General features: G+C 51.3%; 207 protein-coding genes, 1 tRNA gene and 1 other RNA gene (2 of these 209 cut by a window edge). 119 read left to right on the forward strand and 90 right to left on the reverse strand.

Features of this window, described 5'->3' with window-relative positions:
• The 4 genes from BQ6873_RS15040 to BQ6873_RS15055 form a co-directional block, all read left to right on the forward strand.
• Positions 1-1,340, forward strand: the 3' end of a protein-coding gene (locus BQ6873_RS15040; protein ID WP_076593374.1) for a ribonucleoside-diphosphate reductase subunit alpha. The gene continues 1,555 nt to the left of window position 1, outside the view; the window shows 1,340 of its 2,895 coding nt (coding positions 1,556-2,895); its start codon lies beyond the left edge, outside the window; the stop codon is at positions 1,338-1,340.
• A gap of 151 nt (positions 1,341-1,491) precedes the next feature.
• Positions 1,492-2,676, forward strand: a complete 1,185-nt coding sequence (locus BQ6873_RS15045) for a ribonucleotide-diphosphate reductase subunit beta (protein WP_076593375.1) — start codon at positions 1,492-1,494, stop codon at positions 2,674-2,676.
• A 489-nt stretch (positions 2,677-3,165) separates the two neighbouring features.
• Complete coding sequence (locus BQ6873_RS15050; protein WP_076593376.1) at positions 3,166-3,837, forward strand: histone H1-like DNA-binding protein; 672 nt, start codon at positions 3,166-3,168, stop codon at positions 3,835-3,837.
• Positions 3,838-3,929: 92 nt separating this feature from the next.
• Positions 3,930-4,472: a YggT family protein gene (locus BQ6873_RS15055; RefSeq protein ID WP_076593377.1), complete on the forward strand. Its 543-nt coding sequence runs from the start codon at positions 3,930-3,932 to the stop codon at positions 4,470-4,472.
• Between the two features lie 62 nt (positions 4,473-4,534).
• Here BQ6873_RS15055 and BQ6873_RS15060 read toward each other — a convergent pair whose 3' ends face one another.
• The 8 genes from BQ6873_RS15060 to BQ6873_RS15095 all read right to left on the reverse strand — a co-directional run bounded on the left by BQ6873_RS15060 (position 4,535) and on the right by BQ6873_RS15095 (position 11,556).
• Positions 4,535-5,467: a carbohydrate kinase family protein gene (locus tag BQ6873_RS15060; protein ID WP_076593378.1), complete on the reverse strand. Its 933-nt coding sequence runs from the start codon at positions 5,465-5,467 to the stop codon at positions 4,535-4,537.
• Positions 5,468-5,628: 161 nt separating this feature from the next.
• Positions 5,629-6,762, reverse strand: a complete 1,134-nt coding sequence (locus BQ6873_RS15065) for a DUF3426 domain-containing protein (RefSeq protein ID WP_076593379.1) — start codon at positions 6,760-6,762, stop codon at positions 5,629-5,631.
• Between the two features lie 8 nt (positions 6,763-6,770).
• On the reverse strand, positions 6,771-7,706 hold the full coding sequence (prmA, locus tag BQ6873_RS15070) for a 50S ribosomal protein L11 methyltransferase (RefSeq protein WP_076593380.1): 936 nt from the start codon (positions 7,704-7,706) through the stop codon (positions 6,771-6,773).
• Between the two features lie 172 nt (positions 7,707-7,878).
• Positions 7,879-9,249, reverse strand: coding sequence for an acetyl-CoA carboxylase biotin carboxylase subunit (gene accC, locus BQ6873_RS15075; RefSeq protein WP_076593381.1), 1,371 nt, complete (start codon positions 9,247-9,249; stop codon positions 7,879-7,881).
• 95 nt (positions 9,250-9,344) lie between these two features.
• Positions 9,345-9,806, reverse strand: coding sequence for an acetyl-CoA carboxylase biotin carboxyl carrier protein (accB, locus tag BQ6873_RS15080; RefSeq protein ID WP_076593382.1), 462 nt, complete (start codon positions 9,804-9,806; stop codon positions 9,345-9,347).
• A gap of 78 nt (positions 9,807-9,884) precedes the next feature.
• Positions 9,885-10,322, reverse strand: coding sequence for a type II 3-dehydroquinate dehydratase (gene aroQ / locus BQ6873_RS15085; RefSeq protein ID WP_076593383.1), 438 nt, complete (start codon positions 10,320-10,322; stop codon positions 9,885-9,887).
• Between the two features lie 83 nt (positions 10,323-10,405).
• Positions 10,406-10,927, reverse strand: a complete 522-nt coding sequence (locus BQ6873_RS15090; RefSeq protein ID WP_076593384.1) for a TlpA family protein disulfide reductase — start codon at positions 10,925-10,927, stop codon at positions 10,406-10,408.
• On the reverse strand, positions 10,924-11,556 hold the full coding sequence (locus BQ6873_RS15095; RefSeq protein ID WP_076593385.1) for a hypothetical protein: 633 nt from the start codon (positions 11,554-11,556) through the stop codon (positions 10,924-10,926). The genes BQ6873_RS15090 and BQ6873_RS15095 overlap by 4 nt, the downstream gene beginning before the upstream one ends.
• A gap of 74 nt (positions 11,557-11,630) precedes the next feature.
• On the opposite strand from BQ6873_RS15095, the gene mpl reads away from it, so the two are divergent.
• From mpl to corA, 8 genes are all read left to right on the forward strand, one after another.
• Positions 11,631-13,010 (forward strand): UDP-N-acetylmuramate:L-alanyl-gamma-D-glutamyl-meso-diaminopimelate ligase, encoded by a 1,380-nt coding sequence (gene mpl / locus BQ6873_RS15100; protein WP_076593386.1) that lies wholly within the window; start codon positions 11,631-11,633, stop codon positions 13,008-13,010.
• Positions 13,007-13,591, forward strand: coding sequence for a YqiA/YcfP family alpha/beta fold hydrolase (locus BQ6873_RS15105; protein ID WP_076593387.1), 585 nt, complete (start codon positions 13,007-13,009; stop codon positions 13,589-13,591). The genes mpl and BQ6873_RS15105 overlap by 4 nt, the downstream gene beginning before the upstream one ends.
• On the forward strand, positions 13,591-14,181 hold the full coding sequence (locus BQ6873_RS15110; protein WP_076593388.1) for a chorismate--pyruvate lyase family protein: 591 nt from the start codon (positions 13,591-13,593) through the stop codon (positions 14,179-14,181). Before BQ6873_RS15105 ends, BQ6873_RS15110 begins: the two co-directional genes overlap by 1 nt.
• Positions 14,182-14,299: 118 nt before the next feature.
• A complete protein-coding gene (locus BQ6873_RS15115) occupies positions 14,300-16,354 on the forward strand; it encodes a ribonuclease catalytic domain-containing protein (protein ID WP_076593389.1) in 2,055 nt (684 codons plus the stop codon).
• A gap of 93 nt (positions 16,355-16,447) precedes the next feature.
• A complete protein-coding gene (locus BQ6873_RS15120; protein WP_076594163.1) occupies positions 16,448-17,338 on the forward strand; it encodes a TonB C-terminal domain-containing protein in 891 nt (296 codons plus the stop codon).
• Positions 17,339-18,160: a shikimate dehydrogenase gene (gene aroE, locus BQ6873_RS15125; RefSeq protein WP_076593390.1), complete on the forward strand. Its 822-nt coding sequence runs from the start codon at positions 17,339-17,341 to the stop codon at positions 18,158-18,160.
• A gap of 51 nt (positions 18,161-18,211) precedes the next feature.
• Positions 18,212-18,907, forward strand: coding sequence for a monofunctional biosynthetic peptidoglycan transglycosylase (gene mtgA, locus BQ6873_RS15130; RefSeq protein ID WP_076593391.1), 696 nt, complete (start codon positions 18,212-18,214; stop codon positions 18,905-18,907).
• Between the two features lie 398 nt (positions 18,908-19,305).
• Positions 19,306-20,271: a magnesium/cobalt transporter CorA gene (corA, locus tag BQ6873_RS15135; RefSeq protein WP_076593392.1), complete on the forward strand. Its 966-nt coding sequence runs from the start codon at positions 19,306-19,308 to the stop codon at positions 20,269-20,271.
• A 56-nt stretch (positions 20,272-20,327) separates the two neighbouring features.
• On the opposite strand, the gene hemL is transcribed toward corA, so the two are convergent.
• Both hemL and thiD read right to left on the reverse strand, forming a co-directional pair.
• The gene (gene hemL / locus BQ6873_RS15140) at positions 20,328-21,626 is read right to left on the reverse strand and encodes a glutamate-1-semialdehyde 2,1-aminomutase (protein ID WP_076593393.1); all 1,299 of its coding nucleotides are present in this window, start codon (positions 21,624-21,626) and stop codon (positions 20,328-20,330) included.
• A 29-nt stretch (positions 21,627-21,655) separates the two neighbouring features.
• Positions 21,656-22,501, reverse strand: a complete 846-nt coding sequence (gene thiD / locus BQ6873_RS15145; protein WP_076593394.1) for a bifunctional hydroxymethylpyrimidine kinase/phosphomethylpyrimidine kinase — start codon at positions 22,499-22,501, stop codon at positions 21,656-21,658.
• Between the two features lie 95 nt (positions 22,502-22,596).
• Between thiD and BQ6873_RS15150 the strand changes: the two genes are divergently transcribed.
• The 6 genes from BQ6873_RS15150 (at position 22,597) to BQ6873_RS15175 (ending at position 32,654) form a co-directional block, all read left to right on the forward strand.
• Entirely contained in the window at positions 22,597-22,749 is a 153-nt protein-coding gene (locus BQ6873_RS15150) for a rubredoxin (protein WP_157889232.1), read from the forward strand.
• 143 nt (positions 22,750-22,892) lie between these two features.
• Positions 22,893-23,291 (forward strand): response regulator, encoded by a 399-nt coding sequence (locus BQ6873_RS15155; RefSeq protein WP_076593396.1) that lies wholly within the window; start codon positions 22,893-22,895, stop codon positions 23,289-23,291.
• A 24-nt stretch (positions 23,292-23,315) separates the two neighbouring features.
• Entirely contained in the window at positions 23,316-23,681 is a 366-nt protein-coding gene (locus tag BQ6873_RS15160) for a response regulator transcription factor (protein WP_076593397.1), read from the forward strand.
• A 10-nt stretch (positions 23,682-23,691) separates the two neighbouring features.
• On the forward strand, positions 23,692-24,267 hold the full coding sequence (locus BQ6873_RS15165; protein WP_076593398.1) for a chemotaxis protein CheW: 576 nt from the start codon (positions 23,692-23,694) through the stop codon (positions 24,265-24,267).
• Between the two features lie 54 nt (positions 24,268-24,321).
• Positions 24,322-26,613, forward strand: coding sequence for a methyl-accepting chemotaxis protein (locus BQ6873_RS15170; RefSeq protein WP_076593399.1), 2,292 nt, complete (start codon positions 24,322-24,324; stop codon positions 26,611-26,613).
• Positions 26,614-26,759: 146 nt separating this feature from the next.
• Positions 26,760-32,654 (forward strand): hybrid sensor histidine kinase/response regulator, encoded by a 5,895-nt coding sequence (locus BQ6873_RS15175; protein WP_076593400.1) that lies wholly within the window; start codon positions 26,760-26,762, stop codon positions 32,652-32,654.
• A 73-nt stretch (positions 32,655-32,727) separates the two neighbouring features.
• On the opposite strand, the gene BQ6873_RS15180 is transcribed toward BQ6873_RS15175, so the two are convergent.
• Positions 32,728-34,206 (reverse strand): cryptochrome/photolyase family protein, encoded by a 1,479-nt coding sequence (locus tag BQ6873_RS15180; protein WP_076593401.1) that lies wholly within the window; start codon positions 34,204-34,206, stop codon positions 32,728-32,730.
• Between the two features lie 113 nt (positions 34,207-34,319).
• Here BQ6873_RS15180 and BQ6873_RS15185 point away from each other — a divergent pair, with 113 nt between their 5' ends.
• Genes BQ6873_RS15185 through BQ6873_RS15210 form a run of 6 tightly spaced genes read left to right on the forward strand, consistent with a single transcriptional unit; the run spans position 34,320 to position 38,937 of the window.
• On the forward strand, positions 34,320-34,985 hold the full coding sequence (locus BQ6873_RS15185; protein ID WP_076593402.1) for a YqgE/AlgH family protein: 666 nt from the start codon (positions 34,320-34,322) through the stop codon (positions 34,983-34,985).
• A 15-nt stretch (positions 34,986-35,000) separates the two neighbouring features.
• Positions 35,001-35,396, forward strand: coding sequence for a Holliday junction resolvase RuvX (gene ruvX, locus BQ6873_RS15190; protein ID WP_076593403.1), 396 nt, complete (start codon positions 35,001-35,003; stop codon positions 35,394-35,396).
• Positions 35,371-35,889, forward strand: coding sequence for a bifunctional pyr operon transcriptional regulator/uracil phosphoribosyltransferase PyrR (gene pyrR, locus BQ6873_RS15195; protein ID WP_076593404.1), 519 nt, complete (start codon positions 35,371-35,373; stop codon positions 35,887-35,889). Before ruvX ends, pyrR begins: the two co-directional genes overlap by 26 nt.
• Positions 35,882-36,841 carry an aspartate carbamoyltransferase catalytic subunit gene (locus BQ6873_RS15200; protein WP_076593405.1) on the forward strand — a complete coding sequence of 320 codons (960 nt, stop codon included), beginning with the start codon at positions 35,882-35,884 and terminating at the stop codon, positions 36,839-36,841. The genes pyrR and BQ6873_RS15200 overlap by 8 nt, the downstream gene beginning before the upstream one ends.
• A 3-nt stretch (positions 36,842-36,844) precedes the next feature.
• Positions 36,845-38,128 (forward strand): dihydroorotase, encoded by a 1,284-nt coding sequence (locus BQ6873_RS15205; RefSeq protein ID WP_076593406.1) that lies wholly within the window; start codon positions 36,845-36,847, stop codon positions 38,126-38,128.
• A 35-nt stretch (positions 38,129-38,163) separates the two neighbouring features.
• Positions 38,164-38,937 (forward strand): lysophospholipid acyltransferase family protein, encoded by a 774-nt coding sequence (locus tag BQ6873_RS15210; RefSeq protein WP_231949359.1) that lies wholly within the window; start codon positions 38,164-38,166, stop codon positions 38,935-38,937.
• Here the strand turns inward: BQ6873_RS15210 and BQ6873_RS15215 are convergent.
• On the reverse strand, positions 38,934-39,758 hold the full coding sequence (locus tag BQ6873_RS15215; RefSeq protein ID WP_076593407.1) for a symmetrical bis(5'-nucleosyl)-tetraphosphatase: 825 nt from the start codon (positions 39,756-39,758) through the stop codon (positions 38,934-38,936). The genes BQ6873_RS15210 and BQ6873_RS15215 overlap by 4 nt on opposite strands.
• Before the next feature lie 349 nt (positions 39,759-40,107).
• Here BQ6873_RS15215 and BQ6873_RS15220 point away from each other — a divergent pair, with 349 nt between their 5' ends.
• From BQ6873_RS15220 to BQ6873_RS15230, 3 genes are all read left to right on the forward strand, one after another.
• Positions 40,108-41,484 carry a phosphomannomutase/phosphoglucomutase gene (locus BQ6873_RS15220; protein WP_173830606.1) on the forward strand — a complete coding sequence of 459 codons (1,377 nt, stop codon included), beginning with the start codon at positions 40,108-40,110 and terminating at the stop codon, positions 41,482-41,484.
• Between the two features lie 206 nt (positions 41,485-41,690).
• A complete protein-coding gene (gene waaA / locus BQ6873_RS15225; RefSeq protein WP_076593408.1) occupies positions 41,691-42,959 on the forward strand; it encodes a lipid IV(A) 3-deoxy-D-manno-octulosonic acid transferase in 1,269 nt (422 codons plus the stop codon).
• A 39-nt stretch (positions 42,960-42,998) separates the two neighbouring features.
• On the forward strand, positions 42,999-43,193 hold the full coding sequence (locus BQ6873_RS15230) for a hypothetical protein (RefSeq protein ID WP_076593409.1): 195 nt from the start codon (positions 42,999-43,001) through the stop codon (positions 43,191-43,193).
• A 121-nt stretch (positions 43,194-43,314) separates the two neighbouring features.
• On the opposite strand, the gene BQ6873_RS15235 is transcribed toward BQ6873_RS15230, so the two are convergent.
• Both BQ6873_RS15235 and BQ6873_RS15240 read right to left on the reverse strand, forming a co-directional pair.
• On the reverse strand, positions 43,315-43,635 hold the full coding sequence (locus BQ6873_RS15235) for a hypothetical protein (protein ID WP_076593410.1): 321 nt from the start codon (positions 43,633-43,635) through the stop codon (positions 43,315-43,317).
• A 162-nt stretch (positions 43,636-43,797) separates the two neighbouring features.
• Positions 43,798-44,322, reverse strand: a complete 525-nt coding sequence (locus tag BQ6873_RS15240; RefSeq protein WP_076593411.1) for a DUF3617 domain-containing protein — start codon at positions 44,320-44,322, stop codon at positions 43,798-43,800.
• Between the two features lie 196 nt (positions 44,323-44,518).
• Between BQ6873_RS15240 and BQ6873_RS15245 the strand changes: the two genes are divergently transcribed.
• A complete protein-coding gene (locus tag BQ6873_RS15245) occupies positions 44,519-44,815 on the forward strand; it encodes a hypothetical protein (protein ID WP_076593412.1) in 297 nt (98 codons plus the stop codon).
• A gap of 104 nt (positions 44,816-44,919) precedes the next feature.
• Here the strand turns inward: BQ6873_RS15245 and BQ6873_RS15250 are convergent, their stop codons facing one another.
• Positions 44,920-45,771 (reverse strand): metal-dependent hydrolase, encoded by an 852-nt coding sequence (locus BQ6873_RS15250; RefSeq protein WP_076593413.1) that lies wholly within the window; start codon positions 45,769-45,771, stop codon positions 44,920-44,922.
• On the opposite strand from BQ6873_RS15250, the gene BQ6873_RS15255 reads away from it, so the two are divergent.
• Entirely contained in the window at positions 45,770-46,501 is a 732-nt protein-coding gene (locus tag BQ6873_RS15255; RefSeq protein WP_231949362.1) for a TetR/AcrR family transcriptional regulator, read from the forward strand. The two genes, BQ6873_RS15250 and BQ6873_RS15255, sit on opposite strands and share 2 nt — an antisense overlap.
• Before the next feature lie 60 nt (positions 46,502-46,561).
• Here BQ6873_RS15255 and BQ6873_RS15260 read toward each other — a convergent pair whose 3' ends face one another.
• From BQ6873_RS15260 to BQ6873_RS15270, 3 genes are read right to left on the reverse strand one after another with little or no spacing between them, the layout of a single operon-like run.
• Positions 46,562-47,998 (reverse strand): efflux transporter outer membrane subunit, encoded by a 1,437-nt coding sequence (locus tag BQ6873_RS15260; protein ID WP_076593414.1) that lies wholly within the window; start codon positions 47,996-47,998, stop codon positions 46,562-46,564.
• Positions 47,995-51,144: an efflux RND transporter permease subunit gene (locus BQ6873_RS15265; RefSeq protein ID WP_076593415.1), complete on the reverse strand. Its 3,150-nt coding sequence runs from the start codon at positions 51,142-51,144 to the stop codon at positions 47,995-47,997. Before BQ6873_RS15265 ends, BQ6873_RS15260 begins: the two co-directional genes overlap by 4 nt.
• A 12-nt stretch (positions 51,145-51,156) precedes the next feature.
• Positions 51,157-52,419, reverse strand: coding sequence for an efflux RND transporter periplasmic adaptor subunit (locus tag BQ6873_RS15270; protein WP_076593416.1), 1,263 nt, complete (start codon positions 52,417-52,419; stop codon positions 51,157-51,159).
• A gap of 246 nt (positions 52,420-52,665) precedes the next feature.
• Between BQ6873_RS15270 and BQ6873_RS15275 the strand changes: the two genes are divergently transcribed.
• A complete protein-coding gene (locus BQ6873_RS15275; RefSeq protein WP_076593417.1) occupies positions 52,666-53,307 on the forward strand; it encodes a TetR family transcriptional regulator in 642 nt (213 codons plus the stop codon).
• Positions 53,308-53,339: 32 nt separating this feature from the next.
• Here BQ6873_RS15275 and BQ6873_RS15280 read toward each other — a convergent pair whose 3' ends face one another.
• The 3 genes from BQ6873_RS15280 to BQ6873_RS15290 are packed head-to-tail and all read right to left on the reverse strand — an operon-like array spanning position 53,340 to position 55,692.
• Positions 53,340-54,644, reverse strand: a complete 1,305-nt coding sequence (locus tag BQ6873_RS15280; protein ID WP_076593418.1) for a TolC family outer membrane protein — start codon at positions 54,642-54,644, stop codon at positions 53,340-53,342.
• Positions 54,645-54,702: 58 nt separating this feature from the next.
• Positions 54,703-55,026: a rhodanese-like domain-containing protein gene (locus BQ6873_RS15285; protein WP_076593419.1), complete on the reverse strand. Its 324-nt coding sequence runs from the start codon at positions 55,024-55,026 to the stop codon at positions 54,703-54,705.
• A 9-nt stretch (positions 55,027-55,035) separates the two neighbouring features.
• Positions 55,036-55,692, reverse strand: coding sequence for a protein-L-isoaspartate O-methyltransferase family protein (locus BQ6873_RS15290; protein WP_076593420.1), 657 nt, complete (start codon positions 55,690-55,692; stop codon positions 55,036-55,038).
• 373 nt (positions 55,693-56,065) lie between these two features.
• On the opposite strand from BQ6873_RS15290, the gene BQ6873_RS15300 reads away from it, so the two are divergent.
• The 3 genes from BQ6873_RS15300 to recQ all read left to right on the forward strand — a co-directional run bounded on the left by BQ6873_RS15300 (position 56,066) and on the right by recQ (position 59,228).
• A complete protein-coding gene (locus BQ6873_RS15300) occupies positions 56,066-56,332 on the forward strand; it encodes a YkgJ family cysteine cluster protein (protein ID WP_076593422.1) in 267 nt (88 codons plus the stop codon).
• A gap of 232 nt (positions 56,333-56,564) precedes the next feature.
• Complete coding sequence (locus tag BQ6873_RS15305; protein WP_076593423.1) at positions 56,565-57,398, forward strand: undecaprenyl-diphosphate phosphatase; 834 nt, start codon at positions 56,565-56,567, stop codon at positions 57,396-57,398.
• A gap of 9 nt (positions 57,399-57,407) precedes the next feature.
• Positions 57,408-59,228, forward strand: coding sequence for a DNA helicase RecQ (recQ, locus tag BQ6873_RS15310; RefSeq protein ID WP_076593424.1), 1,821 nt, complete (start codon positions 57,408-57,410; stop codon positions 59,226-59,228).
• A 53-nt stretch (positions 59,229-59,281) separates the two neighbouring features.
• Here recQ and trmB read toward each other — a convergent pair whose 3' ends face one another.
• The 5 genes from trmB to BQ6873_RS18100 form a co-directional block, all read right to left on the reverse strand.
• Positions 59,282-60,001 (reverse strand): tRNA (guanosine(46)-N7)-methyltransferase TrmB, encoded by a 720-nt coding sequence (gene trmB, locus BQ6873_RS15315; RefSeq protein WP_076593425.1) that lies wholly within the window; start codon positions 59,999-60,001, stop codon positions 59,282-59,284.
• A gap of 73 nt (positions 60,002-60,074) precedes the next feature.
• Positions 60,075-60,148, reverse strand: a tRNA-Gly gene (locus BQ6873_RS15320).
• 94 nt (positions 60,149-60,242) lie between these two features.
• Positions 60,243-61,295 (reverse strand): M29 family metallopeptidase, encoded by a 1,053-nt coding sequence (locus BQ6873_RS15325; RefSeq protein WP_076593426.1) that lies wholly within the window; start codon positions 61,293-61,295, stop codon positions 60,243-60,245.
• 231 nt (positions 61,296-61,526) lie between these two features.
• On the reverse strand, positions 61,527-62,774 hold the full coding sequence (locus BQ6873_RS15330) for a serine hydrolase domain-containing protein (protein WP_231949363.1): 1,248 nt from the start codon (positions 62,772-62,774) through the stop codon (positions 61,527-61,529).
• A gap of 642 nt (positions 62,775-63,416) precedes the next feature.
• Positions 63,417-63,665, reverse strand: coding sequence for a hypothetical protein (locus tag BQ6873_RS18100; RefSeq protein ID WP_162274192.1), 249 nt, complete (start codon positions 63,663-63,665; stop codon positions 63,417-63,419).
• Here BQ6873_RS18100 and BQ6873_RS15335 point away from each other — a divergent pair.
• On the forward strand, positions 63,664-65,106 hold the full coding sequence (locus tag BQ6873_RS15335; protein WP_231949364.1) for a porin: 1,443 nt from the start codon (positions 63,664-63,666) through the stop codon (positions 65,104-65,106). The genes BQ6873_RS18100 and BQ6873_RS15335 overlap by 2 nt on opposite strands.
• Positions 65,107-65,214: 108 nt before the next feature.
• On the opposite strand, the gene BQ6873_RS15340 is transcribed toward BQ6873_RS15335, so the two are convergent.
• Positions 65,215-66,633 (reverse strand): sensor histidine kinase, encoded by a 1,419-nt coding sequence (locus BQ6873_RS15340; protein ID WP_076593428.1) that lies wholly within the window; start codon positions 66,631-66,633, stop codon positions 65,215-65,217.
• Positions 66,611-67,297, reverse strand: a complete 687-nt coding sequence (locus BQ6873_RS15345; protein ID WP_076593429.1) for a response regulator — start codon at positions 67,295-67,297, stop codon at positions 66,611-66,613. Before BQ6873_RS15345 ends, BQ6873_RS15340 begins: the two co-directional genes overlap by 23 nt.
• Before the next feature lie 399 nt (positions 67,298-67,696).
• Here BQ6873_RS15345 and BQ6873_RS15350 point away from each other — a divergent pair, with 399 nt between their 5' ends.
• From BQ6873_RS15350 to ggt (BQ6873_RS15400), 11 genes are all read left to right on the forward strand, one after another.
• Complete coding sequence (locus BQ6873_RS15350; RefSeq protein WP_076593430.1) at positions 67,697-68,386, forward strand: response regulator; 690 nt, start codon at positions 67,697-67,699, stop codon at positions 68,384-68,386.
• On the forward strand, positions 68,361-69,776 hold the full coding sequence (locus BQ6873_RS15355) for a sensor histidine kinase (RefSeq protein ID WP_076593431.1): 1,416 nt from the start codon (positions 68,361-68,363) through the stop codon (positions 69,774-69,776). The genes BQ6873_RS15350 and BQ6873_RS15355 overlap by 26 nt, the downstream gene beginning before the upstream one ends.
• 131 nt (positions 69,777-69,907) lie before the next feature.
• The gene (locus tag BQ6873_RS15360; protein WP_076593432.1) at positions 69,908-70,600 is read left to right on the forward strand and encodes a TerC family protein; all 693 of its coding nucleotides are present in this window, start codon (positions 69,908-69,910) and stop codon (positions 70,598-70,600) included.
• Between the two features lie 35 nt (positions 70,601-70,635).
• Positions 70,636-71,064 (forward strand): universal stress protein, encoded by a 429-nt coding sequence (locus tag BQ6873_RS15365; RefSeq protein WP_076593433.1) that lies wholly within the window; start codon positions 70,636-70,638, stop codon positions 71,062-71,064.
• A 279-nt stretch (positions 71,065-71,343) separates the two neighbouring features.
• Complete coding sequence (locus BQ6873_RS15370) at positions 71,344-72,747, forward strand: patatin-like phospholipase family protein (RefSeq protein WP_076593434.1); 1,404 nt, start codon at positions 71,344-71,346, stop codon at positions 72,745-72,747.
• 40 nt (positions 72,748-72,787) lie between these two features.
• Positions 72,788-73,852, forward strand: a complete 1,065-nt coding sequence (locus BQ6873_RS15375) for a PAS domain-containing sensor histidine kinase (RefSeq protein ID WP_076593435.1) — start codon at positions 72,788-72,790, stop codon at positions 73,850-73,852.
• Complete coding sequence (locus tag BQ6873_RS15380) at positions 73,849-74,493, forward strand: response regulator (RefSeq protein ID WP_076593436.1); 645 nt, start codon at positions 73,849-73,851, stop codon at positions 74,491-74,493. Before BQ6873_RS15375 ends, BQ6873_RS15380 begins: the two co-directional genes overlap by 4 nt.
• 120 nt (positions 74,494-74,613) lie before the next feature.
• Positions 74,614-76,206 (forward strand): gamma-glutamyltransferase, encoded by a 1,593-nt coding sequence (gene ggt / locus BQ6873_RS15385; protein ID WP_083664485.1) that lies wholly within the window; start codon positions 74,614-74,616, stop codon positions 76,204-76,206.
• Positions 76,207-76,230: 24 nt separating this feature from the next.
• On the forward strand, positions 76,231-77,547 hold the full coding sequence (locus BQ6873_RS15390) for an amidohydrolase family protein (protein ID WP_157889176.1): 1,317 nt from the start codon (positions 76,231-76,233) through the stop codon (positions 77,545-77,547).
• A 32-nt stretch (positions 77,548-77,579) separates the two neighbouring features.
• The gene (locus BQ6873_RS15395) at positions 77,580-78,140 is read left to right on the forward strand and encodes a DUF1097 domain-containing protein (RefSeq protein ID WP_076593438.1); all 561 of its coding nucleotides are present in this window, start codon (positions 77,580-77,582) and stop codon (positions 78,138-78,140) included.
• A gap of 198 nt (positions 78,141-78,338) precedes the next feature.
• Entirely contained in the window at positions 78,339-80,033 is a 1,695-nt protein-coding gene (gene ggt / locus BQ6873_RS15400; RefSeq protein WP_076593439.1) for a gamma-glutamyltransferase, read from the forward strand.
• A gap of 97 nt (positions 80,034-80,130) precedes the next feature.
• On the opposite strand, the gene BQ6873_RS15405 is transcribed toward ggt (BQ6873_RS15400), so the two are convergent.
• Positions 80,131-80,352: a hypothetical protein gene (locus BQ6873_RS15405; RefSeq protein WP_076593440.1), complete on the reverse strand. Its 222-nt coding sequence runs from the start codon at positions 80,350-80,352 to the stop codon at positions 80,131-80,133.
• A 292-nt stretch (positions 80,353-80,644) separates the two neighbouring features.
• Positions 80,645-81,256 (reverse strand): response regulator, encoded by a 612-nt coding sequence (locus BQ6873_RS15410; protein ID WP_076593441.1) that lies wholly within the window; start codon positions 81,254-81,256, stop codon positions 80,645-80,647.
• Positions 81,257-81,388: 132 nt separating this feature from the next.
• On the opposite strand from BQ6873_RS15410, the gene BQ6873_RS15415 reads away from it, so the two are divergent.
• Together BQ6873_RS15415 and BQ6873_RS15420 are read left to right on the forward strand one after the other, a co-directional pair.
• Positions 81,389-83,155 (forward strand): hybrid sensor histidine kinase/response regulator, encoded by a 1,767-nt coding sequence (locus BQ6873_RS15415; protein ID WP_076593442.1) that lies wholly within the window; start codon positions 81,389-81,391, stop codon positions 83,153-83,155.
• Between the two features lie 199 nt (positions 83,156-83,354).
• On the forward strand, positions 83,355-85,478 hold the full coding sequence (locus BQ6873_RS15420; protein WP_076593443.1) for a diguanylate cyclase domain-containing protein: 2,124 nt from the start codon (positions 83,355-83,357) through the stop codon (positions 85,476-85,478).
• Between the two features lie 21 nt (positions 85,479-85,499).
• On the opposite strand, the gene BQ6873_RS15425 is transcribed toward BQ6873_RS15420, so the two are convergent.
• The 16 genes from BQ6873_RS15425 to BQ6873_RS15500 all read right to left on the reverse strand — a co-directional run bounded on the left by BQ6873_RS15425 (position 85,500) and on the right by BQ6873_RS15500 (position 100,905).
• Positions 85,500-86,768: a multidrug effflux MFS transporter gene (locus BQ6873_RS15425; protein WP_076593444.1), complete on the reverse strand. Its 1,269-nt coding sequence runs from the start codon at positions 86,766-86,768 to the stop codon at positions 85,500-85,502.
• 71 nt (positions 86,769-86,839) lie between these two features.
• On the reverse strand, positions 86,840-88,318 hold the full coding sequence (locus BQ6873_RS15430; RefSeq protein WP_076593445.1) for an NAD-dependent succinate-semialdehyde dehydrogenase: 1,479 nt from the start codon (positions 88,316-88,318) through the stop codon (positions 86,840-86,842).
• Between the two features lie 105 nt (positions 88,319-88,423).
• Positions 88,424-89,113, reverse strand: coding sequence for a helix-turn-helix transcriptional regulator (locus BQ6873_RS15435; protein ID WP_076593446.1), 690 nt, complete (start codon positions 89,111-89,113; stop codon positions 88,424-88,426).
• Between the two features lie 129 nt (positions 89,114-89,242).
• Complete coding sequence (locus BQ6873_RS15440) at positions 89,243-89,617, reverse strand: VOC family protein (RefSeq protein WP_076594169.1); 375 nt, start codon at positions 89,615-89,617, stop codon at positions 89,243-89,245.
• A gap of 89 nt (positions 89,618-89,706) precedes the next feature.
• A complete protein-coding gene (locus BQ6873_RS15445; RefSeq protein WP_076593447.1) occupies positions 89,707-90,936 on the reverse strand; it encodes a THUMP domain-containing class I SAM-dependent RNA methyltransferase in 1,230 nt (409 codons plus the stop codon).
• Positions 90,937-91,038: 102 nt separating this feature from the next.
• Positions 91,039-91,641: a 2-hydroxychromene-2-carboxylate isomerase gene (locus tag BQ6873_RS15450; protein ID WP_076593448.1), complete on the reverse strand. Its 603-nt coding sequence runs from the start codon at positions 91,639-91,641 to the stop codon at positions 91,039-91,041.
• 18 nt (positions 91,642-91,659) lie between these two features.
• Positions 91,660-92,079: a CopD family protein gene (locus BQ6873_RS15455; protein WP_076593449.1), complete on the reverse strand. Its 420-nt coding sequence runs from the start codon at positions 92,077-92,079 to the stop codon at positions 91,660-91,662.
• Between the two features lie 107 nt (positions 92,080-92,186).
• Positions 92,187-93,452: a glutamate-5-semialdehyde dehydrogenase gene (locus BQ6873_RS15460; protein ID WP_076593450.1), complete on the reverse strand. Its 1,266-nt coding sequence runs from the start codon at positions 93,450-93,452 to the stop codon at positions 92,187-92,189.
• Positions 93,453-93,591: 139 nt separating this feature from the next.
• Positions 93,592-94,608: a DNA polymerase III subunit delta gene (holA, locus tag BQ6873_RS15465; protein ID WP_076593451.1), complete on the reverse strand. Its 1,017-nt coding sequence runs from the start codon at positions 94,606-94,608 to the stop codon at positions 93,592-93,594.
• Entirely contained in the window at positions 94,608-95,153 is a 546-nt protein-coding gene (locus tag BQ6873_RS15470; protein ID WP_076593452.1) for an LPS-assembly lipoprotein LptE, read from the reverse strand. The genes holA and BQ6873_RS15470 overlap by 1 nt, the downstream gene beginning before the upstream one ends.
• A gap of 30 nt (positions 95,154-95,183) precedes the next feature.
• The gene (gene leuS, locus BQ6873_RS15475; RefSeq protein ID WP_076593453.1) at positions 95,184-97,841 is read right to left on the reverse strand and encodes a leucine--tRNA ligase; all 2,658 of its coding nucleotides are present in this window, start codon (positions 97,839-97,841) and stop codon (positions 95,184-95,186) included.
• A gap of 93 nt (positions 97,842-97,934) precedes the next feature.
• A complete protein-coding gene (locus tag BQ6873_RS15480; protein WP_076593454.1) occupies positions 97,935-98,261 on the reverse strand; it encodes a barstar family protein in 327 nt (108 codons plus the stop codon).
• Between the two features lie 5 nt (positions 98,262-98,266).
• The gene (locus BQ6873_RS15485; protein ID WP_076593455.1) at positions 98,267-98,695 is read right to left on the reverse strand and encodes an ExbD/TolR family protein; all 429 of its coding nucleotides are present in this window, start codon (positions 98,693-98,695) and stop codon (positions 98,267-98,269) included.
• A 28-nt stretch (positions 98,696-98,723) separates the two neighbouring features.
• On the reverse strand, positions 98,724-99,416 hold the full coding sequence (locus BQ6873_RS15490; RefSeq protein WP_076593456.1) for a MotA/TolQ/ExbB proton channel family protein: 693 nt from the start codon (positions 99,414-99,416) through the stop codon (positions 98,724-98,726).
• A gap of 48 nt (positions 99,417-99,464) precedes the next feature.
• On the reverse strand, positions 99,465-100,271 hold the full coding sequence (dapB, locus tag BQ6873_RS15495) for a 4-hydroxy-tetrahydrodipicolinate reductase (RefSeq protein ID WP_076593457.1): 807 nt from the start codon (positions 100,269-100,271) through the stop codon (positions 99,465-99,467).
• A 16-nt stretch (positions 100,272-100,287) separates the two neighbouring features.
• A complete protein-coding gene (locus tag BQ6873_RS15500; RefSeq protein ID WP_076593458.1) occupies positions 100,288-100,905 on the reverse strand; it encodes an outer membrane protein assembly factor BamE in 618 nt (205 codons plus the stop codon).
• A 76-nt stretch (positions 100,906-100,981) separates the two neighbouring features.
• On the opposite strand from BQ6873_RS15500, the gene fur reads away from it, so the two are divergent.
• Positions 100,982-101,407, forward strand: coding sequence for a ferric iron uptake transcriptional regulator (gene fur / locus BQ6873_RS15505; RefSeq protein WP_076594170.1), 426 nt, complete (start codon positions 100,982-100,984; stop codon positions 101,405-101,407).
• Positions 101,408-101,479: 72 nt separating this feature from the next.
• On the opposite strand, the gene hrcA is transcribed toward fur, so the two are convergent.
• The gene (hrcA, locus tag BQ6873_RS15510) at positions 101,480-102,505 is read right to left on the reverse strand and encodes a heat-inducible transcriptional repressor HrcA (protein WP_076593459.1); all 1,026 of its coding nucleotides are present in this window, start codon (positions 102,503-102,505) and stop codon (positions 101,480-101,482) included.
• Between the two features lie 118 nt (positions 102,506-102,623).
• On the reverse strand, positions 102,624-103,340 hold the full coding sequence (locus BQ6873_RS15515; protein WP_076593460.1) for an HAD family hydrolase: 717 nt from the start codon (positions 103,338-103,340) through the stop codon (positions 102,624-102,626).
• A 75-nt stretch (positions 103,341-103,415) separates the two neighbouring features.
• Between BQ6873_RS15515 and BQ6873_RS15520 the strand changes: the two genes are divergently transcribed.
• From BQ6873_RS15520 to hemH, 3 genes are all read left to right on the forward strand, one after another.
• Entirely contained in the window at positions 103,416-104,333 is a 918-nt protein-coding gene (locus tag BQ6873_RS15520; RefSeq protein WP_076593461.1) for an NAD kinase, read from the forward strand.
• Between the two features lie 122 nt (positions 104,334-104,455).
• Positions 104,456-106,102: a DNA repair protein RecN gene (gene recN / locus BQ6873_RS15525; RefSeq protein WP_076593462.1), complete on the forward strand. Its 1,647-nt coding sequence runs from the start codon at positions 104,456-104,458 to the stop codon at positions 106,100-106,102.
• 70 nt (positions 106,103-106,172) lie between these two features.
• A complete protein-coding gene (hemH, locus tag BQ6873_RS15530) occupies positions 106,173-107,279 on the forward strand; it encodes a ferrochelatase (protein ID WP_076593463.1) in 1,107 nt (368 codons plus the stop codon).
• A gap of 132 nt (positions 107,280-107,411) precedes the next feature.
• On the opposite strand, the gene BQ6873_RS18370 is transcribed toward hemH, so the two are convergent.
• Entirely contained in the window at positions 107,412-107,540 is a 129-nt protein-coding gene (locus tag BQ6873_RS18370; RefSeq protein ID WP_269457247.1) for a hypothetical protein, read from the reverse strand.
• A 210-nt stretch (positions 107,541-107,750) separates the two neighbouring features.
• On the opposite strand from BQ6873_RS18370, the gene grpE reads away from it, so the two are divergent.
• From grpE to BQ6873_RS15565, 7 genes are all read left to right on the forward strand, one after another.
• A complete protein-coding gene (gene grpE / locus BQ6873_RS15535; RefSeq protein ID WP_076593464.1) occupies positions 107,751-108,290 on the forward strand; it encodes a nucleotide exchange factor GrpE in 540 nt (179 codons plus the stop codon).
• Between the two features lie 89 nt (positions 108,291-108,379).
• Positions 108,380-110,335, forward strand: coding sequence for a molecular chaperone DnaK (gene dnaK, locus BQ6873_RS15540; protein ID WP_076593465.1), 1,956 nt, complete (start codon positions 108,380-108,382; stop codon positions 110,333-110,335).
• A 183-nt stretch (positions 110,336-110,518) separates the two neighbouring features.
• Complete coding sequence (dnaJ, locus tag BQ6873_RS15545; RefSeq protein ID WP_076593466.1) at positions 110,519-111,643, forward strand: molecular chaperone DnaJ; 1,125 nt, start codon at positions 110,519-110,521, stop codon at positions 111,641-111,643.
• A gap of 111 nt (positions 111,644-111,754) precedes the next feature.
• Positions 111,755-112,342 carry a chalcone isomerase family protein gene (locus tag BQ6873_RS15550; protein ID WP_076593467.1) on the forward strand — a complete coding sequence of 196 codons (588 nt, stop codon included), beginning with the start codon at positions 111,755-111,757 and terminating at the stop codon, positions 112,340-112,342.
• A gap of 177 nt (positions 112,343-112,519) precedes the next feature.
• Positions 112,520-113,218 carry a carbonate dehydratase gene (can, locus tag BQ6873_RS15555; RefSeq protein ID WP_076593468.1) on the forward strand — a complete coding sequence of 233 codons (699 nt, stop codon included), beginning with the start codon at positions 112,520-112,522 and terminating at the stop codon, positions 113,216-113,218.
• A gap of 67 nt (positions 113,219-113,285) precedes the next feature.
• On the forward strand, positions 113,286-114,149 hold the full coding sequence (gene ypfJ / locus BQ6873_RS15560) for a KPN_02809 family neutral zinc metallopeptidase (RefSeq protein ID WP_076593469.1): 864 nt from the start codon (positions 113,286-113,288) through the stop codon (positions 114,147-114,149).
• Positions 114,150-114,224: 75 nt separating this feature from the next.
• On the forward strand, positions 114,225-114,518 hold the full coding sequence (locus tag BQ6873_RS15565) for a chorismate mutase (protein ID WP_076593470.1): 294 nt from the start codon (positions 114,225-114,227) through the stop codon (positions 114,516-114,518).
• 117 nt (positions 114,519-114,635) lie between these two features.
• Here BQ6873_RS15565 and panB read toward each other — a convergent pair whose 3' ends face one another.
• The 7 genes from panB to hda form a co-directional block, all read right to left on the reverse strand.
• On the reverse strand, positions 114,636-115,454 hold the full coding sequence (panB, locus tag BQ6873_RS15570) for a 3-methyl-2-oxobutanoate hydroxymethyltransferase (protein ID WP_076593471.1): 819 nt from the start codon (positions 115,452-115,454) through the stop codon (positions 114,636-114,638).
• Between the two features lie 2 nt (positions 115,455-115,456).
• On the reverse strand, positions 115,457-116,098 hold the full coding sequence (locus BQ6873_RS15575) for a deoxynucleoside kinase (RefSeq protein ID WP_076593472.1): 642 nt from the start codon (positions 116,096-116,098) through the stop codon (positions 115,457-115,459).
• 57 nt (positions 116,099-116,155) lie between these two features.
• Positions 116,156-116,503: a DMT family protein gene (locus tag BQ6873_RS15580; RefSeq protein WP_076593473.1), complete on the reverse strand. Its 348-nt coding sequence runs from the start codon at positions 116,501-116,503 to the stop codon at positions 116,156-116,158.
• Between the two features lie 73 nt (positions 116,504-116,576).
• Positions 116,577-117,065 (reverse strand): 2-amino-4-hydroxy-6-hydroxymethyldihydropteridine diphosphokinase, encoded by a 489-nt coding sequence (gene folK, locus BQ6873_RS15585; RefSeq protein WP_076593474.1) that lies wholly within the window; start codon positions 117,063-117,065, stop codon positions 116,577-116,579.
• Positions 117,062-118,417 (reverse strand): polynucleotide adenylyltransferase PcnB, encoded by a 1,356-nt coding sequence (gene pcnB / locus BQ6873_RS15590; protein WP_076593475.1) that lies wholly within the window; start codon positions 118,415-118,417, stop codon positions 117,062-117,064. The genes folK and pcnB overlap by 4 nt, the downstream gene beginning before the upstream one ends.
• Positions 118,410-119,084 carry a histidinol-phosphatase gene (locus BQ6873_RS15595; protein ID WP_076593476.1) on the reverse strand — a complete coding sequence of 225 codons (675 nt, stop codon included), beginning with the start codon at positions 119,082-119,084 and terminating at the stop codon, positions 118,410-118,412. Before BQ6873_RS15595 ends, pcnB begins: the two co-directional genes overlap by 8 nt.
• Complete coding sequence (gene hda, locus BQ6873_RS15600; RefSeq protein ID WP_076593477.1) at positions 119,081-119,776, reverse strand: DnaA regulatory inactivator Hda; 696 nt, start codon at positions 119,774-119,776, stop codon at positions 119,081-119,083. Before hda ends, BQ6873_RS15595 begins: the two co-directional genes overlap by 4 nt.
• Before the next feature lie 352 nt (positions 119,777-120,128).
• Between hda and purM the strand changes: the two genes are divergently transcribed.
• Positions 120,129-121,172: a phosphoribosylformylglycinamidine cyclo-ligase gene (gene purM, locus BQ6873_RS15605; RefSeq protein ID WP_076593478.1), complete on the forward strand. Its 1,044-nt coding sequence runs from the start codon at positions 120,129-120,131 to the stop codon at positions 121,170-121,172.
• Between the two features lie 88 nt (positions 121,173-121,260).
• Here the strand turns inward: purM and BQ6873_RS15610 are convergent, their stop codons facing one another.
• The 9 genes from BQ6873_RS15610 to BQ6873_RS15650 form a co-directional block, all read right to left on the reverse strand.
• Entirely contained in the window at positions 121,261-122,145 is an 885-nt protein-coding gene (locus BQ6873_RS15610) for a proteasome-type protease (RefSeq protein ID WP_076593479.1), read from the reverse strand.
• 64 nt (positions 122,146-122,209) lie between these two features.
• Complete coding sequence (locus BQ6873_RS15615; RefSeq protein WP_076593480.1) at positions 122,210-123,016, reverse strand: transglutaminase family protein; 807 nt, start codon at positions 123,014-123,016, stop codon at positions 122,210-122,212.
• Positions 123,017-123,973 (reverse strand): alpha-E domain-containing protein, encoded by a 957-nt coding sequence (locus tag BQ6873_RS15620; protein ID WP_076593481.1) that lies wholly within the window; start codon positions 123,971-123,973, stop codon positions 123,017-123,019.
• Position 123,974: 1 nt separating this feature from the next.
• Entirely contained in the window at positions 123,975-125,390 is a 1,416-nt protein-coding gene (locus BQ6873_RS15625) for a circularly permuted type 2 ATP-grasp protein (RefSeq protein WP_076593482.1), read from the reverse strand.
• 77 nt (positions 125,391-125,467) lie between these two features.
• Entirely contained in the window at positions 125,468-127,504 is a 2,037-nt protein-coding gene (locus BQ6873_RS15630; protein WP_076593483.1) for a sodium:solute symporter family protein, read from the reverse strand.
• Complete coding sequence (locus BQ6873_RS15635) at positions 127,494-127,778, reverse strand: DUF4212 domain-containing protein (protein ID WP_076593484.1); 285 nt, start codon at positions 127,776-127,778, stop codon at positions 127,494-127,496. Before BQ6873_RS15635 ends, BQ6873_RS15630 begins: the two co-directional genes overlap by 11 nt.
• A complete protein-coding gene (locus BQ6873_RS15640; protein WP_076593485.1) occupies positions 127,775-129,313 on the reverse strand; it encodes a sensor histidine kinase in 1,539 nt (512 codons plus the stop codon). The genes BQ6873_RS15635 and BQ6873_RS15640 overlap by 4 nt, the downstream gene beginning before the upstream one ends.
• A gap of 14 nt (positions 129,314-129,327) precedes the next feature.
• On the reverse strand, positions 129,328-130,041 hold the full coding sequence (locus tag BQ6873_RS15645; RefSeq protein ID WP_076593486.1) for a response regulator: 714 nt from the start codon (positions 130,039-130,041) through the stop codon (positions 129,328-129,330).
• Positions 130,042-130,151: 110 nt separating this feature from the next.
• Entirely contained in the window at positions 130,152-130,820 is a 669-nt protein-coding gene (locus BQ6873_RS15650) for a ribonuclease HI family protein (protein ID WP_076593487.1), read from the reverse strand.
• Positions 130,821-131,055: 235 nt separating this feature from the next.
• On the opposite strand from BQ6873_RS15650, the gene recA reads away from it, so the two are divergent.
• Together recA and recX are read left to right on the forward strand one after the other, a co-directional pair.
• A complete protein-coding gene (gene recA, locus BQ6873_RS15655) occupies positions 131,056-132,159 on the forward strand; it encodes a recombinase RecA (RefSeq protein ID WP_076593488.1) in 1,104 nt (367 codons plus the stop codon).
• 71 nt (positions 132,160-132,230) lie between these two features.
• Positions 132,231-132,686 carry a recombination regulator RecX gene (gene recX, locus BQ6873_RS15660; RefSeq protein WP_076593489.1) on the forward strand — a complete coding sequence of 152 codons (456 nt, stop codon included), beginning with the start codon at positions 132,231-132,233 and terminating at the stop codon, positions 132,684-132,686.
• A gap of 104 nt (positions 132,687-132,790) precedes the next feature.
• Here the strand turns inward: recX and BQ6873_RS15665 are convergent, their stop codons facing one another.
• Positions 132,791-133,723, reverse strand: coding sequence for a histone deacetylase family protein (locus BQ6873_RS15665; RefSeq protein ID WP_076593490.1), 933 nt, complete (start codon positions 133,721-133,723; stop codon positions 132,791-132,793).
• A 379-nt stretch (positions 133,724-134,102) separates the two neighbouring features.
• On the opposite strand from BQ6873_RS15665, the gene BQ6873_RS15670 reads away from it, so the two are divergent.
• The 4 genes from BQ6873_RS15670 to BQ6873_RS15685 all read left to right on the forward strand — a co-directional run bounded on the left by BQ6873_RS15670 (position 134,103) and on the right by BQ6873_RS15685 (position 138,186).
• Positions 134,103-134,921, forward strand: coding sequence for a Stp1/IreP family PP2C-type Ser/Thr phosphatase (locus BQ6873_RS15670; RefSeq protein ID WP_076593491.1), 819 nt, complete (start codon positions 134,103-134,105; stop codon positions 134,919-134,921).
• Between the two features lie 102 nt (positions 134,922-135,023).
• Positions 135,024-135,686, forward strand: a complete 663-nt coding sequence (locus tag BQ6873_RS15675; RefSeq protein WP_076594171.1) for an FHA domain-containing protein — start codon at positions 135,024-135,026, stop codon at positions 135,684-135,686.
• A 222-nt stretch (positions 135,687-135,908) separates the two neighbouring features.
• Positions 135,909-136,382 (forward strand): pilin, encoded by a 474-nt coding sequence (locus BQ6873_RS18375; protein ID WP_076593492.1) that lies wholly within the window; start codon positions 135,909-135,911, stop codon positions 136,380-136,382.
• A gap of 196 nt (positions 136,383-136,578) precedes the next feature.
• Positions 136,579-138,186, forward strand: coding sequence for a tetratricopeptide repeat protein (locus BQ6873_RS15685; RefSeq protein ID WP_157889178.1), 1,608 nt, complete (start codon positions 136,579-136,581; stop codon positions 138,184-138,186).
• Between the two features lie 55 nt (positions 138,187-138,241).
• Here BQ6873_RS15685 and moaC read toward each other — a convergent pair whose 3' ends face one another.
• Positions 138,242-138,754, reverse strand: a complete 513-nt coding sequence (moaC, locus tag BQ6873_RS15690) for a cyclic pyranopterin monophosphate synthase MoaC (RefSeq protein WP_076593494.1) — start codon at positions 138,752-138,754, stop codon at positions 138,242-138,244.
• 41 nt (positions 138,755-138,795) lie between these two features.
• On the opposite strand from moaC, the gene BQ6873_RS15695 reads away from it, so the two are divergent.
• Positions 138,796-140,367 carry a M48 family metalloprotease gene (locus BQ6873_RS15695; protein WP_083664486.1) on the forward strand — a complete coding sequence of 524 codons (1,572 nt, stop codon included), beginning with the start codon at positions 138,796-138,798 and terminating at the stop codon, positions 140,365-140,367.
• Positions 140,368-140,415: 48 nt separating this feature from the next.
• Here the strand turns inward: BQ6873_RS15695 and BQ6873_RS15700 are convergent, their stop codons facing one another.
• The 5 genes from BQ6873_RS15700 to BQ6873_RS15720 form a co-directional block, all read right to left on the reverse strand.
• The gene (locus BQ6873_RS15700; RefSeq protein WP_076593496.1) at positions 140,416-141,015 is read right to left on the reverse strand and encodes a DUF2946 family protein; all 600 of its coding nucleotides are present in this window, start codon (positions 141,013-141,015) and stop codon (positions 140,416-140,418) included.
• A gap of 18 nt (positions 141,016-141,033) precedes the next feature.
• Positions 141,034-141,990, reverse strand: a complete 957-nt coding sequence (locus BQ6873_RS15705) for a YheT family hydrolase (RefSeq protein ID WP_076593497.1) — start codon at positions 141,988-141,990, stop codon at positions 141,034-141,036.
• Between the two features lie 166 nt (positions 141,991-142,156).
• A complete protein-coding gene (locus BQ6873_RS15710) occupies positions 142,157-142,591 on the reverse strand; it encodes a YybH family protein (protein WP_076593498.1) in 435 nt (144 codons plus the stop codon).
• A 14-nt stretch (positions 142,592-142,605) separates the two neighbouring features.
• Positions 142,606-142,806 (reverse strand): zinc-finger domain-containing protein, encoded by a 201-nt coding sequence (locus tag BQ6873_RS15715; protein ID WP_076593499.1) that lies wholly within the window; start codon positions 142,804-142,806, stop codon positions 142,606-142,608.
• Positions 142,807-142,930: 124 nt separating this feature from the next.
• Positions 142,931-143,851, reverse strand: a complete 921-nt coding sequence (locus tag BQ6873_RS15720; protein ID WP_076593500.1) for a branched-chain amino acid transaminase — start codon at positions 143,849-143,851, stop codon at positions 142,931-142,933.
• 364 nt (positions 143,852-144,215) lie between these two features.
• Between BQ6873_RS15720 and BQ6873_RS15725 the strand changes: the two genes are divergently transcribed.
• The 6 genes from BQ6873_RS15725 to BQ6873_RS15750 all read left to right on the forward strand — a co-directional run bounded on the left by BQ6873_RS15725 (position 144,216) and on the right by BQ6873_RS15750 (position 150,352).
• Positions 144,216-145,409: a phosphoglycerate kinase gene (locus BQ6873_RS15725; RefSeq protein WP_076593501.1), complete on the forward strand. Its 1,194-nt coding sequence runs from the start codon at positions 144,216-144,218 to the stop codon at positions 145,407-145,409.
• A gap of 153 nt (positions 145,410-145,562) precedes the next feature.
• On the forward strand, positions 145,563-146,627 hold the full coding sequence (fba, locus tag BQ6873_RS15730; RefSeq protein WP_076593502.1) for a class II fructose-bisphosphate aldolase: 1,065 nt from the start codon (positions 145,563-145,565) through the stop codon (positions 146,625-146,627).
• 80 nt (positions 146,628-146,707) lie between these two features.
• Positions 146,708-147,604 (forward strand): phosphoribosylaminoimidazolesuccinocarboxamide synthase, encoded by an 897-nt coding sequence (locus BQ6873_RS15735; RefSeq protein WP_076593503.1) that lies wholly within the window; start codon positions 146,708-146,710, stop codon positions 147,602-147,604.
• Between the two features lie 3 nt (positions 147,605-147,607).
• Positions 147,608-148,111: a 5-(carboxyamino)imidazole ribonucleotide mutase gene (gene purE / locus BQ6873_RS15740; RefSeq protein ID WP_076593504.1), complete on the forward strand. Its 504-nt coding sequence runs from the start codon at positions 147,608-147,610 to the stop codon at positions 148,109-148,111.
• Entirely contained in the window at positions 148,108-149,307 is a 1,200-nt protein-coding gene (locus tag BQ6873_RS15745; protein ID WP_076593505.1) for a 5-(carboxyamino)imidazole ribonucleotide synthase, read from the forward strand. Before purE ends, BQ6873_RS15745 begins: the two co-directional genes overlap by 4 nt.
• Before the next feature lie 22 nt (positions 149,308-149,329).
• Positions 149,330-150,352 carry an L-threonylcarbamoyladenylate synthase gene (locus BQ6873_RS15750; RefSeq protein ID WP_076593506.1) on the forward strand — a complete coding sequence of 341 codons (1,023 nt, stop codon included), beginning with the start codon at positions 149,330-149,332 and terminating at the stop codon, positions 150,350-150,352.
• A gap of 28 nt (positions 150,353-150,380) precedes the next feature.
• Here BQ6873_RS15750 and BQ6873_RS15755 read toward each other — a convergent pair whose 3' ends face one another.
• Positions 150,381-150,881, reverse strand: a complete 501-nt coding sequence (locus BQ6873_RS15755) for a flavin reductase family protein (protein ID WP_076593507.1) — start codon at positions 150,879-150,881, stop codon at positions 150,381-150,383.
• A 112-nt stretch (positions 150,882-150,993) separates the two neighbouring features.
• On the opposite strand from BQ6873_RS15755, the gene BQ6873_RS15760 reads away from it, so the two are divergent.
• The 3 genes from BQ6873_RS15760 (at position 150,994) to BQ6873_RS15770 (ending at position 153,368) form a co-directional block, all read left to right on the forward strand.
• Positions 150,994-151,620, forward strand: coding sequence for an AMP-binding protein (locus BQ6873_RS15760; protein WP_076593508.1), 627 nt, complete (start codon positions 150,994-150,996; stop codon positions 151,618-151,620).
• A 127-nt stretch (positions 151,621-151,747) separates the two neighbouring features.
• On the forward strand, positions 151,748-152,287 hold the full coding sequence (gene msrA, locus BQ6873_RS15765; protein ID WP_076593509.1) for a peptide-methionine (S)-S-oxide reductase MsrA: 540 nt from the start codon (positions 151,748-151,750) through the stop codon (positions 152,285-152,287).
• A gap of 28 nt (positions 152,288-152,315) precedes the next feature.
• Positions 152,316-153,368 carry a GMP reductase gene (locus BQ6873_RS15770; protein ID WP_076593510.1) on the forward strand — a complete coding sequence of 351 codons (1,053 nt, stop codon included), beginning with the start codon at positions 152,316-152,318 and terminating at the stop codon, positions 153,366-153,368.
• 16 nt (positions 153,369-153,384) lie between these two features.
• On the opposite strand, the gene tcdA is transcribed toward BQ6873_RS15770, so the two are convergent.
• Complete coding sequence (gene tcdA, locus BQ6873_RS15775) at positions 153,385-154,248, reverse strand: tRNA cyclic N6-threonylcarbamoyladenosine(37) synthase TcdA (RefSeq protein WP_076593511.1); 864 nt, start codon at positions 154,246-154,248, stop codon at positions 153,385-153,387.
• 166 nt (positions 154,249-154,414) lie between these two features.
• Between tcdA and BQ6873_RS15780 the strand changes: the two genes are divergently transcribed.
• Positions 154,415-154,948: a hemerythrin domain-containing protein gene (locus BQ6873_RS15780; RefSeq protein ID WP_076593512.1), complete on the forward strand. Its 534-nt coding sequence runs from the start codon at positions 154,415-154,417 to the stop codon at positions 154,946-154,948.
• A gap of 15 nt (positions 154,949-154,963) precedes the next feature.
• The gene (gene pdxH, locus BQ6873_RS15785) at positions 154,964-155,599 is read left to right on the forward strand and encodes a pyridoxamine 5'-phosphate oxidase (protein WP_076593513.1); all 636 of its coding nucleotides are present in this window, start codon (positions 154,964-154,966) and stop codon (positions 155,597-155,599) included.
• A 128-nt stretch (positions 155,600-155,727) separates the two neighbouring features.
• On the opposite strand, the gene BQ6873_RS15790 is transcribed toward pdxH, so the two are convergent.
• Positions 155,728-157,317, reverse strand: a complete 1,590-nt coding sequence (locus BQ6873_RS15790; RefSeq protein ID WP_231949365.1) for a glycosyltransferase family 39 protein — start codon at positions 157,315-157,317, stop codon at positions 155,728-155,730.
• 195 nt (positions 157,318-157,512) lie between these two features.
• Between BQ6873_RS15790 and BQ6873_RS15795 the strand changes: the two genes are divergently transcribed.
• Genes BQ6873_RS15795 through BQ6873_RS15805 form a run of 3 tightly spaced genes read left to right on the forward strand, consistent with a single transcriptional unit; the run spans position 157,513 to position 159,728 of the window.
• Positions 157,513-158,517 (forward strand): glycosyltransferase family 2 protein, encoded by a 1,005-nt coding sequence (locus BQ6873_RS15795; protein WP_076593515.1) that lies wholly within the window; start codon positions 157,513-157,515, stop codon positions 158,515-158,517.
• Positions 158,508-158,918 carry a GtrA family protein gene (locus tag BQ6873_RS15800; protein WP_083664487.1) on the forward strand — a complete coding sequence of 137 codons (411 nt, stop codon included), beginning with the start codon at positions 158,508-158,510 and terminating at the stop codon, positions 158,916-158,918. Before BQ6873_RS15795 ends, BQ6873_RS15800 begins: the two co-directional genes overlap by 10 nt.
• 18 nt (positions 158,919-158,936) lie before the next feature.
• Positions 158,937-159,728: a ChbG/HpnK family deacetylase gene (locus BQ6873_RS15805; protein WP_076593516.1), complete on the forward strand. Its 792-nt coding sequence runs from the start codon at positions 158,937-158,939 to the stop codon at positions 159,726-159,728.
• Between the two features lie 15 nt (positions 159,729-159,743).
• On the opposite strand, the gene BQ6873_RS15810 is transcribed toward BQ6873_RS15805, so the two are convergent.
• The 3 genes from BQ6873_RS15810 to BQ6873_RS15820 all read right to left on the reverse strand — a co-directional run bounded on the left by BQ6873_RS15810 (position 159,744) and on the right by BQ6873_RS15820 (position 164,583).
• Positions 159,744-160,451, reverse strand: coding sequence for a response regulator transcription factor (locus BQ6873_RS15810; protein ID WP_076593517.1), 708 nt, complete (start codon positions 160,449-160,451; stop codon positions 159,744-159,746).
• Positions 160,452-160,484: 33 nt separating this feature from the next.
• Positions 160,485-162,785 (reverse strand): CHASE2 domain-containing protein, encoded by a 2,301-nt coding sequence (locus tag BQ6873_RS15815; protein WP_162274199.1) that lies wholly within the window; start codon positions 162,783-162,785, stop codon positions 160,485-160,487.
• 103 nt (positions 162,786-162,888) lie between these two features.
• Positions 162,889-164,583 (reverse strand): FecR domain-containing protein, encoded by a 1,695-nt coding sequence (locus BQ6873_RS15820; RefSeq protein ID WP_231949367.1) that lies wholly within the window; start codon positions 164,581-164,583, stop codon positions 162,889-162,891.
• A 476-nt stretch (positions 164,584-165,059) separates the two neighbouring features.
• Here BQ6873_RS15820 and BQ6873_RS15830 point away from each other — a divergent pair, with 476 nt between their 5' ends.
• From BQ6873_RS15830 to BQ6873_RS15900, 15 genes are all read left to right on the forward strand, one after another.
• Positions 165,060-166,490: an acetamidase/formamidase family protein gene (locus tag BQ6873_RS15830; RefSeq protein WP_076593521.1), complete on the forward strand. Its 1,431-nt coding sequence runs from the start codon at positions 165,060-165,062 to the stop codon at positions 166,488-166,490.
• Positions 166,491-166,690: 200 nt separating this feature from the next.
• Positions 166,691-166,903, forward strand: a complete 213-nt coding sequence (locus BQ6873_RS15835) for a XapX domain-containing protein (protein ID WP_076593522.1) — start codon at positions 166,691-166,693, stop codon at positions 166,901-166,903.
• Positions 166,904-166,941: 38 nt separating this feature from the next.
• Positions 166,942-167,133 (forward strand): DUF1427 family protein, encoded by a 192-nt coding sequence (locus BQ6873_RS15840; RefSeq protein ID WP_076593523.1) that lies wholly within the window; start codon positions 166,942-166,944, stop codon positions 167,131-167,133.
• Between the two features lie 281 nt (positions 167,134-167,414).
• The gene (locus BQ6873_RS15845) at positions 167,415-169,883 is read left to right on the forward strand and encodes an acetamidase/formamidase family protein (RefSeq protein WP_076593524.1); all 2,469 of its coding nucleotides are present in this window, start codon (positions 167,415-167,417) and stop codon (positions 169,881-169,883) included.
• A gap of 230 nt (positions 169,884-170,113) precedes the next feature.
• A complete protein-coding gene (locus BQ6873_RS15850) occupies positions 170,114-170,413 on the forward strand; it encodes a hypothetical protein (RefSeq protein WP_231949370.1) in 300 nt (99 codons plus the stop codon).
• Positions 170,414-170,484: 71 nt separating this feature from the next.
• The gene (locus BQ6873_RS15855) at positions 170,485-171,792 is read left to right on the forward strand and encodes a TolC family protein (RefSeq protein ID WP_076593526.1); all 1,308 of its coding nucleotides are present in this window, start codon (positions 170,485-170,487) and stop codon (positions 171,790-171,792) included.
• Positions 171,789-173,282: an efflux RND transporter periplasmic adaptor subunit gene (locus BQ6873_RS15860; RefSeq protein WP_076593527.1), complete on the forward strand. Its 1,494-nt coding sequence runs from the start codon at positions 171,789-171,791 to the stop codon at positions 173,280-173,282. The genes BQ6873_RS15855 and BQ6873_RS15860 overlap by 4 nt, the downstream gene beginning before the upstream one ends.
• The gene (locus BQ6873_RS15865) at positions 173,279-176,431 is read left to right on the forward strand and encodes an efflux RND transporter permease subunit (protein ID WP_076593528.1); all 3,153 of its coding nucleotides are present in this window, start codon (positions 173,279-173,281) and stop codon (positions 176,429-176,431) included. The genes BQ6873_RS15860 and BQ6873_RS15865 overlap by 4 nt, the downstream gene beginning before the upstream one ends.
• Before the next feature lie 17 nt (positions 176,432-176,448).
• Positions 176,449-176,835, forward strand: coding sequence for a copper-binding protein (locus tag BQ6873_RS15870; protein WP_076593529.1), 387 nt, complete (start codon positions 176,449-176,451; stop codon positions 176,833-176,835).
• A 440-nt stretch (positions 176,836-177,275) separates the two neighbouring features.
• Positions 177,276-177,752, forward strand: a complete 477-nt coding sequence (locus BQ6873_RS15875) for a chemotaxis protein CheW (protein ID WP_076593530.1) — start codon at positions 177,276-177,278, stop codon at positions 177,750-177,752.
• A gap of 41 nt (positions 177,753-177,793) precedes the next feature.
• Entirely contained in the window at positions 177,794-179,482 is a 1,689-nt protein-coding gene (locus BQ6873_RS15880) for a methyl-accepting chemotaxis protein (RefSeq protein ID WP_076593531.1), read from the forward strand.
• A gap of 188 nt (positions 179,483-179,670) precedes the next feature.
• Positions 179,671-181,371, forward strand: a complete 1,701-nt coding sequence (locus BQ6873_RS15885) for a methyl-accepting chemotaxis protein (protein ID WP_076593532.1) — start codon at positions 179,671-179,673, stop codon at positions 181,369-181,371.
• Between the two features lie 610 nt (positions 181,372-181,981).
• Entirely contained in the window at positions 181,982-189,691 is a 7,710-nt protein-coding gene (locus BQ6873_RS15890; protein WP_083664489.1) for a DUF7933 domain-containing protein, read from the forward strand.
• Positions 189,688-193,818: an OmpA family protein gene (locus tag BQ6873_RS15895; RefSeq protein WP_076593533.1), complete on the forward strand. Its 4,131-nt coding sequence runs from the start codon at positions 189,688-189,690 to the stop codon at positions 193,816-193,818. Before BQ6873_RS15890 ends, BQ6873_RS15895 begins: the two co-directional genes overlap by 4 nt.
• Before the next feature lie 158 nt (positions 193,819-193,976).
• Entirely contained in the window at positions 193,977-194,561 is a 585-nt protein-coding gene (locus BQ6873_RS15900; protein WP_076593534.1) for an outer membrane beta-barrel protein, read from the forward strand.
• 189 nt (positions 194,562-194,750) lie between these two features.
• Here BQ6873_RS15900 and BQ6873_RS18075 read toward each other — a convergent pair whose 3' ends face one another.
• The gene (locus tag BQ6873_RS18075; RefSeq protein WP_157889179.1) at positions 194,751-194,981 is read right to left on the reverse strand and encodes a response regulator transcription factor; all 231 of its coding nucleotides are present in this window, start codon (positions 194,979-194,981) and stop codon (positions 194,751-194,753) included.
• 207 nt (positions 194,982-195,188) lie between these two features.
• On the opposite strand from BQ6873_RS18075, the gene BQ6873_RS15905 reads away from it, so the two are divergent.
• The 5 genes from BQ6873_RS15905 to BQ6873_RS15925 all read left to right on the forward strand — a co-directional run bounded on the left by BQ6873_RS15905 (position 195,189) and on the right by BQ6873_RS15925 (position 200,123).
• Positions 195,189-195,665 carry a chemotaxis protein CheW gene (locus BQ6873_RS15905; protein ID WP_231949372.1) on the forward strand — a complete coding sequence of 159 codons (477 nt, stop codon included), beginning with the start codon at positions 195,189-195,191 and terminating at the stop codon, positions 195,663-195,665.
• 42 nt (positions 195,666-195,707) lie between these two features.
• On the forward strand, positions 195,708-197,414 hold the full coding sequence (locus BQ6873_RS15910) for a methyl-accepting chemotaxis protein (RefSeq protein ID WP_076593536.1): 1,707 nt from the start codon (positions 195,708-195,710) through the stop codon (positions 197,412-197,414).
• Positions 197,415-197,480: 66 nt separating this feature from the next.
• Complete coding sequence (locus BQ6873_RS15915) at positions 197,481-197,729, forward strand: hypothetical protein (RefSeq protein ID WP_076593537.1); 249 nt, start codon at positions 197,481-197,483, stop codon at positions 197,727-197,729.
• Positions 197,730-198,195: 466 nt separating this feature from the next.
• A complete protein-coding gene (locus tag BQ6873_RS15920) occupies positions 198,196-199,494 on the forward strand; it encodes a PAS domain-containing sensor histidine kinase (RefSeq protein WP_231949373.1) in 1,299 nt (432 codons plus the stop codon).
• Entirely contained in the window at positions 199,491-200,123 is a 633-nt protein-coding gene (locus BQ6873_RS15925) for a response regulator (protein ID WP_076593539.1), read from the forward strand. The genes BQ6873_RS15920 and BQ6873_RS15925 overlap by 4 nt, the downstream gene beginning before the upstream one ends.
• 87 nt (positions 200,124-200,210) lie before the next feature.
• Here the strand turns inward: BQ6873_RS15925 and BQ6873_RS15930 are convergent, their stop codons facing one another.
• Entirely contained in the window at positions 200,211-200,798 is a 588-nt protein-coding gene (locus tag BQ6873_RS15930; protein ID WP_076593540.1) for a flavin reductase family protein, read from the reverse strand.
• Positions 200,799-200,957: 159 nt separating this feature from the next.
• On the opposite strand from BQ6873_RS15930, the gene BQ6873_RS15935 reads away from it, so the two are divergent.
• Positions 200,958-201,839 (forward strand): EamA family transporter, encoded by an 882-nt coding sequence (locus BQ6873_RS15935; protein ID WP_076593541.1) that lies wholly within the window; start codon positions 200,958-200,960, stop codon positions 201,837-201,839.
• 26 nt (positions 201,840-201,865) lie between these two features.
• Here the strand turns inward: BQ6873_RS15935 and BQ6873_RS15940 are convergent, their stop codons facing one another.
• The gene (locus BQ6873_RS15940) at positions 201,866-202,753 is read right to left on the reverse strand and encodes a LysR family transcriptional regulator (protein ID WP_076593542.1); all 888 of its coding nucleotides are present in this window, start codon (positions 202,751-202,753) and stop codon (positions 201,866-201,868) included.
• Between the two features lie 141 nt (positions 202,754-202,894).
• Between BQ6873_RS15940 and BQ6873_RS15945 the strand changes: the two genes are divergently transcribed.
• From BQ6873_RS15945 to BQ6873_RS15955, 3 genes are all read left to right on the forward strand, one after another.
• On the forward strand, positions 202,895-204,115 hold the full coding sequence (locus tag BQ6873_RS15945) for an MFS transporter (protein ID WP_197685180.1): 1,221 nt from the start codon (positions 202,895-202,897) through the stop codon (positions 204,113-204,115).
• Positions 204,116-204,238: 123 nt separating this feature from the next.
• Positions 204,239-205,204 carry an aliphatic sulfonate ABC transporter substrate-binding protein gene (locus BQ6873_RS15950; RefSeq protein WP_076593544.1) on the forward strand — a complete coding sequence of 322 codons (966 nt, stop codon included), beginning with the start codon at positions 204,239-204,241 and terminating at the stop codon, positions 205,202-205,204.
• A gap of 117 nt (positions 205,205-205,321) precedes the next feature.
• Positions 205,322-206,632, forward strand: a complete 1,311-nt coding sequence (locus BQ6873_RS15955) for an LLM class flavin-dependent oxidoreductase (RefSeq protein ID WP_076593545.1) — start codon at positions 205,322-205,324, stop codon at positions 206,630-206,632.
• A gap of 70 nt (positions 206,633-206,702) precedes the next feature.
• Here BQ6873_RS15955 and ssrA read toward each other — a convergent pair.
• From ssrA to BQ6873_RS15980, 5 genes are all read right to left on the reverse strand, one after another.
• Positions 206,703-207,064: a transfer-messenger RNA gene (gene ssrA, locus BQ6873_RS15960) on the reverse strand.
• A gap of 95 nt (positions 207,065-207,159) precedes the next feature.
• Positions 207,160-207,819: an HAD family hydrolase gene (locus tag BQ6873_RS15965; RefSeq protein ID WP_076593546.1), complete on the reverse strand. Its 660-nt coding sequence runs from the start codon at positions 207,817-207,819 to the stop codon at positions 207,160-207,162.
• An 85-nt stretch (positions 207,820-207,904) separates the two neighbouring features.
• Positions 207,905-208,600 carry a bifunctional 2-polyprenyl-6-hydroxyphenol methylase/3-demethylubiquinol 3-O-methyltransferase UbiG gene (gene ubiG, locus BQ6873_RS15970; protein ID WP_076593547.1) on the reverse strand — a complete coding sequence of 232 codons (696 nt, stop codon included), beginning with the start codon at positions 208,598-208,600 and terminating at the stop codon, positions 207,905-207,907.
• Between the two features lie 123 nt (positions 208,601-208,723).
• Positions 208,724-209,341, reverse strand: coding sequence for an outer membrane protein OmpA (gene ompA, locus BQ6873_RS15975; RefSeq protein WP_076593548.1), 618 nt, complete (start codon positions 209,339-209,341; stop codon positions 208,724-208,726).
• A 317-nt stretch (positions 209,342-209,658) separates the two neighbouring features.
• Complete coding sequence (locus BQ6873_RS15980; protein WP_076593549.1) at positions 209,659-210,327, reverse strand: OmpA family protein; 669 nt, start codon at positions 210,325-210,327, stop codon at positions 209,659-209,661.
• A gap of 251 nt (positions 210,328-210,578) precedes the next feature.
• Between BQ6873_RS15980 and gyrA the strand changes: the two genes are divergently transcribed.
• From gyrA to cysM, 13 genes are all read left to right on the forward strand, one after another.
• Positions 210,579-213,194: a DNA gyrase subunit A gene (gene gyrA / locus BQ6873_RS15985; RefSeq protein ID WP_076593550.1), complete on the forward strand. Its 2,616-nt coding sequence runs from the start codon at positions 210,579-210,581 to the stop codon at positions 213,192-213,194.
• Entirely contained in the window at positions 213,194-214,285 is a 1,092-nt protein-coding gene (serC, locus tag BQ6873_RS15990; protein ID WP_076593551.1) for a 3-phosphoserine/phosphohydroxythreonine transaminase, read from the forward strand. Before gyrA ends, serC begins: the two co-directional genes overlap by 1 nt.
• A 33-nt stretch (positions 214,286-214,318) precedes the next feature.
• Complete coding sequence (pheA, locus tag BQ6873_RS15995; RefSeq protein ID WP_076593552.1) at positions 214,319-215,395, forward strand: prephenate dehydratase; 1,077 nt, start codon at positions 214,319-214,321, stop codon at positions 215,393-215,395.
• Between the two features lie 66 nt (positions 215,396-215,461).
• Entirely contained in the window at positions 215,462-216,568 is a 1,107-nt protein-coding gene (hisC, locus tag BQ6873_RS16000) for a histidinol-phosphate transaminase (RefSeq protein ID WP_076593553.1), read from the forward strand.
• Between the two features lie 64 nt (positions 216,569-216,632).
• On the forward strand, positions 216,633-217,538 hold the full coding sequence (locus BQ6873_RS16005) for a prephenate dehydrogenase (RefSeq protein ID WP_076593554.1): 906 nt from the start codon (positions 216,633-216,635) through the stop codon (positions 217,536-217,538).
• Positions 217,535-218,860 carry a 3-phosphoshikimate 1-carboxyvinyltransferase gene (gene aroA, locus BQ6873_RS16010; RefSeq protein ID WP_076593555.1) on the forward strand — a complete coding sequence of 442 codons (1,326 nt, stop codon included), beginning with the start codon at positions 217,535-217,537 and terminating at the stop codon, positions 218,858-218,860. Before BQ6873_RS16005 ends, aroA begins: the two co-directional genes overlap by 4 nt.
• A 95-nt stretch (positions 218,861-218,955) precedes the next feature.
• A complete protein-coding gene (gene cmk / locus BQ6873_RS16015; protein ID WP_076593556.1) occupies positions 218,956-219,633 on the forward strand; it encodes a (d)CMP kinase in 678 nt (225 codons plus the stop codon).
• A 188-nt stretch (positions 219,634-219,821) separates the two neighbouring features.
• Positions 219,822-221,501 carry a 30S ribosomal protein S1 gene (gene rpsA, locus BQ6873_RS16020; RefSeq protein WP_076593557.1) on the forward strand — a complete coding sequence of 560 codons (1,680 nt, stop codon included), beginning with the start codon at positions 219,822-219,824 and terminating at the stop codon, positions 221,499-221,501.
• A gap of 10 nt (positions 221,502-221,511) precedes the next feature.
• A complete protein-coding gene (locus tag BQ6873_RS16025) occupies positions 221,512-221,817 on the forward strand; it encodes an integration host factor subunit beta (protein WP_011871954.1) in 306 nt (101 codons plus the stop codon).
• A gap of 131 nt (positions 221,818-221,948) precedes the next feature.
• Positions 221,949-222,263, forward strand: coding sequence for a LapA family protein (locus tag BQ6873_RS16030; RefSeq protein ID WP_076593558.1), 315 nt, complete (start codon positions 221,949-221,951; stop codon positions 222,261-222,263).
• Between the two features lie 50 nt (positions 222,264-222,313).
• Positions 222,314-223,489: a lipopolysaccharide assembly protein LapB gene (gene lapB, locus BQ6873_RS16035; RefSeq protein ID WP_076593559.1), complete on the forward strand. Its 1,176-nt coding sequence runs from the start codon at positions 222,314-222,316 to the stop codon at positions 223,487-223,489.
• A gap of 223 nt (positions 223,490-223,712) precedes the next feature.
• Complete coding sequence (locus BQ6873_RS18380; protein ID WP_076593560.1) at positions 223,713-224,216, forward strand: ComEA family DNA-binding protein; 504 nt, start codon at positions 223,713-223,715, stop codon at positions 224,214-224,216.
• 161 nt (positions 224,217-224,377) lie between these two features.
• Complete coding sequence (gene cysM, locus BQ6873_RS16045) at positions 224,378-225,280, forward strand: cysteine synthase CysM (protein WP_076593561.1); 903 nt, start codon at positions 224,378-224,380, stop codon at positions 225,278-225,280.
• A gap of 29 nt (positions 225,281-225,309) precedes the next feature.
• Here cysM and BQ6873_RS16050 read toward each other — a convergent pair whose 3' ends face one another.
• Positions 225,310-225,621 (reverse strand): hypothetical protein, encoded by a 312-nt coding sequence (locus BQ6873_RS16050; protein ID WP_407928066.1) that lies wholly within the window; start codon positions 225,619-225,621, stop codon positions 225,310-225,312.
• A gap of 418 nt (positions 225,622-226,039) precedes the next feature.
• On the reverse strand, positions 226,040-226,600 hold the full coding sequence (locus tag BQ6873_RS16055) for a DUF1415 domain-containing protein (protein ID WP_076593563.1): 561 nt from the start codon (positions 226,598-226,600) through the stop codon (positions 226,040-226,042).
• 155 nt (positions 226,601-226,755) lie between these two features.
• Between BQ6873_RS16055 and BQ6873_RS16060 the strand changes: the two genes are divergently transcribed.
• The gene (locus BQ6873_RS16060) at positions 226,756-227,310 is read left to right on the forward strand and encodes a YaeQ family protein (RefSeq protein WP_076594174.1); all 555 of its coding nucleotides are present in this window, start codon (positions 226,756-226,758) and stop codon (positions 227,308-227,310) included.
• Positions 227,311-227,349: 39 nt separating this feature from the next.
• Here BQ6873_RS16060 and mltB read toward each other — a convergent pair whose 3' ends face one another.
• Positions 227,350-228,456, reverse strand: coding sequence for a lytic murein transglycosylase B (mltB, locus tag BQ6873_RS16065; RefSeq protein ID WP_076593564.1), 1,107 nt, complete (start codon positions 228,454-228,456; stop codon positions 227,350-227,352).
• Between the two features lie 288 nt (positions 228,457-228,744).
• Positions 228,745-229,767: a transporter gene (locus BQ6873_RS16070; protein WP_076593565.1), complete on the reverse strand. Its 1,023-nt coding sequence runs from the start codon at positions 229,765-229,767 to the stop codon at positions 228,745-228,747.
• 321 nt (positions 229,768-230,088) lie between these two features.
• Here BQ6873_RS16070 and ylqF point away from each other — a divergent pair, with 321 nt between their 5' ends.
• Positions 230,089-230,686 carry the 5' portion of a ribosome biogenesis GTPase YlqF gene (ylqF, locus tag BQ6873_RS16080; protein ID WP_076593567.1) on the forward strand. Its footprint extends 353 nt past the window's final position, so only the first 598 of its 951 coding nucleotides appear in the window; the start codon lies at positions 230,089-230,091; its stop codon lies off the right edge, out of view.

The following is a 230,686-nucleotide window of genomic DNA, read 5'->3' on the forward strand; positions in this document are numbered from 1 at the left end:
AAGCATTTGAAGCGGCTTACACCGGCTACGAAGCCAAAGCTGCACGCGGCGAATTGAAGCTGTTCAAGACCATCCAGGCGCTGGATCTGTGGCGCAAGATGTTGTCCATGCTGTTTGAAACTGGCCATCCATGGATCACATTTAAAGACCCATGCAACATCCGTTCGCCACAACAGCACGTCGGTGTCGTTCACAGCTCGAATCTGTGCACCGAGATCACGCTCAATACCAACGAATCGGAAATCGCAGTCTGTAACTTGGGTTCGGTCAACATGCCTGCCCATATGAAAGACGGCAAGCTGGATCACGTCAAGCTGCAAAAAACCATCCGCACCGCGATGCGTATGCTCGATAACGTGATTGATATCAATTACTACGCAGTCGATAAAGCACGTGACTCCAACCTGCGTCACCGTCCGGTCGGTCTCGGTATCATGGGTTTCCAGGATTGCTTGCACATGATGCGCATTCCATACGCCTCCAATGATGCAGTGCAATTTGCTGATAAATCGATGGAAGCAGTCTGCTATTACGCTTACTACGCATCGACCGAGCTGGCAGAAGAACGCGGCAGCTACAGTTCGTACAAAGGTTCCTTGTGGGATCGTGGCATCCTGCCGCAGGATTCGCTTAAATTGCTGGCAGAAGAGCGTGGCGGTTATCTGGAAACAGATATGAGCGAATCGCTGGATTGGGCGCCATTGCGCGCACGTATTCAGCAATTCGGCATGCGTAATTCCAATTGCGTAGCGATTGCACCGACAGCGACGATTTCCAACATTATTGGTGTTTCGGCTTGTATCGAACCGACTTACCAGAATCTGTACGTCAAATCGAACTTGTCCGGCGAATTCACTGAAATCAATGAATACCTGGTACGCGATCTGAAGGCACGTGGCTTGTGGGATGAAGTCATGATTTCCGATCTTAAATACTTCGACGGCAGCTTGGCGAAGATCGACCGCATTCCGCAAGATCTGCGTGCGATTTATGCAACAGCATTCGAAGTGGAGCCATCGTGGTTGGTAGAAGCCGCATCGCGTCGTCAAAAATGGATAGATCAAGCGCAATCGCTGAATATCTACATGGCAGGCGCATCGGGCAAAAAACTCGACGACACCTACAAGTTGGCATGGTTGCGTGGCCTGAAAACCACTTACTACCTGCGTACCATGGGTGCAACGCACACTGAGAAATCGACCTCCAAAACCGGTGCCTTGAACTCGGTAGATTCCGGTAGCGGCTCATCTTCCGGTGTATCGGCACAAGAGACGGATGGTCCAGCTTGCATGTTGCGTCCTGGTGATGCCGGATTTGAAGAGTGCGAAGCCTGCCAATAAGCAGCAAAAAGCAGCATCGCGAAGTGAAAATCAACACGCTTCGCGATGCGAGATTGAACTTGAGTCAAAGAATGTAGCCAAAGCACTATAGGTTTTGTGCTGCAGTAGCGATGCCAAGAGCATCAGCAGAATACGAATAAGGAAATAAGTCATGCTAAGTTGGGATGAAGAAGTTACTCCGGCAGCACCAGCGCAACCAGCATTGCAGCCGGTCTTGCAACAAGTACGTGACGCAGCTGCGCAACGTGTGCAAGCGCAGCAAGATGTCGCACTGAATCCGGTTGTGGTGGAGAAGTCTGCCGACGGCGTTGATCCGACACGCCGCATGAATGCGGCCGACAAGCGCATCATCAACGGTAAAACCGACGTCAATCAATTAGTCCCGTTCAAATACAAATGGGCGTGGGATAAATATCTGGCTGGTTGCGCAAACCACTGGATGCCGCAAGAAATCAACATGCAGCGCGATATTGAACTGTGGAAAAATCCGAACGGTTTGACCGATGACGAGCGTCGTCTGGTCAAGCGTAACCTCGGCTTTTTCGTCACGGCGGATTCGCTGGCTGCCAATAACATCGTGCTTGGTACTTATCGCCACATCACGGCACCAGAGTGCCGTCAGTACCTGTTGCGTCAGGCATTTGAAGAAGCAATTCATACTCACGCTTACCAATACATCGTTGAATCGCTCGGTCTGGACGAAGGCGAAATCTTCAATGCGTACAACGAAGTTGAGTCGATCCGCGACAAGGATCAATTCCTGATCCCATTCATTGATGTGCTGACTGATCCTGAGTTCAAGACCGGTACGGTTGAAACCGATCAGACTTTGCTGCGCTCGCTGATCGTGTTTGCATGCTTGATGGAAGGCTTGTTCTTCTATGTCGGCTTCGCACAGATCCTCGCGCTCGGTCGTCAAAACAAGATGATGGGTGCTGCAGAGCAGTATCAATACATCCTGCGTGATGAGTCTATGCACTGCAACTTCGGCATCGATTTGATCAACACGATCAAGCTCGAAAATCCGCATTTGTGGACCCCGCAATTTCGCGAAGAAATTAAAACGTTGTTTTTACGCGCAGTAGAGTTGGAATATCGCTACGCAGAGGATACAATGCCGCGTGGAGTGCTTGGACTGAACGCACCGATGTTCAAGGGGTATTTGAGATTCATCGCAAATCGCCGTGCACAACAAATCGGTTTGGAACCGATGTTCGAACAAGAAGAAAATCCATTCCCATGGATGAGCGAAATGATCGATCTGAAAAAAGAACGTAACTTTTTTGAGACACGAGTCATCGAATACCAGACAGGTGGCGCGCTCAACTGGGAATAAATAATTTGAACATCGCGTGGTAGCAAACGCGAAATGAACAGCACCAAAAAGTAGTTCCCAACATGCAGTCGCTATCAACAGGAATTACAAAGACTGCAGAAAACAGGAAAGGCAACAACCAAATTTAATGAACAGTAGAAGACCGATACGATCTCATCTGCTCAAGCCGCATCATCTGATTCAGTCAGGTGAGGCGGCTTTTTTCTTTAAAAAAAGTTTGTTCTTTCAGAAACAGAATTCCAATGCTGGCGTGTACGCTGGCGTTTTTTTTGGCTATAGCGGTAGCGCTGCTACGACGTACGCATAGCCATGTAAGGCTGAAGTGCTGCATAAGTGAGGGGATGCAGCAGTTCAGCTGGAGCCGAATTCATTAGCGCAAGCAACAAGTACGCTTGTGCCGATGAATAATTCGCCCAAACCATCGCGATGGTGCGGGAGGGTTTCAAACCTAGAAGCTTGATTTTTTCCATCACGTGAAGGAGAAACAAAATGGCAACAGCAGCAAAAAAACCAGCAGCTAAGAAACCTGCTGCAAAGAAAGCAGCAGCTAAAAAACCAGTTGCAGCAAAAAAACCAGCCGCCAAAAAACCGGTAGCTAAAAAAGCAGCAGCTAAAAAGCCTGTCGCTAAAAAAGCTGTAGCTAAAAAGCCAGTGGCTAAAAAAGCAGCAGCCAAAAAGCCAGTAGCTAAAAAAGCTGTAGCTAAAAAAGTCGTTGCTAAGAAAAAGCCAGTGGCTAAAAAAGCAGCAGCCAAAAAGCCAGTAGCTAAGAAAGCTGTAGCTAAAAAAGTCGTTGCTAAGAAAAAGCCAGCGGCTAAAAAAGCAGCAGCCAAAAAGCCAGTAGCTAAGAAAGCTGTAGCTAAAAAAGTCGTTGCTAAGAAAAAGCCAGCGGCTAAAAAAGCAGCAGCTAAAAAGCCAGCGGCTAAAAAGGCTGTAGCAAAAAAGCCGGTAGCTAAAAAAGCAGCAGCTAAAAAGCCAGCGGCTAAAAAGGCTGTAGCAAAGAAGCCGGTAGCTAAAAAAGCAGTAGCTAAAAAGCCTGTCGCTAAAAAAGCAGCAGCGCCTAAAAAGCCTGCAGCTAAGCCAGCAGCAGTAGCAGCGCCTGCAGTCAAGACGGTGTTGAATCCGGCAGCAGCATGGCCGTTTCCAACGGGCACACGTCCGTAAATCCAGGTTCGCTTGGATGCGCCTGGTTAAATTCAGGCACAATCCCGCTGTGTGGCTTTTGTCGCACAGCGGTTTTTTTTTAAGGAGTCTCCGTGCTGGATAGTGTATTTACGCTGATTATTGATACCGTTGCCGTGGTGCTGGCCGGTGCTTTGCTGCTCAGATTCTGGATGCAGGCTGTGCGCGTGCGTCCACCGATAGAACTCGCGCAATTTACGTATAAATTGACGGATTGGCTGGTACGTCCCTTGCGCCGCGTATTGCCGGGTGCCGGTGGTTACGATTGGGCCAGTGTGATTGCTGCCTTCCTGGTCGCGTTGCTGGCAACTGCCTTTGATGTATGGCTGAGCGGCGGCTTTACACCGCAGACGGTACTGTTGTTAGCGGTACTGCGCGTCGTTCAGTGGGCGTTATACGGCTTGATCGGTTTGATACTGATCGAGGTGATTTTTAGCTGGGTCAATCCGCATGCGCCGCTGGCGCCATTTGTGCGCGCTTTGAACGATCCGCTGATGCGGCCATTGCGTCGTGTTGTGCCCTTGATCGGGACGATCGATTTGTCACCGCTGGTTGCGCTGATCTTGCTGAGAATAGCAATTCAGTTAGTGACGACGCTGGTGGCGTCATTGCTCTGAGATAAGATTTTTTACTGTGCTGGCGAAGGAGTCCATCGCCAGCACGTCTTGCATCGCTCTGCTTACAGGCGATAGCCGAACGCTTGATGGAAACGGTCGTCGATCTCTGCACGTGACAATACGTGGTTCTGCGGACCTTGATGTGCGATCTTGATGGAACCCATCAGGCTGGAAAGTCGTCCAGTTGTCGCCCAATCCATACCATTGGTCAAACCAAACAGCATGCCGGCACGGAATGCATCGCCACAGCCGGTTGGGTCAACGATCTTCTCTGCCTTCACACACGGAATCATCAGATGTGCGTTGCCGCTGAAGATTTCTGCGCCTTGTTCGCCGCGAGTCACAACCAATGCCGAAACGCGCTGGGAAATTTCCTGCAGCGACAGACCTGTACGCCCGGTTAATAATTCCGCTTCGTAATCATTGACGGCAACATAGGTCGCCAATTCAATGAAGTTCTTCAATTCGTCGCCGTTGAACATAGGCAAGCCTTGGCCCGGATCGAAGATCAAGGGAATGTTCAAATCAGCGCAATGCTGCGCATGCTGCAACATACCGTCACGGCCGTCTGGCGCAACGATCGCAATCGCGACATCACCAGCATCAGCTACCTTGTTGTAATGCGAGAAGCTCATGGCACCCGGATGGAATGCATTGATCTGGTTGCCGTCTGCATCGGTCGTGATGAGAGCCTGGCCGGTGTAGGCGTCATCGATGGTCTTGAGGCATTGCTGTGAAATCTGTAATTGTTCCAGACGCTCGCGATAGGATGCGTCGTCCTGGCCTATGGTTGCCATGATGAGCGGATCACCACCGAGCAATTTCAGGTTGTAGGCGATATTGCCTGCACAGCCGCCAAACTCACGGCGCATGGTCGGTACCAAGAAGGACACATTGATTTTGTGTAGTTGGTCCGCCAGCAATGATTCAGAAAAACGACCTTCGAAGGACATGATCGTATCGAAAGCGACGGAGCCACAGATTAAGGATTTCATAGGTAGGGATGGAAAGATGTTGGGTAAAGGATAGGAAATTGGTCGCAATCATACACTGTGTATTTCGCCTGCGGCCATAGTCTGGTACTACAGAGTTTCTTGTCGATGGCTAAAGCAGTCTGATGTAGTCCTGTGCTTACTGCATGTATGAACACTGCTCATCAGGGATAGAACAAATACACGCGGTAACCGGAGGCCTTGATTTGCGCCAGTTCAAAAGACAGTTTAACGCTACGTTCGCTGCGGGAGGCAAAGCCGAGTCGCATGTCTTCGGCGTTGCTGAGGTAATCGGTCGGATTGAAAACGCGGCGCAACAGCGGCTTTTCATTCGTATCGTTGAGAGTCAACTCGATGTGTGGCCATTCCTGCGGCGTGCTGCTGTAGTTGCGTAGCAGCGTAGTGAGTACAAACGTATCTTTGTTGGTAGCTAGCGTTTGTAATTCGCTGGACTCGATAGATACTTGGTCTATCTGGGCAGGCAGATCGATACGGCAATCGAGCATGCTGCACATTTGTGTGAGTATGGGTTTGGTCTCCGGGAACCAGCCGGCGATTTGATTGCGGAATACATAAGTACTCTGCGCAAGTGCTGCTATGAGCAAAACGAAGGAGCCTGCGCTCAGGAAAATGCGTAATTTCCGGCTCAGACGTTGCCGCTGGCGACCATGCTTGAGAAAACTAGGTTCATCTTCTGCATCGACTTCATCCAGTGCATCGCGTTCTTCTGCACGGGCGGATTTTTTGCTGCCGCGCCATGGTCTGCGCTGCAAATCCTTCATCGCTTCGTCTAACTCGTCAGGTGCATGCGGGTCGTATGTAGACTGAGTGGTTTCGGCAGTGATTTCATCCGGCAGATCGCGCGTGAAGTCCAGCAAGGTCATCCGTTGCAAAGGATCTTCAGGTTTGTTTTCTTCGTATGTGGATATTGCCGTATGGATATCGGCGTCGCGCTCAAATCCGGCGGGGATGTCGAAATCTATTTTGCTGGCCGGAGGAGGGGCAATGATCGCCTCTTCGCTCGCAGCAGCTACTTCATTCGTTTCATCTGATGTTTGGATGGGTGCTGTTGCGGATTCCGTTGCAACTGGTGCTACCGCTTCGGCTACCGGCGTGTCACTGGCAGCAGGGGCGGGAGTGACTGGTGGTGCGGCATCTTCTGATGGCAGCAAATTCTCGATGCCGTTGAAAATTTCCTTGCAATAGCCACAGCGCACCAGCCCTGCGCGCAACTTCAATTGATCATGCGCGACGCGAAACGTCGTTTGGCAGTGAGGACATTGAGTCGCGAGTGCCATGGTGTGCGCTATTGTCGGCCTGACGATTCAGGACTGGATGGCAGGTGACCGGCGAGGGCGACCCAGCCTTCGTGCTCAGCCCATACGCTCAGCGCGATGAATGGCGCGTAAGCAGCGGTGACTTCATCTACTTGAGTAGCGAGTACACCTGACAGCACCAGTTTGCCGCCTGGATTGACGCGTCCCGACAACATTGGTGCCATCAATTTCAAAGGATTGGCGAGGATGTTGGCAACGACGACATCGAAGGTGTGCGCGTGGCCAGATGTGGCGAATTCGTCCGGTACGTAATACGCGATATCGCAATGATTACGTTCAGTGTTGAAGATGGCCGATTGAATCGCTTGTGGATCAATATCGATGCCGATGACTTTTGCTGCGCCCAGCTTTTCTGCCACCATGGCGAGTATGCCGGAGCCACAGCCGTAGTCGAGAACGCTTAAATTGCTTGGTGGATTTGCTTCCAGCCACTCCATACAGAGACGCGTGGTTGGGTGACTGCCGGTACCGAAGGCGAGGCCAGGGTCCAGTTCCAACACCAGTGCATCCGGATCAGGAGCATCGTGCCAGCTTGGAACAACCCAGATATTTTTACCGATATGGATGGGCTCGAATTGGGATTGCGTTAAACGTACCCAATCCTGTTCTGCAACCGGACGTAGCGTAAAGACGACATCAGATGCGGCCAGACCAATGGCATGCGCTGCTTCGGCCACGATGGCAGCCTGATCGGACTCAACTGGAGTGAGTGCGACGACGCGGCTGTGTTCCCATGCGGCTTCTGTTGGTTCCATGCCCGGTTCGCCGAATAGCGGTTGCTCGGCATCGGTACCGAAATCGGCATCTTCTACCGAGACCGACAATGCGCCAGCCTCCATCAACGCATCGGACAATGCTTCCGCATGCGTACGGGCGACTTCGATCACGATTTCGGTCCAGCTCATGAATACCTCAATGTACTTTACTGTCAGCCATTATATTGGCTGTCTGCCTGAAGCAGGTGGGGTGAATGATGATTTGTTGTACTCGCCGTAACAACAGATGCTTATCCATTGTTACGGCGGTCGCGGAGCAAGCCGCTAGAGAATAACAACGCTTGCGCGTTGGATGCTGCAATTACGCTTTTGGTTCTTTTGGCAAATCAGGTTTGTTTGCCAATTTTTGCTCGAGGTAATGAATGTTGGTGCCGCCTTCGATAAAGCGGGCATCAACCATCAACTCACGATGCAATGGGATGTTGGTTTGAATACCTTCAACAACCATTTCTGACAAGGCAATTTGCATACGCTTGATAGCTTGTTCACGTGTTGCACCGTACGCAATGACTTTGCCAACCATCGAATCATAGTTAGGTGGAACGTAGTAGCCAGCGTATGCATGTGAATCGACACGTATCCCTGGGCCACCTGGTGCATGCCAGGAAATAATCTTGCCTGGCGATGGTGTGAACTTGAATGGATCTTCGGCATTGATACGGCATTCGATGGCGTGGCCGCTTAAGATCACGTCACGTTGGCGGAAACGCAGTTTCTCACCGGCCGCGATGCGGATCTGTTCTTGCACGATGTCGATGCCGGTAATCATTTCAGTCACCGGATGTTCAACTTGGACGCGGGTGTTCATTTCAATGAAATAGAACTCGCCGTTTTCGTACAGAAACTCAAATGTACCTGCGCCGCGATAACCCATCTTGCGGCAGGCTTCGGCACAACGGTCACCGATGCGTTCGATCGTTTTGCGTGGGATGCCAGGCGCTGGCGCTTCTTCCAGCACTTTTTGGTGGCGACGCTGCATGGAGCAGTCGCGCTCGCCCAGCCAAATAGCATTTTTATGTTCGTCGGCCAGAATCTGGATTTCCACGTGACGTGGATTTTCCAGATACTTCTCCATATAGACTTCTGGATTGCCGAATGCAGCACCAGCTTCAGTCTTGGTCATCGTGACAGCGTTCAGCAATGCTGCTTCAGTGTGCACAACGCGCATACCGCGTCCGCCGCCACCGCCAGCTGCCTTGATGATGACTGGATAGCCGATTTTGCGTGCGATCTGGATGATTTCTTTGGTGTCGGTCGGCAATGCGCCTTCCGAGCCAGGTACGCATGGTACGCCGGCTTTGATCATTGCCTGCTTGGCTGACACTTTGTCGCCCATCATGCGAATTGATTCAGAACGTGGGCCGATGAAGACGAAGCCGGATTGCTCTACGCGTTCCGCAAAATCAGCATTTTCAGACAAGAAGCCATAGCCAGGGTGAATTGCTTCAGCATCAGTCACTTCAGCGGCGCTGATGATGGCTGGCATATTCAGATAGCTGAGTGCCGATGGCGCAGGTCCGATACAAACGGACTCGTCAGCCAACTTGACGTATTTGGCATCGCGGTCTGCTTCGGAATGAACAACCACGGTCTTGATGCCCATTTCGCGGCAAGCGCGCTGGATACGAAGCGCGATTTCGCCACGATTGGCGATAAGAATTTTTTCAAACATAGTGGAAATTGGACTCGTCGTTAAAGGATGAAATCAAATCAGCGAGAGTGAAGATGGGGCGGCGTAGTCGCCTGTATGACCCCAAGCTTCCATCATTAGCCGATGATAAACAACGGTTGGCCAAATTCGACCGGCTGACCATTTTCGACCAGGATTTCTTTGATGACGCCGGAAGCGTCAGCATCGATTTCATTCAACAACTTCATTGCTTCGATAATGCACAATGTGTCGCCTTCTTTGACTACCGAACCGACTTCGACGAATGCCGGCGAGCCTGGGGAAGATGAGCGGTAGAAGCTGCCGACCATAGGCGATTTGACGACGTGGCCTGTGACTTCTACTGGAGCGGCTGCGATTGGCGCGGCGGCTGCAACAGGTGCGGAAGCGGCAGGAGCATATTGCTGTTGCATGCCTGGCTGCATCATGACAACTTGATTCTGTGGGACTGGGGAAGATTTAACGATACGGACTTTGCTTTCGCCTTCCGTTACTTCCAGTTCAGCGATATCCGATTCAGCGACCAGATCGATGAGGGTCTTGAGCTTGCGTAAATCCATGTGAAATTCCTTGGAGATTTTAGTTTTTATGTTAAAGATGGCGGCAATTATAAGGCATTTGCCGACAAATGGTGGGAATTAGAGCTTTTTGAGTGCAAATGAGATGGCCGCTGCATATCCTTCAGTGCCTAATCCACACACCACGCCGACAGCGATGCCGGACAAATAGGAATGGTGGCGAAATGCTTCGCGCTGATGAATATTGGAAACGTGTATTTCCACAAATGGGATGGCGACCCCGGCTAATGCGTCACGCAATGATACGCTGGTGTGAGTCAATCCGCCTGGATTGATGACAATTGCGTCGATTCCTTCTTTTTTCGCAGCTTGAATGCGATCAATTAATTCACCTTCATGATTGCTTTGAAAGGCAATCAGTTTGGCACCCGCCTGCGCGGCTTGTTCGGTTGCTGCGCGTTCCACATCGGCAAGCGTGGTCGATCCATAGACCTCCGGCTCGCGTGAGCCTAGCAGGTTCAGGTTCGGACCATTTAACAAAAGAATATTTTTTGCCATCGAGATGCAACTCCGTTTGACGATGATGGCCGCATTTTGCCGCTAAATGGCGTCGATTGGCAAGGAAAAAACTCGTATTAGTATCAAAGAGCGTTGATGTCAGCGCGTAATTGATCCATCTTCAAGCGGCCTAAATAAGTCTTCTTGACGTCGCCTTTGGGTCCGATGATCACGGTAAAAGGCAGGCCGCCAGCCTGATTGCCGAACTGGCGCGACAATTCGCTGCCATTGATTCCGGCGATATAAAGCGGATAAGTGATTTTATATTTCGCAGCAAATTCCCGAATATTGTTGGCTGAATCAATGCCGACACCAAGAATCTGGATGTTTTTCGGCAACAATTCAGTTTGCAGTTCGGTCAGTTCCGGCATCTCTTCCACGCATGGCGCACACCAGGTTGCCCAGAAGTTAATGATCAAGGTTTTGCCTTGCCATTGAGATAAGGGCTGTATTTTGCTGTTGCTATCTTCTAGTTGCTGGGCAAAAAAGTTGGCGACGGCTGGTGATTCTGGTTCTGCAGGAGCGTGATGCTTGGTACCGAAATAGATGCCGACAGCGGCAAAAAATAGCGCGATGGCGCCATATAAAAATACGTTACGTCTCATTTTTGCCCGTTTTCTTTAGTGTTGTCTTGCGCAATCAGTGCGCGCACTGATTCGATGTCGGCACGTTCTTGTCGGCCGGAAGGGGATTTTTTGACTGCGCCGCGCAGGTCGTCAACTTCATATAGTGCTAGGTGCACGCCTTCTTGTTGCCATATAAAACTGAGGGTTTCGACGGCTTCGCTGCGACCTTTGAAGTGAGATGACTCCGATACTTCAAAGTCTATGCCTTTGTTTAATAGGTAAATCTCGACGTCTTTTGCGCTTTCTGCAAATAACTGTAGGTAAATATCGGAATGCTCACCTGCCGTGCCGTTCAGGACCGCGCCAGTTAAATAAGGCTGGAATGTTGTCAATTCTTGCATGATGCGCAGGGCCAGGTTGCGCAGATGCAATAAACGGGCAGGTTGCGTGTCGCCGAAAAACAGCTCGTTATACAGGCGAACCTCATCCTCAATCAGGGCGTTGTCGGGCAGTACATCGCCACGGACTTTGCTGTTGCCGAGTATCTGTTTGGTCGCCTTGCGCTTGGCTGTGCCATAGTCGACGCCGTCTTCGGCGATCAGACGCGCAGCGCTTGCGGCGATTTCAGCACGCAGTAATTCGGTATCGGACAGGGGGTGAGTAGGCATGGTGCGAATGATACTCCCGCCGACAGATGCCCGTCGTCGGGTAAAATCTCGTTATTCCAATCCGAAATTGTACAATGCATATTCACATACTTGGCGTTTGCGGCACCTTCATGGGTGGTTTGGCGGTACTGGCAAAAGCTGCCGGTCATACGGTTACCGGCTGTGACGCCAACGTCTACCCGCCGATGAGCACGCAGCTTGAGGCGCAAGGCATCAAGCTGATAGAAGGTTATGGTCCAGAGCAGATCAGCCTGAATCCTGATTTATATGTAATCGGCAATGTCGTCTCGCGCGGCAATCCCTTGATGGAAGAAATTCTCAATCGCGGTTTGCCCTATACCTCAGGTCCGCAGTGGATAGGTGAGCATATTCTGCAAGGTAAGTGGGTACTCGCTGTGGCGGGGACGCACGGCAAAACAACGACTTCATCGATGCTGGCGTGGATACTGGAAGATGCGGGTTACGATCCGGGCTTCCTGATTGGCGGCGTGCCTATGAATTTTGGTATTTCTGCACGTCTGTCTGGCAAGGGCGCGGAATCCTCATTTTTTGTGATCGAAGCGGATGAGTACGATACGGCCTTCTTCGACAAGCGCAGCAAATTCGTTCATTACCACGCGAAAACCGCGATTCTGAACAATCTGGAATACGACCACGCCGATATTTTCCCGGACCTGACTGCGATCGAAACCCAGTTCCACCATCTGGTGCGTACCGTGCCGGGCGTTGGTCGTGTAGTGGCTAATGCACGCGAAGAATCATTGAAGCGTGTCATGCAACGCGGCTGCTGGAGTGAAACGGAATGGTTTGGTAGCGACGATCAACATGGCTGGAAGATCAATACGCATGACGACGGCAATTTTGATGTCTTCTTCAAAGGCGAGCTGCAAGGCACGGTGAACTGGCCTCTGACCGGCGAGCACAATCGCATGAATGCGCTGGCTGCGATTGCGGCGGCGCGTCATGTCGGCGTGGTGCCGGCGCAGGCGATTGCTTCATTGGGACAATTTGAAAACGTGAAGCGTCGCATGGAGTTGCGCGGAACGGTGAACGATATCGCGGTGTATGACGATTTCGCCCATCACCCGACTGCGATTGCGACTACGGTGGCCGGCTTGCGTAAAAAAGTCGGTGCGGCACGCATACTCGCCGTGCTGGAGCCGCGCTCCAATACGATGAAGTTAGGCACGATGAAAGATGCATTGCCGGGCAGTCTGGTCGATGCTGATCTGGTATTCGGTTACGGTGCCAGTGGTACAGGTAAAGATGCACTCGGCTGGGATTTGGCAGAAGCCCTGGCACCGCTCGGTAATAAAGGGCGCGCCTTTAATGATTTGAATACCTTGGTGCAAGCAATTGCAGAAAATGCACAAGCGGGCGATCAGATACTGGTGATGAGCAACGGTGGTTTTGGCGGCGTGCATCAAAAAATTCTGGATGTGCTGGCGCAATGATTTTGTATCTGCACGGTTTTCGTTCATCGCCACTCTCGTATAAAACCAGTTTGTTGGCTGCGCGCATGCAGGCGCTGGGCCGTGGCGATGAGTATCTTTGTCCGCAATTGCCGGCTTCGCCAAGTGAGGCGATAGCATTGGCACTGGATATTGCGCAAAAAGTTGATCCGTCTGAATTAACCTTGATCGGTTCCTCACTGGGCGGTTATTACGCCACATGGTTGGCAGAGCAACTGGGTTGTCGTGCGGTTTTGCTCAATCCAGCCGTCCACGCTGCGCGTGATTTGGCAACGCAAGTTGGTGTCAAAACGCAATATCACTCGAATGAGCCATTCGAATTCAAGCGCGAGTATATTGATGAATTGAAGGCGCTGGCAGTTGACGAAATTACACATCCGCAACGTTACTTCCTGATCGCTGCAACCGGCGATGAATTGCTCGACTGGCGCGAAATGGTGGCGCAATTTTCGCAAGCGCGTTTGCGTGTGATTGATGGTAGCGATCATGGCATGTCGGATTTTGAAGAATATGCCGATGAGGTCTTGGCTTTTTGCGGTGTCGACGTTGGAGCAGCGCAGTGATGGATAGCGTGCAGCGTCGCTCGGTATCGCAAGCGCATTGGTTCTCGCATGTGAATGGTGTGCATGCATCACCGCAGATGCGAGCATGGTTGACTGATTCGATGTCGCTGACGATGAAGCTGATTGCACGCTGTGAGCGATTTCGCATACAGCGCCTGGCGCAACAACGTGCGCTGGTGCTGGCAGATGAATTTGAAGAAGTTGCGTTGCCGCGCCGAGTCTTGGTGCAGGAACGCGAAGTGTTTTTGCGCTGTGATGAACAACCGGTGGTGTATGCACATACGATAGTGCCGCTTTCTGCCACCGCATCCGACTGGCCGTTTTTCGGCACGCTGGGTGAGCGTTCATTAGGCACAACCTTATTTGGTGATCCGCGCGTTTGGCGTGGCAAGTTGGAATATGCACGATTACAGGCGCAGCATCCTTTGGCGCTACGTGCAGCCGCGGCGATTGGTGTGGAGTTGCCTACGCCTTTGTTTGCACGTCGCTGTTTGTATAAACGTGGCAAAGGTTCGCTATTGGTGACGGAAGTTTTTCTTCCGAGCATAACGACCATCCGACAAAGTCCGCGTATCGCGGGAAAAGACTAAGCAAGCTTGTGCATCAGAATGCGCTTGATAAATGAAATGCAGTAATCGACTTAAGTAGCAAAAGATCGATTAGTAAACGAACCTGTTCCAAGAACTAATTAAATAAGCAAAGTATTGAATGAATCTATTTTTTGACGAATCCGGCGATTTCAAAGCTGGCGTTGCGATGTCACAGCAAGGCGAGGCATATCAGGTTGAGATGCCTTCCGGCAAGCGTACTAAAGTCCGGTCCAAAGACGTATTGCTGCAGTTTGCATCGCCATCGCCAGCGGAGCTCATGACGGAAGCGCAAGCGATTGCAGCAGATATCGATCTTGATTTTCTGTGGGAAGTGGCTGGGCAGGAAGAGTTTGGCTTTGCTGAATTAGGTACGGAGTATTTTGGCCATGATCCCAAGCCGCACGAAGCAGCCGGTTTGATCTTGCGTTTGCATAGCGCGCCGATTTACTTCTATAAAAAAGGCAAAGGCCGTTACAAGGCTGCGCCGGAAGCATCGTTGAAAGCAGCGTTGGCCGGCGTGGAAAAGAAACGCCAACAAGCTTTGGTGCAAGCGCAGTACGTGGAGGAGTTGAAAGCGAATAAATTGCCGGAGGCTATGCGTCCGATCGTGCTGCAATTGCTGTTCAAGCCAGACAAAAATTCCATCGAATACAAAGCACTGGATGCCGCTTGCAGCGAATTGCAGATTGCACCGCAACGTTTGATGCTGGCTGTTGGTGGTATTCAATCGGCGAAGGATTTGCACTTTTCCAAATTCCTGTTCGAGTCTTTCCCTAAAGGTATAGGCTTCCCCGAAATTACGTTGCCGACCATGCCGGAATTGCCAGTCGCTGATGTGCAGGCATTTTCCATAGACGATGTCACTACGACAGAAATTGATGATGCGATGTCGGTCACGCGCCTGCCGGATGGCAAGGTCTGTGTTGGTATTCATATCGCAGCGCCGGGTTTGGGTATCAAGCGTGACGACGCATTGGATGTGATCGCACGCCAGCGTTTGTCTACCGTGTATATGCCGGGCGACAAGATCACCATGTTGCCGGATGAGCTGGTCGAAGCTTATACCTTGGCAGAAGGCCGTGTCTGTCCAGCCTTGTCACTGTACGTGACGCTGGACCCATCCGACTGGTCTGTCATTGCGACCGAGACGCGTGCTGAGCGCGTGCCGATCGCAGCCAATTTGCGTCATAACGATCTCGATGCTTATGTAACGGAAGACAATCTGGCCGCAGATGTGGGCGACTATCCATACAAGGAAGACATCTCCCTGTTGTGGAAATGGGCGCAAGTACTCGAGCAAGGTCGTATGGCCAAGCGCGAAAGTTTTGGTTTGCGCCCTGAGCAAAATAACCGTGTTGATTTCAACTTTTATGTTGAGAACGATGTGGTATCGATTCAGCGCCGCAAGCGTGGGGCACCGCTGGACAAAATCGTCGCTGAATTGGCGATTTTGACCAATAGCAGCTGGGGCAAGTTATTGCACGAGTATGGTGTGCCAGGGATTTATCGCGCGCAGGGCGGCGGTTCCGGTAATGGTTGGGCTGCGAAGATGCAAGTGCGTATGCAAACGCATGCTGCACCACATCAAGGTTTGGGCGTCGATCAATATGCGTGGAGCACTTCGCCTTTGCGTCGCTACACCGATCTGGTCAATCAATGGCAAATCCTTGCATGCATAGAGCATGGCGTGACTGCACCGCTGGTCGCACCGTTCAAACAACGCGATGCTGATTTGTTCGCGATCGTTTCTGCATTCGATGCTGCTTACAGCGCTTACGCTGCGTTCCAGTCGGATATGGAGCGTTACTGGTGTCTGCGTTGGCTCAGTCAGGAAAAAGGCGATGCGGAGACGATGAAAGTCGAAGCGACCGTCTTGAAGGAAGAAATCCTGCGCTTGCTCGATATTCCTCTCGTCATCAAGCTGCCGGGTATGCCAGCGGTTGCACGCGGTTCGCAAGTCAAACTGGATTTGTTGCGTTGGGATGAAGTTGACCTGACGATAGAAGCACGCTTGCTGGATATTACGCAGGATGCAAGTGGTACCGTTCCCACGGAACTGGATGAGGAAATGGTAGAGGACTTGCCGGAAGGTGAGCTTGAGCCGGTAGCAAGTGAGCCAGCGCCGATAGAAGAGCTGACGCCTGAACCAGCGTCCACTGTAGCGCCGGAATAAGGATACTGGGCGATTCTTTAAAATCGCCCGTCCTTTGCCGTAAAATCCATTTCGAATCTATTTCTTTAATCATTATTGTTGACGATCTCTCGCGTGAAGTCTTTTTTCCAGAATCGCATTTTGAATGTTGCCGTCACGACTTCCGTGCTGGCGCATCTTGCGTTGCTGGCTGTGCACTTCACGCCACCAGAGGCATTCAAATTCAAGCCTACTGATCCTGGGCTTGAAGTCATCTTGGTTAATGCCAAACACGACAAGCAACCGCTGAAAGCCGATGCGCTGGCGCAAGCCAATCTGGATGGCGGCGGTAATGCCGATGCTGGGCGTGCCAAATCGCCATTGCCGGATATGCGGCTAAGTGAAGATGGTGAAAGCGCGAAAGCCGCGAGACGCAAGGTTGAAGAGTTGGAGCGGCATCAGAAAAAACTGCTGGCGCAACTGGAAAAGAAAACGCAATTCCGTACACCGCAAGTAAGTGATGTGGAGCCGGTAAAAGACGTGCCGGTGCAACGTAATGCGACGGATATGCTCGATAGCGCGAAAGCCTTGTTGCGCAGGGAAGCGGAAATTTCCCGCAGCATAGAGGAATACAACAAGCGTCCGAAGAAAACACAGGTCACGCCAAGTACGCGCGAGGTCGGTTATGCCGCTTATTACAAGGCCTTGCAGGATCGAATAGAAAAAAACGGCACGCTGAACTTCCCGCAGAAAGATGGCAAGAAGCTGTATGGCGAATTGGTGGTTTATATCCCGATTTTTCAGGACGGCATGATCTACATGAAGGATGGCGGACCGCGCGTTGAACGTACTTCGGGCAATCCTGCCTTGGATCAAGCTGCGTTGAACATCGTGCGTCGCTCCGCTCCTTTCGGCAAATTCCCAGAGAATATGCGTTCGGCTGGTAAAGACGATGTGTGGGAAATTATTACGCGCTTCAACTTTACGCGCGACGATGCATTACAAACCGAAACACGAGGCCAATGAGTGAGCAACAAGACTGACCATTACGCAGTGATCGGCAATCCGATCGCACACAGCAAATCACCAGACATTCACGCGCGCTTCGCTGCGCAGACACAGCAAGATTTGGATTACGAACGCTTGCTGGCCCCCTTGGATGGTTTTGTCGCGACGGTACAAAAATTTATCCGTAACGGTGGCAAGGGCTTGAATGTCACTGTGCCGTTCAAGCTGGAAGCGTATGCCTTGGCGACGACACTAAGCGAGCGCGCACGTGCTGCCGGTGCGGTCAATACATTGAAGTTCGATGGCAATACCATGTTGGGCGATAACACTGATGGTGTTGGTTTAGTGACGGATATTGTGCGTAATGCCGGTGTTGCTGTGGCGAATAAATCAGTGCTTTTGCTTGGCGCAGGCGGTGCTGCACGCGGTGTGATTCTGCCTCTGTTGAATGAAAAGCCAGCCAAACTGGTCATAGCGAATCGTACACATTCCAAAGCCGTGGATTTGGTGAATCGATTCGCTCCTCATCCACGTCTTGAAGTCAGTGATTTCGCGGTGTTGGACGATGCTTTCGATATCGTGATCAATGCGACTGCTGCCAGCCTTGCATCCGAAGTGCCACCGATTTCACCGCGCGTGTTTGCCAAACATACTTTGGCGTATGACATGATGTATGGCGCAGCGCCGACTCCGTTTATGCAGTTCGCGACGCAGCATGGTGCGATTGCACGTGATGGTTTGGGTATGTTGGTAGAGCAAGCGGCAGAATCATTTTATCTCTGGCGTGGTGTGCGGCCGGAGACCGCTGCCGTCTTTGCAGAATTGCGTGATCAGCTTTAATGTGCGGCTTTAACCCGCGCTTTTAATTCGCTTCAACTTGACGATATAAAAATGAAAATACTGCGCAAGCTGATGTTTTGGCTGATCGTTGTGCCGATCCTGCTGGTGTTGCTTGTGCAGCTTTATTTCTTCCTTCAAATCGGTTGGTGGGTGAACCACAATCCGAACTCGACCAGCTTCATGCGGCATCAGCTTTCTATCCTGCAGGAAAAGAATCCGAAGGCGCAGCTCAAGCAAAAATGGATACCCTACAACCGCATTTCAAATAACCTGAAACGCGCCATCATTGCGTCGGAAGATTCCAACTTCTCCGAACATGAAGGCGTGGATTGGGATGCCTTGCAAAAAGCCTACGAAAAAAATATCAAGAAAGGCAAGGTGGTTGCCGGTGGCTCCACCATCACGCAGCAACTGGCGAAGAACCTATTCCTGTCCGGTGATCGTAGCTACATCCGCAAGGGGCAGGAAGTGATCATTACCTACATGCTCGAATATTGGATGGATAAAGAGCGTATCTTTGAAATTTACTTGAACGTAGTGGAGTGGGGCGTTGGTATTTTTGGCGCAGAAGCAGCGGCTCAGCATTATTTCGGTGTATCTGCGGCACAACTGGGCGCAGCGCAGGCAGCCCGCCTGGCGGTCATGTTGCCTAACCCGCGTTACTATGACGCGCATCGCAGCACCGGCTATCTGGCGCGTCGTACTGACTTGATTTTGCGCCGCATGAATTCTGCTGCCTTGCCCTGATTCATTTCATTGCACAGTCATATTGCTGGCGTAAAAAGTTGCCCAAGAATGGTTAACGCAGGTGCAGCAAAAAAGTCGTTTATCCCGTCGTTTCCGGCTTGCTAGCGATCAGACTTATCAGTACACTTGCGCTGTTTTCGTTTCTGGAGACCCGACTTGGGTAGTCCTTCTTATAGTTGTCAGCCGTTTTACGACGGTCAATCTGCGAGATAGTGCTTTAGCGATCACGTTTCAAAGCGCCTCTCGCCGGATTCGGTGGGTGGTCGCGTCCTGGCCTGTGTAGTTTGTTGCATGGCCGCGTTCCCTCAAAATTTATTGAACCTGTAGAGCTGGCTCTGCAGGGCATGTTGTGTGTTTCATCAACCAGGTTGGTGTTTCTGACGCGACAGGGAGAGCTTATGATCAATGTATTTGTATTGCAAAATGGCCGCTTGAATCAGGTCAATATCGACAGCCGCGAGGATCTCGAAAAGGTCGCGCCGGTTTGGGTCGATCTGACTGATCCGAACGATGACGAACGTGCCTGGGTCAAGAGCATCTATGGCGTGGTTTTGCCGGACGAAGAAGACGTCAAGGACATCGAAGCATCTGCCCGTTATTACGAAGGTGAAAACGGCGATCTGCATCTGCGTACTGACTTCCTGCTGGAAGAAGATGATGGCCCGTCGCGTGTCGTGACTGTCGCTTTCATCCTGGCGCGCGACATCCTGTTTTCTGTCCATCCCGAAGATTTGCCTATCTTCCGTCTGGTGCGCATGCGCGCACGTTCGCGGCCAGGCTCGATTGCTGATTACAAGGATGTGCTGCTTGATCTTTATGCAACGGATGCTGAGTATTCGGCTGATGCGCTGGAAGGCGTGTATCAAAGTCTGGAAATAGTCAGTCGCAGCGTTTTGCAAGAAGAGCTGAGCGATCAGGATGCCGCCGGTGCGCTGAATGCGATTGCGCACGAAGAGGATTTGAACGGGCGCATACGTCGCAACATGATGGATACGCGCCGTGCAGTCAGCTTTTTGATGCGTGGTCGTTTATTGAATTCTGAGCAGTTTGAAGAGGCGCGGCAGATTATGCGTGATATCGAATCGCTGGATGGTCACACTGCATTCCTGTTCGACAAGATCAACTTCTTGATGGATGCAACGGTCGGTTTCATTAACATTAACCAGAATAAAATCATCAAGATTTTCTCTGTTGCATCGGTCGCATTCCTGCCGCCAACCTTGATCGCCAGTATCTACGGTATGAACTTCAAGGTATTGCCGGAACTGGATTGGTCTTTCGGCTATCCATTGGCTATCGTGATGATGATCGCTTCTGCGGTCACGCCATTCTGGTACTTCCGCCGTCGTGGCTGGCTGAAGTAAAACATTTCCACGCGCAATGTAGCGCGTGGAAAGTGTGCTTCACATCAAGCCTTACATCAATCGTCGCAATCGTCCGCTAATTGCGCAAAGGCAGCGTGCGCTGCCTTGATGCTTGCTTCTATGACGGCATCGTCATGTTGTGCCGAGACAAATCCCGCTTCAAACGCAGATGGCGCCAGATAGACGCCAGCATCCAGCATCGCATGGAAGAAGGCGTTGAAGCGTGTCTTGTCGCACTTCATCATCGTGTCATACGATGTTGGCAATTCCGGCGCAAAGTACAAACCAAACATACCGCCGACCGAGTTGGCGCAGAACGCAATGTCTGCGTCATGTGCCGCTGCGGCAAAGCCGTGTACCAGTTTGGCAGTTTGTGCTGTCAGTGCCTCGTAGAAGCCCGGCTCCTGTATCAACTTCAAGGTCGCCATGCCGGCCGCAACCGTGACCGGATTGCCTGACAAAGTCCCCGCTTGATAAACGCCGCCGAGTGGCGCCAGATGGCGCATCAAATCTGCGCGACCACCGAAAGCCGCAACCGGCAAACCGCCACCGATGACTTTGCCGAGTACCGTCAAATCCGGTGTGATGTTGTACAAGGATTGCGCGCCACCCAAGGCGACGCGGAAGCCGGACATCACTTCATCCAGAATCATGACAGCGCCATATTGTGTACAGACGCGGCGCATGGTTTGCAGGAATTCAGGCGTCGCTGGCAGTAGATTCATATTGCCGGCAACTGGTTCGACGATGACGCAAGCAATCGAGTCGCCCATTTCCTTGAAGACGTTTTCCAGTTGCTGCGGATTGTTGTAATCGAGCACCAGTGTGTGCTTGGCGAAATCTTCTGGTACGCCAGCTGATGTTGGATTGCCGAAAGTCAGCAAGCCGCTGCCGGCTTTCACCAGCAGGGAATCGGCGTGGCCGTGATAGCAGCCTTCAAACTTGATGATTTTGTCGCGGCCAGTTGCACCGCGCGCCAGACGTAATGCGCTCATCGCCGCTTCGGTACCGCTGGACACCAGACGCACTTGCTCGATAGAGGGCACCAATTTGCAGATCAACTCAGCCATGTCGATTTCAGCTTCAGTCGGTGCGCCGAAACTCAAGCCGCGTGTCGCAGCATCCTGTACAGCTTTGACTACGGTTGGATGGGCGTGACCAACAATGGCCGGACCCCATGAGCCGATGTAGTCGATATAGCGTCTATCGTCGGCGTCCCAAAAATAAGGGCCTTCAGCGCGCGTGATGAAGCGTGGTGTGCCGCCGACCGAGCGGAAGGCGCGTACCGGCGAATTGACGCCGCCTGGCGTACTTTTTTGTGCGCGAGCAAAAAGAAGATCGTTATTTGATGACATGCGGAAACCGTGAAATAAGAGAGAAAAATTTATTGAATAGGTGGCGGAATGTCGATGTCTTCATCGAATTCACGCGCCCAGAAATAACGGTCGAGTACCAGTTTGCCCATGCCCAGACGTTGCGCATTGGCGATGGATGCAATCGTGAATTCCTGTGCTTCGAAGACGGCTTCCGGTACATCGAGACCGTTGGCCAGCAATGCAGCTATCGTTGCTGCCAAAGTGCCGCCTGCGCCGCTGTACGAGCCGGAAATGCGCTGCCAGTTATCGTGACGGATGACGCCACCTTCGTCGAACAGGGTGTTGGCGACATCGGTCAGATTCGATGGTGTGCCGGTGACGAACACGTATTCGCAACCCATTTCGATCAGGCGCATGGCGTCGACGGCCATCATGTCTTCTTCCGACGGTTCGCGCCAGGTTTCTGCCATGCGCGAGAGTTCGGCGGTGGAGATGATCAAGACCGTGGTTTGCGGGATCAGTAATTCACGCGTGGCCATCAACATGTCTTCGCCGTCCGGTCCTTGGTCTGGCAATGATGTCAGGAAGGGATCGAAGATCAGGGGAATATCAGGGTAGTCAGAAACGATTTCGGCTATTACCGAGACGTTTTCTATACTGCCGACGGCACCAACCTTGAAAGCGGCGACCGGCATGTCTTCCAGCACAACACGCGCCTGGTCGGACACCCAATCGGAATCGATCACTTGCATGTCTTCTATGCGAGCGGTGTCGCTGATGAACAGGGCAGTGATGACAGATAGACCATGACAGCCCATCGCGGCAAAAGAGGCCAAGTCAGCCTGAACGCCGACGGCGCCTACCGGATCTGTTGGTCCAAAGGTCAATATAAGCGGAGAAGTTTGGTTTTGCACGGCGGGTATATTAAGATAGCTGATTCTGCATTTTAACTTGAAGGGCTGTCAGCGTGAGCAATAACGAAACATCGAATGAAGTATTCCAAACTTGGATGTGTTTGATCTGCGGCTGGATTTACGACGAAGAGGCTGGTTTGCCGGAAGAAGGCATCGCACCTGGCACGCGCTGGGCTGATGTGCCTATGAATTGGACCTGTCCTGAGTGCGGCGCGCGCAAGGAAGATTTCGAGATGGTAGCGATCTAAAATCTTCATCCAGTGTTATAGCTTTAGCAATTTTGGTTTAAAAACCACGAGCGCTCATTTGCGCAGTAGGGCTAGGACTAAAGAATCTTGCTTTTTGTTACGGATGCGCCGTATATTGTTGACACAGTTCAACGAGACGAATCATGACAATAACGCTGGATACGGATATGAAAATCATGGTGATCGACGATAGCAGCACGATTCGTCGATCAGCAGAGATATTCCTCGGTCAGGCAGGTTACAAGGTCGTGCTGGCTGACGACGGATTTGACGCACTTGCCAAAATGAACGACCACAAACCGGCGCTCATTTTCTGCGACATCCTGATGCCGCGTCTCGACGGTTATCAAACCTGTGCACTCATCAAAAAGAGTGCCAAATTCCATGCAACACCAGTCATTATGCTGTCATCCAAGGATGGTTTGTTCGACCGTGCGCGTGGTGCGATGGTCGGCTCCGACGCATACCTCACCAAACCATTCACCAAAGACAGTCTGCTGAAAACCGTGCGCGAACACGCGCTCGAGGCAGTCGCAAAGTAAATTTGATCTAAAGGTTTCATTCAGATGGCTATTCAGAAAATTCTCGTCGTAGACGATTCCCCGACCGAACGTTATTTCCTCACCGACATCCTGATTAAAAAAGGTTTTTCCGTCTCTACCGCAGAGAACGGTGAAGAAGCATTGTTGAAAATCAAGGCAGACAAGCCGCAATTGATTTTGATGGATATCGTGATGCCGGGCCAGAACGGCTTTCAGGTAACACGCTCCATCACGCGCGATCCGGACACACAAGACGTACCTATCATCATCTGCACCAGCAAAGGTCAGGAAACCGATCGCATCTGGGGATTACGCCAGGGGGCGCGCGATTACATCGTCAAACCGGTGGACCCAGCAGAACTGCTAGCAAAAATCGCTGCGCTCGGATAAGTAGTTCTTCATGAGCCAGCCCACGCCGGAATTTCAAACGGATACTGCATCTCCGAAACGAGATATTGCTGCACGTCGCACGCGCTTGCGCGAGTTCCAGGCGCAGTTGGTGGAGCGCATGCAGACTGCTCGCAGCGGCGAGGATACGCACGTTAATCAGCTCGGCGTGATGATAGGCGAGAGTCGCTGGTTGCTGAATTTACAGACCGCGGGCGAGATCGTCTCGGTTGGCGCAATTACACCAGTGCCACTGACGCAGCCATGGTTTCTTGGTCTGACGAATATCCGCGGTAATTTGATCAGTGTGATCGACTTTGCGCGTTTTCAAGGTCATGCACCGACAACAATAGATAAAGACAGTCGCATCGTCGCATTCGGACCTGCGCTTTCATTTAATAGTGCTTTATTGGTGTCGCGTGTTCTGGGTTTGCGTAACGTTGCCGAGATGCAGCCGCAAGCCGAGAGCGACGATCAGGCTACGCCATGGGCGAGCAAGCGCTATACGGATCAAGAGTCGCAAGTCTGGACTGAACTTGATTTGTCTTCAGTAATTCAAAATCCTCAATTTTTGCACGTCGGCCTATGAGTAGCTTGGGAATGAGAGCCCGGGCACTTCATAAACAGAATCAGGAGAATCAGTATGGCGTTTAAATTACCGCTCTTTTCACAAAATAAAAAAGAGACGGCTACACAGGGCGACGATGCCAACAGCGCTGTGCCAACTGATGAGAATCTGCAAGCTGCGGCATACGGGACGGATATTCCAGTTGCGCCGGTAACGCGTGCCAATGTCAATCCGAACGCGACTTACATCGGCGACGTATTGCAAAAAAGTGGCGATATCAGTTTGCCTTTGATCGGCAAGCTGCCACTGCAACAACAGGTTCGTATACTCTTGATCGCACTGGGCACTTCGCTGGCCTTGGGCGCGATCTTCGTTTGGCTGAATGCAGATTACTCTGCGCTGACGTCGACACAAACGCAGATTGCCGGCGATGCGCTGATGCACTCGCAGCGGGTAGGTAAGGCAACACCGAATGCGATTCAAGGTAATAAGGAAGCGTTCAAGCAATTGGCAGACAGCCGTAAAGAATTCAATAACGACTTGTCGATTCTGTCCAAAGGCGGCGTATATCAAGGACGCAATATCAGCGCACCAGATGCGCAGATGAGTGCGATGCTGCAAGAAACGCAAAAATTATGGGCTGGTTCCGACAAGGCTGCTGCCACGATTTTGAAGTTGGAAAAAGAACTGACAGGTTTCGGTACCACACTGCAAACCTTGAACAGCATTTCTCCAAACTTGCTGGAATTGACGGAGCAGATTTCAACGCTGAAAGCACAAGGTGGTGCATCACCGCGTGAAACGGCTGCTGCCGGTCAGCTCGTGATGTTGACGCAACGTCTGGCACGTAGCGCGAACGAATTTCTGAGTTCGGAAGGTGTGAACCCGGAAACAGCTTTCTTGCTGGGTAAAGATACCAACACCTTCCGCGAGATTGTTGATGGCTTCTTGAACGGTAGCGATGTGCTGCGTTTGAGTAAAACTACGGAACCGGATACCCGCGACAAACTGCTCGAGCTGCAAGCAACATTTGGCGAGTATCAAAAATCGATCGCACTGATTCTCGGCAATCTGCAAAACTTTATTGCAGCGAAACAAGCTGAGGAATTGATCTTTAAAGAAAACGAAGCGCTGAAGCAACGTTTGACTGAGCTGCAACAAAGCTATCGTAGCGAGCAGGATTCGTTGACGCTGCCATTCTGGTTGATGTTGTTGAGCGTACTGGCTGCGCTGTTGTCTGCTGCCGGTATTGCCTTGGTTCTGTTGCAGGACAGCCGTAATCGCACCAAGGAAGCGGATGCGCGTCGTCTGGAAGCGGAAGGTCAACGACTGGAAGCGCAGAAGCAGGAAGAAGAAGCGAAACAGGCTAACGATCAAAACCAGGCCGCGATTTTGCGTCTGATGAATGAATTGCAGGAAGTGGCGGATGGTGACTTGACCGTGCAGGCAACGGTGTCGGAAGACATCACCGGCGCGATTGCCGATTCGGTAAACTACACGGTGGAAGAGTTGCGTGGACTGGTAGGACGCGTGACGAATACTGCGGAGCAAGTTACTTCGGCATCGACGCAAGCACAGAATATTTCAACCGAACTGCTGGAAGCGTCGCACAAGCAATCGCGCGATATTCAAGAAACCGGTCAAGCGGTATTGGAGATGGCGGTACAGATTACCGACGTTTCCAAATCAGCGAATGAATCAGCAGAAGTTGCGCGCCAGTCGGTGACGGCGGCGGAAGAAGGTTCACGTGCGGTGGAAAACGCGATCAAGGGTATGAACGAGATTCGTGAACAAATCCAGGAAACCTCGAAACGAATCAAACGCCTCGGTGAATCCTCACAAGAGATTGGTGAGATCACTGAGCTGATTTCCGACATTACCGAACAGACCAACGTCTTGGCGTTGAACGCGGCGATTCAGGCGGCGTCAGCAGGCGAAGCAGGTCGTGGTTTCTCAGTGGTTGCGGAAGAGGTGCAGCGACTGGCGGAACGTTCCGGTGAAGCGACCAAGCAGATTGGTGCGTTGGTCCGTACGATTCAAACCGATACCCACGATGCGGTTGCCGCTATGGAAAAATCGACGCAGGGTGTGGTCGAAGGTGCAAAACTTTCCGATGCTGCCGGTGCGGCGCTGTCCGATATCCGACGCGTTTCCAACCGTTTGGCGGAACTGATTCAAGGCATTTCATCCGCGACCGAACAGCAGGCAACATCAGCCAACGGCGTAGCGCAAAATATTCAAGGCATTTTGACAGTGACAGAACAAACGCAAGAAGGTACGCAGCAGACTGCGCATTCGATTCGCGAATTGTCAAAACTGGCTGAAGAACTGAAGAACTCGGTATCGCGCTTCCGCGTCACGGCTTAAGACGAAGCTGGCTTCACGAAGCTGGATTAGTTTGATGCGCAAGATGGATACGAGTTTATTTGCAGGCTTGCAGTGGCTCAGGCCCAACAGCAATTGCGGTGATCAATTCATAAGTAGTTGATCACCTCCGCACCCGCGAGGCAGTCATGAATACCCCTTCCTCCTCTGTGCCGCAAGGTAACAAGGAACACTTCGATACCGGCCCTTTGTCCTGGGTGATAGGTGAAATCAGCGGCGCGCTGACACGCTCGAAAATTGCGCTGGGCGAAGCCTTGATGCAGGATGCCGAAAATCAATCGACCACCATGCGTCATGCCAAGGCTTATTTGCATCAGGCACATGGCGCCTTGCAGATGGTGGATATCGATGGCGTCGTCATCATGACGGAAACCGTCGAAGATTTATTCGATCGTTTTGAGTCTGGTCAGCTGATTTTGGATGATGACAGCGTGCGTGCGATTACGCATGCTTATCAAGCCTTGCTTGAATATCTTGAAGAATTGCTGGCGGGCGCATCACATCAACCGGTTCGTCTCTTCCCTTACTATCGTGCGCTGTTGCAAGTGCGTGGCGCAGAACGTATACATCCTGCCGATTTGTTTTTTCCGAATCTGGCTATCCGTCCACAGTTGCCGTCTGCTTCGACCAAGCTCTCACATGAGGATTACGTATCTTTACGCAAACGTTTTGAACGTGCGCTCTTGTTGTTCCTGAAAAACTCTGGTGATGCTTCAGGTTTGAGCAGTGCGCAAGCCATGCGCGATATTATTTTGCGCGTAGAACAAGCACAGAATACCCAACAAGGACGTGCTTTTTGGTGGGTGATGCGCGGTTTTGCCGATGCAGTATCTGCTGGTCAGGTGCCAAACGAGCTGTACGTCAAACAATTGTTCGCGCGTATCAATTTGCAGATACGTCGCTTGAGCGAAGGCTCTTCCAGTATTACGGAAAGATTATTACGCGATGCCTTGTTTTTCATCGCACGTGTTGAACATCCTTCGACAGCGGTGCAACAAATACGCACCGCCTATCAACTCGATGGTGTCGTGCCTAGCGATTACGAGAAAAAACGTTACGGCCAGATCGATGCGCAGGCATTAGCGCAGGCAAAAGAACGTTTGTCGCAAGCCAAGAATTTATGGAATCGCATTGCCGGTGGTGACGCCAGCGTATCGTCAGCCTTCGAGAAGGAAATGACGGGTTTGGCAGAAGCGGGCAATCGTCTGAATGCGCCAGCATTGGCGAAATTGTTGCGAGAGTTAAGCGGGATTGCGCGCCATGCAGCGCACTCGCAACCGGGCGATAGCCTGAGTCTGGAAATCGCCACCAGTCTTTTATTCGTTGAAAACGCATTGCAGCAGATCGGTCATTTGTCGGATGATTTTTCCGAGCGTGCCGATGCGGTAACGGCACGTTTGCTCTCGGCTGTTTCGGGTGAAGTATTGCCGCATTCAGCGCAATGGCTGGATGAAATGTCGCGTGAAGCGCAAGAGCGCCAAACCATGGCTGCGCTGGCAGGCGAGATGCAATCGAGTCTGCGTCAAGTAGAAAAAATGCTGGATGAGTATTTCAGAGATACGACGCAGCGTGCGGGCCTGGCGGATATCGATGTCATCTTGTATCAAATCAGTGGCGCGCTTTCTGTGCTTGAACAGGAAGATGCGGTACGTGCAGTACAACATACGCAAGCTGCAGTACGTCGGTTTATCGATGCTGAAGAAGAGCCGTATGTGCAAGAGTTCGAGCAGGTTGCACAAAACGTAGGCGCTTTGAGTTTCTTTATCGAGACCTTGCAACTGCATCCAGATGGCGTCAAAAATCGTTTTTCTTTTGACGAAAAATTGGGTGTTTTTCACGCTAATCTGACAGAGAAACATGAAACGTCAAATGGCGAGCTGGATGTGGTCGTTGTCCCTGTTTCTGATGCGACGAATACCATTGCTGCAGATCGTACATTTGATGCGCCGGATTTGCCTACGGTAGAAGCAGAGCTTGCCTATCATCAGAAGCAATCGGAAGAGTTGGCGATCTCGCTTGCTGCAGAACCTGATAATTCACTGTTGCAGGAACAGCTCAAGGAATCGTTGGAGCAGATACGTCTGGATGCAACACTGGTTGATAATCCGGAAGCCAATGACAGAGCGCGGGCTGTTATCGATATGCTGGAAAGCCCAGATTTCGTTGCATCGCATGATGCGATGGGCGATGTCGCTCTGGCTGCCGCTGCGCCGATCAAATCCACATCACATATCGCAGATATCGCGCCATTGCCGACACCTGTCACCGATGAAGCGATCGATGCCGAGCTGCTGGAAATATTTTTATCTGAAGCAGTAGAAGTTCTGGATTGCGTGAAACAGACAATTCCAGAATCGCGCAATGCGCCACACAATCAGGAATATTTGACGACCTTGCGTCGTTCCTTCCATACCTTGAAAGGCAGCGGCCGCATGGTCGGGCTGATCGCTTTTGGCGAAGCAGCCTGGAGCGTGGAACAGGTTTTGAATCTACGCTTGTCTGAAACGCGTGGCGGCGATCCTGATTTGTATGCTTTGTTGGAGCATGCAACACAGGTGTTGGATGCATGGGTCAATGATTTGCAAATACAAGGTCGTTCGGACCGCATAGGTCATGCATTGATCAGTGCATCTGAGCGCGTCAAGAATGGCGAAGGCTTCTCTTATGATGTAACGGAAGATGCGCCGCATGCAGCCTCCGCAGTCATGGCAGCAGAAGCGCCAGCATCCGCTGTAGCGGAAGAGCCAGAGTCGGAACATGCTATCGAATTTGGCAGTGAAGAAACGCTGGCAGCGACGGAAGCAGAAGAGCTGGAATTAAGCGATGAAGAATTGGCGCAATTTCATAAATTTGATGCGACGGCAGAAGTTGCTGATGAGGTAAAAACACTGCAGCCGGTTGGCGAATTTGATCATTTGGAATTAGACCCTCTGCCGGAAGTGCCGCATTTGCCGATTGCAGACGTAATCGATTTCCCAAACAAACCTTCTGCGCTCAGAAATGATGACAACATCAAATACATAGGTGATCTGGAAATCAGTTTGCCTCTGCATAATATTTATCTGGCAGAAACCGATGAGCTGGTGCGTTTTCTGTCGCAAGACATAGCCGAATGGCGCCATGAGCCGGATCGCCATGTCAGCATACAAGCGGTGCATGCTGCTCATTCGTTGGCAGGTAGTTCCGCCACTGTAGGCTTCAAACCTTTGCAAGAAATTGCGTATGCGCTGGAAACCGTACTGCAATATCTGGCACGCAAACCGGTCAAATTGCTTATCTCGGAATACGATGCACTGGAGTACGCAGTAGAGCGCATACGTTTCATGCTGCAAATGTTCGCACTGGGAGAAATGCCTGATTTCGAACCGGAGCAGGTCGAGATATTGGCGCGCATGCCGGAAGATTTCGAGGCGCGTTCCACCATGCGTTCGGCAGTCGTTGATTTGCCGAATGATGCAAACGACACGCAGCCAATAGAACAAAGTTCGCACATTCCTGCCGATGCACCGCATGACGTAGGAACGACGGATACGAATGTTCTATCGCCCGCGCTCGAAGCTGTTCCCTCAGTGGCTGCAATCGAGTCCGCTAACTTTGAACCAGCTCCTTTTGCGGAACCGGTTTATCCGCAATTAGATGAAGAACTCGCGGACCCATCGCTGCTCATCCGAGATGAGATCGATGCTGATTTATTGCCGGTTTTTATCGAAGAAGGTCGCGATATGCTGCCGCAGATGGGGCAGGCATTACGCGCATGGCAACACGATCTCGGCAACGCGATGTTGCCGCAATCATTGGCGCGCTTGCTGCATACGATCAAGGGTAGTGCACGTATGGCTGGTGCAATGTCGCTGGGTCAGCACATGCATGAGATGGAAACGCGTATCGAAAATATTACGCACGCCGGTCATCCTTCAGCGGCAGCGCTGGAAGATTTGCTGGCACGTTATGACCACGGCTTGTACTTGTTTGAGCAATTGCAAAATCAGGATCCGAAGGCTGCATCAGCTACAGCAAATATTGCTGAGGACAAGCACGCAACTAAAGAAGAGCCGCCGCTGATTCATAGCGCGATGCCGATTGCGAATAATCGTCTTGCGCCATTGACGCCAAATGCAGGCGCACTTGCGTCGGCGGTATCTGCGCCATTGGTGCGTGTACGTGCTGACATTCTGGATCGCCTGGTCAATCAGGCGGGTGAAGTATCGATCTCTCGTTCCAAGCTGGAAACCGAAGTTGGTAGCTTGCGACTATCGATGGGCGAGTTGTCGGAAAACGTGGTGCGTCTGCGCGAGCAATTGCGTGAAATTGAAATGCAGGCGGAATCGCAAATTACATCGCGCATGGGTATTTCTGCAGATAGAGAATTCGATCCGCTGGAATTCGATCGCTTTACCCGCTTGCAAGAATTGACTCGCATGATGGCTGAGAGCGTCAATGACGTCGGTTCGGTGCAGCAGAATTTGAGTCGGACCATCGATAGTGCCAGCACTGATTTGACGATGCAGGCGCGTCTGACACGTGATTTGCAGCAGGATTTGATGCGTGTGCGTATGGTGCAATTTGCCAGCATCTCCGAACGTCTGTTCCGCGTGACGCGTCAAGCTGCGAAGGAAATGGACAAACGCGTCAATCTCGATATCCGCGGTAGCGCAGTCGAGATCGATCGTAGCGTATTGGAAAAAATGGCCGGGCCGTTCGAGCATCTGTTGCGCAATGCCATCGTGCACGGTATCGAGTCGCGTGAGCAGCGGCGTGCTGCCGGCAAGAATGAAGCCGGCGAATTGCGTATCGAAATCCGGCAAGAGGGTAATGAAGTGGTTATTCATTTCTCCGATGATGGCCAGGGTTTGAATCTGAGCAATATTCGCAACAAGGCACTGACTAGCGGTTTGCTGACCAACGATATGGATTTGTCGGATGCGGAAGTAACCGATTTGATTTTCCATCCGGGCTTCTCGACTGCAGAAGAAATTACAGAATTGGCTGGTCGCGGCATAGGCATGGACGTGGTGCGTTCGGAAGCTGCGTCCTTGGGCGGTCGTGTGGCGATTGCGTCGGAATCTGGCAAAGGCGCGAATTTCACGATTCACTTGCCTCTGACCTTGGCTGTGACGCAAGTTGTGATTCTTTCGTCGGGCGGCAAGATCTATGCGATTCCGTCGGTATTGGTCGAACAAGTTCAACAACTGAAAACCGGGCCTTTGGCCGCCGCCTATAACGAAGGCGCAGTGATGTGGCAATCGCAACGTGTGCCTATGCATTATTTGCCGACCTTGCTGGGTGATGTCGATATCGCACCAGTGACGCAGCAATACTCGCCTTTGCTGATTCTGAAGAGCGGTAATGATCGTGTGGCTTTGCATGTCGATGAGATCCTCGGCAATCGCGAGGTCGTGGTGAAGAATATCGGACCGCAGTTGTCGCGCATGATAGGCATCGCTGGCGCAACGGTGCTCGGCTCAGGTGAGATCGTCTTGATCCTGAATCCGGTGCCGCTGGCACAACGTGTCGCACTGGATAATATTCGCGCGCCACGTCTGACGCCATCCGATGCGCCAGATGGCATGGGCGCAGTGGCTGAAATGGCGACTTTTGAGCCAACAGCACTCAAGGCAGAGCCGGTGCAGGGTTTGCGTACTCAGCATATCGTGATGGTGGTGGACGATTCCTTGACCGTGCGCCGCGTGACGCAGCGCTTGCTGACGCGCGAAGGTTATCAAGTCGTGCTGGCTAAGGATGGTGTTGATGCCTTGCAGCATCTGCAGTCGATCAAGCCTGATGTGATGCTGGTCGATATCGAAATGCCGCGCATGGATGGTTTCGATTTGACACGTAACATCCGCGACGATGAACGTACGCGTGATATTCCTATCATCATGATTACTTCACGCACGGCTAGCAAGCATCGTAATTACGCGATGGAACTGGGTGTGAATGAGTATCTAGGTAAGCCGTATCAGGAAGAAGCCCTGATCAAGTTGATTGCAGGTTTTATCGCTAAGGAAACATCACTCAACTGAGCGTTTATCGTTTGATCAAAAATGAAAATCCCGCATTTATCCTGCGGGATTTTTTTATGTGCTGAGGCACACTCTAATCATGTGTCGCAACTTTTTTGACTACGGCATAACGCTGTAACGTACGTGCACGCGCTTCTTCATGCTGGATGATGGGGTTCGGATAATTCTCACCCAGCTCTATGCCTGCCATTTTTAATTCCATAGCCGCTAAACGCCATGGTGCGTGGATATGTTTGTTGGATAAATCTTTTAGTTGCGGCAGATAACGACGTATGAATTTTCCATCGGGGTCGAATTTCTCTGATTGCGTAATGGGATTGAAGATACGGAAATAAGGTTGGGCATCGCAACCAGAAGACGATGCCCATTGCCAGCCGCCGTTGTTGGCCGCGAGATCGAAGTCATTGAGTTTGTCAGCGAAGTAACGTTCGCCCCAACGCCAGTCTATGCCCAGATCCTTGATCAGGAAGGATGCGGTGACCATGCGCAAACGATTGTGCATATAGCCGGTTTGATTCAGTTGTGCCATCGCGGCATCGACCAAAGGGTAGCCGGTTTTGCCATCACACCATGATTGGAACAAATGTTGCGCATGCTCGCCACTTTCCCAAATGATGGCGTCGTAATCCGGCTTGAAGGAACGATGTATTACATGTGGATGGTGAGACAGAATCATGAAGTAGAAATCGCGCCACACCAATTCGGACAACCATACGGCAGCGCCGCTGCTTCCTGTACCCATGCGCATGGCATCAAGTGCATGCCGTGCCAGTGCACGGATGGAAATTGTGCCGAAACGCAGATGTACGGATAAATAAGACGGCCCTTTGATGGCGGGGAAGTCGCGTGCATGGTCGTAGTTCTTCATCCGCTCGGCAAAATCATCGAGTAACACTTGGCCGCCTTGCATGCCAGTTGGAATATTCAATTCCGATAAATTGGTTTTTTCGAAACCAAGTTCCTGCAACGATAGGATGGCATTGCTGTTTGCTGGCAATGGCGCGAAATGCGCGCGATGCGCATCGATTTCGTAGGGAGATAGGTAAGCTGAGTCAGGCCCCGCATGTAGTTTCTTCAGCCATGCATTTTTATAGGGTGTGAAGACAGAGAAAGGTTTTTCAGCTTGCGACAGGACTTCGTCTTTTTCAAAGATCACCTGATCTTTAAATGTGTGCAGGACTCGTCCGGAAGCTTGCAGAGCAGTGGCAACTCGTGCGTCGCGCTCAATTGCTTGTGGTTCGTAGTCATGATTGGTGAAGACGGCAGCCACACCTAGTTCAGCTGCTAATTCCGGTATAGCTTGTTCTGCCCATGCGTGACGTACGATCAAACCGCCGCCGAGGGACTGCAATGTCTGGCTGAGTTCCAGAAGGCTGGCATGGATAAATTCGACGCGTCGGTCGTATTTCGGTAAGGAGTCCAGAATGGCGCGGTCGAAAATAAAGACGCAATACACCTGTCTGCTTTGCGTCAATGCATGGTGCAAAGCGGCGTGATCGTAAGCGCGTAAATCGCGGCGAAACCAAACCAGAGTTTTTTCAAATGGCAGCATGGAGGCGTGGGTAATATTCAAAGAGCAGATGGAAATTGGGAAAATATGAGCAAAATCGATGGAATACGCGGTTTGGAAGCGAGAATACGGCTAAAACTGATAAAATAACGTCCATGCCGAAGCAACGTAAGACTAGCAAATCCCCAGAACATCCCGATTCACCTTGGGAATCCCTCGATTTTTCCGCAACACCGCATACTTCATCCCGTGATTCATTGAATTTGGCCGATCATTTCCTGATCGCGATGCCTTCCATGCTGGACCCGATTTTTGGTGGAACAGTCGTGTATCTGTGTGAGCATAATGCCAATGGCGCATTAGGTGTGATTATCAACAAGCCAACCGATATGACGGTAGATGTATTGCTTAACCGCATCGATTTGACCTTGGAGATTGCTCCTGAGCTGTCATCGCTGGATAAATCGCCGGTACTGTACGGTGGTCCGGTGCAAGCTGACCGCGGTTTTGTGCTGCATGCTCCGCGCGGCGATTTTTCGTCGACTTTGCCTGTGACGGATGATATCGCCTTGACGACTTCCAAGGATATTCTCGCCGCTGTGGCACTGGGTGCCGGTCCGCAGCGTTTATTGATCAGCCTTGGGTGTTCCGGTTGGGGTGCAGGTCAGCTTGAGGATGAAATCATCCGTAATGGCTGGTTGACGGTACGTGCCGATCCGACCATTCTGTTCGATATGCCGCTGGAGCAACGTTTTGTTGCGGCGATTAAATTGCTTGGTATCGATCCTATGATGCTAAGTGGCGAGGCCGGTCATGCGTGATCAGGGCGTGCGCTAGTGGAAACCGTACTGGGTTTCGACTTTGGCTTGAAGCGTATCGGCGTTGCAGTTGGCAATACATTATTGAAACAAGCACAGCCGCTGACCATTATCAGCGCGGCTACCAACGATGCAAAGTTTGCAGCGATTGCCGAACTGGTCAAGCAGTGGCAACCCTCCTTGTGCATCGTCGGCTTGCCGCGTCACCCCGATGGAGAAGAACATGAAATGACGGTACGTTGCCGTCGTTTCGCAAATCAGCTGCATGGACGTTTTGGCGTGACTACGGTGCTGGTGGATGAGCGTTATTCATCCTCAGTGATTTCTCATCAACGTGGCGAACTGATTGATGATCAGGCCGCTGCAATCATCTTGCAACAATACTTCGATGACTATACCCAATCCGCATCCTGAACTAGACGCTGAAGCACTGTATCAAGTGCTGGCGAAACAAGTGAAAACCGGCTTGGCAAAAGCTGAAAACGTGGCGATAGTCGGTATCTATTCCGGCGGCGCCTGGCTCGCAGAACGCTTGGCGCAGGAGTTGCAGCTGAATGAGCGCCTAGGTTTCATAGACGTTTCTTTTTATCGCGACGATTTTTCGGAAAAAGGTTTGCGTCCTGATGTGAAACCGACGCAGATTCCATTCGATGTCGATGGCGCGACCATCTTGCTGGTAGATGATGTGCTCTACACCGGTCGTACCACGCGCGCAGCGATCAATGAATTGTTTGACTACGGTCGCCCTGCACGCATTCTGTTGGCGGCACTGGCTGATCGCGGTGGCCGCGAACTGCCGATCGCAGCCGATTTTGTTGCACAAACGCTTTCCATTCCAGACCAGCAGTCGCTGGTACTTCAACGGGCCGATGACGGCCGCTTTTCCCTGACGGTGGATCATGCTTAATCCGCAATTGAATAAAAACGGTGAGTTGCAACATTTACTCACCATCGAAGGCCTGTCCAAGGCGCACATCACGCACATACTGGATACGGCTTCATCGTTCGTCAGTATCGGCGACCGTGAAGTGAAAAAAGTACCGCTGATGCGAGGCAAAAGTGTTTTCAATCTGTTTTTTGAAAACTCGACCCGCACGCGCACTACATTTGAAATCGCATCCAAGCGTTTATCCGCTGATGTGATCAATCTGAATATTCAGGCTTCGAGTTCCAGTAAGGGCGAATCGCTGCTCGATACCATCGACAATTTGTCGGCGATGCATGCGGATATGTTCGTCGTGCGTCATGCAGAATCCGGTGCGCCGTATCTGATCGCCAAGCATTTAAGCGATACCTCGCAATCGCATGTACACGTCGTCAATGCCGGCGATGGCCGCCATGCGCACCCGACGCAGGGTTTGCTGGATATGTACACGATACGGCACTACAAAAAAGATTTTACTAATCTGACTGTTGCCATTGTTGGCGACATTCTGCACAGCCGTGTGGCACGTTCAGATATCCACGCCTTGACCACACTCGGTGTGCCAGAAATTCGTGCGATCGGCCCACGTACATTGTTGCCTAGCGGTCTGGAGCAAATGGGTGTGCGCGTCTTTACCGATATCAACAAGGGTTTGAAAGACGTCGACGTCATCATCATGCTGCGCTTGCAGAATGAACGCATGAGCGGTGCCTTGCTGCCGTCCGCGCAGGAATTCTTCAAGAGCTATGGCCTGACGACAGAACGTCTGGCCTTGGCCAAACCGGATGCGATTGTCATGCACCCAGGCCCGATGAATCGCGGTGTGGAAATTGAATCGGCAGTAGCTGACGGTACGCAGGCAGTGATTCTGCCGCAGGTGACATTCGGCATTGCAGTACGGATGGCAGTGATGAGTATTTTGGCGGGAAATTAAAAGATGAAAATTCATATTAAGAACGGCCATCTGATTGATCCGGCCAACGGTATCGATGCGCAACAGGATGTCTATATCGCGGCGGGGAAAATCGCCGGTATAGGCAAAGCACCAGAAGGTTTTGTCGCCAGCAAAGTGATTGATGCTAGCGGTCTGGTCGTCGCACCTGGCTTGGTAGATCTGAGCGCGCGTTTGCGCGAGCCGGGTTACGAATATAAAGCCACGCTGGAATCCGAAATGCAGGCTGCGATGCAAGGCGGCGTGACGAGTCTGGTGTGTCCACCGGATACTGATCCTGTGCTGGATGAGCCGGGTTTGGTCGAGATGCTTAAGCACAGAGCCAAGTCACTGAATCAGGCACACGTTTACCCACTCGGTGCATTGACGGTAGGCTTGAAAGGCGAATCGCTGACAGAAATGGCTGAATTGACAGACGCCGGTTGTATCGGTTTCTCACAAGCTGATCATCCAATTCTTGATACCACTGTCTTGTTGCGCGCGATGCAGTACGCAAAGACTTTTGACTTCACCGTGTGGTTGCGTCCGCAAGATGCTCATCTGGGTCGTAATGGTGTGGCGCATAGTGGTCCGGTTGCCTCGCGTCTGGGTTTGTCTGGTGTGCCGGTGATGGCTGAGACGGTCGCCTTGCACACGATACTGGAGCTGGTGCGTGTGACTGGTACGCGCGTGCATCTTTGCCGCATGTCGACCGCAGCAGGTTTGGAGTTGGTGCGTGCAGCGAAAAAAGAAGGCTTGCCTATTACCTGCGACGTAGGCGCACACCATATTCATCTGACGGAAAACGATATTGGTTTCTTCGATTCCAACGCACGCCTGACACCGCCTTTGCGCAGTCAGCGTGATCGGGATGCGATACGTAATGGTTTGCTGGATGGCACGATTGATGCGATCTGTTCTGACCATACGCCAGTCGATGATGATGAAAAACTGCTGCCTTTCGGTGAAGCATCACCGGGCGCAACAGGTTTGGAATTGTTGCTGTCTCTGGCCTTGAAATGGGCTGAAGATTGCGTCGATAAAAAACAGCAGGTCGCACGTGCAGTTGCCAAAGTCACGGCTGATGCAGCACGCATCGTCGGTTTGCCGTCGGGACAATTGTCGGTTGGTAGCGTGGCCGATATTTGTCTGTTCGATCCTGAAGTGCGCTGGACGGTTGCTGCCAAAGCGTTGGCAAGCCAAGGCAAACATACGCCTTTCCTCGGCTATGAATTAGCCGGTCAAGTGAAGGCAACGATAGTTGCCGGTCACATTGCATTCCAACGATAAATATCATCGGTTCACGCATGCTTCTGGAAAATAGGATGGATCTTCATCGGCAAGGCACCCGCATGGTTGTCTTGCCGTTTGTGCGTGTCATGCTGCATTTGCTGCAAGGCTTGTGTACGAGTGCATTTATTTTTCCGCTGATTAGTCCGGTCAATCGAGATAAACGCATCAAGAAGTGGTCAGCCGAATTGCTGGCTATTTTGCGCATACAAGTGGACATTCAGGCTGATGTCGAGCAGGCGCCGCATGCCGTGATCGTGTCCAATCACGTTTCATGGTTGGATATTTTCGTCATCAATTCTTTGCAGCCATGTCGTTTTGTTGCGAAGGCGGATATACGCAGTTGGCCTGCGCTGGGCTGGCTTTGTGAAAAAGCGGGGACTATCTTTATCGCGCGCGGCAAACAGCGTGAAGTGCGGCGCGTGTATGAAGGCTTGGTTACCAGCATACAAGCAGGTGATCGCATCGCATTTTTCCCTGAAGGTACGACAGCAGCGCAAGGCACGCTATTACCTTTTCATCCCAATTTGTTTGAAGCCGCGATTGAGGCAGGTGTACCGGTGCAACCGTATGCATTGCGTTATGTTGATGCGCAGGGAAATTTCCATACTGCGGCCGATTTTATCGGTGATATGACCTTTGTCGACAGCATGCTCTTGATCATGAAGACGCACAAAATGACTGCGCAGTTGATCTTGTTGCCGACGATAGAAACTGTGGGTGTACATCGCCGTGATTTATCGCTCACAGCGCGTCAGGTGATTGCAGAAAAGCTTGGTTACTCGGACGCATCGAAGTACGTCGTTTAGCTTTTACCTGGACGTTGATGTTGCGGGCAATCGACCTGTATGGTTGTGCGGTCTTCCAGATTGATGGCCGTCAGCTTGCCACCCCATACACAGCCTGTATCCAGTCCGGCCAAATTCGGTCGCAAGGTCAATCCCAATGTAGACCAGTGCCCGAAGACGACGGAGGTATTCTCCGTTTTTCGATTCGGTACATCAAACCACGGCATCAATCCTGATGGTGTGTGATCCAGTCCTTCGACTGCCTTGAAATCCATGCTGCCATCCGGTTTGCAAAAACGTACGCGTGTCAGCGCATTGACGATGCAGCGCAAGCGATCCGCTCCTTGCAGATCATCATTCCAGAGTGTCGGCATATTGCCGTACATGTTCTGTAAAAATTCTACCCAGTTCGGACCTTGCAGCGCGGCTTCTACCTCGCGTGACAAAGACAAGGTTTGTTGTGCGGTCCATTGCGGCAGCACGCCAGCATGTACGCACAAATGCCCATCCTGTTCCAGCGCCAACGGTTGATGACGCAACCATGTAATCAATTCTTCCCTATCGTCGGCTGCCATGATGTCTGCCAGCGTGTCGCTATCGTGCGGTTTGCGCAGACCGCAGGCGACTGCCAGCAAATTCAAATCGTGATTGCCGAGCACTATGCGTGCACGATCCCTCAAGGCGCGCACCTGTCTCAGCGTGGCAAGCGATTTTGGTCCGCGATTGACTATGTCGCCAACGAAAACCAATTGTGCATTCGGTGATGCCGCATCGATCTTTTCCAACAGAGAGATTAATTGCGTGTGGCAACCTTGCAGATCGCCAATTGCGTAAGTGGTCATGAGTGAATAGTTTGAGATGAAAGTGCTCGGGAAAAACTAACAGGATGCTCGTAATTATCGCGGATATTCAATTGAATTTCTGTATTGCAGTAAAACATAGAGACAGCCATTGTTTGTAGATAATTGAAACTAGACGACAGAGTGCATGTCGAAGTAGAGCATCTTGACAGAGTGGCATCGCTTAAATATCCATTTCCGATTGGATAGAAGGGCACTTGCTCCTATAAAATGCGGTGCGAGGTATGCTGAAATGATTGGTAAGGTCATTTTGCAGATATTGCCCGATGCAGGAGTTGCTGGATTCGCTACGGACTTAATACATTATTTCAGATAAGGAAAACGACTAGACATGCTGACTCTCTCGCAAAGTATTTTCAAGGCTTATGACATACGCGGCATCATTGGTAAGACACTGGATGCAGATGTGGCCCGTAATATCGGACGCGCTTTCGGTAGTGCCGTGCGTGCCAAAGGCGAGCAAGTCGTCGTGCTGGGTCGCGATGGCCGTTTGTCCGGGCCTGAGTTGTCGACAGCATTGGCAGAAGGTATGCAATCCGTAGGCATAGATGTGGTTGATCTTGGTGTGGTTGCCACGCCTATGGTTTATTTCGGCACGCATGTGCTGGATACGCAATCCGGCATCATGGTCACCGGCAGTCACAATCCTCCTGACTACAACGGTTTTAAAATGGTGTTGGCCGGCGAGGCGATTTACGGCGATACGATACAAGCTTTGTACCAAGCCATCGTTGAGCAGAATTTTGCAGAAGGCAAGGGCAGCTATCGTACTTACGATATTGCAGCCACGTATGAGAAGCGTATCGTCAGCGACGTCAAACTCGTGCGCCCGATGAAGATAGCCATCGATTGTGGCAATGGCGTGGCAGGTGCATTTGCTGGCGATTTGTATCGCGCATTGGGTTGCGAAGTCATTGAATTATTTTGCGAAGTAGATGGCACTTTCCCTAACCATCATCCCGATCCGGCGCATCCGGAAAACCTGCAAGATCTGATCCATTGCCTGCAAACGACAGACGCGGAAATCGGCTTGGCCTTCGATGGTGATGGTGACCGTTTGGGCTTGGTGACCAAGGATGGTCAAATTATTTATCCAGATCGACAGTTAATGTTGTTTGCGCAGGACGTGTTGACGCGTCATCCGGGTGAACAAATCTTGTATGACGTCAAATGCACGCGTCATCTGGCGCCGTGGATTACTGAACGTGGTGGCAAGCCACTGATGTGGAAGACGGGTCACTCGCTGGTCAAGGCAAAAATGCGTGAAACCGGCGCACCTTTGGGTGGCGAAATGAGCGGCCACGTTTTCTTCAAGGATAGATGGTACGGTTTTGACGACGGCATGTATGCAGGGGCACGTATGCTGGAATTGTTGAGTCGTGAAAAAGATCCTTCGGCAGTATTGAATGCCTTGCCGCAATCGGTCAGCACGCCGGAATTGCAATTGCAATTGAAAGAAGGCGAAAGCTTCCCTTTGATCGCCAAAATGCAGAGTGAAGCGAAATTCCCTGGTTCAGATCAGATCATCACTATCGATGGTTTGCGCGTTGAATATCCGGATGGTTTTGGTCTGGCTCGTTCGTCGAACACCACACCGGTGATCGTGATGCGTTTTGAAGCAGAATCGCAGCAGGCTTTGCAGCATATACAGGCAGAGTTCAAGCGCGTGATACTTGCGGCCAAGCCGGATGCGGTATTGCCGTATTAAGGCAACAATTGGATTTGCCGCAATCGGTGCAATGCCGATTGCGGCTGTTGATGAAATCGTACGATCTGATGGTGGCTGGTATCAAGAATAAGCACCAGTTCCCGCGCAGGCTGCATAATACGGCTGACGTCATTTAATTTCCCTAATTTCCCCCTTTATGCAAGCAATGCTGCCCGTGTACGAACAACTGAAGGCACACTGATACGATGCGCCTGATCTATTCCATTGCCTGGTGGTTTGCCTTGCCGCTCGTCTTGCTGCGGTTGTTTGTACGTGGTCGCAAAGAGCCGGGCTATCGCCGACATATTGCGGAGCGTCTGGGCTTCTATCGCGGTGTTTCTTACGATGGTTCTGCGCCTGTACTCTGGGTGCATGCAGTTTCTGTTGGTGAAACGCGTGCAGCGCAGCCTTTGATTGATGCCTTGCTGACGGCTTATCCGACGCATGTATTGTTGTTGACGCACATGACGCCGACAGGGCGTGCGACCGGCAAGGATTTGTTCGGCAAGCAGACACGTGTGGTGCAAAGTTATCTACCGTATGACACGGGTTGGATGGTGGGGCGCTTCCTGCGTGCCTTCAAGCCGAGTCTCTGTGTATTGATGGAAACCGAAGTCTGGCCAAATGTTATGGTGCAATGTACCAAGTATCGTGTGCCGGTTGCTTTGGTAAATGCACGCTTGTCCGAACGCTCCTTGAACAAGGGTTTGAAATTTCCATCCCTGTTTGTTGAAGCTGCCGCTGCGATGTCATGCGTTGCGGCACAAACAGAAGGCGATGCTGCGCGCATACGGCAACTTGGCGCACCTTCTGTACACGTCACTGGCAGTATCAAATTTGATGTGGTGCCACCGGCAGCAATGTTGCAGCGTGGCGCCATCTTGCGTAAGCAATTCGGCGCGCGTTCGGTGCTGGCATGTGCGAATACGCGCGATGGTGAGGAAGCATTGATACTGGATGCCTTACTCGCACAGAATCGGCCGGATATTTTGTTGCTGCTCGTGCCGCGTCATCCGCAGCGTTTCGATGAAGTTGCGCAATTGGCTGAGGCGCGTGGTTTATCACTGGTCAGGCGTTCCACCATAGGCAGTGATCAATTGACTGCAGATGTTCGCGTATTCCTGGGCGATTCCATGGGTGAAATGTTTGCCTACTATGCTGCTTGCGATGTGGCTTTTGTCGGCGGCAGCTTGCTGCCTTTGGGTGGACATAATTTGATAGAAGCCAGTGCGGTCGGCAAGCCGGTGTTGATAGGCCCACATACATTTAATTTTTCTGATGCAGCTGAGAATGCCATTGCTGCCGGTGGTGCTCTACGTGTGGCGGATGCATCTGCAATGTGGGAACAGGCAATTCGTTTGCTGGATGACGACACTGCACGAACAACGATGGGTGAAAGTGCACAGCACTTCGCTCAGCAGCACGGTGGTGCAACTGCGCGTACCATGGCGTTACTCATACCGCTGATCAAGTGATGTCATACACTCGCCAGCCTACGAAGACAGGAATACAGCATGAATACAGAAAACAAGACGGAATTATCTGCCGAGCAAGCCTTGCTTGAGCCTGCGACGTCACTTGAAACGAAATATAAACGCGTCGTGGCGAAGGCTGATGGTGCTGAGGAAGAAGGCACGTTGCCGGTAGATTACCGCCGTGTTCAACATGGACATGGTCCTTGCTCTTGCTGCGGGCCGTACAGCGAATAGTGCTCTGTTTCAATATGCGCGGTCAGAAGTTTTAGTCGCCGCTAATCCCCATTGAAAATAAAACGACGCTCATCGTGACTACGGTCGACGATGAGCGTGCGGTCATATTCATTTTTGTGTATTAATGACGGTCATGGCCGCGACCGTGACCGCGATCATAGTCTCGATCGTAATGACGATGATCGTAGTGGTGATGTCTGTAGTAGCGCGGACCGTAGTAAGGGCGCGGTTGCACGTAGACAGGGCCTGGTTGTACATATACGGGCTGTGGCTGCATATAGACAGGTTGCGGTTGAACGTAAACCGGTGCTGGTGCATAGACAGGACCGATAGGTACGCCGATATTGAGATCTACATTCACGCGTGCCATCGCAGGTGCTGCGGCAAACAGCATCACCACTGTGGCAAATAATCCGGCTGAAATCGTAATATATTTTTTCATCACTAGCTCCTTGATCGATGGCTCTATTAAATGCCATAGCCGGATCGATATCTAGAGCAAATCCGTAAGGTTTGTTACGACATGTATCTGTAGCGTCTTCTTCAGGTGCTGCAGATAGACGTATTACGGATGTATATGCCGTGTGATCGGCATATACGAAAATTAATTGCCGGTTTTAGTCGCAGGGCAACTTTGTCCCAACCAGCGACCGCTGGTATTGGCAGATTCATCAACAGGAATGCCGCGCACCTGACCTTTGAATTCAGTGCGTCCGGTAAAACTCTCCGATGTTGTCAGCGTCGCTTCTGTCTTGCCTTGTCCGTTTATCTGATTGCCGGAGCAAGCAAGATCAGCCGTGTAGCGATTCTCCACGCGTATGGCATTGCGGGCTTCACAACCGGATTGGCGATGATAAAGGTAGGGCGGGATTTTTTGCTCGGCCATTTCTTTTGTGATGCAGACTTTGGAGGTGGCTGCACCATTCTGGATTTTTGGCATGTCAAAACCATATTGTTTTGCCAAGTTGCTCAAGTTCTGCATTTGATCTGGTGGAATTTGTTCAGCGAGAGAAAGTAAATCTGATGTCGCTGACATTTCCCACAATCCTGGCCGCATTGTATTTTCAGCAGCGTGTACAGAGGAAGTAAATGCTAACAACAGCGATAAGGGCAATAAAAATTTACGCATGAACTTTCCCGAAAATGTTAAATCAGATGCCCTTCTGAGTACAATTGCGGAAGGAGGTTCAAATGATCGCCGAAAGATATCGGCACATAAAAATAGAGAGCGTCATTCGAATAATTCTTAATCGATATCCCATATCGATGGGATACGAAAAAAACACGAATACGACGAGAATAGAGACAGAAACGGAGCACAAAATATGTCATTTCAATTACCACCGAATGTTACCGCGCAGCGGAAACCCATCTCTGCAACTTCCTACGAATATATCTTGCGACACAGCGAACTTGGCCAATTAGGTCAGATTCTGTTGAGCGCTTGTACATCCGGTAGCTGCAAGGTAACTAGTCTGGTGTACGGTCAACCCGGCGAGCAATTAACAGAGCAACGTCGTGCGGTGTTCGAGCCGCTGGCAAGATCGCTGGCTGAACAAATTCAGTCGACAACCAATTTCCCCAAAGCAGCGACAGGCAAAAAGGAGTCCGTCGCTGCTTAGCATGTTGATGCAATCCATCAACGGATAGCTGTCTGGACTTGCAGATTGCATAAAAAAGGGAGGCCACATAATGGTTTCCCTTTTTTGTTGCCGCGATTCCTGATTTAATTAACCCGAGCATTTACGTCACGCCACAGTTCGGCATTGTCGTTCAGCCATTGCTCCGCCAGTTCGCGCTTGCCATGTTTGTTTGGATGAAAGCGATAGCTGAAATACTGCAGCATGGGCAGTGTGTAGCGCCAGATGCTGCCATTTTTTCCAAATAGAAATTTCAATGCCGACCAGTAAGTGCTAGCTCTGAATAATGATTTGTCACGGTGCAGATTGAGCAGCGTCTGCGAGCCTGCTTCCAATATGAATAAGAGCGCAGTATAGGCGTACCAAGATACGCGTCGCATATAACCACCCCCCAATGTTTGATACAGGTCGTAAGCGACTGCCTTGTGTTCGGTTTCTTCTGCCGCATGCCAACGCCATAGCGTTTGCATTTTGGGTTCGGCACCATCGAACCAGTTGGCGTAACGCAGTGTGCCGTCGGCCAGAATGGCGGTGCAATGTTCATAAGCCGCAGTGATAGCAAGCAGGCTTAGCGGATGAAATTTGTATTTTTCGGCAATGGCAATACGACGGAGCGCCCAGTGTTGCCAGTGATTGTTCAGACCTTGTTTTTCCAGATGACTGTTGTAGAGATAGTGAATGTGGCGATGCGTGGCTTCTTGCCCGATGAATTGTCGGATAGTTACGCGTAGTGATGCATGTTCCGGCGTATCGGGCAGTAATTCCAGACCAGCACGTACTGAATCGATGAAGAACTGCTCGCCGACCGGGAAGCTCATGGACAGCGCGTTGTAATACATGCTCTTGAACGCGTCATCGTTATGCCAGTGACGCGGAAAGCCTGTAGCAAGGTCTATGTCGAGTTTGCGGATCAGCAAATTGGCAGGTGAGTTGTTCATGAGCACGCTTGTGTTTGCGATGGAATATGAGCATTATTCATCTTCTGCCGAATTTCCTCAACTCGCTTACTGCTCAGTTTTTCTCATGCCGACATCCAAGAAGCCACCAGCCCGGACAAGTGCGGAAAGCATGCGTAGATTGCCTACGCAGGATAGGGCGCAACGTACGATCGAGACTATTTTTGATGCTACTGCTCAGATTGTTGATGAGCAGGGTGAGGCTAGTCTGAGCACCAACAAGATCGCGCAGAAGGCTGGATTCTCTATTGGCACGCTGTATCAATACTTCCCCACTAAAGAGGCGATTTTGCTGGCGATGATTCATCGTGCGCGCCGGCAAGTCATGGACGACATGCAAGCCAAGCTTGCGCAAGCGGTGGCAGAACATACCGATCCGGAGCAAATCATTCGTGAGCGGATACATGGCTTGATCGAAGCTTTCGGTTCCGGCGGTGTCTTCAAGCGTTCAGTGATACGTCTGGCCTGGCGTATGGATCATCATGAAAACATCATGCAGGCCATGCGTGAAGGAGCTGAACATATCGCGCTGGCACTGAGTCAGTTGCAATCGCCTGCGTTGCGCGTGCCGACTGTGGCGACTATTTTCGTATTGACGCGTGCCGTGATGGGGACAATACGCAGTGCCTCATTGGAGAACTCGCCTTTACTCGGCACGAAAGAGTTCGAGGATGAACTGGTGCGTATGGTGTGGGGAATGTTAAAGGCTTAATCGTCAGCGATAAAAAAAAGCGGACCGAAGTCCGCTTTTTTTTATTGAAGTAAAACTGACTTACTTGCTTGGTGTGGCAACTGGCGCAGCAGCAACCGTTGTTTCTACCAAACCACCGCCCAAAGAACGGTACAAATCGATGGCATTCGTCAAACGCAGCAAGCGAGCTTGTACCAGATCCTGCTCGGCCGTGAACAACTCGCGTTGTGCATCGAGTACATCCAGCGAACTTGCAATGCCGTTCTGGAAGCGTTGATTCGCCAGTTTCAAACGTTCTGCCTGTGCTTCTTGTACGCGACGTTGCGCATCGATTTGCTCTTCGAGCAGATCACGTGCAACCAGAGCATCGGCGACTTCGCGGAAGGCACTTTGTATGCTTTTCTCGTAAGTAGCGATGGCAATGTTTTTACGTACTTCGGTCAAGGTCAGATTGGCACGATTGCGGCCTGCATCAAAAATCGGCAACACCAGTTGTGGTGCAAACGACCATGCACGCGAACCACTATCGAACAGTCCGGACAATTCATTGCTTGCGGTACCCAAACCTGCTGTCAGCGAAATGCGCGGGAAGAAAGCGGCCCGTGCTGCGCCGATATTGGCATTGGCTGCGAGCAGCGATTGTTCCGCACTGCGGATGTCAGGACGGCGCTCCAGTAAATCGGAAGGCAAGCCAGCCGGGATGTCGGTCACGATGTTTTGTGCTGACAGCGGTTGTGCTTCAGGAAAACCGACTAATGGTTGACCGACCAGCAGTGTCAATGCATTCAAGGCTTGTGCACGTTGGCGTGCCAGCGTTACTTGCGCGACGCGAGCCGATTGCAGCAGAGCTTCGTTTTGACGCAAATCCAGAGCGGATGATGCGCCGACTTCAAAACGTTGCTTTGCCAGATCGTAAGCGGTTTTACGGCTTTCCAATGTGCTTTGTGCGAGCGCTTGTTGTTCGGCGTAAGCGCGTTCAGCCAGATAGGCTTTGGCAACTTCCGATACCAAGCTGATCTGCGCTGCACGTTGTGCTTCTTCCGTTGCCAGATAGCTGGCCAGCGCGGCATCGGTCAGGCTACGTACGCGACCGAAGAAATCCAGTTCGAACGCAGCCAGACCCAGACCAACTTGATAATTGCTGGTCACAACGCTGCTACCGGTTTGCGATATCGAAGCCGGTGTGCGTGCACGTGAGCCGGTGGCTGTGCCATTCAGGTTAGGCAATAAATCTGCCCACTGAATGTTGTACTGTGCACGCGCTTCTTCAATACGCAAGGCAGCAACACGCAAATCGCGATTGTTGACGAGCGAGGCACTGATCAGTCCTTGCAAGCGCTGATCAGGGAAGAAGTTACGCCAGCCAGTTTCGTAGGCGCGTTGCTGTTTATCTGCAGCCGCCGATGCCGCCGGGTATTCAGCAGCAACAGGCGCGTCGGGACGCGTGTATTTTGGCGCCATCGAGCAAGCGCTCAATACGCTTGCTGCGAGTACGGTCAATGTCAGTTGTTTGATCATAATTCTTCATCCTCATCACGTGGCTTGTTCGCCGCAAACTTGCGACGTTGACGTTCGCTATCCTTGAAGATGGTACGAACTACCACAAAGAACACCGGTACCAGGAACACGGCGAATACCGTTGCTGTAATCATGCCGCTCATCACACCAGTACCGATCGCACGTTGGCTGGCCGAACCGGCACCGCTTGCAAGCACCAGCGGCAATACACCGAGGATGAACGCGAGCGAGGTCATGATAATAGGACGGAACCGCAGATGGACTGCTTCCAGTGTCGCTTCTATCAATCCCTTGCCTTGTGCCTGCAAGTCTTTCGCAAATTCAATAATCAGAATCGCGTTCTTCGCAGACAAACCAACCACCGCAATCATGCCGACCTTGAAGTACACGTCATTCGGCATGCCGCGCAGCGTCACACCAAGCAGTGCACCAAAGATACCGAGTGGCACCACCAACATCACCGAGAACGGAATCGAGGTGCTTTCATACAATGCAGCCAACACCAGGAATACGGCGATCAGCGACAGTGCATACAGCGCAGGAGCTTGCGAGCCGGAGGTTTTTTCTTCCAGCGACTGACCAGTCCATTCGAAACCAAAACCAGGTGGCAACTTGGCGACGAAGGCTTCCATTTCTGCCATTGCTTCACCCGTACTATGTCCAGGTGCTGCACCGCCGGAAATCTTCATTGCCGGATAGCCGTTGTAACGTATCAATTGCACAGGGCCGGTAATCCATTTCGACGTCACGAATGACGAGAATGGAACCATGGTGCCTGCCGAGCTGCGTGCATAGAGTCTGGTCAGATCTTCCGGTTGCAAACGGCTAGGCGCATCGGCCTGGACGATCACACGTTGCTGACGACCCTGATTCGGGAAGTCATTCACGTAAGCAGAACCCAGTGCAGTGGAAAGCACACTGTTGATCGTCGCGAATGGCACGCCCAAGGCATTGGCTTTATCTCTATCAATGTCCAGTTGTAACTGAGGCGCATCTTCCAAACCTTCTGGACGTACACCTGCCAGCACTTTACTTTGTGCTGCCATGCCGAGCATTTGATTGCGTGCTGCAACCAAAGCGTCATGTCCAAGGCCTGCACGATCTTGCAGACGGAAGGTGAAGCCGGTTGCATTACCCAGTTCTGGAATTGGTGGAGGATTCAGTGGATACACAATCGCATCCTTGATTCCCATGAATGCACCGAATGCTTTGCCGGCAACGGCATCAGCAGATTCGGAAGCATTACGTTTGCTCCAATCCTTCAATGGTGTAAATACCAGCGCCGCATTTTGACCGTTACCCGAGAAGCTGAAGCCGGCAATCGCAATCACGTGCTCGACTGCAGATTCTTTCAGATAATAATTTTCAATGGTCTTGATGACTTCCAGCGTACGACCGGTGCTGGCACCTGGTGGCAACTGGACGTTGGTAATGATGTAGCCTTGATCTTCATTCGGCAGGAAAGATGCGGGCAGACGTGTGTACAACACGCCGACGCCGACCAGCAACACGACGTAGATAATCATATAGCGGCCGGTCTGCTTCAGCATCTTGGCGACGAAGCCTTGATAGCCTGCAGCAGTGCTATTGAAGCGACGATTGAACCAGCCGAAGAAACCACCTTTTTCGTGGTGATGACCTTTTTCTACCGGTTTCAGCAAGGTTGCGCACAGTGCTGGTGTCAGCGTGAACGCCATCAATACCGAGAACACCATCGATGCAACCATCGACAAGGAGAACTGACGGTAAATTGCACCGACCGCACCGCCGAAGAATGCCATCGGGATGAACACCGCAATCAGCACCAACGTAATACCGATCAGCGCGCCGGTAATCTGGCCCATCGCTTTGCGAGTTGCGTCACGCGGCGACAAACCTTCTTCGCTCATGATGCGTTCGACGTTTTCCACTACCACAATCGCATCATCGACCAGAATACCGATCGCCAGCACCATACCGAACATGGTCAGCACGTTGATCGAGAAGCCGAACAACAGCAAGGTCGCAAATGTACCCAGCAATGCAACCGGTACGACGATGGTTGGGATCAATGTATAGCGGATGTTCTGCAAGAACAGATACATCACCAGGAACACCAGGATAATCGCTTCGATCAGTGTTTTAACCACTTCTTCGATAGAGATCTTGACGAACTTGGAGGTGTCGTAAGGGATGGTGTATTTCACGCCTGCCGGGAAGTACTTCGACAGTTCATCCATTTTCTTGTGTACTGCAGTTGCCGTGCCCAGCGCATTTGCGGTTGGCGATAATTGCACACCGATGAAGGACGTTGGATTGCCATCGAGACGGCCCGAGGTCGCATACGATTGGCCGCCGACTTCGATGCGGGCGACATCGCGCAGACGCACGGTCGAACCATCCTTGTTGGCGCGCAGGACGATATTGCCGAACTGCTCAGTGCTGTTCAGTTGACCATTCACCACCACGGTGGCGGAAATCTGTTGCGTGCCCGGAGCTGGCAAGTCGCCCAGCGTACCGCCAGCTACCAATGCATTTTGTGCCGTGATTGCTGTGCTGACATCGGATGGAGTCAGGTTCAGACCAACCAGTTTGGCTGGATCGATCCAGATGCGCATCGCACGTTCGGTACCGAACAACTGCGCTTGACCAACGCCAGGAACGCGCTTGACTTCATTGAGCACGTTACGCGACAGATAATCACCCAGCGCAACCGCATCCAGCTTGCCGTCGGTCGATGACAGACCGATGAACAGCAGGAAGTTACTACGCGATTTGGTTACTTGCACACCTTGTTGCGTGACCGCAGCAGGCAAACGTGCTTCCACGCGTTTCAAGCGGTTTTGTACATCAACGGCAGCCAGATCAGGATTGGTTGCTGGAGAAAACGTTACCGTGATTTGTACCTGGCCATTGGCCTGGCTTTGCGATTCGATGTATTGCAAACCATCGGCGCCGTTCATTTCCTGTTCGATCAGACTGGTGACGCTATCGTCCAGCGTTTGTGCCGTCGCGCCAGGATAGTTGGCAGTAACGACAATTTGCGGTGGTGCGATGTTCGGGTACTGCGAAACCGGGAGGCTGGTAATCGCCAGCACGCCCGCGAGCATGATGAAGATCGCCAACACCCAGGCAAAGACCGGGCGGTCAATAAAAAATTTACCCATTACAGTACTCCCTTACTTCGACTTCGGTTGTTCTGCGGTCTTGTCTGCAGGGGCGGCTTGTTCTGGCTTTGCAGCTGGCTTGGCTGCATCTGCTGCAGGAGCAGCTGGAGCGGCCGCAGGAGCTGCGCCGGCAGGTGCTGGTTTTTGCCATTGAATTGCTTTGACAGTTGCACCTGGTTGCACTTTTTGCAGACCTTCGACGATGACTTGATCGCCTTCTTTCAGACCGTCGGTAATGATCCATGAGTTGCCGCTGGAGTTGCCGGTTTTAACTGGACGCGAAACAACTTTGCCGTCGGCACCGACGACCATCACAGCGGAACCGGCAGGCGTACGCACCACAGCTTGTTGCGGCACGGTGATGGCGTTTTCATCTACCGCTTGTTCAATGCGAGCGCGTACATACATGCCAGGTAACAGCAAGCCATCCGGGTTAGGGAATTCAGCGCGCAGCGTGATGGAGCCAGAGCTTTCATCAACCGTCAGGTCGGAGAACAAAAGTTTGCCGGCACGGCTGTATTCCTGACCATCGTCAGTAACCAGAGTTACTTTGGCAGCACCTTTGCCAGCGCTCTTCAATTGACCTTGATCCATTGCGCGTTTGAGCTTCAGTACTTCGTTCGCTGACTGCGTCATGTTGACGTAGATAGGATCGATTTGCTGAACAATGGCGAGCGGTGTGGCGTCACCCTGACCAACCAGTGCACCTTCGGTTACCAGAGCACGACCAACACGGCCTGAGATAGGTGCAGTTACGTTGGCATAGCCGAGCGATAAACGTGCATTTTCACGCGCTGCCTTGGCCGAGGCCAGATCAGCGATTGCTTGCTTCTCGGTCGCGACGACATCGTCATATTCCTGTTTGCTGACGGCATTGGTTTCAACCAGTGGCTTGTAGCGTTTGGCTTTCAACTCTGCCTGCAGCAAGGTCGCTTCTGCACGTGCTACGGCAGCATCGGCGCTGTTATAAGTAGCTTGCAGTTGCGCCGGATCGATCTGGAACAAAGGTGTGCCAGCTTTGACGTCACTACCTTCGCGGAACACGCGTTTCAATACGATGCCAGGTACACGAGCACGTACTTCGGAGACGCGTATGGATTCCATACGGCCTGGCAGTTCATTGGTAACGCCCAATACACCTGGCTGAACTGTGACGACGGAAACTTCTTGTGGGGGAGGTGCTCCGGCCTGGTCTGATTTTGCACCGCAAGCAGCGAGTGCATAAATAAGGAAGAGAGCGGCGCTAAGGCGTGTCAAACGGGGAAGTGAACTCATAAACATCTCGCACGGTAAGTGGATAGTGCCGCCAGAACATCGACAGCCCGGTAAAGAAAAGGGTGAAGCAGAAAAAATGACAAAACATTCATTCTTTGCAAGATGATCTGAATGCTTTGTTTTGATGCTATGCAGTAAATCGGGTATTATACATACATTCGCGAATGTATGTATGTGTGGAAATTGCTATTTTGATGTCTTCAAGCATACATAAATATTCGAAAATTATGACAGGACTATGATTTTATGGCTCGCTCTACCAAAGAAGAGGCACTAGAGACGCGCAACCGCATCCTTGATGCTGCGGAACAAGTGTTCTTTACACGTGGCCTTGCACAATCGTCATTGGCTGATGTTGCAGTCGCAGCAGACGTGACGCGTGGCGCGATTTATTGGCATTTCAAGAACAAGGGTGATGTGTTTGAAGCCATGTGTGAGCGCGTACGCTTGCCTATGGAAATGATGATGAGCACACCAAAGGATCAATTCGTGCGGGATCCGCTGGGACATTTACGCCATACCTGGATTTATCTGCTGCGCGACGTCGTCGATAATCCGCGTTCGCGCCAAGTGCTGGATATTCTATTCCTGAAATGCGAATTGGTTGATCAGAATGATCCGATCTGGGTGCGTCAACGCGAATGCCATCGTCAGGGTTTGGAAAACATGGAGCGTATTTTGGCGGAGGCGGTTACCTTGGGGCAATTACCGGCTGATCTCGATACGCGTTTAGCTGTGCTGACTTTGCATAGTCATGTCATTGGCTTATTGAATGATTGGCTGTTTTCACCAAGCAGTTTCGATTTGAAAACTGTTGCGGAGCCCTTGATTGATGCTTGCCTCGATAGCTTGCGCAATGCACCGTCCTTGCGTTTGAAGAAAGCGTGACGATGACGCCATCTGCGGATGGCGTATTACATTCAGGGCAGCGTCAATAAAGTATTGATCTGCGCCAAGTCCTGTTCCTGCAAAGAACCTGCTGCCGATTTCAAGCGCAGGCTATTCATCAAAGTGTCGTAACGTGCTTTCGCCAGATCGCGCTGCGTAATGAATAATTGTTGCTGCGCATTCAGCACATCGATGTTGATGCGCACGCCAACCTGATAACCCAAACGATTCGATTCCAAGGCAGAACGGCTGGATACTTCTGCCGCTTGCAATGCCTTCACTTGCGCTAAGCCGCTATTCACACCCAAGTAGGCTTGCTGCGCATTTTGTGCAGCGATACGGCGTGCTGTTTCCAGATCGGAACGTGCTCTATCTTCCAGTGCAATCGCCTGGCGTACCCGACTCGTAATCGCAAAGCCGCTAAAGAGCGGAATGGACCATTGCACACCTATGGTATTGGTCGGGCCAGTGCCGTTATTCAAACCTTGTATCGTGCTGGTGCGCTGATTGGTTTCGTTGCGACTGGCAACCAGATCGACCGTCGGATAATGGCCGGCGCGATTGCGTGTGATTTCGCGCTTGGCGATTTCCAGTGCCAGTTTCTGTTGCAGTACAACGAAGTTTTGTGTTTCTGCGCTGCTGACCCAGGTATCGATTTGCGCCGGTTCCGGCGCTTTCAATTCAACGCCAGTACGCAAGATGGCTAATTCGGCTGGCGGCTTGCCTATGATTTGTTGCAGGGCTGTACGTTTAATCGCCAAATCATTTTGTGCGCCGAATTCCTGTGCGATCACCAAGTCGTAGCGTGCTTGCGCTTCGTGCGTGTCGGTGATGGTGGCAGTGCCAACTTCAAAATTACGTTTGGCCGATGCCAGTTGTTCACTGATGGCACCTTTTTGTACTTGCAGTGCAGCCAGCGTATCTTGCGCTGCCAACACATCGAAGTAAGCTTGCGACACGCGCAGGATCAAATCCTGTTGCACCACGGCGAAGGCAGCTTCGCTGGCTGCCACCGCTAGTTTGCTTTGTTCGTAATTCTGCCAGGCAGCCACGTCGAATAGCGGTTGCGATAGTGACAGTGTGTAGCCGTGCGTTTTGACATCAGGAACGTTATCGCGTTGTGCCTTTTGGTATGAGCCGCTGACGCCGATGAGCGGCAGCAAATTTGCTCGACCTTGTACGGATACTTCCTGACCTGCACTTAGATTTGCGCGTGCACTGGCGTAGACGGCATCGTTGACTAGCGCTTCCTGATAGACCTGCAACAAATTCACTGCGTGTACCGGCAGAGAGAGAAAAGCAGTTGCGATCAGCGTGACGAGCTTGGCATTGCGCATTGCGTTTCCGGGGAAGTGGGCTATCAGTGGACTAAGTTACGAAGAATAATGCGTTTGATTAGTAGGTCGGCATAGCCGGATCGACTTGCTGCGCCCATGCGTGGATGCCGCCGGTTAGATTGGTCACTTGCGTAAAACCATTAGCTTCCAGGAAGTGTGCGACCCGCATGCTGCGTGCGCCGTGATGGCAAACGCAGACGATGTGCGCATCCTTGTCCAGTTGTTCTAACTGGACAGGAATGGTGTTCATAGGAATCGAGACCGAGCCTGCAATCTGGCAGGTTTGATATTCCCATGGCTCGCGCACGTCGAGTAAAACGGGAGCAGAGTCAGGCGACTCTGCGATCAACGCTGCCAGCTCCGGCGCGGTCAAGTGTTGCATTGCGATTCCTTAGAACTTGAACTGTGATGGTGTAGCAACGTTACGCAATGGCTTCACACTTGTTTCAAACAGACCGACTGTGGTGTAGCCGATATCCGATGTACGAGTGATGATTTGCGCAGTCATGGCCGGTGCAGTACCGACGATGGCCAACAAGCGGCCGCCGATTTTGATATTGGCGAGCAAGCCTTCCGGTACGACTGGCAGCGAGCCAGAGACGACGATGACATCATAAGTTGCATCGCCACCGGTCCAGCCTTGTGCGCCATCGCCTTGTACAACGGTGACATTGCTGACGCCGTAGTCGGCCAGATTCTTTTCTGCCAGTGTTTTCAGTTCAGGTTCGATTTCAACGGATGTCACGTGGCGCGCTTTGTGCGCCAGCAATGCAGCCATATAGCCTGAGCCTGTGCCGATTTCCAACACGTTTTCATGTTTCTTGACGGCCAGTTCCTGCATGATGCGTGCTTCGAGTTTTGGCGTCAGCATGTTTTCGCCGTGTGGCAGCGGGATTTCGCTGTCGGCAAATGCGAGTGCGCGGTAGGCCAGCGGAACGAATGCTTCGCGCTTGACGACAACCAATAATTCGAGGACGTCCAGATCGAGCACATCCCAAGGACGAATTTGCTGTTCGATCATGTTGAAACGGGCTTTTTCGATGTTCATTTTGTCGACTCTAGGTAGCTAAATAAGAAAACAGGCATTTTATCAAATGGCGGGCACCGCGCCGATGTTTGACCATGGGAACAGACGCATCATTGTCTGCGCACTAGCGCAAAGCAATGAAACGAGTGGACTTAACCATTCCGGGGAGGGTGTTGTCACGACATGGCCAGTGTTTGCGACACTGTGCTGACTTGGCACGGGATGAAAGCCTTTGCCAAGGCTCCCGTAATGTAAGCGCCCACCCTGACAGCGTCAAGCCTGAGGCGCATTTGGATGCGGATTTGTGGCACTAAAAACGCTTTCTCCACACTATCCCGGTAAAATCGCGCCTTCCGCGCCATTCCATTCATTGCTTTATTGAACGAATTGTCGAATGACTAATTTATTGCGTTGTCGCTCCGATTGCGGTGCCTGCTGTACAGCACCGTCGATCTCTTCTCCGATTCCAGGCATGCCCAATGGCAAGCCGGCGGGAGTGCGCTGCGTGCAACTGGATAAGGATAATCGTTGCCTCATCTTCGGTCAGCCGGAGCGACCTGCCGTATGCGGTGGTTTGCAGCCGCAACTGGAAATGTGCGGCGCGACGCGTGAAGATGCGATGATTTATTTGACGACACTGGAACGTTTGACTGCAGCGTGAGTCGGAACGATAGCGTGCGTGATACGGCGGCTTTCAGTGCGGCAATAGCTGTGCTGGCAGGGCAAAATCAGCACAGCGGCATGCGGTCTCGTGGTAACCTTTGAACCCGCATGATCACGCTGCTTGATGTACTCGCGGCGTTAAGAAATACCGATTTATCGCATACGTTGTAACCCGTACGGCGTCACAACCGGCGGGTTTTTTATTACCTCCTCATACAGATTACATCGCCATGGATCCAATTCTCGCGCTTAAAGCCATCATCATGGGCATCGTCGAAGGCTTTACGGAGTTTTTGCCGATTTCATCGACCGGACATTTGATTCTTGCAGGCAGCCTGCTGGACTTCACCGGTCCCAAGGTTAAAGTTTTTGAAATTGCGATTCAGACTGGCGCAATGCTGGCCGTGGTTTGGGAATACCGTGCCCGCATCGCTGCGGTGTTGAGCGGTTTGCTCACCGAGCGCAAGGCGCAAAAATTTGCATTGAATATTGTGGTCGCCTTTTTGCCGGCGGCGCTGCTGGGCTTGGTCTTCGCCAGCAAGATTAAAGAGAAATTATTTGCACCAGTGCCGGTTGCGATCGCTTTCATTGTTGGCGGTTTCATCATCTTGTGGATAGAACGTCGCAACCGTAATACGACTTTTGTCGCGCGCGTTGAAACGGTGGATGACATGACAGTGCTGGATGCGCTCAAGGTTGGTTGCGCGCAGGCGTTTGCGCTGATTCCAGGTACCAGCCGTTCCGGCGCGAGCATTATCGGCGGCATGTTCTTTGGTCTGTCGCGCAAAGCGGCAACCGAGTTTTCCTTCTTCCTCGCAATCCCGACGCTGTTGGGTGCAACGGTTTATTCCGTCTACAAAGACCGTGCCTTGTTGTCGATGGCGGATATTCCTTTGTTCGGCCTTGGCGGCTTGGCAGCGTTTGTTTCGGCCTTCCTGTGCGTGCGCTGGTTGCTGCGTTATATCAGTACACATGACTTCACCTTCTTTGCGTACTACCGCATCGTGTTCGGCTTGTTTGTCTTGTTGAGTGCCTATTACGGATGGGTAGTGTGGGCAGATTAAGCAGCGTTAATGAACAGTGACCTTGGCGCGCAAGCGCTGCATATACTTGAAACCGTTTTCGGCTACTCATCCTTTCGCGGTGAGCAGGCCGAGATCGTCGATCTTGTCACGCGCGGTGGCGATGCCTTAGTGCTGATGCCAACCGGCGGCGGCAAGTCGCTGTGTTATCAAATTCCTTCCTTGCTACGCGATGGCGTTGGTGTCGTCATTTCGCCCTTGATCGCCTTGATGCAGGATCAGGTTGATGCGCTGGCCGAGGTTGGCGTACGCGCTGCCTTTTTGAACTCCACTCAAACTTTCGAAGAGTCGTCGCGCATAGAGCGACGCTTGCGCACCGGCGATCTGGATCTGCTGTACGTCGCGCCTGAGCGTCTGATGACGCCGCGTTGTCTTGACATGCTGGAAGCCAGCAAGATCGCCTTGTTCGCGATTGATGAAGCGCACTGTGTCTCGCAATGGGGGCATGATTTCCGCCCTGAATACATCAAGCTGTCGGTCTTGCATGAACGTTTTCCCAACGTGCCGCGCATTGCGCTGACCGCGACTGCCGATCATCAGACCCGTGCGGAAATTGCCCATCGCTTGCAACTCGACGATGCACGCATGTTTGTGTCTTCGTTCGATAGACCGAACATCCGTTATCAGATCGTCGAGAAGGCTAACGGGCGCAAGCAGGTGCTGGATTTTATTGAAAGCGAACATGCTGGCGATGCCGGCATCGTGTACTGCCTGTCGCGCAAGAAGGTCGAAGAGACTGCTGAATTCTTGAGTGAAAACGGCATCACCGCTTTGCCGTATCACGCCGGTATGGACTTTGCCACACGCAGTAAAAATCAGGCGCGCTTTCTACGTGAAGAAAGCATCGTGATGGTCGCGACCATCGCGTTCGGTATGGGTATAGATAAACCGGATGTACGCTTCGTTGCGCATCTGGATTTGCCGAAAAGCATAGAAGGCTATTATCAGGAAACCGGTCGTGCCGGTCGCGATGGTGCATCGGCAAATGCGTGGATGGCTTACGGTTTGCAGGACGTGGTGCAGCAGCGTCGCATGATCGATGAGTCGGAAGCGGATGAAACTTTCAAACGTGTGCAGAGCGTCAAACTCGATGCGATGTTGGGTTTGTGCGAGACGCTGTATTGCCGTCGTCAGCGCTTGCTGACTTACTTCGGTCAGTCATCAACGCCTTGCGGCAATTGCGATACCTGTCTCAATCCGCCGCGTTCATTCGATGCGACGGTCGCGGTGCAGAAGTTGCTATCGACCATCTATCGCGTAGATCAACGTTTCGGTGCGATGCACGTGCTGGATGTATTGCGTGGTGTGGATTCCGACAAGATCAAGCAATGGCAGCACGAACAGGTTTCTACTTTCGGTATAGGCTCAGATCGTAGTGAAGCGGAATGGCGCGCAATTCTGCGGCAATCGATAGCCTTGGGTTTGGTCAGCGTTGATCACGAATCGTATGGCGCACTCAAGTTGACCGAAGCTGCGCGTCCGGTCTTGAAGGGCGGCGAGAAAGTACAACTGCGCGAATATCAAAAACCGGTCAAATCCAAACGTGCAACCAGCAAGCCGAAAGGATTTGTTGAAACCGATTTGTCGGCGGCCGAGCAGGCGATCTTCGAGAAGTTGCGCTGGTGGCGTATGGAGACTGCACGCAAACACAATGTGCCAGCCTATGTCATTTTCCACGATGCGACGATGCGCGAGATTGCCAAGGCACAGCCTGGTTCGCTGGATGATTTACGCGGCGTCAGTGGTGTTGGTGAGAAGAAGCTGGAGACTTACGGTGCAGATATTGTGGCCTTAATCGCTGAGATGGATTAAGGCCGCTTGAAGATTAAATACGAAAAGTAAATGCGCAGTTAAAAAACGCGAATTTACTTTTTCTCGAACACCAAATCCCACACGCCGTGTCCTAACTTCAATCCGCGATTCTCGAATTTCGTCACTGGGCGATAGTCGGGACGCGGCGCATAGCCTTCAGCCGTATTTTGCAAGCTAGGCTCTCCGCCCAATACTTCCAACATCTGTTCAGCGTATTCCTGCCAATCAGTGGCGCAATGCAGATAACCACCTTTTTTGATACGTGAGGACAGCAAGGCCACCAGCGGCGGCTGGATCAGACGGCGCTTGTTGTGGCGCGCCTTGTGCCATGGATCAGGGAAGAACACGTGCACACCCGCCAAAGATTCTGGCGCGATCATATTCGTCAGCACTTCAAAAGCATCATGCTGAATCACGCGCAGATTGCTTAAGCTTTGCTCGCCGATCAATTTGAGCAAACTGCCAACGCCTGGTGTGTGTACTTCCACACCGATGAAATTTTTCTCAGGCATGCCGGCTGCGATTTTTGCCGTGGTTTCGCCCATGCCGAAGCCGATTTCGAAAATCGTCGGTGCGCTGCGACCAAATGCCTGATCTATATCCAGCGGTGCTTTGACATACGGAATGAAGAATTGCGGTCCGAGTTCTTCAATCGCACGGCCTTGTGCTGTCGACAAGCGGCCTGCGCGCGTGACGAAGCTGCGGATACGATGTTCAGTCGGATCGTAAAAAAGTGGCTTGTTCTGTCCGTCTTCGGATTTGTTATCGGTCATGCTGAAGTGTTCTGTAAATGCTGCGAACTGAGCGCAGTGTTGCCAAGGAAAAGTGCCATGATGTCATCATGGCTGGAGCGGGTAGAGGGGATCGAACCCTCGTCTAAAGCTTGGGAAGCTTTCGTTCTGCCACTGAACTACACCCGCGTGTAGCCGCATTTTACGCGGGTTTGTCTGGTGCTTGGGAATCAGCGGCGTGACAGATGCAATGGCAGAGAAGAAATATAAAGCTATTGCGCCATCAGACTTGCCATGCACCGTTGCTATACACCACCTCATCGTCCAGATAGACGGCTTGCGTTACGGCAAAGACGTCCACGTGATAGCGAGCGGTCGCTCTTCTGATTTGAGGTTTGTTGTAGACGCCGTGCTTGGCTCCTAATGACAGATGGATGCCGCACATGCGCTCGTAAGTGCCAATGTCATCAACCATGCGTTCTTGTGAAAACGCGCGGTTCATACCAAAGCCCAGTTCTCTCAACCATACTTCGCCTTCATCGGCGCGGATGTTGGCAAGCACCTGGTCGAATTCCGGTGTCGAATTAATCACGTCGGTGACACGACCTTTGCTGATGACCAAAGTGATGGGTTGCTCGGGTTTGTTGACGCGGAATGAAGTGTCGCCAAAGACAAAAATTCGTACGCGACCGTTGACTGCTTCCAGGTCCTGCGCTTCGGTAAACACTTCACCGATGGGGAATTGACCACCGACGTTGTTCATCTCGCTGTAATCGCCAATGTTCAGTTTGGCCGGCTCGAAGGGCGATGCAAAAACCAGACGTTCGCCACCGCTATCGACGACACCGAAGCCAGCTTTATCTATACGCGCTTTCAGCGCTTGACCGACGCCGCGGTAATAGGCGGGGTCGTAGGCGAGCGCTTCGATGTAATGCAGGGCTTGTGCGCCAGGCATGCGCGACAGGTGCGGATGCTCTATTACTTTGAGTGAACGCTTGAAGAGTTCTATGCGTATGCGGAAAGCTTCAAGACGGAAGCTGGTCGATTGGATCAAGATCACCAAATCGTTCGCTTCCAGTTTTGCAAAAGCGGCAAGTATGGAATCTGGCGAGACTGCATCGAAGTCGATGAACGTCGCATTCGGCAGGCAGCGTCGGTAAGCCTCGGTAAGGGCGACGGCGAGATGGCACTGCGCATCCGATACCACTACGGCAGCATGCGCAGGTGTGTGTGCGATCGCAATGGAGAGAATGTCATGAAGATGTTGTTCCGCAGTATCGACCGCCTCTGTGGTGATCAGGTTGGCAGATTCTTCGTGCGCGATTGGGCTATTCATCAATTTACAGTGTTGGGACTAAGGGATATCGCATTACAAGATGTAGCCTGTAAGGTCGTGCCATTACTTGCTGAACTGACATGTTGGTCGGTGACCAAGATGGGACGTTATCAGGAAAGGCTGAAGAGCACATAACAAATAGTTTGGTATTTGTTATGTGCGCCTTGAATCTGTTTGTGCATCGATACGATGGCGAATGTTACACCATGTGGTGTGGCACGTACCCTGGCGTCAGCGACGTTGTGTCCGTAGAAACTGCGCCAGTGCATGGTAAGCCGGCAGCGAGGTTGGATCGTTGGCAGCATTGCCTGCTATCGGGAAGGATGCATAGCGTGCGATCACCATTTCAGCTTTTGGATCAATATAGATGGTTTGTCCATGCACGCCGCGGGCGGTGTAAGCGCCATCTTCATTGTGCGTGACCCACCACATATTGCGGTAGCTCCAGCCAGGTAACAGTTTGTAGTTCGCCTTGGCAAAGGCTTCCTTGTCACCGCCGTGGCGTATGTCGTCTATGACTGCTTTCGGTACGATCTGTTGTCCATTGAACTTGCCGTTGTTACGCATCATTTCGCCAAAACGTGCCAGATCGCGCAAGCCGGTATTCAAGCCGCCACCGGCAAATGGCGTACCTATCGAATCGACGGTGAAGTAGGCATCTTGTTCAGCACCGAGGCGACGCCAGATACGTTCGGACAACAGATCGGCGACATTGCGGCCGGTCACACGTGCGATGACCCAGCCCAATACATCAGTATTGACTGTCTTATAGCCGAAGGCCTCACCGTGTTTTCCTTGTGGTTGAACTGTCTGGAGAAATTCAAAATAGCTGCGCGGACCTGTGTAGTCCTTGGGTTTGGGCAAAGGATTGCCGGCTTGTGCATGCGCCCAGACTTCGGCGTTCGGATCTGCATAGTCTTCGCTGTATTTGAGCGCGGTAGTCATGTCCAGCACTTGGCGTATGGTCGCGTTGCCAAAGGCCGACTTGGCTAGTTCGGGTACGTAGTCGGCGACTTGTTTGTTCGCATCGAGACGACCTTCTGCGACTAGCATGGCACCTAGCGTGCCGATGACTGATTTGGTGACGGACATGGCACCGTGCTGACCATCCGGTTTCAATACGCCGAAATAGCGTTCATATACAACGCGACCGCGATGCAGAACCACGATGCCGTCGGTGTAATTGGCTGCCAGCGATTCTTCCCATGTCATAGCTTGCGTGGCGCCCAGCGGCACGAAACGCAATTTATCGATGTCGGTGCGTATGGCACGAGGTAGCGGAACTGGATCGCCCAAACCACGCGAGACGTTGACCGTCGGCATCAATTGGCGGAAGTTGGAGACGCTCCAGCGCATGGCAGGGAAGCGGAAATAGCTGCCATCGTCAAAGCGCAGTATGCGGTCAGGCGGTGGTGGCGAGCCAACCATCCAACCCAGCTTGGCGGGATCGCTGGCTGCAGCGTCAGGGAAGGTAGTCATGTCGGCCGCCGATGCGATTGATGTCAATCCGCAAGCGATAACAGCGCTGTGTAAGCAGGTGCTGCGTATATGTCGCAGTATGTTTTTCAGCTTCATCTCAACCTTTCGATTCAATCGGGTTTGTATTTCGTACTCTGTCAGTCTAATCCTGATGTAGAGCAATTTTTCTTTGCAGCGAGATGCGCGAGCGTTCCACTATGTATACATACCTGTTGTATGAGATGGCTATCAAGCATGATCGTACATGCTTTCTTCTTGTTCGACGGATGTGCTGACCAATGCACCTTGATTTGAGTAAAACGGTTGGGGCAAAGACTTTCATCTATTTTTACTATTCGATTTCCAGTCCATCTGTTGTGCTTTATCTACATTAGGCATTAATTCTTTCAAATTTTTTTACGAAAGAGATAAAGCATTGATTTGTATAACTAAGGATTTTTTATAGAAATTGATACGCCTTTTTTTGGTGCGAAAAAACAGCATTTCTTGCATCAAGCTTTCATCTTCATCACAAGCAAGCTTGCAACTTCCCCTCCAAATTTCTTCACTTTGCTTTCATTAAAATTAGTAAAAATATCCTTTATTGACAATGACTTAGCGCGCTATCAGCATCGCAAAAACGGTGTGCGCAAAGACTTTAAATCACATTTTTAGCGCACCGTTTTTATCGTGTGATGCGAAAGAGAACGTAACACCCATACGTCTCCTGGCGAGAACAAAGTGGCGCTTTTCACCGAGAGTTCTGCTGCGCTCAATCATGTGTTGTGCGTCAATTTTTATTAAAAAATTAGGATGATGGAGACCATATATGAAGCTTAAGTTGAAGCCCTTGCAGGCGGCGTTTTTTGTCATGTTTTCACTTCCTTCCTTGATGTTGTCCAGTGCGGCCATGGCTGACTCTGATACCGACGCGCGCATCAAGGCTTTGGAACAACAAGTGCAGATGTTGTCGGCGAAGTTGGGACAGGTAGCGGAAACACAAACGGCAGCGAAAAAAGAAATGACCATGTCGCCTGAAGTGAGCAAGCGGGCGAATACCTTCTTTGATGCGATCAAGGATGTGGAGTTTTACGGTGACTTGAATCTCTCGGTAGATTCCAGCACCAAAGGTTTGAAAAAATCCTATCCCAACGGGACGGCACCGGTTGGCAACGTCGGCTGGCAACCGGATATCTCAACCAATATTTCGTATGTAGGTGTACGCGGATCGCATGCGCTTGATGAGAACACCAAGGTGGTCTATCAACTGGAAACGCAATTGGATATTTCTGCGACTGCTGGTACAGGTGCTTCCACCAGTGCGCAGAGTGATCAGGTCAAGGGTGCGCTGACCTCGCGTAACAGTTACCTCGGTATTGCCAATTCCACCTGGGGTGCATTCAAGGTTGGTAAAACCGATGCGCCATACAAATCGTCTACCAGCCGCATGAATCCATTCTCCGGCATGATAGGTGACTATTCAGCCATCATGGGTAATACCGGCGGTGATAATCGCGTCGAGTTTGGTACGCGTCTGGATCATGCGCTCTGGTATGAATCACCGAATATCAATGGCTTCCGTGTCAATGCATTGGTTTCGCCGGGACAGAACCGCGGGTTTGAAAACAATATTCAAGCCAGTGGCGAATCCGATTGTACTGGCGGCAATGTTCCAGGTAGTGGTGGCAATGGCACCATCGTTGACTGTAGCGACGGCAGCTATGGCAGCGCATACAGTGCGAGTGTCTCCTATGAAAAGGGTCCTTTGTACCTCGTCGGTGCGTATGAGTTGCATCAGCGCGTCAACCGCAGTGGCGATCAAGGTGGGGACGTCAACGATGTGGGCAATGAATATGCTTACAAAGTAGGTGCGCAATACACCTTCCCAACCAAAACAACGGTCAGCGCCATTTTCGAGGCGATGCGTCGCAATATTCCAGCGTATTTAATTGAGCAAAACGAGCGTTCGCGTAACGGTAGTTGGTTAGCCGTGACGCAGGAACTTTCTGAGAAAGACAGTGTGTCTCTGGGTTGGGCACATGCAGGAAAAACGCCAGGCGATCCAGGACAGCACAACACGCCAGTGCTGGGTGTGCTCGGTACGCCGAATGCGAATAATGCGGCGAATATGTATACGCTGGCTTACAAGCGTCAGGTCGACAAGCAATTCAGTTGGTATGCAAACTATGCAGCCACCATCAATAGTGCGTATGCCCACTATGATCTGGGAGCGGGTGGCCGTGGCGTGACAACTGATTGTCACGATGGGAATAGCGTTGCGAATGGTGCGCCAAATTGTTATGCGGGCGGTCATTTGCAAGGTATCTCTTTAGGGATGAACTACAAGTTCTAATTGCTGTCGAAAGAAGGAGTTGTCTCTTGATACGGTAATCCCTGATGGGGTTACCGTTTTTTTATTTATGATTTATTGAATGAGACAGATGTTGTAATGGTCTGATATTCAGACTGCTTGTGTGGCAAGTATGTCTGTATGTTCCATAGGGATTTGTTTCGTCGCGGGCGCAGGACATTCCACCACGATCAGGCAACCTTTCCCTGATGATGGCGTCTCGATGCGTATGCTCCCGTTAAGGCCGTATACCACTTCCCGTGCGATGGCTAAGCCAAGGCCGCTGCCGGAGATCGCTGCGAAAGCGGCGCTGCGATAAAAACGTTCGAATACCAATTCTCGCTCTTTGGTTGGAATGCCGGGGCCATTGTCTTCCACCTCGATAATCGATAGCGCATCCTGTTGTCGGCAACGTACCGTCACGATGGAGCCTATGGGTGAATAGCGCAGCGCGTTATCCACCAGATTGGCGATCATTTCTCCTATCAACAAGGAGTCGCCATAGACGTGGACTGTTTCCAGTTCAAAACCGAGATCGACCATGCGCGGTGTAGCCAGATGCACCCATTCTGTCGAGCGTTCACGTATGACATCTGAAATATTGACCAGCGTTTGCACTGAGGTTTCTCGTCCACCAGGTACGGATGAAAGCAACGCAAGCATTTGATGCACCAAGTGCGCAAGACGCTCAATCGCGTGAATACTTTGTGTAATGCGTTGCTCATGTATTTGGCTGTTGGTTTCGTCACGCAGCAATTCAAGCTGAGTTTGTACGCCGGCTAGTGGTGTGCGTAATTGATGCGCTGCATTGGCGACAAAGCGTTGCTGTCCTTCGGCAGAAGCATCCAGACGTTGCAACAGGCTATTGAATTCCTGCACCAGAGGTTTGATTTCAGTCGGAACGAGATTTTCATCCAGTGCCTCCAGATTGTGATGCTGCATGCCGTGCAAGGCCTTGCGTATCTTGTCTAATGGAACCAGTGCTTGGTTGGTGCTGTACCAGACGTTAATCGTGCTCACGATGATCAAGACCAGCAAGGATACGATGGTTGCGATGGTTGTATTAAACGCAAGCAACTGCCGCTTCTTGGTTGTCTCTGCTGTGAGGAAAATGAATTGTTGCCCGTCTATATTGTGCGGTATGGCACTGACCCTTACATCGTGGTCGAGATACACGGCGTTGTAGAGTAGGGGTTTGGTGAGCTTGTGCGCAGGATCAGGCAAAGGCAGACCTTGGTCGCCGGCTATGAATTGTTCACCAGGTCCGAGTACAAGATAGTAAATGTTGTCGTGGCTGTCAGTGCGCAGTATGTCTTCTGCCGCCTGCGGGAAAGTGAACTGCGCTTTGCCATTCACAATCTGCAAAGATGGAATCAATGAACGCGTGGCATCTGATAGATCGATGTCGTATGCCTTGACGGCAGGTCGCTGCACCAGGAAATAGAGTAGCGGTATCAACAGTAAGAGCGACAAGCCGAGAGTAAGCGACAAGCGCTTGATGAGCGCTTTACGTAGGCTGCCGTACTGCATAGTTCTCTTCCAGCATATAGCCAATACCGCGTACGGTACGAATGATGATGCCACCTGCTTCAAGCTTGGTGCGCAGGCGTGATACATAGACTTCGACCGCCTTGCCACTCATGTCCTGTTCCCAATTGCAGAGTGCTCTTGTAATGCGTTCCTTGCTGACGACGCGCTCCACATTGTCGAGAAGAAAAAGCAGTATGGCCCATTCGCGCAAGGGCAGATCCAAAGGTTTTCCATCCAGCCATGCTCTATGCGCACCTTCATCCAGTACCAAGGGGCCGTGTATGCGTTGCTGACTGATGCGACCATGCATGCGGCGTTCCAGTGCAGTCACGCGAGCAAACAGTTCTTCACTTGCAAACGGTTTAGTCAGGTAATCATCGGCACCAAGATTGAGACCGCGCACTTTTTCATTGAGGGCATCGCGTGCAGTCAACACGAGGACGGGCGTGCGGCAATTGTCGGCACGCAGTTTCTTCAGAAATTCAAAACCATCGATGCCTGGCAAGCCGACATCCAGCAGTATCAGATCGAATACTTCGCTAGCAAGAGCCGGTGCAGCAAGTTCGGCACTCGCAACGGAATCTACGTTATGACCGGAAGTGCGCATTAATTGGCTAATGCCATCTGCCAATAAGGGATCGTCTTCAATGATGAGGATACGCATAATCGGTATGCTGAAAATCAGTGCAGTTGCAAGGAGGGGCAGGAAGTTATATCAAGAATGGAGGCAGCGTTGTTACGGTACAAAAATGGTTTTTGATGGTAACACCATGTACTGCAACTAGGGCTACAGATTTTGTGCGAGCAGCAGTTTTGTGATGTTAAGAAAGAGTGAATTTTATTGTTATTCTGAATAGGCTAAGCAGGAGCCATCATAATTTTTTATTCGTCGTGATCAGCGCAGAGTGTGGCTATATGTCTTTGCAGTAGTGCTACGAACTTGCTCGCTAGACATCTTTCCTTTCTATCCTTATGCTGTCGTGCATGACAGACATGCTAGCCTGTAGCGGGCTGCCGTTATGTCGATTAGAAGTCACACCTCACCAGGATGTAATCGTTTCCTATGCGTATTCTGATCGTCGAAGATGATGCCGTACTTGCTGCTGCACTGACGCGTGCCTTGAGTCAGGCGGGTTATACCGTTGATTACGTCGATAACGGTGAGGATGCACATAGCGCATTGAGTAACGATGCGTATGCGCTGGTCTTGCTGGATATCGCCTTGCCCAAGATGGATGGCTTAACCGTTCTGCGTCGTTTGCGTGAACGCAAGTCGCGCGTGCCAGTTCTTATTCTGACCGCGCGCGATACGCTGGATGATCGCGTTGCCGGCCTCGATCTGGGTGCCGATGATTACATGACCAAGCCTTTCGATCTGCCGGAATTTGAAGCGCGTGTACGTGCGCTGATACGCCGCGGTCAGTTCGATGCCGGGAAGAGTTTGACGCATGGTGGTTTGCGTTTCGATCTGGAGGCGCATCGCCTGTTTCATAACGATCAGCCGGTAGAACTGTCGGTGCGCGAGCTGGCTGTGTTTGAAGTCTTGCTGTCGCGCCAGGGACAGGTCGTCACCAAGGAGCAGATGATAGATAGACTGTTCGGCTGGGGTGACGATGGCGGCAGCAATGCGATTGAAGTCTATGTACATCGCATGCGCAAAAAGCTGGAACCCTACAACATCAATATCCGTACCGTACGCGGCATGGGTTATCTCCTGGAAAAATCCGGTGAAATCGAACGCCAGGAAATCTGATTCCAATCCAACCTTGCGCAGCAGATTGCTGCGTCTGGTACTAGTCCCACTTTCGCTAATACTGCTGATCGATATCGTCGGCAGTTATTTTGTCGTGCGTCATGTCGCCAACGATGTATACGATGTTGAGCTAAATGAGATCGCACGCGAAATGCTCTTGCACGTCACGCGCGAGAACGGCCGACTAGGATTTGATTTATCTCCCGATGCCGAGCGCACGCTCTTGCTCGACAAGGAAGATCAGATCTATTACGCGATACGCACAGTCGATGGAAAACTCATCGCCGGCGATCCTACATTGCCGATACATAAAACCATCAAGAGCGGCAAGGAAACGGCCTATTACGATGGCGTGCTGCAAGAAGGCCAAGCTGTGCGTATTGCACTCTTGCGTGGCAAACCTTTGCTGCAACCGCCAGAGGAAGTGGTGATGATTCAGATCGCCGAGACGCAGATCAAGCGTGATCGTCACGAGCGCGAACTGCTGATGCAATTGATACTGCCGCAGGTCTTGTTGATTTTGATTGCCGGTATTTTGATCTGGCGTGGTGTGGCGCATGGCTTGGCACCACTGCGCAAATTGCAGCAGGAGGTCGGCATGCGTTCGCATCTGGATCTCAGTCCCATCGCCGCTGATAACGTACCAGGTGAAGTCGAGCCTTTGGTTGGCGCGGTGAACGATTTGATGACACGTGTCGATGGTGTACTTGGTTTTCAGGGGCGCTTCATTGCCGATACCGCGCATCAGTTACGTACGCCAGTCGCCGGTTTGAAGGCGCACATAGAACTCGCCTTGCGTGAAACCGATCCAGCGCAAGTCAAACGAGCTTTGGGCCATCTTTATACGAGCGCAGAACGTTTGTCGCGTCTGGTGTCGCAACTGCTCTCGCTGGCGCGTAATGAACCAAATAATGTGGCCGCCAATTTCGCGCCTTTCGATTTGAATCAACTCGCCTTGCGCACCGCGCAGGAATGGGTGCCGCTGGCTTACAAGAAGCAGATCGATCTGGGTTTCGAAACTGCCGAACAAGCTGTGTTGTTGAATGGCGAAGCAGCACGCGTGACGGAGATGATCAACAACCTGGTTGATAACGCAATCCGCTATACGCCGCCTGGTGGTCGTGTGACGGTACGTGTGCATACGGATGAACATGGTGCGCATTTGGTGGTCAGCGATGACGGTACACGGATTCCTGTCGATGAGCGTCAGCGCATTTTCGAACGCTTCCATCGCTTGCTTGGTTCGCATGAAGAGGGTAGCGGCCTCGGGCTGGCGATCGTGCATGAGATCGCCACCTTGCATAAGGCGACGATTACTTTGGAAGACGATGTCGATGGCGTGGGCAATACTTTTACTGTCTCTTTTCCCGTCTCGCACGCGAGCGTTTAACTCACTTTTATAGTCGTTGTAAGAATTCTGTAATATTCGCGAAAGCTGAATGTAATGTTCGCGAAAGTACAGCGTAAGCGCTGATCTTTACTATGGAATGGCTTTCACAATAACCATAGAAGGAGACAGAAATGCTTGCAACGTTAAGCGATTCAACCATGTGGGTGGCGCTCTTCCAGATCGTCATCATCAATATTCTTCTGAGCGGCGACAACGCCGTCATCATTGCACTTGCGTGCCGTAATCTCGAACCCAAGCAACAAAGAAATGCCTTTCTGATCGGTACCGTTGCCATCGTCATCTTGATGACGATACTGACCGCTTTTGCTGCCTATTTGATGACCATTCCTTACGTGGAAGTGGTCGGCGCGATCCTGTTGCTATGGATAGGTATCAAATTGCTGTTGCCTGAGGAAGAAAATGGCGACATCAACTCCAGTGAAAATTTTTGGGGCGCAGTCAAAACCATCATCATCGCCGACATCGTCATGAGTCTGGACAACGTGCTCGGCATGGCCGGTGCAGCGAATGGTCATATGGGCTTGCTGTTCGTCGGTATGGTCATCACGATTCCACTGATTCTGTTTGGCAGCGCGATGCTGATGCGCTTGATGGAACGCTTTCCTATCATCGTCACGCTTGGCGCCGGTTTGCTCGGCTATGTCGCTGGCGAAATGGCTGTGGAAGATCCAGCTCTCAAAGGTTTTATCGCCAATGCTCATTATCTGGAAATAGCACTTCCACTACTGGGCGTCCTGATTGTGATCGGCTGCGGGAAGTTCCTTGCGTCCAAACATGCAGTCGCAGTGCCTAGCGAAGGTTAAGCCTTTCCATTTCGGCAGATAAAAGGAGACTGAAAATGACTAACGTACTGGTTCCTATCAATGACAGTGGTGATATCGATTGCGCAGTGAAACATGTGATCGAACGCTATCGCACACAACCTGTGACGCTGTTCTTGTTGAATGTACAAACGCCGATTTCCAAATTCATTACACGCTTCATCAGCCGCAAGCAGATTGCCGAATTCCATCAAGAAAACGGCATGGAGATCTTGAAGCCGATGATGGACAAGCTGGATGCAGCCGGTGTGCCGCATCAGGAGCGCATTGTGGTCGGGCACAAAGCAGAGAGCATCGTGCAGTTTGCGCGTGAGCATCACTGCGATCAGATTGTGGTGCCCAAGCATAGAAGCGTATTTGAAAATATCGGTATGGGTTCTGTGGGCAGTCAGTTGCGTCAGTTGATAGGTGCAGAAGGAAGCTGCGATATCAGCGAAGTGTACTAATCCGATGTGCGTTGCCTTCTAATGGCAGCGCAGGAAACGAGTGTGTATCGGACTCAGTCCTCAAGCTGAGTCTCTTGGGTCTGACCTTGGTCGGACCCTTTTTTATGTGTGTTGGCAAGTGCCGCACATGACGACTATTCCCTTGCAAGTGCAGAAAAGCGACGTTTTTTTCTTAGGCATGATGCTCGATTCAGCCATCGATATAATGCTGAAGAGAATTTTTCTACCTGATCGCTTTGCGCCATATTCCTGGCGCTGCTCAACTAACTTGTAAAAACAATGACATATAAACGTTCAAAGTCGTGGCGCTTGCTTACCTTGCTTGCGCTTGCCGCCTTGATGAGTGGTTGCAGCAGCCTGGTGCAGTACAACATCAACGCACCTTTAGAGACTTACAAGCCCGATTACGGTTACAGCATTGATTCCGTCAATATTGAGCCGGGTGCCAGCAAGATGTTCGTGGTGGTGATGTTTTCCGGTGGCGGTGCGCGGTCGGCGGCATTAGGCTATGGCGTGTTGGAAGAATTGGCGCGTAATAAATTTGTACAGGATGGAAAGAAGAAACGCTTGTTCGACGAAGTAGATCTAGTCTACGGCGTGTCGGGTGGTTCCATTCTGGCTGCGTATTACGGTTTGCACGGTGAAGGCGTACTGAAGAATTTCAATGATCGTTTTCTGAATCTGGATTTTCAGGACAAGATCGTCAGTCGCATCATTTCTTTCTCGAATCAGTGGCGTCTGACTTCGCCGCGTTTCGGTCGCTCCGATCTGCTGGAAGAACAACTGGATGAAGTTTTGTTCAATAAGGCAACCTTTGACGATTTGGTGAATAAGCGCAAAGGGCCGTTCGTGATCATCAGCGCGACCGATATGTCGTCGGGTGGCCGCTTTGATTTCATACAGGAATCCTTCGATTTTCTTTGTTCCGACTTGAGCAAGTTCCCGATTGCACGTGCGGTCGCTGCATCGAGCGCAGTGCCGCTGGTGTTTTCTCCTGTGACCTTATGGAATTACGCCGGCAGCTGTAATTTTACTGTGCCGGATGCAGTGCAGGCTGCCGCATCCAATAAGGCGAAAACAAGAAGTGCTGCATCCTCACGCGCACGTACGGAGGAGCTATTCAGCTATCTTGATCGCAGCAAGCGTCCGTATATTCATTTGCTGGATGGCGGCTTGTCTGACAACCTCAGCATACGCAGCATCCTTGATATGGAAGCGTTGATTGGTAGCGACAAGGTAAGCAAGGACTTCCGTTTGACGGAAATGAACAAGCTGGTCGTGATCGTCGTCAATGCACAGAATGATCCTGAGCATACGATTGATCAAAGTCCTGATGTACCTGGCTTTAGAGATGTAATTCGTGCGATTGGTGACATCCCGATTGCGCGTTATACGCAAGAGTCTGAACGTGCGATGCAAGCGTCTATCGAGCGTTGGCAAGAGATGGCGAAAGCCAAGGCAAAGGCGAGAAATTCGCCGGAACCATCTGTCTATTACGTCAATATTGCACTGAAGAATATCGTCGATGCAGACGAAAGGGAAACCTTGCTTAATGTACCGACCTCCTTGTATCTTCCTAAAAAGACCATCAGGGAATTGAGGTCGGCGGCAACGACATTGATGCAGAATTCATCTGAGTTCCGTAGATTGTTGAAAGATATTTCCGCTGAACGCAGCGATTGAAGTTCATACTTATTCCGATTCGATTAAGAGCAGAGGGCGTATGAGCAAGGATGATGAATTGCAAAAAGCGATTCTGAACAATATTCCCGACCAGGCATGGCTGAAGGATAAAGACTCTCGCTATATTCTGGTCAACGATGCGTTTATCGCTGCTTGTCGCTTGCCTGAAAGCGAGATTCTGAATAAAACACCGTTGGATGTCTGGCCTGCCGATTGGGGGCGTGAGTACATCGATACCGATAAACGTGTGATGGAGCAGGGTGAGCGTCTGCGCTATGAGGAATGGCGTTATACCGAAGACGGTACGTTGCGCTGGTACGACACGATCAAGACGCCGATTCGTAATGAACAGGGCGAAGTGATAGGTACTACCGGCATCTCTCGCGATATCACCGACAGAAAGTTGGCCGAGGAAGATTTGCTGGAATCACGTAGTCAATTGCGTGAACTATCGGCCTATCTGCAATCGGTACGCGAAGAGGAGCGCACACGTATTTCGCGCGAGTTGCATGACGAGTTGGGGCAATCCCTGACTGCGATCCGCATAGGCTTGAGCGTGATCGAAACGCGACGCGAGATGCAGGATGATGAGTGGTTGCAGAATGTACATGCGCTCAAGAAAATTGCCGATTCGACGGTGGAGTCGGTACAACGCATCGCAGCTGATTTACGTCCGCTGATTCTGGATGAACTGGGTTTGCCATCGGCGATTGACTGGCTGCTGGAATCGTTTGCCAAACGTAATCCAATTACTTACGAGTTGAGCTTGCCATCGACGCCCTTGGCTTTCAGTCGCGATATCAGCACGGCGATTTTTCGCATACTGCAAGAATCGTTGACTAACGTCAGTCGGCATAGTCGCGCCACTTCAGTCGTTGTGGCGCTCAAGGAAACGAAAGGCGTTGTCACATTGAAGGTGACTGACAATGGACAAGGCTTCGATCACGTTAGTTCGCGCGAAGATAGCCTGGGCTTGATCGGCATGCGCGAGCGCGCATTCATGCTTGGCGGAAAATTGAAAATTCAGAGTAGGCTAGGTTCAGGTACCAGCATAGAGGTACGTATTCCCAAGGTAGCAGCCAGCGATTCAGGAGACGGAAAATGATACAAATACTGATCGCCGATGACCACGCCATCATTCGAGATGGCTTGAAGCAAATTATCTCTTTCGTATCGAATATGGCGGTAGCGGGCGAAGCGTCTGATGGCGAAGAAGTTTTACAAAAGATCAGAACGCTCAAGATCGATGTGCTGGTGCTGGATATGTCCATGCCGGGCAAGAGTGGTATCGCCTTGATACAGCAGATCAATGCGGTCAAACCTGATTTGCCGATACTGGTGTTGAGCATGCATCAAGAGAGCCAGTACGCAGTGCAGGCGATGCGTGCCGGTGCATCTGGTTACATCACGAAAAACACCGCTTCCAGCCAGTTGATCGAAGGCATACGCAAGGTGGCGGAGGGCGGTACTTTTGTTTCGCCAGAGATTTCAGCCAAGCTGATCAAGCAATTGCACAAGCCGGAACAGGATTTGCCGCATACCAAGCTGACGGCACGCGAATTTCAGATATTCAACATGCTGGTCGAAGGCAATTCGGTCAACGATATTGCCAAAATATTGTCACTTAGCAATAAAACCATCAGTACCCACAAAGCGGCTGTTTTACAGAAAATGGAAGCCGCTACCACGGCCAATCTGGTGTATTACGCCTTAAAACACGGCTTGATCAATGAGGGATACGATTGAGCTGTGAGCAGGATGAAATCATCTAGGAAAATCCCTAGATGCGAATCAGGTAATCCCGATTCCCACCTGAGCAATTGATCCCTATGCTCATCTTCCATGAACCCGATTCCTGGAGAAATGATGAGAACCACCCGCCCAGTCAGTTATGCCGAAAATGGCATGGTCGCCACCGCCCACTATCTGGCGACCGGGGCAGCACTAGATGTGTTGAAAGAGGGCGGCACCGCAGTCGATGCTGCAATCTGCGCAGCCGCCACCATGAGTGTCGTGTTGCCGCACATGATAGGCATAGGCGGTGATGCATTCTGGATGATCCACGATGCCAAATCGAATACGCTGTCGTCGCTGAACGGTAGCGGCACCTGCGGTCAAAACATTACGCTTGACGATTACAAGGGCATGGATGCGATCCCGCATCGTGGTCCGCGTGCTGCGATCACTGTACCCGGCGCAGTGGATAGCTGGGGCCTCGCCCATGCACGTTTCGGTACCATGCCTTTAACCCGTTTGCTGGCACCGGCGATACGCTATGCACGTGAAGGCGTGGCGGTCACACAAGATATCAGCCGTTGGATTAGCGATGATGCCGATGTGTTCCGTCAAGATCCTGGTTCGGCTGGAATTTTCCTGAAGAACGGCAATGCTTATCAACCGGGTGAACGCCTGCAGCAGCCTGCATTGGGCGATACGCTGGAAGGCATTGCGAAAAACGGCACACGCCATTTTTACGAACACACCGCACACTCCATCGTCAATTATCTGAAGAGCCAAGGCGGCTTGCTGACGTTGGACGATTTCCATCAATACCGCGCCAAGTGGGTGCAACCGATCTCGACGACTTATCGCGGTTTTCAAGCGTATCAGGTACCGCCCCCATCGCAAGGTATAGCCGGCTTGATGATTTTGAATTTCCTCAACGGTATCGATTTGTCTGGTCTGGATGAAAATTCGCCTGAGTATTACAACGCGATGATTCAGGCAATCAAATGGGCATTCAATAAACGCGATCAGTATCTGACTGATCCTGAATTTTCCGATATTCCGATTGAAGAATTGCTTGACCCTAAGCTGGCGAATGCCGAGCGTGCAGAGTGGCTGGCCGATACCAAACGTACACATGAAAATCGCCCAGGCGGTAGCGACACCACCTTCATCAGCATCGCCGACAAATACGGTAACGCAGTTGGTCTGGTGCAAAGCTTGTACTTCGACTTTGGCGCCTGCGTGACCGATCCTGTCTCTGGCGTGCTGATGCAAAACCGTGGCAGCTTCTTCTCGCTGCAACCGGATCACCCGAATGTATTGAAGGCAGGCAAGCAAAGCGCATCGACGCTGATGTCCGGCATGTTGTTCAAGGATGGCAAGCCTTACATGGTCTATGGCACGCAAGGCGGCGAAGTACAACCGCAGACGCAGACTTCGGTCGCGACGCGTGTGGTTGATTTCGGCCTGAATGTGCAAGAAGCCATTGACGCACCACGCGTCTTGTACGGACGTTCGTGGGGCGATACATCGAACAAGTTGTTGTTGGAATCTGCAGCACCGGAAGCAACGTTTGATGCCTTGCGTGAGCAAGGACATCCGGTGGAAGCGGCGCAGTGGCCGTTCCCGCGTATGGGTACTGCGCAGGCAATTCGTTTGCCAGGGCCGTGGTCAGAGTTCTTTGAAGGCGGAGCAGATCCGCGTGGCGAAGGAATTGCATTAGGTTTTTAGTTGTTTCATCCAGAGGAGATGGTTATGGAGATGGACCTGTTAATACACAATGTGCGTGTGTGGGATGACAAACCACTGATGGACATTGGTATCAAAAATGGAAAGATCGTCGCAATAGAAGAAGGCATTAAAGCCTCAGCGACAGATGCAATCGATGCAGAAGGCCGAGCTGTTATTCCTGGCTTGGTCGAGCCGCATATGCATTTGGAAAAAGCATTCCTGCATAGACGTTTACCGCCTGTTCTCGGCACGCTGGAAGAAGCGATCCGCGTCACCGGCATCCTGAAGAGCAAACAGGAACGCAAGGACGTACTGGATCGTTCACGCCAAGTGCTGGATATGGCTGTGAAAAACGGTACGGTCGCCTTGCGCGCCCATCCTGACGTTGATTTGATTCAAGGTCTGATCGGTGTGGAAACAGTGCTTGAGCTGCGCGATGAATACAAGGATCTGATGGATATTCAGATCGTTGCATTCCCGCAGGAAGGCATCATCAAATCGCCCGGTACTATCGATTTGATGGAAAAATCGATGAACATGGGTGCTGACGTCGTCGGCGGCTGTCCATACAACGAATTGACTTGGGAAGACACCAAGCGTCATATCGACATCGTGTTCGAGATGGCGCAAAAATATGATGCGCCTATTGATCTTCACGCAGATTTTTCTGATGATGCGAGCGATCAGCGCTTTGCTTCGACAGCTTACGTTGCGCAAAAAACGATCGATACTGGCTATCAAGGCAGAGTCTCACTCGGCCATGTCACCAGTCTCGGCTCGCTCGATCCGGATGAATTGAAACCAGTGATCGAATTGCTGCGCAAGGCCGATATCAGCATCGTCACTTTGCCTGCTACTGATCTGTATCTGGGTGGTCGTAATGATGCAAAGAATCGCCGTCGCGGTTTGACGCCGGTACGCGCTCTGAATGAAGCGGGCGTCAACGTTGCCTACTCATCCAACAATATACGCAATGCCTTCACACCATTCGGTAAAGCGGACATGCTGGTCATCGGCAATATGCTGGCGCACGCTATTTCCTTTGGTACGCCTGCGCATCAGGCAGCGGTTCTGGATATGGGCACCATCAATGCCGCACGCTCCATCGGTATCGGTGACAACTACGGCCTTGCGGTTGGCAAGCAGGCCGATCTGGTGATTCTGGATACCTATCAGGTAGCCGATGCCTTGCTCGATATTCCTGCTCGTTCCTGGGTGATTAAACGCGGAAAAATAACCGTGGTCACTCAGCATAAAAGCACGATACATCGTCACGGTTGTTGTGGCGCACACGATCATGGTGCAAAGGACCATGTGTGCGAAACAGCCAGCGCCAAATAATAAATATTTAATTAAACCATCAGGAGACAAGCATGAAAAAGCCACCACACGCAGTTGTAGCATCCTTACTCGCAGTCACCACCGTACTCATGGCGCAACTGCCTTGGCACTTGCCAGTCTGGGCAATCTTTATCAGCTGGGCAGGCACTTTTGCCATGGGCGGTCCGACTGCGGCTAATTTGAAACGTATCTGGCCGACACTTCCAATTGGTTCCATCACCGGTTTTCTGGTTGTTACCGGTTTTGGTATCGCTTCGAAAAATCTTTCCGGTAACAGTCTGCTCATCGCAGAATGTGTGATTCTGTTCTGCTTGAACGCAGGCATGATCATGCTGGCACGCTTCCCTGCGATTAGTTTTGTACCAGGTATGTTCTTCGGTTTCGCGTCCTTCTTCGCCACGATGTTTGGCGGCTTTGGTCCGGTTCCTAAAGATCCTTTGTCCGCACTTGGTGTCGTGCTTGTGATGAGCTTCCTTGGTCCTATCTATGCCTGGATCACAGCGAACTTCTCGCATCGTCACGTGCCACTGGAAAATACTTTCCCTACGGCTTCGAATACCAAGGCCGATAACCACGCACATCAAAAAGCCTAAATCTCCCTTTAAACACCGCCAAGCTCACTTAGCTTAGCGGTGTTTTTTTTCGTCTTTACGAAATCAAGATAGAGGATTTTTTAGCGCGAATACGTATTCGTATCTCGCTACGTATTTTCTCTTGCTGGACAAGTTCACATACGTTGCACGGCGCAGTGTTGGTGTGCGCCTTGTCACACGAATTTTTACGGAGACAAAATGAAAAACAAAATTTTCCACGATATGACGAGAAGAGATTTCTTATCTGCTTCAGGCGCAATGGCTTTGGGTTCGATGACACCGCTATCGATGGCTTTGGAAGCCAGGCCAAAAAGTGTGTTGGCTACATCAACCAAAGGCATGGTGACCAGCCCGCACGAGCTAGCTACTAATGCTGGTCTGGATGTATTGAAGTCGGGCGGTAATGCGATTGAAGCAGCGATTGCGATTGCTGCATGTCTGAGTGTGACTTATCCGCACTTCGCCAGCTTTGGCGGTGATGCTTTCATGATCATCAGCGATCGCAATGGCAAGGTCAGAACCTTGTCTGGCATTGGTCAGGCACCAATGGTATTACCGCAGTACAGCGGTACGATTCCGGTGCGTGGTCCCGGCTCGATGCTGACGACGGCAGCCAATGTGGACACCTTGGGCAAAGCCTTCGATATCAGCAACAAGGAACTGGCCGGTAGCAAGAGCTGGGCAGAATTGTTGAAGCCGGCCATCGGTTTTGCACGTAACGGCTTTCCGGTATCGCCATCAGAACGGTTCTGGATGGATTTCCGCCAAAAGGAAATGGCCGATCTGCCCGGCGTGCGCAGCAACTTCATGATCACCGGCAAAGTGCCGGAAGAAGGGCAGCTCTTCAAGCAGCCGCAATTGGCCGATACATTGGAAGTGTTGGCAGTACGTGGCTATCGCGATTTTTATGATGGCAAATTGGCCGAGAAAATTGCCAAAGGTTTGAAAGATGCTGGCTCCCCATTGACGGCATCCGATCTGGCAAGAACGCAGGCGCGTATAGAGCCGCCGTTACGCGTTGCGTATCGCGATGGCATCTTGCTGGCGAATCAACCACCGACGCAAGGCATTACGACGCTGGAAATCATGGGCATACTCGATCGTTTTGATTTGAAGAATATTCCAGAGGGCAGTGCGGACTATTATCACGTCGTAGTCGAAGCGGTGAAGCGCGCGTTTATCGATCGCAATCAGTATGTGGCTGATCCGGAATTCGTGAAGGTACCTTCAGAAAAATTACTGTCCAAAGCCCATCTCGATCAACTCGCTGGTGGCATACAAATGAAACAGGCATTGCCATGGCCGCATGTCTTCAAGAATGGTGACACGGTATATATCGGTGCGACTGACGCACAAGGCAATTCGGTCTCGATGTTGCAGACGGTTTATTTCGATTGGGGTAGTGGTGTGATGGCGGGTGATACCGGCATTTTGTGGCATAACCGCGGCGCTTCATTCAGTCTGAAGCCGGATCATCCGAATGTGTTGCAACCGGGTAAGCGTCCATTCCATACACTTAATCCTGGTATGTATCTAAAGAACGATAAACCACATATTTTGTATGGCACGCAGGGTGCAGATGGGCAGCCACAAACCTTGGCGACTATCCTGACCAGAATGATTGATTACAACATGGATCCGTTGACGGCATTGTCGAAACCGCGCTTCTTGCTAGGGAAAACTTTTTCAGATACGCGAGACTCTTTGAAACTGGAGAAGGATGCGGGCGAGCAAGTGTTTCAAGAGCTGGCACGACGTGGACATGAAATGAGTGTCATTCCGGCACAAAGCCCTTTATCCGGTCATCCGGGAGCAATTGTGATCGATCAAAAGACGGGGACTTTTTCAGGCGCGCATGATCCGAGGAGCGATGGCAGAGCTTTAGGCGTGTAAATACAAATACAGCAGAAAAAAACTTGCCCGGTCAGTATCCGGTCTGACCAGGCAATAAAAAAAGACAGGCAAGCCTGTCTTTTTTAGTTACTGCGAATTACTTAGCAGCTGGGGCTGCAGCTGGAGCAGCAGTGGCTGCTTTAGCTTTTTTAGCTTTTTTGTGTTTCTTAGCGTGTGCTTTAGCCTTAGGTGCTTTAGCTTCTGTTTTTGCTGCCATTGGCGCAGCAGCTGGGGCAGCAGTAGGTGCTGGAGCAGCAGCTTGTGCAAAAACGGTGGAGGCAAACAGACCGGCAACCAGGGCAGCGATTAATTTATTCATTTGAGTGCTCTCTAAAGTTTAGGAAATAGTGCGAACCGTATTTTCGGTTCGTACGTACATAACGCCAGCCAAATAATGCGGTTGACGCATTTCTGCAAATATTTTGAAATCATTTTTAGGGCTGAAACCTAAGCCTGGCGTGAAGATTTCGTTAAGATTGCCTTTCTGTTTTCCGAACAATCCCATCCTTGGGCGCTCCCGGCGACTACTGCATTTACAGTATTTACTTGCTTTTGGGACATTGATATTCTCGCCGCCATTAACTGCCCATCTCTTATGTCATGTCACACGATCAGGTGTTGCTTTGATTTAGTGCGTAACGTGCCAGTTCAACTGCCGTGTGTAGGGAGAGTTTCGCCATCAGATTTTGCTTGTGCTTGCGGACAGTAAATACGCTGAGTGCCAGTGCATCGGCAATTTCTTGTGTTGATTTTCCTGAAGCAATCAGTTTTAGTATCTGTTGTTCGCGTGGTGTGACTGCTTGATCTGTGTCTTGTAGAAAATGATCGATGGAGCCGAGTAATTTGCTGACGTAGCGCTTGTTGCTGAGTACGGTTGGAATCGCCTCCAGTAATTCGCTACTGTCTTCGAGTTTAAGCAGGTAACCATCTGCGCCGGCAGCAAAGGCTTGTCGCACACTGACATGATCCGTCGATCCGGTCAGGATCAGAATTTTGATATGAGGATGTTGTTGCTTGATGCGCGCTGTCAATGCAATGCCATGACAACCGGGTATGTCGAGATCGAGCAACAAAAAGTCAGCCTGCGTTTGCAACAGCAATTGCTCTACCAGTGCACCGTTGCCGGTATCTGCAACAACATCGATATCAGGCACTTGCACCAGCAAGGATCTCAATCCCTCCCGGATCAGTGTGTGATCTTCTGCGATTACGATTTTTGTCATGATGTGAATGCTGGGCAACTGTAACAACAGGCAATTGCCGACGGTGATTAAGTTGTTGCATGGAAATAATGGTTAGATATTACACTGCGAAGGTAGCTCTATCCATCACCGTGCTTCTAAAAAGAGACGCGCATGAATAATCATCACGCCGCATCTGCGGTCGATAAACGCATATTCAATGAACTGATCAATATCCTGTATAGGCAGGCCACGCCTATTTTTTTCGGCAATGTTGCAGTGGTTGTATTGTCGGTTTATCTGCTGTGGAGCGAACTTGATCGCGCGATGTTGCTCACATGGGCTGCTGCGATTTTCAGTCTGACTGCCATCCGTATCGTGATTGTGCGTCGTGATTTACGCGTGTCGCAGCCAGAAGAGATGGCGCATAGACGTGCATGGAAATATGCATTGTTATCTGGTTTGTCTGGTTGTTTGTGGGGTTCGGTCGGTATTTTTTTCTTCTCGCCAGACAGCACGGTAGTGACCGTGTTTATCTGCATCCTTTTGTCCGGTATGACGGGCGGATCGGTCGCATCGCAATCTTCTTTTCCTCCGGCGTATTACGCGTTTGCCTTGCCGACGGTGTTGCCGTTCGCGTTGCACTCTTTTATCTATGGCGGCGCATTATTTTCGGTTCTGGGCGTGTTGTCGCTGTTTTTGCTGGGCGTTAATCTGGCTTATAGCCGCAACTTCCATCGCACTGTGCGCGAAGCAGTTTCCCTGCGTTTCGAGAACATAGAGCTGATCGCGCAATTGCGGCAAGAGAAGGAGCGTGCCGAATCGGCCAGTCGTTCCAAGTCACAATTCCTCGCAGCCGCCAGTCATGATTTACGTCAGCCTACACATGCACTTGGTTTGTATATAGCAACCTTGCGTGCATTCTGTAATGCGCCAGCTATACGCACTGAAGACGTCGGTAATATTGCGACGAAGTTGCAAGCGGCATTAAAGGGCTTGGTGCAATTGCTGGATGTCTTGTTGGATATCTCCAAACTGGATGCTGGTGCGGTCAAGGTGAAGCGCGAAGTATTCGATTTGCAGGAATTGCTGGAGACCATAGATCAGCAATTTTCTGCCGTTGCAGCAGAGCAGAAGTTACGCTTCATCGTCAGACCGACATCGCTGCTGATTCAGACGGATCGTGTATTACTGCATAGCATTCTGGCCAATTTTGTTTCCAATGCATTGCGCTATACCGAGAGCGGGAAAATTCTGGTGGGTGCACGCAGGCGCGGCAATTTTGTCGAAGTGCAGGTGCTCGATACCGGTATCGGTATTGCAGAGGGACAGTCACAACTCATCTTTGGTGAGTTCTATCAGATCGGAAATGCTGCGCGCAGACGTGAGCATGGCTTGGGTTTGGGCTTGGCTATCGTCAAGCGCACGGCTGATTTGCTGGGTGTGCGTATAGGCTTGCGTTCTGTTTTAGGTAAAGGTTCGGTATTTTCTGTCTGGCTGCCGCTGGTTCATGGCACACAGTCAGTCGTTGAAGAAAAGACGATAGCGCAAGCATCTGGCGCAGCATCAAAAAACATTTTGGTGATAGACGATGATGCCAGCGTGCTGGATAGCATGCGTTTATTGTTATCGTCGTGGGGGCATCAAGTATTTGCCGTCTCTTCATTGGAGCAGGCACTGCAGACGGTCGAACAACATCGATCCCAGGGACGACCACTATTTGATCTGATTTTGAGTGATTTCCGTCTGGCGGAAAACATTAGCGGGATCGATGTCGTGCAAGCTGTTCGACAAGCGGCTGGTTACGATATTCCCGCAGTGGTGATAACCGGCGATACCTCGGTGGAGAGTATCAATCGGATTGCACAAGCACATTTACGGATACTGCATAAACCCCTGGAGCCGGAGTTGTTGTATAACTTGTTGCGAGATTCACACTAATTTCTCGCGCAGTTTGATCATTTACGTCGTTAGACAGGCTTTTCTGCCTTGTCTGTGCTAAAAGTTCGTTTAAGCTCTCATGGTCTTGATTTGGTAGTAGAGAAATTCTTCACACAAAGAAATTTTTCCATAAAACTATTAAAGCACCAGAGCATCTAAAAGATGCTTGCTACCAACGTAGTAGCTGACGGGACCTCGAATGAGACCTAAAACACCAGACCGCTTGCGGCTTGCCACACTAGTGACGATAGGTGTGTGTGCCACCGTTATCGTTACTATGCTGGCCTTATTGGTACTGGTCGATCATTTCGCTGCAACATACGCGAAGCAACAGGCGCAAGAACGTCTCCAGCAATTATCGTGGCAGATGCGTGACTCCCTCGATCGTGGCATTGCGCGGGTGGTTGACCATACGCAGGTCATTGCCAATCTGGCGACGGTACGAGACTCGGACAATGCTGCCGATATCCAAAGAGTCTTCGACAACATACACAGAAATTTTTCCAACTACGCCTGGATAGGTTTGACCGATACCAAAGGCATGGTGATCGCTGCCTCGGACGGTTTGCTGGACGGTGTTGATGTCAGTCAGCGTCCCTGGTTCATGGGCGGACAAAAGCAGCTGTTTATCGGCGACTACCATCCTTCCACCTTGCTGGAAAACAAACTGCCCAATACGGATGAGCGTTGGCGTTTTGTGGATGTGGCCTTACCAATCACGCACAGCAATGGTATGTATCGCGGTGTGCTTGGCATACATTTGAGTTGGGACTGGGCGCGTAGTATTGCGAACGAATTGCTGGTGCCGACAGATCGACAATACATGGTCGAAGTGATCGTTGTACGAAATGACGGCATGGTGATACTCGGGCCAGATTATCTGGAAGAAAGCACCATCAATACGCGCAGCGTAGCCTTGTCTCGTACCGGTCGCACGGGAGCTATTGCCGAGAAATGGCCAGATGGACAGCGTTATCTGACCGGCTATTCGCAGACGGGTGGACGTGCTGCTTATTCATCGCTGAAATGGTCAGTATTGATACGCCAGCCGGAAGAGATAGCCTTGGCGGCTTTCCGTGATTTGCAAAAGCAGATTCTATTGGTTGGTGGCCTGGTTGGTTTACTACTGGCACTGGTCGCCGTTGGATTGGCGCGAGGACTGGCCAAACCACTGGATGATTTGAGCGCAGCGATAGTGCGACGTCGAGATGATGATTTCGAGCAAATTCCCATCATCCCCAACTACCACGAAGTGCATCTGCTTTCTGTCACGCTGGCAGATATGGTGGAGCGTGAGCGGCAGCACGTGAAAAGGCTGCACACCTTGAATGAAAATCTGGAGCATCTGGTGCAGGAGCGTACCAGAGAGATAGAAAAAAAAGCGGGAGCACTGGAAGAGGCCTTGGCGCAGCAACTGATTATTCAAGAACGGCTGAGAGATAGCGAAGCAGAATTACGCGCGACCTTGCAGAACGCGAACGATGCTTTTATCGCGATGGATCAAAATGGCATCATCGTCGACTGGAATGAACAGGCGGAGCACCTTTTAGGCTGGACGCGTCGTGAGGCGATAGGGCAAAACCTGTCGGAAATGGTGGTGCCACCGGCAATGCGCGAAGACTATGCGCAAGACTTACAACATTTCATCGCCACGGGCGAAAGCAATATCATCAATCAGCGGATAGAAGTGACGGCATTGCGCCGTGATGGCGTTGAGTTCCCGATTGAGCTGGCAGTTGCTTGCGTGCCACGCCGCGATGGTTATTTGTTTATCGCCTTCCTGCATGACATTACAGAGAGAAAATTGCTGCAGGCATCGTTGATGGGTATGGCATTAAAAGATGCGCTGACCGATTTGCCTAATCGTCGCGCGCTGATGCAAAAACTGCCGGAGTCAATTGCACGTGCAGCACGCTTGGGCAAACCGCTGGCAGTGCTCTTCCTTGATCTTGATGGTTTCAAGGGGATCAACGACGGCTACGGACATGAGGCGGGAGATGAACTCTTGCGTACGATTGGACAACGTTTGTCAGGCGCTGTGCGCACCACTGATACGGTGGCGCGACTGGCAGGCGATGAGTTTGTCATCGTGCTGGAAATGATCAATGGCGATGCAGATGCGATTGAAGTTGCGGACAAAATATTGCAGACGCTGCAGCAACCATTTACATTGACGGCGGCGACTGTATCGATATCGGCCAGCATAGGCATCGCCATGCATTGGCCTGAAGACAGCACCACTGCCGAGCAATTGATCACGCTGGCAGATGGTGCGATGTATGTAGCGAAAAAGAATGGAAAGAATCGTGCAGTCGCAGTCTAGCGATTAGCAGTGCTGTAAAAATTATTCTATCGTTCCCCATGCATTGGGTTCTTTGCGCGCATCCAGTCGGCGTCGATAACTACGTCCTCCCAACCACAAGCTCAATGCGACCACTGTAAAAAACAGTTGTCCGCTTGCGAGTGACAGTGGTGAATGCGATAAGACTGGCGCAATCACGCCGGCGACCAGCGCACCCAGTATCATCATGACAAATGACTGGCACGAAGCAACGATGCCGCGAATATTCGGGAACAGATCCAGCACCAGTAACGTTGCGCCAGGTGCCACCATAGACATGCCGAAGGTGTAGAAAAATAAGGGTAGAACCGACCACGGCAACGTCGGTGGCAGCATGGTGTGATAGCTCACATTGAATACAGCTGCACCGACCAAAAAGGCAAATCCGATCAGCACTTGTCGCGAGGTGGGAATATTGCCAGCCAAGCGATTGGCCGTCAGTGCACCGCAGAAAATTCCTGACACCATAGGAATGAACTGCCAGCCGAACTGTTCGGGGCCCAGGCCAAGATGCTGAACCAGGAATACAGGTGCAGCAGCGACATACAAAAACATGCCGGCAAAATTAAACGCAACCGCTCCCGCCTTCAAATGAAACAGTGGCGAGCGAAAGACACGCTTGTAACTGTGATACAGAAAGTGCGGATTAAAGGGCTGACGCTTCTCTAGCGGTAGCGATTCCGGCAAGCGTTTGTAGCAATAGAAAAGCAGCAATATCGCATACACGAACAAGGCGAGAAAGATGGCGCGCCAATTCGAATGCTGGACTATCCAGCCGCCGAGAATAGGAGCAATGGCCGGTGAGATGGAAAAAATCATCGTTACCAGCGACAGCAAACGTTCGGCCGCGGCACCGGCATACAGATCGCGAATAATCGCGCGCCCGATCACCACACCTGCACCCGCAGAGATGCCTTGTAACATACGGAAGATCCACAGATATTCGATGCTGTGTACGGCCGCGCAAGCGAGCGTTGCAACAGCAAAGACCGCGAGTGAAACCAGAATGATATTGCGTCTGCCAAAAGCGTCTGACAAGGCACCATGCCACAGTATCATCACGGCAAACGAGAGTAGATAAGCGGTTAGCGTTTGCTGAACTTCCAGCGCAGTGGCACCAAGCGTTGCTTGAATATTAGGGAATGCCGGCAAATAAGCGTCGATGGAAAAAGGCCCGAGCATGGACAAGGCCGCCAGCATCACCGCCAGCGCAGTGCTGTTGATGACGATGGCGGTGACAGGACGCGCGGGTGTTTCTGGTGTGTGAGACATCGGTATTACTCTTTTCTACTTGAACAAATCGTGAGGCCGATGTGTGGTGTTGATTGTCAGGAGCGACGTGTTTAGATGCCGCCCATGCAAAGGTATTTAATTTCCAGATATTCTTCTATGCCGTACTTGGAGCCTTCGCGGCCGAGACCGGATTGCTTGACGCCGCCGAACGGCGCGACTTCATTGGAGATCAAACCGGTATTGATGCCGACCATACCGTATTCCAGTTTTTCTGCGACGCGCCAGACACGGCCGATATCGCGCGAATAGAAATAACTGGCAAGACCGAAATCGGTATTGTTGGCAGCGGCGACTACTTCGTCCTCGGTTTTAAACTTGATGACGGCAGCGACCGGGCCAAAGGTTTCTTCATGCATGATCAACATGTCATTGCTGATATTCGATAAGACGGTCGGTTCATAAAAATAACCGCCGAGTGCATGTGGCTTGCCGCCGGTAATGACCTGCGCGCCTTTTTTCACTGCGTCGCTGACATGCTGTTCGACTTTCTTGATCGCTTGCTCATCGATCAGCGGGCCTTGCAACACGCCTTGCTCGAAACCATTGCCAACCTTGATCTGTGCGGCACCTGCACCCAGTTTTTGTACGAAGGCATCGTAAATCGATTCATGCACATAGAAGCGATTGGTGCAGACGCAAGTTTGACCGGCATTGCGATACTTGGATTGCAGTGCACCTGCGACTGCTGCATCCAGATCTGCATCGTCAAACACGATGAAGGGCGCGTGACCACCGAGTTCCAGGCCGATTTTTTTGACGGTAGGTGCGCATTGTTCCATCAGGATGCGACCAACCGGTGTTGAGCCGGTGAACGAGACGTGACGCACGATAGCACTGGAGCAAAGTACTTTGCCGACTGCAATTGATTTATCTGCATCTGCCGTGATGACGTTGATGACACCGGCAGGAATGCCGGCACGATGCGCCAGTTCTGCAATCGCCAGTGCAGACAGCGGGGTTTGTTCAGCTGGTTTGATGACGATGGTGCAACCGGCGGCAACGGCAGGTCCAACTTTGCGTGTGATCATTGCAATCGGGAAATTCCACGGCGTAATCGATGCGCATACGCCTATAGGCTGTTTGAGCGTGACAGTACGCTTGTCGCTCCAGGTCGAGGCCATCACATCGCCGCTGACACGTTTGGCTTCTTCGGCAAACCATTCGATGAAGCTGGCGCCGTAAATGACTTCGCCTTTGGATTCAATCAGCGGCTTGCCTTGTTCTGCGGTCATGAGAGCCGCCAGATCATCTGCATTGGCGATGATGAGGTCAAACCACTTACGCATGACGATAGAGCGCTCCTTGCCGGTTTTAGCAGCCCAGGCAGGGAAGGCGAGATGTGCGGCCTGGATGGCGGCTTCTGTTTCTTCTGCGCCCATGTTCGGCACGCTGCCTATGGTGCTGCCATTCGCCGGATTCGTAACCTTGAAGCTGCCCGTTGCCTTGACCCATTTACCATCGATATAAGCTGCATCGCGCAATAGTGTTGCGTCTTTCAATTGGAAATGGTGATGGACGGTATCTAACATGGCATGCTCCTGCGTTGCAAAAGGAAAAGCATAGCCCAATCGCAGTGACTGCGCTGAGAGAGGCTGGAAACGTGGTGATGTAGTGATGTCGTGGAGAAATCGATGTCAGGAATAATCGATGTTTTTCTTCATCTCACGTACAAAGTCGGCGAGTCGACGACCGCTGACACTGGAATAGCAATCGACTATGTGCAGCGTACTGATGCGATCCAGACGGAAGGAGCGGAAGTCGCTACGCGTCTCGCACCAGGCAGCGATGGACCAGCCACCACCCCAAAAGTACAAAGCCAGCGGCCAGATTGTGCGGCAGGTCGCTTGCTGTTTGGCATCGACGTAATCCAGCAACAGCTTGTTTTGCTTGCCTATTGCCTGTCGTATGGTTTCCAGTCTTTCGCCATGCAAAGGATCGATATGGAAATCGGGCGCAAACAAAGGTGTTGCTTCGACGAAGTCACGTTTCTCGCGCGGCAGTGCAAGCGTGATTTTCGCCAATGCTGCGGCACTGGATGCAGCCAGTTGCGGTCCGCCCCAGGCTTGCACCATGCGCATGCCGGTGACCATCGCTTCGATTTCATCGGTGGAAAACATCAGCGGTTGCAGATCGTAGCCCGCCTTGACGCGATAACCAACACCGGCTTCGCCTTCGATGGGAACACCGGATAGCGACAGGTCACGGATGTCGCGATAAATCGTGCGTTCCGATACGGCTAACCATTCGGACAATTGATGTGCCGTGGTGAGTCGACGACCGCGCAAATACTGCGCGATCTGAAACAGGCGTTCAGCGCGACGCATGGCAGATGATTAAATACAGTGACAGCATCTTGCGCTCCAAATATGAGATTGGATGGTGATCCAGAATGAGGTTTGCCGCCTCATTCTGACAAATGCACACCTCACCGTCCAGTTCACGTTTATGCAGGTTTAATGTTGTGCGTGCAGTCCAACCAAATTGCCTTCGGTATCGATAAAGTGTGCGATGAAGCCGATATCGTCCGGCAGCTCCGTTTTTGGCAAGTAAATTTTTCCGCCAGCTGGTGCAATGCGCGTCAGTACTGTATCGATAGACGGACTGGCATCCAGATAAATCATGGTGCCGTTGCTGCTGGGTTGGGAGTACTCGCTATGGGTGACGCTGCCGCAGGTTGTGCCACTAGGGTCGGTGAATATGGCCATCTTCATCAGCTCTGCATTGCCTTCTTCGATGCGGAGGGTGGTGTCGAACAGGGCTTCATAAAAACGTGTGGCGCGACCGAAGTCGGTGGAGGGAATTTCAAACCAGTTAATTTTTGTTTGCATGATGTCCTCGAAGGAAATGCCAAATGGCAAGACGCATCATGCGGGAGTGCTCCTGACAGCATTATGTCAGGAGACTTCAGGAAGTTTGCTTACTCTTTGGAATCAGTCTTGGGTATGGCTTGTTCGCGGCGATTGAAGCCGGCCACCATGTCAAAGCGGAATAGACGACATTCGATCGCACCGTTGAAGAAAGGCGTTTTGCGCGCTTCTTTCAGACGCAGCAATTTCGGCAGTCCGAGATCAGCTGTGAACAAAAAGACTTTCCAGCCGGCGAAGCGTTGCTTGAGTGTGGTGCCGAGGGCGCTGAAGAATTCCTTCGCCATCTCATCGCCTTCTATCGTGCTGTCGCCACGCAAGCCTATCCGTTCGCCGTATGGCGGGTTGGTCAGCAGGATGCCAGGTGTTTCACTTGGCGCTTTGACTTCTTGCGCTTCAATTTGCTTGAGCGGGACTTCGAATCGAATTCCGGCTTTGTTCAAATTGTTGCGTGTCATGGCGACCATATCGCCGGAAATATCACTGCCGAAAATAGTAGGTGTCTCTGGCAAGACATTTGGTTTGACGCTGGCTTTGATTGCAGCCCATTCATCCTTGCTAAAGCCTGCAAATTTCTCGAATGCGAAGTTGCGATGCAAGCCTGGTGGAATACCTGCCACCATTTGTGCTGCTTCTGCCAAGATGGTGCCGGAGCCACACATAGGATCGAACAAGGTCATGCCTGGCTTCCAGCCGGTAGTGCGCAACAGACCAGCTGCCAGATTTTCACGCAAAGGTGCATCGCCGGTTTCCATGCGCCAGCCGCGTTTGAATAATGCTTCACCTGAGGTGTCGAGATACAAGGTGAACGTACGTGCATCGAGAAAACCGACGACGCGCATATCAGGCATTTTTGTATCAACGGATGGGCGTCTGTCGTAGATGTCACGGAAACGATCGCAGATGGCGTCCTTGATTTTCAGAGTGGTGAATTCCAGACTCCGCAGTGGGGATTTGATTGCGGTCACATCGATGCGGATGGTGTGATCGACTTCAAACCAGTCTTCCCATGCTTGTGCCAGTGTCAGATCGTAAATGTCGTTTTCGGTGGTGTAGCTGGCGTGCGCCATGCGCATCAGCACGCGCGATGCAATGCGCGAATGCAAATTGATGCGATACGCATCCTGCAAAGTGCCGGAGCAATGTACGCCGCCAGGAACTTGTGTATGTACCTTGAGCGTGTTGCCACTGCCAGGTGTTGCTGCGATCTCGTTGAGTTCTTCAGCTAGTGCAATTTCCAGGCCGCGCGGGCATGGGCAAAAATAGGAGTGTGATGATGACATGGGGGACCTTTTATCCGTTATGAAAATAGACGCGCGACCACATCGAGATGATGTGTCGCACGTACCGTGTGGTACTACTTTTTTACTACTGTCTAGCTGTACTTATTTTTGGAAAGCGCGTTCGACGAAGTCCAACCTGTCTTGACCCCAGAACGCTTCGCCATCGACGACATACCATGGCGCGCCGAATACGCTGGCTGCCATTGCATCGTTGGTGAATTGATCGTATTCGTTTTGTACGCTGGTTGTTTCTGACGATTTCATTAATGCGTTGCCATCGTAGCCTGCGGCATTCGCCAATGCGGCCAAGGTATCTGCATCCATGATGTTTTTATCATCGGCCCAGAACGCGTGCATGATGGCGCTAGTCAGTGCCAGTGCCGCATCGGTACCGTGTGCGAGCTTGGTGGCGATGATCAGTTTGGCAGCAGGATCGCCGGATACCGGTGAAAACTTCGGTTGCGGATTCAGTGGCAGATTAAGGTGAGCGCTCCAGCGCTTTAGTTCGAGCAGTCGATATGCTTGACGTTGCGGTGGCCGTTTTGCCAATGGCAAACCGCCAGAGACGCTGAACACTTTTTGCAAATCGATAGGTTTCATCTCGATTTGTACGTCGTATTGTTTTGCCAGTGCGATCAGACGTGCATGTCCAAAGTAAGCCCACGGTGATTGGGGCGCAAAATAATATTCGCAAATCTTTGCCATGGAAAACTCCGGAAATAATTAAAACGGTTTGACCACGACCAGGATCACGATTGCCAGCAGCAAAACCACCGGCACTTCATTGAACCAGCGGAACCATGTATGGCTGCGCTTATTGGTGCCGAGCTCGAATTTTTTCAAAAGTGAATTGCAGGCGTGATGGTAGCCGATAGCCAAAATGACAAACACCAGCTTCACATGCAACCACATACTGCCAGGGCCTTGGCCGAAGCCGTAAAACAGCAAGGCGACGCCGAACAGCACGGCAGGTACTGCGAGAATAGACGTGAAGCGATACAGCTTGCGCGCCATTAACAGCAGGCGTGTAGTTGCTGTGGCATCGGTTTCCATTGCCAGATTGACGAAGATACGCGGCAAGTAAAACAAGCCGGCGAACCACGAGATGACGAACACGATGTGCAGTGATTTAATCCAAAGCATATTATTTCCCTGCTAGTGCGTGAATGGCGTCCGATACGTACTTTGCCGTGGTGAAACAGTAATTTAGCGGGGCATTGCCTTGCAAGGCAACACTCCTGTGCACGGCACTAGACACGCACTTCCCCATGCCCAAAGACTACGTATTTCAAGGACGTTAATCCATCCAGGCCGACTGGTCCGCGTGCATGTAATTTGTCGTTCGAGATGCCGATTTCTGCACCCAAACCGTACTCAAAACCATCAGCAAAGCGGGTCGACGCATTGATCATGACGGATGCCGAATCAACTTCACGCAGGAAACGCATTGCACGTGTGTAATCCTCAGTGACGATGGAGTCCGTGTGCTGCGACGAGTAGGTATTGATGTGATCGATAGCTTCATCCATGCCGTCAACGATTTTGACGGAGAGTATGGCTGCCAGATATTCTTCGCTCCAGTCCTGCTCGGTCACTACGGTCAAATGCGGATAACCTTGCAAAATGGCGCGGGCTTCATCATCAGCACGCAATTCCACTTCCTTCGTTGCATACAATTTAGCCAGCTCTGGCAAAACCGCAGGCGCAATTGAACGCGCGACCAACAATGTTTCCATCGTGTTGCAAGTGCCGTAACGATGGCATTTTGCGTTGAATGAAATATCCAGCGCTTTTTTCAGGTCAGCATTGCTGTCGATGTAGACGTGGCAGATACCATCCAGATGCTTGATCATCGGCACCTTGGATTCTTTCATCAAGCGCTCGATCAAACCTTTGCCGCCGCGTGGCACGATGACGTCCACATATTCAGGCATCGTAATCAATTCACCGACTGCTGCTCTATCCGTGGTTTCCACGATTTGTACGGCATCAGCAGGCAAGCCGGCACCGGCCAAACCTTCGCTGACGATTTTTGCCAGCGCCTGATTACAATGGATTGCTTCGGAGCCACCGCGCAGAATGGTTGCGTTGCCACTCTTGATGCACAAGCCTGCCGCATCAACGGTGACGTTAGGGCGGGCTTCATAAATGATGCCGATGACGCCCAGCGGTACGCGCATCTGGCCGACCTGGATGCCGGTCGGACGGTATTTCATGTTCGAGATTTCGCCGATAGGGTCGGGCAGGGCGACGATTTGCTCCAGACCTTCTGCCATGGTGGCGATGGCTTTATCGGACAAGGTCAGACGATCGAGCAGGGCGGGTGCCAAGCCGCTGGCACGCGCTGCTTCCAGATCTTGATGATTGGCTGCGCGCAGCGCATCTGCATCGCGACGAATCGCGGCTGCGATCAATAACAATGCCTGATTCTTTGCCGCAGTATCGGCTTTGGCCATGGCGCGCGATGCTTTGCGTGCACGTAGCCCAACTTCTTTCATGTATTGCTTGATATCCATTTTGCTAAGGAATGGTTGGTGTGTCGGTTAATGAATTGATAGTTTCTAAAACTACAGTCTGGAATTATCTGGAGCGCTTGCTGCCGATGCAAACATGTATATGGTGCGCCTTGTGCAAGAGCCAAGGCTCTATTGCTGGCTAACCGCGCGCAATCTTCAATCCTAGTTGCAGCATGGCATCCCATGCATCGCCGGAGAACTTCTTCGCGCGTAAACCTTTCACCATCTTATCGATTTGTGCGGCTTCTTGCAGCGCGCCTTCCAAGGTCGACAATTTCAGTCTACGTAGGGCTGGTTCGATCAGACGTTCGCGTGGGCCCCAGATGCGATATTCTTTTGTCAATTGGCCAAGTGGCTTGCCTTGCGCGACGCCTGATTTCAGCTTTAGCAAGGTGCGAATTTCTTCTGCTACGGCCCACAGTACCAGCGGCAAGGCTTCACCTTCGCCTTTCAAGCCTTCCAGCATGCGGACCAGACGCGCAGTATCGCCACTCAGCATTGCTTCATTCAGCTTGAATACATCGTAGCGCGCGACGTTCAGCACGGCGTCATGGATCTGCTCGAAACTTAAAGGGCCTTCTGGGTAGAGCAGGGCCAGTTTCTGGATTTCCTGATGCGCGGCCAGCAAATTGCCTTCTACTCTATCGGCAATGAAATCCAGACATTCGCGGTTAGCACTTTGGCGCTGTGCTGCGAGGCGAATACCTAGCCATGCTGGTAATTGCGCGCGCTCGACCAATGGAATATCGATGTACACGCTGGCTTGCTGCAGGCTGGCGACCCAGGCTGCTTTCTGTGTTGCCCAATCAAGTTTCGGCAATGTGATCAAGGTGACATTGTCCGGACTGAGCGATGCCGCGTAATCCTGCAGCGCTTTGCCGCCATCCTTGCCTGGCTTGCCGGTGGGGATGCGCAACTCGATCAGTTTCTTGTCGCCAAATAATGATTGCGATTGATTGGCTGCCAGCAATTCGCCCCATTTGAAGCTGCGATCGACAAGCAATACTTCGCGTTCGGAAAAACCTTGTGTACGTGCAGTTTTACGTATCTTGTCGGCGGCTTCCAGTGCCAGCAGATGCTCGTCGCTCGTGATGACATACAAGCCGGCGAGCGGCTTGGTCAAATGCGTGTCGAGAGCATCTATGCGCAGTTGCATTATTTTTCTGCAGGACCGTTGTCCACCAGCTTGACGCCAGCCAGACGACGCAGAATCTGCTGTACTGCATCTGATTGCATATCTCGATATAGCGTAACTTCTTCAGCTTCTTTTGCCAGAGCTTGTGATTCGTTGTAGCTCATATCGCGTTTCAATGTGATCAGGGTTGGCTCCAGCAGTATCAGGCCCTTGCTGTCGAGGACACGGAAGGTGACGTTGTAATACAGCATGTATTCGCGCACACGACCCTGGCTATTCAGGGATAAGATGACCTTATTCCGGACCTCACTCATGAGGTCGAGTGTGACTTCAGCTTCTTTTTGCGATGTTTTGAGTTCAAGTTCACCACTGCCGCGTATATAGCGGCGTAGCATCGCTCCCAGCGAGGCGTTTGCCGAGTAATTGGCTGCATCGGGTGGCGTAACAAAAATCGACTTGAACGGCAAGTTCTCACCAAGCACCGAGCCGCGCAGCTTGAAGCCGCAGGCAGACAGCATGACAGTCGAGGCCAGTGCAGTAAAAATAAGGCGGCGATTTTTTAACATGAGTAATCCTGCGTCGGTTGATACTTCAAATCAGACAACGATACTGACCAGTTTTCCCGGCACCACGATGATTTTTTTCGGTGTGCCTTCGATGAATTTCTGTACGCTTTCATTTGCCAACGCCGCTGCTTCGATCATAGCCTTGTCAGCATCCTTGGCAACGATGATGCTGCCGCGCAGCTTGCCGTTAACCTGAATCATCATTTCGATTTCGGCTTGTTCCAGCGCGCTTTCATCAACTTGTGGCCATGCGGCATCGAGGATGTCGCCGAACAATGTGGCGTAGCCAAGTTCTTGCCACAGTGCGTGCGTGATGTGTGGTGCGACCGGATTCAGCACGCGCAGGAAGATAGATAAGCCTTCTGTGACGACTGCACTCGACGCCGCAGAATCATCCAGCTTGGCACCTTCCAATGTATTCAGCATTTTCATGCTGGCAGACACGACCGTGTTGTACTGAATGCGTTTGAAATCGTTGTCTGCTTGCTGCAGGATCTTGTGCAGTTCGCGGCGCAGCGTCTTGTGAACTTCAGTATAGTCGCGTGCTCCGGGCACAATAGGTGTGGCCAGAGCGGTGCTAATGCGTGCCGACTGATTGTAGGCGTAAGCCCAGACCCGACGCAGGAAGCGGTTTGCGCCTTCTACGCCTGCGCCCGACCATTCCAATGTTTGTTCCGGTGACGAGGCGAACATCGTGAACAGACGCGCAGTATCTGCGCCGTACTGATCGATTTGCGCTTGTGGGTCAATGCCGTTGTTCTTCGACTTCGACATTTTTTCTGTACCGCCGATTTCTACCCGCTGACGGTCGCTGGCCAGGATCGCAGATACAGGGCGCCCCTTGTCGTCGAGTTCCAGTTGCACATCGGCCGGGTTGTACCAAGTCTTTTTGCCATTGGCTTCTTCACGATAGTAGGTTTCGTTCAGAACCATGCCCTGCGTCAGCAGATTGGTAAATGGCTCATCAAATTTGATGAGGCCAAAATCGCGCATGACCTTGGTCCAGAAGCGTGCGTACAGCAAATGCAAGACCGCGTGTTCGATACCTCCGATGTACTGGTCCATAGGCATCCAGTAATCGTTGCGGCTGTCGACCATCGCGTCGTTGCTGTTAGGCGAGCAATAGCGCATGTAGTACCACGACGAATCAACGAAGGTATCCATCGTGTCGGTTTCGCGACGCGCAGGTTTGCCGCATTTCGGACAATCGCATTTGAGGAAGGCTTCGTGCTTGTTCAGCGGATTGCCGCTGCCGTCCGGCACACAATCTTCCGGCAAGACGACCGGCAAATCTTTTTCAGGTACAGGTACCGCACCGCAATCAGCGCAGTTGATCATTGGGATCGGTGTACCCCAATAACGTTGGCGCGAAATGCCCCAGTCGCGCAGGCGATAGGTGATTTTCTTTTCGCCCAGACCGAGCTCAGCCAGATCGGCCGCGATGGCATCAACCGCTTGCTGATAATTCAAACCATCGTATTTGCCGGAATTGATGCAGCGACCATTTTCCTTGTCGCCGTACCAGTCGTGCCAGCTCACTTCTGAAAAAGTTTTGCCTTCTACGTCGATGACTGGGTGAATAGGCAGTACGTATTTTTGTGCAAACGCGAAATCGCGTTCGTCATGTGCTGGCACGCCCATCACGGCACCATCGCCGTAAGTGATCAGTACGTAGTTGCCGACCCAGACTTCAACCAGTTGGTGCGTCAATGGATGTTTGACGAACAAGCCGGTAGGCATGCCTTTCTTTTCCATCGTTGCCATATCGGCTTCGATGACGCTGCCGAGTTTGCATTCGGCAATGAAGTCGGCCAGTTCGGGATTGTTTTTTGCTGCGAAAGTCGCCAGCGCATGTTCCGGTGCTACTGCGCAGAAAGTCACGCCTTTAATCGTGTCGGCACGGGTGGTGAAAACCCACAACTTGCCGTCATTGATCAGCTTGCCGTCTTCTTCGATATCGTGCGGGAAAGCAAAACGTACACCTGTCGATTTGCCTATCCAGTTGGCTTGCATGGTGCGCACGCGTTCTGGCCAGCCTGGCAATTTGTTATCGACGTGGTCGAGTAGTTCTTCTGCGTAATCGGTGATGCGCGCGTAGTACATCGGGATTTCGCGCTTTTCGATCAGCGCGCCGGAGCGCCAGCCGCGACCGTCGATGACTTGTTCATTTGCCAGTACCGTTTGATCGATAGGATCCCAGTTCACGGTACCGGTTTTTTTGTAGATGATGCCTTTCTCGAGCATCTTCAGGAACATCCACTGGTTCCATTTGTAATACTCAGGCTTGCATGCGGTCATTTCGCGCGACCAGTCGATGGCCAAGCCCATGGACGCCATTTGCGTCTTCATGTAGTCGATGTTGGCGTAAGTCCATTGCGCTGGTGGCACATTGTTCGCCATCGCTGCGTTTTCCGCCGGCATGCCGAACGCGTCCCAGCCCATAGGCATCAACACGTTGTAGCCATTCATCCGCAGGTAGCGGTACATCACGTCATTGATGGTGTAGTTGCGCACATGCCCCATGTGCAGCTTGCCGGATGGGTACGGCAGCATAGAGCAAGCATAGAATTTCTTCTTGTCGTTGCCGTTTTTATCCTTGGCGTGTTCGACGGCCTTGTAAGCGTCGATTGCCTGCCAGTGGTCGTGCGCCGATTTTTCTACTTCGGCGGGGCTGTATTTATCTTGCATGACGGATGGAGCCAAAAGTGAATGTGAACCCGTGATTATACTGGTTCGTCCACTCAGATGGCGCGTCAGAGGCGAGGCAATTAGGGCGGAAGTTCAGGCTAGTTTGAGTTCGAGCGCCGGATTTTCGCCGTAATCGGCGTAGCGCTCGTTAATACCTTCGATGCAGAAGCTTAATTCTTCGAGGAGGTCAGGGACGTTTTTGCGCAATATTTCTGCCTGATCTATGACGATTTGCAGCTTTTCGTTCGGTTTGAGGAGAAATTTTGTCATGTTCTCTTCATCACGCAGATAACTGAGGCAATCGACCCAAGCATCCATATTCTCGCCGTAGAAATCCGGGAAACCGAATGCAGTCTTGCATGCGCTATGAAAGGATTGTTGATCGGTGATGGTCTCACCGTTTAAATGAACGACGGCCATGGATCTTATTTCTTGGAGGATTGCGGCGCTTCGGTCACAAAGCCCAGTTTGGTTACGCCATTGGTTTGTGCGGCAGCCATGACTTGCGCAATGACTTCGTAACGTGTGCCTTTGTCGGCGCGCAGTTGTACTTGTGGCTGTGGCTGCTGTTTCGCAGCGATCGCGAGTTTTGCAGTCAGTTCGTCTTGCGATACCGGATCGTTGTTCCAGAAGATGGCGCCTTCGCCATTGATGGAGAGCGAAATGGTCGTCGGTTCGGCCGGAGCAGGTGCAGATTGTGCACTAGGCAGATCGAGCTTGATCGCATGCGTGAATAAAGGTGCGGTGATGATGAAAATCACCAGCAGTACCAGCATCACATCCACCATAGGCGTGACGTTGATATCCGCCATGGGTGCTGAGTGCTGATTGTCGTTGAATCCGCCGAATGACATTTTCTCTCCCGAGTAGCGTGCGTAAGGCTTACTTGCCGACGCGTGCGCCGGTGGTCAAGTAGGCATGCAAATCGTGCGCAAAGGCGTCCAGCTCAGCCAATGTGACACGATTGACGCGGGTAAAGGCGTTATAGGCCAGCACCGCAGGAATTGCGACGGCCAGACCAAGCGCGGTCATGATCAGCGCTTCACCAACTGGTCCTGCGACCTTGTCGATCTGTATGGTGCCGGAGGCAGATACCGCGACCAGCGCATGATAAATGCCCCAGACGGTGCCGAACAGGCCGATGAATGGTGCGGTCGAGCCGACGGATGCGAGCAGCGTCAGACCGGTTTCCAGTCTGGATGAAACGCGATTGATTTCCTGACGCAAGGTGCGGGTAATCAATTCGCCGGGATCAGTATTGGCGTTGAGTGAATTAGCATGCGGTTTGATATTGGCGGCTTCGACGCTTTGCGCTGCCAGTGGCGTGTAGACGTTTTCGCTATCGACAACTTTGATGGTCGCAATTGCGTCGGTCAGCGTAGGTGCTTGCCAGAAGCCTTCCAGTGCAGCGGCGCTTTTGCGGATGCGCCATGAACTCCATGCTTTGGACAGGATGTAATACCAGCTGAGTATCGACATGATCAGCAGTACATAAGCGACGGCGTGCGAGACGGCATCGCCTTGTGCCCAGTAATGCGCCAGTCCCAAGCCCTGATCCGCTGCAGTTGAGTTCATATTATCGATCCGAGTAAATCAGTTTGATTGGGGTGTGCAGCGTTCAGTTCAACGCAAGCCGAGTACATCTTGCATATCGTACAAGCCGGTTTTCTTGTCAGCCAAGAAACGGACGGCGCGCAAGCTGCCGTGTGCATAACTGACGCGGCTGGATGATTTGTGCGAAATCTCGATGCGTTCACCATCACCAGCAAACAATACGGTGTGGTCGCCGATGATGTCGCCGCCGCGTACGGTGGCAAAGCCGATGGACGATGGATCACGTGCGCCGGTCACGCCTTCGCGTGCCCACACTGCGACATCGTTGAGTTCCTTGCCGAGCGCGCCGGCGATGACTTCACCCATTTTGATCGCGGTACCGGATGGCGCATCGACCTTGTGACGGTGATGTGCTTCGATGATTTCGATGTCATAGCCTTCGGAGAAATTCTTCGCAGCCATTTCCAGCAATTTCATCGTGACGTTGACGCCTACACTCATATTCGGTGCAAACATGATGGCAGTTTTTTTAGCTGCTGCGGCGATCGCTGCCTTGCCGGCTGCATCGAAACCGGTGGTGCCGATGATCATCTTGATATTGTGCGCGGCGCAGTATTCCACATGCTCCAGCGTACCTTCAGGACGTGTAAAGTCGATCAAGAAGTCGGAATTAGCCAAGCCTTGGGCGAAGTCGGATGAGATTAATACGCCGGATGGTTTGCCGAGGAAGGCAGCAGCGTCTGTGCCGATAGCCGGTGAGCTGGCAATATCCAGCGCGCCAGACAGTGTTGCATCCTGTGCGCTCAGTATGGTTTCGATCAACATGTGGCCCATACGGCCAGATGCACCTGCTACTGCGATTTTCAATTGAGTCATGCGTAAATTCAGTTAATTATTTGTTGGCTTCTTTGGCTTTGTCGGCAATGCGCGCAATGTAGTCTTTTTCAGTCGGCAGATCGCCGCCACCTTCGAAGGACGATACCACTTTGTCCTTGAAGAAAACGGTGACGCGGCTGGTGGTGATTTCGCCATTACCTTTTTGCATGCGGAAAGCATAATCCCAGCGTTCAGCGTGGAAGATATCGGTCAGCAGCGGTGTGCCGAGCAAGAAGATGACTTGATCCTGCGTCATGCCTTCTTTCAACTGCGCGACCATTTCTTGCGAGACGAAGTTGCCTTGCTGGATGTCAGGACGGTAAGGCGAGAAAATGCCGAGGAAGCGTTTCTCTTTCTTGGTTTGCACGCCGGTGGTGGCCGCGGCTTGCGGGGCTACAGGCGTTGCAGTTGGCTTTGCGTCGGCTGTAGTAGCAGGCGCAGTGGATGCGGTTTTTTCTTCTGCAGCTTTAACCTGCTGTGGAGCGGCAGCCGGTTTGGCAGCGGCGGCAACGGGTGCAGGCTCGTCCATCAGCGGGTTTTTCGATGCGCAACCTGTGAGTACGGTTGCCAATAAAAGGCAAAAAGTACCAGCGATGGCTGGGGCACGATTAGAATAGCGGGGCAGCATTTGCATAAGGAATCTCAAGGGATTGAGCAATTGTACGAAAACGCTATATGATAAGGCAGATATCCTCAATATGAACAAGAACATGCCCAACAATCCATCCGAGTTAAAAGCCAGCGGTCTGAAAGCGACGCTGCCACGTCTGAAAATCCTCGATATTTTCCAAAATGCCGAGGTGCGCCACCTGAGCGCGGAAGACGTCTACAAGATGTTGCTGAACGATAATCTAGATGTCGGTCTGGCAACGGTTTATCGCGTTTTGACGCAATTCGAGCAAGCAGGCTTGCTGCAACGCAATCACTTTGAAACCGGCAAAGCCGTTTTTGAATTGAACGAAGGCTCCCACCATGACCATCTGGTGTGCCTGGATTGCGGCAAAGTCGAAGAGTTTTTCGATGCGGAAATTGAAAAACGCCAAGTTCGGATCGCCGAAGAACATGGTTTTGAAATTGCTGATCATGCGCTGGCTTTGTACGGCCACTGCAAGAGCTGCCAAAAAACCAAAAAATAAGCTGCGGCACTGGTTATAAAAAAGCCATGCACCTGTAACGGGGCATGGCTTTTTGCATTCTGCTTGCTGAAATTAGTTGTTGTGGCTGAGTGCGTTCGACAGTAATTTTGCCGTGATATCCACAATCGGAATTACCCGCTCATACGCCATGCGTGTCGGTCCGATCACGCCCAATGTGCCGACTACCTTGCCGTTCACGGTGTAAGGTGAGGTAACGACGCTCATCTGATCCATAGGCACCAGATTTGATTCACCACCGATGAAAATTTGTACGCCGGTCGCCTTGTTGGAGACATCCAGCAACTGCATCAGGCTGGTTTTTTGTTCAAATAGATCAAACAGTTTGCGCAGCGACACCATATTCGATGAAAGATCCGACACGCTGAGCAAATTGCGCTCGCCGGAAATCACGACATCGTCGCTATTGTCATTCATCGCATCGCTGCCCGCTTCGACTGCTGCTTGCATCAAACGCGTCATATCGTCGCGCAAAGCTTTCAATTCACCTTGCAAACGTATCCGTACGTCGTCGAAACTCAATCCGCCGTAATTTTGATTAATGTAATTCGCCGCGTGGATTAATTGCGTTGGTGAATAATCGACATCTGTTAGCAGCAGGCGGTTTTGCACATCGCCGGTAGGGCCGACGATGACGAGCAATATGCGTTTTTCTGACAGGCGCAGAAAGTCAATTTGCTGAAATACCGATTCGCGCCGTGGTGTCATCACTATGCCGGCGAACTCGGAGAGCGACGACAGAATTTGCGCTGCGTTGGAAATGATTTTTTGTGAGGAACCGGTTTGCAGTGAATTTTGCAATTTCGATTCGAGCGCGCTTTCATCGATGGATTGCACCGTCAGCAAGGTATCGACAAAGACGCGGTAGCCGCGTGGCGTTGGTACGCGACCGGCGGAGGTGTGCGGACTGGCAACGAATCCCATTTCTTCCAGATCCGCCATGATGTTGCGTATCGTCGCAGGCGATAAATCGAGACCCGATATCTTGGAAAGCTCGCGCGAGCCGACAGGCTGGCCGTCCGCAATATAGCGTTCGACTAGAGCTTTCAGCAGGGTTTGTGCGCGGTTATCGAGTTGCATAGTGTTGCTATTGTAATGAGTGGCCATGCCGGGCGGCAAGCGTACGGGCTTTCGTGTAAAAAATACGACGGATGATCATCATCCAGTTTTGCGACTTAGCCCGTCTGGTTGCTTGTCATTATGCGCGCTTTAGCCACGCGTCGAGCTCATATAAGTTTGTGCAGCTTGCGTCGGGCACGATATGTTCAGGCAGGGTGCGTCCCAAGCGATTCATCCATACCGCTTGCAAGCCGGCATTTTGTGCGCCTTGAATGTCCAGCGTAGGATCGTCGCCGACGTAAATTGCTTCGTGCGGCGCAACTGAAAGTGCCTCGCATGCTGCATGAAAAATCTCAGCGCCTGGTTTTGCGCTGCCGAATTGATGGGCGGCGATCGAGGTCTGGAAGTACTGCGACAGACCTATCGTCTCCAGATCAGCAAAGCCGTTGGAAACGGAACCGATGGCAAAGCGTTCGCGCAAACTGCTTAAACCCGGCACGACATCGTCAAAAGGTGTGACGGCATTGCGTGCCACAGAAAAAACAGCCATCGCCTGATCGACCAAATCTTTGTTTTCGCTGGTCAGATGGCAAGCGCGCGTCAATGCAGCATGGCGCAAAGCCCACACATTGAATTGATATTGCGGATCGGTCGGCAGCAATTCCATGCGCAATTCGCGTAATTCTTCATTGCTGAAGCGCTGGGTCACGCCGGGAATATGGATGTTCAGCCAGTCGTACAAAATGGCTTCGGCTTTGACCAAAGTTGGCGCTAAATGCCATAAGGTGTCGTCCAGATCGAACAGGACCGCCTTAATGGGTGTATGTGTTGAATGCGGAGTTGCTTGGGACTTCATACGTGTTGCACTTTCAAATTAATTGTTAACAGGCGCAGGTGCAAGACAAGGGTAAATTATGGTCTAATCTGCAGCATGTCGCTTACACCAAACTCATCTCCTGCTCCCAGCTTTAATACGATCGCAATCGTCGGCAAACACATGGCCGGCGGAATTGCGCAATCGTTGACTGATATCGCCGATTGTCTGGGCAAGACTGGACGCAAAGTCGTTTTCGAAGCGGAAACCGCGCTTAATTTCGGCTTGAGCGCTTATGAATCAATGACCTTGCATGAGATCGGCGAATGCGCTGATGCCGCTATTGTAGTCGGCGGTGATGGCACGATGCTGGGTATTGCAAGGCAGTTAGCACCTTACGATGTGCCGCTGATCGGCGTCAATCAAGGACGTCTTGGTTTCATGACCGATATTTCGCTCGATCAGATGATGCCTTTGCTGCAGGAAATGCTGAACGGCAAAGTCAGATCCGAACAACGCAGCTTGCTGAAAGGCTCCATTGAGCGCGAAGGCGAGGCGATGTACAACACGCTGGCGTTCAATGACGTCGTGCTGTCGCGCGGTTCAGGTGCTGGCATGGTTGAGTTGCGCGTCGAAGTCGATGGCCACTTCATGTACAACCAACGTTCGGATGGCTTGATCGTGGCTACGCCGACCGGTTCTAGCGCGTATGCCTTGTCCGCTGGCGGGCCGATTCTGCATCCTAGTTTGCGCGGCATTGAGTTGGTGCCAATTGCACCGCATGCCTTGTCCAATCGTCCTATCGTGGTGCCGGATACCAGCGAAATCGTGATTGAAGTCATGGGCGGTCGTAATGCCAGCGTCAACTTCGATATGCAGTCGGTTGCCAGATTGTTGAAGCACGACAGAATTATCGTGAAGCGTTCCGAACATACGATTACCTTCCTGCATCCGGAAGGCTGGAATTATTACGATACCTTGCGTGAAAAGCTGCACTGGAATGAATATCCATCGGTAGAAGGCCGGTTAAAATAACCTCACGCTGCAGCAGGTTTTGCCTGCGCAACGTTGATTCATCATTCAAACCTAATCGTTTTTGTCACATCTGTTTATAGCAGCGCCGTGGCAAAACGAACGACCTGGAACGCACTATTCACATGCTGCGCACGCTCTCCATCCGCGATTTCGTGATTGTCGATGCTATCGAACTTGAGTTCTCGCCCGGCTTCTCAGTTTTTACTGGGGAGACAGGTGCGGGCAAGTCCATCTTGATCGACGCCTTGGCACTTGCCTTGGGCGGTCGTGGCGATGCCAGCGTCGTGCGCGAAGGCGCAGCCAAGGCTGACATTACTGCGGAGTTTTCTGCCAGTACCGAGTTGGATGCATGGTTGGCCGAAAACGAATTCAGCAATGAAGACGGCGGTGCCTTGCTGCGTCGCGTAATAGACAACGCTGGTCGCTCCAAAGCCTTCATCAACGGCATTGCTGCTACCGCTACGCAACTGCGCGATTTGGGTGAAAAACTGGTCGATATCCATGGTCAGCATGCACATCAATCTCTGCTGAAAACCGACGCGCAACGCGTGTTGCTGGATAACCAGGCTGGTTTGCAGGATGAAGTAAAAGCTGTGGCCGCTGCGTATAAAACGTGGCGCGCACTCGCCAAGCAGCGTGAAGAATTCGAAACCAATGCCAAGAATGTTTTGCTGGAGCGTGAGCGTCTGGAATGGCAAGTTGGCGAGTTGGAGAAACTCGCAGCTAAGCCGGGCGAATGGGCTGACATCAGCAATGAACACAGTCGCTTGTCACATGCGGCCAGCCTGATCGAAGGCGCGCAAGAAGCTTTGGATTTAATCTCCGATGCTGATACACCGATGCTGTCGCAACTGTCATCGCTCAATACACGTATCGGTAAATTGGTTGATCTGGATGGCGGCTTGCAGCCAGTGCTGGATGCGCTGGAACCTGCGCGTATTCAATTGCAGGAAGCGGTGTATGCGCTCAATGATTACTTGAGTCGGGTCGAACTTGATCCTGCGCGTTTGCGCGAAGTTGAAATACGTCTGGAAAACATACATTCCACCTCACGTAAATTCCGCGTTGCGCCGGATGATTTGCCACAAGAACTGGAAACGCTGTCTGCGCAGTTGAAGCAATTGGCCGATGCCAGCGATCTGGATGCCTTGCGTGTGCAGGAAGAAAAACTGAAAGCGGCATACACCAGCGCTGCGCAAAAATTATCGAAAGCACGCGCCAAGGCTGCCAAGGCTTTGGGCGATGCAGTAACAGCCGCAATGCAGGAACTCAGCATGACCGGCGGCAAATTTGCGATAGCCTTGCAGCCGTGCGAACCAGCTTCCTATGGTTTGGAACAAATCGAATTCATGGTGGCAGCACATGCCGGTACCACGCCACGGCCGCTGGCCAAGGTGGCGTCGGGCGGCGAGTTGGCGCGTATTGCTCTGGCGATTTCTGTCATTACCTCCAGTGCGACAGCAACACCTACACTGATTTTCGATGAGGTTGATAGCGGCATAGGCGGTGGTGTGGCTGAAGTAGTGGGACGCTTGTTGCGTCGCCTCGGACAAGATCGCCAGGTATTGTGCGTCACGCATTTGCCGCAAGTTGCCAGCCAGGCCAATCAACACTTCCAGGTCAGCAAGCAAAGCAATCACGGAAAAACTGTGTCCTCTATCGATGCACTCGATGCTAATGCACGCGTGGAAGAAATCGCCCGTATGCTGGGTGGACTGGAAATCACGGCGACTACACGGTCCCACGCACGGGAATTGCTGGCGACCTAAGCAACGACGTTTGCTACTCTTCATACGGCGCGTTTGTATCACCCCATAAGATCAATAAGATTGAGAACTCATGTCCTTTAGAACTGAACCACCGTATACCCACGGCACCATACCGAAAACCGCGGTTGTGCTGGTCAACCTTGGTACTCCCGATGCACCAACGACATCTGCGGTGCGGCGTTACCTGAAGCAGTTTCTGTCCGATCCGCGTGTGGTGGAAGTTCCTCGCGCAATCTGGTGGTTTATTCTTCATTTCCTCATCCTGCCGTTTCGCTCTGGGCAATCCGCCAAAAAATACGCATCGATCTGGAGTAATGAGGGTTCGCCCTTGAAGGTGCATACCGAAAAACAAGCCAAGCTGCTGGGCGGTTATTTGGGCGAGCGCGGCCACAAGGTCAAAGTTGTCTACGCCATGCGCTATGGCCAGCCATCGGTGGCTAGCGTATTGCAGCAATTGAAGGCAGATGGTTGCGACCGAATTCTGGTGTTGCCTGCGTATCCGCAATATTCCGGCACGACGACCGCTTCCATTTTCGATGCTGTATTCAGCCATTACGCACAAGAGCGCAATGTGCCGGAGCTACGCTTCGTCAAGCATTACCACGATCACGACGGCTATATCCGTGCCTTGCGCAAGTCAGTGCTTGCTCACTGGGATATGGCCGGCCGGCCGGATAAATTGGTGATGAGCTTCCATGGCGTGCCGAAACGTACACTGACGCTGGGCGATCCCTATCATTGTGAATGCCATAAAACGGCGCGCTTGCTGGCGAAAGAGTTGGGGCTGACGCCGGATCAATATCTGGTGACCTTCCAATCGCGCTTCGGCAAGGCAGAATGGCTGCAGCCATACACCGCGCCCACTTTACGCAAACTGGCAAAAGAGGGCATCAACCGTGTCGATGTCATTTGTCCAGGATTTATCGGCGACTGCTTGGAAACCCTGGAAGAAATCGCGATGGAAGCACGTCACGACTTTATGAGCGCCGGCGGCAAGGACTTCAATTACATCCCATGCCTGAATGAAGACGACGCCTGGATTAAGGCAATGGCGGAAATTACGGAGTTGCACTTGATAGGCTGGCCGACTATTGTTCCGTCTTCGCAGCGTGAAGAGCAGGAGCAGGAGGCGCGACTCTCGCTGGAAGAGGCAAAACGTCTGGGCGCAGCCCAATAAAGCTCAAATTAGGCAGAAAAACAGTGGTTTTTATTGCAAAACCTTGAATTTTTGCAATTAAGCAGCATTTATGGAAGGTAAGAGCGTATCTGGCGCTTTTCCTTTCAAAGCGCTCATGTTGCGCGCATTGTTTTACAATGCGACATAACAAATGACTGCAGCCGCAACGGCGGTATAGGCCACAATCGATAGGGAAATGACTGGCAGTTTCATGATGTTTTCTATCGTCAGGGATGATGTCGTGAAAAATGGCGTCTTCACCCCTATAGCCTAGTTCGTGTGGAAAAAAATACCATCCCATGAACAGATGATTTTTTGTAACTAAGACCACACTGCAGCGTTTATCATCGCGTTTCGCGAATTAATTGGGAAGTCCGCCAGAATACCCCTTGAAATAGTGTGGGATAACCCCATGTGCACTGTCGCATTGGCATTTTTTGTCATAACTCATTGATTGTTGGAGATTTTTTCATGCAAGACCAAGATAAATACGCTGAGCAAGCAGCGTCGATCGACGAGCCGGTAACGGCTGAGGCGGCACCTGCTACTACTCCTACCCTGGAGGAGCAGCTCGCGGCGTCCCAATTGCTCGTACAAGAATTGCAGGACTCATTCTTGCGTGCCAAAGCCGAAGTAGAGAATTTCCGTCGCCGTGCGCAGGAAGATGTTACCCGTGCGCACAAATTTGCGATTGAAGGCTTTGCCGAGATGCTGGTTCCGGTAAAAGACAGCCTGGAAATGGCGTTGCAAGTAGAAACACCTTCCGTTGATTCACTGAAGGAAGGCGTGGAAATGACCTTGAAACAGCTGAGCGCTGCTTTCGAGAAGAATCGTTTGTTGGAAATTAAACCGCAACAAGGCGACAAACTGGACCCGATGAAACATCAGGCCATTTCCGTCGTCCCTGCCGATCAGGAAGCCAATACGATCGTCAGTACGCTGCAAAAAGGATATCTGATTGCAGATCGCTTGTTACGTCCGGCGCTGGTAACGGTTGCACAAGAAAAATAACTTGAAAGCACCTGTTTACGCCACATATTGACGTTAACAAATTTTGTATTTAACAGTTTCGCATCACAGACATTAAGGGAAAGACCATCATGGGCAAAATAATTGGTATTGATTTAGGTACGACCAACTCCTGCGTAGCAATCATGGAAGGTGGCAAGCCGAAAGTTATCGAAAACTCGGAAGGCGCACGTACTACGCCATCCGTTATTGCATATCAGGAAGACGGCGAAATTCTGGTTGGTGCACCGGCTAAACGTCAGGCAGTTACCAATCCAAAAAACACACTGTACGCAGTCAAGCGTTTGATCGGCCGTAAATTCGACGAAAAAGAAGTGCAGAAAGATATCGGCATGATGCCGTATCAAATCGTCAAAGCCGACAACGGCGACGCATGGATTTCCGTGCGCGACAAGAAGCTGGCTGCACAGCAAATTTCCGCAGAAATCCTGCGCAAAATGAAAAAAACCGCTGAAGACTATCTCGGCGAAGAAGTGACCGAAGCGGTCATCACCGTTCCTGCGTACTTCAACGATGCACAACGTCAAGCAACCAAAGACGCTGGCCGTATCGCTGGCCTGGACGTCAAGCGCATCATCAACGAGCCGACTGCGGCAGCGTTGGCGTTTGGTCTCGACAAAGGCGGCAAGGGTGATCGCAAGATCGCTGTGTACGATTTGGGCGGCGGTACTTTCGATATCTCGATCATTGAGATCGCAGACGTTGATGGCGAAATGCAATTTGAAGTGTTGTCGACCAATGGTGACACCTTCCTCGGTGGTGAAGATTTCGATCAACGCATCATCGACTACATCATCGACGAATTCAAAAAGATCAACGGTCTCGATCTGTCGAAAGACGCGATTGCGTTGCAACGTATCAAGGCTTCGGCAGAACGCGCGAAGATTGAATTGTCGTCGTCGCAACAAACTGAAATCAACGAACCGTATATCGCGATGGCGAACGGTGCACCTGTGCATTTGAACATGAAGATCACACGTGCAAAACTGGAATCGTTGGTTGAAGAACTGATCAGCAAAACCATTGCACCACTGAGCATCGCAATCAAGGATGCAGGCGTCAAAGTGTCTGACATCGACGACATCATTCTGGTCGGCGGTATGACCCGTATGCCTAAGGTGCAAGAGAAAGTAAAAGAATTCTTCGGCAAAGAACCACGCAAAGACGTCAACCCAGATGAAGCGGTTGCAGTCGGCGCAGCGATTCAAGGTTCGGTCTTGTCCGGTGATCGTAAAGATCTGTTGTTGCTCGACGTTACTCCGTTGTCCCTCGGTATTGAAACCCTGGGTGGCGTGATGACGAAGATGATTCAAAAGAACACCACGATCCCGACCAAGTTCAGCCAAGTGTTCTCGACCGCTGATGACAATCAGCCTGCGGTAACGATCAAAGTGTTCCAGGGCGAACGCGAGATGGCAGTTGGTAACAAAGCTTTGGGCGAATTCAATTTGGAAGGTATTCCACCATCAGCACGCGGTACGCCACAGATTGAAGTGACCTTCGACATCGATGCCAACGGTATTTTGCACGTCGGCGCGAAAGACAAGGCAACCGGCAAGGAAAACAAGATCACCATCAAGGCAAACTCTGGTTTGACCGAAGAAGAAATTCAAAAGATGGTGCAGGACGCCGAAGCCAATGCAGAAGAAGACAAACGTCTGAAAGAAGTTGCAGAAGCGCACAACCAAGGCGACGCGTTGGTGCATTCGACCCGCAAATCGTTGGCTGAATACGGCGACAAGCTGGAAGCCGGCGAGAAGGAAAAAATCGAAGCAGCGATTGCTGAGCTGGAAGAAGCATTGAAAGGTAGCGACAAAGCTGCCATCGATGAAAAATCCGCAGCCTTGTCAGCTGCTGCACAAAAACTCGGCGAAAAGATGTATGCCGATATGCAAGCACAACAAGCAGCAGGCGCTGCCGGTGCTGATGCAGGTGCGGGCGATGCTGGTCACGCTGGTCAAGCAGATGCGAAAGCACAGCATGACGACGTGGTTGATGCTGACTTCAAGGAAGTCAAAGACAAGTAATTTTGATTGGTCAAGCGGCTGGATTTATTAATGCAAAAGCTGCTTGGCACTTCAAATTACTGTTTTGAAGTGCTTTGTAATTTTCGTTAATTTGTCTGTGCCATGCAGACTCGCCGGGTCGAATGGTTCTCAAAAAACCGTCGACTCGGCGTTTTAGTTTAGATAGAACAAGGCGCCTACAAAATGGCAAAACGTGATTTTTACGAAATCCTCGGGCTGGGAAAAAATGCCACCGATGATGAAATCAAGAAGGCATATCGCAAGCTTGCAATGAAGCACCACCCGGATCGCAATCCGGATAGCAAGGGCGCGGAAGACAAGTTCAAGGAAGCTAAAGAAGCTTACGAGATGCTGTCCGACCCGCAAAAGCGCGATGCTTATGACCGTTATGGTCACGCCGGTGTCGATCCGAATATGGGTGGGGGCGGAGGTGGCGGTGGTTTTGCCGATGCCTTCGGCGATATCTTCGGCGACATCTTTGGTCAAGCTGGTGGTGGTCGCGGCGGTCGCAGCGGACCGCAGGTTTATCGCGGTGCCGATTTACGCTACAACCTCGAAATTACGCTGGAACAGGCGGCACACGGTTACGACACGACGATACGCGTTCCTTCATGGGATAGCTGCGAGACTTGTGACGGTAGCGGTGCCAAGCCGGGTACTTCGCCTATCAACTGCACCACGTGCGGCGGACATGGCCAGGTTCGTATGCAGCAAGGTTTCTTCAGCGTGCTGCAAACCTGCCCGAAATGTCACGGTAGCGGCAAGATCAATCCATCGCCTTGTGCTGCATGTAGCGGCGCAGGCAAGATCAAACGCAACAAGACGCTGGAAGTCAAAATCCCATCCGGGATTGATGACGGCATGCGGATTCGTTCGTCCGGTAACGGCGAGCCAGGTATGAACGGTGGTCCACCGGGCGATCTGTATGTGGAAATTCGCATCAAGCAACACGCGATGTTCCAGCGCGATGGCGACGATTTGCACTGCGAGATTCCAATTTCGTTTGCAAAAGCGGCATTGGGCGGCGAAATCGAAGTGCCAACCTTGAGCGGCAAGGCATCGTTCACGATTCCAGAAGGTACGCAGTCGGGCAAGACTTTCCGTTTGCGTAGCAAAGGCATCAAGGGCGTGCGTTCAGGCTATGCCGGTGATCTGTTCTGCCACGTGATTGTGGAAACACCAGTCACGCTGACAGAGCGTCAAAAGGAATTGTTGCGCGAGTTTGAGCAACTGACGGTAGAGGGCGGTTCCAAGCATAGCCCGCAGACCAAGTCGTGGAAAGACAAGGTCAAGGAATTCTTCGAGTAAGAATTTACCTTGCCCAGTAAATGCCGGTCGATTTTTCGACCGGCATTTTTTTTGGTTGCTCGCCAGCCTGCAAGGTTCTATGCTGGCTTCACAACAACCATTGGAGACACCATGAAACCGTTTAAAGCAATCGGCGGCATGCTGGCTGTGTGCTGCGCTCTGTTCTTTGCCCATACCGCAACGGCGGTCGAACTGGCCGGTGTAAAGCTCGATGACAGCGTGAAGGTCGCCAATCAGGATCTCAGGCTCAATGGTGCCGGCATACGTATCAAAGTGATCTTCAAGGTCTATGTCGCCGGCCTCTATCTGGCAGACAAGAAAACCACTACAGCCGATGTGTTGGCTGCGCCGGGTGCGCGGCGCGTCCACATTGTGATGTTGCGTGATGTTGGTAGTGAGGAGTTCGGCAAGGCTTTCACCAGCGGTATAGATCAAAATACTGATGCAAATGAGCGTGCTGCCTTGTCTGCACCTATGGCGAAATTCAACGCAATGTTTAGCTCCGTGTCTCAACTGAAAGAAGGTGATGTGCTAAACGTGGATTGGTTGCCCGGTAGTGGCATGACGGTGCAGTTGAACGGTAAGCGCATTCTTGAGCCGATAAACGATGCGGCGTTCTATAACGCGGTACTGCGTATCTGGCTGGGTGCAAAACCGGTCGACGATAAACTCAAACGGCAATTGCTCGGAGAGCAGTAAGTTGCTACATAACTCACAGAGCCTAGATAGTTAAAGCCGCTGACTGATTTGGTCAGCGGCTTTTTTATTGCCCATGCCTGCGTAATGCAGTCCATCCCTGGTCGATAATTCCAGATAAAATGGCAGCCACCGCTGATACGCCGTTTGTGTATTGAACTGGCAGCATGATTGATAAAAATGACAGAAAAAAAGAAAGAACCACTCGCGCTGGAGCAACTGTTCCAGAAAAACCGCAATTGGGCAGCAGCCATGGTGGCGCAGGATGCAGAATTCTTTGCAAAACTTGCCGCGCAGCAATCGCCTGAATATTTGTGGATAGGTTGTTCCGATAGTCGTGTTCCAGCAAATGAAATTGTCGATTTGCAGCCGGGCGAGTTATTCGTTCACCGTAATATCGCCAACGTGGTGGCGCACTCGGATTTGAATTGCTTATCGGTTCTGCAGTTTGCTATCGACGTGCTCGGCGTCAAGCATGTGATCGTATGCGGTCACTATGGCTGTTCCGGTGTACATGCGGCGATGACGCGTCGTCGCGTTGGTTTGGCAGATAACTGGTTGCGTCATGTGCAGGATGTGCACCAAAAGCATGGCCGCTATCTGCGCGATACCTTACCGACGCAGGCACAGCATGATCGCTTGTGTGAGTTGAATGTGATCGAGCAGGTCGCCAATGTATGTCGTACCACCATCGTGCAGGACGCATGGGAGCGTGGCCAGGAATTGACGATACATGGCTGGGTGTATGGCTTGAAGGATGGCTTGCTCAGCGATCTCGGCGTGACTATTGATTGCCCGGATGCTGCAGATGAAAAACTGAAGAATAGTTTTGCGCGGTATGAACAAGTGGAAGAACGTGTTGATCCAAGTGCCGATTGAGACTATCGCAATACGGCGTGAATAGAAAAATTTCACTACAAATCACTAGCGTCAGCCCGGAGGCGATATGAAATGGGAAGGTAATCGCGAAAGCGACAACGTTGAAGACAGGCGCGGTAGTGGCGGCGGTGGCTTCGGCGGTCGCTCTATTGGTATCGGCACCATCGTCATCGCATTGCTGGGTTCTTATTTTCTCGGCATCAATCCAGCGACGATTATCAGTCTGTTGAGTGGTGGTCCAGGTCAATTGCAATCACAGCAGGCACCGGCGCAACGTCCTCCGGCTGATGATCAAACGGCGAAGTTTGTTTCAACGGTATTGGCTGATACGGAAGATACCTGGGGTCCTATTTTCCGCGAGAGCGGCGGGACTTACGTGAGGCCGAAACTGGTGCTGTTTTCCGGTCAGACGCCTACAGCGTGCGGCACTGGCGATACAGCCGCAGGCCCTTTTTATTGCCCTGGCGACCAGAAGGTATATATCGATCTGGAGTTCTTCCAAACCATGCGTGATCGCTTCCGCGTATCCAGCAACTTTGCGCAAGCTTATGTGATTGCACATGAGGTTGGGCATCATGTGCAGCACATCAGCGGCATCATGGATAAAGTGGAACAGGCAAAACGCGGTGGATCGCAAAAGCAGGCGAATGCCTTGTCAGTCAAAGTCGAGTTGCAGGCAGATTGCTTTGCCGGTGTCTGGGCGTACCACGCCAATCAGGCGCGCAGCATATTGGAAAACGGCGATGTGGAAAGCGCATTGAAGGCAGCCAGTGCGATTGGCGATGATGCCTTGCAGCGGCAATCGCAAGGTGTGGTGGTGCCGGATTCATTTACACATGGCACGTCTGCACAACGTGTGCGTTGGTTCCAGCGTGGCATACAGCGCGGCGACTTAAATGATTGCAATACCTTTGCGGCCAGAGAGCTTTAATTACACTATTTGATTACAATCGCGCACTTGCCAAAGTGAGTTGGCAGTTTGCGTCGATTTTGCAGGAGAGAATAAATGGAAGATTCCGAATTGGCAGTACTACGTGTCGAGATCGACAAGATCGATGCACAAATGGTGGAGTTGTTAGCTAAACGCTTCAACATTACGAATCAGGTGGGTGCACTGAAGGCGCAGAAGAAGTTAAGCGCAATAGATCCAGAGCGCGAAGCGCGACAGGCGCAACGCTATACCGAGCTGGCAAATGAATTCGGCGTGAAGCCGCAAGTGGTGCAGAATTTGTTTCGTGGCATCATCGACGAAGTTGTCGTCAATCATCGCGCGATTGCCATGCAAACGGCGTTTCAGTAAAAAACTAAAATGCAGCAACGACTCAGATTCGTTGCTGCATAAAATCACGCCAGTCATTTCAGTGATAGTTGCAATGTTAGGTTTAACGCTGCAACTATCTCATCAGACCTTATCGCTTCAGAAGCAATGTTCCGGTGCAGGGAAGGAGCCATCCTTGACTGCTGCAATATAGGCGCGTGTTGCGCCTTCTATGCTGGTCTGGCCTTCCATGAAGTTGCGGACGAAGCGGGCTTTCTTGCCAGGGAAGACGTTGATGTAGTCATGCAGCACCAGCACTTGTCCTGAGCAATCAGGGCCTGCACCGATACCGATAGTCGGCATGGCAACCAGTTCAGTGACTTCCTTGCCCAGTGATGCAGGAATCGCTTCCAGCAATAACATGGAGGCACCGGCAGCTTGCAGTGCCAGCGCGTCGCTTTTCAATTGTTCTGCCGCTTCTGCGGTCTTGCCTTGTACTTTGTAACCACCAAACTGATGCACAAACTGCGGCGTCAAGCCCAGATGCACCATGACCGGGATCGCACGTTCAGTCAGAAAACGAACAGTGTCTGCCATCCAGGCACCGCCTTCAAGTTTGACCATTTGTGCGCCGGCTTGCACCAGCTTGACTGCATTCTTGAAGGCTTCTTCTTTCGTTGCATAGGAGCCGAATGGCATGTCGGACATGACGAATGCAGTCTTGGAGCCGCGTGCTACGCAAGCGGTGTGATAGGCGACATCTTCTATCGTCACCGGCAAGGTTGAATTATGACCTTGGCACACCATACCGAGCGAATCGCCTATCAGGATCATCTCTACGCCGCAGGTATCCATCATCGACGCGAAGCTTGCATCGTAGGCGGTCAGCATGGTGATCTTCTCGCCGCGTTCTTTCATCGCGAGCAGGGATGGGACGGTTACTGCTTTGGTACGTGCTTCTTGCAAATAGCTGGACATACTTATTCTCCACGGCTAAAAAATTCGCGTTTTCCACGCATGTTGGCAATGCGTGTCAGTAACAGCGCAAAGTCTTCATCATTATCAATCGGGTTCAAATGTTCGGTATTGACGATCAGTAGCGGAGCCGTATCGTATTCATAAAAAATACGGCTATAGCTTTCGCACAGGCGATGCATATAGTTTTCAGAAATGCCGGCTTCCATCGGAATGCCGCGCTTTCTGATGCGATCGATCAGGGTTTGCGGTTCTGCCTGCAGATAGATCACCAGATCAGGTAAAGGCGCTTGCGGACGCAGGTGATCATAGAGTTGCTGATACAGCGCTAATTCATCGTCGCTCAGCGTCAGGCGTGCAAAGATAGGGTCTTTGTCCAGCAGGAAATCGGACACGATACGGGTATCGAACAAATCTGGTTGCGCCAGGTCGCGTAATTGATTCATGCGTTGCAGCAGGAAAAACATTTGCGTCGGCAAGGCGTAACGTGCCGCGTCGCGATAAAACTTTTCGAGGAAAGGGTTCTCTTCCGGCAACTCCAGCAATGTTTGTGCGCCAAGTTTTTCTGCGAGCTTGCGTGCAAGTGTCGTCTTGCCAGCACCAATGGCACCTTCTACCACGACATATTTGTATTTTTCAAAATCCATAATGATGGCTTATTGTCCGTTTCTGTTAGCGGTGTTGCGATGGCATTGCACGCAGCGTCATGTGCGGAAGATGAAATAAACCGCACCGACTAAACACAGTGCTGCCCATACATAATCCAGCTTGAACGGCTGCCCCATAAAAACGATGGCAAATGGCACGAACACCGTGAGTGTAATCGCTTCCTGCATAATTTTCAGTTGAGCCAAACTGAACTGTGTATAGCCGATGCGATTGGCAGGCACTTGCAGTAAATATTCGAACAGCGCGATACCCCAGCTGATCAGCGCGGCTATCCACCAAGGCTTGGACGCAAGCCCTTTCAAATGGCCATACCAGGCGATGGTCATGAACACGTTCGATAGCGTCAATAAGCCGATTGTTTGAACGATTACAGGAATCTGCATGGCGGCCTCGTGAAGTGAATATTCATTCTGGGGAGTGGGTAATGCTGGATGTTTGAGTTGATTGCAGAAGCTGTTAAGCAATCTTCCGTATCGCTTGATCTGCGACTGCAGGCACGAATTGATGTGCTGCACCTAGTCCGGGAATGATGATGAAGGGATCGATTTGCAGCAATGGTATCAGTACGAATGCGCGTGCTGTCATGCGCGGGTGCGGCACGGATAAGGTAGGTGTAGCAATGATCTCATCGCCATACAACAACACATCAAGATCGAGTGTACGTGGTGCATTGAAGTAAGGACGTTCACGTCCGAACGTTTGTTCCAGTGCCAGCAATGCCTGCAACAATTCTTCGGCAGACAGGCTGGTGGTCACACGTGCAACGGCATTGATGTAATCGTCGCCGCTGGAATCGATAGGTGCTGTACGGAAGAGGGAAGACTGCCCGGTCACGCGTGTGGTGGGCAGTTGATCCAGTTCAGTCAATGCACGCAGAACATGGCCCTCGGCATCACCCAGATTCGAGCCGATGCCAATGTAAGCGGTGATCTGCGGTTTGCTCATTCCGGTGCGGTTGGATTGGTTTTGCGTGAACGGCTACGGCGACGTGGACGTTTTTTTGCCGGGACTTCGCTTGCGCTTGCAGCGGGTTTTTTTGCCAACAGTGCTTCGCGGCTTGGGCCGTCTGCTTCCATGAATGCAGTCCACCATTCGCCAATTTCGCTATCGATTTCACCAGACGCACAACGCAGCAACAGGAAATCGTAGCCGGCGCGCATGCGCAGATGTTCGAGCAGTTTGTATGGCGATTTACCGACACGACGTTCGAAGCGCGGTTGCATCGCCCAGATATCGCGCATATCGGATGCGATCTTGCGTTGCAATGCGAGCTTGTCAGTTTGTGTATTCAAGACATCGTCGGCTGCCAGATGCAGAGCTGGAATCGGATATTCGCCAGCCGCTTGATAGGCCGTCCATTTTTCCAATACTTGATGCCACAAAAGTGAAGCGAACAGGAAGCCGGGAGAAACCGGTTTGCCTTGCTTGACGCGTTCGTCGGTGCTGGCTAATGCCAAGCGTACGAATTTTTCACCCAGCGGTTGTTCCAGTACGACGTCGAGTAAAGGCAGCAAGCCGTGGTGCAAACCTTCCTTGCGCAATTGTTGCAAACAGGCGAGTGCGGAACCGCTCATCAGCAGTTTCAACATTTCATCGAATACGCGTGCTGCAGGTACGTTGTTGATCAACGGTGCCATCACGCTGATCGGTGCACTGGTGGCTGGATCGATGGTGAAGTTGAGCTTGGCAGCGAAGCGTACGACGCGCAGCAGACGTACCGGATCTTCGCGGTAACGTGCTTCCGGTACGCCGATGATGCGCAGTGTCTTATTGCGGATATCGGCCATGCCACCGTGATAGTCCAGCACGGTTTGTGTGGCCGGATCGTAGTACATCGCATTGATGGTGAAGTCGCGGCGCAGCGCATCTTCATGTTGTTCGCCGAAGGTGTTGTCGCGCAGTACGCGACCGTGTTCATCCTTGGGTGCTGCATCGGTCGAGGTACCGCGGAAGGTGGTGACTTCCAGCAAATCCTGACCGAACATGACGTGTACGATTTGAAAACGTTTGCCGATGATGAAGGCGCGGCGGAACAGGCGTTTGACTTGTTCCGGCGTCGCATTGGTTGCGATATCGAAATCTTTAGGTTTGACACCCAGCAGCAGATCGCGCACGGCGCCACCGACTAAAAAGGCTTTGTATCCTGCCTGCTGCAAAGTGCTGGTGACACGTATCGCATTGGAAGAAACCAATTGCGGATCGATGCCGTGCTCTTTTGCAGTCAGTACCACCGGTTGGGTGTGGTCACCTGTTTTTTGTTTTGTGCCGAGGATACGACGGATAAGCTTTTTAATCATTGAATAGATTGATGATCGGCCAGCCCTGCGCTTGAGCGTGCGCAGTCAGCAAGGCGTTGGGGTTGGTTGCAATCGGATGAGTGACGATGGACAACAAGGGAATATCGTTTTGCGAGTCGCTATAAAAATAGCTGCGTTCGAAATCCTTCAAGGAAAGGCCGCGCGCGGCCAGCCACGCATTGGTATGTGTGATTTTACCTGCGCCTGAGGTTGGGATGCCAACTAGTTTTCCGGTCAGATTGCCGTCCGGCTTGAGTTCCGGTTCGGCGGCGATCAAATGTTCGACGCCGAGCGCTTGCGCAATCGGTGCCGTAATAAAGCGATTAGTCGCCGTGACGATGGCAATCAGATCGCCGGCGTCTTGATGTTTTTTCAATAGATCGCGTGCTGGCGGCAGGATAACCGGATCAATAACTTCTTTCATGAAGGCTTGATGCCAGTCGTCCAGTTGCGTACGCGGGAATTGTGCGAGTGTGCCGAGCACGAACTCCTGGTATTCGGTGGGATTCAAGGTGCCATTCTGGTACTGCACAAAGAATTCAGCATTACGCTCAGCATAAGCTGCCTGGTCTACTGCACCGGTACGAGAGAGAAATTGTCCCCATTCGTAATCGGAGTCGATCGGGAGCAGCGTGTGGTCGAGGTCGAATAAAGCCAGGTTTGTCATGAATTTGATTCGGAATTTGCGTCATTTTCCCGTTGCAACAGTTCGCGCAGCAAGGGGAGGGTAATTGGTCGTTTTGTTTCCAGTGAGTACTGATCGAGTGCGTCCAGCATCGCCGATAAAGAGCGCATATCGCGCGCAAAATGCGTAATGAGGTAGGGTAACACGCCCGGCGACAGTGTCAGCCCGCGCGCGGTGGCCGTGTGCGTCAAGGCAGCAATCTTTTCTTCATCGCTCAAGCCGTGTACCTGATAGATCAAGCCCCAGCCGAAGCGGGTGCGTAAATCTTCGCGCACGGTAAGGGTGGCGGGTGCGGCGTTGCCGGCGGCGATCAGGCAGCCGCCTTGTTCGCGTACCTGGTTAAAGAGCGCAAAGGCGGCAATTTGTGTGTCAGGCGTCAGTTTGTGGCTATCGTCGATCAGGTAGAGCGTGGTCGCCGTGTCGTACAGGAAGTCATCAGTCGTGGCATCGCCGGCGATATAGCGGGCTTGCGGCGTTTCAGCCATGGCGCGCAGCAGATGCGTTTTGCCGGCACCGGCATCGCCCCATATATAGACGAAGCGCTCGTCCAGCCCATTTGGGCTACCTTGCGACAGGCGTTGCAGCAACTGAGCCAATTCTTCATTGGCTCCGACTACAAACGATTCCAGCGTCTGTGGTTTTTCGGCGGGTAAATCGAGTAACAACTGCCTCATGCTTGTTTCGTCATATTTATTTGTGAAAAAGGCAATGCTCGTATTTGGCAAGAAAGGCTCGAATAAAGCCGTTTCATGGCAAACACAGAGACATATCCCTGTTTATTTTGCTGGTTCGGTAAAGAAAGTGACATCAAATGAGGGAGGAGGGGGATCGATTTGATAAAATACCGCTTAGCCCGAATTATAGAGCCTGAATCATCCTGTTTTGGAAGCGCGCATATTTTGATTTTGCTCGCGATGACTCCCGCTCATTGCGATCCTGATCCGCTTCGTCCTCCAAAACAATGATCCACAGGTCAGCCATCCGGCCACAACCGTCTATTTTACTGCCTCTGCTGCCAATCACATCATGAGTTCCACTTCTAATATTTCACTTTCCTATCGCGACGCTGGTGTTGACATCGATGCGGGCGATGCCCTGGTCGAAGCGATCAAGCCATTTGCCAAGCGCACCATGCGCGAAGGCGTAATGGGCGGCCTCGGCGGTTTCGGTGCCATGTTCGAAATCAGCAAGAAGTACAAAGAGCCGGTGCTGGTATCCGGTACCGATGGCGTCGGCACCAAGCTGAAGCTGGCATTTGAATTGAATCGTCACGACACGGTCGGTATCGATCTGGTCGCGATGAGCGTCAACGACATTCTGGTACAAGGCGCAGAGCCTTTGTTCTTCCTCGATTACTTCGCTTGCGGCAAGCTCGATGTAGCGATCGCAACAGACGTGATCAAAGGCGTGGCCAAAGGCTGCGAGCAAGCAGGTTGCGCGTTGATTGGTGGCGAAACTGCTGAAATGCCTAGCATGTACCCAGCTGGCGAATACGATCTGGCCGGCTTCGCAGTCGGTGCAGTCGAAAAATCGAAAATCATCGATGGCACCAAAATCGCTCCGGGCGACGTCGTCCTGGGTCTGGCTTCGTCGGGTGCGCACTCCAACGGTTATTCGCTGGTACGCAAGATCATCTCGGTCGCGAATCCAGACTTGAATGCTGATTTCCACGGTCGCAAACTGGCTGACGTGTTGATGGAACCTACCCGCATTTACGTCAAACCGTTGCTGGCACTGATGGCAGCTATGGAAGTCAAAGGCATGGTCCACATCACTGGCGGTGGCTTGGTGGAAAACATTCCACGCGTATTGCAGCCGCATTTGACCGCTGTGCTGGAAAGCAGCGCATGGGATATGCCGCCATTGTTCAAATGGTTGCAACAACACGGTGGTGTGGCTGACGCAGAAATGCATCGCGTCTTCAACTGCGGTATTGGTATGACCGTGATCGTGGCGAAAGAAAATGCAGATGCAGCGATGGCGCAATTGAAAGCTGCTGGCGAAACCGTCATGCGCATCGGTGAAATCCGCGAGCGTGCAGAAGGTCAGGCGCAAACCATCGTTCTGTAATTCTTGTGCTGTAAAAGCACACGTAATAAATTAAAAAGGCTGCAACACATAGTGTTGCAGCCTTTTTCTTTGTCCGGATGAATTCGGTTTAATGTTGTTTGTTATTGCCTTCGTCTTGCGCCAGCGTTTGTAGCGGCGCTGGCGTTGCGGTCGTAGTGTCGATACCGAATTTGGCAGGGGGCAAGATACGCAGTGGCTGGCTCTTCTGCGCCTGACTGGAGAGCACATTGCTGCTGGCATCCGGTGCTGCATTCCACACCGGATCATCTATGCTTTCAAACACTGATTTCAATTGCTTGCCCCAGGTGCTGCGTATCATCTGGAAGTACTGATTGTTTTCATCAATGGTAACGAAGCGGGTGACAGCCAGTGTGTCCGTTTCATAAATCAGCAAATCGAGTGGTAGACCGACCGAGATATTCGAGCGCAAGGTTGAGTCCATTGAAATCAATGCGCACTTCGCCGCTTCATCCAGTGGCGTATCGGTGCTGACGATGCGGTCAATGATGGGTTTGCCGTATTTCGATTCACCGATCTGAAAATATGTATTCTCATCGTGTGATTCGATGAAGTTACCGGCGGAATACATCTGGAACAAACGACAACGTTCGCCCTTGATCTGCCCGCCAAAAATCATGCTGGCATTGAAGTCGATGCCGAATTGCTCCAAAGTAGCTGCATCGCGATCATGTACGACGCGGATGGCTTCGCCGACGACTTGTGCCGCTTCATACATGGACGACACGTTCCAGATACTTTTTCCGCTGGCTGTTGTGTGTTCAGCAATGATTTGACGCACGGATTGCGAAATCGACAAGTTCCCCGCTGTCATCAAGACAATCAAGCGGTCGCCCGGTATCTCGAAGATGTTCATCTTGCGGAAGGTGCCGACGTGATCTACGCCGGCATTGGTGCGCGAATCAGAGAGAAAAACCAGCCCGGCATCCAGGCGCATCGCAACACAATAAGTCATGGTGATGAAGGAAAAAGCAAAACGCGAATTTTACAGGAAGAGGGAATGTTCTTCATTTCTTCCACTATTGCGACAACATCGGTACTACCTTGACGCTGACATCCAGTGACTCTTCGCCACCACCGCGTCGCACACCGCTGACTGGTGCGGCTGAATCGTAATCGCGTGCGACAGCCAGACGGCAATGCGCATCGCTGGCATATCCGGCATGTGTGACGTCTATGCTGACCCAGCCGGTGAAGTCATTTTCTTCTACCCAAACATCAACCCATGCATGACTTTCTGCATGGCCAGTGCTGCCGGAATCGATATAGCCGGATACATAGCGCGTGGGTATGCATCGGGTGTGACAGCAGGCAATGAATAAATGCGCATGATCTTGGCATACGCCCTGGCCCAGTTGTAGTGCATCGTTGGCGGTGGTGGTCACACCGGTTGCACCGCTTTGGTACATCACTGCACCACAAATTGCTTCGGCCAGTTGCAACAAATCGCTGCTGCTGTTGCCGCGCAAATGTTGTGCGGCAAATGCGCGGATATGTTCACTAGGTTCAGTCAGACGCGTCGTCACGGTGAAAACCAGCGGCGATAAAGCACCGTTTTCCAGCAGACGGCCACGATCAAGTGGCGTGATATCGACTTCGCCGGCGACCACAATGCGGACTACATCATGTTTGCCGGTAATCGTCAGCATGTGACATAGATTGCCGAAGGCATCGGCGAACGCATGCCGTTGGCCTGAAGTATCGATATGCCAGGACAAGAGGTGTTGGTGTGATTCAACGCGCGGCGTCAGGCGCAATTGCTGGATGGTGTATGCCAGTGGCGATGTGTATCGATACAGGGTTTCATGGCGGATAGCGAGTCGCATCTAGGCCGCCAATGGAACGAGGAATTCGCGGCTGATGCGATTTCCGAGTTCATAAATGTGTTCAAAGAATTCTGTCAGATAGTCGTGCAAACCTTCTTTCAGAATGTCGTTGATGGAGGCAAATTTCAGCTCGGCGTGCAGCTTGCCAGCGAAGCGCAGCGTGTCGTTGTGCGTGTCATCAGTGACCATGCGCAGATTACGTACGACTTCTGTCAGACAGGCTAGTAGCGAGCGCGGCATGTCGGCGTGCAGCATCAACAGATCGGCAACGCGTGCCGGTGTGATCGCATCACGATAGACCTTGCGGTAAATCTCAAAGGCGGAGACAGAGCGCAGAATGGCGGCCCAATAGTAAAAGTCGAGCTGGTTTTCATTCCGCAGTTTTTCGCGCGATTGCGTAGCGGCGCCATGAAACTTGACGTCGAGTATGCGTGCGGTGTTGTCGGCCCGTTCGAGGAAGGTGCCGAGTCGGATGAAATAGAGTGCTTCGTCCTGCAACATGGTGCCGAAGGTGACACCGCGCGACAGGTGTGAGCGATGTTTGACCCATTCAAAAAATTGGCTGGGATCGTGTTCAAACTCACTTTCATTGAGCTGATTGTGCATCTCCAGCCAGGTAGTGTTGTGGGTTTCCCAGACTTCAGTGGTGAGCGTGCCACGTACGGCGCGCGCATTCTCACGTGCGGCGCGCAGACAGGATGCAATTGACGATGCATGCGTGGTATCGCGTACCAAGAAGTGCAGCACATTATCTGGCGTCACTTTCGGATGTTTTTGATCGTAGGCATCCTGCAATTCAGAGATACCTAGTGTCGCGCGCCAGCCTTGTTCGGCAGCGTGTGCAGATTGTGGCAACAAGGCGGTCTGAACATTCACATCCAGCATGCGGGCGGTATTCTCGGCGCGCTCGGTATAGCGCGCCATCCAGAACAGGTGATCGGCTGTGCGACTGAGCATCTTAGTTCTCCAGTATCCAGGTATCTTTTGTGCCACCGCCTTGGGAGGAGTTGACTACCAGCGAGCCTTCTTTCAGCGCAACGCGCGTCAGGCCGCCCGGCACCATGGAGATGGTTTTGCCGGACAGGACAAAAGGCCGCAAATCGATATGGCGTGGTGCCACGCCGGAATCGACAAAGGTCGGGCAGGCGGACAGGGCTAGCGTTGGTTGTGCGATATAGCCATCTGGACGCGCGATGATGCGCTGGCGGAAATCCTCGATCTCGGCCTTGGTCGACGCTGGACCGACCAGCATGCCGTAGCCACCGGCACCGTGTACTTCCTTGACTACCAACTCTGCCAGATTCGCTAGTACATACGACAACTCATCCTTTTTGCGGCACTGATAAGTCGGGACATTGTTGAGGATGGGTTCTTCCGACAGATAGAAACGAATCATGTCCGGTACGAATGGATAGATCGACTTATCGTCCGCCACGCCGGTACCAATCGCATTGGCCAGCGTGACGCGACCGGAACGATAGACGGACAGCAAGCCCGGCACGCCCAAGGTGGAATCGGCGCGGAAGGCGAGCGGGTCCATGTAATCGTCGTCGATGCGGCGATAGATGACGTCAACACGCTTGGGGCCGCGCGTGGTGCGCATATAGACGGCATTGTCGTTGACGAACAGATCCTGACCTTCGACCAGCTCCACGCCCATTTGCTGCGCGAGGAAGGCGTGTTCAAAGTAAGCCGAGTTGTACATGCCGGGCGTCATGACGACCACGGTAGGATCGGTCACGCCGATAGGTGCGACCGAGCGCAGATTGTCGAGCAGCATGTCCGGGTAATGCGCGACGGGTGCAATCTGATGGCGTGCGAACAGGTCGGGGAACAGGCGCATCATCATCTTGCGGTCTTCCAGCATGTAGGACACGCCGGACGGTACGCGCAGATTGTCTTCCAATACGTAAAACTCGCCTTGACCGGCGCGCACGATATCGACGCCGGCAATATGCGCGTAAATGTCGGATGCGACCGAGATCCCCTGCATTTCCGGACGATATTGCGCATTTCGGAAGATTTGCTCAGGTGGCACGATGCCGGCCTTGACGATGTTCTGGTCGTGGTAAATGTCGTGGATGAACATATTCAGCGTGCGTACCCGCTGTACCAGTCCCGCCTCCATGTGCGCCCATTCCTGCGCGGTGATCATGCGCGGAATGATGTCGAAGGGGATAACGCGCTCGGTACCTGCCTCATTGCCGTAGACGGCAAAGGTAATGCCGACGCGGCGGAAGATCAGGTCAGCTTCGGCACGCTTGCGGGCGACAGTCTTGGGAGACTGTGTCGCCAGCCAGGCTTCGAATTCACGATAGTGGTCACGGACATTGGTCGTACCGTCGATATACATCTCGTCGAAAAATTTTCGCATGGCATCGCTCTGTCTTGGTTTTCATGGAGATGATAACCAGCTCTATCAAGAAATATGCCAGATCGAGAAAGAGCCGCTTATGGCGATCGCAGATGCTTGATTAAGGCCTCGGTTCTTTGGTCGGGTGCCTTCGTCAACAGACTGACGATAATAATCGCACAAAATCCGGCCGGAACGCCAAACACGCCAGCCGAGATAGGCGCGATATGAAACCATTGCTCCGCAGCCGAGCCGCCCAGAGCAGGTAGTGTGTGGATCATGTAGTAGATACAAACGGCAAAACCGATCAGCATCCCGGCGATGGCACCTTGCTGATTGGCACGTTTCCAGAATACGCCTAATGCCAGCGCCGGGAATAGCGCTGATCCTGCCAATGAGAAGGCCGCACCGACCAGCGACAGAATATCGCCTGGCTTCAATGAGGCAACATAAGCGGCGACCAGCGCGACCATCAAGAGCAGCAGTTTGGAAACGGTGACACGTTTTTGCGTCGATGCTTTTGGATCGACGGTCTTGTAATAAATATCGTGCGACAAGGCATTGGAGATGGTGAGCAGCAAACCATCGGCGGTAGACAATGCGGCCGCCAGACCACCGGCTGCGATCAGGCCGGAGATGACGTAAGGCAAACCGGCGATCTCGGGCGTAGCAAGGACGACAATATCAACGTCCATCACAATCTCGGCTAACTGCACTATGCCATCGCGATTGACGTCATTGATGCTGACGAGCGGATGCAGTTTGTCTATGCTGGCCCAGTACGAGACCCATTCCGGTAATTTGGAAAAATCACTGCCAACCAGAGAGCTGTAAATATCATATTTGACCAATACCGCCAGCGCCGGGATGGTGATGTACAACGCCATGATGAAGAACAGCGTCCAGGCCACTGAGTGGCGCGCTTCCTTGACTGTTGGCGTGGTGTAGTAACGCACCAGCACATGCGGTAGCGCAGCAGTTCCCAGCATCAGACAAAACACCAGCGCCAGGAAATTGTTGCGCTTGATATTCGATGCTTCTTCAGTGTCACCAGGGAAAGGCTCAGTATGCCGGGTCGGTGGTTTAGCTAATTCGAGATTGAGTATGCGTTCTTCCTTCCATACGCGTTCGGCTTCATCCGCATCTTTGGGATAGGCCGCTAGCTCACGTCCGGTTTGTTTTATTTCCTGTAACGCGGCATTGCCGAGCTTGAGCGCTTCCAGATTGTGCTGAATTTCTGCGCGACCGTTTTCCCACGATTCCGGCAGCGATGACAGTCTGTCGTCCAGATCGTAGGCGCGCTGTCTGAAGATGGCGCGTACTTCTTTTTCCTTGGGATCGTTGATCAATACATTTTCACGTTCGCTCAATTGCGCGATCGCTGAACCATAAGCGATAGGCGGTATCGGCATATTGGTGTGCTTCATCGACAGCCATACGACTGGGATCATGTAGGCAATGATCAGGATGATGTATTGCGCAACTTGCGTCCACGTCACCGCGCGCATGCCGCCGAGGAAGGAGCACACCAAGATACTGGCCAGGCCGAGAAAAATGCCGACCGAAAAATCAACGCCGGTAAAGCGTGAAGTAATCAGACCAACGCCATAAATTTGCGCGATCACATACGTGAAGGAAACGATGATGGTGGCGATCACCGCGATGATGCGCACGACGTTATCGCTGTACTGGCCGGTATAGCGAGCCGCGAGGTAATCCGGAATCGTGTACTGGCCGAATTTTCTGAGGAAGGGCGCAATCAATAAGGCGACCAGTACGAAGCCACCGGTCCATCCCATGATGTAAGCCAAGCCATCAAAGCCCCACAAATACAAACCACCCGCGAGACTGATGAAACTGGCGGCAGATATCCAGTCGGCAGCAGTCGCCATGCCATTGAAAAATGCCGGGACGCGACGACCTGCGACATAGTATTCCTGCACATCCGAGGTACGACTGATGACGCCGATGGTGGCGTACACCACGATGGTGGAGAACATGAAGACATAACCGATCCACACACGCGGAAAACCTTCATGCTCCAGGATCGCGACGCCGAACAGGAACAGCACGAAGCCTGCCGTGTACAGCAGGTAATAACGTCGCAGGCGCTGGAAGAATGCTTTATTCGCCATGTTCTTTATCGTGTTGGTATGCCTCGTCGAGGCGCTGCATGCGCCATGAGTAGAAAGCGATGATGCCGAAAAAAATCAGGATGCTGCCCTGTGCCGCCATGAAGAAGGAAATCGGCCAGCCAAATAAAGTGTATGTGGATAAATGGCGCGCAAAGAAAATGGCGCTAAAGGTGACGGCAAACCAGAGCAGCAATAGCCACAGCGTCATGCGTCTGGTTTTATGCCAGTACAGGCTATCTTTTTCTGGCGCTTCTTTGCGATTCTTCGGGGTCATATCGTGCCATCGAAAAATGGTGCAGGTTGTTCCAGATGAAGTGTGATGCGCATCAGGCAGCCGGGGCGCTTCGGATCGGTGCAGTTTGGATTGCAGATGATATCAATCTCTGCATCGTGTTGTTGCGCGATTTCACGCACGATGGCCAAGCCCAATCCGCTGCCTTCGACATTGGTCCCCAGAATTCTGTAGAAGCGTTCGAAAATATGCGTGCGCTCATTGGGCGCAATGCCGGGGCCGGTATCTTCGACTTCCAAAAAGGCTAAGGCGTTTTTTTCGTCAGCGCGCACGCGCACGGTTGCCTGTCCACCGGCAGGCGTGTACTTGAGTGCATTGTCGATCAGATTATTCAACAGCTCATGCAACATGGTTGGGTCGCCCATGATCACGACTTGATAATCCGGTGCTTCGAAGCCAAGATCGATCTTGCGACTGAATGAGGTCTGCACCCAATCCTGTACGGTGTCACGCGCCAGTTCGGAGAGTTCCAATGTCTGGAATGGTTTGGTTTCCGGCGTCTGGTTTTCTGCGCGTGCCAATGCCAGCAATTGATTGACCATGCGGGTGGCAGACTTGGAACTCTTGGCGAGTTGTTCCAGCGATTTGTGGATTTCTGCCTGGTCAGTTTGACGCAATGCGAGTTCGGATTGCATGCGCATGCCGGCCAACGGCGTCTTCATCTGATGTGCGGCATCGGCGATAAAGCGTTTTTGTATCTTGATACTTTGCGACAGGCGCTCCAACATTTCATTCAATGATCCGACCAGCGGCAGAATTTCTTCCGGGACGTAGCCGGAATCAATCGGACTCAAATCATCCGGTCGTCGTGCGCGTATGCGTTGCTGCAATTCGGCGAGTGGGCGCAAGCCGCGAGTGAGCGCGAACCAGACCAGTACCAGTGCGATCGGCAGGATGATGAATTCCGGCACGATGACGCCCTTGATGATTTGATTGACCAGTTGCGAGCGCTTGTCCAAGGTCTCGCCGACTTGCACCAGTGCCAAGCGCGGCTCGATAGTCAGTTGCGGCGCGGTTTGGGTTTTATGCAGATCGACATAGATATAAGCGATGCGTACTTCGCTGCCGCGAACAAAGTCGTAACGAAATTGCGTGGACCATGGTGGCGGTGCTTCGGCATCTTTCGGTAAAGGCATTTCCGGATCGCCTTCGACTACTTGGTCATGCGTATCACGCACTTGATAGTAGATATTGTCGATATCGTCGGCATGCAGAATATCGGTTGCAGCGCCGGTCAGTCGTGTGATGACCTTGCCATCTACTTCTTTGACTTGTTGAGCAACGACGGTGACTTTATCTTCCAGTGCGCGATCGAATGGTTCGTTCGCGATGGATTTGGCAACGAGGTAGGTAATCGCAATGCTGAGCGGCCACAGAAGTAGCAAGGGCACCAGCATCCAATCCAGAATTTCACCAAACAATGAGCGCTGCGTGCGTTCTTCCGGCTGTGTCTCGATGGACTGATGCGATGTATCTGCATCGACAGCGGGCGCGTCCAGTCGGTGAATGTCTTGCATGTGTTTGGGCTGGTTCAGCCTGGAGGTGTAATCGTATTAGGCGCGATGGTATTGGCTGGTTCGGTAAATTTTTCGAGGCAATAACCGAGGCCGCGCACGGTGGCGATACGCAGACCGCCGATTTCAATCTTCTTGCGCAAACGATGGACGTAGACTTCGATTGCGTTATTGCTGACCTCTTCGCTCCATTCGCACAGATGATCGACTAGCTGTTCTTTCGATACGAGACGGCCGCTACGTTGCAGCAACACTTCAAGCAAGCCGAGTTCGCGCGCAGACAAGTCCAGCATTTGTTCGTTGATGTAGGCGATACGACCAACCTGATCGTAGGAGAGTGGCCCGTGTTTGATGACAGTTGGGCCACCACCGGCACCGCGTCGGGTAAGCGCGCGTACGCGTGCTTCCAGTTCGGACAGCGCAAATGGTTTGGCCATGAAATCATCGGCACCCAGATCCAGTCCTTTAACGCGCTGCTCTATTGAGTCACCGGCAGTCAGGATCAAGACCGGCAAGCGAGAATTGCGTGCGCGCAAGCGTTGCAGCACTTCGAGCCCTGACATTTTGGGCAAGCCCAGATCAAGTATCAGCAAGTCGAAGTCTTGTGTAGACAAGACGGAATCAGCCTCCTGGCCATTTTTAACGCAATCGGTCGCATAACCGGACTGACGCAGTGAACGCGTCAAACCGTCAGCAAGAACACTATCGTCTTCAGCAAGCAGGATTCGCATGGGATGGAGGTAGGAGGAAGTTGGCTCGTAGTCTATTGGGTTTCGCCCAGAGCGGCAAGACAAGTCGGCATCGCTTTTAGGCTTGTTTCTTATATATACAGAGTAGCTGATTACATGGGTGCTGCGGCAATCATCTTAACTGCTTGCTGCGACAAGGCATCGGCCATTATATTTTTCTCCCGTGGAATCCAGGTGAGGGTGACATCCTTGAGTTGGGTAATCAGTTTTTGCGCGCGTTGACGTTGCTCGCTCAAGATCGCTGCGCCACCATTTTTTGTTTGCACATCGTTAATGATGACTTGGCTGTCGCCATAGATCACGAGCTTGTCTGCGCGTGCATGAATGGCCGCCTCCAGCACGGCAATCAGTGCGAGATATTCGGCCTCGCTACTGTCGCCTAGGCCGGCGGCGAAGCTGATGTGGCTTGTATTGCCGCTAGGATCCTTGAGTAAGCCGCCTATGCCCATTTTGCCCGGATTGGGATGACTGGCACCGTCGAACCAAGCTAGCCAAGCAGTCGGATCGACTTGTCCTACCTCTAGTTTTTTCTGTCTGGCATCTGCCTTGAGCTGTTTGCGAACGGCGATTCTGGTCGCCGCATTGGTTTTTTCTTGTTTGCGTATAGCGATCAGGTCGCTGAGTGGTATTTCCCCTGCAACTGCTTTCAATACGACCTGTAAGGCTGCTTCTTCGGATAGCGCATTGGCTTTTGCCAGACGACGGCCCGCAGCTTTTTCCTTTTTGTAGGCTATTTCAAATAGATCGTCGTACGAATGCATGAGGGCAAGGAATGATATTGATTGCGTATATCTTACGTTGAAATACTAACTGCACCGGGCAAGTGGCTGTAGAAGTGTGTTGCTGCAAGTCATCAAAAAGTTTCCTTTTTAGACATTTAAAATAAAATTGCAAGACTTGCTTGCGTAAAGCACTGTTTTTTTATACAGTATGGTTTCTGGCTTCAAACACTGTATAAAACCCGTTTCGTTTCAACCAACAGTCGAAAGAATCTTCATGGACGACAAAAAGAACGCTCCTGGCTCTGATAAGAGTAAAGCACTCGCCGCCGCACTGGCGCAAATCGAAAAGCAATTCGGTAAAGGCTCGGTGATGCGCATGGAAGACGGCGCTGTCGTCGAGGAAGTGCAGGTTGTTTCCACTGGTTCACTGGGACTGGACATCGCCTTGGGCGTCGGTGGTTTGCCGCGTGGCCGCGTGGTCGAAATCTACGGTCCGGAATCATCCGGCAAAACTACGCTGACACTGCAAACCATCGCAGAAATGCAAAAATTGGGCGGCACTTGCGCGTTTATCGATGCAGAACATGCACTGGACGTCACTTACGCACAAAAGCTCGGCATTAATTTATCCGACCTGTTGATCTCGCAACCAGATACTGGCGAACAAGCGCTGGAAATCTGCGACGCGCTGGTACGCTCGGGTGCGGTTGACTTGATCGTTATCGACTCGGTCGCTGCATTGACGCCACGTGCTGAAATCGAAGGCGATATGGGTGATTCGTTGCCGGGTTTGCAAGCACGTCTGATGTCGCAAGCCTTGCGCAAGCTGACAGGCAGCATCAATCGCACGAATACACTGGTTATCTTCATTAACCAGATTCGTATGAAAATCGGCGTGATGTTCGGCAATCCAGAAACCACTACCGGCGGTAATGCATTGAAATTCTACGCATCCGTGCGTTTGGACATCCGCCGTACCGGCTCGATCAAATCGGGCGACGAAGTGATTGGTAATGAAACCAAGGTCAAAGTCGTTAAAAACAAAATCGCACCTCCATTCAAGGAAGCGCATTTCGACATTCTGTATGGCGAAGGCACATCACGTGAAGGTGAAATCCTCGATTTGGGTTCCGATGCCAAAATCGTTGAAAAGTCGGGTGCCTGGTATAGCTACAACGGCGAACGCATCGGCCAAGGTAAAGACAATGCACGTAACTATTTGAAAGAACGTCCTGAGTTGGCGCGTGAAATCGAAAACAAAGTGCGTGTCTCCTTGGGTGTGCCAGAACTTGGCGCAATCAAATCCGACGAGCCAGTTGCGAAAAAAGCTGCTGCCAAGGAAAGCAAAGAAGTCAAAGAACTGAAAGAAGTCGAGTAAAGCACAGGCCTGGCCGAGCTGCACTTGATCTAACGAAGAATGTTAACTAGCGCCCGCGCTGACGGACTCATATGGCAAAACTGCAAGTGAGTCTGAAAGCGCGGGCGCTTCGTTATTTGTCCGCCCGTGAACATAGCCGACAAGAACTTGGTCGCAAGTTGGCGCGGTATGCGCAAGAGGGCGACGACGTCGAAGCCTTGCTCGATACCTTGGAGGCGGCAAAGTTTCTTTCGCAAAGTCGTTTTTCCGAATCCTTGGTACATAGACGCGCGGCGCGTTTTGGCAACAGCCGGATCATGTCCGAGTTGAAGAGTCACGGCATAGATCCCGATTCATTAACGGATATCAAGGCGAATCTGGAGCTGGACGAAGTTGCGCGTGCGCGTGCAGTGTGGGAGCGCAAGTTCGGTACTGTGGCGGCCAATGCAGAAGATAGGGCGAAGCAGATGCGTTTTCTGATGCAGCGTGGATTTTCTCATCGTGCGATACAGGCTGCGATGCGTGCTGTGGACAAGAGTGAAGACTAACGCTGGCGTTGAATCTTAAAGCAATGGTGGAGCGGATATTACGTTTCTATTTGATTTTCTACTTGCCGACGTAAGGTCGACAAGCAGAAAGTCTTCACTGCAGATTAATGATCCATCAACGCTTTGACGTGAACAGTGGTAGCTGAAGCCAAACCTTCCAAGCTGTAGCCACCCTCCAGAATCGAAACAATGCGACCTTCGCAGGTTTCATCCGCAATCTTCATCAATTCACGTGTGACCCAATCGAAATCGTCGTCTTGCAGATTCAAGCCTGCCAGCGGGTCCAGATGATGCGCGTCGAAGCCGGCTGAAATAATGATCAGCTCAGGATTGAATGCGCGAATGGCTGGTAACATTTTCGCTGCGGTTTGTTCGCGGAACAATGCAGAATCGCAGCCGCGTGGCAGCGGGACGTTGACGATATTGTGCGAGACACCGGTTTCTGCTTCCAGTCCTGTACCTGGGTAAAAATGCGACTGATGGCTGGATGCGTAGAACAATTCAGGGCGATCATAAAACGCTGCTTGTGTCCCATTGCCGTGATGTACGTCGAAGTCGATGACGGCCACGCGTTCCAGCTTATGTATTTCATAAGCGTAAGCAGCAGCGATTGCGGCTTGATTGTAGATACAGAATCCCATGGCTTTGCTTGGTTCTGCATGATGACCGCACGGGCGGGTGGCGCAAAATACATTGTGTGCTTCATTGTCCAGCACCAGGTCAACGCCGGCGCAAGCTGCACCTACGCAACGCATCACCGCTTCCAATGAACCGGGCGACATCACCGTATCGCCGCCATCCAGCGGCATGTAACCGCGATGCGGCGATGCATCTTCGACATCTGTCACGAAGTCTTCGGTATGTATTAATAGCACTTGTTCACGTGTGCCCATAGGCGCTTCGCGCCATTCCGCAGCATCGAACTCAGGTACACGCAAGGCGCGTAACACGGCTTTCAAACGCTCTGGGGATTCAGGATGACTAGGACCTGGTTTGTGCTCTAGGCATGCTTCGTGGGTATAGATAACTGTGGTCATATTTATTATTGAGGCCCGGTATGAGGCATCTTCTCCATTATGAAAGCTTGATTGGAGGGCGCAGTGTGGCAACCCGGCAAGTGAATCTTGATCATTATAAGGGGCGGCCCCATGCTTGGCGATCGTGTGGATATGTGCAGCGCAAATGCATACGATTTTCTCGATATTTTGTGCGTCCTGCTACGTGTATTTTTTGAGAAAAAGAGACAAGCAGTCGTGGAAGCTAGGGTTTATGCGAGGAAAGCAGATATGATTTGTATCTAAAATGAAATGTTAGGGACAGGCTGAGGGATAATCTCGCACATGATCCTGCTCACTAGAACTAGAAAAATTCCTGTTTCCGACGTCATCTGATACTACAGCTCACCTCCCATCTTCTATGACGTCTTCCGTCGTGCTTCAATTTGCCTCTAAAACCGATACGGGATTGGTGCGTTCGCATAATGAAGATGCGATTGAAGTCAGTGCAGATTACCAAATTGCAGTATTGGCAGATGGCATGGGCGGTTACAACGCTGGTGAAGTCGCAAGCGGTATTGCCACAGCCATGTTCAGATCGACGTTGGAGCAAAACTTGCAGCAATTGCAGACCAAAGGACGTGCGGCAAGTAGCAAAACTTTGCAGCGCTTGCTGGTTGAGTCAGTTGCTTCCGCTAACGCGCAAATATTAGAGGTCGCACGTGCCCAACCGCAATTTAGCGGCATGGGAACGACCTTGGTTGCCGCGTTATTCCATCACGATAAAGTTGTCTTGGCCCATGTTGGGGATTCCCGCGCGTATCGGTTTCGACAAGGTGTATTGACGCAACTCACTCGCGATCATTCGCAATTGCAGGAACAGATTGATGCCGGTTTGGTAAGTCCGGAGTGGGCGCGTTTTGCGCCAAACAAGAATTTGATTACGCGTGCCTTGGGCGTCGCTTCGCAAATCGATGTGGAAGTGAATGATTATTCGATTGAGGCTGGAGATGTTTACCTACTCTGTTCGGATGGTTTGTCCGATATGCTTGCAAGTGAGCAGATAAGTGCGATGCTCGAGGATAACGATACAGATCTGGATTTATTATGCAGCTCGCTTGTGCAAGCGGCGAACAATAACGGTGGACGCGATAATATTTCAGTGATTTTGGCGAAGATAGAGTCAAGCGCACCTGCGCCATTAGGTTTGTGGAATCGACTTGTCGCCAGATTCAAGTAGTGATTGTTAGCAGATGGATGTTTGATTAGATTCGTAACGTTGTTGTGCGATTAGTGTGAATTGCATTTCCGTTTGAAGCTGGAAAGGATGTTGGAAGAAAGCATGGCCACGATTATTTTGGCGAAAGATGATCTGGAGTTACAGACGTTTCCTCTTTCGAAAGAACGCACAACCATTGGACGTAGAACATATAACGACATTGTGATTGACGCGCCTGGCATCAGTGCAGAGCATGCCGTGATCGTTACCAGTTCCCGAGAATCTCATTTCGAAGACTTGGAAAGTACGAATGGTAGCCAATTCAACGGTCAGCCGATAAAAAACCATCTGCTGCATGACAGAGACTTGATTGCACTCGCAACGTATACCATTCAATACCGCTCGGAAGAGGTTGTGCCGAGCGTAACAACACAGTCTGTTTCTGCCGGTGTGAGTAAAGAAGAATTGGGCGATATGGAGCAGATTACAGTGCCATCACAAAGAGATATGACAGTCACAACGAACAGAGCTGTAATTAGGATTTTGAGTGGATTCGGCGTAGGAAAGGAAATTGTGCTGACTAAGGCGCTAACGACCATCGGCCGTCCGGGTCTGCACGTCGCGGTATTGGCCAGCAGTGAACAAGGCCATAGTCTGACGCATGTTGAAGGTGAGATTTATCCCGTTGTTAATGGTGTTTCGATAGGCGTATTGACTCAGCCATTGGTGAGCGGCGACCGCATTCGTCTGGCGGACACTGAAATGATGTTTGTGGTTGATGGTTAAGAATAGTCGCATTAGGAGGTTTCGCGCGTTCAGAAATGACGTTTGTAAGACAAAATTTTCATTCAATGTGACAAAAATTGGCTGCCCTATAACCAAAATTGTTACTTTTAGTTAAATTTCTGTGGAAACCTCCCGTTTTTAGCCGGATTTGAGCTGGCACACCGATTGCTGTATGACAAGCAGGGTGGAAAAGCTACCTTTATTCCCAAACAGGAGAAATAAATGAAATCGATGAAGATGATGAAAAAAGTACAAAGCGGTTTTACGCTGATCGAATTGATGATCGTAGTGGCGATTATTGGTATTTTGGCGGCGGTGGCGATTCCTCAATATCAAGATTATGTTGTACGTTCAAAACTCGCCGCAGCGGTAGCAGGTGTGGAATCGATCAAACTTGCAATGGCTGAAACTTATCAAATGAATGGAACATTTCCAGCCGATGCAGACTTAACGTCTGCTGGTATCACTGTTGTTCCACCTGTCGGTACGAGCGTAGCTGTGACCGCTCCTAGTAGTGGGGCGCAAGGTGTTATTACAATTACGTTCACTACCGCTTTGGGATCATCAGTTCCTGCTAACTCAACTTTAATCTTGACGGCGGCACCAGCTACTGGTGCCAGCGCTATTAGATGGGCAGCAACCCAAAGTGGTATGGTGGCCAACAGTGCTGCAACTAATTTCGTAGCGAAGCTATAATTTTTGCTGTATCAGTTTTAAAAATGTCCCAGACTTAAAAGTCTGGGACATTTTTCATATTACGAATGATGAGAGAGCCTAATTCGCGATGCTAATCAAACTCTCTCGTGTCCCCAGCAAACCTACGTTATTTGTATGTTTTGCTTTCATAGTTCTGTTCGCTAGCATTCTATATTTGCCATTTCTGGGAAATGGATTGGTTTTTGACGACAGTAATTTATACAAAAATCTGTCCGTTTACCAATTTGCTACTACTCCTTTTGATCTGCGACCTCGGACCTTTCCGTATTTCACCTTAGGCTTTGTGCAGGTCATATATGGCAGTATTGTTATAAGTAGGGGTGTTAGTCTTTTCCTTCACGTTTGCTGTGCTTTTTTACTTTTTCTTCTTATAAGCCGTTTACTTTCTGTGGCGGTAACGCATTTCCCCCAAGGTAGTAATGATGTCGAAAGTCGACCATATGCAGTAACAATTACTGCTTTGCTTGTCGCAGTCTGGTTTGCTGTTGACCCTATTGCGGTTTATGGTGCGGCATACCTAGTTCAACGGACAATACTTTTTGCGACTCTATTTTCTTTACTGTGTCTTTTGTATTTTTGCAGAGGGCTGGAAAGGAGTAGTTGGCCTGACATGGTCGCCGCCGCGATATTTTATTCGTTGGCTGTGTTTTCCAAAGAGCACGCGATCATGCTTTGTATTGCTACCATACCCTTAGTATGGGTGTATCAGAAAAGAGCTGAGTTTGCGATGGGAAAAATTCCCCTCTTTTTATCTTTATGTATTCCGGCGGGCTTGACGATTTTTTTGCATGCAGGGCACGTTGTTGCTAATAGTTATGAGCCAGATGTAAAGATTGTCCTTCCTTCTTTGCACAGTATTTCTTTATTAGGCAGCCAATTGGGGCAGTGGGTAGTTAGCTGTTTGGCACAAATGGGTTTCTTCTTTGATTATCTGCAATATTGGTATTTCCCTGATGTACGGCGTCTATCTATTGATATGCGTGTTGATTTCGGTGAATTGTGGGCATCATGGTGGTTTTTCCTAAAGGCATTTTTATTCTTAATAAGTCCACTGATTTGTTTGTTTTTATTTAAGCGACGCGGTATGGCAAGCGTATTTGCCGCTGGTTTTTTGTATTCATGGATTGTTTTTTTGACGGAATTGGTTTCAGTGCGATTTCAGGAGCCATTTGTCCTTTATCGTAGTTATATTTGGGCGCCTGGTTATGCGTTGATGCTGGCATCCATTCTTTATGTATTTCTGACATCCCGGTTGCGGATCATTGCAGTCATCGCAATTCTTTTTGTATTCGGATTATTGGCAAGAGATCGCCTTTTAAGTTTGGTCGACGATGGCACAGCATGGAAGGATGCGGCAGCAAAACTTCAGTCAGAAACTGTTAGTGGTAGCGGTAGAATTTTCTACAATCGCGGGAGGCAATATTTGCGTGAGGAAAATCTTGAAGCAGCTATTTCGGATTTTTCGAATACGATAGTTGAGAATCCAGACGCTTATTATGCGTACTATCATCGCGGTACAGCATATTCCTCATTGTTGAAATTTGAGGCAGCGCAAATAGATTTCGATAAAGCGTTGGCTATAAATGATGAATATGGCCCGATTCATTATGCAAAGGGGCTACTTTACGAGCGGATTGGTTGTCCTGCTGAGGCAAAGAACTCTTATTCAAATAGTTTAAGGCTGGGTGTGGCGATTGCGCAGTTACGTCTTGATGTAATTACCCAGAAAGGGTCTTTAGGGAAGTCCTCACAAGAAAGCAATGATCATACGTGTCGTCGTTAGTGCAGTTAAGAAGAGTTCATCGGAAATTTTATTTTTTTCAAATAGATGTAAAAAATTAGGCGCCCCAACTTCCCGACTTTCCACCATGCTTTTCCTTAACCCGGATCTCTGTCATTACCATCCCACGATCAACCGCCTTGCACATATCGTAAATCGTCAACAATCCGATTTGCACTGAGGTAAGTGCTTCCATCTCAACGCCTGTTTTCCCGAACGTTTCAACCTGTGCGGTACAGCTCACACTGGATTTCGCTTCATCAACTGCAAAATCAACCGTCACGCGTGTCAATGCGAGTGGGTGACATAAGGGAATCAAATCGCTGGTGCGCTTGGCGGCCATGATGGCGGCGATGCGGGCGATGCCGAGTACGTCGCCTTTTTTCGCGGTGCCGGATGTGATGATCGCTAGTGTTTCCGGTTTCATGCGAATGACGCCGCTGGCAATCGCGATGCGATGCGTTTCATCTTTGTTGCCGACATCGACCATGTGTGCCTGGCCGGTGGCGTCGAAATGGGTCAGGCCATCGTTGGCGCTTGTGCTTACGGTCTTGTCTTTTTGTGCAGTCATGATGATGTGGTCGAGCAGATGGCTAGGAAGGAACGATTGCAATGAGCAGGTATCATAGCATCGTGAAACTGAAATCCATTCTCTCTCCTGTTATTTACATGCCACGATTTTCGCTACGGGCGTTAGTGATGGCGGCGTTGTTGACGGTTTGCACATTGCCGTCGATGGTGGCGCCATCGTTAGCGATTGCACAATCCTTGCCTAGCTTGGGTGATACCGAGCGGGAAGAATTGTCGCCGTTGATGGAGCGCAAGCTTGGTGAGCAGATCATGCGTGATATCAAGCGCAATCGCGATTATCTGGACGATGCGCCTTTGCAAGAGTATCTGAATAATCTGGGTGCTAGCTTGCTCGCAGTACGGCCAGAAGCGCGCGGCGAAACACAATACGATTTCTTCTTTTTCGCCGTGCGCGATCCGATGTTGAATGCGTTTGCCTTGCCGGGCGGTTTTATCGGTGTGCATTCGGCCTTGGTCTTGGCGGCACAGAATGAATCCGAGCTGGCATCGGTGATGGCGCATGAAATCGGTCACGTGGCGCAGCGTCATATTGCCCGTATGTTGGGCAAGCAAAAGCAGGATATGTTGATCCCGTTGGCGGCAATGGTATTGGGTGCACTGGCAATTAGTTCTAGCCCTGATGCCGGTATGGCCATGATTATGGGCGGGCAAGGATTGGCATTGCAGCGACGACTGAACTTCAGCCGCGATGCGGAGCGTGAAGCTGATCGTGTTGGTCTGGATATCATGCGCGAAGCGGGCTTCGAGACAACGGGCATGATCAATTTCTTTGGCCGTTTGCAACAGGCTAGTCGTGCGTATAGCGATACAGCACCGCCTTACTTGCGTTCGCATCCGATGACGAGCGAAAGGATAGCTGATATTCAGGCACGGACGCGCGATCAACGTTACAGGCAGCATGCAGATAGCCTGGACTTCAGACTTATTCAGGCGCGCGTCAAGGTGTTGCAGGATCCTAGTCACCAGGGTGCGCTGGATGCAGCGGCGAGCTTTGAACGGCAGTTGCAAGTCAAAACTCGGCCTGCAATTGTGGCAGGTAAGTATGGTTTGGCCTTTGTCGCATTGAAACAAGGTCATCCGGCCAAAGCGCAAACCTTGCTCAATGAAGCACGTGCAGCATTGAAGAACGGAGTACCTACGGCAACGAGTGCGGTGTTGGCGAGTTTGGCTATCGATATCAAATTAGCTGCACATCAGTTTAAAGAGACAGTAGCTGAAGCAGAGGCCGCCCACAATCAATTCCCCTTATCGCGCGGGATTGCGCATCAATATGCCGATGCCTTGTTTGCTGCCGGGCAGTATGACGATGCTGTGGCTTATTTACGCGATCAGGCGCAGATGTATCGACATGAACCAGAACTATATGATCGTTTGGCCAAGGTATACGCCGCGCTTAAAATGCAGGCGCAACAACATATTGCGCTGGCAGAAGCATATGCCTTGAATGGTAGTTTGCCGGCGGCGCTTGATCAGTTATCGATTGCGCGCAAGGCGCCGGATGCGTCGTTTTATGAGCTATCGATTATCGATGCGCGTGAGCGGGAAATGAAAGCGCAACGTTTGGAAGAAATACGACTAGAGAAAGAAGGTTGATCTTCTTGAGAGTAATTCCCTCATTAGAAAATAGATAGCTGGCGTAAATCAGGCTGGCGGACGCGGCAGTCGCACGAAGTGAAATTGCTCACTGACGGCAGCATCAGCAATGTAATTGACTGACACTTCTTTATCAGCATATTGCAGCGTCACATGACCGCTGGTGCCACCTTGTTCCAGCCATGCCAATAACTGCTCATCTGCAATGGCGCTATCATTCAAACGCAATTGCGACAGGCACTGCGCCATGTCTCTATCATCTAGCAATGCGATCCCGTCATTGCTTTGCAAAAACAATCTCCCCTGATCGCTCAAGTAAGCTGCTTCAATGTTCAGCAAGTGTTGACCAGTCTGCAATACAAAGCCATGTGCCGGTTCAGTATGTGCAATATAAGGTGTGACTTCCAGATCGACATAAACGCGTTGCGGGCCATTCTGAAAATACCAGCGACCTTGTTCATCACATGCGTAGTTGCGATTGATGAAGCCGATTAAAGCAAGATGGACAATTTTGTCGCCAGGGAGATTGTTCTGTTGTGCATGTTCGTTGCGCATGCGCCAGTTGCCGCGTGCATCTAGTGCTAGCCAGCCGTAGCAATGCGGTACGTTCGGCCATTTCGCTAATGCTTGCGCGACGATCGCATCCATTTCGTATCCTTTGTGCTGTTAAGCGCCAACGCCTTCAAGAAATCGGACCATGCGTTGTGGTAACCAGTTCAATTTACCCGGTATGGAGCCAACGGCAAAACCAACATGACCACCGTGATCAGGATATTCCAGCGTTACCTTGCTGGACGCTTTATTTGGTAAATATTGTGCAGGTAAAAAAGGATCGTTGCGTGCATTCAATACCAAGGTCGGTACCGTGATGTCGTTGAGTACGTATTTGGCGCTGGCGCGACGCCAGTAATCTTCGGTATTCAGATAACCATGCAAAGGTGCGGTGACGATATTGTCGAAGGCGTACAAGTCGCGTGATTGCATCATTGCATCACGATTGAACAGGCCGGGAAATTGCGCCAGTTTGGCTAGGCATTTTGGCTTTAATGTTTCCAGGAATATGCGCGTGTAAATCATGTTGAAGCCGCGAGACAAGGCAGTGCCGCCGCCAGTCAAATCGAGCGGGGCAGAGACAGCGCAAGCAGCATCTACGATTTCTGCATGATGTTGCGATTCACCCAGCCATCGCAGCAGCGCATTGCCGCCGAGAGATACGCCAGTCGCATAGAATTTTCCTGCACCTTGCTCACGTGCATAAGGTACTAGTCGCTGCAAAATCCAGTCGATCTCTGGTGCATCGCCTGAATGGTAAAAGCGCGGTGCACGATTCAACTCACCAGAACATCCGCGGAAATGAACAACAGCGCCTGACCAGCCCAGCGTTGCTATGTGTGCCATCAATGCGCGTGCGTAATGGCTATCGGATGAACCTTCCAGGCCATGAAACAGGACGATGAATGGCAAATCCTTTTTGCCATCGACAAAATCGAGATCGATGAAGTCACCATCGGGCGTATCCCATCGTTCGCGACGGTAGAGGACATCCGGTTTGGTAATACATTTCGCGGGATAGATGGTTTGCAGATGGCCGCCGGGTAACCAGCATGGAGCGGGATAGATCATCGGTGCGATAGTCCTGTTGAATCTGGAATAGGTATGTGCGGAAATATCAAGCTGCGCATGTTGTCAGAGTGGGAAGTGACTGCGGCTTAAATAGGATGTGAGTAAGTTGGTGGAATACGCGGTCGAATTGCGTGATCGAATAAATTCGGCGTTGCGCAGTGTCCGCTCAGTGCAGCACGGTGCTGCTGGGAGTTGTTAACTCTGGTCGTGGTTTGCCTGGTGCTATCGATGCATGATGCAAGACGATGCGCCAGCCAAGCGGCGTTTTTACGTAGACATTGGTTGCGATGATATGGATATCGCGTTGTGCATCTGTCGTGTTCACTGTTTCGATCAGATTGTGCACGGCATTCATCGTGTTCTGCGATACATGCAATTGCGTCGGACGGATATGAACACCGCCGCGCGTAAAAATTTCTTCCCACGAGGCGCGGATTGCGGCATAGCCGATCAATCGCGTGCCGTCGGGATGGATGCAGACAATTTCTTCATCGTCGGCCCACAGTGCCATCAATGCATCCAGATCGGCACGGCCTATGGCGTCATACAACGCGACTTCTATATCGTCTGCTGTACCGAACTGTTTGCGGGCTTTAGGCATGATGAAGTTTGATGTTAGTGGCCGTGCGCAGCTGCGCCTGGCTTCAAGCGATAGAGGGTGCCGCAGTACGGACATTTTGCTTCGCCACCGTGCGAAAACTCGAGGAACACGCGTGGATGCGAGCTCCATGCAGGCATGGCCGGATTAGGGCAGTAAGCTGGTAAATCTTTGCCGTCGAGTTCGATTGCGGCTACGGCGTTTGTTGCTGCTGTCATTTAATTCTCCGAATTGCTGGTTATTGTCTTGATGCTTGATTCTGATGTGCTGCAAATATAGTGCATATCGTGTGAACTGGCGCGGTCATATAGCAAATAATCGCGCCGTTTTGATCACACGTTCTTAGACGATCGTCAGCCAGTGGCTGTATTGCGGTGCCTTGCCTGCGACCACGTCGAAAAACAGCGATTGCAGTCTGGTTGTAACCGGACCGCGTTTGCCGTCGCCGATCTGACGATTATCAAGTTCACGGATAGGCGTGATTTCTGCTGCGGTGCCGGTGAAGAAGGCTTCGTCGCAGCAATACATTTCGTCGCGGGTAATGCGTTTTTCTATCACTTCGATGCCAAGATCGCGTGCCATCGTCAGGACCGCGTCGCGGGTAATGCCATCCAGACAAGAGGCCAGATCTGGTGTGTAAACCTTGCCGTTCTTGACGATGAAGACGTTTTCGCCTGAGCCTTCCGAGACGTAACCGTCGGTGTCCAGCAATAATGCTTCATCGTAGCCATCGGTCAATGCTTCCTGATTGGCGAGAATGGAATTGATGTAATAGCCGGATGCTTTGGCGCGGACCAAGGATACGTTGACGTGATGACGGCTGAATGACGAGGTTTTGACGCGTATGCCTTTGTTCAAACCGTCTTCGCCTAGATAAGCACCCCAAGGCCAGGCAGCGATAGCGATGTGAATCTTGTTGCCTTTGGCGGAAATGCCGAGTTTTTCATCGCCGATCCAGACTAATGGGCGGAGATAGCAGGTTTCCAGCTTGTTCTCGCGCACGACTTGCAGTTGCGCTTGCATGACGGTTTCGAGATCGAAAGGGATCTTCAACTGGAAGATCTTGGCCGAATTAAAGAGTCGTTCGGTATGTTCACGCAGGCGGAAGATGGCTGTGCCTTGCTCGGTCTTGTAAGCGCGCACGCCTTCAAACACGCCCATGCCGTAATGCAGCGAGTGCGTCAGGACATGGATGGTTGCATCGCGCCAGTCTATGAGTTGGCCGTCTTTCCAAATTTTGCCGTCGCGATCAGACATCGACATTTCGGGATCTCCAGTAAATTGAGCAAGACCACGATTTTAACGGATTCGGCTAATCAGGAAAAACCAACATTGAGAATAGTCGCTGAAATAATGTCGTTTTTATATGCGTTTCAACAACGGTTATGTGTAGTCATGGGTCGGAAAGAATAAATTTATTGTAAAAATTGAATCAATTCGGATGCTGTGCTTCTAACAGATGGATTTGCTGCAACGCGGCAATATTCCTCGACACAGATCGTTATTTCCGCTTTTATCTGACCTTTCGGCTTTCTTGAGCCGGAACATTGGCATGAAACCAAGGTTTTTGAGCCATCTGGTGCGGTAAAATAGCGGTCTTTCTTTAAACCCTCCAATTTACGAGCACATGCAATTTAAAAGATTGAGCGATTTGATCGCGCGTAATGAACTGAAGGACAAGCGCGTATTTATCCGTGCCGATCTCAATGTACCGCAAGACAGCGAGGGCAATATTACCGAAGACACGCGCATACGCGCTTCGGTACCGGCTATTCAACAAGCGTTGCAAGCAGGCGCGGCCGTCATAGTGACGTCGCATCTGGGGCGTCCTGTCGAAGGTGAGTTCAAGCCTGCTGATACGTTGGCGCCAGTTGCACAACGTTTGGCAGAGCTGCTGGGTCAGCCTGTTGAGTTGAAGCAAAACTGGATCGATGGCGTGGATGTTGCGCCGGGTCAGGTTGTTTTGCTGGAAAACTGCCGCGTGAATAAAGGCGAGAAAAAGAACGACGATACGCTGGCGAAAAAGATTGCAGCCTTATGTGATGTCTACGTCAATGATGCATTCGGTACCGCGCATCGTGCTGAAGCGACTACGCATGGTGTAGCGAAATACGCAGCCGTTGCGTGTGCGGGTCCTTTGCTGGCAGCCGAATTGGATGCATTGGGCAAGGCACTAGGTGAGCCGGCTAGCCCGCTGGTCGCCATCGTTGCCGGCTCCAAGGTCTCGACCAAGTTGACTATTTTGAAAACGCTGGCCAGCAAAGTTGATAATTTGATCGTTGGCGGTGGCATTGCGAATACCTTCATGCTGGCAGCTGGTTTGAAAATCGGCAAATCGCTGGCAGAAGCTGATTTGGTTGGTGACGCCAAGACGATCATCGATATGATGGCCAAACGTGGCGCATCGGTACCAATTCCTGTTGATGTGGTGTGCGCGAAAGAGTTTTCGCCGACTGCAGTGGCAACGGTCAAGGATGTTGCTGATGTGGCTGACGATGACATGATTCTGGATATCGGTCCGAAGACATCGGCAATTTTGGCTAAGCAAATCGCGCAAGCTGGCACCATCGTTTGGAATGGCCCGGTTGGTGTGTTTGAGTTCGATCAATTTGCCAACGGTACCAAAACATTGGCCTTGGCAATTGCCGAATCCAAAGGTTTCTCGGTAGCGGGCGGTGGCGATACTCTGGCTGCCATTGCCAAGTACGATATTGCAGACAAGATTGGTTATATCTCGACTGGTGGCGGTGCTTTCCTTGAATTCCTCGAAGGAAAAACCTTGCCGGCTGTTGAAATTCTGGAGCAACGCGCCAGAGACTAATGCGGGAATGTAGAAGTCTTCCCAGCAAGAAGTTTTGTTTTAAAAATTAATTTGTTGTGACGATGAATTTTGCATAGCTGATGTGGAATAAACGCTCGGCTTTGCAAGCATCATCTGCTCGATAAACCCTTATTACTGTTTTGGAGAATTACCATGCCTCTCGTATCCATGCGTCAATTACTCGACCACGCAGCCGAAAACGGCTACGGTCTGCCTGCGTTCAACGTCAACAATCTTGAACAGGTCACAGCCATCATGGAAGCGGCGCATGAAGTCGGCGCACCGGTAATCATGCAAGCATCGGCAGGTGCACGCAAATATGCGGGCGAACCTTTCCTGCGTCATTTGATTGAAGCAGCCGTTGAAGCGTATCCACATATTCCAGTCGTCATGCACCAGGATCATGGCCAATCGCCAGCAGTTTGTATGGCTGCAATTCGTTCCGGCTTCACCTCGGTGATGATGGACGGCTCCTTGAATGAAGATGGCAAATCAGTCGCCAGCTATGAATACAACGTTGAGGTATCACGCAAGGTTGTTGAGTTCTCGCACGCGATTGGCGTCACGGTAGAAGCGGAACTGGGCGTACTCGGTTCGCTGGAAACCATGATGGGCGACAAGGAAGACGGTCACGGCGCTGACGGCAAAATGACGCGCGAACAATTGTTGACCGACGTCGAGCAAGCAGCAGACTTCGTCAAGAAAACACAATGCGATGCATTGGCTATCGCAATCGGTACTTCGCACGGCGCATACAAATTCACCAAGAAGCCAACTGGCGACATCTTGGCTATCGAGCGTATTCGTGAAATCCACACCCGCATTCCAAACACCCATCTGGTGATGCATGGTTCTTCTTCAGTACCGCAAGAATTGCTGGCGGAAATTCGCGAGTTCGGCGGCGACATGAAAGAAACCTATGGCGTGCCAGTAGAAGAGATTCAAGAAGGCATCAAAAACGGCGTGCGCAAGATCAATATCGATACCGATATCCGTCTGGCGATGACTGGTGCGATCCGTCGTTACTTGATCGAAAACCCATCCAAGTTTGATCCGCGCGATTACCTGAAGCCAGCAAAAGAAGCGGCGAAGCAGGTTTGTAAAGCACGTTTCCTCGCTTTCGGTTGCGAAGGACAAGCTGCCAAGATCAAGCCGCTGCCTTTGGAAAAAATTGCAGAGAAGTACAAAAAAGGCGAGCTGTCGCAAATCATTCAGTAAGCGTATTTAGAAAACATATTCAGCAGTGAATAAACCCTCGGCGATTCCTGGAATCGCCGTTTCAGATTTATGGAAACGTCATGACTAGTCTGTATCAATCCTCTATTACTTCATTGCCTTTACTCGGTCGCGGCAAGGTTCGCGAAAATTATGCGGTTGGCGACGACAAGATTTTGATCGTTACCAGCGATCGTCTTTCCGCATTCGATGTGGTGATGAACGAGCCGATTCCGACCAAAGGTCAGGTGCTGAATCAGATGTCTGATTTCTGGTTCGAGAAACTGAAAGATATCGTGCCGAATCATTTGACCGGTATCGCTCCTGAATCGGTAGTGGCGCCAGACGAAGTGGCACAGGTAAAGAATCGTGCGGTTGTTGCAAAGCGTTTGCAACCAATTCTGGTTGAAGCAGTTGTGCGTGGATATCTGATCGGTTCCGGTTGGAATGATTACAAGGCGACCGGTGCGGTATGCGGCGTGCAATTGCCGGCAGGATTGAAGCAGGCAGAAAAATTGGCTGAGCCGATTTTTACCCCAGCTGCCAAGGCAGAGATGGGTGAGCATGACGAGAACATCACCTTTGCCGACATGGAACAGCGCATCGGTAAAGAACTGGCGAACAAGATACGCGACGTCAGCATCAAGCTGTACAAAACTGCGGCTGACTACGCGGCAACGCGCGGCATTATCATTGCCGATACCAAGTTTGAATTCGGTCTCGATAAAGACGGTACGCTGCATTTGATGGATGAAGTATTGACTGCCGATTCCTCGCGTTTCTGGCCTGTTGATTCCTACGCAACCGGCATCTCGCCACCATCGTTCGACAAGCAATTCGTACGCGATTATCTGGAAACAGTGACCGAGTGGAAGAAGACAGCACCGGCACCAAACTTGCCGGCCGATGTAATCGAAAAAACCGGCGCGAAATATCGCGAAGCATTGACCCGTTTGACTGGTGAAGAACTGAAAGGCTGAGATATGGCAGATGCATTGACGACAAAGCCAGTGGTTGGCGTAGTGATGGGTTCTTCATCCGATTGGGATGTGATGCAACACGCGGTTGCGATCCTGAAGGAATTTGGCATTGCGCATGAAGCCCAAGTGATTTCTGCGCATCGCATGCCGGATCAGATGTTTGCTTACGCTGAGTCTGCACGCACACGCGGCTTGCGCGCGATCATCGCCGGTGCTGGCGGCGCGGCGCATTTGCCTGGCATGCTGGCAGCGAAAACCATCGTGCCGGTTCTTGGTGTGCCGGTGCCATCGAAATATCTGCGTGGCGAAGATTCGCTGCTGTCCATCGCGCAAATGCCGAAAGGGATTCCTGTCTCTACTTTTGCCATTGGTGAAGCTGGTGCTGCAAATGCTGCGTTGGCAGCGATTGCCATCCTCGCCACGACTGACGACAAACTGGCTGCAAGCCTGGAAGAGTTCCGCGCCAAACAAACGCAAATCGCTGTAGAAATGACCTTGCCGACATGAGCCAAAAGAATCAATTTTCACCTATCAATCCTTCCGCAACACCTGGCACCTGGCTGGGCGTGATGGGCGGCGGCCAGTTGGGCCGCATGTTCGCGCATGCTGCACAACAAATGGGCTTCAAGGTTGCGGTGCTGGAACCGGCACTCGATTGCCCGGCCAGCCACGCGGCTGACTACCTGCATTGCGCGGATTACACCGATACCGATGCATTGGTGAAGTTGGCTGGGCAATGTGCTGCAGTCACAACTGAATTTGAAAATGTATCGGCCAAGAGCCTCGGCTTTTTGGCTGAACGTACTTTCGTTGCGCCATCTGCTGAATGCGTTTCGATTGCGCAAGATCGCATGGCGGAAAAACGTTTCTTCATCGAATGCGCAACGACTTCGGGCGTGTTCCCTGCATCGCACAAGGAAATCAATTCGGCTGCCGATATTGATGCCGTGTCTGACGATTTATTGCCAGGTATCCTGAAAACGGTACGCATGGGTTACGACGGCAAGGGGCAAGTTCGCGTCAAGACACGCGAAGAATTGCACGCTGCGTACGGCAATATGAATGGTGTTGCCTGCGTGCTGGAAAAAATGCTGCCGCTGGCGTATGAAATTTCCGTGTTGGCTGCACGCGGTGCAGATGGCAAGGCAGTGGTGTATCCGATAGCCGAGAACGTACATCGTGACGGCATCTTGTTTACGACGACCGTGCCGGGCCCGAACATCACCAAGGCATCTGCTGAAAAAGCACAGGCCGCAACCTTGGCTGTGATCGAACAACTCGGTTATGTCGGTGTCTTGTGTATAGAATTTTTCGTGCTGACCGACGGTTCGCTGGTGGTCAATGAAATGGCGCCGCGTCCACATAACAGTGGTCACTACACCATCGATGCCTGCATCACCAGTCAGTTCGCGCAACAAGCGCGTGCAATGGCGCGCTTGCCTTTGGGCGATGTGCGTCAGCATTCACCTGCTGCGATGTTGAACATCCTGGGCGATATCTGGTTCGAAGGTGCTTCTGACGAAGCGCGTGAACCGGCGTGGGACAAAGTACTGGCATTGCCGGGTGCGAACCTGCATCTGTATGGCAAAGACACGGCACGTCGTGCACGCAAGATGGGGCACATCACTTTTGTCGCAGCAACGCTGGAAGAGGCGCAAGCCAATCTGCGTACAGCCTGCGACATACTCGGCATTGCAGCCTGAGCTGAACTGACGAAGTTACACCATGCTTGAAGAACAACTGGACTGGCCGGCGATACACGATGCAGCACGCAGGCTGGAGCAGGGCGAGCTGGTCGCTTTTCCTACCGAGACTGTGTATGGCCTCGGTGCGGATGCAGAGAACCCGGCTGCAGTTGCCAATATCTATGCAGCCAAAGGTCGTCCTTCTAATCATCCTGTCATCGTGCATCTCTCGCCCGAAGCTGATCTGGATTACTGGGCGCAAGCGATTGCACCTGATGCGCGCAAATTGATTGCTGCATTCTGGCCGGGTCCGCTCACACTGATACTCAAACGCGCAGCACATATCCCGGATACCGTGGCCGGTGGCCAGGACTCTATCGGTTTGCGTTGCCCGTCACACCCGGTCGCGCAAGCCTTGTTGCGTACTTTTAAAAACGGCAAAGGTGGCGTTGCTGCGCCTTCGGCTAATAAATTCGGCCACGTCAGCCCAACCACCGCACAACATGTGCGCGATGAATTTGGCGATGATCAAAACGGTTTGCTGACTTGCATACTCGATGGTGGACAAAGCGACGTCGGGATTGAATCGACCATCGTCGATATGTCGCGTGGTCATGCGGTCTTGTTGCGCCCAGGACATATCAGCGCGGCACAAATTGCAGCAGTAATTGGCTCCTTGCCTGCTTTACCGGATCAAGGCGCACCTCGCGCTTCCGGCACGCTGGAATCGCATTACGCGCCAGCGACGCCGGTTGTACTGGTTGATAGTGAACATTTGTCTGAGACGCTGCAGAATTTGCATGCGCATGGCCGACGCGTGGCGCTGATGCAGTATGCGGCAGCAGCAAACGTGCCAGTGGTGGCAAGCATTGCTTTATCCGCCACACCAGCGTCTTATGCGCATGATTTGTACGCAGCCTTGCGTGCGATGGATAGTGCGCATGCCGATGTGATCGTGGTGCAAACACCACCGAGCGACGATGCCTGGAATGGCGTCAACGATAGATTGCGCCGCGCCGCGCATGACTCTTCCGGTATTTTGTTAAAGCTGTTGCAGAATTGATCTGAAGACGCGGTAGTGCGTCATGCAGTTATTCAGACAGGAAGCGACCACCATGAAATACCAACGGTGCTTGCGCACGCACATCGCAGCATTCCACTTCACCCACAAAAATAACGTGATCGCCTTCTGGATAGCGGCTGCGGTTATGGCACTCAAACCAGGCCGCTACGCCGGATAATATCGGCAAGCCGGTTGGTGACAGGGTGAAATCCACACCTGCAAAACGATCCTTGCTGGGTTTGGAAAATTGTATTGCCAATGCGGCTTGATCAGCAGCCAAAATATTGATGACGTAGTGCGAATTACCGGTGAAGACAGGTAAACTTTTTGCTGCTTGGCCGAGACTCCACAATACCAATGGCGGCGTCAGCGAGACGGAATTAAAGGAGCTGGCAGTCAGGCCGAGAAAGCTGCCATCCTCGAGGCGCGTCGTGATTATCGTGACGCCGGTGGCAAATTGAGACAGGGCATCGCGAAAATGACGTGCATCCAATGTGGGCACTGCGTTGCGTGAAGAAGAAGTAGACATCGATGTTCCATGAAATTTCATCCATTATGCCGAAAAAAGAAGTTTTCATGAAGAAACGCCTCGTTGTTAGCCCTCCATTTCCGTAAAATCATGTGTACGGAGAACCTTGAACATGAATCTTTTTAATATCCTGCGTGAGCGCGCAATGACGCAACCGACTACGATCGCCTCGCGTTCCAGTCGGCGCGTTGTGACTTATCGCAAATTCTGGTCGCGCATAGAACGTGGCACCGCGCGTTTGAAAAGCGAATGGGATGTTCAGCCCGGCGATACGGTTGCCTATTGGGGATTGGGGCATCAGGATGCCTTGATGCTCTACATTGCGACCGCGCGTTGCGGCGCAAAATTGCTGCCTTTGGAACATGCATCATTGCAAGAAGCCAACGTTGCGATCCTGCGTGAGTTTCCTGTAAAAATTCTGTTGCACGACGACGACGTGGTATTCGACGTGCCGCCTGCAGTGCCAGCCATGGTCCACTTGTCGTCATTGATAGCGACGCGCTGCCATCACACGCCACCGGTTGAAGAGGATGCGCATCAGCCTAGCCTGATTTCCCTTGCAAGCGACAGCAAGGGTGGCTTGCTGTCGGAACAAAAGAGTGTGTATGAACTGGCATCCGATACGGGAACAGGCTCTGCAGGTGAGTTCCGGATTGCAGCTGCATTGTTCGATACTGACGTTTTTGCACCACAGGTGCTGTCGACATTGGTCGCTGGTGGCACCATTGTTTTCCGCTGATCGCGGCGTATAGCAAGGAATGGGCTGAATAATCAGTTATGGTCGAAACGTGGTTTTACCGGTGATTCTGTATGCAGGTCGTATAGTTTGCGCTAAAGTCATAGGCATACACTAACGGAGTAATCGAATGGCAATGGAAATCGCAACGCTGGGTGGTGGATGTTTTTGGTGCACTGAGGCTGTGTTTCAGCAGCTTAAAGGCATCAAGGCAGTTGAATCCGGTTATACCGGCGGTCATATTGAAAACCCCGAGTATGAGCAGATTTGTGAGGGCACGACCGGCCATGCCGAAGTGGTGCGCTTGACCTTCGATCCTGAAGTTGTCAGCTTCCGTGAAATTCTCGAAGTGTTTTTCACCATCCATGATCCAACGACATTGAATCGTCAGGGTAACGATGTTGGCACGCAATATCGTTCAGTAATTTATTTCCACACACCGGAACAGAAAGATACGGCGAAGCACGTTATTGCCGAGATGGCGAACGTGTGGGACGCGCCTATCGTGACAGAACTCAGTCCGGCAGAAACGTATTACAAAGCCGAGAGTTATCATCAGAATTATTTCCGCCAGAATCCGATGCAAGGTTATTGTGCCTTCATCGTTGCACCCAAGGTTTCCAAAGTCAGGAAGACCTTCAGCGACAAAATCAGAGAGGATATGATTTGAATCGCTGATTGACCCGCAGGAGGGCGTCATGCATATCGAAGAATCGGTCAAACTGGATTTCAAGGATGTGCTGATACGCCCCAAGCGTTCTACGCTGACATCGCGTCAGGATGTCGATATTCATCGCGAATTCGTTTTTCGCAATTCGCACAATACCTATCGCGGCATTCCCATCATTGCATCGAATATGGATACCACCGGTACCATGGCGATGGCACAGTCTCTGGCTTCCTACAGTTTATCGGTAGCATTGCACAAACACTATTCCGCAGATGAATTGGCGACGTACTTTCTATCGTTGCAGGCTTCGGGCATAGCCGCATCGAGCGCGTTTTATTCAATGGGCATCAGTCAGCTTGAGTACGAGAAATTTACCGTCGTGATGGCACGTACTCATGATGCACTTGAGTATCTTTGCATCGATGTGGCGAATGGCTATACCGAAGGCTTCATCAACTTCGTCAAGAAGGTACGCAAGGCTTATCCGCAACTGACGATCATGGCCGGTAACGTGGTGACGGGTGATATCACGGAGGAATTGATCCTGGCGGGTGCAGATATCGTCAAGGTTGGTATCGGTCCAGGCTCAGTGTGCACCACACGCAAGATGACTGGCGTTGGTTATCCGCAATTATCCGCAGTGATCGAATGTGCTGACGCGGCACATGGCTTGGGTGGACAGATTTGTGCTGATGGAGGTTGCTCGGTACCTGGTGATTTAGCCAAGGCATTTGGCGGCGGTGCGGATTTTGTGATGTTGGGCGGCATGCTGGCTGGTCACGATGAATGTGCCGGTGATTTGATAGAACGCGATGGCAAGAAATTCAAACGCTTCTACGGCATGAGCAGCCGTACTGCGATGGAAAAATATGCTGGTGGCGTTGCCGAGTATAGAGCGGCAGAAGGCAAGGAAGTGCTAGTGGAATATCGCGGTGCGGTAGCAGATACGCTGCAAGATATACTCGGCGGTGTGCGTTCAGCTTGTACTTACGTTGGTGCGCACAAGCTGAAAGAATTGACCAAGCGTACGACCTTCATCCGTGTGACGCAGCAGTTGAATGAAGTGTTTGGGAAGTCCTGAAAAGTAAGCTCGCCGCTTACTTCACTTCGTCATCCGTTGCGATGGTCGGTGTAACTGCAGTTGCTTCTGCTGCCAGTTTGCGCAATACATGCGCTGCAGCGACCAGTCCGAACGATGCAGTGACCACCATCGCAGAACCAAAGCCTGCACAATTCAATCCTGTAATGCCTGTTTGATCATCGCCATCGACGGCGCAGACTTTTTCCGTTTCCGGGAAGCGCAGCGGTTCGGTCGAGAAGACGGCGTCGATGCCGAATTTGTTTTTCGTTCCGCGTGGAAAACCGTGTTCGGCACGCAAGCGTTTGCGTACTTTCGCCAGCAAGGGTTCTTGTTCGGTGCGACACAGATCGAGTACTTCGATTTTGGTTGGATCGATTTGTCCGCCGGCACCACCTATCGTGACCAGCTTTAATTTATGTTTGCGGCAATAGGCAATCAATGCGGTCTTGGCGCGGACATTGTCGATGGCATCGATGATGTAGTCGTATTGGCGCGAACCTATCATTTCATCCAGGTTGTCGGCACTGAGGAAGTCTTCAATCTCGGTGACCACGCAGTACGGATTGATCTGTGCAATACGTTCGGCCAAAGCGGTGACCTTGGCTTTGCCCAAGGTATCGGTCAGCGCGTGGATTTGGCGGTTGATATTCGATTCGGCCAGATTATCCAAATCGATCATTGTGATCTTGCCGATGGCACTGCGCGCCAAAGCTTCGACTACCCAAGAACCGACGCCACCGACGCCTATCACGCATACATGGGCATTGCGGAAGCGTTCCAGCGCGGCATTGCCGTACAGGCGTGCAATGCCGCCAAAACGACGGTCGTAATCGATATCAGGTACCGCAGAAGGGGAAGATGAGGTGGCAATTGAAGTCATGCCGCCATTTTAACGGACGGCGGTGCTTAAGTTTATCTTTGATAATTCTTTGGCAAGAGAAGAGTGGTGCTCATTTAGTGCGGTATTCTCGAAAATGATTGCGATGGATCAAATCCAGGTGGCGTAGCATCGGATAATGTAGTCAAACAGGCAGGAAGATAACAAGATGAATACCTTATTCGAATCTGCACCGGACTTCAGTCAGCCACTGGCAGTGCTCAAGCATTGTCATGGTCGGATACGCAAGCAGTTGAGTACCATGCAGAAGCTCGTGCAGCATTTGCAGGCTGTCGGATTGACGTCGGACGCACAACAGGCGGCGACGGCAGTGTTGCGCTATTTCGATCATGCGGCACCGAATCATCATGAGGACGAAGAACAGGATTTGTTACCGATGTTGCGGGCGAGTGCAGTAGATGACGATTTGGTTTTGTTGAACACGACTGCAGCAGAAATCATCGACGAGCATAGACACATGGATCAAGTCTGGCAGCCGCTTGCTGTGCAATTGCGTGCCATCGAAAAAGCCGAGGCTGCAGAACTGTCGGCGGGGAATGTGCATCTGTTCGTCAAGCTTTACAATGCACACATGGAAAAAGAAGAAGCGATAGTCACGCCGATGGCGCAACGCTTGTTCGATCAGGAACAAATGACCCAGCTCGGCGATGCCATGCGCCAACGTCGCGGCATTGCTGCATAAGGAGAAAGAACAATTATGTCCATCGCAGATATTCGTACCGATTACACGCAGGCGAAATTGTCCGAGCACGATATCGATCCCGATCCTGTCGCACAATTTGCCAAATGGTTTGATGAAGCTCTGTGTGCGGAAGTCCCTGAGCCGAATGCTATGAGCGTATCTACTGTTGGTGAAAACGGTCGTCCATCGTCACGCATTTTACTGATCAAGGATTTCGATCAGCGCGGCTTTACGTGGTTTACCAATTACGGCAGCCGCAAAGGTGTGGAGCTGGCAAAGAATCCGCATGCTGCATTGCTGTTTCACTGGATTCCGCTGGAGCGGGAAGTGCGGATTGAAGGCCGAGTTGAACGTGTCTCTAGCGAGGAGAGTGAACATTACTTTCAGAGCCGTCCGGTGAAAAGTCGTTTGAGTGCGCTTGCCTCATCGCAGAGCCATCCGATTGCAGATCGCGAGGCGCTGGAAGCGCAATATGCGCAAGTCGAAGCAAAGTACGGTGAGCATCCACCGCGGCCGGAAAATTGGGGCGGCTATCGCTTGAAGCCGGATTACATTGAATTCTGGCAGGGACGTCGTTCGCGTTTGCACGACAGGATTGTGTACACGCTGGATAAAGACGGGAAGTGGCAGCGGCAACGCTTGCAGCCGTAAGTAAGTTCAGCCTGCTTCTACTGCAAACAAAAAAGCCGCTCCTTTTGGGATGCGGCTTTTTTATTGAGGTAAATCCTTGCAGTTCGCTTCAGTTTATACCGTACTAGAAGGAACTGAATTAGATAGATCTACTTTGCATCTTTCACATCTTTGCAGCTTGGCTGTGGTGGGATGATGCCCCACTCAACGACAACTGTAGGGCCGCCTGCTTTCTTGGTCCAAGGAATTTCGAGCGTACCGTGTTCTGTGGTTTGCGCCATCAATGCAATTGCATCGATATCGACTTGATCCGGATTGATCTTGCTGCGGTTGATCGCAACCAGCATCCCGCATTTTTCTGCTTTCTCTTCATTGACCCACGGCGATTTATGGAAGTCGCCATCGATCAAGACTTGTACTTGAGGGCCGATATGCGTAGCAATATTGCCGCCGAGCCAGGTATCGGATGCAACCAGTGTCAGCGGTGTTTGCATGTGCGCATTCCATTGCGCATGTACTTGACGTGATACTTCTGCGCCAGGGAAAGTAGCGCGGCTGGCCCGGCCGGATTTATCCGCCAACGGGCCGCGGGCCAAACCGTAACCTGCGGCACCCAGAACTTGGATCACGATGACGACGATGATGGTCTTACGCAGCAAAGCTGCATCATTGCCGCTTTTGAGGAACCAGAAAGAGAAGAAGCCGAACAAGACGAAGAAGGTGGTCGCCCAATGTGCCGCCAAAGGAATCTTGAACGCACCTGCAACCAGCATGGTTATCAATAATGGCGTCAGACCGACGAACAACAGGAAGAAGCGATCCGATGCTGCGAGTTCGCTGGCTATGGTTGGCGGGCGCGCGGATTTTGGCGTCAATTTATATTGGCGGCCAGCCCAGAAGGCAACAACCAGTACGGCCAGGATCAGCGCGGCAATACGTCCCAGATTTGTTAGCAAGAAGCTGAACAAGTCTTGCACTTCCAGCCAGTAAGTCGCTTGCGGAATCATCTCGTTACCGGCGTAGGCTATCGGTCCGGCTGCTTGTTGTTTGAGCCACAGCAGATGCGGGGTGACCATCGCGATCAGGATGGCTGTTGCGAGTGCGATGCCTTTCCATGTTTTGGCACGCAGCAGGCCACCGGTGATCAGCAAGTACAGGGCAAAGGTGGCGAACTGGATCAGCGCGCTGTATTTGGTCAGGAAGGCGCAGCCGCAGAAAAAGCCTAGCGCTGCCCATGCCTTCATGCTGTCGGTACGCGTGGCGCGATAAAACATCCAGATCGCGCCGGCAACCGACCACAGTTGCATCGTATTGTGATTGTTCATCACGCCGCGCACGGTGAAGTAGGCGATGACGGATACCAGCAAGGTGGCGATCAGTGCGCGGCTTTGCGTTGTGATTTCGCAACCGAATTTCCATACTATCCACAAGGTCAATACGACGCTGAGCTGGCCGGTGAAGAAGGTCAGCCAGACCGGGCGGCCGAAGATGGATACCAATCCATACAAAATCCACGAAGGTAGCGGTGGATGCTTGTAATAACCCCATTCCAGCCCGCTGGCCCAGACCAGCTCTTCCATATTGTCCCAGTCGGGCGCACGGTGGCTGATACCGGTGAAGAAGCTCCATAAAGCCAGGTGCAGCAGCAACAGGACGAGAACCAGCGGCACCAGATTGGACGAATTCAGCGAAAAGAGCCGGCTGGGTTGATTGGACGAAGAAACTGGTTGAGTTGGCATCATCGGTAAGGAAAAGGAGTAGTGGTGTATGTCTGGCGTGGAAACTATTCCAGTTTAGCAATCGCATACAGTGGCGGTGAATTATAATCGCTGGTCAGATGACCTACGAAATTTTTGCCGCGTAACCATGCATATATCCTTGATTTTCGCTGAACCGGAAGTGGCTTCGCAATTCAAACCAGAAAGGTTTTTCTCATGGTGACAGTGACCGCACTACCGAAAAATCGCCCGACCGATGCCCTGATCTCTTGTGTGATCCCGGCTTATAACGAGGCGGCGCATCTGGCCGACTTTTTGCGGGATTTGAGAAAAACGCTTGCCACGTTTGCAACGCGTTACGAGATTATCGTCATCAATGACGGTAGCAAAGACAATACCGACGAAGTCATGGCGTCCTTGCTGGGCGAGGGCGGCTTGCGCTATATCAGCTTCTCGCGCAATTTCGGCAAGGAAGCGGCGTTGTCGGCTGGTATCGATGCTGCGCAGGGCGACGCGGTGATCTTGATGGATAGCGATTATCAGCATCCACTGGAGTTGCTGCCAGAAATGACGCGTCTGTGGCAGAGCGGCATCGATATGGTGTACGGCGTCATCAGCGATCGCAGCAATGAATCGCGCCTGAAACGTTGGGGCACAGGCATGTTCTATCAATTGATGGAATCAGGTTCGCCAATTACGATTCCGCGCAATGCTGGCGATTTTCGTTTGATGGACAAGAAGGTAGCCGATGCCTTGCGCCAGTTGCCGGAACGCAATCGTTTCATGAAGGGTTTGTACGCCTGGGTTGGTTTCAGCAGCATTGCCTTGCCGTTTGTGCCAGCTGATCGCGCGACTGGCGTATCGAGTTTCAACTACCGTAGCCTGAGCCGTTTGGCCTTGGCCGGTGTGACGGCATTTACCACCTTGCCTTTGCGTATCTGGAGCGCGGTCGGTGTCGTAATTTCTATCATCGCCATACTCTATGCGTTCTGGATTGCCGGCGAGTCTATATTGTTCGGTAACGATGTACCGGGCTGGTCTACCTTGGCCGCGGGTTTGATGTTCTTTTCCGGTATTCAACTGATTTCCATCGGCGTGCTGGGTGAATACCTTGGTCGCGTCTATGATGAAGTCAAGAAGCGTCCTCTTTATGTTGTCGCGCACGATATCAATAACGGTCCGGTAACGACTACTGATAAAGACGCGCCGCCATGCGCTTGATGGAATTGCTGCGGGTGCTGCGCTTTGGCATAGTTGGCCTGACAGCTGCAGCCGTGCATTACTGGGTCGTGATCGGCCTGGTGGAGTTGGCGCATATTGCACCTTTGCATGCGAATGTAGGTGGTTTTATCGTGGCGTTCTGGGTCAGTTATTTCGGTCATAGACACTGGACGTTTTCCGATGCGGTGGCTTCTCATGCGGATGGCGATCATCCATCTTTCCTGCGTTTTCTTGCGGTGGCGGTGTTGGGCTTCTGCATGAATCAGTTGCTGTTTTACTTGTTGTTACGTTACGTGGGTTTGCCGTATTACGTGGCATTGGCGCTGGTGGTCTTTACGGTTGCAGTCATGACGTATGTCTTGAGCAAACTATGGGCCTTCCGTCACGCTGCACATTCCTGAAAATCATAAAAAAACACCATGACACCGATTGCACTTTGTTCTGATGATTACGCGCAGAATCCTGGTATCGATGCCGGCATACTCGATCTGTTGGCGTTTGGCCGTTTAAGTGCAGTCAGTTGCTTCAGTACGTCGCCAAGCTGGCAGCAAACGGCGGCACCGGCATTGCGTGAGCGTAAAGGACAAGCCGATATCGGTTTGCATTTCAATCTGACAGAAGGTTTTGGTCAGACGAAGATGCCTAGTTTGCATGCGGTCATTTTGCGCAGCTTGTTAAAGGGTATGAATGCGGATCGCGTACAGGACGAGCTGGAGCGACAACTGGATGCGTTCGAAGCGGGATACGGCCAACCGCCTGATTTTATTGACGGGCATCAGCATGTGCATCAGTTGCCGGGTGTGCGGCAGATATTGTTGCAAGTGATCAAGCGCCGTTACGCAGGGCATCCGCTCTGGGTGCGTAATACCGTACCGGCCAATCCGGCATGGCGTGGCAAACCACAAATTCTGAAATATCTGGGTGGCGAGGATTTGGCGGCGGGCTTGAAGATATCAGGCATTGCCAGCAATCACGGTTTTGCCGGCGTATATGGTTTTGATAGAGCTGACTATGGGGTTTGTTTCAAGGGCTGGCTGGATGCAGCGCAGCCGGGCATGTTGATCATGTGTCATCCGGCAACAGAGCCGTATCCCGATGATGCGATTGCACAGCAACGCGTCGTTGAATATCACTTCTTCCGTTCGCAGGAATATCTGGACATGCTGGCAGCTGCGCAACTTAAACTGGCACGGCTATCCAGCATCGCCTGAGAATATCCGCAAGAATCAGAAAGTATCGAGACGGTAGCCGATGGTGTACACCGTCGTCAGTCGCACATTGTTATCCAGCTTGAGTTGCAACTTGGTTCTGACTTGCGACATGTGCGTATCCAGCGTGCGTGAAGTCATCATCAACTCGCGTCCCCACACGTCTTCCATGATTCTTTCTCTGGAAATCAGTTGTCCGATATTCTGGAAAAAGAGTGCTGCGATATCAAATTCCTTCGGTTTCAAATCAACCGCTTCGCCGCGTATCGTCGCAGTCTTTCTCAATAGATCGAAGTGGAAAATGCCAGCTTCTATCGTGGTGACCTGAGGCGCTGCTACTGCGGCACCTGCCTCCGATACACGACGGATGCGTTTCGATAAAGCATGAATACGGGCAGACAGCTCTGCTTCGCGTATAGGCTTGGTCATGTAATCATCGGCACCTGCCATCAAGCCGGCCACAATGTTTTCTTCCAGCACGCGATTGGTGAGGAACATCACGATCACGTTTTCGCCTACGTGTTTTCTGACCCATTCAATGACATCCTTGCCTGTCATATCGGGCAAATGCCAATCCAGCACCAGGATGTCGAAAGTCTGGCTCTGCAGTGCATTGATCAATGACTTGCCGTCAGCGAAAGAAGTGCATTCATGGCCTGCATCAGTAATCACCTGATGGATGAGTTGTGATTCGATCGGATCATCTTCCAGTGACGCTATTCTCATTGCTTGCTCTCTAGTTCTGTTTTTGTAAATGTATTAACCGATGACGCATGGCAGCGTGATCGTGAAAGTGCTGCCCTTGCCGACGGTGCTTGCTACTGCAATGGTGCCGTTGTGACGTTCGACCACCATTTTGACAAAAGCCAGTCCGAGTCCAACGCCATCACGATCCTGCTCATCAGCGCGCAGGAAGGGCGAAAAAATAGCGCTGTACTCTGCTTCGGCTATTCCCTTGCCGTGATCACTAATATTACAAACCACATGGCTGCCGGCTTCGGTATGCAGCGGTTTGGCGCGACAGATGATTTGTGAACCTTGCGGGCTGAATTTGATTGCGTTCGACAGTAGGTTGCCGAGGGCACGTATCAAGAGAGAGCGATCAACATTGAGCCAGCAATTTTCCACTTCATCGGCATCGACGACGATGGTGATGGACTTGCTATGTGCAAATGCCCACATGTCATCGGCAGCCTCTGCCAGCAGTGAAGAAAAATTAGTGTCCTGCAATTGATACGACTGCGATTCTGCCTTGGCCAGATGGACAAAATCATCGGCAAGATTGAGCGTGGTTTCTACCGATTTCTCAATGCGGCTGAGGAATTCTGGAATGGCAAATGCAGTACTCGGATTTCTTTGCAGTTGGATCAAGGCCAGAATCGACGATTGCGGTACCCGCATATCGTGCGAGATGAAGTTCAAGCTTTCTTCACGGCGTCGTTCCGCTGCTCTGAGCGAAGTGACATCGATCAGCGAGACTATCCATCCCAACATCGAACCATCTGTCATGCGCGATGGTGCGGACTTGATCAGGAATTCGCGCTTGTTGATATCGCGCGTTTCAATTTCTACTGCGGTATTGCCCGGTGTGGAATGCAGCAAGGCTACACGCCATGTCGTACGCTTTGCATTGATCTCTGGCGGAGCATCGAAATTGGAAAAAATCGTTTCCAGTGTTGGTGTCTGTGATCCATCTAAGCCGAGTGTCACGAAATATTCGCGTGCGATACGGTTGTACATCAATAGTTCGCCGGTTTGCGATAACACCAAGGTCGCATCCGGCATGCTGTTGAGGTTGTCGATGACAAATTGATGCATATCGCGTGAGCGATTGGCCGCGATGCGTATGGCGGAAATTTGCTTGTCCAGATAATCGGAATTCTTGAAGCGTACCGACTCACTTGCATGTCGCAAGACCATGGGCGTTGTTTGGTTCAAGCGGGCAAATTCTTCACTCAGGAAAGACAGTGCCGCTTCCAGTCGGCGCCAACTCCAGAGCGGATACACAATGATGACCATCAAGACTGCCGCACTAGGCGGTATCCATAGTTCTTGCAAAAATGCACCGTAGGTCAGGACGCTGATCAGACTGACGAGAAACAGCGTCAATCCTAGCGCACCAAACGGAGAGAAGTAGCGGCAGGCCAGCAGGGCTAACGATGTAGAGAGCAGCGTGAACAAGATGGTTTGCCAGCGCGCTGCGTTGTGTATGCTGCGGTCTTCAATCAGGCCCGCCAGAATATTGGCATTGATCTCGACACCAGACATGGCCTCATGATCGGTGGTAACAGGTGTGGAAAATGTCGAGGCAATACCGGCAACCGTCGCACCTATCAATACATATTTATCGGTGAAGAAGCTGGCGGGGATTTTCCCCGACAAGACATCAATGTAGGAAACTGTTTTGAAATGGCCGGGGCCACCTGTGTATGGAATGCGTTCCAGATAATCGCCTTGCAGAATATCGCGCAAAACATCGTGATTGTTTCTGCTCGCCAAGGTATTGGCATTGATGAGTGCAGATTTTCCTGTGTGTTCATTACTTTGTGCAGCATCAAATACCGCCAGTGCAAATTGCGGCCATGAGAGGCCATGCAGATTTTCCTGCAGGTAAACACCCCTTACAACGCCGTCTGCTTCGAATGTGAAGTGAATATGTCCAAGGCCATTCGCCGCTTTTTTGAATGCGGGCAGTGGCAGGGTAGCTTGCAAGCCGGACGCAGTGCGCTCAATTAGTACCGGTAATACAGTTCGTTTGTTGTTGGCAATGGCGTTGGCAAGCAAGGCATCATCATTCGATATGTATTGCGGTTCGGAAAAGATGATGTCCATGCCGACTGCCTTGGCTTTTGCTTTAGTCAGGATGTCGAGCAATTGTGCATGGGTGTGACGTTGCCATGGCCAGCGACCTAAAGAGGCGATGCTGAATTCATCGATGGCGATGATGACGATTTGAGACGGCGCGGGACGTTGCGTTGCCTTGACCAGATTATCGTAAATGAAGCGATCAGCCTGACCCAGCCCATTTTCATATCCCAGCAAGGCAGCCAGAAGCAGCATGAGCAATAGAAAAATGCGCCATTCTTTTCTTAATGGAGATCGAATGGTACGCGGCTTAGGCATCATGAAGGCTTATCGAGGGGGCAATCCATTGAAAGGAGAGTCAGAAATTCGTACCTATCGGCTGACCAAGTGACTCTACCGGACTGCCGTCGCCAGAGGTCCACTGCATCTGGATGGCAAATTTTTGTGCTGGCGAGAACGTGCCAACAAATCCATCTGCATCGGTACTGCGCACGCGGGCGTAATAGATGCCGGCATCCAGACGCGGGATGGAAGTTTCAGCTTGTGTGGTCTCGATATTGTGTAGCAGCTTTGTGAAAGCAGGCGTATCGGCAACCTGGAAGGTAAAGCGTTGTCCGGGGGCCGCACTCCATGAGAAGTGGATATCTTTCTGATGGATGTTGGCGACAGGGGCTGCCAGTCCTTGTATCACCTCCAGTTTCTTGGCATCGCCGTATGGGCCTTGTTTCTGTTCGTTGCCATTTTTGATGATGGATGCCACGCGCCAGTAATAAGTGCCTGATGCCAGCATCGCTACAGATTGGTCAGCAGCGCTGGTGTTTTGATCGACGACGATAGCGCCGAATGTGGCGTCAGTGGCAACTTGCAGGCGGTAATCAGAGACGCCGCTTACTTGCGACCATTGCATGGTGACTGGAATGCGGTCGTTTTGTCCTATGCCTTGAGATTTGGCACCTGGTTGCAACAGGAAGGGAGGGAATGGACGTGCATTGACGCGGAAGGGCTGAATGCTAGATAAGCCTTCCAGACCTGAAGCATCCAATGCGCTGTAGCGTACAAAGTAATCGCCGTCTTCCAGATTTTCTACTTTGGCTGTTGCTTTGCCGTTTGTACTGTTGACGTGGGTTTCTGCAATATTGTTTTGCCCAGCGGCATCGATGGAAATGGTGACATGGAAAGCTGTGGCAGCCGGGTGCGAGAGTGCAAACTGAATCGGCAAGCGTCGTTGTTCCTGATAACCGTCAAGTAGTGTAGGTGCTGCAAGTAAGGCTACGGGTTTGTGGACGCGTCCATTTTCTACAATCGCGCCATAGCCAGCTGCGAGTAGTTGTTTGCTGGGTTTGGTTTTTACCGTGTTTTGTTCGACGGCTACCTTGCCTTCAATGACTTCATTCAAGACTTTATTTGTATCGGCAGTGACACGGAAGTTGGTACCACGCACGCCAGATACGGCAAGCGGGCTAATGACTTCATATCTGCTTTCCGGCCGATTGAACGGTGTGACATGCGATTCCACACGTCCTTTTTGCAGAAAAATTTGCGTCTTGGGGCTGTCTGTATATTGCGTTGCGCGCAGTAATTTGAGGCTGATCGCACTGTTAGGCGGCAAGGTAAATTGCGTCCCATCGTCCAGCATGAGTGAAATGAAGCTGTTCGCTAAAGTAGTCAGCGTATCGCCTTCTTTCAATAGCGTGCCTATTCTTGTTTCAATGTTGCTGCCGTCCTGAGCACGAATGACGACTTCGCCAAAAAAGCTGTTAACTTTGGCAAAGACGGAGATCGGTGTGAGTAATCTGGTCGGGATCAACACCTTGCGACCGATGGGAATAGTCCTGTCGTTATCGATCTGGTTCGCTAGGCCGATAGCCCGCCAGTTTTTAATATGCCCGGTAAATTTTTGCGAAATGCTGGACAAGGTTTCGTTTTGAGAAACCGAATACATGACGCCATCTCGGGTCGTTTGAATATTGCTTGGATGGGCGGTGGGGAGTTGGGCGTATGCGGATGAACTGATCGCAAGGGACAGCAGCATACTGGCTATAGTCTTTGACACTTCTTGCCTTGTAAAGATGCTTTCTAAAATCCGACAATACTCAGGGGTTTTTTAATCTCGGAAATTATAGATGGCATCAAAAATGCGGTGAAGAAAACAAACGTTAACATTTGCAAATACGATACAGCTTTGCCCACGTATGCTTTATATAAGGCTTGTAGCGGGATGCGAAGTAGCTGGAAATACGCTGTATATGCTTGCATCTTAGCGGCTTTGATATGTTCCGGGGTAGCAATGTCAGATTTGCTCAGAAAAGGTAATTGACCTGATTGGGGTGTGAAATGCCAAAAAAACAATTAATTACGCGCAAGTGAACTGCGTATTTCTGGTGGTGTAGATCACCGGATGTGCCGAATTTTTAGCCGACAGGAATTTACAACAAATAGGGCGCTGACGAACAAACTTCGAAATTAGGGCACTCCTATAATCCCGACAGACCCCCCAACAAGGAGGGATTTGGAGAGACTGGAGACCTTATGTCAGAGCATATTTGTAGTACAGGATGTAATCACTTTTCACATTTGAACGACGCCGACTTGATGGGTGAGTTCAAGGAAGCGCGTCAGAGCTTACGCGCCGCTATCGGCGGTGCGCCAACCGCTGGTACAGCGGGACTGGCAGGCGTTACCGAGCGTGCGCTGCCTTCGAAAAAAGCCGGTGAGAACGTTAGCCACTATTACGTTCCGGCCAACAACAAAACCATTCATTGGGGCTACTTCAGCAAAACGATGGCGCCGCTGCTGAAGCTGGAATCCGGCGATTACGCCACGATAGAAACGGTTACGCATCACTCCAACGACGATATCGATCGCATGGTCAAAGGCGATCCTGGTGCTGAAAGCATTTTCCAATGGGATGCGAATAGCAAGGCAGTGGATCGTCGTGGCGCAGGTGCGATGGATGATCCATTGGGTGCTGGCGGCGGCCTTGGCGTGCATGTCTGCACCGGTCCTATTTATGTCAATGGCGCTGAACCGGGCGACGTGCTCGAAGTGCGCATCATCGACACCATGCAACGTCCATCGGGTAATCCTGATTACCGCGGCAAGACCTTCGGCTCCAACGTCGCCAGTAACTGGGGCTTCCACTACAACAATTTGGTTACCGAGCCTAAAGGGCGCGAAGTCATCACTATTTATGAAGTGGATGCGACCAGCGAGCAGACTTGGGCCAAGGCGGTTTATAACTACCGTTGGACGCCGCAAACTGACCCGTTTGGCACTGTGCATCCGATCATCGACTACCCAGGTGTGCCAGTCGACAAGAGCACGATCAAACCGAACTACGACATTCTCAAGGGTTATGAAATCCCTGTGCGTCCGCACTTTGGCATGATCGGCGTGGCACCAGTCGAAGCGGATATGGTTTCTTCCATTATCCCTAGCTACAGCGGCGGTAATTTCGACAACTGGCGTATGGGTAAGGGCGCAACTGCATTCTTCCCGGTAGTAGTTCCAGGTGCAATGTTCTCGGTGGGCGATCCACATGCATCGCAAGGTGATGCGGAACTGTGCGGTACGGCGATTGAGTGTTCGTTGACTGGCTTGTTCCAGTTCATCGTGCACAAGAAAGCAGATCTGCCAGGAACGAAACTCTATGGCCTGGACTACCCTCTGCTTGAAACAGCAAGCGAACTGATTGTTCACGGCTTCAGTAGCGCCAACTATCTCAAGGAGTTTGCTGATAGCGGGGACGCTGGTGCGGAGATGCTGAAAAAATCTTCTCTCGATAGCGCAATGACCGATGCCTTCAACAAAACGCGTCGTTTCTTCATGGATACGCGCAATCTTTCTGAAGATGAGGCTATTTCTCTGATCTCGGTTTCAGTCGACTTTGGTATTACGCAAGTCGTTGACGGTAACTGGGGCGTGCACGCCATCATCAAGAAAGCCATCTTCCCTAAGTAATCGCTGGATGCTGTGCTGACGGGGAAAACCGTCAGCACATTTTAAAAATTCAAGCGCTAGCTCTTCAAAACAAAAGCATAGATTTTCCTGCGACAAAAAATCGCACACAGGGAATTCTTAAAAGCTGTCGAAGAGCTGGCTGGCTAGTTTCAAAATTTTAGGCAGCAATGTTGGCCTATCACCTTGGAGGAGAAATAGAAATGAAACCTGAACACGTTTATGTCGGCAGAAATGAAATCGTGGCATTGGTCGTTGGCCTGATCACGGGAACTCTGTATTCATGGCTGAGCTTGCCTATCCCTGCGCCACCGGTCCTGGGTGGAATTTTTGCGATCATCTTTACCTACATTGGTTACCTGATCGTGCAGCGTCTGCGCAAAGCGGTTGTATTCGGTCGCCCGAAGAACAATTAAAAACCGCAATCACCATTTAAAGAAAACAGGAGACACTCATGGTTGAAATTGGCTTTGGTCAAACCGAAATTCTGGCGTCTTGCGTCGGGCTTGTTACCGGATTGATCTATACCTCAGTACGCGCACCGATTCCGGCACCTAACGTTCTGGGTGGCATTTTTGCCATTCTTGGTACCTTCATCGGTTTTGTTTTTGTTGCCGCATTGCGTGGTCAACTGGCGTTTGTGTAATTAATATCCGTGGCGTATGCGCGCCACGTTTTTATACACATGATTCTTACGTACTACGCTAAAAACAAAATGGTATTTGTGCTTCCGGAGAAAAGGCTGGACGAAAAATAGAGCTAAACATGTATGCGTGCATGACAGCTTTGAATGACAGTCTGCTAAAACTTCGGGAGCATTCTTTAGGTTTGTATTAAAAAATATGTAGCCTCGACATGATAAAGCTGGATTCTCAGGTGTCAGTTGCCCTAGTATTGCGAGGGGAGATTGATAAGGAAAGGTCCAACATGCATGTTGATGCGCATACATTTTCTACTGACGCGTTTCCGGTGGAGCTGCGTGAGGCCGCGTGGCAGAATGCGCTTGTCAGTCTTGCATTGACATCAGAGATATCAAACAAAAACAAAGCTTCTCTAGTGGGCTACATCACCTTCGGCGTCTCTCAGTCTGGTTCTGTCTTTAGTACGCTGAACGCATCTCCTCAAGCTTTTACCGCGCGTGACCCGGCGATGCTCATGCGTACGGATTCTGTGACCGCATTCGTGGTATTTGATGGCGTCGGTCAAATTGACGTTGGTGCCGAGACGGCTACAGTTTCATCCGGGGATATTTATCTTCTGGACTCATCCCGTAAATGGAGGCTGGAGCTCAATTCTGCATTTCGCGCCTGTGTGATTCGTTTGGAGAAGGCCAACTTCATATCCAGGCTGATGCACACCGGCAAGACGGACATTTGCAAGATCTCTTCGGCATCTGGTATCGGCAACATCGCGTTTGAGTTTGTAAAGGCGATTACCTTGCAGCTCACTTCACTTGATCCGGAAGATTTGGAGCAAATGGAAGGCGCACTGAGCGCGATGTTTGTAGCGAGTTTGGCGCACAAAGATGAAGACGATGGTGAGCATTCGACCTCGATGCAGCTTAACCATTTAAGACGCATCTGTAGAACCATTGAAGCAAGATTGACGGACCCGGATCTTTCTGCGGTTGATATTGCGCGATCTGAACAATTATCCGCTCGCTATCTTCAAAAGCTATTTGCCTCGGCAGGTACAACTTTTGGGGAATATGTAAAGAAGCGACGCCTGGATCGTTGTCGGATTGATTTATCCAACAAGTCTCTCAAACATCTAACGATTTCGGAATTGTGTTTTCGCTGGGGTTTCAATGATGCGGCAAATTTCAGCCGTGCTTTCCATCTTGAATTTGGTGTGTCGCCGAAGACATATCGAGCGCAACCGCGTGTTGTTGCGAAGAGCTATCCGCAACGTGGCAGTCCTGGTACTGCTTCAACGCATAAAGGTGACGATTCCGTTGCTTTAATTCATAGCAAGGTCTTGGCGCCTGATGGCGAATTGACGCGCAGTGCGCGCTTTGCCGAAGTATTGGTTGAAGCCGCTCTGATAGAAACAGCACTCGCACTGACACCCAAACGTTCAACTGCATCTGATCCTGAAGCTGAGTCGAGTAACGGCGGCGCAGCTAGTACTCATTACTACATCCCGGCTTCCGACAAAACCGTGCATTGGGGTTATTTCAGCCAATTGATCAAGCCGATACTCTCGGTCAATTCCGGAGATTTTGTCACGATAGAAACGGTGACCCAACATGCCTACGATGATTACGAGCGCATGATCAAGGGCGACCCTGGTGCTGAAAGTATCTTCTTTTGGGATAAGGATAGAAAGGCGATAGATCGCAGGGGCGCTGGTCCTGTGAATGCTTCTATTTTTGGACGTGGTGCGGGTGAGGGTTTCGGCGTTCATATATGTACCGGCCCGGTCTATGTAAAAAATGCTGAACCTGGTGACGTTCTGGAGATACGCATTCTTGACGTCATGCCGCGACCCAGTGCGAGTCCGGATCATGCCGGTCAGTCATTTGGCAGTAACGCTGCCTCATGGTGGGGCTTTCATTATCACGATCTATTGACTGAGCCCAAGCCGCGCGAAGTCATCACCATTTATGAAATTCTGGATGCGGATCACGGTAGCTGCGCCAAGGCTGTTTATAACTTCCGCTGGACACCGCAAACAGATCCTTTCGGCGTCGTACATGAAACGATCGATTACCCAGGCGTGCCGGTAGATCACGACACTATCGTCAAAAATTTCGAAGTGCTCAAGAACGCCCGTATCCCGGTGCGTCCTCATTTTGGCGTACTGGCTGTAGCGCCTGCGCAGGATGAGCCTCTGGACTCTGTGCCACCCAGTTATTTTGGCGGGAATCTGGATAACTGGCGCGCGACCAAAGGCGCTACGCTTTATTTACCGGTTGCAGTAGACGGAGCACTTTTTTCGGTTGGTGACCCTCATGCATCACAAGGCGATTCCGAGCTTTGTGGAACGGCCATTGAATGTTCATTGAGCGGTAAGTTTCAACTTGTGCTGCACAAGAAACAAGATTTGGAAGGCGGATTTTTTGACGACTTGGACTATCCTTTCCTGGAGACGGAAACTGAATGGGTCATTCAAGGATTTAGCTATGCCAACCACTTGGTGCAATTAGGGCCGCACGCCCAGACTGACGTATATAACAAGGCGACATTGGATTTGGCGATGCGAGATGCATTTCGAAAAACGCGTCGTTACCTGATGACTGCACATAAGCTGACTGAAGATGAAGCCATTTCCCTGATTTCAGTCGCAGTTGATTTTGGTGTGACACAGGTAGTCAATGGCAACTGGGGCGTGCACGCGATCATACGGAAGTCCATATTCGCTGACATGCGTGCCGATGATGCGCCACAGTTGTAGTGGGCTTGATGATTGCGGAATATTCATATTAATTTAGCCATTCATTCGTACGGTGAAGCTAGTCTTGCAGTGCTAGAACATCTTAAATTTGGCACTTTGTCTCAAGTCCATAATTTGAGCTACACTTGCAAGCAATTTATTGAGCATTCCTGATGCGCCATTCCTTTTCATCCTTTTGCCGTTTAATTGCTTGCTTCCTAGTCATGACTGTTCTGACTTCAGGAATAGCGATGGCTGCGTACGTCTGCCCGCAGACTATGGTGCCTATGCAAGAGATGGCGATGGGGGATATGCCATGCGCAGGAATGGATGTCGAGAAACCCGTTCATTGCGCTGAACAGCAGTCAGGTGTTGAATTGGCACTTGAACATCTAGCAACAGCACCTTCGCTGACACCAACCATTGTTTCATTCATCATGCCGGCATCTCTGCCGGTTGTTCCTGCCGTTCTGGCTTCAGCCTGGACAGACGCTCCTCTGGAATTAGGCGTAGACCCGCCTTATCTCCGAACGCAACGACTCCGCATTTGATTTAACCCCCAGTTGTTTCGCTGACCGGCATTGTGCCGTGGTTGGCGTTCGTCTTTATTATCGGGGGTTATATGTTTTTGCGTATCTACGCGCTACTGAATCATCAGTCGCGCGCACTCTGCCGAATCAGCGTATTACTGGCGCTGGCTTTTGGCTCATCTTTTGTTAACGCCCAGTCCAATGGACTCACATTAAACGAAGCAGTGCAGCTTTCCCTGCAGCGTTCGTCGTTTACCAAGGCCGCTAACGCATCTGTAATGGCCAGTCGCGAATCAGCTGCTAAAGCTGACCAATTGCCTGATCCGATGCTGAAAGTTGGCATCGACAATCTGCCGGTGACGGGTAGTGACCGTTACAGCACCACGAGCGACTTCATGACTATGCGCCGGGTCGGTATCGAACAGCAGTGGGTCTCTGCCGACAAGCGTGTTGCGCGCTCTGAACGTGCCCAGCGCGCCGTCGAAATGGAAGAAAGCAATTATCTGGAAAGCGTTGCCAAGGTACGGGAAGAGGCCGCCAAGGCATGGGTCAATGTGCTGTACGGTCAGCGTACATTGGCGTTGGTCAGTGCCATGGAAAAAGAAGCGTCTGATGATCTGAATGCGGTGAATGCGGCACATCGTGGTGCCAAGGCAAACGCCTCGGATGTGATGCAAGCGCAATTGACACTCTCGCAAGCGCAAGATGCAACGCATAAAAACACACAGGATTTGCGGAATGCGCGTCTTGCACTAAGCCGCTGGACAGGCATGCCAGCTGCCACGGTCGCCGACGAGACGCCCAAGCTGACTTCGCATGTGCCAGGATTGCCTGTCGAAGAACTCGAAAAATATCATCCGATGTTATTGACGGCTCGTCGTGCAATCAATCTGGCTGACGCCGACAGTACCGTTGCGACTCGCGAAAGTAACCCGGACTGGTCGATCGAAGCGTCTTACAGCCAGCGTGGCAGTCAGTACTCAAACATGGTGTCCTTTGGCATCAGTATTCCCTTAGCCGTTAATCGCGCGCAAAAGCAGAACCGCGACATCGCTGAAAAATCTGCCCTGGGTACCAAAGCCAGGATGCAGTACGAAGAGGCATTGCGTGAACTACAGACTGAAATCGAGAATCAGTCATCCACTCTGGACAGTCTTAAATCCCGTGTAACGCAACTCAACGCGCAGTTGCTACCGTCTGCCTCGCAGCAGGTGGAGCTGGCAATGGCTGCTTACCGTTCGGGGGGCGGCAGTCTGAGTGCTGTCTTCAATGCGAAAAAAATGTTGTTGGAACGACGGCTGCAAATAGTCGAGCTTGAAAGAGAAGCTGCCCTGACTTGGGCGGCGCTGGAATATCACGTGGTTCCACACGACATGGTGTCTGCAGGAGAGATGAAATGAAATCGAAATTCGCATTGAAAGCGATAGGCTTGGTATTAGCAGGTGCTGGCCTTGTGTTTGGCGGGTATTGGTTCGGTACGCAAAAAATTATGAATGACGCTTCTACCTCTGGTGCGACGACAGGAAAAATTGACCCGAAGACAGGTCGCAAAGTCTTGTATTGGCACGACCCTATGGTCCCGGGAAATAAGTTCGACAAGCCGGGTAAAAGCCCTTTCATGGATATGCAGTTGGTTCCGGTTTATGCGGATGAAGCTTCGGAAGATGGTGGCGTAAAAGTCAGTCCAACACTTCAACAGAATCTCGGCATTCGCTTTGCGACTGTAAGGCGCGAAGAAGTACGTGACGCATTTGAGGTAGTCGGCACAACGCAGTTTGATGAGAGTGCATCGGAAGTCGTGCAAAGCCGTGTGACGGGATACATCGATAAACTGTATGCCCGTTCACCTCAACAACGCATCAAGCGGGGTGAGGCAATTGCTTCTATTTTTGTTCCCGACTGGATTGCACCGCAAGAGGAATATCTGGCACTCAAGCGTGGCGGGAATGCCGAACTAGCGGCAGCCGCTCGACAAAGAATGCGAGCGATGTCTATCCCGGACGGATTGATAAATCAGGCGGACCGCACCGGACAATCACAAAAGCACTTCACGCTGACATCTCCAGTTGACGGCGTCATCACCGAGTTGTCCGTACGCGATGGGGCAATGGTCGCTCCCGGCATGACCATTGCAAAAGTCGCAGGTTTAAACAAGGTGTGGTTGGTAGCAGAAGTGCCAGAGACATTGAGCAATACAGTCCGCTCCGGCATGACGGTCGAAGCTACATTCTCCGGTGACGCGAATAGGAAATACAGCGGCAAGGTTCGAGAAATCCTACCGGGTATCAGTACTGCGACACGAACTCTGCAGGCTCGGCTGGAACTTGATAATCGTGATGGCAGCCTTACACCAGGCATGCTCATGCGTGTTCGACTGGATGCCGAGAAGCCAGTTTCGCGTCTTCTGGTTCCGAGCGAAGCCGTGATTGCAAGCGGCAAGCAATCCATCGTCCTGGTGGCTGGCGAAAACAACAGCATGCAACCTGTTGTTGTAACGACTGGCCGGGATACTGGCAACGATACCGAGATTTTGAGTGGATTGAGTGAGGGACAGAAAGTAGTCGCCTCGGGGCAATTCCTTATTGATTCGGAAGCTAGCTTGAAGTCAGTGTTACCCAAGTTTTCTGGAAACAATCAGACAATGCAGCCGGCAGCATCTGCTGTTCACCGGGGCATAGGCACTGTAGAGAAAGTAACGCCAAAAGCATTGACCCTTTCGCACAAGCCGATTGCTGAACTTGAATGGGGTGCGATGACGATGGACTTTAACAAGTCGCGTCCTGATGCATTCGGCGAGATAAAAGCAGGACAGGAAGTGGAATTCTCGTTCAAGGAAAACGACGACGGCTACCTACTCGAAAGCGTCCAACCAATTGGAGGCAAGCGATGATTGCGCGAATTATTCGCTGGTCCATTGCCAATCGATTCTGGGTACTGCTTGCTGCGCTGGTCATCGCGGGTTGGGGCCTGTGGTCCTTGAACAAAACACCTTTGGACGCATTGCCAGATCTGTCGGATACGCAAGTCATCATTCGCGCCCAGTATCCCGGCAAGGCCCCACAGATAGTGGAAGACCAGGTTACTTATCCACTAACCACAGCACTGTTAGCTGTTCCGGGTGCCAAAACTGTCCGTGGTTATTCCTTCTTTGGCGACTCGTTTGTCTATGTTCTTTTTGACGATGCGACGGACCAATACTGGGCGCGCTCCAGGGTGCTGGAATATATCAGCCAGGTGCAAAGCCGCTTACCACAAGGTGTGCGCGCCGAGCTTGGACCGGATGGAACCGGAGTCGGCTGGATATTTGAATACGCCTTAGTCGACCGCACAGGACACAACGACCTCAGCCAGTTACGAACATTGAATGACTGGTTTCTGAAGTTCGAGCTGAAAACCGTTCCAGATGTAGCCGAGGTTGCCAGCATCGGCGGCATGGTGAAGCAGTATCAAGTCATCCTCGACCCAGACAAGTTACGCGTATTCGGTATCTCGCATGCCAAGGTGCTTGATGCATTGGCGAAGGCAAATCAGGAATCCGGTGGTTCGGTCGTCGAAATGGCCGAGACCGAATATATGGTGCGCTCTCACGGGTATTTGCGTTCGCTGGAAGATTTTCGCAATGTTCTCCTCAACGCAAATGATGCAGGTACACCTGTGTTACTCAGAGATGTAGCAACAGTGCGCATTGGCCCTGAAATGCGTCGTGGTATTGCGGAGTTGAATGGGGAAGGTGAAGTTGCTGGGGGCGTTGTCGTCATGCGCTCTGGTAAGAACGCATTGGAGACCATCAAAGCCGTCAAGGCAAAACTAGCTACTTTGCAAAGCTCGCTTCCCAAGGGTGTGGAAGTCGTCACAACCTATGACCGCTCCAAACTGATTACGGCAGCGGTGACCAATCTTCGCGACAAGCTGATTGAAGAATTTATTGTCGTCGCATTGGTCTGCGCGATATTTTTGTTTCATCTGCGCAGTGCCTTGGTCGCCATCATCTCGCTTCCTTTAGGCGTGCTCGCTGCATTCATTGTGATGCGCTACCAAGGGGTCAATGCCAATCTGATGTCCTTAGGTGGCATCGCCATTGCCGTCGGTGCGATGGTAGATGCGGCGATTGTCATGATTGAAAATGCGCACAAGCATCTGGAAGCCTATTCGCACGAGCATCCGAATCAGGAAATTAGTGCCCGTGAGAGATGGGACTTGATTGCAGAGTCGGCGATTGAGGTTGGACCGGCGCTGTTCTTCTCGCTGCTTATCGTTACGCTATCTTTCATTCCGGTATTCGCCTTGGAAGCGCAGGAGGGCAAGCTGTTCGCGCCGTTGGCATATACAAAAACCTACACCTTAGCTGCTGCGGCTGGTCTGGCGATTACGCTGATACCGGTATTGATGGGGTACATGATACGTGGGCGTATTCCAAGCGAAGCATCGAATCCGATTAATCGCGTACTGATACGCGCGTACCGACCTTGGTTGAATGCAAGTCTGGCGCATCCGAAATGGACGATTGCGATTGCGTTTATTACTCTTGTCCTGACGGTGATTCCGCTGTCCCAACTGGGAGGCGAGTTCCTGCCACCCCTGGACGAAGGTGATTTGTTGTACATGCCTTCTGCATTGCCCGGACTGTCTGCATCCAAAGCCAGCGAATTGCTGCAGCAGACCGACCGACTAATCAAAACCGTACCCGAAGTCGCGACGGTCTTTGGTAAAGCTGGTCGCGCCGAATCAGCGACAGACCCTGCACCGTTGGAAATGTTTGAAACGACGATTCAGTTCAAACCGAAAGACCAATGGCGTCCTGGCATGACATCTGAAAAACTCATTGAAGAGCTGGACCGGATAGTCAAGGTTCCAGGACTATCGAATGTTTGGGTACCACCTATCCGAAATCGTATCGACATGCTTTCAACCGGCATCAAGACGCCAGTCGGTGTGAAGGTGTCTGGTGCTGATCTAGGCGAAATCGATAAAATCGCCACGCAAATCGAAGCCATCGTCAAAAAGGTGCCGGGGGTAACTTCTGCACTGGCAGAACGCGTAAGCGGCGGACGCTATATCGATGTTGATATCGACCGCGCCAAAGCAGCGCGATATGGCCTTGCAGTGACGGACGTGCAGTCGGTTATTTCATCTGCGATTGGCGGAGAAAACATTGGTGAAGTTGTGGATGGACGCCAGCGCTTTCCTATCAATGTCCGCTACTCGCAGGATTACCGTAACTCTGTGCAAACACTACGTGACTTCCCCATTGTCACGGATAGAGGTGCACAGGTAAGGCTGGGGGATATTACGAACATCAAGGTAACTGATGGGCCGCCAATGATACGCAGCGAGAATGCACGGCTTTCTGGCTGGGTTTATGTCGATGTGCGCGGAACGGACTTGCACACAGCTGTGAAAGCAATGCAGGCAGCGGTGGCAAAAGAAGTAAAACTCCCACCTGGATATTCGATAGGCTGGTCAGGGCAATTTGAATATCTGGAGCGAGCTGTCGCCAAGTTGCAAACGGTCATTCCACTCACGCTGGCAGTGATTCTTATCCTTCTGTATTTAGCGTTTCGCTCAGTATCAGAAGCATTGCTACTCATGCTGACTGTGCCTTTCGCACTCATCGGCGGCTTCTGGTTTGTGTGGCTACTCGGTCATGCCGTTTCGGTGGCTACTGCAGTTGGGTTTATTGCATTGGCAGGGCTGGCGGCTGAGTTCGGCGTCGTGATGCTGGTGTATCTACGCAATTCATTGAATCAGCGATTGCAATCCGGCCAGCCGTTGAGCAAGGAACTCATTGCGGAAGCGATACGGGAAGGTGCGGTACTGCGTGTGCGCCCCAAAGCCATGACAGTGGCAGTTATCTTGGCCGGTCTTGTCCCGATTATGTTCGGTAGCGGTGCTGGCTCTGAAGTAATGCAACGGATTGCCGCACCGATGGTGGGCGGCATGATTACCGCACCATTGTTGTCGCTTTTTGTGATTCCAGCAGCATGGCGTTTGCTTCAAGAACGCAAATTACGTTTGGCAGTACGAAACAAATCAATCTAACTACTAAGGAGTATCAAATGAAAAAATCGTTTTTGAATCTGGTGGCAGTTTGCGGCTTTTCTCTGATGGCAGTGAATGTTTACGCTGACCAAAGAACCATGGGAACGGACATGGCAGGAATGAAGATGGAAGGGATGAAAATGGACAAGATGCCAGCGACATCAGCGAGTGCGACTACCCTGTCGGATGGCGTAGTCAAAGCCGTTGATAAAGAGAACAAAAGCATTACCCTGAAACACGGTCGCATCAAGAGCGCGACAGTGGAAATGGGGCCTATGACCATGCCGTTTGCAGTGAAAGACAAAGCGCTACTTTCTAATGTAAAAGTAGGCGACAAGGTGAAATTTACGGTTGAGAACGTCGATGGAGAAGCAACAGTGACGGTGTTATCTGTTCAGAAATAATAGAGCCAGTCGCTCAAGCCGCTTGTCGTTGATTTTGGTGTGATGCAGGTAGTCGATGGCAATTCTGGCGTACATGTAGTTGCTATTAATGAAATATTTCTGACTCGTCAGTAATGGTTGCTAAAGACAAGCAGTAATGGATATGTATTGTCGATTCATTATTGCTAGTCTTTGCACAGATGTAGCAGACGTTTTTCATTCTCACTAAAGCGTTAAAAATCGTACCAAATACACAAGCGTTTTCCCGGATTTAACCAATATTCACACATCAGTCGCAATATCTTTGCGACGGCATCGTTTATCTCTAAAGATTCCTTCTTAATTGACGTAATCAGGATTGAGTTGAGGTGAAAATTTTTTCTCTTCAATGTCTCATTATTTTTGCGCTAAAAGCATCATTCATAACGCGCAAGCAATCCTTCATATTAGACAGGCAACCCATGCAAAACAAACAACAATCTCTCGGCGGAACCGAGGTATTGGCGTTTACGCTAGGCAGCGAAGAATACGGTATCGATATTCTGAAAGTGCAGGAAATCCGCGGTTACGATGCCGTCACCAAAATCGCTAATGCACCTGAGTTCATCAAGGGTGTCATTAATCTGCGCGGCATCATTGTTCCGATTGTCGACATGCGCATCATGTTCAAACTCGGTTTGCCGACGTATGACCAATTCACGGTGGTCATTATTCTTAATATTGGCAATCGTGTAGTCGGAATGGTGGTCGACAGCGTTTCTGACGTCATTACGCTGAATAACGAACAGATCAAGCCTGCGCCAGAAATGGGAACCGCGATGGATACGGATTATTTGATCGGGTTGGGAACGATCGAAGAACGCATGCTGATCCTGGTTGATATTGACAAGCTGATGTCATCCTCCGAAATGGGGCTGATCGAAAAAATTGCGGCCTGAGAATAGAGCTGCTTCACATAATTAACTGGTCTGAGGGAATGATGTTCAATAATTTATCAATCAAGATGCGTCTCATCGGCACGATGGCTTTCATGGGAATGATGCTGATTGTCGGTGGTGCGATGGGTGTGATTGGCTTGCAAAGCACGAACGACTCACTGAAGGATGTCTACGGCAATCAACTGGCATCTTCTCTTGCCATCAATCTGTCGATGACGCGGATGTTCCAGGCGCGTTCGGCCATTGATCGTGTCGTCCTTAAACCGGATGCGCCTACTGTAGGTGACTTGATCGCGCGTTCAGCAACGCTGCGTGCCCAATCTGATGCGGCATGGAAGGATTACTACTCCTTGCCGATGAATGCGGATGAAAAGAAACTGGCTGATATCGTCACCGAAAAACGCAATATTTATGTGCGTGATGGCGCACTTCCTCTGCTCGCTGCCGTGCAAGCCGGGCGGCATGCAGAAGCCAGCGATCTCATGTTTGTAAAGACCTCACCTTTATTTACTGACATGCGTGAGAGCGCAGAGAAGCTGACGGACTTTCAATTGAAGACTGCCGCTGCAGCGTATGAATCCAGTCAATCCATGTACAGCATGTTCCGCATTGCGGCGATTGGTGGCGTTTTGTTTGGGTTGCTGGCTGTTTCAATATCAGCTTTCTTCCTGATCCGCGCGATCATGCAACCGCTGCAGGAAATGCTGGGTCATTTCGGTGCGATTTCTTCTGGTGATTTGACTAGCCGTATCGAAGTCAAATCCAAGAATGAAATGGGCGTGCTGATGCACGGCTTGCAAAAAATGCAGACTAGCTTGACCGAAACTGTACACAACGTTCGTCAAGGCAGTACGGCGATCAGTACAGCGACCACGCAAATCGCAGCGGGCAATCTGGATTTGTCCAGCCGCACTGAACAGCAAGCCAGCTCACTGGAAGAAACAGCTTCGTCGATGGAAGAGCTGACCTCGACTGTGAGACAGAACGTTGACAACGCACGCCAAGCCAACCAGCTTGCCGCATCTGCTTCCAGCGTTGCAGAAAAAGGCGGTGCAGTGGTGTCGCAAGTGGTCGATACGATGGAAGACATCAATACTTCTGCCAAAAAGATTGTGGACATCATTGGCGTTATCGACGGCATTGCCTTCCAAACCAATATTCTGGCCTTGAATGCCGCAGTGGAAGCAGCCCGTGCCGGCGAGCAAGGTCGTGGATTTGCCGTGGTAGCGAGTGAAGTGCGTAATTTGGCGCAACGCTCGGCTGCAGCAGCGAAAGAAATCAAGACCTTGATCGGTGACTCTGTCGGTAAAGTAGAGATCGGCAGCAAGCTGGTCGGTGAAGCTGGCGTCACGATGGAAGAAGTTGTGCACAGTGTTAAACGTGTGACTGACATCATGTCCGAGATCATGGCGGCGAGCCAGGAACAAAGCGCCGGCATCGAGCAAGTGAATCAGGCCATTGGTCAGATGGATCAAGTCACGCAGCAGAATGCAGCGTTGGTAGAGGAAGCTGCAGCTGCAGCGGAATCGCTCAACGAACAAGCGATCAAGTTGGCAGAAGCAGTCAGTGTCTTCAAACTGGATCGCATGGAAGTATCCGCATCCGCCAAGACGGCAACAAAAATCGCAGCAGTAGCACCTGCCAAACGTGCGATTGCAGCACCTGCACCAGCGCGTAAGAAAGTGTCGAATGGTGTAGCGGCAGGCGGCGATGACTGGGAAGAGTTTTAAGTTATCACTTGCTGTAATCAGGTAAGCGCTGCGCCGCTTGCCTGATCAATCTTGTTATGGTCGGGGACACATCTTGTTCTCGACCGATCTCGACAAAATGATGGCGTTTTCTGCAATGGAAAAATAGAGCAGCAGAACGATACATCATGAACATCTCCCTCGAAGCACTCCCTCATCTTAAGTAAAAAATGCAAATAACGAATTTGAAAATCGGCGTACGGCTGGGCATGGCGTTCGCCGTTGTACTGGTATTGATGGCATCCATGATAGTGATTGGTGTATGGCGCCTGCAAGCAGTCGCACAAGCAACTGTGCACATGGAGGCCGCTGCGCAGACAGAGCGTTTATCGCATCAATGGTATCTGGGTAATATCGCCAACGCGGTGCGTACCACGGCACGTGTGAGAAGCAACGATGCTGAAGTACAGAAACAATTCCAGACCGAGATGGAAGCGCAAAGTATCGAAATCACCAAGCTGCAAGATCAAATCAGTAGCCAGATTCAAAGTGATGAAGGCAAAAAACTGATGAGTGTGGTGGGTGACAAGCGCAAGGAGTATATGGATATCCGCAAGGATGTCTTCAAGCTCAAGAGCGAAGGCAACGCAGCCGCCGAAGTAACGGCAAAAAAAATGATTGAAACCAAGATGGATCCAGCATTGGATTCCTATAACAATTCAGTCCTGGCGGTGGTGGAGTTTCAACAAGGGATTTTCCAGAAAGCGAAAACTGCTGTCGATGATTTGTATCTATCCGGTCGCGCTGTATTGATTACCTTGGGAACGATTGCATTGGCATTGGGTGCTTTACTCGCGTGGTTGCTGTCACGCAGTATCACGCGTCCCTTGGGATACGCGGTCGAAGTTGCACGTACAGTCGCTTCTGGCGATCTGCGCAACAAGATTGAAGCCAAGTCGAGCGACGAAACCGGACAATTGCTGCAAGCGTTGAAGGACATGAACGACGGCTTGGTCAAGAGCGTGAGCGAAGTCAGAACGGGTATCGATACCATTGCTACAGCATCGAGTCAGATCGCAGCGGGCAATCTGGATTTGTCCAGCCGTACTGAAGAGCAAGCCAGCTCACTGGAAGAAACAGCCTCATCAATGGAAGAGCTGACTTCAACCGTGAAGCAGAATGCCGACAATGCACGTCAAGCCAATCAACTTGCAGTATCTGCCTCCAGCGTGGCAGAAAAAGGTGGTGCAGTGGTGTCGCAAGTGGTCGATACGATGGAAGAAATCAATTCCTCTGCCAAGAAAATCGTGGACATCATTGGCGTCATCGACGGCATTGCTTTCCAGACCAATATCCTGGCCTTGAATGCCGCGGTAGAAGCAGCACGTGCGGGTGAACAAGGCCGAGGATTTGCCGTAGTCGCAAGTGAGGTGCGCAATCTGGCACAACGTTCGGCCGCTGCCGCAAAAGAAATCAAGGCACTCATAGGCGACTCTGTCGATAAAGTCGAGACCGGTAGCCGACTGGTAGAAGAAGCTGGCGTGACGATGGATGAGGTTGTGCAAAGCGTGAAGCGCGTGACCGACATCATGTCCGAGATCATGGCCGCGAGTCAGGAACAAAGCGCTGGCATCGAGCAAGTGAATCAAGCCATCGGTCAGATGGATCAAGTCACGCAGCAGAACGCAGCGCTGGTAGAAGAGGCTGCAGCCGCAGCCGAATCACTCAATGATCAAGCGGCCAAGCTGGCAGAAGCCGTTAGCGTGTTCAAGCTGGATGGTGTAGAAGTGTCTGCACCGATCAAACGAACTGCAAAAATCTCAGCGGTGGCATCGCATCGTGCTCCTGCCCAACGTACGATCGCTGCACCAGTACGTCAAAAAGTTGCGAATGGCGCAGCAACGGGCGGGGACGATTGGGAAGAGTTTTAATCGTCTGCTCTTTGCATCTCTTTTAAAAGGCCGGGTTCTTACCCGGCCTTTTTTATTTTCTGCCGTACTTTGCTCGACTATCGTTTTTCGTCTTCTTTGCTTGTCCGACTGATGTCTGTGCAATGCAAGCATGTCTGATTATTTTCTTTCTCGCTTATTTTTCATATCTAAAAATATTTCCATGTGGAAATAAAATTCAGTGAGATAGCCACCACTACTTGTTGTGTGGATGTAACTCAGTGTTTTGCGTTTACATGTTTGTCATGCAGGCGATAGACATCATCCGGTCTCTCTGTACTTCACTTCGTTTTTCTCCGCGCTTTTCTACTCATCCTCATAGCAGTTTCAGGGTTTTTCAGACCTTCTATTTTGACGTTAATCAACCTCCGGCAACGATTGCTGCACGGGTGTTTTTAACTGTCCTTTTCCGCTGTTCCACACACTGCATTTTTATTTCTGTTTGCAAATGTTTGCGAACGTTTACATGCCGTTTCAGAGGGGGAACTTTATATTCCGTTCGGCAATTCCCGTGCATCAAATCAATTATTTAAACAGCAGATTGTTGCGACTTTGTGTTTAGAAAATTATTTAAAAAGTAGATAGGCCTGTCATGTTGCGTTCACCATTCTTTGCCGGATTCTCTTTCCTTACTGTGTTGCGCTCTGCGTCACTGGCTGTGCTGATCGGTATGTTGCCGATGTCTGCATTTGCGGCATTGACGGCCTCCGTGACGACGCCTGATCCTTCTTCATTTTTCCCTGGTGAGGTGAGAATCCTGCGCATTACTTTGTCGAATAGCGTCGGTACGCAGATCGATAACACTGCATTCGATAATAATTTGCCGGGGACTTTGCCTAATGGTTTGAAGATCGCTGGTACACCTACTTCTACCTGTGGCGGCACGCTAACAACGGTACTAGGCACGCAACAAATCAAACTGGCGAACGGGATTATTCCTGCATCAAGCAGCGGTACTGATGGCGTATGTACGATCGATATTCCAGTGACGGCCGGGACTTCGACAGGGAGCGCAGCCAGCTATGATTACCAGCTTGGCAATGGCGCAGTAACGGGAGTTGAGGGTCTTACTGCTGTGGCAAACAGTGGTTTCGTCACACAAACATTTGGTGTGAGGGCATTGCAGCAACCGCAGATTGCGAAGTCGTTTGGCAACTCCACACTCATACTTGGCGGCACATCTACGCCGTTGACTGTAAAGGTTACGAATCCTAATTCTGTCGCCATTGGCAGCTTCAATATTGCCGATGCTTTTCCTCAGCTTGGCGGCAATGGAATTATCAAGGTGGCAGCTGTACCGAATGCGACGGCTAGCTGTAGTGATGGTTCCATACCCGTATTTAGCGCGGGCATTGGCGCCACAACGATAAGCGGTTCCGGTTCATTGCCGGCGAGTGGCAGTTGTACCTTCACCGTCAATGTCGAAGCGAATCAGACGAATGGTGCTTACACAACCGGGGCACAAACCAATCTGATTAATCGTACTAGTGATTTCAGTACGGGTTTGGGCATGCCGGCAGCTGCGGATGCAAAGGCAACGATCACGGTAGTTTCGCCACTGCAGGTGAGCAAGGCATTCCCCAAAACGGCACTTTCCAGTGGCGAGGCCGGCAGCTTTGTGATTACCCTGAAAAATGAAGGTAATACGGCTCTGGCTATTACCAGTTTTAGCGATACGCCTATCGATGGTGTGGGTGGAGCGACCGCGACTAAGGGCTTGCTGGTTACCAGCTCATCCAATACATGCGGTGGCACAACGACGAATACTGCAGTCGGCATTACGCTCAATGGCGGCAGCATTCCCGCTAACGGTACTTGTACCGTCACCGTCAATTTCACCGGCAGCGTTCAATCAACCGGTGTACCCGTTACTTATACAAATTCGCTGCCTGAAGGTGCGGTCGATGTCGGCATTCCTGCGATACGCAGTCAAGATGCTTCAGCGACTATTTTGGTTGCCGATGATTTACGTATCTTGAAGAGTGCAACACCTGCAGTCGTTGCACCCGGGAATCCGATTCAATACCAGATCACGGTGGAGAATTACGGCGTCGGTGTGATTAACAACGTCACCGTGACCGATCCGTTCAGCCATGGTCAAACATTTTTGACCGGCAATATCAATGGCATCAACTATTTACCGACAGTGGAAGGTGCTGGTTGCGGAACGCTAAGTTCTAGCAGCGTGGTCGGTGCGACTTCTGCCGTTCTTGCGCTTAGTTCTATTCCCGGACGCAGCAATATCAATGTACCGGGTACGTGTACGGTCAAATTCTGGGCAATGACTTCACTGACAGTCAATACCTCAACCGACAACACGATTGCTGCTGGTGGCGTTTGCTACAACAACGGTGCTGGAAACATCTGTAACGGTAGTCCTTCAAATCCAACGGGGCCTAACAATACGGTACCGGTTCTTGCTGCGACGAAGGCATTTGCTGAATCTACTCCGGGCGTCAATACTTTTTCTGAAGGCACGATCGTTCGTATGACGATTACGCTGAAGAATAAGTCGGCAAATCCGCTGACCAATGTAAGCATCTCGGATACCTTGAAGCTCGCGAATACTGGTGGTGGGCAATTGCGTATTGCAACACCGTCGAATGCAGCCAGTACTTGCGGTACTCCGACGATAGATGCTGTCGCAGGTTCCACATCGATAGCAATGAATGGCGGGACGGTGCCAGCGCGGGCAGATGGCGGAACCGGTGCCGATGGCACATGCGTATTACTCGTTGATGTGGTTGGGCCAGCAGGTGTTTATCCGAATACTGCAACGGTCGGTGGCACTGAAACATTGGCTAATAATCAACCGCGTGCGCTTGTACCGCTTGCGACGAATACACCAGTTCTGACGTATACATCTGCACTAACTGCAAACAAAAGTTTTAATCCGGCCAGTATTGCGTCGGGTGGTAAATCGACTGTCACGGTCCAGCTTTTAAATTCCAGCACTCTGCCGCTGACGAACGTCAAGGTAACGGATCCACTGCCAGTCGGCATGGTATTGGCAACGCCGCCTAATGCGTATTCAACATGTGCCGGTACGCCTGTGATTACGGGTGCTGCGGGCGACGCGACTATTTCTCTTACGGGAGCAAACATCAATGCTGGTGGCAATTGCTCGCTTCTGTTTGATGTAGTGGCAACTGGCAGTAGCAATTGGGTCAACACTATTCCTGCGAACGGCATTCAAGCCGATGGTGGCGTACGTAATGTCGTACCAGTGACGGCGACATTGACGCGTAATGCGTCAACCAATCTGTCGATTTTGAAATCGACCACTCCGTCTACCTTGACCTTCCCAGGACAAGTGAGTCAGTTGACGATCGATATCAACAACGGCACGCAAGCAGTTACCAATATGGGCGTGACAGATTATTTCACCACGGACGGTACGGCAGGTGCTCCTAATAACGGTTGGGTCATTACCGCGAATCCATCGGCGACCACTACTTGTCCTGGTGGCAGTGTTGTGGCGATTCCGGGCTCACATTCGGTCAGTCTGAGTATTGCGACCTTGGCAGCCAATGCAGCTTGTTCGATCAAGGTTAATGTCACATCCAATGTTGCCGCTGGTGTGACCAACGTTATCCCGGCCGGCGCATTGCATACCGATCAAGGTTTGACGAACAGCAGTCCTGCATTTACCAGCCTGGCGACCAGCAGCAATGTCGGGATTGAAAAACAGTTCACACCGAATGTAGTGAAACCGGGAGAGCGTTCGCGTTTGCGCATTACTTTCCTTAATCCGACTTCTCAGCCTTTGAGCAACCTGAGTGTTATTGACATACTGCCGGCAAATATCAGTGTGCCTAGTGGTGCTAATCCGACGTCGACTTGTCTCGGTGCGACGGTTTCTTCTTCGGTAGTAGGTGGTTTGCATCAAGTGCAAGTGAGCGGCGGTAACTTGATCGCGGCAACAGGCTTGACCGCGGCTAGCTGCGTGGCAGAAATCGATGTACTGGTGAATGCCGCAGGCGATTACGTGAATACGATCCCGGCGAATACGGTCATAGGTTCATCTGGCGGCATCCCCGTAACAAATAAAGATCCAACCAGCGATACCTTGCGTGCCAGAGCGCCACTGACAGTACACAAGGCGTTTAGCTTGCGTACACAAGATAGCGGTAATCCTGGCGGCTTTACAACCGGCGTTGATAACAAGGCGGCAGGTGCAGTCGCTGTATTGACGCTGCGTTTTGAAAACAGCAATAGCGCGCCGCTGACCGGCTTGGGTGTGAATGATACCTTGCCGACGGGATTAGTGGTCGCACCAACCCCGGGAGCCAGCACAACATGCGCGGGCGGTACGGTAGTGGCAACAGCATCTGCCACCAGTATTCGTGTGGCTGGCGCAACAGTGCCTGCCAACGGCTTCTGTCTTGTAACGGTCAATGTGCTGAGCAATATTTCCGGCACATATATCAATACGATTCCAAGTGCAGCGGTGACAACGAACGAGGGCATCGTCAATGAAGAAGCGACGAGCGCGAAATTGATCGTGTCTACACCGCCTACGGTGGGCAAGCAATTTTCACCAGCCGTGATTCCAGCAGGAGGCAAGTCACGTTTGAGCATTGTGATCGGTAATGACAATGCATCAACCATGACCTTGACGGCTAACTTCGACGATGTACTGCCGATTGCGCCTGGTCAAATCAGTGTGGCTGCACCACCAAACATGGTCAGCACTTGCGGTGGCACGGTCGTGGCAGCTGCGGGTGCAACGAGTGTGCGCCTGAATAACGGTGGAACGATTCCGCCTGGTGGTTGCACCATTGATGTTGATGTCACTGGGATGACGGCAGGTGCGCATACCAACAATATCCCAGCTGGTAGTTTGAAAACAGATTTGGGTAATAACCAGCAACCTGCCAATGCAGTGCTGACCATCAGCACACAAGGTTATGTGTCGGGCAAGGTATTCAAGGACAACAATGTCCTGCCGAACGGTACTTTCGAAAATGGTATCGATACACCGATTGCAGGATCAGCAATTGAATTACATAGAGGTGCGACTTGCAACGGTGTACTGATTGCAACTGCAGTCACCGATACCTTGGGTAACTATACGTTTGCCGGTTTGATCGCAGATACGTATACCGTTTGTCAGCCAGGCCAGCCGGTTGGCACGACGAATGGTATTACCACAGCGGGAACGATCGCCAATCGCAATGGCACGACAGGCACTGTCGGTATTGGATCTAATCCGACAACAAGCAGCAGTCTTATCAGCAATATCGTGTTGAACGATAACGGTACTGGTGATGTAGCAGGTTCTGTGAACAATAATTTTGCCGAAGTTGCGCCTTCCTCTATTTCAGGGATGGTCTTCAAGGATATTAATAACGACGGCATCAAGAATGGCGCCGATACACCGCTCGCCAATGTGGAAATAAGGTTGAGCGGCACCGACATCTACGGCGCTACTGTTAATCTGACGACGACGACGGACGCTAACGGCAATTACACGTTCAGCAACGTCTTGCCGGGTAATTATTCGGTCATCCAGCCTACGCAGCCACCAGGCACGTCGAACGGCAAAACGGTTGCCGGTACGGTGCCCAATGGCGGAACACCGGGCACGGCAACTGCGCCGACGGTTGCTGTGAGTGTGATCAACAATATCGTCTTGCCGCCGAACACGACTTCTCTCAATAACAATTTTGCCGAGTTACCGAATAGCGGAACCATCTCTGGTCTGGTGTTCCTCGACTTTAATGACAATGGTTTGGTCGATGGCAATGATCACGGCATCGGCGATCAAGTCATTAATTTGACGGGTACGGATGAGAATGGCTTTGCCGTCAGCAGAACGACTACCACTGCAGCAAATGGCACTTACAGTTTTACCGGTTTGGCTGCAGGTACGTACACGGTTACGCAACCGGTACCGCAAGCAGTAGGAACAACAAACGGCAAGACAATCGCTGGCAGTACCGGTGGTACCGCGACGCTGCCCGCTGTTGCTGTCTCATCGATTTCCAATATCCCGCTCGCATCTAACGGCATATCCGGCGATAACAATTTTGCTGAAGTACCTGGCGCTTTCCCTGATCTGGCGATTGTGAAATCGCATGCACCAGCCAGCTTTGCGGAAGGTTCAAGTACGGGTGTTTACACGGTCAATGTATCGAATATCGGTGCAGTTCCTTCGATAGGCACGATAACAGTCGTGGATACCATGCCGATCGGCATCACTGCTGTAGCGGCAAGTGGTACAGGCTGGATTTGTACAAATGCAGTGACCTCGGTGACGTGTACTACGGATAGCGTTATTGCTTCTGGTGCGAATGCTCCGGCGATCACGATTCGTGTTGCTGTCGCTGTCGGGACTGCAGGGAAAATTCTAGTGAACACTGCAACCGTTGCCGGTGGCGGTGAACCACCTGGTTTTGAAAGCAACAACAAGACCACGGATCCAACGGCAATTGCACAACCTGCTGCGGTATCTGGTCACGTATGGCTGGATCAAAACCACGATCGCATCAAGAACGATATCTCGCCGCTGGAGCGCATAAAAGGTTGGCGCGTTGAATTGATGTTGAATGGTATGGTCGTTGATACCGCCATTACTGACGATAACGGCGCTTACGGCTTCCCTAGTGTGACGCCATCAACCGGCTACACCATCCGCTTCCGTCATCCGACGACCGGCATGATTTTCGGTGACGCAATTCCGAATGAAATCGGTGCGACCTTTATCAGCGGTGATTTCAATCCGACCAGTAGTCCGGGTAACAAGGGCGGTGCAGAACTTGGCGACGGCACGCTGAAGAATCTGCGTTTGCTGGCTGGCGAATCGTATCCGCAACAAAGTCTGCCGCTTGATCCCGCTGGTGTGGTTTACAACGCGGTGACACGTGAACCTGTGGGCGGCGCAGTAGTCACGATCAGTGGCCCGGGCGGATTCAATCCTGCGACACATTTGGTTGGTGGCACGGCAAATTTTGTGACAGGTGCCGATGGTTTTTATCAATTCCTGCTGAACGGTGCACCGAGCGGTACTTATGCACTGACGATCACGACGTATCCGGGCGGATACCTGCCATCGCCATCAACAATGATCACAGGATGTACTGCAACGTTGACGGTAACGCAGAACCCTAATCCTGCGCTGGTACAAAACAATAGTTTGCCGCCAACGAATGCAGCGCCTTTGCATGATCCTGCTGCTTGCGCTGCAAGCAGTGCAGCGATGGGTATGGGTGCTGGCTCGACGCAGTACTACTACACGTTTGTGCTGGATGGGAACTCGGCCCACGTCGTCAACAATCACATCCCGCTTGATCCGGTTTTGGGCGGTGCGATTGTCATGACCAAGAGCACTCCGCTGGTGAATGTAGTGCGTGGTGATCTGGTGCCGTACACGATCACGGCTACCAATACGCTGGCCGCAGCGCTGACGAACATTAATGTAGTGGACGTGATTCCGGCTGGTTTCCGTTATCGCACCGGTTCGGCTTCATTGAACGGTGTGACGACAGAGCCGGTGGTGACTGGTCGCAGCCTAACATGGGCTAACCAAACCTTCAAGGCAGGTGAACGTAAAACGTGGCGCATGTTGCTGGTGGTCGGTACCGGCGTATCCGAAGGTGAATACATCAATCGCGTTTCGGCCTTGAACAACACTGTCAACACGCAGGTGTCGAACACAGCGACAGCGACCGTCCGTGTGGTGCCTGATCCAACCTTCGATTGTTCCGACATCATCGGAAAAATATTCGATGACAAGAACGCCAACGGTTATCAGGATCAGGGCGAACCAGGTATTGCGAATGTACGTATCGCGACTGCACGCGGTTTGTTGGTGACCAGCGATCAAGAGGGACGTTTTCACGTTGCTTGTGCAGCGATTCCAAATGCGGATCGCGGTTCCAACTTCGTGATGAAAGTCGATGAACGTACCTTGCCTTCCGGCTATCGCCTGACAACCGAGAACCCACGCGACGTCCGTGTCACGCGCGGCAAGATGGTCAAGCTCAATTTTGGCGCAACGGTACATCGCGTAGTACGACTGGAATTGTCCGGTGCGGCATTTATCGGCGATGGCACGGAGTTGCAAGCATCTTATATCTCGCAGTTGGAGAAGTTGCCTGAGCAATTGCAATCGCGTCCTACGGTCTTGCGTATCGCATACCGCCAAGGAAAGGAATCCAAGGATCTCGCCAAGAAACGTATCGCCGCCGTCAGTGAACGAATACAGCGTATGTGGAAGGAGAAGCGAAAGATAGATGACAAGGAAAGCGAGCCACTTGTGCCACTCATGATTGAAACAGAGCTGGAGGGCGCACAATGAAGCTCCGTCCACACACCATCGCACTTGCGATAAGCATGTTGTTTGCCGGTCCATCGACATGGGCCGATACGGAAGTCAACGGTAAGCGCGTCGATAATGGCCGCATCGATTTGTATGCAGTGCCGCCACCGACAGAAGTGCAGCCTGCGATTGCCTATCCGATGCCATCCGGCGTCACGCGTGAAGAAGCAACAGCGATGCGCAATCGTGCAGCGCAGATTCCTGCGGCTCCGGCTGAAATGAATAAGTCTTTGCAAGAAGCAAAAGGCCTCAGCCTGTTTGTTTCTGGCAAGGCAGATTTAACGGCATCGGCCAAGGCATCGATAGAAGCATTGGCAGAAGAAATCCGTGCAAGAAAAGGTGCGATCTCCGGCATGCGTATTGCCGTGGTTGGTCATACCGATAATCAACGCTTGTCGCCAAATGCAAAACGTATCTTCACTGACAATCAAGGTTTGTCGGAAGCACGTGCACTGGCTGTCACTGCCTATCTGAAACAGTTGCTGAATAATCCTGCGATCACTTATTCGATAGCAGGCAATGGTGAAAGCAAGCCGATTGCATCGAATGCTACGCCGGAGGGCATGGCGCGTAACCGTCGTGTCGAACTGCAAGTATGGTTTGACGCTGCGGCACCGGTGGCTGCTGCTGTGCCGAAAGCAGCAGCTTGCTCACCGCAGGCAGTTGGATCGCCGGATGCGCCTTTCCGCATCACCATCGATGGTGTGCCTGTCGATGGCATTGCAGCAAATGAGGCAGATGGTCAGCGTTGTACTGACGTTGCTTTGGAACGCGCAGACATCCAGGTTCGTTACGACAGCCTGGCGATTGCGCCAACGATGAATATCTGGGCAACGCCTAACGCAGCAGTGAAGGGTGAGCCGGTAGAGTTCCGTGCATGGTCTAACTACATTCCATGGATCAAGAAGGCGGAATTACGTTTATTCCGCGCTGGACAGAAGACACAGGAAAAACCGTTTGAAATCCTGCCAGTGTCATGGAGCGGTGTGACGAATTGGACCGTGCCTGCGAACACGAAGGATGATCAAGTCTTTTATCTATTGCGTGTGTATGACGCGCAAGGTCGTTTCGATGAGACTAGTTTGAAATCGCTCAATCTGCTGAACCATGCAATGCCGGCGAATGAAGACAAGGACAAGATAGAACGTGAACGTTTGACCGGTTATGGCGAGAACAGCCTGGCACTGCGCAATATTCCAGTGACTGGTGGCACCGTGACCGTCAATGGCAGTCATTTGAAGCAGGATCAACGTATCGAAGCGTTGGGACTGGAACTGCCTATCGATGCGCAAGGCAAGTTTGCGATGAAACAAATCATGCCGGCCGGTCCGCAGTTTGTGGAAGTGACGCTGAAAGAAGCAGATGGTAGTGCCAATACCTTCCGTCGCAATCTGAACATTGCAGCCGACGACTGGTTCTATCTGGCCTTGGGTGATCTGACGGTCGGCAAGAATCAGGTGGCAGGGCCGATTAAATTGGTAACCGGCGATACCGATCATTACGACAATAAGGTTTATGTCGATGGCCGTGCAGCGTTTTACCTGAAGGGCAAAGTAAAGGGCGAGTATCTGCTGACAGCTTCTGCCGATACGCGCGAAGGGCCGTTCAAGGATTTGTTCTCGAACTTCTCCAGCAAGGATCCTAAGTATCTATTGCGCAGCATCGATCCGAACTTGTATTACCCGGTGTATGGCGATGACAGTACAACCGTGGATGATGCACCTACGCAAGGCAAGTTCTTCGTCAAATTGCAAAAAGGCGATTCGCATGTGATGTGGGGTAACTTCCAGACTACATGGACAGGAACCGAGCTAATGCAATATTCGCGTGGTCTGTACGGTGCGCAACTGCGTCATCGTTCAGAAAACGCAACGACCTATGGTGAGAAGCAGACGCAGATCGATGCTTTCCTCGCTGATCCAGGCACGCTGTCTTCTCGCGAAGAATTCCGCGGCACTGGTGGCTCCTTGTATTACCTGCGTCATCTGGATATCACGCAAGGCTCGGAGCGTATCTGGGTTGAAGTGCGCGACAAGGATTCCGGCATGGTGATCGAACGTCGCGAGCTGGCACCAGCGCAGGACTACGAGATCAATTACCTGCAAGGTCGCATTCTGTTGCAATCGCCTTTGTCGGCAACGGGCGGCAGCGCCGGATTGATCATGACATCTGCTGTTGGCGGTAATCCGGTCTATCTGGTGACGACGTATGAATATGCACCGGGTGTCACAGCAATCAATAATTTGTCGACTGGCTTCCGTGGCAGTCAATGGCTCAATGATCATGTGCAGCTAGGTATCAGCAGTTATCACCAAGGTGAAGATGGCACCAGCCAAACACTGAAAGGTATAGATGGCACCTTGCGTTATAAACCGGGCACCTGGGTAAAGTTCGAGGCAGCGCGTTCGCAAGGTCCAGGCAGCGGTGCACAAACATCGATCGATGGCGGTTTCGGTTTCAACACCTTGAACAGCGGCGGGATACAAAGCGCCGGGGCACAAAGGGTAGAAGCTGCAGTTGATCTGGCAGAAGTCACTGAGAGCATGAAAGGGAAATTTTCTTCCTATGTGCAAAACAGAGATAGAGGCTATTCCGCACCCGGTCAGATCGGTGTCAGTGGCGAAGCGATCAAACAGCATGGTGTAGCCGCCGATGTTGAAGTCGTGGTCGGTACACGTGTATTGGTCAAGGCAGATCAGCGCAATGGCGATTTGCAGGATAGTAAAAATCTGGAAGTCGCAGTGCGTCAAACCGTCAATCCGGAATGGGATGTGGCAGTCGGTGCGCGTATGGATGACCGTAGCAATGTCGTTGCCAATGCCAGTCCTCTGTTGTCGCAAACCGGTTCACGTACTGATGCGCAAGTGCGCGTTGCTTATAAACCAGTTCGTGTGGGCGGTAAGCCTGGTGAAAAAGAAAACTGGGAAGCCTACGGTTTTGTACAAGCGACCGTGGAACATGATGCAACACGTGATGCAAATAACCGTGCCGGCGTTGGTGGTGCCTTGCAGGTGAGTGAGCGCGTCAAGTTGCTGGCTGAAGTATCGGACGGCAATATGGGGTTGGGCGGCAAGGTCGGTGCCGATTATCGTTTATCGGATCGCAGCAATGCTTACCTGACCTATGCGATGGAAACTGAAAGTCCTGATATCGCATGGCGCGGTCGTCAGGGAACCTTGGTGTCCGGTGCCAGCACGCGTGTGTCGGATCAGTTACGTGTCTTCGGCGAAGGTCGTGCAAGTAACGGTGCCGGCCCGCAAAGTTTGACGCAGGCTTTCGGTATGGATTGGGCGCCTAACGATAGATGGAACTGGGGCGCGAAAGCAGAGTTCGGCACAGTCTCTGATCCATTAGCTGGCGATCTGGAGCGTCGGGCTCTGGGTGGTTCAGTCGGCTACAAAAAAGACGGCTTGAAGTACGGCGGTAATCTGGAATGGCGTCATGATGATGGCAACGTCTCCGGCAAACGCACGACCTGGTTGATGCGTAATACTTTGGGTTATCAGGTAGATCCGGCATGGCGTATCTTGAGCAAACTGAATATTTCTCGCTCAAGCAATAACCAGGGTGCATTCATCGATGGCAATTATCGTGAATTCGTACTGGCCAGTGCTTATCGTCCGGTTGATAACGATCGCTGGAACACATTATTCAAATACACCAATTTGAATAACGTGCCGACTAACGGCCAATTGACACCATCCGGTCTGACGGCAGATTATGCACAGCGTAGTCAGGTGTTTGCGATCGATACGATTTACGATTTATTCCCCTGGTTATCGATAGGCGGTAAATACGCATTCCGTATTGGCGAATTGAAAACGCCGGTAGCTGGTGGCGAATGGTTCTCCAGTCGTGCTGATCTGTGGGTGCTGCGTGCCGACTTCCATCTGGTCAAGGAATGGGATGCACTGGTTGAATTCCGTAATCTGCGTGCAACGGAAGCACAGGATGCCAAGGCCGGTGCCTTGGTCGGACTCTATCGTCACTTCGACAAAGGCATCAAGGCAGGTGTCGGATACAACTTCACCAATTACTCGGATGACTTGACTGATTTGTCGTATCGTAGTCGTGGCTTCTTTGTGAACGTACTGGCAACCTACTAATCGGCGGCTACATAAAAATAGAGGAGGGCGCATAGTCGCCCTCCTTTATTTTTTGGGAAAACGGTTTCTGTATAATGCGCGACCTATCAGGCTGATACCGACTATTCAGCCATTTCTCCTCCTTCAGGTTATCGCATTCAGTTTTCGTCAGAAATAAAATGTTCATATATCCGCTTGCCGCTGCTCTGTTTTTAATCGCCTCCGCAACTGTTTACGCAGAAGAAAAAAATAGCCGACATTTCTATTTAGGGATTGATGCTGCCAGTGGGAAAGCACGTGAGAAATCACATCCTGCCGGTTTCAGGGTTACATCAGAGACAGGCCGAGTAACGGGCGGTCGCTTGTTTGCAGGTTATCAGTTCGACGAAAAGATAGGCCTTGAATTAGGCATGGTCCGCAGCAGCAACTACAAGCAAAGTGCGACCAATGGTTTTGCTTCATACGATGCGGTGGTGGAAACGAAAAATTATGATCTGGTCCTGGTCTATAAATTAACGGACTATCTGCCGGGTTTCTTTTTAACCGGAGGTATGTCGTATAAAACTGCCCGTACGACAGCGGCAGTGCGTGTGCCGGTCTTGTCAATATCGACCAATGTCAGTGAAGAAAAATCTAGCTCCAATTTTTTAATCGGTGCTGGCTATGAAGCGAACATATCCGGATCACTTGATGGACGCATCAACTATGCGCGTTATGGTGAAGAGAATTTCCTGACATTCGGTGTGAAGTATCGTTTTGAATAAGCTTGATTTCCGCATGCTCTGATCACGATTCGTAATGTCCATTTAGTACATGCAGTTGTCGTTCTTGCGTATCCAGTCTCCAATTAGCTAGACCCATGCATTGCGCTAATTCTTGGCCATGGGCTGGCAATTCATCGTAGCGTACTGGCTTGGCCACTTTACGTAGCCAATACGATGCTCTCGCATTTTTCAGTCTGCACGCAGCATGCTCGGTACTTCGAAAGCATCTGCATCAGAAAGGCTGACATCGATCGATGCAATATCCATTGCATCCATTGAGTGCATAAATTCGGTAGCACTTCCTGCTGCTATCACTTGATATCCCTCACTCCTAAAAAAATTGGCAATCTCTTGCCGGTAATCGATTTCATCTTCCCGTAACAACAATCTTGTTTCGTCGATGACGCCAAATGCATGCAATACGAATATGCGTCAAGTCGCATTAATCGTTACCCGTGTCGTTAATTTACTTCGCATGAAGTCATGAATCATTGTTAAGTTTTGGGTACGGGTATCCGTAGAGGTAGGTGTTCGTTCGCGCTTTACAAATACTCGTTCTGCTGCGTTCTGATTTCTTGACGAGCGCAATGCATAGGCAGGATGAGGGCATACATAACAAGGGTCTTCATGGCACAGATTCTCAATATTCAAGGTATTACGGAAGTATTGGCATTCAGACTTGGCAGTGAAGAATATGGAATCAATATTCTGAAAGTGCAAGAAATACGCGGCTACGATGCAGTAACAAAAATTGCCAATGCACCTGACTACATCAAGGGTGTGATCAATCTGCGCGGCATCATCGTGCCCATCATCGATATGCGCATTAAGTTCAATCTTGGCTTGCCAACGTATGACCAGTTCACGGTCGTCATCATTTTGCACATTGAAAACAGAACGGTCGGCCTGGTTGTCGATAGCGTTTCTGATGTGCTTACGCTTACTGCGGATCAAATCAAACCACCGCCTGCGATAGGGACTACGTTGGATACCGACTATCTGATAGGTCTGGCCTCCATCAGTGATCGCATGTTGATTCTGGCTGATGTCAGCAAGTTGATTACTTCTTCTGATATCGCACACGCTGAAAACATGGCGGCATAAAGCTGTTGCTGAACACTTCTTCAATAAATGGAATGAGAATCTATGAAATTTAATAACTTGAAAATCGGTATGCGCATCGGCTTGGGCTTCGCAACAGTATTGGTATTGTTGGCGCTGGTGATTACCCTTGGACTCAACCGCTTATCGACGATAAACGACACAATTCATACGATTACCGGTGATCGATATGCAAAGATCGTGCGTGTAAATAGTATCTATGACGAAGTCAATTCCATTGCGCTCGTCATGCGCGATACCTTGCTATTCACGGAACAGCAACAACTGGCCAAAGAATTGGCGCAGATAGAAAATTCCAAAAAGATCATCGATGAAAATTTCGAGGTCTTGAACAAGACGATCAAGAGTCCAAAAGGCGTCGAGATATTGCGCGCTGCTCTGGCTTCCCGCACAACATATAAAGAATCACAGGAACTGTTCACCAAGCTGCATGCAGAAGGCAAGCTGGAGGAAGCCAAAGCCTTGTTGACCAATCCATTGCGTCCGCAGCAACAGAATTATCTGGCTGCATTGAAAAACATGATTGTTTTTCAAACAGGTTTGATGGATAGCGCGGTAGAAGCTGCAGAAGAACAATATGCTTCTGCGCGCATGACTTTGCTGGCGCTGGGTATATTGGCGATTGCATTGGGTGGGCTCATTGCATGGTTGATTTCACGCAGCATCACCCGTCCTATCGGTGAAGCAGTCAAAATTGCAGAAACTGTTGCGAGTGGCGACTTGAGTCAGAAAATCGTAGTGAAGACGACAGATGAAACCGGTATGTTGCTGAGCGCATTGAGAGCGATGAGCGATAGTTTGGTAAAAATTGTCGGCGAAGTCCGTCTTGGCACGGATACGATTGCTACCGCCTCCAGCCAGATTGCTTCCGGCAATCTGGATTTGTCTTCCCGCACAGAAGAACAGGCCAGCTCGCTGGAAGAGACCGCATCGTCGATGGAAGAGCTGACCTCTACCGTCAGGCAGAATGCCGACAATGCACGCCAGGCCAATCAACTTGCTGTATCTGCTTCCAGCGTTGCAGAAAAGGGCGGGGCAGTTGTATCGCAAGTGGTCGACACGATGGATGAGATCAATACTTCTGCGAAAAAAATAGTCGACATCATCGGTGTGATTGACGGCATTGCTTTCCAAACCAATATTCTGGCCTTGAACGCAGCGGTAGAAGCTGCACGCGCTGGTGAGCAAGGACGTGGTTTTGCAGTTGTAGCTTCTGAAGTACGCAACTTGGCGCAACGCTCAGCTGCGGCTGCCAAAGAAATCAAAATGTTGATCGGCGATTCAGTCGAGAAGGTAGAAAACGGCAGCAAGCTGGTAGAGCAGGCTGGTGCGACCATGAACGAAGTGGTGGAAAGCGTGAAGCGCGTGACTGACATCATGACGGAGATCACCGCTGCGAGTCAGGAACAAAGCGCAGGCATCGAGCAAGTAAATCAGGCCATCATGCAGATGGATCAAGTGACACAGCAAAATGCCTCCTTGGTAGAAGAAGCTGCCGCTGCTGCAGAATCCCTGCAAGGACAGGCGGCCAATCTGGCGCAGGTGGTGAGTGTGTTCAAACTGGATGGCACAACGAGAATCGCATCTGTGCCGACGCTCACATCGCGTCCTGTTCATACTGTTTCGACTTTGGCGGTTAAGGGTAAAGTGAAACAGGCCATTGCTGCACCTGCGCAGAAAAAAGTGGCGAATGGCACTTCAGCTGCGGGTGACGATTGGGAAGAATTCTAATTCAATACTTCGCTGTTATTGGCCGGGCTACTTGTCCGGCCCGATGAATTGAATTGGGAGATGAATATGAATAGCGATGAAATTGCATACATGATGAGTAAGAGTTATTCCATGCATGGCGATGGCTTGACGTGTGCAGAGGCAGCAGGTGCCATGGCTGCCGTGCTGGCACGCGTGCAGCCGCGGGTAGTGGAAGAAGATTTCAATTTGCTAGTGGTATTGGGCGGTGTTTTGTTTCGCGAAGGATTGAGAGAGTTTGAATCTGCCAAACAAGCACGTGAAGCAATTCATCGCGCAAGACGCATGGAAAATTAAGCAAGAGTGAACATGATTGCGCGCATAGACCATGGCGCATGTATTAAAAGAGGTCGTAAGACAGGAACCTCAATAGGAGCTAAAAGGAAGTCTGGAACTCACCAACAATCATCCATGCATGTACATGCATGGCACGGATCGCAGAGTTATTTCGCATGCAGCCATTCAACGGATATGAAATCGTTGCATTGGCTATTTGTTTTGGTGCCTCTTATGCGATAAAAATAGTGGATCAAGGTTGTCGTCTTGTCATCTAATTTGTTATCTGCATGTTAAATGTTCTCGTGATTGCTGATCAATGCCGAAAATGACAATGTCATAACTTGAGCCGATTGATTTATGCTGCCAAGTTAATTTCGGTTGATGTGAGGGAAGAATGGGTTTTCGCTTTGGTAGGCCACGCAGATTTTATCGTGGTGTGCGCACTCGATTAAGCAATTACAAGCTCTTCACCTCTTCTTTCGCCTTGCGACGAAACACACATCTTGAAGATGAAGAATCCCGGCATGTGGAGCCTGATGAACCGGCAGGCGCTGGCTGGAACGTCACGGAGCCGGCACATACACAAGTGTCTTCTCCCGATGCAGGCATGAGCCTTGCACATGCAGATATTGAACAGCAGCGCATAGGAAACAAATGTGCGTTGGATGAAGCCAATGCTTTGCTCGCGGCTTTATTCGATCGTGCGCCATACGGAATCGTGATTGCCGATGTTGACGGGAAATTTATTCGTGCGAATACCGCCTTTCAGGTCATGACAGGATTGAGTGAGACTGAACTTTTTAATCACTCGGTCGAAAGTTTGACGCATCAGGAGGATTATCTTGCGAATAAGGTTTTGCTGGATCAGTTGCTCAATGGCGAGCGTACTTCGTTCGAGATCGAGAAACGTTATTGTTTGAATGACTCGACCATCTGGATTAACAGCTTTGTTTCAACCATAGATAACAGCAAATGCAAGAATCGTTATCTGGTTGCCATCGTGCGTGATATTACGGACAGAAAACGTGCAGAACGTGAAGTTGCGTCTTCGCAGCTTGAGTTGCGGTCGCTTTATGACCGTTTGCAAACCATCAGGGAAGAAGAACGGATAGCGCTGGCACGCGAAGTACATGATCAGCTCGGGCAGATATTGTCCGCCGCGAAGATTGATATCAAATTACTGGAAGACGATATTAGTCTTCCGAATTCAGTGCTATCGAAGAGGAAGATTTCGGCAGAACTCCATTCTGCTCGCGTTAGTCTTGAGAAGGCGATTGAATCGGTCAGGCGAATTGCAACGGAGCTGCGACCGCCGGAGTTGGATGCGCAAGGTTTGGGCGCGGCGATTGAATGGCACAGTCTGGATTTTGAGCGCCGGACAAAAATCAAATGCAGAGTCGAAATATTGACAGGCATAGATGAGCCTGAAGGCATGATAGCGACCGCGCTATTCCGGATATTTCAAGAGGCGACGACCAATGTGCTGCGCCATGCCAAGGCGCGCAATGTGCGTGTGAGCTTGGGATATCGCGGCAATGCAGCGCTGCTGCGCGTATATGACGATGGCATAGGTATTAAATTGACACGCACAGAAAGTGCCCGTTCGCTCGGCATACGCGGGATGCATGAGCGTGCAGCGGCGCTGAAAGGGAAAGTGGTTGTGGCAGCAGTGCAGCCTAGGGGAACGCTGGTTTCGGCAAAAATTCCGATGGGGAAAAAAGATGACGGTTTGGTCGAAGGACAGAAGTTGACATTGGCATCGTACGCTGGGGGAAAAATGTGATCAGGGTTTTCATTGCGGACGATCACGAATTGATTCGCATGGGCGTGAAGAAAGTCATCCGCACATCCAAAGACATCCGCATTGTTGGTGAAGCATGCAACATCGAAGAAATGCTGCAATTTGTCCCGCAGGTAAAGCCGGATATCGTCGTGCTGGACATCAACTTCCCGGAGAACGACGGTTTTGCCGGCCTGGTGACATTGCGTCGTCTTTTTCCTGATCTGCCTGTTCTTATTCTGAGCATGTTTCCCGAAGAACGATACGCTATACGCGCATTGAAGGCTGGTGCTGCCGGTTACATCAGTAAAGCGATGGCAGCGGAAGAGTTGGTAGCGGCGATACGTAAAGTGATGTCTGCCGGGACATACATCAGTCCGCGTATGGCAGAAATTTTGGCTCTGGATTATCGCAATCCGGGTCATGCTTCTCTGCACGACAGACTGGCCAGTCGTGAGTTGCAGATCGTCTCTCTTCTTGGCTCAGGCAAGCAGATCAAGCAAATTGCGGCTGAACTTTCCATCAGCATCAGTACAGTGAATACTTACCGGATCCGCATATTCAAGAAAATGGGTTTGCGTTCCAACGCTGAGTTGATTCGCTATGCGGTTGAGCAGCAGCTGGTTGATTGATTGCTAAGGACTTGATGGTGAGGTAGTGAGAAACAAAGATACAGGTGACTTTTTCTCAATACTGCAATGACTTCATGTGCAGTTGTATCAATCTTCCTTGTCCGTTTTGGCGATTAATGGCTCGCCTATCGCATAAAAATTTCCGCCGGCAATGTAGTGCAGACTTCTCCAGTCTGGATCAGCACTTTCGAAGTGCCAATGGCCATTCTTGAAGACACGCGTATCGGCCCATGCGCCCACCACTTCGCCGATAAACAGATCGTAGCTTGTTTGATTGTGTGGCTCGGGTATCACCTTGCATGCGAGCCAGGCCGAACATCCCGCGACGAAGGGCAGCTCATAACCGTCTATGCGAAACAGTTTTACATCAGCGTTCTTTAGCTTGTCCGGTTCTGTGAGCAGGCTTTTGCTACCCACTTGGTGTGTCAATTGCAGTTGTGCCGCAGTAGGGACCTGGATGACGAAGGTTCCGCTGTTCTCTACAAGTTCTCTGGTCTTCGTATTTTTGTCCAAGACAACGGTCAGCTTTGGCGGCGAGAAATCCAGCGCGCAAGCCCATGCGGCCGCCATGACGTTGTCTACGCCCTTATATCCTGCAGAGACGAGAACCGTAGGGCCGTGGTTAATCAGTCTGTAAGCTTTTTCAAGTTCAACTGGAGATATATGGCTATCCATTCAGCGTCCTAAGAATATTCATCGGGTGCAAGCTTGCACAGCAAGCACAAGTTCGTACTAGCTATCTAAACACATCCTCTTTCGATAGCGCTGCAGTGGTGAACTGGCTATAAATTATAATGTGGTGCTGGCTATCACCATTTCAACTCAAATTCTCTCATGCCTTTTTCCGCACTTGCGCTTCTTATCACGGCTGGTTTTATTCATGCGGGATGGAATATCGTCGCAAAGAAGGTGGGTGGGGATGCGCGATTCGCTTTATTCACTAGTCTGTTCCTTGCCTTGGTATGGGCACCGTTAGGGATTTGGCTGGCCTGGGATGTAGTCCCGACTTGGGGACTGAATGAATGGGCGATCATCTTACTGAGCGGCATTCTTCACGTGATTTATTACGTGGTACTGCTGCGTGGTTATCGTAAAGCGGATCTCACTGTGGTGTATCCCTTGGCGCGTGGATCTGGTCCGCTGCTTTCCTCTATTGCTGCATTGACGCTGTTCGGCGAACAGGTATCGACACTGGGCATCGGCGGCATTGCGGGTGTGGTGCTTGGTGTCTTCCTCATTGCAGGTGGGCCCAAGCTTTTTCTTGCGGCCAAGGATCCGGTGCAACGCCAGCGATTGCATATTGGTATTTTCTACGGTCTGCTAACGGGCGCTTTTATTGCGTGTTACACAGTAGTGGATGGATATGCCGTCAAGTTCATGTTGATGTCTCCGATCTTGATCGACTACATCGGTAACTTTGTTCGCATAGTTGTACTGGCACCTACCTTTTTTCATGATCGCGTTACTGGCATCGATCTATGGAAGAAGCAGTGGAAGTACGCCTTGATCGTTGGCGTGATCAGCCCTGTATCCTATGTACTTGTTCTTTATGCGGTCAAACTCGCACCCTTGTCGCATGTCGCGCCAGCACGTGAAGTCTCCATGCTCTTTGCCGCAATTATTGGTGGTCATCTTTTGAAAGAGGGCGATCGTATTCAGCGACTGATTGGCGCCATCTTTATCGCTGTTGGTGTGATTGCTCTCGCACTTGGATAAATCAAAAAGCCAGATTCTTTATATAGTCAGGGCAGCGTCAGATTTTCGGCAACGAAGTCCACGAATACTCTGAGCTTGGGTGACAGGTGCCGACTGGATGGCCACAGGATGTTCAAAGGTGTGCGTTCCTGGTTGTACTCGTCCAGTACGCTGATGAGTTTGCCTTCATCCAGTTGGCGTTGTATGGTGAGATCCGGCACGCAAGCGAGGCCTATGCCTTGTTCGGCAAAGCATACTTGCGGGTTCAATGAGTTTGTCATCATGCTGGCGGATAGATCGATCGCAAGTGGCTCGCCGTTTCTGCTCAAAGACCAGACATCCAACTTGCCGGTGCTGGGAAAGCGATAGAGCAGGCAGGCGTGATGGCGCAGGTCTTCCGGTTGCAGCGGACGCCCGTTTCGTTCGAAGTATTCTGGTGAGCCGACGATGATGCGGCGATAAGAGCCGAGAGTGCGTGCCATCAATCGTGAGTCACTTGGTTTGCCAGTGCGGATCACGGCATCGAAGCCTTCTTCAATTACATCCACCAAACGATCTGAACAATCTATGTCCAGCGCAACATCGGGATAGCGCGACTGGAACTTAGCCAGCCCGGACATGAACTTCACGCTGAGTGAGGGCATGCTGATGCGCAGTTTTCCTTGCGGTGCACTTTGCGTTTGCAAGAGCTCTGCTTCAGCTGCTTCCACTTCACACAGAATGCGCCGACAACGTTCCAGAAATAATGCACCCTCTGGCGTCAGATTGATGGCGCGGGTAGAGCGATGGAATAGCCTTACCCCCAGTCTTTCCTCTAAGCGCACGATAGCCTTGCTGACGGCTGATGCCGAGATGCCCAGTTGTTGTCCGGCGGCGGTAAAACTACGTGCTTCCCCTGCGTGAACGAAGACGTTCAGCGAACTTAAATTGTCCATGATTTATTCCAATTGATGACACTAGAGTCATAAGTATTTGGAACTGTAGCCTATTTTTCATTTATCCATTTCCCCTCACACTGTGGCCCAGACTCAGGCGCACCAATTGATGCGCGCAGATAGATGACAGGAAAAATGAAAATGACGACTACGAATGCGACCGCAATCAATAGCGAGGAGCGATTACCACTGACCGCATTGTTGGCTTTGGCGATGGCAGGTTTTTTGGCGCTAGTAACGGAGATACTTCCGGCTGGCATGTTGTTGCAGATCAGCGCAGGAATGGATGTCTCGGAAGCACTCGCGGGTCAGTTCGTGACCTTGTATGCCATGGGTGCATTGGTCGCGGCGGTACCGCTGACGGCTGCAACGATAGGCTGGCGTCGGCGACCATTATTGATGGCGGCATTGATTGCCGTGTTGGTCTTTAATACGCTGACGGCGCTGACGTCCAGTTATGCCGTCGCTTTGGTCGCACGCTTTTTGGCAGGAATGGGCGTAGGTTTGATCTGGGGCATGCTGGCCGGTTATGCACGGCGCATGGTGCCGGACCATCTTAAAGGACGCGCTTTGGCGGTGGCGGGATTGGGTGTGCCGTTGGCATTGTCACTGGGCGTACCGCTTGGTGCGTTGCTGGCAGCTACTTTGGGTTGGCGTAGTGCATTCGGCGCGATGTCTGTACTGGCGCTGGCGGTGATCGTCTGGGTCTTCTTCAAAGTGCCTGACTATCCGGGGCAAGCGGCAGAAAAGCGCGCGCCAGTACGCAAGGTTTTCTTGACGCCTGGTGTGCGTCCGGTGCTAGCGGTGCTTGCGCTGTGGGTGTTGGCGCATAACATTCTCTTCACTTATATGATGCCTTTCCTCGCACCAGCTGGCCTGTCTGATCGTATCGATTTGGTACTGCTGGTTTTTGGTGTTGCATCACTTGTCGGTTTGGCGCTGAGCGGCTTGTTGGTAGATCGTATGCTGCGCTTGCTGGTACTGCTTAGTTTGGCGGGCTTTGCTTTGGTAGCGCTGGTGTTGGCTATCGCCGGTGCTCAACCTGTGATGGTTTATCTCGCGGTGGCAGTATGGGGTTTGACCTTCGGTGGTGCTCCGACTTTGCTACAAACTGCATCGGCAGAAGCGGCGGGTGCTGGTGCGGATGTGGCGCAGTCCATTCTTGTCACGGTGTGGAATAGTGCCATCGCAATTGGCGGCATCGTCGGTGGTGTTTTGCTGGAGACAAAAGGTGCGGGTGCACTCGCATGGGCTGTGTTGGCATTGGCAACGGCCGGTTTATTGGTGGCTTGGACATCTAGCGCACATGGATTTTCGAACAGGTTTTCGACTGATATAGGATTGGCTGCAGAAGGGAGTTAATTACTCGAGCTTGAATTTTCTTATGCGGAAAACAGTTAAACATTCTTGAAACGATTCGTTCTCTTATCTTGCTGATCTACTTAAGCTTATTCACTTCAACGTGGATACAAGGCAGATCAAGAAATGGTAACGACATCAAACAAACGACGTCTGGTTTTGCAAGGCATGGCTGCAGCTGCATTGGCAGGTACAACTTCTTTGAGCGTGGCTGCTGAAGATCGTGCCTTGCGTATCGGCTATCAGAAATTCAATACGTTGAATATTCTGAAGGGCACAGGCAATCTGGAAAAGGCCCTGCAGCCTTTGGGTTGGAAAGTAAAGTGGTTCGAGTTTGCTGCTGGTCCGCAATTGACCGAAGCCTTGAACGTCGATGCGATTGATTTCGGTCATGCGGCGGATACGCCTTCAGCGTTTGCTAATGCGGCTGGCGTCAATGCAGTTTATCTGGCGGCTGAACAGCCTTATCCAAAAGGTATCGCCATCTTCACTTCGCAAGATTCACCTATCCGTTCCATCAAGGAATTGAAAGGCAAGAAGATCGCATTGGGACGCGGCTGGAATGTGCAGTATCTGCTGGTACGTGCACTGGAAGAAGTCGGCCTGACTTATAACGACATCATTCCCGCGTACGTCACCAATGCTGCTGATGTACGCGCTGCCTTCCAGTCAGGCAATGTTGATGCTGCGGCCTTATGGGATCCATTCCTGGCGGGGCAGCAGATCACCAACAATCCTCGTATCTTGCGCGATGGTAGTGGATTGTCGAACAACCGCACCTTCCATCTGGCAAATCCAAAATTTGTTGATCAGAACAAGAACATCATTCGCACGCTGTTTGCCGAGCTGAAGAAAACCAACACCTGGACACAAGCACATCCGCAGGAAACTGCCGAACTATTGGCGCCGCAATTAGGTGTTGATGTGAAGGTACTGCGACTCGCAACGGAGCGACGCAACTACACGACTGTACCTATCGATGCCGGCATCATTCAGGAGCAGCAACAGATTGTTGAAGCTTTCTACAAATTGAATTTGATCAAGAATCCGGTGCAGGTGAAAGACAAGGTATATGGCGAAGTATTGCTGTAATACGGTTGTAGAGTAGGCCTTGCTTCGTTCGCCAAGTAGCGGATGAAGCAGAGCCAATACTCCCGCGTCTTTCTCACATCAAACTCGATTTATTCATTCCATCTTCTGGAAACTCCCATGCAGATTCATCTTGCCGCCTTTCTGATTGCCGGCAATGCCGCGCATAGTCAGGTGCTATGGCGTCACCCGCAAAGTCAGCCGGGTGGCTTTCTCAAACTCGACTACTACGCGCGCATTGCACAAACGTTGGAACGCGGTAAATTCGATTTACTGTTCTTCGCAGATAGACTCGCAGTATCAACGCGCTATGGTGGCGATCATCGCTATGGCGTAGCGCATGGTGATCAAGATGCGACGCGACTCGATCCTTTGCCAGTACTTGGAGCACTGGCAGCGGTTACATCGCATATCGGTTTAGGCGCGACACGTTCCACTACTTATTCTCAACCGTATAGTTTGGCGCGCGAGTTTTCCACTTTGGATCATTTGTCTTCCGGACGTGCCGCGTGGAATGTCGTGACTTCAGTCAATCAGGGCGAAGCGGATAATTTTGGTCTGCGTGAAACGCTGGGGCATGATGAACGCTACGATCGTGCCGATGAATTCCTTGAAGTCGCACACAAGTTATGGGGTAGTTGGGCACCCGACGCTTTGCAATTGGATGCGAGCAAAGGGCAATATGGAGATGCTGATCAAGTTAATGCGATTGCGCATCAAGGCAGGCATTTCAATGTGCAAGGTCCGTTAAACATTCCTGCGTCGCCGCAAGGAGGTCCCGTCATTATTCAGGCTGGGTCATCACATCGGGGGCAAGATTTTGCCGCACGCTGGGCGGAAGTGGTGTTTGGCATACAACCAGATCTGCCACGCATGCAGCGCTTTTATCAGGACTTAAAGGGACGCGCAGCTAAGTTTGGCCGGGCGCCAACTGATATCAAGGTGCTCACCGCGATGATGCCCTTTGTCGGCAACACGCTGGACGAAGCTGAAGAGAAACGTGCGCAGCATAATGCGTTGATAGATGATCCGCTGGTCGGCTTGTCGACCTTATCCAGTCATATGAATGTTGATTTCTCAGCATATCCGCTGGATGCACCTATCGAAGACTTGCAAGTCGCCGGCATGCAGGGCTTGTTCAGTTTGGTCAAAGAATTATCGAAAGAGCAGAAACTGACGCTGGCAGATATCGGCCGTTTGTATGCGAGCGGTGTGCTGGTACCGCAGATAGTTGGAACTGCAGCCGATATCGCCGACTGGATGGGCAACATCATTGCGCAACAAGGGGCAGATGGCTTTGTCATTACGCCGGCGCATTTGCCAGACGGTTTTGATGACTTCGTCGATCTCGTAGTGCCGGAACTGCAAAGACGCGGGCAATTCCGTCTCGACTATGAAGGTGATACTTTGCGCAGCTATTTGCAAAGTTGATGGGCAAGGGTGGTGATGCAAGGCCCAGAAACGACAAAACCGTTGACGGATCAACGGTTTAGCGTATTCGTGGTGGAGGCGGCGGGAATCGAACCCGCGTCCAGAAGCACTCTACAGACAGTTCTACATACTTAGCGCTGCCATTTGATTTAACCCAGACGACGCGGACGCGCACGCTTCGGACAGGCGAGTCACCTATTATTTAACGCCTTGCCAAGTGACCCGGCACGACGCGATTCCTTGTATATGACTTCACTGCTGTTGCCAGCCCGCCCCAAGGAAGAAACGGTGTGAAGCTAACCGGTTATTAAGCGGCTAGTGCGTACGAGTTATCGTTTGCAGTTATTACTTTTCCGGTTGTATTTACGAGGTGACCAGCCCTCGGTATGCCCTGCGCTGCTTTGCAACCCCTGTCGAAACCAGGTCGCCCCCAAGCATTGCCATTGTATCTCATTAGATGGGGTGATTCATCCCAGATTCAAGTGAGCGAGAATTTAGCGGCTCTCCTCGAAGCTGCATATCTGTTTTTACTGGCTAATCAGCGTAAACAATTGCTGCGGAGACTCCGCCAAAGCATCGGCATTCCAGCTCGCTGGTGCAATGTTGCCGCAGTAACCCCATCCGGCAGCGATAGTGGTCATGCCGGCTGCCTGGCCTGCTTGAATGTCACGCAAATCGTCGCCGACATACCAGCAATGTTCCGGATCGATGCCGATACGTTTGGCAGCTTCGAACAGCGGAGCAGGGTGTGGTTTGGGATGGCTCGCGGTATCGCCTGAGATAACGCAGGCCGCGTGGTCGAGGCCGATTTGTGGCACCAGGCTGTCAGTAAGGTAGGAAACTTTATTGGTGACGATACCCCAGACGATGCCTTGTGCTTGCAAGTTGGCAAGCAGTTCGGTGATGCCGTCGAACAAGCGGCTTTCGACCGCGATCGATTCTTCATAGTTTTTTAGGAAGGCATCGCGCAGTTCCGGGTATTCAGCATCTTGCGGCGTTAGTCCGAATGCAGCACCTATCAGTCCGCGCGCACCTGCCGAAGCGGTGGGGCGCAGCAATTCATAATCAGTTGGTTCCAGTCCGCGTGCAATGCGCAATTGATTGACTGCACCAGCCAGATCAGGAGCTGTATCTGCAAGCGTGCCATCGAGATCAAACAGGATGGCTTGTGGTGTGCGTAATTTCATGCGGACTCAATCAATATGCAGAAGGATGAGAGCAAGCGCTTTATCGTAGTTGTAACCGATGAAAAGCGCTGAGATTTACTGATAATCAGGCTGGCTTTGTACACGCGACCAGATAATTGACGCTGGTGTCCTGATGAAGAGAATAAATCTTCGTGAGTGGATTGAAGCCCATGCCCTTGAGTGCATCAATGCTCAAACCAGCTTCACGTGCAAAGCGCGACAATTCGGCAGGTGTAATAAATTTGGCGTAATCGTGTGTGCCTTTAGGCAGCATGCGCAATAAATATTCTGCACCGATGATGGCGTGTATATACGCTTTTGGATTGCGATTGATAGTCGAGAAAAATATCTTGCCACCTGGTTTTGCCAGCTTTGCACAGGCTGCAACAATCGAGGCGGGATCGGGTACGTGTTCCAGCATTTCCATGCAGGTGACAACATCATAGCGACCAGCTTCTCGCTCAGCCAAATCTTCGGCTGCGATCAATTCGTAGCGTACTTGCACGCCGGATTCCAGGCTGTGCAAATCGGCGACCTTCAATGCCTTTTCGGACAAATCGATGCCAGTGACGTTCGCGCCTTTTTTTGCCATTGACTCAGCAAGGATGCCACCACCACAACCGATATCGACGACGGTTTTGCCGCTGATCGGTGCGCGACCATTGATCCATTCAAGCCGCAATGGATTGATTTCATGGAGCGGGCGAAATTCTGATGTTGGATCCCACCATTGATGGGCCAGGTCGCTAAATTTTTTCAGTTCTAATGGGTCGGCGTTCATGGGCTAGATGATAACTGGAAAGTGCGTTGAGTGTATTTGTTGCGTTGCTACGTGTGGGGCGGCTTGTTTCATGCACGAAAAAAAACCCCGCCGTAGCGGGGTTTTGGATTCGTAAAAAACGAATTATTTACGTGTACCAACAACTTCGATTTCTACGCGACGGTTTTGTGCGCGACCAGCTGCTGTTTTGTTTGTAGCGACTGGTTGTTTTTTGCCTTTGCCTTCGGTGTAGATACGTTTCGAATCAACACCTTTGCCAACCAAGTAGCCTTTAACAGCTTCTGCGCGACGGATCGACAGTTTTTGGTTGTATGCATCGGAACCGATCGAATCGGTATGACCAACAGCAATGATAACTTCCAGGTTCAAATCGTTGAGTTTGGAAGCCAGATCGTCAAGCTTAGCTTTGCCTTCTGGTTTCAAAACTGCTTTGTCGAAGTCAAAGAATGCATCAGCTGCAAATGTGACTTTTTCCGAAGTTGGAACTGGTGCAACAACGACAACTGCTGCTGGAGCTGCTGGAGCTGCTGCGACCAAGGCGCCATCGCAACCAGCAACTGAAGCTGCTGGAGTCCAGTAGCCAGTGTGCCAGCACAGACCGGTCGAGTTGCGAACGATCGTACCGTTAGTGGCTTGAGCGTAAGCGCTGTTAGGTGTGCTTGCTTTGATGTCTGTTTGTGCTTGTGCAGAGAACGCAACGACCGCGGATGCAGCGAAGACGAGTTTTGCTAATTTATTCATATTTCTTTCTCCTCTCGAGTGAGATATCCGCAGATTAACCTGCGCAAATTACGTGAATGACATCGGAAATGGATATTAACACGCGCTTCAACGACCACATGAAACAAAATTGTTCGCATGCAATAGTCTAACTTGCCTCCATTTTGCCACAGCCGATGCGTCCAGCGAACGATTGCCAAATCGACTAATTAACGTTTTGTTTAAAGCGTTGTGTTTAAACAACGACTTGCTAAGAAATATTTCCCCTGGCAAAACATTGACCTTTGAACATCAAAAACGTTCATGTTTTTGAGAAATCTTTGATAAAAAGCACTCTTTTATTTCGGCAAGTTGTGCATTTCAATTAAAACGCGCCGATTTGGTGCTAAACATGCAACTAGTTTGGTGCGTTTCAATGTGCTGTCGCAATCCTTGACAGGCTGGCTGGCGCCGACACCGGCAACCTTCATATTGACCGTCACGCCCTTTTTCTTTAGATAGCTGGCAACTGCGGCAGCGCGTTTTTCCGATAAAACCTGGTTGGAACGTGCATTGCCCAGCAAATCCGTGTATCCGGTAATCGTCATGCCGCTGGCGCCATTGCATGCCGTCAGTTTCGGCAGGACATCGTGATCGATGCGGGTTTTAGCCGCTCTATTTAATACAGTCTGATTCAGACCGAAGGTTTGGTCGCTTTCCAGTGCGATAGTGAAATCGCAAGAATTTGTCGCAATGGCGACTGGTGCTACCTTGCCGTCCAGATGGCTGGCAACATCGGGCGCGGTTGGATTTGGGATCGGTGAAGCTAGCGCACCGTCGCAACCGGCGACTGCATCGCCCGGCGTCCATGCGCCTGAGCGCCAGCACAGGCCGAAGGCGCTGCGCGTGACTACACCACGGCTATCTTGAGTGTATGCATTGTTTGTTGGGGCCTGAATATCGGTTTGCGCGGCGACGTAGGATGAGGAAGCGCCAAGCAGCAAGCCAAGGACCACTTTGTTGATCATGTTTTTCTCTTGTTAAGGGATGAGGGCTGAAAAATAGGCATATTTTTAACAGTCAGCATTTAAACATATTTTCTTCACACTACGTGGCTGCAATGGCTACCGCGGCGAAAGCTCCTGGATTGCCGAAAGCGGGGAAGAGAGGGCGCTGCCGTGTTAAAATCTTACGATTTGCCGGATCGCCCGTTACTAAGCATTAATGCTTAAGCGATTCTTCATTCAAAACCCCTAGCCAAAGACCAGACGAACCGCCAATGGATCAATTCGCTAAAGAAACAATCCCTATTTCACTCGAAGAAGAGATGCGCAAGAGTTACCTTGATTACGCAATGAGCGTAATCGTAGGCCGCGCATTGCCCGATGTGCGCGACGGCTTGAAGCCAGTGCATCGCCGGGTGTTGTTTGCCATGCATGAGATGAACAATGTGTGGAATCGCCCGTTCGTAAAGTGCGCACGTGTGGTCGGTGAGACCATGGGTAAATACCATCCACACGGTGACGCGTCGATTTACGACACGCTGGTGCGTATGGCTCAGCCATTTTCGCTGCGTTACATGTTGGTCGATGGCCAGGGTAACTTCGGTTCCATCGACGGCGATAATGCCGCTGCGATGCGTTATACCGAGTGCCGCTTGGATAAGATCGCTGGCGAATTGCTGGCTGATCTGGACAAGGAAACCGTCGATTTCGTGCCTAACTATGACGGCAAGGAAAAGGAACCATCGGTACTGCCGACGCGTATCCCTAACCTGCTGATCAACGGCTCGTCCGGTATCGCGGTCGGTATGGCGACGAATATCCCGCCGCACAATATTACTGAAGTCATTGATGGCGCTTTGCATGTATTGCGTAATGCAGATGCGACGGTCGATGAACTGATTGAAATCATCCCGGCACCAGATTTCCCTACGGGCGGCATCATTTATGGTGTGTCCGGTGTGCGCGATGGTTATCGCACTGGTCGCGGTCGCGTGGTGATGCGTGCGAAGACGCACTTCGAAGAATTCGGCAAGGAAAACCGCGCCGCGATCATCGTCGACGAGTTGCCGTACCAGGTAAACAAGAAGTCGCTGCTGGAACGCATTGCAGAATTGGTGCGTGACAAGAAGCTCGACGGTATCTCCGATATTCGCGACGAATCCGATAAATCGGGTATGCGTGTCGTGATCGAGTTGAAGCGTAATGAAGTGCCGGAAGTTGTACTGAACAATCTGTACAAACAGACTCAGTTGCAAGATACCTTCGGTATGAACATGGTCGCGTTGGTTGATGGTCAGCCGAAGTTGCTGAACCTGAAGCAGATGCTGGAATGCTTCCTGTCGCATCGTCGCGAAGTTGTTACGCGTCGTACCGTATTTGAATTGCGCAAAGCGCGCGAACGCGGTCACGTACTGGAAGGCTTGGCAGTTGCATTGGCCAACATCGATGATTTCATTGCGATCATCAAGGCTGCGCCTACACCACCAGTGGCTAAAGTTGATTTGATGTCGCGTGCCTGGGATTCGTCCGTGGTGCGTGAAATGCTGGCGCGTACCGGCGAAGAAGGCGTCGGTGGTGTGAATGCCTTCCGTCCGGAAAACCTGCCTAAGCATTATGGTATTCAGCCTGATGGTTTGTACAAGCTGTCCGACGATCAAGCACAGGAAATTTTGCAGATGCGTCTGCAACGCTTGACCGGTCTGGAACAAGACAAGATCGTCAATGAATACAAAGAAGTGATGTCGCAAATCGCCGATCTGCTGGATATCTTGGCGAAGCCTGAGCGTGTCACCGTCATCATCACTGATGAACTGACGGTAGCGAAAAATGAATACGGCATCGGTAATAAAGATGAACGTCGTTCGACCATCGAACTGAACGCAACTGATCTCGGCACTGAAGATTTGATCACGCCGCAAGATATGGTTGTGACCTTGTCGCATACCGGTTACATGAAATCGCAGCCGATTTCTGAATACCGCGCGCAAAAGCGTGGCGGTCGCGGCAAGCAAGCGATGGCAACCAAGGAAGACGATTGGATCGATCAACTCTTCATCGCCAATACGCATGACTACATTCTTTGCTTCAGCAATCGTGGTCGTTTGTACTGGTTGAAAGTATGGGAAGTGCCGCAAGGTTCGCGCAACTCGCGCGGCAAGCCTATCGTCAATATGTTCCCGTTGCAGGATGGCGAAAAAATCACCGTGATCTTGCCGATCTCCGGCGAGAACCGTACTTTCCCTGAAGATCATTACATCTTCATGGCAACCAGTCTCGGTACCGTGAAGAAAACATCGCTCAGCGATTTCAGCAATCCACGTAAGGCCGGCATCATCGCGGTCGATCTGGATGATGGCGACTTCCTGATCGGTGCTGCACTGACCGACGGCAAGCACGATGTCATGTTGTTCTCCGATTCCGGTAAGGCAGTGCGCTTTGACGAAAACGATGTGCGTCCTATGGGTCGTACGGCACGTGGCGTACGCGGTATGAATCTGGAAGAAGGCCAACAGGTTATCGCCTTGCTGGTTGCAGAGAATGAGCAGCAATCAGTTCTGACCGCGACTGAAAATGGTTACGGCAAACGTACGCCGATTACTGAATACACACGTCATGGCCGTGGTACCAAAGGCATGATTGCGATTCAGACTAGCGAACGTAACGGCAAAGTAGTAGCTGCGACTTTGGTAGAAGCTGCTGATGAAATCATGCTGATTACGACCGGTGGCGTATTGATACGCACCCGTGTTGCAGAAATCCGCGAAATGGGTCGTGCGACACAAGGCGTGACTCTGATTGCTGTCGAAGACGGCACCAAGCTGAGCGGCCTGCAACGCATACTTGAATCAGATATTGAAGAAGATCAATCCGGGGCGGAGGAAGCAGAATAATGAAGCGTGTGTTTAACTTTTCGCCGGGGCCAGCTGCATTGCCAAAAGAAGTAATCCAGCAGGCTGCGGATGAAATGACGAATTGGAGAGATAGCGGTTTGTCCGTGATGGAAATGAGTCATCGCGGTAAGGAATTTACAGAGATCCTGGAAACAACCAAGAACGATTTGCGTGCTTTGTTGGCAGTCCCGGATAACTACAAAATTCTGTTGATGCAAGGTGGCGCGATTGCTGAAAATGCGATTGTTCCCATGAACTTGGTCGGCAAAAAATCGCAGCCTGCAACTATCGATTTCGTTAACACCGGACATTGGTCTGCCAAGACTATTCATGAAGCGCACAAGTACGCAAAAGTGAATGTCGCCGCATCGTCGGAAGACAAGAACTTCACCTATGTCCCTGCGCGCGACACCTGGAAGCTGACGCCTGATGCAGCCTACGTGCATATCTGCACGAATGAAACCATAGGCGGCGTCGAGTTCGACTACACGCCGGATGTTGGCAATGTGCCTTTGGTGGCAGATATGTCGTCCAATATCTTGTCGCGTGAAATCGATATTTCGAAATACGCTGTGGTCTACGCTGGCGCGCAAAAGAATATCGGTCCTGCAGGTTTGACTATCGTGATCGCACGTGAAGATATGCTGGGTCATGCGTTGCCGATTTGCCCATCCGCATTTGACTGGAAAGAAGTGGCTGACCATGACTCCATGTTCAACACACCTCCGACCTATCCTATCTACATCGCCGGTTTGGTTTTTGCCAATCTGCGTCGTTTGGGCGGTGTTGCAGCGATGGAGAAAATCAATATCGAAAAATCGACATTGATGTACAACTATCTTGATTCGACCGATTTTTATAAAAACTCGGTATCGATTGCGAACCGTTCGCGCATGAATGTACCGTTTGTGTTGCATGATGCATCCTTGGATGCAAAATTCCTGGCTGAAGCAGCGCAAAACGATCTGGTGCAACTTAAAGGTCATAGTTCAGTCGGCGGCATGCGTGCGTCGATCTATAACGCGATGCCGCTTGAAGGTGTGCAAAAGCTGGTCGCGTTCATGAAAGACTTCGAGAAAAAGTACGGCTGATTTTTATTCAAATAAAAGATTGTTTGCATAACTATGACGACCGACGACAAGCTCAAACCACTGCGTGAACAGATCGATGCGATCGATGCGCAAATTCTCGATTTACTGAATCGGCGCGCACGCGTCGCGCAGGAAGTCGGCCACGTCAAGGCGGAGACCAACGCACCGGTCTTCCGTCCTGAGCGCGAAGCACAAGTGTTGCGCAGCGTGGCAGAACGCAACCCAGGGCCTTTGCTCGATACGGATATTCAAACCGTGTTCCGTGAAGTGATGTCGGCTTGTCGCGCACTGGAAAAACGCGTGACGGTTGCCTATCTTGGTCCAGTTGGCACTTTCAGCGAACAAGCGGTTTATCAGCAATTTGGTCGTGCAGTTGATGCGATGCCATGTGCGTCCATTGATGAAGTCTTCCGTGCAACGGAAGCTGGCACTGCCGACTTCGGCGTCGTACCTATCGAGAATTCGTCGGAAGGCGTGATCAATCGTACCCTCGACTTATTGTTGCAAACGACGTTGACCATCAGCGGCGAAGTATCGATACAGGTGAATCACAGCTTGATGACACGCACCGGTTCCATGACCGGCGTGAAAACCATCTGTGCGCATTCGCAGGCACTGGCGCAATGCCAAGTCTGGTTGAATCAAAATTACCCGAATATCGAACGCATGGCAGTTGCTTCCAATGGTGAAGCAGCGCGTCTGGCCGGTGAAGATCCAAGCATCGCTGCCATCGCCAGCGAAATCGCCGGGCAAAAATACAATCTGCAAGTCATCAAAGCACACATACAGGATGATCCGCACAATCGCACGCGCTTTGCGGTGATCGGTCGCCTGCAGACCTCTGCCAGCGGTAAAGATCAAACCTCATTGGTATTGTCGGTGCCGAACAAGGCGGGTGCTGTCTATAACTTGCTCGCACCTTTGGCCAAGCATGGCGTATCGATGACGCGTTTCGAATCGCGTCCGGCACGCATGGGTACGTGGGAATATTATTTCTACGTCGATGTGGAAGGCCATCTGCAAGACGCCAAGGTTGAAAATGCCTTGAAAGAATTAAAAGACAACGCAGCATTTTTTAAAGTGCTGGGTTCGTATCCATTCAGTTTGTGATGTGTTGCGGACGCTGCTTGGCGGTGTCCGACTTTGCCTCAGACGTGATTTATTTTGGAATCTTCTATGTCAATTAAGTTTGGTCCTGACTACGTTCGTGCGATTGCGCCTTATCAGGGCGGCCGTCCGATTGCTGAAGTCGCGCGTGAATTCGGCCTCGATGAAGCAAAAATCGTCAAACTCGCTTCGAATGAAAATCCTCTCGGTATGCCTGAGTCTGCCAAGCAGGCGATGGCTGCAGCAATAGCCGATGCCGGTCGCTATCCAGATGGAAACGGCTTCGCATTAAAAGCGGCGATTACGGCTAAATACGGTGTGCCTGCTGAGTGGATTACCTTGGGCAACGGCAGCAATGACATTCTTGAATTGGCCGCGCATGCCTTTGTGCAGCCTGGTCAATCGGTGATCTATGCGCAGTACTCATTTGCGGTTTATCCATTGGCGACGCAAGCTGTTGGTGGTCGCTCACTGGTGATTGCAGCCAAGGATTTCGGGCACGATTTGGATGCGATGGCGGATGCGATTGAAGCGGATACGCGTTTGATTTTTGTCGCTAATCCAAATAATCCAACCGGCACCTTTATTCCGGGTGCTGAGATTGAAGCTTTCCTCAAGCGCGTGCCACCAGATGTGGTGGTAATACTGGATGAGGCTTATACCGAATTCCTCGCGCCGGAGCAGCAATATGACTCCATCGGCTGGGTTGCGCAGTATCCGAACTTGCTGGTTTCCCGTTCCATGTCCAAGGTCTACGGTCTGGCCGGTTTGCGTATTGGTTATGGCATTGCGCAGGCTGGCATTACCGATTTGCTGAACCGTATACGTCAGCCTTTCAATGTGAACTCGCTGGCGCAAGCCGCCGCGATCGCTGCCTTGAATGACCATGCTTTCGTACAAAAAAGTGCGCAGCTGAATGCCGCTGGTTATCGCCAGTTGACGCAGGCTTTCGATGAATTGAAGCTACGCTATTTGCCATCTTCCGGCAACTTTGTCATGGTCAAGGTTGGCGATGATGATGGTGCGGGTGCACGCGTCAATCTGGCTTTGCTGAAACAGGGCGTGATCGTGCGTCCGGTTGGCAACTATGGTTTGCCGCAATGGTTGCGCATATCCATAGGACTGGAAGAAGAAAACGCGATCTTTATCGCTGCTCTGAAAAAAGCTCTGGCCTGATTTTTACAGTATTTATCTCAGTTCGTTTCTAAGCTGAACCGATCAACCGTTTTCTTGTGCTCTCGTGCTTAAAAAAATCGTCATCTTTGGAGTAGGTTTGATCGGTGGATCGTTTGCGCGCGCTTTGCGCCAAGCGGACGCGGTCGAACAAATCGTGGGTGTGGGCCGCACTGCGGCGCCTCTGCAACGTGCCAAAGAGTTGGGCATTATCGATGTCGCCAGTACTTCAGTGGAAGAAGCATTGCGTGATGCCGACTTGGTATTGTTGGCAGCGCCGGTAGCGCAAACGGCCGCCATTCTGAAGTCGATCAAGCCGTATTTGCAGGCGGGTACTGTCGTGACCGATGCAGGCAGTATCAAGGGTGAAGTCGTTGCGACTGCGCGTGCAGTACTAGGTGAGAAGATTGCGCAATTCGTCCCTGGGCATCCGATTGCAGGATTGGAAGCGAATGGACCGGAAGCTGCGATTGCCGATCTATATGTAGGCAAGAAGGTTGTGTTGACGCCTTTGGCCGAGAATTCGGCTGCTGACGTCGCATTGGTGGCGCAAGCTTGGCAGCAATGCGGTGCGATCATCCATCAGCTGACGCCAGAAAATCACGATGCTGTGTTTGCTGCGGTCAGTCATTTGCCGCACTTGCTGGCGTATGCCTTGGTGGACGATATTGCGAACAAGCCGCATGCCGATTTATTGTTCCAATATGCGGCTAGCGGTTTCCGTGACTTCACACGTATTGCCGGTTCTTCGCCGGAAATGTGGCGCGATATCAGTCTGTCGAATCAAGATGCAATATTAAATGAGCTGGACGCATACATCGCTCAGTTGACGCGCTTCCGTGCGCAGTTGGCGGCGAAAGATGGCGAAGCAATGCAGGCAATGTTTGCGAATGCACAGCGTGCGCGCCAGAACTGGCAGCGCAGCATAGAAACGGCTGAACCTCCTCAGCCCAAACCAGATGGCGATGAATGAAACACTATCCGCATTATCTTGATCTGAAACCGGCAATGCACGCGAAAGGCGTGGTGCGTTTGCCTGGTTCTAAAAGTATTTCCAATCGTACTTTGCTGTTGGCTGCGCTGGCGAACGGTACGACTCACATCAAGGATTTACTCGCTTCCGACGATACGCATGTGATGCTGATGGCTTTGCAAAAGCTAGGCGTCAAATGGGAACAAATCGGCGAGTCGCAGGATTATGTCGTGCACGGCGTGAACGGCGTTTTCCCTGTACATCAGGCTGATTTGTTCATGGGTAATGCTGGTACCGCCATTCGTCCGTTGACGGCAGCATTGGCTGTTACTGGGGGCGATTACACACTGCATGGCGTAGCGCGTATGCACGAACGTCCTATCGGTGATTTGGTCGATGCCTTGAATGCCATCGGTACGCATATCGAATACACCGGTGAGCCGGGCTATCCGCCACTGCATATCCAACGCAGTCTTATTCATGCACATCAGATGTCGGTGCGCGGCAATGTGTCCAGCCAATTTCTGACTGCATTGTTAATGGCTGCGCCTTTGATGGCGCGCGAGCAGGATGTAACGATCACCGTGATCGGTGAACTGATTTCCAAGCCGTATATTGAAATTACGCTGAACCTGATTCAACGCTTTGGCGTAGAAGTACAGCGCAATGGCTGGCAGACGTTCACGATTAAAGCAGGGCAGCGTTATGTCAGTCCTGGCACCATTCATGTGGAAGGTGATGCTTCATCGGCATCCTACTTCCTTGCGGCCGGTGCGATTGCTGGTGGTCCGGTGCGTGTCGAAGGCGTGGGTAAAAACAGTATTCAAGGCGATGTGCGTTTTGTTGAAGCGCTGGAACAAATGGGCGCGACCATACGCATGGGTGACAACTGGATAGAAGCGGAATCGAATGGCGTCTTGCGCGCGATCGATGCCGATTTCAATCACATCCCTGATGCTGCAATGACGATTGCGGTTGCCGCTCTGTATGCCGACGGTCCTAGTACTTTGCGTAATATCGCCAGTTGGCGCGTGAAGGAAACCGATCGCATCAGCGCAATGGCGACTGAATTGCGCAAGTTGGGTGCGATTGTGGAAGAGGGTGACGACTACCTGAAGGTAACGCCGCCGGCAGAGATACAAGCAGCAGCGATCGATACTTACGATGATCACAGGATGGCGATGTGCTTTTCGCTGGCGACGCTGGATGGCGCTGCGCGTCGTGGTAACAGGGTGCGTATCAACGATCCGCAATGTGTGGCCAAGACTTTCCCTGAGTACTTCGAGGCCTTTGCCAAGATTGCCGAAGACAGCTTGTTTTAATGCGTGGCGAGATGCAGCAATCATCTCGCCATGAATTTATTTCTCCCAACGACTCTGGTTCTGCGCCTTAGTTGTATTTTTGACACACTCCTGAAATGACATCCACTCCATCTTCCGCCATTCCTGTCATCGCTATTGACGGTCCTACCGCTTCCGGCAAAGGCACGGTTGCGCAACTGGTCGCGACTGAATTGGGTTTCCACTACCTTGATTCCGGCGCTCTGTATCGCCTGACGGCCTTGTCTGCGCTGTATCGCGGCATTGCGCTGGACGATGAGCAAGCTTTGGCTAAATCGGTGGAAACCCTCAATTGCGGCTTCAAAGATGGCAACATCTTCCTCGATCGTGAAAATGTCACGATGTCGATACGTGCGGAAGAAGTTGGTAATACAGCATCAAAAATTGCCGCTTTGCCGGCTGTGCGCAAGGCCTTGGTTGATTTGCAACTGCGTTTCCGTGAAGCACCAGGCCTGATTGCCGATGGGCGCGACATGGGTACCGTGATTTTCCCTGATGCGGAGCTGAAGGTCTTCCTGACTGCCAGTGCTGAAGCGCGGGCGGAAAGACGTTATAAGCAATTGATTGACAAGGGATTTTCTGCTAATATAGAAGACCTTCTGAAGGATTTGAACGAGCGGGATGCACGCGATGCGAATCGCGCAGTTGCTCCGCTCAAGCCCGCAGAAGGGGCGTATTTGCTAGATACCTCGAATTTAACCGTGCAGCAGGCGGTAGATCAGGTGCTGGCCTGGTATGCAGATCTGAATAAATAAAGCTGTTTGTTGTAGAAGTACCTGGTGTCTGTCCAGACGCAAAGTCTGGCAGGCGTTGAAAAACCTAACCCATTATTCGTTCGCTTTGTTTTTTATACGACAAATCGATTAACCACGAATTCTGGTCAACTTGTATTAATCATCTTATGACTACTGTTGTCACCTCAATCCAAGATACACCTGTTGGTATGGAAAGTTTTGCCGCTCTTTTTGAAGAATCGTTGTCACGTCAGGACATGCGTTCTGGTGAAGTGATTTCGGCTGAAGTTGTCCGCCTCGACCATAACTTCGTTATCGTCAACGCTGGCTTGAAGTCGGAAGCATTTATTCCAATCGAAGAATTCAAAAACGACAATGGCGAACTCGAAGTCAACGTTGGCGATTTTATTTCCGTCGCTATTGAATCCCTCGAAAACGGCTTTGGCGACACAATCTTGTCGCGCGACAAGGCTAAGCGCCTGGCGTCGTGGCTCTCGCTCGAAAAAGCGATGGAGTCTGGCGAAATCGTTGTCGGTACCGTTAACGGTAAAGTCAAAGGCGGTCTGACCGTTTTGACCAATGGCATCCGCGCATTCTTGCCGGGTTCGCTGGTTGATACACGTCCTGTCAAAGACACGACCCCATTCGAAGGCAAAACACTCGAATTCAAAGTTATCAAACTCGATCGCAAACGTAACAACGTTGTGCTGTCGCGTCGCGCTGTCATCGAAGCATCGATGGGCGAAGAGCGTCAAAAACTGATGGAAACCTTGAAAGAAGGCACCATCGTTACTGGCGTTGTTAAAAACATCACCGACTACGGCGCGTTCGTGGATCTGGGCGGTATCGATGGTCTGTTGCACATCACCGATTTGGCATGGCGTCGTGTGCGTCATCCTTCGGAAGTACTCACCGTCGGCCAAGAAATCACCGCAAAAGTCCTCAAGTACGATCAAGAGAAAAACCGCGTTTCGCTGGGCGTCAAGCAATTGGGCGACGATCCATGGACCGGTCTGTCACGTCGTTACCCACAAGGCACACGTCTGTTCGGTAAAGTCACTAACCTGACCGACTACGGCTCGTTCGTTGAAGTTGAACAAGGCATCGAAGGCCTGGTTCACGTTTCCGAAATGGACTGGACCAACAAAAACGTGGCACCAAACAAAGTCGTTCAATTGGGCGATGAAGTTGAAGTCATGGTTCTGGAAATCGACGAAGAACGTCGTCGTATCAGCCTCGGCATGAAACAGTGCAAAGCTAATCCATGGGACGACTTCGCTGTCACCCACAAGAAAGGTGACAAAGTCCGCGGCGCGATCAAATCGATCACCGACTTCGGCGTGTTCATCGGTCTGGCTGGCAACATCGACGGTCTGGTTCACTTGTCGGATCTGTCTTGGACAGAAACAGGCGAAGAAGCTGTTCGTCGCTTCAAGAAAGGCGATGAGCTGGAAGCAATCGTGTTGGCAATCGACGTGGAACGTGAACGCGTATCCCTCGGCGTTAAACAACTCGAAGGCGACCCATTCAACAACTTCGCTGCAATGAACGACAAAGGCGCGTTGGTTACTGGTACCGTTAAATCGGTTGAGCCTAAAGGCGCAGTGATTCAATTGTCCGAAGAAGTTGAAGGCTACTTGCGCGCTTCCGAAATCTCCCGCGACCGCGTGGAAGATGCTGGTACGCACCTGAAAGTCGGCGACACTGTTGAAGCGATGGTTATCAACGTTGACCGCAAAGCACGCGGCATCCAACTGTCGATCAAAGCTAAAGACAATGTTGAAACGCAAGAAGCAATGCAAAAAATGTCGTCGGATTCGAACGCTGCATCCGGTACGACCAGCCTCGGCGCATTGCTGAAAGCTAAGCTCGATAACAGCAAGAACTAAGTAATCGTCAATGACAAAGTCGGAGCTCATTGCTCGCTTGGCTGAGCGTTATCCACAACTGGTAGCTAAGGATGCGGATTACGCGGTCAAAACCATACTTGATGCAATGTCTGATGCCTTGGCAACCGGACAGCGCATCGAGATACGTGGTTTTGGCAGCTTTGCACTCAATAGCCGCCCACCGCGTATTGGTCGCAACCCTAAGTCGGGTGACAAGGTGATGGTTCCGGAAAAACGGGTACCGCACTTCAAACCGGGCAAGCAGTTGCGTGAGCGTGTGGATGCGATGGTCGGGCAACCGATTATCGAAGACTGAGTTGTTTGTAACGAAATAAGGACGGCATCTTCGGATGCCGTTTTTTTTCACGTACAATTTCGTTAATCTATTGCTGTGTCAAACTGATCGGATGTTTTTGCCTGATCTGTTCAATAAAAGGAATGTGCGCCATGAAAATCCTTCTTAGAATCCTTGCTGTCGTACTTTTCGTCGTGTTCTTCGGTTTTGCCTTGAAGAATACGCAGGAAGTTTCCCTGCAGTTTTTCCTTGGTTACGAAATACGTGGGCCGCTGGTTCTTTTATTGTTGGGTTTCTTTGCAGGTGGTGCAGCGCTGGGTGTGTTGGCGATGACGCCGACGGTATTCCGTCACCGTCGTGAGCTGGCAAAGCATAAGAAGACGATTGCCGCGATACAAAAAGAAGTACAAGAACAAGCATTGGCGAAGTCGCAGCCGCCACAACCGGACGCCGTGATTCATCTTTGAGTCGCGTGTCTTTTTCAGTCATTTGATTACTCTCTACAACACAACATTGCATGGAATTTGAAACTTGGTGGTTGCTTGCCATTCCAGCCTTTTTTACCTTGGGCTGGATTGCTGCGCGCGTTGATATCAAACAGTTGGTTTCTGAATCGCGCAGCCTGCCGCGCGGCTATTTCAAGGGTTTGAATTTCCTGTTGAACGAGCAGCCCGATAAAGCGATTGATGCTTTTATCGAGATCGTTAAATTGGATCCGGAAACTGCAGAGCTGCATTTTGCCCTCGGTAATTTGTTCCGCCGCCGCGGTGAAACTGAGCGTGCTATTCGCGTGCACCAAAATTTGCTGGCACGCCCCGATTTGCCGCAAGAGCACAAGGTGCATGCGCAATACGAATTAGGTCAGGATTATCTAAACGCGGGTTTGCTTGATCGCGCAGAAGAAACTTTCAATCTACTGATCGATACGCAATACAGCGCGCAAGCGCGACGTGCGTTGCTGGAAATTTATCAGCGTGAAAAGGAATGGGAGCGCGCCATCGAAGCAGCACAAGGCTTGCAGGAGTCGGGTGCAGGCGGACGTCAGAAGGAAGTGGCGCAGTTCTATTGCGAACTCGCACAGGATGAGCTGGTGCACACACATCCTGATGCAGCGATTACTTTGCTGGAAAAAGCACTGGCAGCCGATCGTAAAAATGTGCGCGCGACTATTCTGCTGGGCGATGCGCAATTGGCCAAAGGTGATATCGAATCAGCGTTGCTGACCTGGCGTCGTGTCGAGCATCAGAGCGTGCCGCATGTGGCTTTGGTTGCGCAGCGCTTGATGGATGGTTACCGTGCTGTAGGGCGTGCGCAGGAAGGCGCTAATCTGCTGAAGTTCTATCTGGCTGAAGCGTCATCTATCGATTTGATCGATGTCGTATTCAAGGCGGTGCTGGAGCTGGAAGGTGTAGACGCAGCAACGCAACTGGTCAGTGATGAATTACGTCGTACGCCTACTTTGCTGGGGCTGGATAAATTGCTGGAAGCGCGTTTGATGGATGCGCCGCCAGAGATGCGCTCAGAATTGTCCATGGTCCAGAATCTGGTGCATGGCTATACGCAAAAACTGGCGCGCTATCAATGCAGCCATTGTGGTTTCAAGGCGCGTCAATATTATTGGCAATGCCCAGGCTGCAGCAAATGGGAAACTTATCCGCCGCGTCGTACCGAAGAACTGAATGTAATGAACTGATTTTCCGGCTATCTGATTGCTAGTAATACTTCTAATCAGATAGCCAAATCTCTCCGCAAGTCTTGCCTTTCCAGGCGATCTTCATAAAACGATGTAATTATCTAAATGACATTTGAATTTAAATGTCGTTATACTTCAATTAATTTATTGTGCGTTTAATAATAAATTATGGCGGAGAGCATCGCCATTCCTAGCATTTTCACAAATTGACTGGAGATATTCAATGTTAAAGAAATTATTGCTGGCTATTGCAATGACCCTTGCATCGATAAGCTTTGCGTTTGCGGATGTGGATGTTAACAAGGCTGACCAAGCCGCACTTGATGGAATCAAAGGTATAGGTCCGGCTACATCGAAGGCGATTCTGGATGAGCGTAAAAAAGGCGGAAATTTTAAGGATTGGGCTGACCTGGAAGCACGCGTGAAAGGCATAGGCGATAAAAATTCGGATAAATTTTCACAAGCCGGCTTAACCGTGGGTGGCGTTTCCAAGCCGAATGCCGGCAAACCTGCCGCGCAGAAGCCTGCAGCGAAAACCGATACTGGCACCAAAACAGACGCATCCAAGTCTACGGCTAAATCTGATACAGCCAAGCCTGCTGCCAAAACGGATACATCTAAACCTGTGACCAAAGCAGATACGTCCAAGGCGACTGCTAAAACCGATACATCCAAACCGGCAGCTGCTAAAACGAGCGATACGAAAAGCACACCGGCAAAGCCGTAACGAAGAGAGCAAGCGTTTACAGTAGTGCTTGAAGGCGTAGCCCCTACAATGCAGATTGCAGGGGCTTTTTGCTGTGCGCCTGGTTTTGATCGAGTTTGTACGCGTGATGGCATCTGCGATTAAAATGACGTTTTCCCAGACACAGTAGCCAAGCACTCACTATGCAATATTTGACCATTGAAGACACCATCGGCAATACACCTTTAGTGCAAATCAAACGACTGGCCGGCGAAGATGCTGCGCGTCGCAACAATATTATTCTCGGCAAGCTTGAAGGGAATAATCCGGCAGGTTCGGTCAAGGACAGACCTGCCTTGTCGATGATCAAACATGCAGAAGAGCGCGGTGATATCAAGCCAGGCGACACTTTGATCGAAGCGACCAGCGGCAATACCGGTATTGCGTTGGCGATGGTAGCGGCGATGCGCGGTTACAAGATGATTTTGCTGATGCCAGAGAACTTGAGCGAAGAGCGCCGCCAAGCAATGGCAGCGTATGGCGCAAAGATCGTATTGACGCCGAAAACGGGCGGCATGGAATATGCCCGCGATCTGGCTGAGCAAATGCAAAAGAATGGCGAAGGGCTGATTCTTGACCAGTTTGCCAATCCAGATAATCCTCGCGCGCATTACGAAACCACCGGGCCGGAAATCTGGCGCGATACTGGCGGGAAAATCACGCACTTTGTCAGTGCCATGGGGACCACAGGCACGATCATTGGTGTATCGGAATATCTGAAAGAACAGAATCCGGATATCAAGATCATCGGCGTGCAGCCGGATGAAGGTTCACAAATCCCGGGAATCAGAAAATGGCCGGAAGCTTATCTGCCAAAAATCTATGATTCGAGCAAAGTCGACCAGCTTGAATACGTGAGCCAAGCCGTTGCCGAACAAATGGCACGGCGTTTAGCGATAGAAGAGGGGATTTTTTGCGGGATTTCAGCTGCGGGCGCGTGTGAAGTTGCGCTCAGAATTTCTCAAACTGTAGAGAATGCAACAGTAGTCTTCATCGTCTGCGATAGAGGCGATCGTTACCTTTCAACAGGCGTATTCCCAGCCTAAACCGGAAATACGCTGTCTATACGGCAGTATTACTCGTGCGATTCGGTCGCAACGCCTTCTTTAGGCTTGAATTGCTTGTCGCTGATACGGAATTTATCGCGACGATCGCCCATCAGAATACGCAGATCGCGAATACTTAAATCGCTCACCTCGTGCATGCGAATCAGCAAGGATGCGCCAACCGGCAAACGGCGGTGGCGAATTTTGCTGATTACTGGCGGGGCGACTTCCAGTGCGCGCGACAGAGCCGCATCATTTTTCAGATGCAGTCTTTCAATCAACGAGTCCAGCAGATGATTGGGATCGTACGCAACTTGATCTGCGAGTCGGTTACTAGTCATTTGGCTATCCGGAGTAGTCATAATATCTTCGATTTCAAAATGTCAAACGTGGGATCGGGAAATGCAAATTGTGTTGCAATTTCGACGGCTACTGATTGGAGTCTTGTCACATTAGTAAAGTTGCAGGCGGCGACGACTTTTTCAAGGCTATATATGAAAAAATTAACTATATGCAATCAATATAGCAAGAAATTTCAAAAAAGCAATTACAACTCAGTGTACTTTTGGCCTCACAATTGGCTAAGAGTTCCATCAAACAATCTTTTCTTTTTGAGAAAAGTAGCGTTATTGAAATTTTATTCTTTTCTGCCTGAATTCACCAAAAAATCCTTAAAAATCAACGCTTGTTGTTGTTTTAAGGAATGATTCTTTTTGGCAACATTCTCTGTTAAATAATACTTGTATGTTATTCCGTGTTTCAGCGCGGTGGTGTGACCAAATGTAAATTTTGCCAACCTTCTATTCCGAGTCCGCGCAGCGTTTCCATGTTCTTTTCGTATATATCTTCCGCTTCCGGGAAGGCTTCGACGGCGCGTTCGATGCTCGACTCTCGTAATAAATGCAAAATCGGGTAAGGCGAACGATTCGTATAGTTTTCGATATCGTCGGCCTTGGTTCCGGCAAATTGGTAGTCAGGATGGAAGCTGGCAATTTGAATTTCGCCGTCCAATTCCAGTTTCTCGATAGCAGCATCGGCAAGATCGAGAAAATCGTTATAGTCCAGAAAATCCCCCAACACCTTAGGCAGGATCAGCAAAGTCGTATCGACAGCAGCAGGATCGCTGGCGTGCAAAATTTGCAATTCCGCTTCCAGCTCCTCCAGCAAGGCATCTACCTCAGTGGTTTCGCTGACCGTATAGCGGATTTGGTTTTTGACGTAGACGGATTTGGCAAACGGACAGAGATTCAAGCCGATAACGGCTTTCTCTATCCACGCTTGCGTGGCCGCGACAATTGCATCGTGTTGAGTTGTTTGCATGCAGGACATCCTGTTATTAGTCTTCTATTTTAAACGTTTGTAGCAATTTCCATGTTACTGCCGTGTCAGTTAAAAAATGTCGCCATGCGATAGGCGGATCGGCTATTCTTGCCACCGTTCCGCGCTATCGCGACATTTTCATCAAAGTAGAATTCATGGCACTTAAATCAACTATCTTCAAAGCCGATCTGCAAATTGCCGATATGGACAGGCAATACTACGATGGTCACACGCTGACGATTGCGCGTCATCCATCGGAAACGGATGAACGCATGATGGTCAGGATTCTGGCCTTTGTATTACATGCCAATGAGGCACTTGCATTCGGTAAAGGCTTGAGTGCGGATGATGAGCCTGACTTGTGGCAAAAGGATTTGACTGGTGCGATCGATCTCTGGATAGAAGTTGGTCAGCCGGACGACAAGCGCATCATGAAGGCTTGTGGTCGTTCCAATCGCGTCATCATCTATAGCTATAGCAGCATGAGCAATATTTGGTGGAATCAAATCGCCAACAAGGTCGACCGCGCAAAGAATCTAAGTGTATTTAATCTGCCGGCGGCAACCAGCCAGGCACTAGCCAAACTTGCACAGCGTAATATGCAATTGCAGTGCACGATCCAGGATGCACAAGTCTGGATTAACGGCGATGGCGAATCAATCCAGATTGATTTGACTTGCTTGAAAGCGCCAGCGAACGCAGCGCGTTGATCAGTGGCCGCCAACAGCGTTGGTCGGCTACTGTATTACTTAGGGATTGCGCGCCGCGCGCACTGCGCGACTCAGATCAATCACGGACATCGCATAGAAGAAGCTGCGATTGTATTGCGTGATCGCAAAGAAGTTAGGTGCACCCAGCCAGTATTCACTAGCATCGGCGCCATTCTGTAAATCCACCAGACCGAACAGCATATCGGCAGGTGGTTCAACCAGCGGCGTCACGCCGGCTGCTTTCATTTCTGCCAGAGTGAACTTCGCTTCCAATCCCTGACCGATAAAGCGTTGCCAGTTTTCCGTCATATCCACTTTGGCAGGGAAGACAGTCGGCTCACCTGTACGCCAGCCGTGCTTCACCAGAAAGTTGGCGACGCTGCCAATCGCATCGACTGGCGAGTTGCGCAGATCGATGTGACCATTGCCGTCGAAATCAACCGCGAACTTGCGTATGCTGCCTGGCATAAACTGCGGCCAACCTATGGCACCTGCATAAGAGCCAAGTAATGAAAACGGATCAATGTTCTCATCGCGCGCAAATAGCAGCGTGTTCTCTAATTCGCCACGGAAGTAGTTCATGCGCGCGGTGCGATTCGGTGTGTCTGGATAGGCAAACGCGAGCGTTGTAATGGCATCCATCACACGGAAGTTACCGGTATTACGGCCATAGACGGTTTCTACACCAATGATGCCGACGATGATTTCTGCCGGTACGCCGTACTGCGCTTCAGCGCGGGCCAGCGCATCGGCATATTGATTCCAGAAGGCGACACCGGCATTGATGCGTACCGGTTCGACGAAGCGGGCACGGTAGGCTGCCCAGTTTTTCGGTTTGCCCGGTGGCGCTGGTTTCATCAACTGTATAGCGCTGTCGACGTAGTGGGTTTTATTCAGAGTCGCTTGCAATTGCCGTTTGTCGAAGCCGTTCTTCTCTACCATCTGGTCGATAAAGTTGGATACATCACCCCATTGCGAGAAGTTGGCGAATTCATCGCCTTGCACCGGTTTGACGACTTTCTTGGCTTTGGCAACTGGTGCTGGCTTCTTGTTGGTATCGGTAGCAAAGGCGCAACCGCTCAGGGCAAGAATGGATGAGAGTGCGAGCAGCGAGGCAGATCGTTTGGAGGGAAACGGAAATTTCATTGAATTATGTATTCGGGAATGATGTGAGTGTGGACAGCATCTGCTGCGCGATAGTTCAGTAGAGCAAGTAATCATGCTGAACGGAGGTGCAGCTTTTTATGTGCGTGGCCGCATTACTTTGTTGCGCTGATCTGCAGCATTATCGCTAGTCGCTTGATGTTACCGAAGGCGAGCAGGCCTAGCAAATCCTTTTGCTTGCCCGGCTGGTAATTCAACGTGTATTGAATCTGTGGTGTTGGATTGTTGTGTAAAGCGTGGCTTGGCTTTGTACAGATACGGTGTGGGCTTTTAATCCTGCTTCTGCTTGCGTATGACAAACCAGCCCGCCACGACTGTGAATGTCGCGACTATGCCGGCAACGATCCAGAAACCGTATGAGTGTTCCGCCAGCGGTATGCCACCTACATTCATGCCGAGTAGACCAGCGATGATATTGATCGGTAATGCCAGCACCGTGACGATGGTCAGCACGTACAGGCTACGATTGTTTTCTTCATTGACCTGCGCCGCGATTTCTTCCTGCAGCAATTTGATGCGTTCCTGGAGCGAGCTCATATCACTCAAGACGACGGAGAATTCTTCTGTCGATTGTCGTAATTCTTGCGTATCCAGTTCAGCAACCCAGTTGGGTGGTTTTTGCAGCAGACGAAACAATGCTGCCGGCTCCGGTGCCAGCAGACGTTGCAGACGAACGAGTATGCGGCGCAGCGCGCCGAGATCGGTGCGTTGCTTGTTCAAGCGACCGGCGAGTAAATTGTCTTCCACCTTGTCGATGCGTGCGACAGCATCGCGCACGATCTTAACCAGTACATCGGCTTGATCGCGCAGCAGATGGATCAGCAATTCGACTGATGAACGTATCGTGTCGCCGCCTTCGACTGCTTGGCGCAGGCGCTCAATGGACTTCAAAGGAGTTCGGCGTGTGCTGATGACAACATGTTGCGTGACGCTGAGCCACAGGGTGGCGATATCGGCTGATTCGAAGGAAAAGCTGTGCAGGACATCATTGACGACGGCGATCAAGGTGTTATCGGCCAGTTCAATGCGGGTGGAGCGTGAGCCGTCGTGCAGAGCTTCGTTGAACTCGTCGACCACGCCCGCATGTTCGATTATCCATTTTTCGCTGGCGGTATTACTCAGGTTGAAGTGCAGCCAGATGAATTCACCGGGGCGATATTCTGATTTCTGGTTTAACCATTCCAATGCCTGATTGGAGTTAATCAGACTCGCAGGCAAGTCTGGTTTGAATAAAAATCCCCAGATCAAGCCGGATTGATCTGAACCGTAGGTCAAGCCGTTGGCGCTTATCATCGTTTATTCAGTGAGGGGACAGCGATGCCGACACACGGTTGCGTGCCATGCGAGGGATAAAAGGAGCGAAGGAAGTGCACGATAGACAAGTTTGTTGCAATGTCGATATGAGCAAAAGCATCGCAAAGGAATTGGTCGGGGCCTTTCTCGCGCCGGTCCCCGTTGGCGCTGCGGAACATAGTCTGCATGCCGGATATGACGTGTGTATGACATTTTGGGATGATTAATGCCCGGAATATGACGAAAGGAGGCGCGGCTTCCTCTCGGAGGAGGCTGCGAGCGAGTAAAATAGCGGCTTGCTTCCTTAAGATAAAGTCACGCATGTCCATACAATGGTACCCAGGTCACATGAACGCCGCCCGCAAGAAGGCGGCGGAAGCCATGGAAAAGACCGACATGATCATCGAGGTGCTGGACGCGCGCGTACCGCAAGCGAGCCGCAATCCGATGATCGAAGAGCTGCGCACGTTTCGCCAGCGGCCTTGCCTCAAGATACTCAACAAGAGCGATCTTGCCGATCCTATCGCTACGCAAAAATGGCTGGATTTTTATAACAAGCAGAAGGGTGTGCACGCGGTTGCCTTGAGTTGCAAGAAGCCGTCCGACGTTGCCAAAATCCCTGGCTTGAGTTTGAAGATTGCTCCGCATCGCGGTACGGCACTGAAACCGTTACGCATCATGATCATGGGCATTCCTAACGTTGGTAAATCGACGTTGATGAATGCATTGCTCAAAAAGCGCGTTGCCAAAGTTGGCGATGAGCCAGCAGTGACCAAGATGCAGCAGCGTCTGTATCTCGGCAATAACATGGTGTTGACCGATACACCGGGCATGATGTGGCCGAAGATTGAGCATCCTAGCGACGGTTTGATGCTGGCAGCCAGTCATGCGATTGGTAGCAACGCGTTGATTGAAGAAG

Origin of the sequence: Herminiimonas arsenitoxidans (assembly GCF_900130075.1) — a bacterium.
GTDB lineage: Bacteria > Pseudomonadota > Gammaproteobacteria > Burkholderiales > Burkholderiaceae_D > Oxalicibacterium > Oxalicibacterium arsenitoxidans.

Coding starts and splice junctions, on each gene's coding strand:
- BQ6873_RS15235 (WP_076593410.1), bottom strand. CDS start 43,635: ATGAAAAAATATATTACGATTTCAGCCGGATTATTTGCCACAGTGGTG.
- BQ6873_RS15050 (WP_076593376.1), top strand. CDS start 3,166: ATGGCAACAGCAGCAAAAAAACCAGCAGCTAAGAAACCTGCTGCAAAG.
- aroA (WP_076593555.1), top strand. CDS start 217,535: ATGAAACACTATCCGCATTATCTTGATCTGAAACCGGCAATGCACGCG.
- ompA (WP_076593548.1), bottom strand. CDS start 209,341: ATGAATAAATTAGCAAAACTCGTCTTCGCTGCATCCGCGGTCGTTGCG.
- BQ6873_RS15845 (WP_076593524.1), top strand. CDS start 167,415: ATGCATGTTGATGCGCATACATTTTCTACTGACGCGTTTCCGGTGGAG.
- cmk (WP_076593556.1), top strand. CDS start 218,956: ATGACATCCACTCCATCTTCCGCCATTCCTGTCATCGCTATTGACGGT.
- BQ6873_RS15865 (WP_076593528.1), top strand. CDS start 173,279: ATGATTGCGCGAATTATTCGCTGGTCCATTGCCAATCGATTCTGGGTA.
- recN (WP_076593462.1), top strand. CDS start 104,456: ATGCTGCGCACGCTCTCCATCCGCGATTTCGTGATTGTCGATGCTATC.
- BQ6873_RS15800 (WP_083664487.1), top strand. CDS start 158,508: ATGCGCTTGATGGAATTGCTGCGGGTGCTGCGCTTTGGCATAGTTGGC.
- hemL (WP_076593393.1), bottom strand. CDS start 21,626: ATGTCATCAAATAACGATCTTCTTTTTGCTCGCGCACAAAAAAGTACG.
- aroQ (WP_076593383.1), bottom strand. CDS start 10,322: ATGGCAAAAAATATTCTTTTGTTAAATGGTCCGAACCTGAACCTGCTA.
- BQ6873_RS15470 (WP_076593452.1), bottom strand. CDS start 95,153: ATGTTAAAAAATCGCCGCCTTATTTTTACTGCACTGGCCTCGACTGTC.
- BQ6873_RS15835 (WP_076593522.1), top strand. CDS start 166,691: ATGAAACCTGAACACGTTTATGTCGGCAGAAATGAAATCGTGGCATTG.
- moaC (WP_076593494.1), bottom strand. CDS start 138,754: ATGACTGCACAAAAAGACAAGACCGTAAGCACAAGCGCCAACGATGGC.
- gyrA (WP_076593550.1), top strand. CDS start 210,579: ATGGATCAATTCGCTAAAGAAACAATCCCTATTTCACTCGAAGAAGAG.
- folK (WP_076593474.1), bottom strand. CDS start 117,065: ATGAGCAAACCGCAGATCACCGCTTACATTGGCATCGGCTCGAATCTG.
- leuS (WP_076593453.1), bottom strand. CDS start 97,841: ATGCAAGATAAATACAGCCCCGCCGAAGTAGAAAAATCGGCGCACGAC.
- recX (WP_076593489.1), top strand. CDS start 132,231: ATGGCAAAACTGCAAGTGAGTCTGAAAGCGCGGGCGCTTCGTTATTTG.
- prmA (WP_076593380.1), bottom strand. CDS start 7,706: ATGAGCTGGACCGAAATCGTGATCGAAGTCGCCCGTACGCATGCGGAA.
- BQ6873_RS15850 (WP_231949370.1), top strand. CDS start 170,114: ATGGCTGCGTACGTCTGCCCGCAGACTATGGTGCCTATGCAAGAGATG.
- BQ6873_RS15405 (WP_076593440.1), bottom strand. CDS start 80,352: ATGAATAAATTAATCGCTGCCCTGGTTGCCGGTCTGTTTGCCTCCACC.
- BQ6873_RS15260 (WP_076593414.1), bottom strand. CDS start 47,998: ATGATCAAACAACTGACATTGACCGTACTCGCAGCAAGCGTATTGAGC.
- BQ6873_RS15720 (WP_076593500.1), bottom strand. CDS start 143,851: ATGTCGATGTCTGATCGCGACGGCAAAATTTGGAAAGACGGCCAACTC.
- BQ6873_RS15060 (WP_076593378.1), bottom strand. CDS start 5,467: ATGAAATCCTTAATCTGTGGCTCCGTCGCTTTCGATACGATCATGTCC.
- BQ6873_RS15650 (WP_076593487.1), bottom strand. CDS start 130,820: ATGCATTCGTACGACGATCTATTTGAAATAGCCTACAAAAAGGAAAAA.
- BQ6873_RS15360 (WP_076593432.1), top strand. CDS start 69,908: ATGCTTGCAACGTTAAGCGATTCAACCATGTGGGTGGCGCTCTTCCAG.
- BQ6873_RS15880 (WP_076593531.1), top strand. CDS start 177,794: ATGTTCAATAATTTATCAATCAAGATGCGTCTCATCGGCACGATGGCT.
- rpsA (WP_076593557.1), top strand. CDS start 219,822: ATGGAAAGTTTTGCCGCTCTTTTTGAAGAATCGTTGTCACGTCAGGAC.
- BQ6873_RS15450 (WP_076593448.1), bottom strand. CDS start 91,641: ATGGCAAAGATTTGCGAATATTATTTTGCGCCCCAATCACCGTGGGCT.
- BQ6873_RS15630 (WP_076593483.1), bottom strand. CDS start 127,504: ATGGCGAATAAAGCATTCTTCCAGCGCCTGCGACGTTATTACCTGCTG.
- dnaK (WP_076593465.1), top strand. CDS start 108,380: ATGGGCAAAATAATTGGTATTGATTTAGGTACGACCAACTCCTGCGTA.
- BQ6873_RS15735 (WP_076593503.1), top strand. CDS start 146,708: ATGACTAGTCTGTATCAATCCTCTATTACTTCATTGCCTTTACTCGGT.
- BQ6873_RS15460 (WP_076593450.1), bottom strand. CDS start 93,452: ATGGATATCAAGCAATACATGAAAGAAGTTGGGCTACGTGCACGCAAA.
- BQ6873_RS15305 (WP_076593423.1), top strand. CDS start 56,565: ATGGATCCAATTCTCGCGCTTAAAGCCATCATCATGGGCATCGTCGAA.
- BQ6873_RS15250 (WP_076593413.1), bottom strand. CDS start 45,771: ATGAACAACTCACCTGCCAATTTGCTGATCCGCAAACTCGACATAGAC.
- BQ6873_RS15875 (WP_076593530.1), top strand. CDS start 177,276: ATGCAAAACAAACAACAATCTCTCGGCGGAACCGAGGTATTGGCGTTT.
- purM (WP_076593478.1), top strand. CDS start 120,129: ATGAGTTCCACTTCTAATATTTCACTTTCCTATCGCGACGCTGGTGTT.
- BQ6873_RS15115 (WP_076593389.1), top strand. CDS start 14,300: ATGAATCTATTTTTTGACGAATCCGGCGATTTCAAAGCTGGCGTTGCG.
- BQ6873_RS15830 (WP_076593521.1), top strand. CDS start 165,060: ATGTCAGAGCATATTTGTAGTACAGGATGTAATCACTTTTCACATTTG.
- BQ6873_RS15205 (WP_076593406.1), top strand. CDS start 36,845: ATGAAAATTCATATTAAGAACGGCCATCTGATTGATCCGGCCAACGGT.
- BQ6873_RS15275 (WP_076593417.1), top strand. CDS start 52,666: ATGGCTCGCTCTACCAAAGAAGAGGCACTAGAGACGCGCAACCGCATC.
- BQ6873_RS15610 (WP_076593479.1), bottom strand. CDS start 122,145: ATGACTTATTGTGTTGCGATGCGCCTGGATGCCGGGCTGGTTTTTCTC.
- ubiG (WP_076593547.1), bottom strand. CDS start 208,600: ATGAACGCCGACCCATTAGAACTGAAAAAATTTAGCGACCTGGCCCAT.
- BQ6873_RS15480 (WP_076593454.1), bottom strand. CDS start 98,261: ATGGCCGTCGTTCATTTAAACGGTGAGACCATCACCGATCAACAATCC.
- BQ6873_RS15220 (WP_173830606.1), top strand. CDS start 40,108: ATGCTGACTCTCTCGCAAAGTATTTTCAAGGCTTATGACATACGCGGC.
- BQ6873_RS15365 (WP_076593433.1), top strand. CDS start 70,636: ATGACTAACGTACTGGTTCCTATCAATGACAGTGGTGATATCGATTGC.
- BQ6873_RS15955 (WP_076593545.1), top strand. CDS start 205,322: ATGCAGATTCATCTTGCCGCCTTTCTGATTGCCGGCAATGCCGCGCAT.
- BQ6873_RS15870 (WP_076593529.1), top strand. CDS start 176,449: ATGAAAAAATCGTTTTTGAATCTGGTGGCAGTTTGCGGCTTTTCTCTG.
- dnaJ (WP_076593466.1), top strand. CDS start 110,519: ATGGCAAAACGTGATTTTTACGAAATCCTCGGGCTGGGAAAAAATGCC.
- BQ6873_RS16050 (WP_407928066.1), bottom strand. CDS start 225,621: ATGACTAGTAACCGACTCGCAGATCAAGTTGCGTACGATCCCAATCAT.
- BQ6873_RS15105 (WP_076593387.1), top strand. CDS start 13,007: ATGATTTTGTATCTGCACGGTTTTCGTTCATCGCCACTCTCGTATAAA.
- BQ6873_RS15245 (WP_076593412.1), top strand. CDS start 44,519: ATGTCATTTCAATTACCACCGAATGTTACCGCGCAGCGGAAACCCATC.
- BQ6873_RS15445 (WP_076593447.1), bottom strand. CDS start 90,936: ATGTCATCATCACACTCCTATTTTTGCCCATGCCCGCGCGGCCTGGAA.
- BQ6873_RS15395 (WP_076593438.1), top strand. CDS start 77,580: ATGAAAAAGCCACCACACGCAGTTGTAGCATCCTTACTCGCAGTCACC.
- mpl (WP_076593386.1), top strand. CDS start 11,631: ATGCATATTCACATACTTGGCGTTTGCGGCACCTTCATGGGTGGTTTG.
- BQ6873_RS15840 (WP_076593523.1), top strand. CDS start 166,942: ATGGTTGAAATTGGCTTTGGTCAAACCGAAATTCTGGCGTCTTGCGTC.
- BQ6873_RS15810 (WP_076593517.1), bottom strand. CDS start 160,451: ATGAGAATAGCGTCACTGGAAGATGATCCGATCGAATCACAACTCATC.
- BQ6873_RS15110 (WP_076593388.1), top strand. CDS start 13,591: ATGGATAGCGTGCAGCGTCGCTCGGTATCGCAAGCGCATTGGTTCTCG.
- BQ6873_RS15455 (WP_076593449.1), bottom strand. CDS start 92,079: ATGCTTTGGATTAAATCACTGCACATCGTGTTCGTCATCTCGTGGTTC.
- BQ6873_RS15185 (WP_076593402.1), top strand. CDS start 34,320: ATGCCGAAGCAACGTAAGACTAGCAAATCCCCAGAACATCCCGATTCA.
- recQ (WP_076593424.1), top strand. CDS start 57,408: ATGAACAGTGACCTTGGCGCGCAAGCGCTGCATATACTTGAAACCGTT.
- BQ6873_RS15625 (WP_076593482.1), bottom strand. CDS start 125,390: ATGCGAAAATTTTTCGACGAGATGTATATCGACGGTACGACCAATGTC.
- BQ6873_RS16070 (WP_076593565.1), bottom strand. CDS start 229,767: ATGATAAGCGCCAACGGCTTGACCTACGGTTCAGATCAATCCGGCTTG.
- BQ6873_RS15435 (WP_076593446.1), bottom strand. CDS start 89,113: ATGCGTCGCGCTGAACGCCTGTTTCAGATCGCGCAGTATTTGCGCGGT.
- BQ6873_RS15200 (WP_076593405.1), top strand. CDS start 35,882: ATGCTTAATCCGCAATTGAATAAAAACGGTGAGTTGCAACATTTACTC.
- BQ6873_RS15905 (WP_231949372.1), top strand. CDS start 195,189: ATGGCACAGATTCTCAATATTCAAGGTATTACGGAAGTATTGGCATTC.
- BQ6873_RS15160 (WP_076593397.1), top strand. CDS start 23,316: ATGGCTATTCAGAAAATTCTCGTCGTAGACGATTCCCCGACCGAACGT.
- BQ6873_RS15265 (WP_076593415.1), bottom strand. CDS start 51,144: ATGGGTAAATTTTTTATTGACCGCCCGGTCTTTGCCTGGGTGTTGGCG.
- BQ6873_RS15780 (WP_076593512.1), top strand. CDS start 154,415: ATGAATACCTTATTCGAATCTGCACCGGACTTCAGTCAGCCACTGGCA.
- hisC (WP_076593553.1), top strand. CDS start 215,462: ATGTCAATTAAGTTTGGTCCTGACTACGTTCGTGCGATTGCGCCTTAT.
- BQ6873_RS15410 (WP_076593441.1), bottom strand. CDS start 81,256: ATGACAAAAATCGTAATCGCAGAAGATCACACACTGATCCGGGAGGGA.
- BQ6873_RS15285 (WP_076593419.1), bottom strand. CDS start 55,026: ATGCAACACTTGACCGCGCCGGAGCTGGCAGCGTTGATCGCAGAGTCG.
- BQ6873_RS15900 (WP_076593534.1), top strand. CDS start 193,977: ATGTTCATATATCCGCTTGCCGCTGCTCTGTTTTTAATCGCCTCCGCA.
- BQ6873_RS15940 (WP_076593542.1), bottom strand. CDS start 202,753: ATGGACAATTTAAGTTCGCTGAACGTCTTCGTTCACGCAGGGGAAGCA.
- BQ6873_RS15615 (WP_076593480.1), bottom strand. CDS start 123,016: ATGCGACTCGCTATCCGCCATGAAACCCTGTATCGATACACATCGCCA.
- purE (WP_076593504.1), top strand. CDS start 147,608: ATGGCAGATGCATTGACGACAAAGCCAGTGGTTGGCGTAGTGATGGGT.
- BQ6873_RS16060 (WP_076594174.1), top strand. CDS start 226,756: ATGGCACTTAAATCAACTATCTTCAAAGCCGATCTGCAAATTGCCGAT.
- BQ6873_RS15935 (WP_076593541.1), top strand. CDS start 200,958: ATGCCTTTTTCCGCACTTGCGCTTCTTATCACGGCTGGTTTTATTCAT.
- BQ6873_RS15325 (WP_076593426.1), bottom strand. CDS start 61,295: ATGAATAGCCCAATCGCGCACGAAGAATCTGCCAACCTGATCACCACA.
- BQ6873_RS15280 (WP_076593418.1), bottom strand. CDS start 54,644: ATGCGCAATGCCAAGCTCGTCACGCTGATCGCAACTGCTTTTCTCTCT.
- BQ6873_RS16055 (WP_076593563.1), bottom strand. CDS start 226,600: ATGCAAACAACTCAACACGATGCAATTGTCGCGGCCACGCAAGCGTGG.
- ggt (WP_076593439.1), top strand. CDS start 78,339: ATGAAAAACAAAATTTTCCACGATATGACGAGAAGAGATTTCTTATCT.
- lapB (WP_076593559.1), top strand. CDS start 222,314: ATGGAATTTGAAACTTGGTGGTTGCTTGCCATTCCAGCCTTTTTTACC.
- BQ6873_RS15710 (WP_076593498.1), bottom strand. CDS start 142,591: ATGCCTAAAGCCCGCAAACAGTTCGGTACAGCAGACGATATAGAAGTC.
- BQ6873_RS15790 (WP_231949365.1), bottom strand. CDS start 157,317: ATGCCAACTCAACCAGTTTCTTCGTCCAATCAACCCAGCCGGCTCTTT.
- BQ6873_RS15760 (WP_076593508.1), top strand. CDS start 150,994: ATGAATCTTTTTAATATCCTGCGTGAGCGCGCAATGACGCAACCGACT.
- BQ6873_RS15665 (WP_076593490.1), bottom strand. CDS start 133,723: ATGACCACAGTTATCTATACCCACGAAGCATGCCTAGAGCACAAACCA.
- msrA (WP_076593509.1), top strand. CDS start 151,748: ATGGCAATGGAAATCGCAACGCTGGGTGGTGGATGTTTTTGGTGCACT.
- BQ6873_RS15965 (WP_076593546.1), bottom strand. CDS start 207,819: ATGAAATTACGCACACCACAAGCCATCCTGTTTGATCTCGATGGCACG.
- BQ6873_RS15155 (WP_076593396.1), top strand. CDS start 22,893: ATGACAATAACGCTGGATACGGATATGAAAATCATGGTGATCGACGAT.
- BQ6873_RS15795 (WP_076593515.1), top strand. CDS start 157,513: ATGGTGACAGTGACCGCACTACCGAAAAATCGCCCGACCGATGCCCTG.
- BQ6873_RS15750 (WP_076593506.1), top strand. CDS start 149,330: ATGCTTGAAGAACAACTGGACTGGCCGGCGATACACGATGCAGCACGC.
- BQ6873_RS15350 (WP_076593430.1), top strand. CDS start 67,697: ATGCGTATTCTGATCGTCGAAGATGATGCCGTACTTGCTGCTGCACTG.
- BQ6873_RS15580 (WP_076593473.1), bottom strand. CDS start 116,503: ATGCAGATTCCTGTAATCGTTCAAACAATCGGCTTATTGACGCTATCG.
- BQ6873_RS16030 (WP_076593558.1), top strand. CDS start 221,949: ATGAAAATCCTTCTTAGAATCCTTGCTGTCGTACTTTTCGTCGTGTTC.
- BQ6873_RS15725 (WP_076593501.1), top strand. CDS start 144,216: ATGCAATTTAAAAGATTGAGCGATTTGATCGCGCGTAATGAACTGAAG.
- BQ6873_RS15270 (WP_076593416.1), bottom strand. CDS start 52,419: ATGAGTTCACTTCCCCGTTTGACACGCCTTAGCGCCGCTCTCTTCCTT.
- BQ6873_RS15620 (WP_076593481.1), bottom strand. CDS start 123,973: ATGCTCAGTCGCACAGCCGATCACCTGTTCTGGATGGCGCGCTATACC.
- BQ6873_RS15045 (WP_076593375.1), top strand. CDS start 1,492: ATGCTAAGTTGGGATGAAGAAGTTACTCCGGCAGCACCAGCGCAACCA.
- mltB (WP_076593564.1), bottom strand. CDS start 228,456: ATGAAATTTCCGTTTCCCTCCAAACGATCTGCCTCGCTGCTCGCACTC.
- hrcA (WP_076593459.1), bottom strand. CDS start 102,505: ATGCAACTCGATAACCGCGCACAAACCCTGCTGAAAGCTCTAGTCGAA.
- BQ6873_RS15930 (WP_076593540.1), bottom strand. CDS start 200,798: ATGGATAGCCATATATCTCCAGTTGAACTTGAAAAAGCTTACAGACTG.
- BQ6873_RS15180 (WP_076593401.1), bottom strand. CDS start 34,206: ATGCTGCCATTTGAAAAAACTCTGGTTTGGTTTCGCCGCGATTTACGC.
- BQ6873_RS15575 (WP_076593472.1), bottom strand. CDS start 116,098: ATGGATTTTGAAAAATACAAATATGTCGTGGTAGAAGGTGCCATTGGT.
- corA (WP_076593392.1), top strand. CDS start 19,306: ATGATCAATGTATTTGTATTGCAAAATGGCCGCTTGAATCAGGTCAAT.
- BQ6873_RS15595 (WP_076593476.1), bottom strand. CDS start 119,084: ATGACAAACCTGGCTTTATTCGACCTCGACCACACGCTGCTCCCGATC.
- BQ6873_RS15700 (WP_076593496.1), bottom strand. CDS start 141,015: ATGGATGCGATCGTCGCGCAAGCATTAGCGAAATGGCCGAACGTACCG.
- BQ6873_RS15855 (WP_076593526.1), top strand. CDS start 170,485: ATGTTTTTGCGTATCTACGCGCTACTGAATCATCAGTCGCGCGCACTC.
- BQ6873_RS15915 (WP_076593537.1), top strand. CDS start 197,481: ATGAATAGCGATGAAATTGCATACATGATGAGTAAGAGTTATTCCATG.
- BQ6873_RS15240 (WP_076593411.1), bottom strand. CDS start 44,322: ATGCGTAAATTTTTATTGCCCTTATCGCTGTTGTTAGCATTTACTTCC.
- BQ6873_RS15420 (WP_076593443.1), top strand. CDS start 83,355: ATGAGACCTAAAACACCAGACCGCTTGCGGCTTGCCACACTAGTGACG.
- BQ6873_RS15515 (WP_076593460.1), bottom strand. CDS start 103,340: ATGAAGTCCCAAGCAACTCCGCATTCAACACATACACCCATTAAGGCG.
- hda (WP_076593477.1), bottom strand. CDS start 119,776: ATGAGGCAGTTGTTACTCGATTTACCCGCCGAAAAACCACAGACGCTG.
- dapB (WP_076593457.1), bottom strand. CDS start 100,271: ATGACTCAATTGAAAATCGCAGTAGCAGGTGCATCTGGCCGTATGGGC.
- pdxH (WP_076593513.1), top strand. CDS start 154,964: ATGTCCATCGCAGATATTCGTACCGATTACACGCAGGCGAAATTGTCC.
- BQ6873_RS15290 (WP_076593420.1), bottom strand. CDS start 55,692: ATGAACATCGAAAAAGCCCGTTTCAACATGATCGAACAGCAAATTCGT.
- BQ6873_RS15565 (WP_076593470.1), top strand. CDS start 114,225: ATGGAAGATTCCGAATTGGCAGTACTACGTGTCGAGATCGACAAGATC.
- BQ6873_RS15670 (WP_076593491.1), top strand. CDS start 134,103: ATGACGTCTTCCGTCGTGCTTCAATTTGCCTCTAAAACCGATACGGGA.
- BQ6873_RS15215 (WP_076593407.1), bottom strand. CDS start 39,758: ATGACCACTTACGCAATTGGCGATCTGCAAGGTTGCCACACGCAATTA.
- grpE (WP_076593464.1), top strand. CDS start 107,751: ATGCAAGACCAAGATAAATACGCTGAGCAAGCAGCGTCGATCGACGAG.
- can (WP_076593468.1), top strand. CDS start 112,520: ATGACAGAAAAAAAGAAAGAACCACTCGCGCTGGAGCAACTGTTCCAG.
- BQ6873_RS15980 (WP_076593549.1), bottom strand. CDS start 210,327: ATGATCAACAAAGTGGTCCTTGGCTTGCTGCTTGGCGCTTCCTCATCC.
- BQ6873_RS15715 (WP_076593499.1), bottom strand. CDS start 142,806: ATGACAGCAGCAACAAACGCCGTAGCCGCAATCGAACTCGACGGCAAA.
- BQ6873_RS15330 (WP_231949363.1), bottom strand. CDS start 62,774: ATGACTACCTTCCCTGACGCTGCAGCCAGCGATCCCGCCAAGCTGGGT.
- BQ6873_RS15255 (WP_231949362.1), top strand. CDS start 45,770: ATGAGCACGCTTGTGTTTGCGATGGAATATGAGCATTATTCATCTTCT.
- BQ6873_RS15860 (WP_076593527.1), top strand. CDS start 171,789: ATGAAATCGAAATTCGCATTGAAAGCGATAGGCTTGGTATTAGCAGGT.
- BQ6873_RS15230 (WP_076593409.1), top strand. CDS start 42,999: ATGAATACAGAAAACAAGACGGAATTATCTGCCGAGCAAGCCTTGCTT.
- BQ6873_RS15675 (WP_076594171.1), top strand. CDS start 135,024: ATGGCCACGATTATTTTGGCGAAAGATGATCTGGAGTTACAGACGTTT.
- BQ6873_RS15885 (WP_076593532.1), top strand. CDS start 179,671: ATGCAAATAACGAATTTGAAAATCGGCGTACGGCTGGGCATGGCGTTC.
- ypfJ (WP_076593469.1), top strand. CDS start 113,286: ATGAAATGGGAAGGTAATCGCGAAAGCGACAACGTTGAAGACAGGCGC.
- pyrR (WP_076593404.1), top strand. CDS start 35,371: ATGACTATACCCAATCCGCATCCTGAACTAGACGCTGAAGCACTGTAT.
- BQ6873_RS18375 (WP_076593492.1), top strand. CDS start 135,909: ATGAAATCGATGAAGATGATGAAAAAAGTACAAAGCGGTTTTACGCTG.
- panB (WP_076593471.1), bottom strand. CDS start 115,454: ATGTCCAGCTATTTGCAAGAAGCACGTACCAAAGCAGTAACCGTCCCA.
- serC (WP_076593551.1), top strand. CDS start 213,194: ATGAAGCGTGTGTTTAACTTTTCGCCGGGGCCAGCTGCATTGCCAAAA.
- fur (WP_076594170.1), top strand. CDS start 100,982: ATGCCCAACAATCCATCCGAGTTAAAAGCCAGCGGTCTGAAAGCGACG.
- BQ6873_RS15945 (WP_197685180.1), top strand. CDS start 202,895: ATGACGACTACGAATGCGACCGCAATCAATAGCGAGGAGCGATTACCA.
- trmB (WP_076593425.1), bottom strand. CDS start 60,001: ATGACCGATAACAAATCCGAAGACGGACAGAACAAGCCACTTTTTTAC.
- BQ6873_RS15490 (WP_076593456.1), bottom strand. CDS start 99,416: ATGAACTCAACTGCAGCGGATCAGGGCTTGGGACTGGCGCATTACTGG.
- BQ6873_RS15550 (WP_076593467.1), top strand. CDS start 111,755: ATGAAACCGTTTAAAGCAATCGGCGGCATGCTGGCTGTGTGCTGCGCT.
- BQ6873_RS15705 (WP_076593497.1), bottom strand. CDS start 141,990: ATGATCTATCCCGCTCCATGCTGGTTACCCGGCGGCCATCTGCAAACC.
- BQ6873_RS15910 (WP_076593536.1), top strand. CDS start 195,708: ATGAAATTTAATAACTTGAAAATCGGTATGCGCATCGGCTTGGGCTTC.
- waaA (WP_076593408.1), top strand. CDS start 41,691: ATGCGCCTGATCTATTCCATTGCCTGGTGGTTTGCCTTGCCGCTCGTC.
- BQ6873_RS15770 (WP_076593510.1), top strand. CDS start 152,316: ATGCATATCGAAGAATCGGTCAAACTGGATTTCAAGGATGTGCTGATA.
- BQ6873_RS15440 (WP_076594169.1), bottom strand. CDS start 89,617: ATGCAAACAAAAATTAACTGGTTTGAAATTCCCTCCACCGACTTCGGT.
- BQ6873_RS15175 (WP_076593400.1), top strand. CDS start 26,760: ATGAATACCCCTTCCTCCTCTGTGCCGCAAGGTAACAAGGAACACTTC.
- BQ6873_RS16025 (WP_011871954.1), top strand. CDS start 221,512: ATGACAAAGTCGGAGCTCATTGCTCGCTTGGCTGAGCGTTATCCACAA.
- pheA (WP_076593552.1), top strand. CDS start 214,319: ATGACGACCGACGACAAGCTCAAACCACTGCGTGAACAGATCGATGCG.
- BQ6873_RS15430 (WP_076593445.1), bottom strand. CDS start 88,318: ATGTTAGATACCGTCCATCACCATTTCCAATTGAAAGACGCAACACTA.
- recA (WP_076593488.1), top strand. CDS start 131,056: ATGGACGACAAAAAGAACGCTCCTGGCTCTGATAAGAGTAAAGCACTC.
- BQ6873_RS15645 (WP_076593486.1), bottom strand. CDS start 130,041: ATGCGAATCCTGCTTGCTGAAGACGATAGTGTTCTTGCTGACGGTTTG.
- pcnB (WP_076593475.1), bottom strand. CDS start 118,417: ATGATTAAAAAGCTTATCCGTCGTATCCTCGGCACAAAACAAAAAACA.
- BQ6873_RS15165 (WP_076593398.1), top strand. CDS start 23,692: ATGAGCCAGCCCACGCCGGAATTTCAAACGGATACTGCATCTCCGAAA.
- BQ6873_RS15210 (WP_231949359.1), top strand. CDS start 38,164: ATGGATCTTCATCGGCAAGGCACCCGCATGGTTGTCTTGCCGTTTGTG.
- ggt (WP_083664485.1), top strand. CDS start 74,614: ATGAGAACCACCCGCCCAGTCAGTTATGCCGAAAATGGCATGGTCGCC.
- BQ6873_RS15695 (WP_083664486.1), top strand. CDS start 138,796: ATGAGCAGGTATCATAGCATCGTGAAACTGAAATCCATTCTCTCTCCT.
- BQ6873_RS15340 (WP_076593428.1), bottom strand. CDS start 66,633: ATGCAGTACGGCAGCCTACGTAAAGCGCTCATCAAGCGCTTGTCGCTT.
- accB (WP_076593382.1), bottom strand. CDS start 9,806: ATGGATTTACGCAAGCTCAAGACCCTCATCGATCTGGTCGCTGAATCG.
- cysM (WP_076593561.1), top strand. CDS start 224,378: ATGCAATATTTGACCATTGAAGACACCATCGGCAATACACCTTTAGTG.
- BQ6873_RS15485 (WP_076593455.1), bottom strand. CDS start 98,695: ATGTCATTCGGCGGATTCAACGACAATCAGCACTCAGCACCCATGGCG.
- BQ6873_RS15895 (WP_076593533.1), top strand. CDS start 189,688: ATGAAGCTCCGTCCACACACCATCGCACTTGCGATAAGCATGTTGTTT.
- BQ6873_RS15425 (WP_076593444.1), bottom strand. CDS start 86,768: ATGTCTCACACACCAGAAACACCCGCGCGTCCTGTCACCGCCATCGTC.
- BQ6873_RS15805 (WP_076593516.1), top strand. CDS start 158,937: ATGACACCGATTGCACTTTGTTCTGATGATTACGCGCAGAATCCTGGT.
- BQ6873_RS15345 (WP_076593429.1), bottom strand. CDS start 67,297: ATGCGTATCCTCATCATTGAAGACGATCCCTTATTGGCAGATGGCATT.
- BQ6873_RS15520 (WP_076593461.1), top strand. CDS start 103,416: ATGTCGCTTACACCAAACTCATCTCCTGCTCCCAGCTTTAATACGATC.
- BQ6873_RS15095 (WP_076593385.1), bottom strand. CDS start 11,556: ATGCCTACTCACCCCCTGTCCGATACCGAATTACTGCGTGCTGAAATC.
- BQ6873_RS15415 (WP_076593442.1), top strand. CDS start 81,389: ATGAATAATCATCACGCCGCATCTGCGGTCGATAAACGCATATTCAAT.
- BQ6873_RS15950 (WP_076593544.1), top strand. CDS start 204,239: ATGGTAACGACATCAAACAAACGACGTCTGGTTTTGCAAGGCATGGCT.
- hemH (WP_076593463.1), top strand. CDS start 106,173: ATGTCCTTTAGAACTGAACCACCGTATACCCACGGCACCATACCGAAA.
- BQ6873_RS15335 (WP_231949364.1), top strand. CDS start 63,664: ATGGCTGACTCTGATACCGACGCGCGCATCAAGGCTTTGGAACAACAA.
- BQ6873_RS15390 (WP_157889176.1), top strand. CDS start 76,231: ATGGAGATGGACCTGTTAATACACAATGTGCGTGTGTGGGATGACAAA.
- BQ6873_RS15815 (WP_162274199.1), bottom strand. CDS start 162,785: ATGCTGCTTCTGGCTGCCTTGCTGGGATATGAAAATGGGCTGGGTCAG.
- tcdA (WP_076593511.1), bottom strand. CDS start 154,248: ATGACTTCAATTGCCACCTCATCTTCCCCTTCTGCGGTACCTGATATC.
- BQ6873_RS18100 (WP_162274192.1), bottom strand. CDS start 63,665: ATGGCCGCACTGGACAACATCAAGGAAGGAAGTGAAAACATGACAAAA.
- BQ6873_RS15890 (WP_083664489.1), top strand. CDS start 181,982: ATGTTGCGTTCACCATTCTTTGCCGGATTCTCTTTCCTTACTGTGTTG.
- BQ6873_RS15090 (WP_076593384.1), bottom strand. CDS start 10,927: ATGAGACGTAACGTATTTTTATATGGCGCCATCGCGCTATTTTTTGCC.
- fba (WP_076593502.1), top strand. CDS start 145,563: ATGCCTCTCGTATCCATGCGTCAATTACTCGACCACGCAGCCGAAAAC.
- holA (WP_076593451.1), bottom strand. CDS start 94,608: ATGCAACTGCGCATAGATGCTCTCGACACGCATTTGACCAAGCCGCTC.
- BQ6873_RS15635 (WP_076593484.1), bottom strand. CDS start 127,778: ATGACCCCGAAGAATCGCAAAGAAGCGCCAGAAAAAGATAGCCTGTAC.
- BQ6873_RS15640 (WP_076593485.1), bottom strand. CDS start 129,313: ATGCAAGACATTCACCGACTGGACGCGCCCGCTGTCGATGCAGATACA.
- mtgA (WP_076593391.1), top strand. CDS start 18,212: ATGAAAATACTGCGCAAGCTGATGTTTTGGCTGATCGTTGTGCCGATC.
- BQ6873_RS15150 (WP_157889232.1), top strand. CDS start 22,597: ATGTGTTTGATCTGCGGCTGGATTTACGACGAAGAGGCTGGTTTGCCG.
- BQ6873_RS15170 (WP_076593399.1), top strand. CDS start 24,322: ATGGCGTTTAAATTACCGCTCTTTTCACAAAATAAAAAAGAGACGGCT.
- BQ6873_RS15370 (WP_076593434.1), top strand. CDS start 71,344: ATGACATATAAACGTTCAAAGTCGTGGCGCTTGCTTACCTTGCTTGCG.
- BQ6873_RS15380 (WP_076593436.1), top strand. CDS start 73,849: ATGATACAAATACTGATCGCCGATGACCACGCCATCATTCGAGATGGC.
- BQ6873_RS15065 (WP_076593379.1), bottom strand. CDS start 6,762: ATGGCACTCGCGACTCAATGTCCTCACTGCCAAACGACGTTTCGCGTC.
- BQ6873_RS15300 (WP_076593422.1), top strand. CDS start 56,066: ATGACTAATTTATTGCGTTGTCGCTCCGATTGCGGTGCCTGCTGTACA.
- BQ6873_RS15745 (WP_076593505.1), top strand. CDS start 148,108: ATGAGCCAAAAGAATCAATTTTCACCTATCAATCCTTCCGCAACACCT.
- BQ6873_RS15375 (WP_076593435.1), top strand. CDS start 72,788: ATGAGCAAGGATGATGAATTGCAAAAAGCGATTCTGAACAATATTCCC.
- BQ6873_RS15500 (WP_076593458.1), bottom strand. CDS start 100,905: ATGCAAATGCTGCCCCGCTATTCTAATCGTGCCCCAGCCATCGCTGGT.
- BQ6873_RS18380 (WP_076593560.1), top strand. CDS start 223,713: ATGTTAAAGAAATTATTGCTGGCTATTGCAATGACCCTTGCATCGATA.
- accC (WP_076593381.1), bottom strand. CDS start 9,249: ATGTTTGAAAAAATTCTTATCGCCAATCGTGGCGAAATCGCGCTTCGT.
- BQ6873_RS15755 (WP_076593507.1), bottom strand. CDS start 150,881: ATGTCTACTTCTTCTTCACGCAACGCAGTGCCCACATTGGATGCACGT.